General features: G+C 68.3%; 211 protein-coding genes, 5 tRNA genes and 1 pseudogene (1 of these 217 running past the window's edge). 108 read left to right on the plus strand and 109 right to left on the minus strand.

The window, feature by feature from the left end:
- The 7 genes from ACGTNG_RS16055 to ACGTNG_RS16085 all read left to right on the plus strand — a co-directional run.
- A partial coding sequence (locus ACGTNG_RS16055; RefSeq protein ID WP_394797532.1) for a hypothetical protein occupies positions 1 to 1727 on the plus strand: 1727 nt, incomplete at its 5' end.
- A gap of 43 nt (positions 1728 to 1770) precedes the next feature.
- Entirely contained in the window at positions 1771 to 2781 is a 1011-nt protein-coding gene (locus ACGTNG_RS16060; protein WP_394797533.1) for a UDP-glucuronic acid decarboxylase family protein, read from the plus strand.
- 72 nt (positions 2782 to 2853) lie between these two features.
- A complete protein-coding gene (locus ACGTNG_RS16065; protein ID WP_394797534.1) occupies positions 2854 to 4155 on the plus strand; it encodes a glycosyltransferase family 61 protein in 1302 nt (433 codons plus the stop codon).
- Between the two features lie 51 nt (positions 4156 to 4206).
- Positions 4207 to 5436: a glycosyltransferase family 4 protein gene (locus ACGTNG_RS16070; protein ID WP_394797535.1), complete on the plus strand. Its 1230-nt coding sequence runs from the start codon at positions 4207 to 4209 to the stop codon at positions 5434 to 5436.
- The gene (locus tag ACGTNG_RS16075; protein WP_394797536.1) at positions 5433 to 6650 is read left to right on the plus strand and encodes a CDP-glycerol glycerophosphotransferase family protein; all 1218 of its coding nucleotides are present in this window, start codon (positions 5433 to 5435) and stop codon (positions 6648 to 6650) included. The genes ACGTNG_RS16070 and ACGTNG_RS16075 overlap by 4 nt, the downstream gene beginning before the upstream one ends.
- Before the next feature lie 146 nt (positions 6651 to 6796).
- Positions 6797 to 7255, plus strand: a complete 459-nt coding sequence (locus ACGTNG_RS16080; protein ID WP_394797537.1) for a tellurite resistance TerB family protein — start codon at positions 6797 to 6799, stop codon at positions 7253 to 7255.
- Between the two features lie 155 nt (positions 7256 to 7410).
- On the plus strand, positions 7411 to 8652 hold the full coding sequence (locus ACGTNG_RS16085; protein WP_394797538.1) for an NAD(P)/FAD-dependent oxidoreductase: 1242 nt from the start codon (positions 7411 to 7413) through the stop codon (positions 8650 to 8652).
- A 162-nt stretch (positions 8653 to 8814) separates the two neighbouring features.
- On the opposite strand, the gene ACGTNG_RS16090 is transcribed toward ACGTNG_RS16085, so the two are convergent.
- Entirely contained in the window at positions 8815 to 9240 is a 426-nt protein-coding gene (locus tag ACGTNG_RS16090; RefSeq protein WP_108444418.1) for a hypothetical protein, read from the minus strand.
- Between the two features lie 394 nt (positions 9241 to 9634).
- Here ACGTNG_RS16090 and pyrC point away from each other — a divergent pair, with 394 nt between their 5' ends.
- A complete protein-coding gene (gene pyrC, locus ACGTNG_RS16095; protein ID WP_394797733.1) occupies positions 9635 to 10663 on the plus strand; it encodes a dihydroorotase in 1029 nt (342 codons plus the stop codon).
- 93 nt (positions 10664 to 10756) lie between these two features.
- Here pyrC and ACGTNG_RS16100 read toward each other — a convergent pair whose 3' ends face one another.
- From ACGTNG_RS16100 to folD, 4 genes are all read right to left on the minus strand, one after another.
- Positions 10757 to 11638, minus strand: a complete 882-nt coding sequence (locus ACGTNG_RS16100) for an alpha/beta hydrolase fold domain-containing protein (protein ID WP_394797539.1) — start codon at positions 11636 to 11638, stop codon at positions 10757 to 10759.
- 3 nt (positions 11639 to 11641) lie between these two features.
- Positions 11642 to 12376, minus strand: a complete 735-nt coding sequence (gene mtnN / locus ACGTNG_RS16105; RefSeq protein ID WP_394797540.1) for a 5'-methylthioadenosine/S-adenosylhomocysteine nucleosidase — start codon at positions 12374 to 12376, stop codon at positions 11642 to 11644.
- Positions 12373 to 12840, minus strand: a complete 468-nt coding sequence (locus ACGTNG_RS16110) for an S-ribosylhomocysteine lyase (RefSeq protein WP_394797541.1) — start codon at positions 12838 to 12840, stop codon at positions 12373 to 12375. Before ACGTNG_RS16110 ends, mtnN begins: the two co-directional genes overlap by 4 nt.
- Before the next feature lie 101 nt (positions 12841 to 12941).
- The gene (gene folD, locus ACGTNG_RS16115; protein ID WP_394797542.1) at positions 12942 to 13802 is read right to left on the minus strand and encodes a bifunctional methylenetetrahydrofolate dehydrogenase/methenyltetrahydrofolate cyclohydrolase FolD; all 861 of its coding nucleotides are present in this window, start codon (positions 13800 to 13802) and stop codon (positions 12942 to 12944) included.
- A gap of 207 nt (positions 13803 to 14009) precedes the next feature.
- Between folD and ACGTNG_RS16120 the strand changes: the two genes are divergently transcribed.
- The 11 genes from ACGTNG_RS16120 (at position 14010) to ACGTNG_RS16170 (ending at position 24493) form a co-directional block, all read left to right on the plus strand.
- Positions 14010 to 14086: transfer RNA gene (locus tag ACGTNG_RS16120), tRNA-Pro, on the plus strand.
- Between the two features lie 67 nt (positions 14087 to 14153).
- Positions 14154 to 14230: transfer RNA gene (locus tag ACGTNG_RS16125), tRNA-Arg, on the plus strand.
- Positions 14231 to 14309: 79 nt separating this feature from the next.
- A tRNA-His gene (locus tag ACGTNG_RS16130) sits at positions 14310 to 14384 on the plus strand.
- Between the two features lie 24 nt (positions 14385 to 14408).
- Positions 14409 to 14483 (plus strand) — tRNA-His (locus ACGTNG_RS16135).
- A 298-nt stretch (positions 14484 to 14781) separates the two neighbouring features.
- Positions 14782 to 16137: a trigger factor gene (tig, locus tag ACGTNG_RS16140; RefSeq protein WP_394797543.1), complete on the plus strand. Its 1356-nt coding sequence runs from the start codon at positions 14782 to 14784 to the stop codon at positions 16135 to 16137.
- Between the two features lie 89 nt (positions 16138 to 16226).
- Entirely contained in the window at positions 16227 to 16847 is a 621-nt protein-coding gene (clpP, locus tag ACGTNG_RS16145; protein WP_394797544.1) for an ATP-dependent Clp endopeptidase proteolytic subunit ClpP, read from the plus strand.
- Positions 16848 to 16973: 126 nt separating this feature from the next.
- Positions 16974 to 18254: an ATP-dependent Clp protease ATP-binding subunit ClpX gene (clpX, locus tag ACGTNG_RS16150; protein ID WP_394797545.1), complete on the plus strand. Its 1281-nt coding sequence runs from the start codon at positions 16974 to 16976 to the stop codon at positions 18252 to 18254.
- Between the two features lie 181 nt (positions 18255 to 18435).
- Positions 18436 to 20844 (plus strand): endopeptidase La, encoded by a 2409-nt coding sequence (gene lon, locus ACGTNG_RS16155; RefSeq protein ID WP_394797546.1) that lies wholly within the window; start codon positions 18436 to 18438, stop codon positions 20842 to 20844.
- Between the two features lie 178 nt (positions 20845 to 21022).
- Positions 21023 to 21295, plus strand: a complete 273-nt coding sequence (hbs, locus tag ACGTNG_RS16160; protein ID WP_089850121.1) for a non-specific DNA-binding protein Hbs — start codon at positions 21023 to 21025, stop codon at positions 21293 to 21295.
- Between the two features lie 163 nt (positions 21296 to 21458).
- Positions 21459 to 23279 (plus strand): SurA N-terminal domain-containing protein, encoded by a 1821-nt coding sequence (locus tag ACGTNG_RS16165; protein WP_394797547.1) that lies wholly within the window; start codon positions 21459 to 21461, stop codon positions 23277 to 23279.
- Positions 23280 to 23461: 182 nt separating this feature from the next.
- Complete coding sequence (locus ACGTNG_RS16170; RefSeq protein WP_394797548.1) at positions 23462 to 24493, plus strand: CobW family GTP-binding protein; 1032 nt, start codon at positions 23462 to 23464, stop codon at positions 24491 to 24493.
- A 52-nt stretch (positions 24494 to 24545) separates the two neighbouring features.
- Here ACGTNG_RS16170 and ACGTNG_RS16175 read toward each other — a convergent pair whose 3' ends face one another.
- Complete coding sequence (locus tag ACGTNG_RS16175) at positions 24546 to 25307, minus strand: UDP-2,3-diacylglucosamine diphosphatase (RefSeq protein ID WP_394797549.1); 762 nt, start codon at positions 25305 to 25307, stop codon at positions 24546 to 24548.
- A 117-nt stretch (positions 25308 to 25424) separates the two neighbouring features.
- Entirely contained in the window at positions 25425 to 25931 is a 507-nt protein-coding gene (locus ACGTNG_RS16180; protein WP_394797550.1) for a peptidylprolyl isomerase, read from the minus strand.
- A 177-nt stretch (positions 25932 to 26108) separates the two neighbouring features.
- Between ACGTNG_RS16180 and ACGTNG_RS16185 the strand changes: the two genes are divergently transcribed.
- Both ACGTNG_RS16185 and cysS read left to right on the plus strand, forming a co-directional pair.
- Positions 26109 to 27818 (plus strand): glutamine--tRNA ligase/YqeY domain fusion protein, encoded by a 1710-nt coding sequence (locus ACGTNG_RS16185; RefSeq protein ID WP_394797551.1) that lies wholly within the window; start codon positions 26109 to 26111, stop codon positions 27816 to 27818.
- Between the two features lie 11 nt (positions 27819 to 27829).
- Positions 27830 to 29248 (plus strand): cysteine--tRNA ligase, encoded by a 1419-nt coding sequence (cysS, locus tag ACGTNG_RS16190; protein WP_394797734.1) that lies wholly within the window; start codon positions 27830 to 27832, stop codon positions 29246 to 29248.
- An 80-nt stretch (positions 29249 to 29328) separates the two neighbouring features.
- Here cysS and ACGTNG_RS16195 read toward each other — a convergent pair whose 3' ends face one another.
- A complete protein-coding gene (locus ACGTNG_RS16195) occupies positions 29329 to 30324 on the minus strand; it encodes a DUF1853 family protein (protein WP_394797552.1) in 996 nt (331 codons plus the stop codon).
- A 91-nt stretch (positions 30325 to 30415) separates the two neighbouring features.
- Between ACGTNG_RS16195 and osmF the strand changes: the two genes are divergently transcribed.
- The 8 genes from osmF to ACGTNG_RS16235 all read left to right on the plus strand — a co-directional run bounded on the left by osmF (position 30416) and on the right by ACGTNG_RS16235 (position 40080).
- Positions 30416 to 31330 carry a glycine betaine ABC transporter substrate-binding protein OsmF gene (osmF, locus tag ACGTNG_RS16200; RefSeq protein ID WP_394797735.1) on the plus strand — a complete coding sequence of 305 codons (915 nt, stop codon included), beginning with the start codon at positions 30416 to 30418 and terminating at the stop codon, positions 31328 to 31330.
- A 7-nt stretch (positions 31331 to 31337) separates the two neighbouring features.
- Positions 31338 to 32504: an ABC transporter permease gene (locus tag ACGTNG_RS16205; protein WP_394797553.1), complete on the plus strand. Its 1167-nt coding sequence runs from the start codon at positions 31338 to 31340 to the stop codon at positions 32502 to 32504.
- Positions 32501 to 33445 (plus strand): ABC transporter ATP-binding protein, encoded by a 945-nt coding sequence (locus ACGTNG_RS16210; RefSeq protein WP_394797554.1) that lies wholly within the window; start codon positions 32501 to 32503, stop codon positions 33443 to 33445. Before ACGTNG_RS16205 ends, ACGTNG_RS16210 begins: the two co-directional genes overlap by 4 nt.
- Positions 33438 to 34166, plus strand: coding sequence for an ABC transporter permease (locus ACGTNG_RS16215; protein WP_394797555.1), 729 nt, complete (start codon positions 33438 to 33440; stop codon positions 34164 to 34166). The genes ACGTNG_RS16210 and ACGTNG_RS16215 overlap by 8 nt, the downstream gene beginning before the upstream one ends.
- A gap of 222 nt (positions 34167 to 34388) precedes the next feature.
- Positions 34389 to 35603 (plus strand): thiamine pyrophosphate-dependent dehydrogenase E1 component subunit alpha, encoded by a 1215-nt coding sequence (locus ACGTNG_RS16220; RefSeq protein WP_394797556.1) that lies wholly within the window; start codon positions 34389 to 34391, stop codon positions 35601 to 35603.
- Position 35604: 1 nt separating this feature from the next.
- Positions 35605 to 36582, plus strand: coding sequence for an alpha-ketoacid dehydrogenase subunit beta (locus tag ACGTNG_RS16225; protein WP_394797557.1), 978 nt, complete (start codon positions 35605 to 35607; stop codon positions 36580 to 36582).
- Positions 36583 to 36610: 28 nt separating this feature from the next.
- Entirely contained in the window at positions 36611 to 38224 is a 1614-nt protein-coding gene (locus ACGTNG_RS16230) for a dihydrolipoyllysine-residue acetyltransferase (protein WP_394797558.1), read from the plus strand.
- A gap of 17 nt (positions 38225 to 38241) precedes the next feature.
- Positions 38242 to 40080 carry a protein kinase domain-containing protein gene (locus ACGTNG_RS16235; RefSeq protein ID WP_394797559.1) on the plus strand — a complete coding sequence of 613 codons (1839 nt, stop codon included), beginning with the start codon at positions 38242 to 38244 and terminating at the stop codon, positions 40078 to 40080.
- A 51-nt stretch (positions 40081 to 40131) separates the two neighbouring features.
- Here ACGTNG_RS16235 and ACGTNG_RS16240 read toward each other — a convergent pair whose 3' ends face one another.
- The 4 genes from ACGTNG_RS16240 to ACGTNG_RS16255 are packed head-to-tail and all read right to left on the minus strand — an operon-like array spanning position 40132 to position 43606.
- Positions 40132 to 40650: a winged helix DNA-binding protein gene (locus ACGTNG_RS16240; RefSeq protein ID WP_394797560.1), complete on the minus strand. Its 519-nt coding sequence runs from the start codon at positions 40648 to 40650 to the stop codon at positions 40132 to 40134.
- Between the two features lie 36 nt (positions 40651 to 40686).
- Entirely contained in the window at positions 40687 to 41982 is a 1296-nt protein-coding gene (locus ACGTNG_RS16245) for a TRAP transporter large permease (protein WP_394797561.1), read from the minus strand.
- Between the two features lie 16 nt (positions 41983 to 41998).
- On the minus strand, positions 41999 to 42550 hold the full coding sequence (locus tag ACGTNG_RS16250; protein ID WP_394797562.1) for a TRAP transporter small permease: 552 nt from the start codon (positions 42548 to 42550) through the stop codon (positions 41999 to 42001).
- A 54-nt stretch (positions 42551 to 42604) separates the two neighbouring features.
- Positions 42605 to 43606, minus strand: coding sequence for a TRAP transporter substrate-binding protein (locus ACGTNG_RS16255; RefSeq protein ID WP_394797563.1), 1002 nt, complete (start codon positions 43604 to 43606; stop codon positions 42605 to 42607).
- 220 nt (positions 43607 to 43826) lie between these two features.
- Here ACGTNG_RS16255 and ACGTNG_RS16260 point away from each other — a divergent pair, with 220 nt between their 5' ends.
- Genes ACGTNG_RS16260 through ACGTNG_RS16270 form a run of 3 tightly spaced genes read left to right on the plus strand, consistent with a single transcriptional unit; the run spans position 43827 to position 46248 of the window.
- Positions 43827 to 44582: a 5-oxoprolinase subunit PxpA gene (locus ACGTNG_RS16260; protein ID WP_394797564.1), complete on the plus strand. Its 756-nt coding sequence runs from the start codon at positions 43827 to 43829 to the stop codon at positions 44580 to 44582.
- Complete coding sequence (gene pxpB / locus ACGTNG_RS16265) at positions 44579 to 45304, plus strand: 5-oxoprolinase subunit PxpB (RefSeq protein ID WP_394797565.1); 726 nt, start codon at positions 44579 to 44581, stop codon at positions 45302 to 45304. The genes ACGTNG_RS16260 and pxpB overlap by 4 nt, the downstream gene beginning before the upstream one ends.
- Positions 45304 to 46248 carry a 5-oxoprolinase subunit C family protein gene (locus ACGTNG_RS16270; RefSeq protein WP_394797566.1) on the plus strand — a complete coding sequence of 315 codons (945 nt, stop codon included), beginning with the start codon at positions 45304 to 45306 and terminating at the stop codon, positions 46246 to 46248. Before pxpB ends, ACGTNG_RS16270 begins: the two co-directional genes overlap by 1 nt.
- Positions 46249 to 46309: 61 nt before the next feature.
- Here the strand turns inward: ACGTNG_RS16270 and ACGTNG_RS16275 are convergent, their stop codons facing one another.
- The 3 genes from ACGTNG_RS16275 to ACGTNG_RS16285 all read right to left on the minus strand — a co-directional run bounded on the left by ACGTNG_RS16275 (position 46310) and on the right by ACGTNG_RS16285 (position 49232).
- Positions 46310 to 46519 (minus strand): YlcI/YnfO family protein, encoded by a 210-nt coding sequence (locus tag ACGTNG_RS16275; RefSeq protein WP_138182399.1) that lies wholly within the window; start codon positions 46517 to 46519, stop codon positions 46310 to 46312.
- Between the two features lie 139 nt (positions 46520 to 46658).
- Complete coding sequence (csiR, locus tag ACGTNG_RS16280) at positions 46659 to 47345, minus strand: DNA-binding transcriptional regulator CsiR (protein WP_394797567.1); 687 nt, start codon at positions 47343 to 47345, stop codon at positions 46659 to 46661.
- A 165-nt stretch (positions 47346 to 47510) separates the two neighbouring features.
- Positions 47511 to 49232, minus strand: a complete 1722-nt coding sequence (locus tag ACGTNG_RS16285) for a SulP family inorganic anion transporter (protein ID WP_394797568.1) — start codon at positions 49230 to 49232, stop codon at positions 47511 to 47513.
- 160 nt (positions 49233 to 49392) lie between these two features.
- On the opposite strand from ACGTNG_RS16285, the gene ACGTNG_RS16290 reads away from it, so the two are divergent.
- Entirely contained in the window at positions 49393 to 50667 is a 1275-nt protein-coding gene (locus ACGTNG_RS16290; RefSeq protein WP_394797569.1) for an O-acetylhomoserine aminocarboxypropyltransferase/cysteine synthase family protein, read from the plus strand.
- 37 nt (positions 50668 to 50704) lie between these two features.
- Here the strand turns inward: ACGTNG_RS16290 and ACGTNG_RS16295 are convergent, their stop codons facing one another.
- The gene (locus tag ACGTNG_RS16295) at positions 50705 to 51868 is read right to left on the minus strand and encodes an NAD(P)/FAD-dependent oxidoreductase (protein WP_394797570.1); all 1164 of its coding nucleotides are present in this window, start codon (positions 51866 to 51868) and stop codon (positions 50705 to 50707) included.
- A 70-nt stretch (positions 51869 to 51938) separates the two neighbouring features.
- Positions 51939 to 52877 (minus strand): EamA family transporter RarD, encoded by a 939-nt coding sequence (rarD, locus tag ACGTNG_RS16300; protein ID WP_394797571.1) that lies wholly within the window; start codon positions 52875 to 52877, stop codon positions 51939 to 51941.
- A 131-nt stretch (positions 52878 to 53008) separates the two neighbouring features.
- On the opposite strand from rarD, the gene ACGTNG_RS16305 reads away from it, so the two are divergent.
- Positions 53009 to 53824, plus strand: coding sequence for an amidohydrolase (locus ACGTNG_RS16305; protein ID WP_394797572.1), 816 nt, complete (start codon positions 53009 to 53011; stop codon positions 53822 to 53824).
- Entirely contained in the window at positions 53824 to 54522 is a 699-nt protein-coding gene (locus ACGTNG_RS16310) for a pseudouridine synthase (RefSeq protein WP_394797573.1), read from the plus strand. Before ACGTNG_RS16305 ends, ACGTNG_RS16310 begins: the two co-directional genes overlap by 1 nt.
- A 78-nt stretch (positions 54523 to 54600) precedes the next feature.
- Here the strand turns inward: ACGTNG_RS16310 and ACGTNG_RS16315 are convergent, their stop codons facing one another.
- The 7 genes from ACGTNG_RS16315 to gloB form a co-directional block, all read right to left on the minus strand.
- A complete protein-coding gene (locus tag ACGTNG_RS16315) occupies positions 54601 to 56337 on the minus strand; it encodes a sensor domain-containing diguanylate cyclase (RefSeq protein WP_394797574.1) in 1737 nt (578 codons plus the stop codon).
- Positions 56338 to 56544: 207 nt separating this feature from the next.
- Positions 56545 to 58131 (minus strand): ABC transporter ATP-binding protein, encoded by a 1587-nt coding sequence (locus tag ACGTNG_RS16320; RefSeq protein ID WP_394797575.1) that lies wholly within the window; start codon positions 58129 to 58131, stop codon positions 56545 to 56547.
- Positions 58124 to 59224, minus strand: a complete 1101-nt coding sequence (locus ACGTNG_RS16325) for an ABC transporter permease (RefSeq protein ID WP_394797576.1) — start codon at positions 59222 to 59224, stop codon at positions 58124 to 58126. The genes ACGTNG_RS16320 and ACGTNG_RS16325 overlap by 8 nt, the downstream gene beginning before the upstream one ends.
- 3 nt (positions 59225 to 59227) lie before the next feature.
- Entirely contained in the window at positions 59228 to 60301 is a 1074-nt protein-coding gene (locus ACGTNG_RS16330; RefSeq protein ID WP_394797577.1) for a microcin C ABC transporter permease YejB, read from the minus strand.
- A gap of 291 nt (positions 60302 to 60592) precedes the next feature.
- On the minus strand, positions 60593 to 62422 hold the full coding sequence (locus ACGTNG_RS16335) for an extracellular solute-binding protein (RefSeq protein WP_394797578.1): 1830 nt from the start codon (positions 62420 to 62422) through the stop codon (positions 60593 to 60595).
- Between the two features lie 43 nt (positions 62423 to 62465).
- Entirely contained in the window at positions 62466 to 63647 is a 1182-nt protein-coding gene (locus tag ACGTNG_RS16340) for a transglycosylase SLT domain-containing protein (RefSeq protein ID WP_394797579.1), read from the minus strand.
- Positions 63648 to 63720: 73 nt separating this feature from the next.
- Positions 63721 to 64488, minus strand: coding sequence for a hydroxyacylglutathione hydrolase (gloB, locus tag ACGTNG_RS16345; protein ID WP_394797580.1), 768 nt, complete (start codon positions 64486 to 64488; stop codon positions 63721 to 63723).
- 95 nt (positions 64489 to 64583) lie between these two features.
- Between gloB and ACGTNG_RS16350 the strand changes: the two genes are divergently transcribed.
- The 3 genes from ACGTNG_RS16350 (at position 64584) to nudC (ending at position 67000) form a co-directional block, all read left to right on the plus strand.
- On the plus strand, positions 64584 to 65366 hold the full coding sequence (locus ACGTNG_RS16350; protein WP_394797581.1) for a methyltransferase domain-containing protein: 783 nt from the start codon (positions 64584 to 64586) through the stop codon (positions 65364 to 65366).
- A gap of 99 nt (positions 65367 to 65465) precedes the next feature.
- Positions 65466 to 66227, plus strand: a complete 762-nt coding sequence (gene dnaQ / locus ACGTNG_RS16355) for a DNA polymerase III subunit epsilon (RefSeq protein ID WP_394797582.1) — start codon at positions 65466 to 65468, stop codon at positions 66225 to 66227.
- A complete protein-coding gene (gene nudC, locus ACGTNG_RS16360; protein ID WP_394797583.1) occupies positions 66227 to 67000 on the plus strand; it encodes an NAD(+) diphosphatase in 774 nt (257 codons plus the stop codon). Before dnaQ ends, nudC begins: the two co-directional genes overlap by 1 nt.
- 9 nt (positions 67001 to 67009) lie before the next feature.
- Here the strand turns inward: nudC and ACGTNG_RS16365 are convergent, their stop codons facing one another.
- Entirely contained in the window at positions 67010 to 67321 is a 312-nt protein-coding gene (locus ACGTNG_RS16365; protein WP_394797584.1) for an SCP2 sterol-binding domain-containing protein, read from the minus strand.
- A gap of 149 nt (positions 67322 to 67470) precedes the next feature.
- Here ACGTNG_RS16365 and sohB point away from each other — a divergent pair, with 149 nt between their 5' ends.
- Complete coding sequence (sohB, locus tag ACGTNG_RS16370) at positions 67471 to 68505, plus strand: protease SohB (RefSeq protein ID WP_394797585.1); 1035 nt, start codon at positions 67471 to 67473, stop codon at positions 68503 to 68505.
- A 5-nt stretch (positions 68506 to 68510) separates the two neighbouring features.
- Here sohB and ACGTNG_RS16375 read toward each other — a convergent pair whose 3' ends face one another.
- Positions 68511 to 68843 (minus strand): ArsR/SmtB family transcription factor, encoded by a 333-nt coding sequence (locus tag ACGTNG_RS16375; RefSeq protein WP_394797586.1) that lies wholly within the window; start codon positions 68841 to 68843, stop codon positions 68511 to 68513.
- Positions 68844 to 69182: 339 nt separating this feature from the next.
- Between ACGTNG_RS16375 and ACGTNG_RS16380 the strand changes: the two genes are divergently transcribed.
- From ACGTNG_RS16380 to ACGTNG_RS16390, 3 genes are all read left to right on the plus strand, one after another.
- Complete coding sequence (locus tag ACGTNG_RS16380) at positions 69183 to 71090, plus strand: propionyl-CoA synthetase (RefSeq protein WP_394797587.1); 1908 nt, start codon at positions 69183 to 69185, stop codon at positions 71088 to 71090.
- 178 nt (positions 71091 to 71268) lie between these two features.
- Complete coding sequence (locus ACGTNG_RS16385; RefSeq protein ID WP_394797588.1) at positions 71269 to 71952, plus strand: 7-cyano-7-deazaguanine/7-aminomethyl-7-deazaguanine transporter; 684 nt, start codon at positions 71269 to 71271, stop codon at positions 71950 to 71952.
- 52 nt (positions 71953 to 72004) lie between these two features.
- A complete protein-coding gene (locus ACGTNG_RS16390) occupies positions 72005 to 72784 on the plus strand; it encodes an alpha/beta fold hydrolase (protein WP_394797589.1) in 780 nt (259 codons plus the stop codon).
- Between the two features lie 28 nt (positions 72785 to 72812).
- On the opposite strand, the gene ACGTNG_RS16395 is transcribed toward ACGTNG_RS16390, so the two are convergent.
- Positions 72813 to 74036, minus strand: a complete 1224-nt coding sequence (locus ACGTNG_RS16395; protein ID WP_394797590.1) for an ABC transporter substrate-binding protein — start codon at positions 74034 to 74036, stop codon at positions 72813 to 72815.
- A 137-nt stretch (positions 74037 to 74173) separates the two neighbouring features.
- On the opposite strand from ACGTNG_RS16395, the gene ACGTNG_RS16400 reads away from it, so the two are divergent.
- Complete coding sequence (locus ACGTNG_RS16400) at positions 74174 to 75880, plus strand: potassium/proton antiporter (RefSeq protein ID WP_394797591.1); 1707 nt, start codon at positions 74174 to 74176, stop codon at positions 75878 to 75880.
- A gap of 97 nt (positions 75881 to 75977) precedes the next feature.
- On the opposite strand, the gene ACGTNG_RS16405 is transcribed toward ACGTNG_RS16400, so the two are convergent.
- Positions 75978 to 76532, minus strand: coding sequence for a YaeQ family protein (locus ACGTNG_RS16405; RefSeq protein WP_394797592.1), 555 nt, complete (start codon positions 76530 to 76532; stop codon positions 75978 to 75980).
- A 228-nt stretch (positions 76533 to 76760) separates the two neighbouring features.
- Positions 76761 to 76851 (minus strand) — tRNA-Ser (locus ACGTNG_RS16410).
- A gap of 121 nt (positions 76852 to 76972) precedes the next feature.
- Between ACGTNG_RS16410 and ACGTNG_RS16415 the strand changes: the two genes are divergently transcribed.
- The 7 genes from ACGTNG_RS16415 (at position 76973) to ACGTNG_RS16445 (ending at position 80304) form a co-directional block, all read left to right on the plus strand.
- Positions 76973 to 77443 carry an NUDIX hydrolase gene (locus ACGTNG_RS16415; RefSeq protein WP_394797593.1) on the plus strand — a complete coding sequence of 157 codons (471 nt, stop codon included), beginning with the start codon at positions 76973 to 76975 and terminating at the stop codon, positions 77441 to 77443.
- A gap of 79 nt (positions 77444 to 77522) precedes the next feature.
- Entirely contained in the window at positions 77523 to 78197 is a 675-nt protein-coding gene (locus ACGTNG_RS16420) for a Bax inhibitor-1/YccA family protein (protein ID WP_394797594.1), read from the plus strand.
- A gap of 70 nt (positions 78198 to 78267) precedes the next feature.
- Positions 78268 to 78660, plus strand: a complete 393-nt coding sequence (gene tusD, locus ACGTNG_RS16425; RefSeq protein ID WP_394797595.1) for a sulfurtransferase complex subunit TusD — start codon at positions 78268 to 78270, stop codon at positions 78658 to 78660.
- A 22-nt stretch (positions 78661 to 78682) separates the two neighbouring features.
- Positions 78683 to 79063: a sulfurtransferase complex subunit TusC gene (gene tusC / locus ACGTNG_RS16430; protein WP_394797596.1), complete on the plus strand. Its 381-nt coding sequence runs from the start codon at positions 78683 to 78685 to the stop codon at positions 79061 to 79063.
- A 23-nt stretch (positions 79064 to 79086) separates the two neighbouring features.
- On the plus strand, positions 79087 to 79377 hold the full coding sequence (gene tusB, locus ACGTNG_RS16435) for a sulfurtransferase complex subunit TusB (RefSeq protein WP_394797597.1): 291 nt from the start codon (positions 79087 to 79089) through the stop codon (positions 79375 to 79377).
- Positions 79377 to 79730: a TusE/DsrC/DsvC family sulfur relay protein gene (locus ACGTNG_RS16440; protein WP_394797598.1), complete on the plus strand. Its 354-nt coding sequence runs from the start codon at positions 79377 to 79379 to the stop codon at positions 79728 to 79730. Before tusB ends, ACGTNG_RS16440 begins: the two co-directional genes overlap by 1 nt.
- A gap of 10 nt (positions 79731 to 79740) precedes the next feature.
- Positions 79741 to 80304: an acyl carrier protein phosphodiesterase gene (locus ACGTNG_RS16445; protein ID WP_394797599.1), complete on the plus strand. Its 564-nt coding sequence runs from the start codon at positions 79741 to 79743 to the stop codon at positions 80302 to 80304.
- A 45-nt stretch (positions 80305 to 80349) separates the two neighbouring features.
- On the opposite strand, the gene ACGTNG_RS16450 is transcribed toward ACGTNG_RS16445, so the two are convergent.
- The 11 genes from ACGTNG_RS16450 to ACGTNG_RS16500 all read right to left on the minus strand — a co-directional run bounded on the left by ACGTNG_RS16450 (position 80350) and on the right by ACGTNG_RS16500 (position 90953).
- A complete protein-coding gene (locus ACGTNG_RS16450; protein ID WP_394797600.1) occupies positions 80350 to 81558 on the minus strand; it encodes a molybdopterin molybdotransferase MoeA in 1209 nt (402 codons plus the stop codon).
- 66 nt (positions 81559 to 81624) lie between these two features.
- Positions 81625 to 82146, minus strand: a complete 522-nt coding sequence (gene moaB / locus ACGTNG_RS16455; RefSeq protein WP_394797601.1) for a molybdenum cofactor biosynthesis protein B — start codon at positions 82144 to 82146, stop codon at positions 81625 to 81627.
- Entirely contained in the window at positions 82143 to 82466 is a 324-nt protein-coding gene (locus ACGTNG_RS16460; RefSeq protein ID WP_394797602.1) for a DUF1244 domain-containing protein, read from the minus strand. Before ACGTNG_RS16460 ends, moaB begins: the two co-directional genes overlap by 4 nt.
- A gap of 95 nt (positions 82467 to 82561) precedes the next feature.
- Positions 82562 to 83623 carry a formate dehydrogenase subunit gamma gene (locus ACGTNG_RS16465; RefSeq protein ID WP_394797603.1) on the minus strand — a complete coding sequence of 354 codons (1062 nt, stop codon included), beginning with the start codon at positions 83621 to 83623 and terminating at the stop codon, positions 82562 to 82564.
- 10 nt (positions 83624 to 83633) lie between these two features.
- Entirely contained in the window at positions 83634 to 84248 is a 615-nt protein-coding gene (gene fdh3B / locus ACGTNG_RS16470; protein ID WP_108444350.1) for a formate dehydrogenase FDH3 subunit beta, read from the minus strand.
- Between the two features lie 10 nt (positions 84249 to 84258).
- Positions 84259 to 87114: a molybdopterin-dependent oxidoreductase gene (locus ACGTNG_RS16475; RefSeq protein ID WP_394797604.1), complete on the minus strand. Its 2856-nt coding sequence runs from the start codon at positions 87112 to 87114 to the stop codon at positions 84259 to 84261.
- Positions 87115 to 87140: 26 nt separating this feature from the next.
- On the minus strand, positions 87141 to 87344 hold the full coding sequence (locus tag ACGTNG_RS16480) for a twin-arginine translocation signal domain-containing protein (RefSeq protein WP_394797605.1): 204 nt from the start codon (positions 87342 to 87344) through the stop codon (positions 87141 to 87143).
- A 101-nt stretch (positions 87345 to 87445) separates the two neighbouring features.
- Complete coding sequence (locus ACGTNG_RS16485) at positions 87446 to 88048, minus strand: TorD/DmsD family molecular chaperone (RefSeq protein WP_394797606.1); 603 nt, start codon at positions 88046 to 88048, stop codon at positions 87446 to 87448.
- A 4-nt stretch (positions 88049 to 88052) separates the two neighbouring features.
- Positions 88053 to 89768: a 4Fe-4S binding protein gene (locus ACGTNG_RS16490; protein ID WP_394797607.1), complete on the minus strand. Its 1716-nt coding sequence runs from the start codon at positions 89766 to 89768 to the stop codon at positions 88053 to 88055.
- Positions 89769 to 89958: 190 nt separating this feature from the next.
- Positions 89959 to 90525, minus strand: a complete 567-nt coding sequence (locus ACGTNG_RS16495; protein ID WP_394797608.1) for a DUF3306 domain-containing protein — start codon at positions 90523 to 90525, stop codon at positions 89959 to 89961.
- Positions 90522 to 90953: a DUF3305 domain-containing protein gene (locus tag ACGTNG_RS16500; protein ID WP_394797609.1), complete on the minus strand. Its 432-nt coding sequence runs from the start codon at positions 90951 to 90953 to the stop codon at positions 90522 to 90524. Before ACGTNG_RS16500 ends, ACGTNG_RS16495 begins: the two co-directional genes overlap by 4 nt.
- 220 nt (positions 90954 to 91173) lie before the next feature.
- On the opposite strand from ACGTNG_RS16500, the gene ACGTNG_RS16505 reads away from it, so the two are divergent.
- On the plus strand, positions 91174 to 92019 hold the full coding sequence (locus tag ACGTNG_RS16505; protein WP_394797610.1) for a formate dehydrogenase accessory sulfurtransferase FdhD: 846 nt from the start codon (positions 91174 to 91176) through the stop codon (positions 92017 to 92019).
- 54 nt (positions 92020 to 92073) lie between these two features.
- Here ACGTNG_RS16505 and ACGTNG_RS16510 read toward each other — a convergent pair whose 3' ends face one another.
- Positions 92074 to 92709 (minus strand): helix-turn-helix domain-containing protein, encoded by a 636-nt coding sequence (locus ACGTNG_RS16510; RefSeq protein WP_394797611.1) that lies wholly within the window; start codon positions 92707 to 92709, stop codon positions 92074 to 92076.
- Positions 92710 to 92862: 153 nt separating this feature from the next.
- The gene (locus tag ACGTNG_RS16515) at positions 92863 to 93798 is read right to left on the minus strand and encodes a histone deacetylase family protein (protein WP_394797612.1); all 936 of its coding nucleotides are present in this window, start codon (positions 93796 to 93798) and stop codon (positions 92863 to 92865) included.
- A 111-nt stretch (positions 93799 to 93909) separates the two neighbouring features.
- Between ACGTNG_RS16515 and ACGTNG_RS16520 the strand changes: the two genes are divergently transcribed.
- Positions 93910 to 96657 carry a bifunctional acetate--CoA ligase family protein/GNAT family N-acetyltransferase gene (locus tag ACGTNG_RS16520; protein ID WP_394797613.1) on the plus strand — a complete coding sequence of 916 codons (2748 nt, stop codon included), beginning with the start codon at positions 93910 to 93912 and terminating at the stop codon, positions 96655 to 96657.
- A 98-nt stretch (positions 96658 to 96755) separates the two neighbouring features.
- Here ACGTNG_RS16520 and pdxH read toward each other — a convergent pair whose 3' ends face one another.
- The 3 genes from pdxH to ACGTNG_RS16535 all read right to left on the minus strand — a co-directional run bounded on the left by pdxH (position 96756) and on the right by ACGTNG_RS16535 (position 98536).
- Positions 96756 to 97397, minus strand: coding sequence for a pyridoxamine 5'-phosphate oxidase (gene pdxH / locus ACGTNG_RS16525; protein WP_394797614.1), 642 nt, complete (start codon positions 97395 to 97397; stop codon positions 96756 to 96758).
- A gap of 93 nt (positions 97398 to 97490) precedes the next feature.
- Positions 97491 to 97838, minus strand: coding sequence for a branched-chain amino acid transporter permease (locus ACGTNG_RS16530; RefSeq protein ID WP_394797615.1), 348 nt, complete (start codon positions 97836 to 97838; stop codon positions 97491 to 97493).
- On the minus strand, positions 97835 to 98536 hold the full coding sequence (locus tag ACGTNG_RS16535) for an AzlC family ABC transporter permease (RefSeq protein ID WP_394797616.1): 702 nt from the start codon (positions 98534 to 98536) through the stop codon (positions 97835 to 97837). Before ACGTNG_RS16535 ends, ACGTNG_RS16530 begins: the two co-directional genes overlap by 4 nt.
- Before the next feature lie 129 nt (positions 98537 to 98665).
- On the opposite strand from ACGTNG_RS16535, the gene ACGTNG_RS16540 reads away from it, so the two are divergent.
- Positions 98666 to 99349 carry a cytochrome b/b6 domain-containing protein gene (locus ACGTNG_RS16540; protein WP_394797617.1) on the plus strand — a complete coding sequence of 228 codons (684 nt, stop codon included), beginning with the start codon at positions 98666 to 98668 and terminating at the stop codon, positions 99347 to 99349.
- An 89-nt stretch (positions 99350 to 99438) separates the two neighbouring features.
- Here the strand turns inward: ACGTNG_RS16540 and ACGTNG_RS16545 are convergent, their stop codons facing one another.
- From ACGTNG_RS16545 to ACGTNG_RS16570, 6 genes are all read right to left on the minus strand, one after another.
- The gene (locus tag ACGTNG_RS16545) at positions 99439 to 99900 is read right to left on the minus strand and encodes a c-type cytochrome (protein ID WP_394797618.1); all 462 of its coding nucleotides are present in this window, start codon (positions 99898 to 99900) and stop codon (positions 99439 to 99441) included.
- A 90-nt stretch (positions 99901 to 99990) separates the two neighbouring features.
- The gene (locus ACGTNG_RS16550; RefSeq protein WP_394797619.1) at positions 99991 to 100383 is read right to left on the minus strand and encodes a DUF2069 domain-containing protein; all 393 of its coding nucleotides are present in this window, start codon (positions 100381 to 100383) and stop codon (positions 99991 to 99993) included.
- Complete coding sequence (gene wrbA, locus ACGTNG_RS16555; RefSeq protein WP_394797620.1) at positions 100380 to 101003, minus strand: NAD(P)H:quinone oxidoreductase; 624 nt, start codon at positions 101001 to 101003, stop codon at positions 100380 to 100382. The genes ACGTNG_RS16550 and wrbA overlap by 4 nt, the downstream gene beginning before the upstream one ends.
- A 40-nt stretch (positions 101004 to 101043) precedes the next feature.
- Positions 101044 to 101385: an arsenate reductase family protein gene (locus ACGTNG_RS16560; protein WP_394797621.1), complete on the minus strand. Its 342-nt coding sequence runs from the start codon at positions 101383 to 101385 to the stop codon at positions 101044 to 101046.
- 75 nt (positions 101386 to 101460) lie between these two features.
- Positions 101461 to 101922: an MgtC/SapB family protein gene (locus ACGTNG_RS16565; protein ID WP_394797622.1), complete on the minus strand. Its 462-nt coding sequence runs from the start codon at positions 101920 to 101922 to the stop codon at positions 101461 to 101463.
- Positions 101923 to 102033: 111 nt separating this feature from the next.
- Positions 102034 to 102450: a gamma-glutamylcyclotransferase family protein gene (locus ACGTNG_RS16570; protein ID WP_394797623.1), complete on the minus strand. Its 417-nt coding sequence runs from the start codon at positions 102448 to 102450 to the stop codon at positions 102034 to 102036.
- A gap of 114 nt (positions 102451 to 102564) precedes the next feature.
- On the opposite strand from ACGTNG_RS16570, the gene smrA reads away from it, so the two are divergent.
- Positions 102565 to 103194, plus strand: a complete 630-nt coding sequence (gene smrA, locus ACGTNG_RS16575) for a DNA endonuclease SmrA (protein ID WP_394797624.1) — start codon at positions 102565 to 102567, stop codon at positions 103192 to 103194.
- Between the two features lie 89 nt (positions 103195 to 103283).
- On the opposite strand, the gene ACGTNG_RS16580 is transcribed toward smrA, so the two are convergent.
- The 4 genes from ACGTNG_RS16580 to metH form a co-directional block, all read right to left on the minus strand.
- A complete protein-coding gene (locus ACGTNG_RS16580; protein WP_394797625.1) occupies positions 103284 to 103814 on the minus strand; it encodes a DUF934 domain-containing protein in 531 nt (176 codons plus the stop codon).
- Positions 103807 to 105459 carry a nitrite/sulfite reductase gene (locus ACGTNG_RS16585; protein WP_394797626.1) on the minus strand — a complete coding sequence of 551 codons (1653 nt, stop codon included), beginning with the start codon at positions 105457 to 105459 and terminating at the stop codon, positions 103807 to 103809. The genes ACGTNG_RS16580 and ACGTNG_RS16585 overlap by 8 nt, the downstream gene beginning before the upstream one ends.
- 119 nt (positions 105460 to 105578) lie before the next feature.
- Complete coding sequence (locus ACGTNG_RS16590) at positions 105579 to 106907, minus strand: MATE family efflux transporter (RefSeq protein WP_394797627.1); 1329 nt, start codon at positions 106905 to 106907, stop codon at positions 105579 to 105581.
- Positions 106908 to 106970: 63 nt separating this feature from the next.
- Positions 106971 to 110690, minus strand: a complete 3720-nt coding sequence (metH, locus tag ACGTNG_RS16595) for a methionine synthase (RefSeq protein WP_394797628.1) — start codon at positions 110688 to 110690, stop codon at positions 106971 to 106973.
- Between the two features lie 355 nt (positions 110691 to 111045).
- Here metH and nfuA point away from each other — a divergent pair, with 355 nt between their 5' ends.
- Positions 111046 to 111636 (plus strand): Fe-S biogenesis protein NfuA, encoded by a 591-nt coding sequence (nfuA, locus tag ACGTNG_RS16600; RefSeq protein ID WP_394797629.1) that lies wholly within the window; start codon positions 111046 to 111048, stop codon positions 111634 to 111636.
- A gap of 54 nt (positions 111637 to 111690) precedes the next feature.
- Here nfuA and ACGTNG_RS16605 read toward each other — a convergent pair whose 3' ends face one another.
- Positions 111691 to 112755, minus strand: coding sequence for a DNA-binding protein (locus ACGTNG_RS16605; protein WP_394797630.1), 1065 nt, complete (start codon positions 112753 to 112755; stop codon positions 111691 to 111693).
- Positions 112756 to 113191: 436 nt separating this feature from the next.
- Between ACGTNG_RS16605 and ACGTNG_RS16610 the strand changes: the two genes are divergently transcribed.
- From ACGTNG_RS16610 to gcvA, 3 genes are all read left to right on the plus strand, one after another.
- Positions 113192 to 114307: a tyrosine-type recombinase/integrase gene (locus ACGTNG_RS16610; protein ID WP_394797631.1), complete on the plus strand. Its 1116-nt coding sequence runs from the start codon at positions 113192 to 113194 to the stop codon at positions 114305 to 114307.
- Positions 114308 to 114344: 37 nt separating this feature from the next.
- Positions 114345 to 114770: a SufE family protein gene (locus ACGTNG_RS16615; protein ID WP_394797632.1), complete on the plus strand. Its 426-nt coding sequence runs from the start codon at positions 114345 to 114347 to the stop codon at positions 114768 to 114770.
- A 164-nt stretch (positions 114771 to 114934) separates the two neighbouring features.
- A complete protein-coding gene (gcvA, locus tag ACGTNG_RS16620; RefSeq protein ID WP_394797633.1) occupies positions 114935 to 115861 on the plus strand; it encodes a transcriptional regulator GcvA in 927 nt (308 codons plus the stop codon).
- A 73-nt stretch (positions 115862 to 115934) separates the two neighbouring features.
- Here gcvA and ACGTNG_RS16625 read toward each other — a convergent pair whose 3' ends face one another.
- The gene (locus ACGTNG_RS16625) at positions 115935 to 117623 is read right to left on the minus strand and encodes a BCCT family transporter (RefSeq protein ID WP_394797634.1); all 1689 of its coding nucleotides are present in this window, start codon (positions 117621 to 117623) and stop codon (positions 115935 to 115937) included.
- A 359-nt stretch (positions 117624 to 117982) separates the two neighbouring features.
- Here ACGTNG_RS16625 and ACGTNG_RS16630 point away from each other — a divergent pair, with 359 nt between their 5' ends.
- The 6 genes and pseudogenes from ACGTNG_RS16630 to ACGTNG_RS16655 all read left to right on the plus strand — a co-directional run bounded on the left by ACGTNG_RS16630 (position 117983) and on the right by ACGTNG_RS16655 (position 124132).
- On the plus strand, positions 117983 to 119170 hold the full coding sequence (locus tag ACGTNG_RS16630) for an aromatic ring-hydroxylating oxygenase subunit alpha (RefSeq protein ID WP_394797635.1): 1188 nt from the start codon (positions 117983 to 117985) through the stop codon (positions 119168 to 119170).
- Positions 119171 to 119200: 30 nt separating this feature from the next.
- Positions 119201 to 120643 (plus strand): aldehyde dehydrogenase family protein, encoded by a 1443-nt coding sequence (locus tag ACGTNG_RS16635; RefSeq protein ID WP_394797636.1) that lies wholly within the window; start codon positions 119201 to 119203, stop codon positions 120641 to 120643.
- Positions 120644 to 120654: 11 nt separating this feature from the next.
- A pseudogene (locus ACGTNG_RS16640) lies at positions 120655 to 120816 on the plus strand (rubredoxin); the annotation flags it as partial.
- Positions 120805 to 122079 (plus strand): NAD(P)/FAD-dependent oxidoreductase, encoded by a 1275-nt coding sequence (locus tag ACGTNG_RS16645; RefSeq protein ID WP_394797736.1) that lies wholly within the window; start codon positions 120805 to 120807, stop codon positions 122077 to 122079. The pseudogene ACGTNG_RS16640 and the gene ACGTNG_RS16645, both read left to right, overlap by 12 nt.
- 108 nt (positions 122080 to 122187) lie before the next feature.
- The gene (locus ACGTNG_RS16650) at positions 122188 to 123507 is read left to right on the plus strand and encodes an NAD(P)/FAD-dependent oxidoreductase (RefSeq protein WP_394797637.1); all 1320 of its coding nucleotides are present in this window, start codon (positions 122188 to 122190) and stop codon (positions 123505 to 123507) included.
- A gap of 244 nt (positions 123508 to 123751) precedes the next feature.
- Complete coding sequence (locus ACGTNG_RS16655) at positions 123752 to 124132, plus strand: EutQ-related cupin domain-containing protein (RefSeq protein WP_394797638.1); 381 nt, start codon at positions 123752 to 123754, stop codon at positions 124130 to 124132.
- A gap of 4 nt (positions 124133 to 124136) precedes the next feature.
- Here ACGTNG_RS16655 and yidD read toward each other — a convergent pair whose 3' ends face one another.
- The 6 genes from yidD to ACGTNG_RS16685 all read right to left on the minus strand — a co-directional run bounded on the left by yidD (position 124137) and on the right by ACGTNG_RS16685 (position 128872).
- Entirely contained in the window at positions 124137 to 124424 is a 288-nt protein-coding gene (yidD, locus tag ACGTNG_RS16660; protein ID WP_394797737.1) for a membrane protein insertion efficiency factor YidD, read from the minus strand.
- 93 nt (positions 124425 to 124517) lie between these two features.
- On the minus strand, positions 124518 to 124958 hold the full coding sequence (gene hisI / locus ACGTNG_RS16665; protein ID WP_394797639.1) for a phosphoribosyl-AMP cyclohydrolase: 441 nt from the start codon (positions 124956 to 124958) through the stop codon (positions 124518 to 124520).
- Positions 124955 to 125425: a Fur family transcriptional regulator gene (locus ACGTNG_RS16670; protein WP_394797640.1), complete on the minus strand. Its 471-nt coding sequence runs from the start codon at positions 125423 to 125425 to the stop codon at positions 124955 to 124957. Before ACGTNG_RS16670 ends, hisI begins: the two co-directional genes overlap by 4 nt.
- 70 nt (positions 125426 to 125495) lie before the next feature.
- The gene (locus ACGTNG_RS16675; RefSeq protein WP_394797641.1) at positions 125496 to 126458 is read right to left on the minus strand and encodes an alpha-L-glutamate ligase-like protein; all 963 of its coding nucleotides are present in this window, start codon (positions 126456 to 126458) and stop codon (positions 125496 to 125498) included.
- 3 nt (positions 126459 to 126461) lie between these two features.
- On the minus strand, positions 126462 to 127967 hold the full coding sequence (locus ACGTNG_RS16680) for a UUP1 family membrane protein (RefSeq protein WP_394797642.1): 1506 nt from the start codon (positions 127965 to 127967) through the stop codon (positions 126462 to 126464).
- Between the two features lie 53 nt (positions 127968 to 128020).
- Entirely contained in the window at positions 128021 to 128872 is an 852-nt protein-coding gene (locus ACGTNG_RS16685; protein WP_394797643.1) for an ATP-dependent zinc protease family protein, read from the minus strand.
- Positions 128873 to 129158: 286 nt separating this feature from the next.
- On the opposite strand from ACGTNG_RS16685, the gene ACGTNG_RS16690 reads away from it, so the two are divergent.
- From ACGTNG_RS16690 to ACGTNG_RS16705, 4 genes are all read left to right on the plus strand, one after another.
- Positions 129159 to 131597 carry an outer membrane beta-barrel protein gene (locus ACGTNG_RS16690; RefSeq protein WP_394797644.1) on the plus strand — a complete coding sequence of 813 codons (2439 nt, stop codon included), beginning with the start codon at positions 129159 to 129161 and terminating at the stop codon, positions 131595 to 131597.
- Between the two features lie 173 nt (positions 131598 to 131770).
- Complete coding sequence (locus ACGTNG_RS16695) at positions 131771 to 133048, plus strand: hypothetical protein (RefSeq protein WP_394797645.1); 1278 nt, start codon at positions 131771 to 131773, stop codon at positions 133046 to 133048.
- A gap of 71 nt (positions 133049 to 133119) precedes the next feature.
- Positions 133120 to 133557 carry a hypothetical protein gene (locus ACGTNG_RS16700; protein ID WP_394797646.1) on the plus strand — a complete coding sequence of 146 codons (438 nt, stop codon included), beginning with the start codon at positions 133120 to 133122 and terminating at the stop codon, positions 133555 to 133557.
- A 158-nt stretch (positions 133558 to 133715) separates the two neighbouring features.
- Positions 133716 to 134261 (plus strand): DUF3833 domain-containing protein, encoded by a 546-nt coding sequence (locus ACGTNG_RS16705; RefSeq protein WP_394797647.1) that lies wholly within the window; start codon positions 133716 to 133718, stop codon positions 134259 to 134261.
- A gap of 74 nt (positions 134262 to 134335) precedes the next feature.
- On the opposite strand, the gene ACGTNG_RS16710 is transcribed toward ACGTNG_RS16705, so the two are convergent.
- The 4 genes from ACGTNG_RS16710 to gorA form a co-directional block, all read right to left on the minus strand.
- Complete coding sequence (locus tag ACGTNG_RS16710; RefSeq protein WP_394797648.1) at positions 134336 to 134749, minus strand: ectoine synthase; 414 nt, start codon at positions 134747 to 134749, stop codon at positions 134336 to 134338.
- 97 nt (positions 134750 to 134846) lie between these two features.
- A complete protein-coding gene (ectB, locus tag ACGTNG_RS16715) occupies positions 134847 to 136112 on the minus strand; it encodes a diaminobutyrate--2-oxoglutarate transaminase (RefSeq protein ID WP_394797649.1) in 1266 nt (421 codons plus the stop codon).
- A gap of 117 nt (positions 136113 to 136229) precedes the next feature.
- Positions 136230 to 136808 carry a diaminobutyrate acetyltransferase gene (gene ectA / locus ACGTNG_RS16720; RefSeq protein ID WP_394797650.1) on the minus strand — a complete coding sequence of 193 codons (579 nt, stop codon included), beginning with the start codon at positions 136806 to 136808 and terminating at the stop codon, positions 136230 to 136232.
- 283 nt (positions 136809 to 137091) lie between these two features.
- Positions 137092 to 138453: a glutathione-disulfide reductase gene (gene gorA / locus ACGTNG_RS16725; protein ID WP_394797651.1), complete on the minus strand. Its 1362-nt coding sequence runs from the start codon at positions 138451 to 138453 to the stop codon at positions 137092 to 137094.
- Between the two features lie 149 nt (positions 138454 to 138602).
- Between gorA and can the strand changes: the two genes are divergently transcribed.
- From can to ACGTNG_RS16775, 10 genes are all read left to right on the plus strand, one after another.
- Entirely contained in the window at positions 138603 to 139256 is a 654-nt protein-coding gene (gene can, locus ACGTNG_RS16730; protein WP_394797652.1) for a carbonate dehydratase, read from the plus strand.
- Between the two features lie 147 nt (positions 139257 to 139403).
- Entirely contained in the window at positions 139404 to 140978 is a 1575-nt protein-coding gene (locus ACGTNG_RS16735; protein WP_394797653.1) for an ABC transporter substrate-binding protein, read from the plus strand.
- Between the two features lie 109 nt (positions 140979 to 141087).
- A complete protein-coding gene (locus tag ACGTNG_RS16740) occupies positions 141088 to 142134 on the plus strand; it encodes an ABC transporter permease (RefSeq protein ID WP_394797654.1) in 1047 nt (348 codons plus the stop codon).
- A complete protein-coding gene (locus ACGTNG_RS16745; protein ID WP_394797655.1) occupies positions 142131 to 143087 on the plus strand; it encodes an ABC transporter permease in 957 nt (318 codons plus the stop codon). The genes ACGTNG_RS16740 and ACGTNG_RS16745 overlap by 4 nt, the downstream gene beginning before the upstream one ends.
- A 5-nt stretch (positions 143088 to 143092) precedes the next feature.
- Positions 143093 to 144112: an ABC transporter ATP-binding protein gene (locus tag ACGTNG_RS16750; protein ID WP_394797656.1), complete on the plus strand. Its 1020-nt coding sequence runs from the start codon at positions 143093 to 143095 to the stop codon at positions 144110 to 144112.
- On the plus strand, positions 144112 to 145158 hold the full coding sequence (locus ACGTNG_RS16755; RefSeq protein ID WP_394797657.1) for an ABC transporter ATP-binding protein: 1047 nt from the start codon (positions 144112 to 144114) through the stop codon (positions 145156 to 145158). Before ACGTNG_RS16750 ends, ACGTNG_RS16755 begins: the two co-directional genes overlap by 1 nt.
- 61 nt (positions 145159 to 145219) lie before the next feature.
- The gene (locus ACGTNG_RS16760; RefSeq protein WP_394797658.1) at positions 145220 to 146146 is read left to right on the plus strand and encodes a LysR family transcriptional regulator; all 927 of its coding nucleotides are present in this window, start codon (positions 145220 to 145222) and stop codon (positions 146144 to 146146) included.
- A 108-nt stretch (positions 146147 to 146254) separates the two neighbouring features.
- Complete coding sequence (locus ACGTNG_RS16765) at positions 146255 to 147256, plus strand: hydrolase (protein ID WP_394797659.1); 1002 nt, start codon at positions 146255 to 146257, stop codon at positions 147254 to 147256.
- A gap of 160 nt (positions 147257 to 147416) precedes the next feature.
- Positions 147417 to 147986 carry a hypothetical protein gene (locus tag ACGTNG_RS16770; RefSeq protein WP_394797660.1) on the plus strand — a complete coding sequence of 190 codons (570 nt, stop codon included), beginning with the start codon at positions 147417 to 147419 and terminating at the stop codon, positions 147984 to 147986.
- A 126-nt stretch (positions 147987 to 148112) separates the two neighbouring features.
- Positions 148113 to 148901, plus strand: coding sequence for a Crp/Fnr family transcriptional regulator (locus ACGTNG_RS16775; protein WP_394797661.1), 789 nt, complete (start codon positions 148113 to 148115; stop codon positions 148899 to 148901).
- Here ACGTNG_RS16775 and msrA read toward each other — a convergent pair.
- The 4 genes from msrA to ACGTNG_RS16795 all read right to left on the minus strand — a co-directional run bounded on the left by msrA (position 148882) and on the right by ACGTNG_RS16795 (position 156412).
- Positions 148882 to 149496, minus strand: a complete 615-nt coding sequence (gene msrA, locus ACGTNG_RS16780) for a peptide-methionine (S)-S-oxide reductase MsrA (protein WP_394797662.1) — start codon at positions 149494 to 149496, stop codon at positions 148882 to 148884. The genes ACGTNG_RS16775 and msrA overlap by 20 nt on opposite strands.
- An 84-nt stretch (positions 149497 to 149580) precedes the next feature.
- Positions 149581 to 153645: an autotransporter assembly complex protein TamB gene (gene tamB, locus ACGTNG_RS16785; protein WP_394797663.1), complete on the minus strand. Its 4065-nt coding sequence runs from the start codon at positions 153643 to 153645 to the stop codon at positions 149581 to 149583.
- 11 nt (positions 153646 to 153656) lie between these two features.
- Entirely contained in the window at positions 153657 to 155540 is a 1884-nt protein-coding gene (tamA, locus tag ACGTNG_RS16790) for an autotransporter assembly complex protein TamA (protein WP_394797664.1), read from the minus strand.
- A 26-nt stretch (positions 155541 to 155566) separates the two neighbouring features.
- Positions 155567 to 156412 carry a coiled-coil domain-containing protein gene (locus ACGTNG_RS16795; protein ID WP_394797665.1) on the minus strand — a complete coding sequence of 282 codons (846 nt, stop codon included), beginning with the start codon at positions 156410 to 156412 and terminating at the stop codon, positions 155567 to 155569.
- A 244-nt stretch (positions 156413 to 156656) separates the two neighbouring features.
- Here ACGTNG_RS16795 and ACGTNG_RS16800 point away from each other — a divergent pair, with 244 nt between their 5' ends.
- Entirely contained in the window at positions 156657 to 157235 is a 579-nt protein-coding gene (locus tag ACGTNG_RS16800; RefSeq protein ID WP_394797666.1) for a superoxide dismutase, read from the plus strand.
- A 120-nt stretch (positions 157236 to 157355) separates the two neighbouring features.
- On the opposite strand, the gene ACGTNG_RS16805 is transcribed toward ACGTNG_RS16800, so the two are convergent.
- Both ACGTNG_RS16805 and galU read right to left on the minus strand, forming a co-directional pair.
- On the minus strand, positions 157356 to 158645 hold the full coding sequence (locus ACGTNG_RS16805; protein WP_394797667.1) for a nucleotide sugar dehydrogenase: 1290 nt from the start codon (positions 158643 to 158645) through the stop codon (positions 157356 to 157358).
- Between the two features lie 4 nt (positions 158646 to 158649).
- The gene (galU, locus tag ACGTNG_RS16810) at positions 158650 to 159540 is read right to left on the minus strand and encodes a UTP--glucose-1-phosphate uridylyltransferase GalU (protein ID WP_394797668.1); all 891 of its coding nucleotides are present in this window, start codon (positions 159538 to 159540) and stop codon (positions 158650 to 158652) included.
- A 140-nt stretch (positions 159541 to 159680) separates the two neighbouring features.
- On the opposite strand from galU, the gene ubiG reads away from it, so the two are divergent.
- Positions 159681 to 160406, plus strand: a complete 726-nt coding sequence (ubiG, locus tag ACGTNG_RS16815; protein WP_394797669.1) for a bifunctional 2-polyprenyl-6-hydroxyphenol methylase/3-demethylubiquinol 3-O-methyltransferase UbiG — start codon at positions 159681 to 159683, stop codon at positions 160404 to 160406.
- The gene (locus ACGTNG_RS16820; protein ID WP_394797670.1) at positions 160406 to 161080 is read left to right on the plus strand and encodes an HAD-IA family hydrolase; all 675 of its coding nucleotides are present in this window, start codon (positions 160406 to 160408) and stop codon (positions 161078 to 161080) included. Before ubiG ends, ACGTNG_RS16820 begins: the two co-directional genes overlap by 1 nt.
- Positions 161081 to 161194: 114 nt before the next feature.
- Here ACGTNG_RS16820 and ACGTNG_RS16825 read toward each other — a convergent pair whose 3' ends face one another.
- The 13 genes from ACGTNG_RS16825 to ACGTNG_RS16885 all read right to left on the minus strand — a co-directional run bounded on the left by ACGTNG_RS16825 (position 161195) and on the right by ACGTNG_RS16885 (position 172661).
- The gene (locus ACGTNG_RS16825) at positions 161195 to 161962 is read right to left on the minus strand and encodes a YciK family oxidoreductase (protein WP_394797671.1); all 768 of its coding nucleotides are present in this window, start codon (positions 161960 to 161962) and stop codon (positions 161195 to 161197) included.
- Between the two features lie 16 nt (positions 161963 to 161978).
- Positions 161979 to 162746: a tol-pal system protein YbgF gene (gene ybgF / locus ACGTNG_RS16830; RefSeq protein WP_394797672.1), complete on the minus strand. Its 768-nt coding sequence runs from the start codon at positions 162744 to 162746 to the stop codon at positions 161979 to 161981.
- Between the two features lie 29 nt (positions 162747 to 162775).
- Positions 162776 to 163312 carry a peptidoglycan-associated lipoprotein Pal gene (pal, locus tag ACGTNG_RS16835; protein WP_394797673.1) on the minus strand — a complete coding sequence of 179 codons (537 nt, stop codon included), beginning with the start codon at positions 163310 to 163312 and terminating at the stop codon, positions 162776 to 162778.
- Positions 163313 to 163335: 23 nt separating this feature from the next.
- A complete protein-coding gene (gene tolB / locus ACGTNG_RS16840; protein ID WP_394797674.1) occupies positions 163336 to 164622 on the minus strand; it encodes a Tol-Pal system beta propeller repeat protein TolB in 1287 nt (428 codons plus the stop codon).
- Positions 164622 to 165731 carry a cell envelope integrity protein TolA gene (gene tolA, locus ACGTNG_RS16845; RefSeq protein ID WP_394797675.1) on the minus strand — a complete coding sequence of 370 codons (1110 nt, stop codon included), beginning with the start codon at positions 165729 to 165731 and terminating at the stop codon, positions 164622 to 164624. The genes tolB and tolA overlap by 1 nt, the downstream gene beginning before the upstream one ends.
- A 9-nt stretch (positions 165732 to 165740) precedes the next feature.
- The gene (gene tolR / locus ACGTNG_RS16850; RefSeq protein ID WP_394797676.1) at positions 165741 to 166181 is read right to left on the minus strand and encodes a protein TolR; all 441 of its coding nucleotides are present in this window, start codon (positions 166179 to 166181) and stop codon (positions 165741 to 165743) included.
- A 13-nt stretch (positions 166182 to 166194) separates the two neighbouring features.
- Entirely contained in the window at positions 166195 to 166884 is a 690-nt protein-coding gene (gene tolQ, locus ACGTNG_RS16855) for a protein TolQ (RefSeq protein ID WP_108445295.1), read from the minus strand.
- A 49-nt stretch (positions 166885 to 166933) separates the two neighbouring features.
- The gene (gene ruvB / locus ACGTNG_RS16860; protein ID WP_394797677.1) at positions 166934 to 167956 is read right to left on the minus strand and encodes a Holliday junction branch migration DNA helicase RuvB; all 1023 of its coding nucleotides are present in this window, start codon (positions 167954 to 167956) and stop codon (positions 166934 to 166936) included.
- A 44-nt stretch (positions 167957 to 168000) separates the two neighbouring features.
- On the minus strand, positions 168001 to 168615 hold the full coding sequence (ruvA, locus tag ACGTNG_RS16865) for a Holliday junction branch migration protein RuvA (RefSeq protein ID WP_394797678.1): 615 nt from the start codon (positions 168613 to 168615) through the stop codon (positions 168001 to 168003).
- Between the two features lie 140 nt (positions 168616 to 168755).
- A complete protein-coding gene (gene ruvC, locus ACGTNG_RS16870) occupies positions 168756 to 169295 on the minus strand; it encodes a crossover junction endodeoxyribonuclease RuvC (RefSeq protein WP_394797679.1) in 540 nt (179 codons plus the stop codon).
- Positions 169296 to 169546: 251 nt separating this feature from the next.
- Positions 169547 to 170293 carry a YebC/PmpR family DNA-binding transcriptional regulator gene (locus ACGTNG_RS16875; protein WP_394797680.1) on the minus strand — a complete coding sequence of 249 codons (747 nt, stop codon included), beginning with the start codon at positions 170291 to 170293 and terminating at the stop codon, positions 169547 to 169549.
- 275 nt (positions 170294 to 170568) lie between these two features.
- Entirely contained in the window at positions 170569 to 172350 is a 1782-nt protein-coding gene (gene aspS / locus ACGTNG_RS16880) for an aspartate--tRNA ligase (RefSeq protein ID WP_394797681.1), read from the minus strand.
- Between the two features lie 50 nt (positions 172351 to 172400).
- The gene (locus ACGTNG_RS16885) at positions 172401 to 172661 is read right to left on the minus strand and encodes an FmdB family zinc ribbon protein (protein WP_394797682.1); all 261 of its coding nucleotides are present in this window, start codon (positions 172659 to 172661) and stop codon (positions 172401 to 172403) included.
- Between the two features lie 211 nt (positions 172662 to 172872).
- Between ACGTNG_RS16885 and ACGTNG_RS16890 the strand changes: the two genes are divergently transcribed.
- The 3 genes from ACGTNG_RS16890 to ACGTNG_RS16900 are packed head-to-tail and all read left to right on the plus strand — an operon-like array spanning position 172873 to position 175706.
- A complete protein-coding gene (locus ACGTNG_RS16890) occupies positions 172873 to 173808 on the plus strand; it encodes a D-2-hydroxyacid dehydrogenase (RefSeq protein ID WP_394797683.1) in 936 nt (311 codons plus the stop codon).
- 15 nt (positions 173809 to 173823) lie between these two features.
- Positions 173824 to 174732 carry a ribokinase gene (locus ACGTNG_RS16895; RefSeq protein ID WP_394797684.1) on the plus strand — a complete coding sequence of 303 codons (909 nt, stop codon included), beginning with the start codon at positions 173824 to 173826 and terminating at the stop codon, positions 174730 to 174732.
- 32 nt (positions 174733 to 174764) lie between these two features.
- Complete coding sequence (locus tag ACGTNG_RS16900; RefSeq protein WP_394797685.1) at positions 174765 to 175706, plus strand: nucleoside hydrolase; 942 nt, start codon at positions 174765 to 174767, stop codon at positions 175704 to 175706.
- Positions 175707 to 175791: 85 nt separating this feature from the next.
- Here ACGTNG_RS16900 and ACGTNG_RS16905 read toward each other — a convergent pair whose 3' ends face one another.
- The gene (locus ACGTNG_RS16905; RefSeq protein ID WP_394797686.1) at positions 175792 to 176064 is read right to left on the minus strand and encodes an acylphosphatase; all 273 of its coding nucleotides are present in this window, start codon (positions 176062 to 176064) and stop codon (positions 175792 to 175794) included.
- A gap of 236 nt (positions 176065 to 176300) precedes the next feature.
- Between ACGTNG_RS16905 and ACGTNG_RS16910 the strand changes: the two genes are divergently transcribed.
- Positions 176301 to 177347, plus strand: a complete 1047-nt coding sequence (locus tag ACGTNG_RS16910; protein WP_394797687.1) for a Glu/Leu/Phe/Val family dehydrogenase — start codon at positions 176301 to 176303, stop codon at positions 177345 to 177347.
- A gap of 110 nt (positions 177348 to 177457) precedes the next feature.
- On the opposite strand, the gene ACGTNG_RS16915 is transcribed toward ACGTNG_RS16910, so the two are convergent.
- The gene (locus ACGTNG_RS16915; RefSeq protein ID WP_394797738.1) at positions 177458 to 178345 is read right to left on the minus strand and encodes a YihY/virulence factor BrkB family protein; all 888 of its coding nucleotides are present in this window, start codon (positions 178343 to 178345) and stop codon (positions 177458 to 177460) included.
- A gap of 198 nt (positions 178346 to 178543) precedes the next feature.
- Here ACGTNG_RS16915 and ACGTNG_RS16920 point away from each other — a divergent pair, with 198 nt between their 5' ends.
- Entirely contained in the window at positions 178544 to 179632 is a 1089-nt protein-coding gene (locus tag ACGTNG_RS16920; RefSeq protein WP_394797688.1) for a bifunctional nicotinamide-nucleotide adenylyltransferase/Nudix hydroxylase, read from the plus strand.
- A 199-nt stretch (positions 179633 to 179831) separates the two neighbouring features.
- On the opposite strand, the gene ACGTNG_RS16925 is transcribed toward ACGTNG_RS16920, so the two are convergent.
- The 7 genes from ACGTNG_RS16925 to ACGTNG_RS16955 all read right to left on the minus strand — a co-directional run bounded on the left by ACGTNG_RS16925 (position 179832) and on the right by ACGTNG_RS16955 (position 187789).
- On the minus strand, positions 179832 to 180749 hold the full coding sequence (locus ACGTNG_RS16925; RefSeq protein ID WP_394797689.1) for a LysR substrate-binding domain-containing protein: 918 nt from the start codon (positions 180747 to 180749) through the stop codon (positions 179832 to 179834).
- Between the two features lie 94 nt (positions 180750 to 180843).
- A complete protein-coding gene (cls, locus tag ACGTNG_RS16930; RefSeq protein WP_394797690.1) occupies positions 180844 to 182286 on the minus strand; it encodes a cardiolipin synthase in 1443 nt (480 codons plus the stop codon).
- 135 nt (positions 182287 to 182421) lie between these two features.
- Positions 182422 to 183927 (minus strand): fumarate hydratase, encoded by a 1506-nt coding sequence (locus ACGTNG_RS16935; protein ID WP_394797691.1) that lies wholly within the window; start codon positions 183925 to 183927, stop codon positions 182422 to 182424.
- 181 nt (positions 183928 to 184108) lie between these two features.
- Positions 184109 to 184933, minus strand: coding sequence for an endonuclease VIII (gene nei / locus ACGTNG_RS16940; RefSeq protein ID WP_394797692.1), 825 nt, complete (start codon positions 184931 to 184933; stop codon positions 184109 to 184111).
- A gap of 59 nt (positions 184934 to 184992) precedes the next feature.
- Positions 184993 to 187020, minus strand: coding sequence for an excinuclease ABC subunit UvrB (uvrB, locus tag ACGTNG_RS16945; protein ID WP_394797693.1), 2028 nt, complete (start codon positions 187018 to 187020; stop codon positions 184993 to 184995).
- 65 nt (positions 187021 to 187085) lie between these two features.
- Positions 187086 to 187523: an OsmC family protein gene (locus ACGTNG_RS16950; RefSeq protein WP_394797694.1), complete on the minus strand. Its 438-nt coding sequence runs from the start codon at positions 187521 to 187523 to the stop codon at positions 187086 to 187088.
- Between the two features lie 68 nt (positions 187524 to 187591).
- Positions 187592 to 187789, minus strand: coding sequence for a hypothetical protein (locus ACGTNG_RS16955; protein WP_394797695.1), 198 nt, complete (start codon positions 187787 to 187789; stop codon positions 187592 to 187594).
- A 150-nt stretch (positions 187790 to 187939) separates the two neighbouring features.
- Here ACGTNG_RS16955 and ygfZ point away from each other — a divergent pair, with 150 nt between their 5' ends.
- Positions 187940 to 188974 (plus strand): CAF17-like 4Fe-4S cluster assembly/insertion protein YgfZ, encoded by a 1035-nt coding sequence (gene ygfZ / locus ACGTNG_RS16960; RefSeq protein ID WP_394797696.1) that lies wholly within the window; start codon positions 187940 to 187942, stop codon positions 188972 to 188974.
- Between the two features lie 37 nt (positions 188975 to 189011).
- Here the strand turns inward: ygfZ and ACGTNG_RS16965 are convergent, their stop codons facing one another.
- Together ACGTNG_RS16965 and prfC are read right to left on the minus strand one after the other, a co-directional pair.
- A complete protein-coding gene (locus ACGTNG_RS16965) occupies positions 189012 to 189776 on the minus strand; it encodes a TatD family hydrolase (RefSeq protein ID WP_394797697.1) in 765 nt (254 codons plus the stop codon).
- 205 nt (positions 189777 to 189981) lie between these two features.
- The gene (gene prfC, locus ACGTNG_RS16970; RefSeq protein WP_394797698.1) at positions 189982 to 191571 is read right to left on the minus strand and encodes a peptide chain release factor 3; all 1590 of its coding nucleotides are present in this window, start codon (positions 191569 to 191571) and stop codon (positions 189982 to 189984) included.
- A 311-nt stretch (positions 191572 to 191882) separates the two neighbouring features.
- Between prfC and ACGTNG_RS16975 the strand changes: the two genes are divergently transcribed.
- Positions 191883 to 193232: a type II toxin-antitoxin system HipA family toxin gene (locus ACGTNG_RS16975; RefSeq protein WP_394797699.1), complete on the plus strand. Its 1350-nt coding sequence runs from the start codon at positions 191883 to 191885 to the stop codon at positions 193230 to 193232.
- On the plus strand, positions 193229 to 193546 hold the full coding sequence (locus ACGTNG_RS16980; RefSeq protein ID WP_394797700.1) for a helix-turn-helix transcriptional regulator: 318 nt from the start codon (positions 193229 to 193231) through the stop codon (positions 193544 to 193546). Before ACGTNG_RS16975 ends, ACGTNG_RS16980 begins: the two co-directional genes overlap by 4 nt.
- Positions 193547 to 193573: 27 nt before the next feature.
- Here the strand turns inward: ACGTNG_RS16980 and ACGTNG_RS16985 are convergent, their stop codons facing one another.
- Entirely contained in the window at positions 193574 to 194176 is a 603-nt protein-coding gene (locus ACGTNG_RS16985) for a DUF6647 family protein (protein WP_394797701.1), read from the minus strand.
- Positions 194177 to 194442: 266 nt separating this feature from the next.
- Here ACGTNG_RS16985 and ACGTNG_RS16990 point away from each other — a divergent pair, with 266 nt between their 5' ends.
- A complete protein-coding gene (locus ACGTNG_RS16990) occupies positions 194443 to 194994 on the plus strand; it encodes a CIA30 family protein (RefSeq protein ID WP_394797702.1) in 552 nt (183 codons plus the stop codon).
- Positions 194991 to 195398, plus strand: a complete 408-nt coding sequence (locus tag ACGTNG_RS16995; protein WP_394797703.1) for a DCC1-like thiol-disulfide oxidoreductase family protein — start codon at positions 194991 to 194993, stop codon at positions 195396 to 195398. The genes ACGTNG_RS16990 and ACGTNG_RS16995 overlap by 4 nt, the downstream gene beginning before the upstream one ends.
- Before the next feature lie 24 nt (positions 195399 to 195422).
- Here the strand turns inward: ACGTNG_RS16995 and ACGTNG_RS17000 are convergent, their stop codons facing one another.
- Together ACGTNG_RS17000 and dkgB are read right to left on the minus strand one after the other, a co-directional pair.
- On the minus strand, positions 195423 to 196088 hold the full coding sequence (locus ACGTNG_RS17000) for an SDR family oxidoreductase (RefSeq protein WP_394797704.1): 666 nt from the start codon (positions 196086 to 196088) through the stop codon (positions 195423 to 195425).
- 70 nt (positions 196089 to 196158) lie between these two features.
- A complete protein-coding gene (dkgB, locus tag ACGTNG_RS17005) occupies positions 196159 to 196968 on the minus strand; it encodes a 2,5-didehydrogluconate reductase DkgB (RefSeq protein ID WP_394797705.1) in 810 nt (269 codons plus the stop codon).
- A gap of 154 nt (positions 196969 to 197122) precedes the next feature.
- Between dkgB and ftsH the strand changes: the two genes are divergently transcribed.
- The 3 genes from ftsH (at position 197123) to ACGTNG_RS17020 (ending at position 202083) form a co-directional block, all read left to right on the plus strand.
- On the plus strand, positions 197123 to 198955 hold the full coding sequence (gene ftsH / locus ACGTNG_RS17010; protein ID WP_394797706.1) for an ATP-dependent zinc metalloprotease FtsH: 1833 nt from the start codon (positions 197123 to 197125) through the stop codon (positions 198953 to 198955).
- A gap of 265 nt (positions 198956 to 199220) precedes the next feature.
- Positions 199221 to 200705 carry a sodium:proton antiporter NhaD gene (nhaD, locus tag ACGTNG_RS17015; RefSeq protein WP_394797707.1) on the plus strand — a complete coding sequence of 495 codons (1485 nt, stop codon included), beginning with the start codon at positions 199221 to 199223 and terminating at the stop codon, positions 200703 to 200705.
- 82 nt (positions 200706 to 200787) lie between these two features.
- A complete protein-coding gene (locus ACGTNG_RS17020; protein ID WP_394797708.1) occupies positions 200788 to 202083 on the plus strand; it encodes an alpha/beta hydrolase in 1296 nt (431 codons plus the stop codon).
- A gap of 10 nt (positions 202084 to 202093) precedes the next feature.
- On the opposite strand, the gene ACGTNG_RS17025 is transcribed toward ACGTNG_RS17020, so the two are convergent.
- Positions 202094 to 202315, minus strand: a complete 222-nt coding sequence (locus tag ACGTNG_RS17025) for a hypothetical protein (RefSeq protein ID WP_394797709.1) — start codon at positions 202313 to 202315, stop codon at positions 202094 to 202096.
- 81 nt (positions 202316 to 202396) lie between these two features.
- Between ACGTNG_RS17025 and ACGTNG_RS17030 the strand changes: the two genes are divergently transcribed.
- Entirely contained in the window at positions 202397 to 202588 is a 192-nt protein-coding gene (locus ACGTNG_RS17030) for a hypothetical protein (RefSeq protein WP_394797710.1), read from the plus strand.
- Positions 202589 to 202737: 149 nt separating this feature from the next.
- Positions 202738 to 203337 (plus strand): CBS domain-containing protein, encoded by a 600-nt coding sequence (locus ACGTNG_RS17035; protein ID WP_394797711.1) that lies wholly within the window; start codon positions 202738 to 202740, stop codon positions 203335 to 203337.
- Between the two features lie 13 nt (positions 203338 to 203350).
- Here ACGTNG_RS17035 and ACGTNG_RS17040 read toward each other — a convergent pair whose 3' ends face one another.
- On the minus strand, positions 203351 to 204673 hold the full coding sequence (locus tag ACGTNG_RS17040) for an erythromycin esterase family protein (RefSeq protein ID WP_394797712.1): 1323 nt from the start codon (positions 204671 to 204673) through the stop codon (positions 203351 to 203353).
- Between the two features lie 189 nt (positions 204674 to 204862).
- On the opposite strand from ACGTNG_RS17040, the gene ACGTNG_RS17045 reads away from it, so the two are divergent.
- A complete protein-coding gene (locus tag ACGTNG_RS17045; RefSeq protein ID WP_394797713.1) occupies positions 204863 to 205330 on the plus strand; it encodes an enolase C-terminal domain-like protein in 468 nt (155 codons plus the stop codon).
- Positions 205331 to 205374: 44 nt separating this feature from the next.
- Here the strand turns inward: ACGTNG_RS17045 and ACGTNG_RS17050 are convergent, their stop codons facing one another.
- Both ACGTNG_RS17050 and ACGTNG_RS17055 read right to left on the minus strand, forming a co-directional pair.
- Positions 205375 to 208500: an efflux RND transporter permease subunit gene (locus ACGTNG_RS17050; protein ID WP_394797714.1), complete on the minus strand. Its 3126-nt coding sequence runs from the start codon at positions 208498 to 208500 to the stop codon at positions 205375 to 205377.
- Entirely contained in the window at positions 208497 to 209762 is a 1266-nt protein-coding gene (locus tag ACGTNG_RS17055) for an efflux RND transporter periplasmic adaptor subunit (protein ID WP_394797715.1), read from the minus strand. Before ACGTNG_RS17055 ends, ACGTNG_RS17050 begins: the two co-directional genes overlap by 4 nt.
- 179 nt (positions 209763 to 209941) lie before the next feature.
- Between ACGTNG_RS17055 and ACGTNG_RS17060 the strand changes: the two genes are divergently transcribed.
- Positions 209942 to 211213: an ATP-binding protein gene (locus ACGTNG_RS17060; protein ID WP_394797716.1), complete on the plus strand. Its 1272-nt coding sequence runs from the start codon at positions 209942 to 209944 to the stop codon at positions 211211 to 211213.
- Between the two features lie 34 nt (positions 211214 to 211247).
- Positions 211248 to 211787 (plus strand): response regulator transcription factor, encoded by a 540-nt coding sequence (locus ACGTNG_RS17065; protein ID WP_394797717.1) that lies wholly within the window; start codon positions 211248 to 211250, stop codon positions 211785 to 211787.
- A 123-nt stretch (positions 211788 to 211910) separates the two neighbouring features.
- Here ACGTNG_RS17065 and ACGTNG_RS17070 read toward each other — a convergent pair whose 3' ends face one another.
- Positions 211911 to 212681: a 3-hydroxybutyrate dehydrogenase gene (locus ACGTNG_RS17070; RefSeq protein WP_394797718.1), complete on the minus strand. Its 771-nt coding sequence runs from the start codon at positions 212679 to 212681 to the stop codon at positions 211911 to 211913.
- Between the two features lie 155 nt (positions 212682 to 212836).
- Positions 212837 to 213406, minus strand: coding sequence for a [NiFe]-hydrogenase assembly chaperone HybE (hybE, locus tag ACGTNG_RS17075; protein WP_394797719.1), 570 nt, complete (start codon positions 213404 to 213406; stop codon positions 212837 to 212839).
- 103 nt (positions 213407 to 213509) lie between these two features.
- On the opposite strand from hybE, the gene ACGTNG_RS17080 reads away from it, so the two are divergent.
- From ACGTNG_RS17080 to ACGTNG_RS17090, 3 genes are all read left to right on the plus strand, one after another.
- Positions 213510 to 214328, plus strand: a complete 819-nt coding sequence (locus ACGTNG_RS17080) for an inositol monophosphatase family protein (RefSeq protein WP_394797720.1) — start codon at positions 213510 to 213512, stop codon at positions 214326 to 214328.
- 160 nt (positions 214329 to 214488) lie between these two features.
- On the plus strand, positions 214489 to 214758 hold the full coding sequence (locus tag ACGTNG_RS17085; protein WP_394797721.1) for a GrxA family glutaredoxin: 270 nt from the start codon (positions 214489 to 214491) through the stop codon (positions 214756 to 214758).
- A gap of 198 nt (positions 214759 to 214956) precedes the next feature.
- Complete coding sequence (locus tag ACGTNG_RS17090) at positions 214957 to 215724, plus strand: VOC family protein (protein ID WP_394797722.1); 768 nt, start codon at positions 214957 to 214959, stop codon at positions 215722 to 215724.
- Between the two features lie 256 nt (positions 215725 to 215980).
- Here ACGTNG_RS17090 and ACGTNG_RS17095 read toward each other — a convergent pair whose 3' ends face one another.
- On the minus strand, positions 215981 to 216643 hold the full coding sequence (locus ACGTNG_RS17095) for a CoA transferase subunit B (RefSeq protein WP_394797723.1): 663 nt from the start codon (positions 216641 to 216643) through the stop codon (positions 215981 to 215983).
- 75 nt (positions 216644 to 216718) lie between these two features.
- Positions 216719 to 217420 (minus strand): CoA transferase subunit A, encoded by a 702-nt coding sequence (locus ACGTNG_RS17100; RefSeq protein ID WP_394797724.1) that lies wholly within the window; start codon positions 217418 to 217420, stop codon positions 216719 to 216721.
- 167 nt (positions 217421 to 217587) lie between these two features.
- Between ACGTNG_RS17100 and ACGTNG_RS17105 the strand changes: the two genes are divergently transcribed.
- The 6 genes from ACGTNG_RS17105 (at position 217588) to ACGTNG_RS17130 (ending at position 222807) form a co-directional block, all read left to right on the plus strand.
- Positions 217588 to 218493 (plus strand): LysR family transcriptional regulator, encoded by a 906-nt coding sequence (locus ACGTNG_RS17105; RefSeq protein WP_394797725.1) that lies wholly within the window; start codon positions 217588 to 217590, stop codon positions 218491 to 218493.
- A gap of 72 nt (positions 218494 to 218565) precedes the next feature.
- Positions 218566 to 219438: a 1-acylglycerol-3-phosphate O-acyltransferase, YihG family gene (gene yihG / locus ACGTNG_RS17110; RefSeq protein ID WP_394797726.1), complete on the plus strand. Its 873-nt coding sequence runs from the start codon at positions 218566 to 218568 to the stop codon at positions 219436 to 219438.
- Positions 219384 to 220301 (plus strand): LysM peptidoglycan-binding domain-containing protein, encoded by a 918-nt coding sequence (locus ACGTNG_RS17115; RefSeq protein WP_394797727.1) that lies wholly within the window; start codon positions 219384 to 219386, stop codon positions 220299 to 220301. The genes yihG and ACGTNG_RS17115 overlap by 55 nt, the downstream gene beginning before the upstream one ends.
- 128 nt (positions 220302 to 220429) lie before the next feature.
- Positions 220430 to 221590, plus strand: coding sequence for a glycosyltransferase family 4 protein (locus ACGTNG_RS17120; RefSeq protein ID WP_394797728.1), 1161 nt, complete (start codon positions 220430 to 220432; stop codon positions 221588 to 221590).
- On the plus strand, positions 221562 to 222104 hold the full coding sequence (locus tag ACGTNG_RS17125; protein ID WP_394797729.1) for a phosphatase PAP2 family protein: 543 nt from the start codon (positions 221562 to 221564) through the stop codon (positions 222102 to 222104). The genes ACGTNG_RS17120 and ACGTNG_RS17125 overlap by 29 nt, the downstream gene beginning before the upstream one ends.
- A 121-nt stretch (positions 222105 to 222225) precedes the next feature.
- Positions 222226 to 222807 (plus strand): alpha-ketoglutarate-dependent dioxygenase AlkB family protein, encoded by a 582-nt coding sequence (locus tag ACGTNG_RS17130; RefSeq protein WP_394797730.1) that lies wholly within the window; start codon positions 222226 to 222228, stop codon positions 222805 to 222807.
- 97 nt (positions 222808 to 222904) lie between these two features.
- Here the strand turns inward: ACGTNG_RS17130 and gcvT are convergent, their stop codons facing one another.
- Positions 222905 to 223208, minus strand: partial view of a glycine cleavage system aminomethyltransferase GcvT gene (gcvT, locus tag ACGTNG_RS17135; protein ID WP_394797731.1) — the 3' portion only. It continues 806 nt past the right edge of the window; only the last 304 of its 1110 coding nucleotides appear in the window; its start codon lies off the right edge, out of view; its stop codon occupies positions 222905 to 222907.

The raw sequence follows: 223208 nt of genomic DNA on the forward strand, positions 1-223208 counted from the left end.
CGCTGCCCGCTGCCGTGCTGGATAACCTGCTGGATGCCGCGGCGCTGACGGCGATCGGCGTGACCTCGAATGATTTCGTAACGCTGGATGCCTATGAAGCGCGCTGGCAGTACCTGGAGGTGACCACGCCGGATCTCGAGCCACTGCTCATTGCGATTGCCGATGCCCCCACGGTGACCGAGAGCGGCGATACCGGCACCACCACGCTGGCCTTCGCGGTGAGTACCGAGACCACGGTGTCCGATCAGCTTGGCATTGCCTATTCGCTCGATGGAGGCGCGACCACGCGCTGGCAGACGGTCGAGATTGTTCAAGGGCAGGGCACCCTGCAGGTGGACATCGTCAATGACGATCTCGATGACGGCAGCGATCAGGTCGAGATCCTGCTGGTTGGCACCGACAGCGAGCGCTTCGACATCGCCCCGACCGGCAGCCAGGCAGGGGGAACCGTGCTGGAGGATGACGTGGCGAGTCCCGCGACGGCGGAGGAGGTCTTCGCCGCCGCCGGCCTAGAGGCGACGGACACCTATCCCGAAGGGGTGGTGGGAGCCGCGATCATCACGGTGACTCCGGGACAGGACGTACAGCACTCCAACTTCGGCAGCGACTCCTTCATGGTCACCAACGTCGGTGACAAGAAGATTGCCGCTGTCTTCATCGATGCACGCCCATCGCTCTATCACGATAGCGTTTTCGATGTCGATGGCACCGGCGGTGATACCACCTTCAAGGGTTGGCAGATCGACTCGTCGGGAGGGACCGGTGCTCTCCAGCCGGCCAACTATACACACTATTTCTTTGCTGGGGCCGACCCAGACCCTACTGATGCGGGTAGCAGTGGCGGGTTTCGCGGTGCCCTGGTCCAGTTCTCTGCGACCCTTGACGGAGGGTTCACGACGGGCGAGGCCGTGGGCTTCAGCGGCGACATGGACCCCAACTCCATTGCCGGCATGGATAAGAGTGGAACGAGCGGGGTAGATACCGGCTCGGTGCCCGGTTGGGATGTTGGGGGCGTGTCCGGAGCGGAGATGATAGGGGCCGTCGTACATGTCCTATTTACCGACGGCAGTACGGCGTCGGCTCAGCTAATGGGCGACGGCAGTCAGTCGGGATCGAAGGCGCTCATTACCGAAGAATCGGCATCAGGCGCCGTCGAACTCACGGTCAACGGCCTGCTTCCCGGAGAACTGGGAAGTTATTCCGACGTCGCGCCTACGGTGCTGGTGTCTGGCGAGCCGGCTGCCTGGGTCAGGGTGGTCATGAGCAAGGGGCATCAGCCGGTCAGCAACAATACCGATGGCATAGCCGATATTGTCGAATGGAGGCTCTCCGACGAAGACTTCAGGGTCAATAATGCCGCAGAGTTTCAGACGGTAGATATCCAGTTGGATGCCAACGGCCAGGCGGATCTTTCGGGTCAGTTCACCCACGATGCTTTCCTCAATGGCATCGAGAGTTTTGAGGGTGATAGCCGTCTACCGCTGGGCTTCATCGCCGCCATCATCGACGACCCCGCCGTCTCTGAGGGATTCGCGAGGAGCACCGTCACAACACCGATCTATCTGACGTACGACGATACCTCCCTCTCAACGCAGTCTACGGAAGAGAGCATCTCGATCCTCGATAGTACCTCGACGGAAGTGAGCACGTTTCAGGAAACCAGTAGTGATGACACGGGAATCGTTGGAGTGAGCACCGAGGGCTCCTCGGGCGCCGATCTTCTGTAAGAGGCGGCGCATGATCACTCTTTGATGACTCAAGGGGGCAAGTATGGATATGTGCAAGAGTATCCTGGTAACTGGCGGGGCAGGGTTTCTCGGCTCCCACCTGTGTGAACGACTGCTCAGCCAGGGCGATGAGGTCATATGTGCCGATAACTTCTACACGGGGCGAAAGGATAATATCGCCCACCTGATCGGTCACCCCAAGTTTGAGCTCATTCGTCACGACGTCAATTTTCCCCTCTACGTCGAGGTCGACCAGATTTATAACCTCGCCTGCCCGGCAAGTCCCGTGCACTACCAGTTTGATCCCGTCATGACGACCAAGACCAATGTCCACGGTGCCATCAACCTGCTGGGACTCGCCAAGCGAACAAAGGCAAGGATCCTGCAAGCCTCGACCAGTGAGGTCTACGGAGACCCCGATCGGCATCCTCAGCCCGAAGCCTACTGGGGCATGGTCAATCCGATCGGCCCCAGAAGCTGCTACGACGAGGGGAAGCGTTGCGCGGAAACCCTTTTTTTTGACTATCACCGTCAATACGGCGTGGACATACGTGTTGCCAGGATCTTCAACACATACGGCCCGAGAATGCACCCCGATGATGGACGCGTAGTCAGTAATTTCATCATCCAGGCACTGCAGGACAAAGAGATCACGATCTACGGCAATGGTCTGCAGTCGCGCAGCTTCTGTTATGTCGATGATCTGATCGAAGGCCTGGTCAGGCTCATGAACTGTGAAGATATCACCGGCCCAGTGAACCTGGGGAACAGTGGCGAATACAGCATGCTTGAGCTGGCCGAGAAAATTCTCGAGTTGACTGGAAGCACCAGTCAGCTGCGTTTCTATCCGCTGCCGGAAGATGACCCCAGGCAGCGGTGTCCCGATATCTCACAAGCCGCTCAGTATCTGGGATGGTCACCTACCTGCGAACTAAGCGTGGGATTACGTCACACGATCGAGTATTTCAAGGGGCTCTTGCAGGAGATGAGGGGGGCTTCTAACCAACGGCGAGCCAGTATGGCCACTGAGCGTTACTTGAGGAAGCTGGCCTGAGCGCAATGGAGATCTCGGGGTAAGTCAGGGGTGATTCCGTCGCGATTCATCCCTCGACATAGAGGTAGCACCATGCTGGTAACGATGAAGACATGGTTTCGGCGTTCGACCAAGTCGGCTCTGAGAACGCTTGAGAATGCCTATCGAATCGAGCCATCGGCCTCTCGTCAGGTCAGGTGGCTCGATCATGATGGCCGCAAGGGGCTTGCCTATCTCGATTCCGGTTCCTGTCTTGTAGATGGCGTTGAGGATCAGGAGAGGTTGACAAGGGCACAGGCGTCGGGCGCTTTTAGTGCAGAAAGAGCGTCTTTCCCTCTGGAAATTTCTTCTGATGCAACGTCGCTAGTCGCAACGGCACCCATTGCCTGGCGAGTCGGAGAGCGTATAGACAGTGAGGGCGTGTGTGAAGTCGATGACGCCATGATCTGGGTAATGCGTCCATCGACACTGCGCATGAGATACAAGCAGGAGAGGAAGGCCATCGTATTGAATCGGCACTATCGACCGGTGAGGTCCCCCGGACTGCCTCACCTGTGGGTATTCATGACCAGCTACGACTGGTCTCGCCTCAGGAATCTGAGAAAGAAGGCCGTCTGCGTTTCCGAGCGTGTCGCGGTCTTGGGTAATTACGGATTCGACACCAGGAACTACTACCATTTCTGGGCCGACGCCATGGCGGATCTTTGGTTCCTGCGTCGGCAACTGCCGGAGTCGCGGATGCCCAAGCGATACCTCATTCACTTTGCCGGACTGCCCTGGCAGTGGGAAATTCTCGAAATGTGCGGCATTAAGCGGGCGCAGGTCATTCCGATGCTCGATCATGAGTTTCTGAAGGTCGAGACGGCTCTCGTGCCGGTGCGCGACAAGGGCGCGGAAAGTCTGCCCTCATGGCTGGCGGGAGCGATTCGGCGTGTGGCTGGGTGGCAGTGGCCGCGTTCATCGAGTTCACGGCGCATCTATATATCGCGGGCCGATGCCCTACGCCGCCGCGTCACCAATGAACAGGCCGTCTGCGAGCGCCTGCGCGAGGCGGATTTCCAGATCCTCACCCTGAGCGGTCTCAGCGTCGCGCAGCAACAGGCGCTTTTCGCCTCGGCCTCGGTCGTGTGCGCTCCTCACGGGGCGGCGCTGACCAATCTGGTCTGGTGCCGTCCCGGCACTCTCGTCGTCGACATCTTGCCGAGCAGCTACCTCGTTCCCTGCTTTCAGGAACTCTCCCGACAGTCCGGCCTGGAGTATCTGCCGGTGATCTGCCCACCCTCTACCTCGGACGGGCGAAGCTTCGAACACGACATCACCGTTCCGCTGCAGGACATCGACGCCATCTGCCGCTACCTCGTTTCGGAAGGAGAGGCACGTGTCTCATCGCAATGAACGCTCAGGCCAGCGGGGCATAATTTTTATCCTGATGCCTGTGGAGGTCTCATGAACTCGAGGCTCGAGGCCAGTACGGTCGAACGTGACGAGGTCACGCCCTCTGAGGCACGGCCTCTGAGGGTCCTGCTCTGGTGCCCCTATGGGATCACCATGTCGGGTGGAGGGGCAGGGATCAACTCCCAGCGTCTCTATCAGGCAGCGCAGCAGGGTCAGGTCCATGTCACGGTCGCCCACGGCCTGGACGACCATCCCACCATCGACGGGTTTGCCGATTTCGTCAGGATCGCCAGACTCAGCAAGCCCTCCAGGGTCATGGAACATCTGGTCTTCCTTGGCCGATCCTGGCTGTGGCTGAGGCGACATGTCGACGACTACGATGTCTTCCACGGCATCGACGCCTTCGAGGCGACCATTTCGCCGGCAGCCTGGGCTAAGCGGCGCGGTGTCCCGGTCATCATCAAGCCGGCCAATCAAACGAGCACGGGACCGACGCGATCGTGGCGGCGCCTTTTCCATCGCCCTTGGTTCCGGGCAAGGGCGATGGCCCGTATGGATGGCATCGTGGCGATCAGCCAGACCATTCATGACGATCTACGGGCCAAAGGGATACCTGCCGACAGGGTCGTCAAGATACCGAACGGGATCGATTGCCGGCGCTATTCCCCGCTAAGCGGCAGTGCCCGCCGGGCAGTCCGTGAGCTACTGGGCATGCCCGCCGATGAGTTCTGCCTGCTGTCCGTGGCGGGACTGCGTCCGACCAAGCGCATCGAGTGGAGCCTCGAGGCACTGGCGCTGCTCGTCGAGCGGGGAGACGCCGCGCGTCTCTATCTCGTCGGCAATCAGCGTGACGAGATTTACCGGGACTTCCTGATGGATCGCGTCAAGACGCTCGGCCTCCAAGATCGAGTCGTGATCGTCGGTGAGGTCGATGACACCGCCGCCTACTATCAGGCGGCCGATGCCTTCTGCCTGACCTCGAAGAACGAGGGCATGCCCAATGCGCTGCTGGAAGCGATGGCGTGCGGCCAATGCTGTCTGGTGACACCGGTCTCCGGCTCGAAGGATATCGTCGACGATGGCGTGGACGGCTACTTCATTGCGAGCCCCGGGGAACTGGCCGAGCGGTTGGCGGCATTGATGCACGATGCGCCGCTTCGGAGCGCCTTGGGCGAGGCGGCCAGGCTGAAGGCGCTGGACTACTCCCTCGAGGGCATATGGGGCCAGTATTTCGCTCTGCTGCGTCGGGTGTCCCACTCGCGAGCCGGAGTGCGGCGATGATCACGGTACTTCGTTACCTGGAATACCTCTCTCGGCTCGCCCGAGCCATCGTGCTGTTGGTGCCGATAGCCCTCGTCGCGAGGCTCTACCGAGCCGTGACGCATCGACGTGACATATGGGTGGTGGCCGAACGCCGAGCCGAGGCCCGGGACAATGGCTACCATTTCTATGCGTACCTGTGCAGTCAGCGGCCAGCTATCAGGGCCATCTACGCTATCGATCCTGGCTCCGCCGATGCCGCCAAGGTCGCTCGGCTCGGAGAGACGGTGTGCTTCGGTTCCCTGGCCCATTACTGGGTGTATGCGCTGTCGCGCGTCGCGGCAAGTACGCACATCTACGGTGCCTCTCCCGCCCTGGCCGCTTCGCACTTCGTGCGCGGGATACTGCCCGGAAAGCTTCACGTGTTTCTTCGTCATGGGGTCTCCAAGGACGAGGTGCTGGGCATCAAGAATCACAATACCGGGATGGATTTGATCGTCTGTGGGGCCAAGCCGGAGTTCGACTATCTGGAACGCCTCGCCGGTAGACCCGACCATGGCCTGGTCTATACAGGACTCTGTCGATTCGATCGTCTCTACCATGTGCCCTCGACGAAACGTCGTATCCTGTTCATGCCGACGTTTCGCAAGTGGCTCTTCAATCTGACGCGGTTGCCCAAGTCCCTGGCCTATGAGGCGTTCAGAAAGGATCCCTATTGGATCCATATCCAGGGACTGATCAACCATCCTGTGCTGGGGACCTACCTGGCTCGCCACGATGTGGAGCTGTTGCTGTTGCTGCATCCCTCGGTTGGCTATTTCGGTGACTGCTTCTCTTCCCAGAGTCCCGGAGTGAGGGTCATCAGTGGAAAGGATCATGACATCCAGGAGCTGATCCGCGGCTGCGATGCGCTGATCACCGATTTTTCCAGTGTGTTCTTCGATTTCGCCTATCTCGAGAAACCCGTGGTCTATTACCATTTCGATCGAGAGAGATACCGCTCGAGCCACTATCGAGAAGGCTACTTCGTTTACGAGCGGGATGGCTTCGGCCCCGTGCTTCACGAGGCCGATGAGGTGGTGGCCGAGCTCCAGCGATGGGCCGAGACGGGATTCTCCATGCCGGATATCTACCGTCGGCGGGCCGCCCGGTTCTTCCCGGTCAAGGATGTCGAGAACACCGAGCGGGTCTTCCAGGCCATCAAACGATGCCTGTCGAAGGGGGTGGCGGGGTAGCAGCCATGGGCTGAAGGGGGAACGCCGTCTAGGCGTCGCGGGTCCCATGTCCACGGCCGTGGACATCGCCTCTAGGCTTCGCTGAACTGAGCGGGGGTAGCGATGTGCACTGCACCCGATCCCATGCTCGGAGCCTGGAGAGTGCCATGATCGAATCCCTGCAACGACTCCTTCGAGGGGTAGTGACCAATGACGACGTGCCTGACCGGGAAGCGCCCACTCTGGCACTGTCTGTTGCGGCCCTGCTCTTCGAGGTCGCCCGCGCCGACTACCACCTCGACGACAGCGAAGTCCTCCTGCTGCGTGAGCTGCTGCAGCGGCGTTTCGCGTTGGAAGACGCTGAGCTCGAGGAGTTGATGCATCTCGCTCGACAGGAAGCCGAGTCGGCCGTGGATCACTACCGGTTCGTCAGTCTGGTCAAGGAGCACTGCGACTATGAGCAGCGCTGCGAACTGGTGCGCATGATGTGGTCACTGTCGCTGGCCGATGGAGAGCGACACCATCTGGAGGAGCATCGCATTCGTCGTCTGAGCGAGCTTCTCCACGTCAGCCACCCCGACTTCATTCGCGCCAAGCTCAGGGTTCAGGAGGAGGGCACTCGCTGATGGTGTGATCTTCGCTTTTCCTCGTCACGTGAAAGGGGCATGCTGTGATATGACTCTACCTGGGGAAATCCTTATGGGACAATTCCTTATGTGGCAGTCCTGATGTGATAGCCCTTAGGTGAAGAGCCCCGTAACAGCTGACAAGGAGTCGAGTGATGGCGCGTGAGATAGCGGTGGTGGGAGCCGGGATGGTAGGGGTGTCGGTCGCCTGGCACCTCGCCCGGCGAGGGCACTCGGTGACCCTGATCGATCGGCGGGCGCCGGGTCGCGAGACCTCATTCGGCAACGCCGGCATCATTCAGCGCGAGGCGGTCCGTCCTTATCCCTTTCCGCGAGATATTGCCACCCTGCTGCGCGTGCTGCCCAACCGCCAGGTGGATATCCGCTATCGCCCCGGCGGCATGCTGCAGGCGGCTGGCCCGCTGCTGCGCTATTGGCATAACTCCTCCAAGGCGCGTTACCAGAAGATCGTGCCGGAGTATGCCTCGCTGATCGGGCTGTCGCTGGAGTCCCATGCTCCGATGATCGAGGCGGCTGACGCCGAGCGACTGGTGCGACGAGAAGGCTGGCTCGAGGTCTATCATACGGCGACCGAACTGGACGCGCGGGCGGCCGCGGCCCGTGATGACGAGCAGCGCTTCGGGGTGCGTCACCGCGTGCTGGACGCCGCCGCCTTGGCCGCCTTCGAGCCGTGCCTGGCCGAGGGGCTGGCGGGGGCCATCCACTGGCAGGATCCCTGGACGGTTGCCGATCCCGGTGCTCTGGTTCAGGCCTATGCCAGGAGCTTTGAGGCGGAAGGGGGGCGCGTGCAGCAGGCCGACGTGACGGGCATCGAGCGTCAGGGCAGTGGCTGGCGTGTCGCGACCTCGGAGGGGGCGTTCGACGCCGAGCAGCTGGTCATGGCCATGGGGCCCTGGTCTCGCGAGTGGCTAAGCGCGCTGGGGCTCGAGATCCCGCTGTTCGTCAAGCGGGGTTACCACATGCATTACGCGGCCTCGGGGGCGGAGACACTGCGCCACTGGGTCATGGATGCCGAGGTCGGTTACGTACTGGCGCCCATGCAGGCAGGCATCCGGCTGACCACCGGGGCAGAACTGGAACGACTCGACGCACCGCCGCACCTCGCGCAGCTGGATGCGGCGGAACAGGCAGCGCGGCGGCTTCTGCCGCTGGGCGAGCGGGTCGAGGCCGAACCCTGGAAGGGCGCCCGCCCGTGCACCCCCGACATGAAACCGGTGATCGGGCCGGCACCGGGACAGCAAGGCCTGTGGCTGGCCTTCGGCCACGGCCACCAGGGCTTCACCCTGGGGCCGGCGACCGGTCGCCTGCTCGGCCAGATGATGGATGGTGAGACCCCCGACATCGACATGGCGCCGTTCCGGGTCGATCGGTTCTGACCATCTGAGAATGTGGGAGGCGGGGAGCAGGATAGCCCCGTGCTGCCCTCCGACCATCGCGCGGTAAGCAGCGCCCCCACAACGGCCTGCGCTGGTCTCCCTGCCGGTGCGAACCTTATGGGAGCCGTGCTTGCACGGCGAAGCGAGGCCGGGAGCAGGCGCCTAACGCTTCGCCTTGCGCTTCTGTTGAATCAGGTGGATCAACAGCTTGAAGAGCAGGGTGACGACGAATACCAGCCAGCCGGCCGTAGCCAGCGTGTTGAACAGCAGCATCTTGAGCTCGCCGTTCATCGGCGTGATCAGGTGATCGATGACGATGGCCAGCAGGAAGGCCAGGGTCAGGGGCAGGGCGAGGATGTGCATCCACATCTCGGTGCGTCGCTTGCGCACGTGGTAGCGCCCCAGCAGCACACGGATCGGACGGTGCACGAAGCTGATCAGGATCAGGCTGCCCACGATCAGCAGCGCGGCCAGCGACGGCTCGATGCTGCCCAGGTGGGCCGAGATGCTGACCGACCAGTAGAGCACCAGCCACATGAGACCGGCCAGGATGGCGACGATGTCGGCGTAGTGTCTTACCTTGGGCATGCTGTCCTCATGCAGGAGTGGTGCGGCCTGTCAGGCTGGCGTCATGATACGGCATTCGGCGCCGCTTGCGGAGACGATGAGGCCACCGACCGCCGGTGACGGGCTGGGGAGGCGGAAAGGGCGCGAGCGGGGCCTTGCCGAGAGACCTCTTTCTAGCGTTACCTGATCCAGCGGGACCTTATCGAGAGGCGCATGGTAGCAGACACGGCGCGGCCCCGGGGCTCGGGAACGCGCGGCGGTTGCGATATACTGTCGTCTGCCCGTCTAGCCGCGCGACGTCGGTCGCGTGGTAGCGGCCCGACGGCCCCATTTTCTCCCTGCCGCCCTGCGCGACAGGCGCTCTCGATACCGATTTTCGAAACAGACTCTCGACACAGGACCTGCCGTGAACTCGATTAACCTGATCCGCCCTGACGACTGGCACCTCCACCTTCGAGATGACGACGTGCTCTCGGCCGTGGTGGCCGCCAGTGCGCGCCAGATGGGCCGTGCGATCATCATGCCCAATCTCAAGCCGCCGGTGACCACCACCGAACAGGCGCTGGCCTATCGGGAGCGGATCCTGGCGGCCCTGCCCGCCGGGTCGCGGTTCGAGCCGCTGATGACGCTCTATCTCACCGATGCCACCTCGGCCGAGGAGATCGAACGGGCCCAGGCGAGTGGTCTGGTGCACGGCGTGAAGCTCTATCCCGCCGGGGCGACCACCAACTCCGCCTCCGGGGTGACCGATCTCGCGCATTGCGACGCGGCCATCGCCGCCATGGCGCGGCTGGGCATGCCCCTGCTCGTCCACGGCGAGGTGACCGACGCCGATATCGACATCTTCGATCGCGAGGCGGTGTTCATCGAGCGGGTGATGAAGCCGCTGCTGGAGCGGCATCCGGACCTGAAGGTCGTGTTCGAGCACATCACCACCGCCGAGGCGGCGGCGTTCGTGTCTAGCGCCCCGGCCAACGTGGCGGCCACCATCACCGTCCATCACCTGCTGTTCAACCGCAACCACATGCTGGTGGGCGGCATTCGTCCGCACTATTACTGCCTGCCGATCCTCAAGCGCGAGCGTCATCGTCAGGCGTTGCTGGAGGCCGCCACCTCGGGAAGCTCCAAGTTCTTCCTGGGCACCGACAGTGCGCCTCATGCCCGGGGCGACAAGGAGAGTGCCTGTGGCTGTGCCGGCGCCTACAGCGCCCCGGCGGCCCTGGAACTCTACGCCACCGCCTTCGAGCAGGCTGGTGCCCTGGAGCGCCTGGAAGGCTTCGCCAGCCACCATGGTCCGGATTTCTACGGCCTTCCGCGAAATGCCGAGACCGTGACCCTGGTGCGTGAGGCCTGGCAGCTGCCGGAGTCGCTGCCGTATGCCGACGGGCAGACCATCGTGCCCCTCGCTGCCGGCGAGACGCTCGGCTGGAAGCTCGTCGATTGAGGCCGAGCGCTCGGCTCAGGTAACAGGCCGACGGCCGCCCCGAGGGGCGGCCGTCGTCGTTTGAGCCGTCGTTGGGGCTCGCCAGGAGAGCGCTCAGTCGTCGTGCAGCTGGCGATCCAGGAAGGCGAGCCCGGCCTCGATGGCGCCGTCGCGCAGCAGGAAGCTGGTGAAGTGGCCGCGGTAGTGCTGCAGATAGAGCTCGCTCACCACGCCGTGTGCCTCGAGTGCCGCATGGAAGTCGGTGGCGTGATCCACAGGCACCAGGGTGTCCCAGCGACCGTGGAAGAGGAAGTGGGGCGGGGCGTCGGCGTCGACGTGGGTGATCGGCGAGGCCTGTCGATAGGCCTGCGGCTTCTCGGCGCGGGTGCCGCCGATGAACTCGACCACCAGGCGGCCATCATCGAACTTCATCAGATCGCTGGGCAGGCCGCCGGCCAGCACGGCCGCCAGGCGCCCCGACTCGCCGGTCAGGGCCAGCAGGCTGACCAGGTGCGCGCCGCTGGAGTAGCCGACGCCGACGAGGCGTGCGGTGTCGATGCGCCAGGCCTCGGCGCGTTCATGGATCCACGCCACCGCCTGCTCGAGGTCCTCCAGCTGGGCGGGGAAGCGATACTCGGGGGCGAAGCGGTAGGCGACATTGATCGTGACATAGCCGCGCCGGGCGAGCCGCTCGGCGATCGCCGTCATGTCGTCGGGCGTGCGCCGCTGCCAGCCCCCGCCGTGGACCAACAGCGCGGCGGGGCGCCGCGCCTCGCCAGGTGTGTCTGGCAGCAGCACGCGCGCCTCGAGGGCCTCGGGCCAGTCGGGCGGCGTATAGGGACGCGGGGAGAGGCGCCGGAAGTCGACGTCGGGGCGAGGCCCCGACTGGGTGATGGCGGGGGCGTCGCTCGTGGAGAGATGCGTGGCGCAGCCCACCACCAGCAGCGGCAGGCAGAGGGCGAGCCCTCGCCACCAGCCGACCGCCGGGCGGGGCATGCCTCAGCCCTCCACGGGCTCCGCCTGGGGGCAGGGCTGGCCCAGGCGGTCGACCATGGCCGTGACCATGCGCGTCGAATGGTCGGCGGCCTTCTCCAGGAACTGCTCGAAGGAGAGGTGGTTGTCGCCGCCGCCGGCGATGTCGGAGAGCGCGCGGATCACCACGAAGGGGCAGCCGTAGAGGTGGCAGGTCTGGGCGATCGCTGCGGCCTCCATCTCGGCGGCCAGCATGGTGGGAAAGCGCGAGCGCGTGGTGGCGACGAGCTCCGGGCAGGCCATGAAGACGTCGCCGGTGGCGATCAGCCCTTCCACCACGTTGACCTCGCCCAGCGACTCGACGCATTCGCGTGCCACCGTGACCAGGTGTTCGTCCGGCAGGTAGGCGGCCGGCATGTTTGGTACCTGGCCATGCTCGTAGCCGAACACCACGGCGTCGACGTCGTGGTGGCGTACTTCGCTCGAGACCACCACGTCACCGATCTCCAGCCCCTCGCCGAAGCCACCGGCGGAGCCGGTGTTGATGATCGCCTCGGGATGGTAGACGTCCAGCAGCAGGGTGGTGCCGACCGCGGCGTTCACCTTGCCGATGCCGGATTGCAGGATCACCACCTCGACGCCGTGCAGGCGGCCGAGGTGGAAGGTGCAGCCGACGTGATGGCGGGTGCGGCGATCCTCCAGCTGGGCGGCGAGCTGCTCGACTTCCTGGGCCATGGCGCCGATGATGCCGATGCGCTTCATGCGAAGATGTCCGCCCACTCGTCGCGCTTGGCCAGGAAGCCGCGGGCGATCTGCTGGGCGCCCTCCAGGCTGTGGCTGGCGGCCCAGCCGCACTGCATCTCGTTGCAGGCGGGCACTTCGGTGGCCTTGAGCACGTCCTCGAGGGTGCCCTCGACCAGCGCGAGCACGCCGTCGTAGTCGTCGTGGTTGATCATCGCGATGTAGAAGCCGGTCTGGCACCCCATCGGGCTGATGTCGACGACCTTGTCGGAGTGGTTGCGCGACAGCTCGGCCATCAGGTGCTCCAGCGAGTGCAGGCCGGGCATGTCCATGTGGTCCTGATTGGGCTGGCAGATCCGCATGTCGTACTTGTGAATGGTGTCGCCGTGCTCGCCGGTCTTGATGTCGGCCAGGCGGATGTATGGCGCCTTCACCTTGGTGTGGTCGAGGTTGAAGCTCTCGACGTTCATCTTCTTGTCGGTCATCGGACGACCTCGCGAGTCGGAAAAAGTGGAGGCGAGATTCTAGCGGAATTCGCGGGAGGGTGCATGTCATCGCGCCCGCGAGGCTTCCTGGTCTCGGCGCCTTATTCCGCGGCGTCGTGGAGCTCGGCGGCCTGCAGGGTGTTCTCGAGCAGGGTGGCCACGGTCATCGGGCCCACGCCGCCGGGCACCGGGGTGATCCAGCTGGCACGCTCGGAGGCGGCGGCGAAGTCGATGTCGCCGATCAAGCGCCCGTCGTCCTGACGATTGATGCCCACGTCGATGACGATGGCGCCGGGCTTGATCCACTCGCCCTTGACGAGTCCGGGCTTGCCGACCGCCACCACCAGCAGGTCGGCGCGGCGCACGTGCTCCTCCAGATTGCCGGTGAAGCGGTGACAGACCGTGGTGGTGCAGCCGGCGAGCATCAGCTCCAGCGCCATGGGGCGCCCGACGATGTTGGAGGCGCCGACCACGGTGGCATCCAGGCCGCGCACCGAGAGCTCGCTCTGCTGGAGCAGGGTCATCACGCCCTTGGGCGTGCAGGGGCGCAGCAGCGGCAGGCGCTGGGCCAGGCGACCGAGGTTGTAGGGGTGGAAGCCGTCGACGTCCTTGTTCGGCAGGATGCGCTCGAGGATCGGTCGCGGGTCGAGATGCTCGGGCAGCGGCAGCTGCACCAGGATGCCGTCGATGCGCGGGTCCTCGTTGAGCTCGTCGACCAGCTGCTCGAGCGCCTGCTGGCTGGTGTCGGCCGGCAGCTGATGCTTGAACGAGAGGATGCCGGCCTCCTCGCAGGCGCGGTGCTTGTTGCGCACGTATACGGCGGAGGCGGCGTCCTCGCCCACCAGGACCACGGCAAGCCCCGGGATGCGCCCGCCGGCCTCGCGGCGCGTCTGGACCTGACGCGCGACCTGCTGGCGGACTCGGGCGGCAATGGACTTGCCATCGATCAGTTGGGCGGTCATCGAGCTTCCCTCTGGTGGTTCGGGGTGAGTGTGAGACCGTGGCGGATGTGCACGGTGGTCGGGGCGGGATTTTCGCATGCCGGGACCCGCAGGCAAAGCGCGGGGCGGCAGCGGCGCGGTCGGCGCTTGACCCGCCGGTAAAGTTACGTAGAATACGCAGCGCTTGACGAGGCCCCTGCGGCGACGTCGAGGCCGTGCAAGAGCCGGCGGGGTGTAGCGCAGTCTGGTAGCGCGCCTGCTTTGGGAGCAGGATGTCGGGGGTTCGAATCCCTCCACCCCGACCACAACCTGTTGATTGGAAAGTTTTATTTTCCTCCAAGGGTTGCGGTCAGGCGCCCGGATACGTATCATGCGCCCATAGCTCAACCGGATAGAGCAACGGCCTTCTAAGCCGTAGGTTGCAGGTTCGAGTCCTGCTGGGCGCGCCATGCAGTGCATGGGCGTGTCGCCAGCGGTCCGAGTTGTCCGCAAGAGCTTGTGGCAATCAGCAAGACCCGTGTCGTTGTGGTGGATGTAGCTCAGTGGTAGAGCCCCGGATTGTGGCTCCGGTGGTCGTGGGTTCGATCCCCATCATCCACCCCATCTCGACATGATCTCCAGGCAGTGGTGGATGTAGCTCAGTGGTAGAGCCCCGGATTGTGGCTCCGGTGGTCGTGGGTTCGATCCCCATCATCCACCCCATTGCCTCCCTCAGCATGACTCCCGTCTCTTTCGCAGTGCTCCCTTCGTTGCCTTTGCTCATGGTCATTGCCATGCGGCTACCCGTGATCTCGTGTCGTGATGTCTCGTGACGCGCCCCTTCGGCGATCCTGCTTATCGCCGTGCCCGGAACAGAAAATCTCCGTGGCGACCCTTGTAATGCGCCGCCGGGCCCCCATCTGATCAGGCACGGCGCTTGCCAGTCACGGGCGGGATTCTTAGAATCAGCCCTTTGAACTTTTCACGCTTTCAGAACGCCCCAGTCGGTAGAGGACATTTCATGCAAGTTTCCGTCGATACGACCTCCCAGATTGAACGCCGCATCACGGTTCAGGTGCCGGCCGCCGAGGTCGACGAGGCCGTTGCCGCTCGTCTCAAGGATGCCGCCAAGAACGTGCGCCTGGACGGGTTCCGCAAGGGCAAGGTGCCGATGTCGGTGATCCGTCAGCGCTACGGCCACGACGTGCGTAACGAAGTGGTGGGCGAGGTCATGCGTGAGCGCTACGTGCGCGCCATCTCCGAGCACGAGCTCAACCCGGCAGGCTACCCGCAGATCGAGGCCACCACCAACGAGACCGGCAAGGACCTGGAGTTCACCGCCACCCTCGAGATCTACCCCGAGATCGAGTTGGGCTCCATTGAGGGTACCGAGGTCGAGCGTCCGGTGGTCGAGGTGACCGAGGCCGACGTCGACGAGATGATCGACACCCTGCGCAAGCAGAATGCCGGCTGGGAAGAAGTCGAGCGCGCCGCCGAGGATGGCGACCAGGTCAAGATCGACTTCCAGGGCTTCCTGGGCGACGAGCCCTTCGAGGGCGGCAGCGCCGAGGGCCACGAGCTGGTGATCGGTTCCGGCAGCTTCATCCCCGGTTTCGAGGAGCAGCTGATCGGTGCCAAGGCCGGTGAGGAGAAGGAGCTCAAGGTCACCTTCCCCGAGGACTACCAGGCCGAGCAGCTGGCCGGTCAGGAAGCGACCTTCAAGGTCAAGGTCCACGCGGTGAAGGGTCAGGCCCTGCCTGAGGTCGATGCCGAGTTCATCGCCAAGTTCGGCGTCGAGGACGGCGATCTGGACAAGTTCCGCAGCGAGGTCAAGCAGAACATGACCCGCGAGGCGAGCCAGGCCGTCGACAATCGCGTCAAGCAGCAGGTGCTCGAGGCGCTGAAGAAGGCTAATGACATCCCGGTGCCCCAGTCGCTGGTGCAGCAGGAGACCGACGGCCTCAAGCGCCAGGCGGCCCAGCAGTTCGGCCTCGGCGAGGACTTCGACGTTTCCCAGCTGCCCGACGAGCTGTTCAGCGAGCAGGCCAAGAGCCGCGTCCAGGTCGGCCTGCTGCTGGCCGAGGTGATCAAGAGCCACGAGCTCGAGGCCACCGACGAGGAGATCAAGGCCAAGGTCGAGGAGCTGGCCCAGCAGTACCAGGACCCCGAGCAGGTCGTCGCCCACTACATGGGCAATGACCAGCTGAAGACCCAGGTCCAGTCCGCCATCCTCGAGGAGAAGGCGGTCGACGCGCTGCTCGCGCAGGCCACCGTCAAGGACGTGGAAATGGGCTACCAGGAAGCCCTCGCCGCGGCCCAGCAGCAGGGCGAAGCGGCCGAGGAAGACGAAGAGGCCGAAGGCGAAGCCCAGGCCTGAGTCTCGCTTCGGGATAGCCTGCCCGGCCGTGCGGCCGGGCAGGCGCTGCATCCTCCGCTTCCATTCATCGGATCCAAGGACATCACCAGATGAGCAACCCGTTCGAACCCCAATCCGCCGGCGGCCTGGTGCCCATGGTGGTCGAGCAGAGCGCGCGCGGCGAGCGGGCCTACGACATCTACTCCCGCCTGCTCAAGGAGCGCGTGATCTTCCTGATCGGGCCGGTGGAAGATTACATGGCCAACCTGCTGGTGGCGCAGATGCTGTTCCTTGAGTCCGAGAACCCGGACAAGGACATCCACCTGTACATCAACTCGCCCGGCGGTGGCGTGACGGCCGGCATGTCGATCTACGACACCATGCAGTTCATCAAGCCCGATGTCTCCACCGTGTGCATCGGTCAGGCGGCGAGCATGGGCGCGCTGCTGCTGGCCGGCGGCGCCGCGGGCAAGCGCTACTGCCTGCCCAACTCGCGGATGATGATCCACCAGCCGCTGGGCGGCTACCAGGGTCAGGCCTCGGACATCGAGATCCACACCCGCGAGATTCTCGGCATCCGCGACCGGCTCAACCAGATCCTGGCCCACCACACCGGCCAGAAGATCGAGACCATCGCCAAGGATACCGATCGCGACAACTTCATGAATGGCTCGCAGGCCGCCGAATACGGCCTGATCGATGCGGTGCTGGAACAGCGCCCGACATCCTGATAGCGTGAAATTCACCCGAGTGCCCTTCATGCACTGAGACGTTTCCCGGTGGCCGCGGCCACCGTGGTGAACCCGACGCCCCATGAGCCATACTGCATGGGGCGTCATCAAGAAAGAGGTACGCGAATGGCCGACGGCAAAGGCAAGGACGAAGGCGGCAAGCTGCTCTACTGCTCGTTCTGCGGCAAGAATCAGAACGAGGTGCGCAAGCTGATTGCCGGCCCATCCGTCTATATCTGCGATGAGTGTGTCGACCTCTGCAACGACATCATTCGCGAGGAGGTGCTCGATGCCGATGCCGAGACCGATGAGGAGCGTCTGCCTGCTCCCCGCGAGATCCGCCACACCCTCGACGACTATGTGATCGGCCAGGACCGCGCCAAGATGGTGCTGTCGGTGGCGGTCTACAACCACTACAAGCGCCTGCGCTTCGGCAGCAAGGAAGACGATGTCGAGCTCGGCAAGTCGAACATCCTGTTGATCGGTCCGACCGGCAGTGGCAAGACCCTGCTGGCCGAGACCCTGGCACGCCTGCTCAACGTGCCCTTCACCATCGCCGATGCCACGACCCTCACCGAGGCGGGCTACGTCGGCGAGGATGTCGAGAACATCATCCAGAAGCTGCTGCAGAAGTGCGACTACGACGTGGACAAGGCCCAGCGCGGCATCGTCTACATCGACGAGATCGACAAGATCTCGCGCAAGTCGGACAACCCGTCCATCACCCGTGACGTCTCGGGCGAGGGCGTGCAGCAGGCGCTGCTCAAGCTGATCGAGGGCACCACCGCCTCGGTCCCGCCCCAGGGCGGTCGCAAGCATCCCCAGCAGGAGTTCCTGCAGGTGGATACCGGCAACATCCTGTTCATCGTCGGCGGCGCCTTCGCCGGTCTCGACAAGGTGATCCGCGATCGCGCCGAGACGGGCGGCATCGGCTTCAACGCCGAGGTCAAGAGCAAGGACGAGTCCAAGGGCATCGGTGACCTGCTGCTCGACGTCGAGCCCGAGGACCTGGTCAAGTTCGGCCTGATCCCCGAGTTCGTCGGTCGCCTGCCGGTGATCGCCACCCTCACCGAGCTCACCGAGGATGCCCTGATCCAGATCCTCACCGAGCCGAAGAACTCGCTGATCAAGCAGTACGCTCGGCTGTTCGAGATGGAAGGGGTGGAGCTCGATTTCCGCGAGGACGCCCTGCGCGCGGTGGCCGGCAAGGCCATGGCCCGCAAGACCGGTGCCCGCGGGCTGCGCTCGATCCTCGAGTCGGTGCTGCTCGACACCATGTACGAGATTCCGTCTCTCGAGGGCGTCTCCAAGGTGGTGATCGATGCCTCGGTCATCGCCGGCGAGAGCGAGCCGCTGCTGATCTACTCCCAGCAGGAAGCGGCGCGGGTCGACGGCACCGACGGCTGACGCGCACCGGGCGCTCATCGCCCTGATGAGGGAGCGGCTTCATCCCCGGGGTGCCCATCGGGCAACCCGGGGGAGGGCCGCTCCCCTTCTTGTGTGTGGGCGCCCGCCGTTGCCTTGCAATGCCACCGCTTCGCCCCCATTCCCTGGGTATCCATCCGATTTCGTGTGAGGAACGTCTGCGATGCAGCAGAACGCCGAACAGACCCTGAGTCTGCCCCTTTTGCCGCTGCGGGACGTGGTCGTCTACCCGCAGATGGTCATTCCGCTGTTCGTCGGCCGCGAGAAGTCGATCCAGGCGCTGGAGGCCGCCATGGAGGCCGACAAGCGCGTCCTGCTGGTGGCCCAGCGTGAGGCCAGCAAGGACGATCCTGATAGCGAGGACATGTTCGCCATCGGCACCGTCGCCGAGATCATGCAGCTGCTCAAGCTCCCCGACGGCACCGTCAAGGTGCTCATCGAGGGCGAGTCGCGGGCCGACATCCGCGAGATCGTCGCCGTCGACGGCGGCTACAGCCGCGCCGAGGTGAGCCTGCGCGAGAGCGAACCGCTCTCCGAGCGCGAGCAGGAGTCGCTGGTGCGCGTGCTGCTCAACCAGTTCGAGCAGTACGTGAAGATGTCGAAGAAGGTGCCCAACGAGGTGCTCAACTCGCTCTCCGGCATCGAGGACCCCAGCCGCCTGGTGGATACCATCTGCGCCCACCTGTCGTTGAAGATCGACGATAAGCAGCAGCTGCTGGAGATGGATCGGGTGCGCGACCGCATCGAGCACCTGATGGCGCTGATCGAGTCCGAGATCGACCTGCTGCAGGTGGAGAAGCGCATCCGTTCGCGGGTCAAGGACCAGATGGAGAAGTCCCAGCGCGAGTACTATCTCAACGAGCAGATGAAGGCCATCCAGAAGGAGATGGGCGAGCTCGAGAACGTGCCCAACGAGGCCGAGAAGTACGAGCAGGCCATCGAGGAATCCGGCATGCCCAAGGAGGCCCGCGACAAGGCCCTCCAGGAGCTGGGCAAGCTCAAGATGATGTCGCCGAATTCCGCCGAGGCCACGGTGGTGCGCTCCTACCTCGACTGGCTGGTGGCGGTGCCGTGGAAGAAGCGCACCCGCATCAAGCACGATCTGGTTCACGCCCAGAAGGTCCTCGACGAGGATCACTACGGCCTCGAGGAGGTCAAGGCGCGCATCCTCGAGTACCTGGCGGTGCACAAGCGGGTCAAGAAGCTCAAGGGGCCGGTGCTCTGCCTGGTGGGGCCGCCCGGGGTGGGCAAGACCTCGCTCGGGCAGTCCATCGCCCGCGCCACCAACCGCAAGTACGTGCGCCTGGCGCTCGGCGGGGTGCGCGACGAGTCCGAGATCCGCGGCCATCGCCGCACCTACATCGGCTCGCTGCCCGGCAAGATGGTGCAGCGCATGGCCAAGGCCGGGGTCAAGAACCCGCTGTTCCTGCTCGACGAGGTCGACAAGATCGGCATGGATCACCGCGGCGACCCCTCCTCGGCGCTGCTCGAGGTGCTCGACCCGGAACAGAACGACACCTTCAGCGACCACTACCTGGAGCTGGACTACGATCTCTCCGAGACACTGTTCATCTGCACCGCCAACTCGATGAACATCCCCGGGCCGCTGCTCGACCGCATGGAAGTGATTCGTCTGCCGGGCTACACCGAGGACGAGAAGCTGGCCATCGCCAAGCGCTACCTGGTGCCCAAGCAGCTCAAGGCCAACGGCTTCAAGGACGACGAGCTCGCGTTCTCCGACGAGGCGCTGCTCGAGCTGATCCGTTACTACAGCCGCGAGGCCGGGGTGCGTGAACTCGAGCGCCAGATCGCCAAGGTGTGCCGCAAGGTGCTGCGCGAGCGCATCGAGAAGGAGAGCAAGGAGGGCGCTCAGGCCCCGCAGCGGCTCTGCGCCGACGATGTCGAGCCCTATGCCGGGGTGCGGCGCTACAGTTACGGCCTGGCCGATCAGCAGGATCAGGTGGGTCGCGTGACCGGCCTGGCCTGGACCTCGGTGGGCGGCGAGCTGCTCAACATCGAGTCGGTGATCACGCCCGGCAAGGGTCGCCTGGACAAGACCGGCTCGCTCGGCGACGTCATGAAGGAGTCGGTGAGCGCCGCCCAGACCGTGGTGCGGGCGCGCGCCCTGGCGCTCGGCATCGACCCCGAGCGTTTCGAGAAGGAGGACCTGCACATCCACGTGCCCGAGGGCGCCACGCCCAAGGATGGTCCCAGCGCGGGCATCGCCATGGTCACGGCGATGGTCTCGGCCTACACCGGTCGCCCGGTGCGCTGTGACGTGGCCATGACCGGCGAGGTCAACCTGCGCGGCGAGGTCATGCCGATCGGCGGGCTCAAGGAGAAATTGCTGGCCGCCAGGCGCGGTGGTATAAAGACGGTGCTAATACCGGAGGAAAACCGTCGCGACCTCAAGGAGGTCCCCGACAATATCAAGGAAGCCCTCGATATTCGGCCGGTTAGCTGGATTGATGACGTTCTGGAGGTGGCCCTGGCCGATAAGCCTGAGCCGAAAAAGGAGGGTTCCAGCGCGGAAGACTCCTCCTCCAAGGCGTCGATGATCAGTACGCACTAACGGTAATTTTCCTCGTCATGCCGGAGTGAAAAGCCCGGTATGGCGGGGTTTGGCTGCTAAGGTTGCTTGACAGGGCTTTCGCCGCATTGCTATAAACTATCGCCATGCTGTGATCGCGTCAGTCAGCCGAAAGTCTCGCCGATTAGAGCCAATTTACGAAATAGTCAAGGGGTGAAGTGTGAACAAATCCGAGCTGATCGAAGCCATTGCCGCGTCTGCCGACATTCCCAAGGCAGCCGCCTCCCGCGCACTGGATGCCATGGTCGACACCGTGTCAGAGAGCCTGAAGAAGGGTGACAGCGTGTCCCTGGTGGGGTTTGGTACCTTCACCGTCAAGGAGCGTGCCGCTCGCACTGGTCGTAACCCGCAGACCGGCCAGCCGATCGAGATCAGCGCTGCCAAGGTGCCGAGCTTCAAGGCCGGCAAGGCGCTCAAGGACTCCGTCAACTGAGGCCACGGCGCCTGCCGTAGCATTGACGGTGGTTTCTTCAACAGGCGCATCGCCCCGGCGGTGCGCCTGTTCCCGTTCATGGGCATCAACGCCGCGCGTCGCGAGGCGCACGGTGATGCGTATAATGTGCGCGACCCGACTCAATTGATCCGCAGAGGCCTGCATGCTGCAAAGTATTCGTGACCGCTCCAGGAGCTGGGGCGCCAAGATCATCATCGGTGCCGTGGTCGTTACCATGGCGCTGTTCGGCGTGGAATCGCTGGTCGGGCTGCTGGGCAACAGCGGCGATGAGGTCGCCCAGGTCAACGACGAGCCGATCACCCGCCAGCAGCTCGAGATCGAGGTGCAGCGCGCCATCCGCAGCGGCCAGGTGCCGCCGGACCAGGAGCGTGCCCTGCGCGCCGAGATGCTCGACATGCTGATCACCGAGCGGCTGCTGACCCAGTACGCCGAAGAGGGCGGCCTCTACGTCTCCGAGCAGCAGCTCGATCAGCTGATCGTCACCCTGCCGGAGTTCCAGGACGCTCAGGGGCGCTTCGACCGGGAGCTGTTCCGCAATCGCCTGGCCAGTGCCGGTTTCACGCCGCTGTCGTTCCGCCAGCAGCTCGCCGTCGACCTCAAGCGTCAGCAGGTCCAGCAGGGGCTGGCCGTCAGCGGCTTCACCCTGGAAGAGGAGCGGGAGCGCCTCGCCGAACTGCAGCGCCAGACCCGCAGCTTCCGCCACCACGCCCTGACGCCGGACGACCTGGCCGCCGTGCCCGAGATCGTCGAGCAGGACCTGCAGGCCTACTACGAGGCCCACCAGGACGACTACCGCCGCCCCGAGCAGGTGAAGGTCAACTACGTGGTGCTCGACCGCCAGCAGATGGCCGCCGAGGCCGAGGTGAGCGAACAGGCGCTGCGCGAGGCCTGGGAATCCGGGGCGGCCGAGGCCGATCGCCGCGTCTCGCACATCATGGTGACGTACGGCAACGAGCGTAGCCGCGAACAGGCCCGGGCGCGCCTCGAGCAGGTTCAGGCGCGTCTCGCCGAGGGCGAGGCATTCGACGCTCTGGCGGCCGAGGTCTCCGACGACACCTCCACCAGCGACGCCGGCGGCGACCTGGGCGTCATCTCCCGCGGCTTCTTCGGCGAGGCCTTCGAGGAGGCCGCCTTCGCCCTCGGCGAGGGGGAGGTCTCCGGCATCGTCGAGACCGACAACGGCCTGCACCTGATCAAGGTCACCGAGCTCGATCGTCCCGCCTTCGAGGAGCGCCGCGAGGCGCTGCGCGCCAAACTGGCCCTGGAGCAGGTCGACGACGCCTTCAACGAGCGGGCCCAGCGCCTGATCGATGACAGCTTCGCCGCCGACGACCTGGCAAGCGTCGCCGACGACCTGGGGCTCTCGCTTGAGCAGAGCGACTGGGTCGGTCGCGAGGTCAGCGAGGGCGTGCTCTCCGAGCCCGGCGTCATGGAGCAGGCCTTCAGCGGCGACGTGCTCGAGAACGGCTACAATAGCGAGGTGATCGAGCTCGACGAGGATCGCCGCATGGTGCTGCGCGTGGCCGAGCATCGCGATGCCACCACGCTGCCGCTGTCCGAGGTGCGCGACGAGGTCGAAGCCGCCGTGCGCGAGGCCAAGACCCGCGAGGCGCTGGTCGAGCTCGCCACCCGTCGGGTCGAGAGCCTGCGCGCCGGCGAGACGCTCGACATCGACTGGCAGCAGGCCGACTCGGTCAGCCGCCAGGGCGGCAGCGCCCTCCCGGAGGCGCTGGTGCAGGCCGCCTTCCGCCTGCCGCACCCCGAGGGCGAGCAGCCGGTCTACGCTCATGCCGTGGACGGCGAGCGCGTGGTGCTGATCGCTCTGGATCGCGTCCAGGACGGTGAGCCCAATGCGCAGATGGAGAACTTCGTCGCTAACATGGCGGAGCGCCTGCGGGCCCAGGCCGCCATCCAGGGCCTGCTCGACGACCTGCGCGACAAGGCCAGCATCGAGCGACTCTGATCGGCCTGGCCGCGAGCCGTCGAGCACGACGACCCCTGTGGGCTCACGCCTGCAGGGGTTTTTTGATGGGCCTCGCTGGGGGATCGGAGCTCAGGCTCGCGACGGCGTGCCGGTCCCGGGATACAATGTTATGTTGTAACAACTCATGTGACCACCCCTCGCCATGCCCGCCTGGAGCCCCCATGCCCGCACCGCTCTCCGCCATTCCCGTCCACCTGATCACCGGCTTTCTCGGCAGCGGCAAGAGCTCGCTGATCCGACGCCTGATCGAGCAGAAGCCCGCCGATGAGCGCTGGGCCGTGGTGATCAACGAGTTTGGCCGGGTGGGGATCGACCAGGCGATGTTCGAGGCGCGCGAAGACCTGGTCGTCAAGGGCCTGCCCGGAGGCTGCCTGTGCTGCCAGCTGGCCTTCGTGCTGCAGGCGTCGCTGGTGAACCTGCTGCATCGCCATCGCCCGGACCGGCTGATCATCGAGCCCTCGGGGCTCGGCCATCCGGCGGGCCTCATCGAGGTGCTGCGCGGCGAGGGCCTGGGTGAGGCGCTGGCGGTGCGCGACGTGATCGCGCTGCTCGACCCGCGCCGACTGGATGACCCGCGCGCCCGGGCACACGAGACCTTTCGCGACCAGCTGGTCATGGCCGACGGCGTGGCGCTGACCATGACCGACCTGGCCACTCCCGCGCAGGTGCAGGCGGCGAAGGCGTGGCTCGGCGAGCTCTGGCCGCGAAAATACTGGATCCGCGAGGCGCCCCACGGCGAGCTGCCGCTTTCCCTGTTGCAGGACGCTCGACGCCACGACGATGGTGGCGATGTGCCCGCCTCGGCGATCCATCGGGTGGCCCGAGAGGGCGCGTCACTCTTACCGCAGGAAGCGGCATCCGACGGGCGCGATCCGGGCCCCGGCCGCCCGATCCGCGAGGCGGGCGCGTCGCTGGGACACGCGAGCCTGGGCTGGCGTTGGCACGCCGGGGATGTCTTCGACCTGGATCGTCTCGCGGCGCGGCTCGGCGAGCTGCCCGCGGGGCTCCGGGTGAAGGGCGTGCTGCATACGACCGAGGGGTGGCGGCTCTACAACCGGGCCGAGGGCGTGGTCAGCCTGGGCGACACGGCCTGGCGACGCGACTCGCGCCTGGAGCTGATCGGTGAGGCGGGCGAGCTGCCGGACGCCGAACGGCTGGAGCGATCCCTGGCGGGCTGCCTGATCGATCGATAGCGCCGGCGACGCCTGGAAGCGCTTCCGGTCGCTCGCTGAAAAACGCGCACTGTCAGGAGAGCGCGAATTCCCTGAGTCGCGGCGCACCGCCGTCCTCGACGACGATCTCCCAGCCCTTGTCCGGCTGCCAGTCGCCCAGCACGTAGCGACGCGCCGGGGTGCCGTTGAGGTCGAGCTCATGAACGGCAGGCCGGTGGGTGTGACCGTGGATCAGGGTCTCGACCCCGTGGGCCCGCAGCGCCTCGACCACCTCGTCGGGCGTGACGTCCATGATGTCCTCGGCCTTGTTGGAGTTGGCCTCACCGGACTGGTCGCGCAGCTGTTTCGCGAGCTGGAGCCGCTCGGCGATCGGCATGCCGAGCACCTGCGCCTGCCACTGCGGGTCGCGGGCCTGGCGGCGAAAGGCCATGTAGGCCTCGTCCCGGGTGCACAGGCTGTCGCCGTGCATCAGAAGCACCGGCCGTCCGCCCAGGGTCACCACGCTGGGATCCGGCAGCAGGCGGGCGCCGGCGGCGGTCGCGAAGCGCTCTCCCAGCAGGAAGTCGCGGTTGCCGTGCATCAAGTAGATGGCGGTGCCGGCCTCGGCGAGGGTCTTCAGCGCGGCGGCGACGCGGGAGGCCAGCTCGGCGGTGCCGGTCGGATCGGCGGTGCCGAGATCCAGCAGGTCGTCGCCGATCCACGCCTCGAAGAAGTCGCCGAGGATATAGAGGGCCTCGGCACCGGAGGCACGTTCGGCGAGCCAGCGAAGAAAGCCGTCGGTGAGCTCGGGGGTGGCGGGCTGCAGGTGCAGGTCGGATATCAGCAGGGTGGTCATGGTCGGCCCGGTTGGGTAAGGAAAGGGGGCGCCGGTGACGCGCGTCGGGAGGTGAAACGCATCACGCCCGCCAGGCATAAGCGGCCCTGGCGGGCGTGCGAGCGAGTGCGGCGAGGATCAGGCTCCGGCCTCGTCCTTCACGTAGGCCTTCTGGATGACCACGTCCTCGGCGGGCACGTCGGCGTGCATGCCGCGACGGGTGGTGGGGACCTCCTTGATCTTCTCGACCACGTCCATGCCCTCGACCACCTCGCCGAACACGCAGTAGCCCCAGCCCTGAATGCTCTTGCCGCTGTGGTTGAGGAAGTCGTTATCGGCCACGTTGATGAAGAACTGCGCGGTGGCCGAGTGGGGGTCCTGGGTGCGCGCCATGGCCAGGGTGCCGGTGGTGTTCTTCAGGCCGTTGTCGGCCTCGTTGTCGATGGGCTCGCGGGTCGGCTTCTGGTTGAAGTCGCTGTCGAAGCCGCCGCCCTGGACCATGAAGCCCGGGATCACGCGATGGAAGAGGGTGCCGTCGTAGAAGCCGTCGCGCACGTACTGCTCGAAGTTGGCGGCGGTCTTAGGGGCCTGGTCGTGGTTGAGGGCGATGGTGATATCGCCGAAATTGGTCTGCAGTACGATCATCGATCCGTTCCTGTGTGCTGTGTAGGGAGCAATGGGGGATGCGCCTTGGCGCTGCCCATGGGCGTGGCGCTATAATAGCCGTTTTGCCTCGATGCGCGAAGGCGGGGGCGTGTCCTTCATGCCTTGCGCCGTGCACCGAGCCAGGCCCGCGATTCAACCAGAGGTTGCCCCACCGACATGACCACCGAGACTACCAGCGCGCCGAACTTCATCCGCAACCAGATCCGCGAGGAGATCGAGGCCGGGAGGGTCGGGAAGATCGTGACGCGCTTCCCGCCGGAGCCCAACGGCTTCCTGCACATCGGCCACGCCAAGTCGATCTGTCTGAACTTCGGGCTTGCCGAGCACTTCGGTGGCGACTGTCATCTGCGCTTCGACGACACCAACCCGGCCAAGGAAGAGCAGGCCTACATCGACGCCATCAAGGAAGACGTCAGCTGGCTGGGCTTCGAGTGGGCCGGCCCCGTGCGCTTCGCCTCGGACTACTTCGACCAGCTCTATGCCTGGGCGCAGCACCTGGTGCGCGAGGGCAAGGCCTACGTCGACGACCTCTCGCCGGACGAGATCCGCGAGTACCGCGGCACCCTGACCGAGGCGGGCAAGCCGAGCCCCTACCGTGAGCGCGGCGTCGACGAGAACCTCGACCTGCTCGAGCGCATGCGCGTGGGTGAGTTCGCCGAGGGCGAGAAGGTGCTGCGGGCGAAGATCGACATGGCCTCGTCCAACATCAACCTGCGCGACCCGATCCTCTACCGCATCCGCCACGCCAGCCACCACCAGACCGGCGACAAGTGGAAGATCTACCCCTCCTACGACTTCACCCACGGGCAGTCCGATGCCCTGGAGGGCGTGACTCACTCCGTCTGCACCCTGGAGTTCGAGGATCACCGCCCGCTCTACGAGTGGTTCCTCGATAACCTGCCGGTGCCGGTGACGCCGCGCCAGATCGAGTTCGCGCGGCTCAACCTCAACTACACCCTGACCTCCAAGCGCAAGCTCAAGCTGCTGGTGGACGAGCAGATCGTCGACGGCTGGGACGACCCGCGCCTGCCGACCATCTCCGGCATGCGTCGCCGCGGCTACACGCCGGGCTCGATCCGCAAGTTCTGCGACATGATCGGCGTGACCCGCGCCGACGGCGGCCTGGTGGACATCGCCATGCTCTATCACGCCATCCGCTCTGATCTCGAGGACAACGCCCCGCGGGCCATGGCCGTGCTCAAGCCGCTCAAGGTGGTGCTGACCAACGTGGCCGAGGATCACGAGGAGGTCTACGAGGTGCCCGGCCACCCGGCCCGCGAGGACATGTCGGTGCGCCACGTGCCCCTGACCCGGGAGCTCTACATCGACGCCGACGACTTCATGGAGGAGCCGCCCAAGAAGTTCTTCCGCCTGGCGCCGGGCAAGGAGGTACGCCTGCGTAACAGCTATGTGATCCGCTGCGACGAGGTGATCAAGGGCGAGAGCGGTGAGATCGAGGAGCTGCGCTGTTCCGTGGACTTCGACACCCTCGGCAAGAACCCGGAGGGCCGCAAGGTCAAGGGCGTGATCCACTGGGTCAGCGCCGAGCACGGCGTGCCCATGGAGGTCCGCCTCTACGACAACCTCTTCCAGGTCGAGCAGCCCGACAAGGACAAGGACGCCGACTTCCTCGATCATCTCAATCCCGAGTCGCTGGTCACCGTGCAGGCGATCGGCGAGCCGAGCCTCGCCGACGCCACCCCCGAGAGCCGCTTCCAGTTCGAGCGGGTGGGCTACTTCTGCGCCGACCGCCACGCCTGCCGCGACGGCAAGCTGGTGTTCAACCGCACCGTGGGCCTCAAGGATGGCTGGGCCAAGGTGAAGAAGCAGGAAAGCCAGAAGACCGCGCAGGACAACAAGGGGTGAGCATGAGCGACATGCAGATCTACAACACGCTGACGCGCCGCAAGGAGCCGCTCACGCCGCTCGAGCCCGGCAAGGTGCGCATGTACGTCTGCGGCATGACGGTCTATGACTACTGCCACCTGGGCCACGCCCGGGTGATGGTGGCCTTCGACGTCATCACCCGCTACCTGCGGGCCCGGGGCTATGACGTCACCTACGTGCGCAACGTCACCGACATCGACGACAAGATCCTCAAGCGGGCCGACGAGAACGGCGAGAGCATCGCCGCGCTCACCGAGCGCATGATCGCGGCCATGCACGAGGACGAGGCGCGCCTATCCGTGCTGCCGCCGGACCGGGAGCCCCGCGCTACCGGCCATATCGGCGAGATCATCGCCATGATCGAGACGCTGATCGACAAGGGCTTCGCCTACGCCGCCGACAACGGCGACGTCTACTACCGGGTGCGCCGCTTCGACACCTATGGCGCGCTGAGCAATCGCGACCCCGACGAGATGCGCTCCGGTGCCCGCATCGAGGTGGACGAGCACAAGGAGGATCCGCTGGACTTCGTGCTCTGGAAGGCGGCCAAGCCCGGTGAGGCGAGCTGGCCCTCGCCCTGGGGCGAGGGGCGCCCCGGCTGGCACATCGAGTGCTCGGCGATGTCCACCTGCTGCCTGGGCGAGACCTTCGACATCCATGGTGGCGGGCCGGACCTGATGTTCCCGCACCACGAGAACGAGATCGCCCAGAGCGAGGCCGCCACCGGCCATCGCTACGTCAACACCTGGATGCATGCCGGGGCGGTGCGGGTGAATCAGGAGAAGATGTCCAAGTCACTGGGCAACTTCTTCACCATCCGCGACGTGCTCGAGCATCACGACCCGGAGGTGGTGCGCTACCTGCTGGTGGCGAGCCACTACCGCAGCCCGATCAACTACGCCCCCGAGTCGCTGGCCGAGGCCCGCAAGTCGCTGGAGCGTTTCTACAATGCCTTGGAGGGCGTCGCCCTCGACGCCGCGGCCGAAGAAGCGGCGGCGCTTGATCCGGCGGACGACGGTGGCCATGCGGCCCGTTTCGCCGTGGCCATGGACGACGACTTCAACACCCCCGAGGCGCTGTCGGTGCTCTTCGACCTGGCCCGCGAACTCAATCGCGCCCGGAAGGAGGCACCGGAGCGGGCGCCGGCGCTGGCCACCGAGCTCAAGCGCCTGGGCGGGATGCTGGGGCTCCTGCAGCAGGCGCCGGCGAGCTTCCTCAAGGCCGGAGCCGTGGACCTGCCGCTCGCCGAAGACGAGATCCAGGCCCGGATCGAGGCGCGCGCCGCGGCCAAGAAGGCCAAGGATTTCGCCCGCGCCGACGCCATCCGCGACGAGCTCGCCGCGCTGGGGATCATCCTCAAGGATTCCCGGGAAGGCACCACCTGGGTCTTCGAGACGCCTGGCGACTGAGCGCGGCCCGATCCTCGGCCGTGATCGCGCGCCCGGTTCCTGCACGGCAGGGGCCGGGCGCGTCGCGTTGGGGCGGGACGTCAGGAAAGCGGCGAGGGCGGCAGCGGGATCTGGTGCGGCCAGTCGTCGGGGACCAGCATGAGTCGCCGTCCGCCGGTCTCGGGATGGTGAAGCACGACCTGAAGGGGGCGAGCGGCGGCCTGGAAGTGGGCCGCCAGCTGTCTCTCCAGCACCGACAGGGGCTCCAGGGCCTCGTGGCGGGGCAGGGCGAGCCAGTGCGGCTTGTGCAGCCAGGCGCCGCGCGTGCCCCCCGGCAGTCCGGCCCGGAGTCGTGGCCAGTCTCGCGCGAAGAGCCAGCGGCCACGCAGGTGGTCGGGCGTGGCGTCTCTCGGCGCCGGCAGGGGAGTGTGCCAGGGATAGAAGAGCACCCCCGGCATCGCCAGCCGCACGGCCGTTGCCGGTGCGTGCCCCGACGGGGGCGATCCCGCCGGGTGCGTGGATGACAGCAGCGGCTGCAGCGCCTCGATGGCCTCCGGGGTTCGCGCCAGTCGCAGCTGGTGATGGAAGAGATGATCGCGCTTGGCGAGCAGGCTGTCGGCTCCGCCCGGGCCGATCCAGCGTGCCTGGCTGTCCGGCGTGCCGGGCCCCTCGACGAGGCCCAGATAGAACTTGATCGCCACCTCCAGGTGCACCGGGCGAGGGTCGTCGCGTCGAGCGTAGAGCAGGTCCAGCTCGCCCAGGGTGCGCTTGCCCTGGTGAATGCGCAGGTTGTGGGCCAGCAGCCGCGTGGCCGGCGCCTCGTCGAGCAGAAACTGCCAGAGCCGCTCATGGTAGAGCCCCATTCGCCCGCGCAGGGCGGGAGCGAGATGGGCCTCGAGGCGACCCGGCGCGCGCTCGTGTTGCGAAAGCCAGGCGGACAGGCGCTCATCTTCGGCGAGGCCCAGCTCCTCGCGGGTCGGTCGCGAGGCACCGGGCATCTCGACGAGACAGGGGGCCAGCACGATCCACCCCAGGTCGCGAACCAGCGGATGGCGGCAGTGATCGAGGAGGCGTTGCGCCGAGGGGGCGAGCGGCATGGCGAGGATCCGACGTTGATGCCCGTGTCTGACATTGAAGCTATACAGGCCTTATACTCAGGATACATTCATAAGGAACCGGGTGAACATGATGATTCGTCCTCTGTCTCGCTGCGTCTCCCTGGCGGCCGCGTCGCTGATCACCATCTCCACGGCCCAGGCCCAGGATCCCGTGGTGATCTCCTCCAAGATCGATACCGAAGGCTCGGTGCTTGGCCAGCTGATCCTGCAGCGACTGGAGCAGGGCGGCATCGAGGTCGAGGATCGCCTGCAGCTCGGCGGCACCAGCATCGTGCGCGAGGCGCTGCTGGCCGGCGAGATCGATCTCTACCCCGAGTACACCGGCAACGGTGCCTTCTTCTTCGACATGACCGACAGCCCGGTGTGGAACGACGCCGCCGAGGCCTTTGAAACCGTGCGGGAGCGCGACGCCGAGGCGAACGATCTCGTCTGGCTGACGCCGGCCGAGGCCAACAACACCTGGGCCATCAGCGTGCGCGGTGAGCTGGCCCGGGAGCACGGCCTCTCGAGCCTCGAGGACCTGGCGAGCTACCTCGACGACGGCGGCGACTTCAAGCTGGCGGCGAGCGCCGAGTTCGTGGAATCCCCCCAGGCGTTGCCGGCCTTCCAGTCGGCCTACGGTTTCACGCTGGGCGAGGAGGAGCTCCTGATCCTCTCCGGCGGCAACACCGCCGCGACCATGCGCGCCGCCGCCCAGCAGACCAGCGGCGTCAATGCGGCGATGACCTACGGCACCGATGGCGGCCTGCAGGCCCTGGATCTGGTGGTCATGGACGACACCCTGGGCGTGCAGCCGGTCTACCAGCCAGCGCCGGTGGTCCGCGAGGCGGTCCTCGACGCCCACCCCGAGATCGCCTCGCTGCTCGAGCCGGTCTTCCAGGCGCTGGACAAGGAGACCCTGCAGCGCCTGAACGGCGACGTGGCGGTGAGCGGGCGCGCCCCGGACGCCGTGGCCGCCGAGTTCCTCGATACCCTGGGCGACTGAGGCAACCTTGCCCTTTGATCGTCCCCGTCACAATGTCGTGCTGTTGAGCCTGTCGCTGGTCGGCCTGCTGGTGTGGCTGGCCCTCGACACGGTGAGCGTGGCGCCCAACCGCATCGTCCCCGGCACCGCCTATGGCCCTGCGGCGTCGCTCGGCTGGGGCGGCGCCCTGGTCTCGGCGCTGCCGCTGCTGGCGCTGGGGGGGCTATCCCGGCGGCCGACGCCGAAGGCCCTGCGCCTTGCCCTGGGGCTCACCGTGGTGCAGCTCGCCGCGCTGCCGCTGTGGCTCTCGCTGGCGGCGCACCGCCTGGTCGATCCTGACGCGGTGGGCGCGCGCTTAGGTGTTGGTGCCGGCGTCTGGCTGCTGCTGTTCCTGCTGCTGATGCTGGTGGTGGAGCTGCGTAGCCGGCTCGGGCTGTCGCGCCTGGCCGGCGTCGCGCTGCTGGCGGCGCCGCTCGCCGTGTTCGGGTTGTGTCTCACACACTGGCTCGCGCCCCTGGCGCTGTGGCAGGAGGTTCAGGGGCGTCGCGACCAGTTCCTGGGCGCCATCCTCGAGCACCTGGCGCTGGTCGGCGTGGCGGTCGGCGTGAGCCTCGTGCTCGGCGTGGCCGCGGCACTCGCCATGCGCCGCTGGCAGGCCGCCCAGCGGATCGGCTTCGGCGTGCTCAACTTCCTGCAGACCATCCCCAGCATCGCGCTCTTCGGCCTGCTGCTGGCTCCGCTCGCCTGGCTCTCGGCCCATTTCGACTGGCTGGCGGCGCTGGGGGTCAGCGGCATCGGCGCCGCACCGGCGCTGCTGGCGCTGGTGGGCTACAGCCTGCTGCCGATGGTGCGCAACACCTTCGTGGCGCTGGAGGCGGTGGATCCCGGCGTCATTGATGCCGCCCGCGGCATGGGCATGAGCCGCGGCCAGGTGTTTCGCCAGGTGCGCCTGCCGCTGGCGCTGCCGGTGATCCTCGAGGGCGTGCGCATCACCACGGTGCAGGCCATCGGGCTCACCGCGGTGGCCGCGCTGATCGGTGCCGGGGGGCTTGGCACCTTCATCTTTCAGGGGCTCGGCCAGGCCGCCATGGACCTGGTGCTGCTCGGTGCGCTGCCCATCCTGGTCCTGGCGCTGGTCGCCGACGCCCTGCTCGGGGCCCTGACCGACACGCTACGCCCGGGAGGGGCCGAATGATCGATCTGATCCATGTCACCAAGCGCTTCGGTGCCGCCACCGCGGTGGACGACATCTCGTTGAGCGTGGCACGCGGTGAGCTCTGCGTGCTGGTGGGCACCTCGGGCTGCGGCAAGTCGACCACGCTGCGCATGATCAACCGCCTGATCGAGCACAGCGAGGGCGAGATCCATATCGACGGCCAGCAGATTCGCGACTTCCGCGAGGAGCACCTGCGCCGGCGCATGGGCTACGCGATCCAGAGCACCGGGCTCTTCCCGCACTGGACGGTGGCCCGCAACATCGGCCTCGTGCCGCGCCTGCTCAAGTGGCCGGCCGCGCGGGTCAGGGCGCGGGTCGAGGAGCTGATGGGCCTGCTCGGGCTCGCCATGGAGGAGTTCGCCGACAAGTATCCCCATCAGCTCTCCGGCGGCCAGGCGCAGCGGGTAGGCGTCGCCCGGGCGCTGGCGGCGGATCCCGATATCCTGTTGATGGACGAGCCCTTCGGCGCCCTGGACCCGCTGACCCGCGAGAGCCTGCAGGAGGAGCTGCGCGAGCTGCAGGGGCGGCTCGAGAAGACCATCGTCTTCGTCACCCACGACATGGACGAGGCGCTGCGTCTGGCGGATCACCTGGTGGTGATGCACCAGGGGCGGATCAAGCAGCAGGGCCGGCCGCTGGAGCTATTGCGCGAGCCGGCGGATGAGTTCGTCGAGTCGCTGCTGGGCGGCGAGGATCGTGGCCTGAAGGAGGCGGCGCTGCTGCCGGTCAGCCAGCGGATGCTGCCGCTGGGGCCGCGCCTGCTGGCGCGCGAGCGGATCGGCCAGCAGGCCAGCCTGCGCGAGGCGCTGTCGCTGATGCTGTGGCGCCACGCCGAGCGGCTCACCGTGGTCGACGACGATGACCTGCCGGTGGGCGAGCTCTCCCTGCGCCGCCTGGTGGGGGTGCGCAGCGATGATTGAGGGTCGTCGGCTGGTCGTGCCGCTGTGCTGGCTGTCGCTGCTGCTGGCCGCCACCCTGGGCATGGGGCAGCTGGAGGGGCTCTTTCGCGTCATCGAGCCCGATAGCCGCCAGGTGATCTATGATCGGGCCGACTTCCTGACCCTGCTGGGGCGCCACCTCTCGGTGGTGGGCGTGGCCGCCGTGCTGGCCATCCTGATCGGGGTGGGCGCCGCCATCGCCGTGACCCGCGAGCGGGGCCGCGACTTCCTGCCGCTGGTCAGCCAGCTGGCCTCGATGGGGCAGACCTTCCCGCCGGTGGCCGTGCTGGCGCTGGCCGTCCCGGTGCTCGGCTTCGGCACCCTGCCGATCATCGTGGCGCTGCTGCTCTATGGGCTGCTGCCCATCGTGCGCAACACCCTGGCGGGGATCCTCGGCATCGACCCCTCGGTGCGCGAGGCGGCGCGGGGCATGGGCATGAGCAGCGGCCAGATCCTGCGCCAGGTGGAGCTGCCCCTGGCCGCGCCGGTGATCCTCGCCGGCATCCGCACCTCGGTGACCATCAACATCGCCACGGCGGCGATCGGCGCCACCGTGGGAGCGAGCAACCTGGGCGACCCGATCATCTCGGGGATCGTCAATGGCAACACCGCCTACGTGATCCAGGGGGCGCTGTTGATCGGCCTGCTGGCCATCAGCGTGGACAGCCTGTTCAGCCGCCTGCCGTCGCCCGGCGGGCGCTGAGCGCCGCGGCCCCGCCTCGAGCCCGTCACTCGCGCGCTGCTTTCCGGCATCCCCTACGCCTGCGTCTCACTCGGCCGTTAGCTCGCTCGATCGGGGACTACCCAAGTCGTCCAGTTTACGTTAACGTCAAGCCTGTTGCGTTGACCGGCCCCGGGGCGACCCCCTGGCGGTCCGGAACATTAAAGACAACACTGCCCCCAAAAGGGGCACAGGATCATGACGATGACAACAACACCGGACATCCACGAGCCGACCTTCCTGGCCGGTGACGAGTTCAGCATTCCGACCTTCCGCCTACTCAAGCAGGACGGCACCCTCCATGAGGGGGCGAAGGCGCCCGAGCTCTCCAAGGACCAGGCGCTGGCCATCTACCGTGCCATGCTCGCCACCCGGGTGCTCGACGAGCGGATGCTCGCCGCCCAGCGCCAGGGACGCCTCTCCTTCTACATGCAGTGCACCGGCGAGGAGGCCGCCGTGGTCGGCGCCACGGCGGCGCTGGACGACGCCGACATGATCATGGCCCAGTACCGTGAGCAGGGCGCCCTGATCTATCGCGGCTTCACCTTCGACGAGTTCATGAACCAGCTGTTCGGCAACGAGCTGGACTACGGCAAGGGCCGCCAGATGCCGATCCACTACGGGTCGCGCAAGCTGCACTACATGACCATCTCGTCGCCGCTGGCGACCCAGATTCCCCAGGCCACCGGCTACGCCTACGGTCAGAAGCTCGCCGGCGACGGCCAGTGCACCGCGGTGTTCTTCGGCGAGGGGGCGGCCTCCGAGGGTGACTTCCACGCCGCCCTGAACATGGCGGCGGTCCATGAGGTGCCGGTGATTTTCTTCTGTCGCAACAACGGCTATGCGATCTCCACGCCCTCCATCGAGCAGTTCGCCGCCGACGGCGTGGCACCGCGGGCCTTCGGCTATCGCATGCACGTGATTCGCGTCGATGGCAACGACATCCTGGCGGTCCACGCGGCCACTCGCGAGGCGCGTCGGATCGCCGTGGAGAACAACCAGCCGGTGCTGATCGAGGCCATGAGCTATCGCCTGGCCGCTCACTCCTCCTCGGACGATCCCTCCGGCTATCGCTCGAAGAAGGAAGAGGAGGCCTGGCGGGAGAAGGATCCCATCCTGCGCATGCAGCGCTGGCTGGCCGACCTGGGCTGGTGGAGCGATGACGAGGAGAAGGCGCTCCAGGAGAGCCTGCGTCGCGAGGTGCTGGAGACCATGAAGCGGGCCGAGAAGCGACCGCCGCCGCCCCTGGACAGCCTGGTGACCGATGTCTATGCCGACGTCACCCCGGAGCTGCAGCGTCAGCTCGACGCGCTGAAGCGCCATATCCGTCAGTATCCGGAGACCTATCCCAAGGGGGCGCGTGCCCTGGACCCGGACGTGCAGGCCGGTGACGACACCGCGGCCAAGGGAGAGAAGTGAGATGCCGACCATGAACATGCTGCAGGCCATCAACAACGCCCTGGACATCGCCATGGGCGAGGACGACAAGGTGCTCTGCTTCGGCGAGGACGTGGGCAGCTTCGGCGGCGTCTTCCGCGCCACGAGTCACCTGCAGGAGAAGTACGGCCGCGCGCGCTGCTTCAACACGCCGCTGGTGGAGCAGGGCATCATCGGCTTCGCCAACGGCCTGGCCGCCCAAGGCTCGGTGCCGGTCGCCGAGATCCAGTTTGCCGACTACATCTTTCCGGCGTTCGACCAGATCGTCAACGAGACCGCCAAGTTCCGTTACCGCTCCGGCGACCTGTTCAACGTCGGCGGCCTGACCATCCGCGCCCCCTACGGCGGCGGCATCTCCGGCGGGCTCTATCACTCCCAGTCGCCGGAGGCCTACTTCGCGCATACTCCCGGCCTCAAGGTCGTGATTCCCCGTGACCCCTACCAGGCCAAGGGGCTGCTGCTGGCCGCCATCCGTGACCCGGATCCGGTCCTGTTCTTCGAGCCCAAGCGTCTCTATCGGGCCTCCGTCGGCGAGGTGCCGGAGGAGGACTACCAGCTGCCCATCGGCGAGGCCGAGGTGACCAAGGAGGGCAGCGACGTGACCCTGGTGGGCTGGGGCGCGCAGATGGAGGTGATCGAGCGCGCCGTGGAGATGGCCGAGAAGGACGGTATCTCCTGCGAGGTGATCGATCTGAGAAGCCTCTTGCCCTGGGATCAGGAGACCGTGGCCGAGTCGGTGCTCAAGACCGGCCGGCTGGTGATCACCCATGAGGCACCGCGCACCGGGGGCTTCGCCGGCGAGATCGCCGCGGCCATCCAGGAGCGCTGCTTCCTGTACCTGGAATCGCCCATCGCCCGGGTGACCGGCCTGGATACTCCCTTCCCGCTGACCCTGGAGAAGGAGTATCTGCCGGACCATCTGAAGATCGTCGAGGCCATCCGCGAAAGCGTGAATTTCTGACGACCGGATCCAGGACAGGAGAGACAAGATGACAGATTTCAAGCTGCCCGATATCGGCGAAGGTATCGTGGAGTGTGAGGTGGTGGAGTGGCGCATCCAGGAGGGTGACGTCATCGAGGAGGACCAGCCGGTGGTCGAGGTGATGACTGACAAGGCCCTGGTCGAGATCACCGCCCCCGAGGCGGGCCGGGTCTCCCGGCTCTTCGTGCCCAAGGGCGAGATCGCCAAGGTGCATGCGCCGCTGTTCGCCTACGAGGCCGAGGGCGAATCGGCCGCGTCCTCCGAGGCTCAGGCGCCCGAGCAGAAGACCGATGCGCCGGAGAGCGACGCCCCGTCCGCGCCGGCCGCGACCGCCAGCGCCGTCGCCAAGGATTTCATCCTGCCGGACCTCGGTGAGGGCATCGTCGAGTGCGAGGTGGTCGAGTGGCGCATCAAAGAGGGCGACAGCCTCGAGGAGGACCAGCCGGTCGTCGACGTGATGACCGATAAGGCCATGATGGAGATCACCGCCCCCGAGGCGGGGCGCGTGGCCAAGCTCCACGTGGCCAAGGGCGAGATCGCCAAGGTGCACGCGCCGCTGTTTGCCTATGAACCGGTCGATGGCGAGCCGGCAGGCGAGCAGGCGTCGTCCGAGCCCGCCGCGTCGACCCCGGAGGCCCCTCAGGCGGCCAGGACGGACGCCTCGTCTGGCCCGGTGACCCGCGAGACGAGCGGGCATGGCCCCCACGGGCGGATCCCGGCGAGCCCGGCGGTGCGCCGCCTGCTGCGCGAGCACGGGCTGCGCCTCGAGCAGGTGCCGGGGTCCGGCAAGCAGGGCCGGGTGCTGAAGGAGGACATTCAGGCCTTCCTGGCGCGTGGCGAGACGGCCAGCGCCGAGGCATCGCCCGCTGCCGAGAAGCCCCAGGCGCCCGCGCGCTCAGCAGGCTCCGAGGGCGAGGTGCGCGGCGTGGAGCCGATGCGCGGCATTCGCGCCGCCATGGCGCGCAAGATGGTCGCCTCGGCCTCCACGATCCCGCACTTTCAGTACGGCGAAGAGCTCGACGTCACCGAGCTGCTGGCGCTGCGCGAGCGCCTCAAGCCCGAGGCCCAGGCCCGGGATGCGCGCCTGACGCTGATGCCCTTCTTCATGAAGGCGATGGCGCTTGCGATCCGCGACTTCCCGATCCTCAACAGCCGGCTCAACGAGACGGGCGACGAGATCCACTACCTGCCGTCGTGCAACATCGGCATGGCCGTGGACGGCAAGGCGGGCCTGATGGTGCCCAACGTCAAGGGCGTGGAGCGCCTGAGCCTGCTTCAGATCGCCGGCGAGATCCAGCGTCTGACGGCCGAGGCTCGCGAGGGTCGGGTGGCCTCCGCCGACCTGCAGGAGGGCACCATCAGCATCTCCAATATCGGCGCGCTGGGCGGCACCTACGCCGCACCCATCATCAATGCCCCGGAGGTGGCCATCGTGGCCATCGGCAAGACCCAGTGGCTGCCGCGCTTCGATGCCGACGACAACGTCGTCAAGCGGGCGATCATGACGATCACCTGGGCGGGGGATCATCGGCTGATCGACGGCGGCACCATCGCCCGCTTCTGCAACGCCTGGAAGGGCTACCTGGAGGCGCCGGAGACGATGCTCCTGCATCTTGGATAAGCCATGAGCTCACCACCATGACCCAGGCGTCCCTGCAGCAGTTCTACATCCCGGAAGAGCAGTCGATCTACCTGCTCAGCCATGACGACGCCCGCAAGCTCAAGGCGTGGGTGTCGCTGTGTCAGGCCCAGCTGGAACAGCTGGGCTACCGGGGCATCGAGCTGATCGGCAAGGGCGCCTACGGCTTCGTGTTCGCCGGCTTCACCGGGGTGGGCGAGGAGTACGTCTTCAAGTTCACCCGCGTCAACCTGCCCCAGCGCCTGCAGGACCGCCTCGAGGAGGAGGCCTTCATGCTGGAGCAGGTCGACCACCCGCGGGTGCCGAAGCTGATCGTCTTCCAGCGGGTCCGTCGCCAGTCGATCCTGGTGATGCAACGGGCCCCGGGCTTCAACCTCGAGGAGGTCTCGCTGCAGCGGGGGCGGCTCTCGCCGCGCCTGGTGGTGCGTATCGCCGACCAGCTGGCCGATATCCTGCGCGCCCTGCGCCGGGAATCGGGACCTGCCGGCAAGCCGGTGGTGCACGGCGACATCAAGCCCTCCAACCTGGTCTTCGACGCGTCCGACGAGACCATCGCCCTGATCGACTGGGGCTCCTCGGTGTTCGCCCAGCTCGATGCCAACCAGCAGTTCGTGGCGACCAACGTCATGGAACTGATGTCGGACAACCTGCAGCAGACCAACGCCCGCCTGGGCGATGTCTACTTCATCGGCGAGGATCAGCTGGGCGGTGCGCTCTCCTCGCCGCGCTTCGATGAGCAGGGCGCAGCCGCCACCCTCTATGCGCTGGCCTCGGCGCAGTCCTGTCGCTTCGGCCACCGGGCCATCCCGGCCACCTCCCTCGGCCTGCCCAGGGAGTTCGCGCGCATGCTCGACGGCATGCTCGATCCCGACCCGGGCACGCGCCGGCGCGCCGGCGATCACTTCATCCGCGAGATGCCGCGCCTCGGCCGGCTGGTGATGATCGACCTGCCGACGCCTCAGGAGGCGCCGCTGGTGCCGGTCTGGAGCCGGCCCGCCGGGCGCGAGATCGATACCGTGGTCTACAGCTCGCGCAAGTCCTTCCTGCGCGAGGAGGGCGGACGCGAGACGCTGAACGACGTCAACGACGTCCAGCTCGACCGCTACTACAAGAACTTCATGCAGAACATGGGCGAGACCGAGAAGGCCTTCCTGGCCGCGGTCAGTCGGCTGGGCCGCTATCCGGTGGTCGGCGGGCTGGCGGTGCGCTGGGAGGCCGAAGGCGTCTACATCGATACCTCGCTCAACCTGCACGACCCCTACCTCAAGCCGGCGTTCATTGCCGCGGTCAATAACATGGTGACCCTCGCCCGGGCGATCCATCGCCGCGGGATCTTCAAGAGCTGCCTCTTCAATGCCCGCGACACCCTGCACCTGGAGCGCGAGAGCGTCGATCGTCCCTTCGTGCTCACCCCCGGCATGCGGCTGCACTACGAGGTCAGCGCGGTGCCGGAGCTCGAGGACCGCTCGCGCCTGCACAGCTACTTCGAGGATGGCCCGGATCCCGAGGAGTTTCTGGTGCTGCCCGAGGCGATCATCACCTCGCTGGAGGCCCTCAACGAGATCCACCACACCGGCATGATCATCTTCGAGGCGCTGCCCGAGCACCTGAAGATCCATAGCCACTACCGCCTGCTGGACCCTTCCCGGGAAGCGGAGTTTCGCCGCCGGCTTGAGGACATCCTCGACGCGGTGGGGTTGATCGAGGGGCTCGGGGTCTCGGGGTTCATGAAGATGCCCTACAAGGACACCCGCTTTTTCGCCCATATCGAACGCCAGCCCGAGCGCTTCTACCCCCGCGACCCACGGGCGGCGCTGGCCGAGGCCGCCCGTGGCTGAGCGGCCTCGGTAGGGAGGCCGCTACGGCCCCGTCGTGTTCGGGCGGCCTGCCTACAACGAGGCGGCGGAGCGCGCGGCCTGGTCGTAGAGCCCTGACATGGCGCGCAGCAGGCCCGCCAGGCGACTCATCTCCTCACGTTCGATGCCCATCGAGGAGAGCGAGTCCACCAGGCAGGCCTCGCGGATCTCGGCGTAGCGGCTGCAGGCCTCGCGCCCGAGCTCGGTGGTGCGAAACAGGCTCTCCTTGCCCTGCTTCTCGCCGGCCACCAGCCCCAGACGCCCCAGCTTCTTCAGGGCATAGGTCACCGTGTGAGTATCCTCGACGTTGAGCACCAGGCAGATATCCGCCTGGCGCTTGGCGCGCTCCCGGTGGTTGACGCTGTGCAGCACCAGCACGTCCAGGGCGCCGAGCTCCGGATAGCCGCTGGCCGTCATGCAGCGCACCATCCAGCGGTCGAAGGCGTGGCCGGAGATGATCAGGCCGAACTCGAACTCCGAGAGCTCCTGACTGCTGCGCGACAGGTGCTCCGAGGAGACGATGGGGCCGCGGGGTGTCCGTTCACGCGTCATGTGCTGCTCCTTGTCGATGAGTCCAAGCGGTCGAGGTCAGTTGCCCATGGCCTGGGGCAGCCAGGTCACGATGCCGGGGAAGACGCTGATCAGCACCACGCCGAGCATCATCAGGAAGAAGAACGGCATGGCCGCCCAGGCGATCGACAGGATGTTGCGCCCCGTCATGCCCTGCAGCACGAAGAGGTTGAAGCCCACCGGCGGGGTGATCTGCGACATCTCCACCACGACCACCAGGTAGATGCCGAACCAGATCAGATCGATGCCGGCGGCCTCGACCATCGGCAGCATGATGGAGGTGGTCAGCACCACGACCGAGATACCGTCGAGGAAACAGCCCAGCAGGATGAAGAACAGCGTCAGGGCCGCCAGCAGCATGACCGGCGAGAGCCCCAGGGTGCCGATCCAGGCGGCGAGCTCACGCGGCAGGCCGGTGAAGCCCATGGCCGCGGTGAGAAAGGCGGCGCCGGCGAGGATGAAGGCGATCATCGTCGAGGTGCGCACCGCCCCGAGCAGGGCGTCGCGGAACACGGCGCCGTTCATGCTGCCCTGGACCCGGGCCAGCAGCAGCGAGAGCACCACCCCCACGGCCGCCGCCTCGGTGGGCGAGGCGAGCCCCGCGTAGATCGAGCCGATGACCCCGACGATCAGTGCCAGCAAGGGGATCAGTCGGCGCGCCCGGCGCAACTTCTCGCCCAGCGGCAGGCCGCTCTCGGCGGGGGGGACCTTGTCCGGGAAGCGCCAGGACCAGAGCATCAGGTAGCCGGCGAACAGCGAGATCAGCAGCAGGCCCGGGAAGATGCCGGCCATGAACAGCCGCGCGATCGACTGGTCGGTGGCGACGCCATAGACGATCAGGATGATCGACGGCGGAATCAACAGCCCCAGGGTCGCCGAGCCCGCCAGGGTGCCGATCACCAGCTGCTCGTCATAGCCGCGGCGGGTGAGCTCAGGAATGGTCATCTTGCCCATGGTGGCGCAGGTGGCCGCCGAGGAGCCGGAGACGGCGGCGAACAGACCGCAGCCGATGACGTTGGTGTGCAGCAGGCGGCCCGGGATGCGCTGCATCCAGGGCGAGAGGCCGGTGAACATGTCGTCGGCGAGCCGCGAGCGGAAGAGAATCTCGCCCATCCAGATGAACATCGGCAGGGCCGTGAGCTCCCAGCTGTAGCTTTCGCCCCAGACGTTGGAGGCGAGCACGTCGCCGGTGGGCACCGAGGTGAACTGCGAGAGGCCGAGCCACCCCAGCCCCAGCAGCGAGAAGGCCACCCAGACGCCGCTGCCGAGCAACAGCATCAGGGTGACGAAGAGGATCGTCATCATCACGAGCATGGTGTGTCTCCGGGGCTCATTCCTGGCCGCTGTCGTCGATGGTAAAGGTGGCGGGCCGGGTCACGGCGGTCACCAGGGTCGCCCACCAGGCCTCGGCGAGGGCCAGGCAGAACAGCACCACGCCGGCGAGCATGGCGGACTGGGGAATCCACAGCGGGATGCGCAGCAGGCCGTAGGAGGTCTCGTTGAAGGCGATGCTGTCGGCCAGCAGCCAGTAGAGGTACCAGCCGAGGTAGAGGCCGAGGATCAGCGCGATGCTCAGGCAGAAGACCTCGACGAAGGCGCGTGGGGCCGGTGAGAGGCGCCCGACCAGCAGCGTCACGCGGATATGGCCGCCGTGCACGAAGGTGTAGGCGAGCCCGAGGAAGCTGGCGCCGACCAGCAGGAAGCCGGAGATCTCGGCGAGGCCGGGAATCGCCAGGCCGATGCGATCGCCGCCGAGCGCGGTGGCGATACGGTCGACGATGCGGCCGAGGATCTGGGCGGTGATCAGCGTACAGATCAGGCACAGGCACAGGGCGGCGAGGTAGCCGCCCAGCTGGTAGAGGGGTCTGAGGCGATAGGTCATGGCAGGGTCCAGAGACGGCTGCCGGGGCGATGCGCCCCGGCAGGGAGGGGCGGATCAGTCGCGGGCGGCCTCGTAGGCCTCGAGGATGGCCGCGCCCTGGTCACCTGCGCGGCCGGCCCACTCTTCGGTCATGGTCGCGCCGACCTCCTCGAGCAGGGTGGCGAGCTCGGGCGTCGGCTCGCTGACCTCGATGCCGTTCTCCTTGAGCACCGCGAGGGCGTCGGTGGTCTCCTGGCGGCTCATCTCCCAGCCGCGGGTCTCGGCCGCGTCAGCCGCCTCGAGCACGGCTTGCTGGCTCGCCTCGTCGAGGCGCGAGAAGGCCTTCTCGCTGACGATCACCATGTTCTTCGGCAGCCACAGCTGGGCATGGTTGAAGTGGCTCAGGTAGTCCCAGGCCTTGGTATCGGCGCCGGTGGCCGGCGAGGTGATCATGGCGCCGACGCGCCCGGTGCTGAAGGCGGTGGGAATGTCCGGCACCTCGACCTGGGTCGGCACGGCGCCGACCAGCTGGGCGAAGCGCTCGCTGGCGGTGTTGTAGGCGCGCATGCTCAGGTTCTTCAGGTCGTCGGGCCCCTCCACCGACTGCTGGGTGTAGATGCCCTGGGGCGGCCACGGCACGGCGAACAGCAGGCGCAACCGCTGCTCGGCGAGCTCCTCGGCGATGACCTCCCGGGAGGCCTCCCAGAGGGTCTCGGCATCCTCGTAGCTCGACGCCAGGTAGGGCACGGAGTCGACCTCGAAGATCGGATTCTCGTTGGCCAGGCGCGACATGATCAGCTCGCCGATGGGCACGATGCCGCGACGCACCGAGTTCTTGATCTCGGCATGGCCGATCAGCGAGCCGTTGGAGTGTACGGTGATGTCCAGCTCGCCATCGGTGGCCTCGCGAACGTCATCGGCGAACTCGCGGATGTTGACGGTGTGGAAGGTCATGTCGCCATAGGGCGTGGGCATGTTCCACTCGGTCGCCGCCTGGGCGGTACCGCCCAGGGTGGCTAGGCTGAGACCAATGGCGGCGGCCGAGGTCAGAGACAGAAGGGGAAGGCGGGCAGTCATGGGCGGTACCTCGTGTCGAATGCGTGTGGTCGTTGCGGGACGGCGGGCAGCGACGCAGGACGCCGCGGGCGGATCGTCCTGAACCAGTCTAGCGGGTGTTTGGACGGCAGATTAGGGAGGCGAGGGAGGTCGAGTCAACGATATGTAGACTAAAGAACGATGTCTTATCGATAAAACGTTGATAAATTCTCGTCAAACACTGGTTTCGAGGAGATGGAGCATGAAGCGTCTGTTGCTCAATGCCGATATGGGCGAGAGCTTCGGTCCCTGGGTCATGGGGCTGGACCACGAGGTCATGCCCCACGTGGACCTCGCCAACGTCGCCTGCGGCTTCCACGCCTCCGACCCCGATGTGATCCGCATGACCGTGCGGCTCGCCAAGCGCCACGGCGTCACCGTGGGGGCCCACCCCGCCTATCCGGACATGGTGGGCTTCGGCCGTCGCTCGATGGCCTGCTCCTCCGAGGAGATCGAGAATCTGGTGCTCTACCAGCTCGGTGCCCTGGCCGGGGTCTGTCGGGCCGAGGGCCTGACCGTCGGCTACGTGAAGCCCCATGGCGCGCTCTACAACGACATGATGCGCGACCCCGACACCCTCGAGGCGGTGATGCGCGCGCTCAAGGCCTTCGACGCCCGCCTGCCGCTGATGGTCATGGCCACCCGGGACCCTTCCGCGACGCGAGAGCTGGCCGAGCGCCACGGCGTGACGCTGTGGTTCGAGGCCTTCGCCGATCGCGCCTACGATGGCGAGGGGCGGCTGGTCTCCCGGCGCGAGCTCGGCGCGGTGCATCACGATCCGGAGGTGATCGTCGATCAGGCCCGGCGCATCGCCGGCGGCGAGCCGCTGACGGCCAGCGACGGCAGTCGCCTGGTGCTGGCCGCCGATACCCTCTGCGTGCACGGCGACAACGCCGAGTCGATCGCCGCCATCCAGGCGATCCGCGAGGCCCTCGATAGCCTGGCGAGCGCCTCGTGAGTCATCGGTTTGCCCCCACCCTGCCGCGCCTCGAGCCCGCCGGGCTCGACGGCTGGATGGTGCGCCTGTTCGACGCCATCGACGAGGCCAACATGCCCTGGCTCACCGCCCTGGTGAGGGAGTGCGAGGCGGCCTTCGGCGATGACCTGATCGACCTGGTGCCGTCCTACACCACCCTGCTGGTGATCTTCGACCCGCTGCGACTCTCGCCAGACGAGGCCCGGCGCCGCCTGGTCGCGCTGCTGGCGGGGCTCACCCCCGATGAGGGCGCGGCGGAGGCCCCGGTCAAGGAGCTGCCGGTATGGTACGACGCCTCGGTGGGGCCGGAGCTCGAGCGACTGGGGGAGCTTGCGGGCATGAGCCGCGACGAGGTCATCGCCTGCCACAGCGGACGCGACTATCGGGTCTTCGCCCTGGGTTTCGCCCCGGGCTTCGCCTTCATGGGCAGCGTCGATGCCCGGCTCGAGGCGCCGCGCCTGGACACCCCGCGGCGCCGGGTGCCGGCGGGCAGCGTGGCCGTGGCCGGCCGCCAGACCGCCGCCTATCCCGCGGTCACCCCGGGCGGCTGGAACCTGATCGGGCGGACGCCGGCGGTGCTCTTCGATCGCGACCGGGAGGGCTTCAGCCTGCTGCAGGTCGGCGATCGGGTGCGCTTCGTGCCCATCGAGCGAGCCGAGTTCGAACGCCTGGGCGGCGATTCCCGCCCGATGGAGGAAGCGTGATGACCGATGCCGTCGACGGCCTGCGCGTGACACGCTCGGGCCCCCTGGCGCTGCTTCAGGATGCCGGGCGCTGTGGCGTGCGTCGGCTGGGGGTGACCCAGGGCGGGCCCGCGGACCTGCACGGCTGGGCCTGGGCCAACCATCTCGTCGGCAACGCCTGGGGCACGGCGGCCCTGGAGGTGACCTTCGGCGGGCTGGAACTCGTCGCCGAGCGCGACCTCAGGGTGGCCGTGGCCGGCGCGGATCTCGCCACGACCCTCGACGGCGAGCCGCTCGCCGGCTGGCGGTCGCTCGCGATCAAGGCCGGTCAGCGGCTCGCCTTCGACACGCCGGTCAACGGCCTGAGGGCCTACCTGGCGGTGCCCGGTGGCTTCGCGGCGCCGGCGGTGCTCGGCAGCGTGGCCTGCGTGGTGCGCGAAGGGCTCGGCGGCCATGATGGCCAGGGGCATCGGCTGGCCGAGGGGGACCGGCTGCGGGTCGTGCCGCATCGCGCCGGGAGTGGTCGCGATAAGGCTCGTGAGGCCCCCCCCGAGGCGCGGATCGACTATCGGCAGCCGGCAGAGCTGTCGCTGTTGCCGGGGGCCCAGGTGGGGGAGTTCAGCGGGGAGAGCCTCTATCGGGCCTTCAATACGTCCTGGCGCGTCGACGATCGCGCCGATCGCATGGGCGTCCGGCTGGCCGGGCCGCCCCTTCACTGCCGGGTGACCAGCATGATCTCCGAGGGGATCGGCCTGGGGGCGGTGCAGGTACCGCCGGACGGCCAGCCCATCGCGTTGCTCAACGATCGCCAGACCATCGGCGGCTATCCTCGGCTGGGCGCCCTCACGCCGCTGGCCTGCTCACGGCTGGCCCAGTGCCTGCCCGGGCAGGAGGTGAGGCTGAAGGCGGCCGCCACCGAGCGGGCGCTCGAGGAATATCGCCGCTTTCGCCGCACCTTCGCCTGAACGAGGCGCCGTCTCGGGCGCCTCTTCACATGTCTCGCCAGGCACCTTGTTACGCCCTCGTTTACGCTCCCAGGCCGCTCTCGCGCAGCAGCTGGTCGATGCTGCGCTCGACGCGGGGCGCACCGCCCTCGAGCAGCAGTTGGGTCTCCAGGTCGCTCAGGCCGTCCTGCACCAGGCGTTCGATCAGCTCGGCCTTGGTGATGCCGGTATGCTGGCTGGCCTGCTCGAGGCGGGTCTCGATGTCACGGGAAAAACGCAGCAGATGGGGCATGGGGGTGTTCCTTGCAGTGGGTCTGAGTCGAGTGTCGCGACGGCGCATGACACCATCATGACGCCTCGGCCGGGCGAGGGGAACGCCTGGATCGAGGCGCGCGGGAAACGCGTCGGTGGTGCCTTGGTGTGAGGCGTGCTCAGGCCAGTCCCTGGCGCTTCATGGCATCGGTGATGATCGGCACCGGCGTCATCAGGTGTTCGCGCATCATGCGGGCGGCGCGCGGGACGTCGCGGGAGAGGATGACCTCGACCAGCGCCTCGTGCTCGTCGCGCTTGCGCGTCAGGGCCTCGCCCGAGAAGACCGTCTCGCGCAGCCACAGGTGGCGATAGCGCTCCACCTGGTCGAAGAGGCCCTCCCGGACCTTGAGCAGGTGGGGCGAGTCGCAGCCGGCGACGATGGCGGTATGGAAGGCCTTGTGGCGGGCATCCCACACCTCGAGCTGCTCCTCGGGGGTGTTGACCTCGGTCACCTTGGCCAGGGTATGGGCCTTGGCCAGGATCTCGGCCTCCCAGTCGTCGCCGCCGCGCTGGATGGCCAGCTCCAGCAGCAGCCCCTCGAGCTGGGCCCGGGCGTCGTAGAGGTCTTTGAGCTCCGATAGCGACATGGGGGCGACGCGGTAGCCCCGCTGGCTGATCGCCACCACCAGGTGCTCGGCCACCAGCTGCGAGAGGGCCTCGCGCAGGGGACCGATGCCCAGGCCATAGCGCTCCTTGAGCCCGCTCATGCGCAGTTTCTCGCCGGGCGTGAAGACGCCGCGGATGATGTCGTGTTTCAGCCAGTGATAGGCACTGACGCCGAGGTTCTGTTTCGCGATGGTGTCCATGGCCCGCTGTCGTCCTGAGTGTCCCGGCCATCATACCCAATGATCGCCACTATGGTGAATCATCCCCTCCGATGCCAAAACATGGATGCTTACGGGAATGGTGGATATTTCGGGTTGAGTCGGGGCGCGGTGCCGCCGTCGCTCAAGGGCGTTTCGTAGCCGCCGTCAGTCGGCGGCCTCCCGGGGCTGGCGCAGCTCCTGCCAGGCCGCATAGGTGCTGAGGAACACCCGGCCGGTCAGGTCATCGAGGAAGTCGCTGTGCTTGAGGCGGTCCATCACCGGCCCCTTCACCTCGGCGAGGTGCAGGGTGACCGAGGAGTCCTGGAGCCGGGCGTTGATCGCCTCGAGGCTCTCCAGGGCCGAGGCATCGATCAGGTTGACCGCCGAGCAGATCAGCACCACGTGATCGAGCTCGGGGCGGCTCGCCACCAGGGCGTAGAGGGTGTCCTCGAGATAGCGGGCGTTGGCGAAGTAGAGGCTCTCGTCGATGCGTAGCATGGCCAGGTGGCTGACGGTCTCGGTCTGGTGGCGATGCACGCTGCGAAAGTGTTCGGTGCCCTCGATGCGCCCCACCAGCACGCTGTGCGGGCGGCTGGTGCGGTAGAGGAAGAGCCCGATGGAGAGCGCCACCCCCGAGATGATGCCGGCCTCCACGCCTTCCACCAGGGTCAGCACGATGGTCACCGCCATGGCCGAGAAGTCGCTGCGCGAGTAGCGCCAGGTCTGGCGTACCAGGGGAATGTCCACCAGGGTCAGGATGGAGACGGTAATGGTGGCGGCCAGCGTGGCGATGGGCAGGTGGTAGAGCAGCGGGGTCAGGGCCAGCGTGACCGCCGCGATGCAAAGCGCCGCGAAGAACCCCGCCATGGGGGTGCGCGCGCCGGACTCGAAGTTGATCACGGTGCGCGAGAGGCCCCCGGTGACCGGCATGCCGCCGGTGAAGGCGGCCGCGATGTTGGCGCCTCCCAGGCCCACCAGCTCCTGATTGGGCAAGATTCGCTCACGGCGCTTGGCGGCGAGCATCTGGGCCATGGAGATCGACTCCACGAAGCCGACCACGCTGATCAGCAGTGCCGGGACCAGCAGGCGCTGCCACAGCGGCAGGTCCAGTGGCGGCAGGGTCAGCGGCGGCAGCCCGCCGGGCACGCCACCGACCACCGCCACGCCGCGTTCGGCCAGCCCCAGCTGCCAGCTGAGCAGGGTGGTCACGATCACCGCGATCACCGGGCCCGTGCGGGTCAGCAGCCCGGCGAACCCCGCCGGCAGGCCCAGCGCCGTGAAGGCACGCTTGCCGAACTGGCGAATGCCCACCAGGAAGACGAGGCAGCCAAGGCCCATCAGCAGGGTCGGCCCGTGGGTCTGGCCCAGATCGCCGGCGAGACTCGCCACCAGGTCCAGGGCGGTGAAGCCGCTGGCCTCGATGCCGAGCAGGTGGGCCGCCTGGCTGGCGGCGATCAGCACCGCCGAGGCCGAGAGAAACCCGGCGATGACCGGGTGGCTTAGGAAGTTGGCGAAGAAGCCCAGGCGCAGCAGTCCCATGGCGGTCAGCATCAGCCCCGAGAGCAGCGACAGCACCAGCGCCGCCTGGAGATACTCCGGCGTGCCCGGCGCCGCCACCCCCGAGAGGGCCGCGCCGGTCATCAGGGCGATGATCGCCACCGGCCCCACGGCCAGGGTGCGGCTGGTGCCGAGCAGCGTATAGGCCAACAGAGGCAGGATGCTGGCATACAGGCCGACCACCGCCGGCAGCCCCGCGAGCAGGGCATAGGCCAGTGACTGGGGAATCACCATGATGCTGACGATCACGCCGGCCAGCAGGTCGGCGCCGGCCAGGCGGCGGGTGTAGTGGGGCAGCCAGGTGAGGATCGGGAGGTAGCGCTTGAGCATCCTGTCACGCCGTGTCGGTGGCTTGGGCGGTGGGCGGTGAGCCGCGAGCATGCCGACCAGACTAAACGATATTGGTCTCGACGTTCAGGCTTGGTTAGCATCGGATGAATCAGCGATACGCAGTGACACCCCACACGATGACAACGCCAAAGGACACGCCATGAAGCCCGAGACCCTCGCCCTGCACCACGGCTACGCCCCCGACGACCAGCACGCCGTGGCCGTGCCGATCCACCAGACCACCTCGTTCGCCTTCGACAGCGCCCAGCACGCCGCGGACCTGTTCGATCTCAAGGTCGAGGGCAACATCTACTCGCGGATCATGAACCCCACCTGCGCGGTGCTCGAGCAGCGCCTGGCGGCGCTGGAGGGCGGCATCGCGGGCCTGGCCGTGGCCTCGGGCATGGCCGCCATCACCGCCTCGATCCAGACGATCGCCGAGGCCGGCGACAACATCGTCTCGATCAGCGAGCTCTACGGCGGCACCTACAACCTCTTCGCGCATACCCTGCCGCGCCAGGGGATCGAGGTGCGCTTCGCCGACAAGGACGATATCGAGGGGCTCGAGGCGCTGATCGATGCGCGCACCAAGGCGGTCTTCTGCGAGAGCGTCGGCAATCCCTCGGGCAGCGTGGTGGACATGGCGGCCCTGGCCGAGGCGGCGCATCGCCACGGGGTGCCGGTGATCGTCGACAACACCGTGCCCACGCCCTTCCTGTGGCGTCCCATCGAGCACGGTGCCGACATCGTCATCCACTCGGCCACCAAGTACATCGGCGGTCACGGCACTACCGTGGGCGGGGTGATCATCGATTCCGGGCGCTTCCCCTGGGCCGAGCACGCCGAGCGCTTCCCGCTGCTCAACGAGCCGGACGTCTCCTATCACGGGGTCTGCTACACCCGGGACCTGGGCGAGGCGGCCTTCATCGGCCGGGCGCGGGTGGTGCCGCTGCGCAACATGGGCGCGGCACTCTCCGCCCAGGCCGCCTGGAACCTGCTGCAGGGCCTCGAGACCCTGTCGCTGCGCATCGAGCGGATCTGCGACAACGCGCGCCGGATCGCCGAGCACCTCGAAGGGCATTCGGCGGTGACCTGGGTGCAGTACGCCGGGCTCGAGAGCCACAAGGATCACGGCCTGGCACGCCAGTACATGGACGGGCGAGCCTCGGGCATCCTCAGCTTCGGCATCAACGGCGGCCTCGAGGCCGGCGCGCGCTTCTACGATGCGCTGGGCATGATCCTGCGGCTGGTCAACATCGGCGATGCCAAGACCTGCTCGTCGATCCCCGCGGCCACCACCCATCGCCAGCTCAACGAGCAGGAGCTCAAGGCGGCCGGGGTCACCCCCGACATGGTGCGCCTCTCCATCGGCATCGAGCATGTCGACGACATCATCGCCGATCTGGATCAGGCCCTGGCCGCCAGCCAGGCCTGAGGGGGAATGAAGACGCACCGGTATCGAGCGCCCCGGCTCAGGGGCGCTGCTGATGCCGCCAGTGCTTGTCGAACAAGCGCCGGTCGAGCCGGCGCTTCCAGGCCAGCGCCAGGCGCCCGCCCCACCAGTGTCGGCCGCGGATGGCGAGCCCCTGGTCGCCCAGGTCGAGGATCGTGACGGCCACCTGCCGGGGCACATAGGGCGTCAGTGGGCCGCCGGTCAGCCGGGCGCTGAGGTTGTCGGCCAGCACGGCGGCCTGGTGCAGGTCGTGGAGGATCAGCTTCGGCAGCACCCGATGCATCAGGGCCGCGCAGTCGCCGGCGGCGAAGACGTCGGGGGAGCCCGGGCTCTGCAGGGTCTCCTCGACGGCCAGGCCACGCGCCGGAATCAGCGGCAGGCCCAGGCGCTCGAGCCCTTCGGGCGGGGCGAGTCCCGCGGCGTGGACCACGTGGTCGGCCGCGAGCCACTGCAGGCTGTCCTCTCCCCAGCCGTGATCGGCGGCGGTGAAGGTCACGCCCCCCGGGGCATGGCCGCCGACGTTCACGCCGAAGCGCACCGTGATCTCCCGACGCGCGAGGTGGCGCATCAGCCAGCGCACGGCGCCTGCCGGGGCGCCCTCCAGCAGCCGTTCGTCCCGGGTCACCAGCAGGATCTCGGCACGGGCCCCGCGGCGCCTGGCCAGTCCGCGAAGCTGACAGGCGACCTCCACGCCGCTGGCGCCGCCTCCCACCACGACGATCCGCGGTGACCGCCCGCGGGCGAATTCCCGCTCCAGGCAGTGGCGCAACGCCAGCAGTCGCGGAATCGGCTTGATCGCCCAGACGCGAGGCCCCGGCGACGAGGGGGGCGGGCAGGGGCTGGAGGAGCCGAGATTCAGGGAGAGCAGCGAGTAAGCCAGCGTGCGTCCATCCTCGAGATGCGCCCGTTTCGCCTCGGGGTCCAGGCTCACCAGGCGGCCGCGGATCGGTGTCACGCCGTGGTGCGTCGCCAGCCGAACCGGATCCAGCCGACCCTCGCTGGCGCCGTGCTGCCCGCCCAGCATGCCGGCGGCGACGCCCGCGTGCCAGAAGCCGCCGGGATCGACCAGCATCACCTCGGCTTGGGGGAAGCGTCGTCGCTGGCGGAGCAGCTGGAGGTGGACATGGCCAGCGCCGACCAACAGCAGGCGGGGGCGTTCGGCGCGTGGGGATGGGGAATTCATGGCGCGATGGTAGCCCAAAGGCGAGGCGCGGGCGAGACGCGGCCCGCGCGGCCGGGGTGGCTCGGGCCGATCAGCGCGACGCCGTCTGGGGGGCGGCGCGTCGACTGTGGGCGTGCCACGCCGACCAGGAGTAGAGGGCCAGGCCGATCCAGATCAGCACGAAGGTCGCCAGCTGAGTGGCCGGCAACGGCTCATGGAAGACCAGCAGGGCGATCACGAACTGGATGGTCGGGTTGAGATACATCAGGAACCCCAGCGTCGCCAGGCGCAGGCGCCGCGCGGCGCCGGCGAAGGCCAGCAGGGGCAGGGCGGTGATCACGCCGCTGGCGATCAGCAGCAGGGTGGTGCGGCCCCCGTCGAGGAAGTGGGAGAGCTCGGCCTGGGCAAGCCAGCCCAGCGTCATCAGCCCCAGGGGCAACAGCAGCAGGGTCTCGACGAACAGCCCCGAGAGGCCGTCGAGCCTCACCTGCTTGCGCAGCAGCCCATAGGTGCCGAAGGAGAAGGCCAGGGTGAGGCTGATCCAGGGAAGCTCGCCGAGCATCACCAGCTGGATCGCGATGGCCGCGACGGCCAGCGCCATGGCGACGCCCTGCAGGCGGGACATGCGCTCGCGCAGCACCAGCATGCCCAGGGCCACGTTGACCAGCGGCGTCATGAAGTACCCCAGGCTCGCCTGCAGCACGTGATGGGTCTCCACCGAATAGATATAGAGCCCCCAGTTCAAGGCGATCAGCAGGGCGCAGCCGAGTACGCGACCCAGTCGCCGCGGCTCGGCCAGGGCCAGGCGAACGGGCGACCAGCGGCCGAGCAGGGTGATCAGGCCGGCCAGGAAGGCGCAGGACCAGATCACCCGATGGATCAGCACCTCGAAGGCGGGCACGCCCTGAAAGAGGGCGAAGAACAGCGGAAAGCAGCCCCACATCGTGTAGGCGGCCAGGCCGAAGGCCACGCCCTGGCCGGTTTCCCGGGAGAAGCCTGGGCCGGTAGCGGAATCGAGGGAGCGCTTCATGGAGGTCTCGTGTCGCAGAAACCCTCGAGGTTAGCAGGCTATCGGCGTCGCCGCCATGCGGGGGGCGGCTGACGCGACGGCGGTGCTGCGGTAGTCTGTGAGCCAGATACAACCCCGGACGGAGTCCCCCGATGAGCGAGTTGCGAACCACCCTGGTGCAGTGCGACCTGCGCTGGGAAGATCCCGAGGCCAACTGTCGTATGCTCGAGGAGACGCTGGGCGATCTCGGCGCCGACGACACGGACCTGATCGTGCTGCCGGAGATGTTCGCCACCGGCTTCACCATGAACTCCCGCGAGATGGCCGAACCCATGGCCGAGAGCCGCACCGTGGCCTGGCTGCAGGCCCAGGCGGCCCGTCGCGGCTGCGTGGTCACCGGCAGCGTGGCCGTGGTGGAGGACGGCGACTACTTCAATCGCCTGATCTGGGCCCGGCCGGACGGCAGCCTGGTGCACTACGACAAGCGCCACCTGTTTCGCATGGCCGGCGAGCATGAACGCTACGCCATGGGTCACGAGCGGGTGATCGTCGAGCTCAAGGGCTTTCGCCTGCTGCTCAGCGTCTGCTATGACCTGCGCTTTCCGGTCTGGCTGCGTCAGCGGCCGGGGCCCGACGAGCACTTCGAATACGACGCCCTGCTCTGCGTGGCCAACTGGCCGGCGCCGCGTCGCTATCCGTGGCGGGTGCTGCTGCAGGCCCGCGCCATCGAGAACCTGTGTCCGGTGATCGGCGTCAACCGGGTCGGCGAGGATGCCAAGGGACTCGCCTACGCCGGCGACTCCATGCTGATCGATGCCAAGGGCGAGGCGCTCCTCGACGAGCCCCGCGACACGCCTTTCCTGAAGACCGGCACCTTGTCCCTCGAGGAGCTGCAGGCGTTTCGCGAGAAGTTTCCGGCCTGGCGTGATGCCGACCACTTCGGCCTCGCCGACGGGGTGGGGTTCTGATGCGTCTGGACCGCTTTCTCAGCGAGACCACCGACCTGACCCGCAGCCTGGCCAAGAAGGCGCTGCACCGCGAGGAGGTTCGGGTGGATGGCGAGGTGATCAAGAACCCCGCCACCCAGGTCGACGCGAGCCGTCGGGTCACCTGGAACGGCGAGCCGCTGGCGCTGGTCGGCCTGCGCTATGTGCTGCTCCACAAGCCCGCAGGGGTCGAATGCAGCGCCCGTCGGGGCCTCTATCCGCTGGTCCGCGACCTCGTCGACCTGCCCCACGTGGAGCGTCTGCAGACGGTGGGCCGACTCGACGTCGACACCACCGGCCTGGTGCTGCTCACCGATGATGGCCAGTGGTCCCACCGGGTGACCTCGCCGAAGCGGCGCTGCGGCAAGGTCTATCGCGTCACCCTCGCCGAGCCGCTGGAGGGCGAGGCCCGGGATGCCGCGGTGCACCATTTCGCCGAGGGACTGTGGCTCGACGGGGAGGAGAAGGCGACGCGCCCCGCCGAGCTTGCGATGCGCGAGCCGCGGGTGGCCGAGCTGACCCTCTTCGAGGGCAAGTACCACCAGGTCAAGCGCATGTTTGCGGCGATCGGCCACCATGTGGAGGCCCTGCACCGCGAATCGATCGGCCCGCTCGTGCTCGGCGGGCTGGCGCCCGGCGAGTGGCGAGAGCTCACCGAGGAGGAGCGCGCCCAGTTCTAACGTGGAGGGGGCGTCGCGCTGATCTCGTCCTGAATCGGTCCCTGGCCCCGGCTTGCGCCGCGCCTCGGCGTCGCGCGCTCAGGCGTAGGTCTCGATCCGGGCGCGTCCGCGGTGCTTGGCCGAGTAGAGTGCCTTGTCGGCGAGTCCGATCAGCGTCAATGGTTCGCTGGCATGCTCGGGGTAGGAGGCGATGCCGCAGGAGATCGACAGGCTGTCGAGCACCCGGTCGCGATAGCGAAAGCGCGTGCGGTCGAGGGTCTCCATCAGCTCGGCCAGGCGCGCCTCGACCATGGCCGCGGTCGCGCCCGGCATGACGACGACGAACTCCTCCCCACCCATGCGGCAGACCTCGTCACTGTCGCGGAAATGATGGGTCAGCAACCGGCCCAGGCCGATCAGCACCGTATCCCCCGCCTCATGGCCCTCGCGGTCGTTGAACTGCTTGAAGTGGTCGATATCGATCATCGCCAGGGTCAAGGGCGTGCCGTTGCGCCGTGCCAGGGCGGCCTCGTGCTCGACCAGCTCGTCGAAGTAGCGGCGGTTGTGCACTCCGGTCAGGGCGTCCTGGTAGGAGAAGGCCTGCAGCTTCATGACCATCTGCTCCAGGGCCTGGGTGCGCTCGGCGACCTGCTGCTCCAGGGAGTGGTTCAGTCGCTGCAGTTCCCGTTGGGTCTGGCGATAGTGCCAGAGCGAGATCAGCACGATGGCCAGCGCGAAGCCCAGCGCACCGCCGTTCACCGGGACACGACGCCAGCCGAGCAGCCCATGGGCCACGGCCATGTCGATCAGCAGCACCAGGGCGAAGAGCCCGTAGCTCAGCACGATCAGCCGCTGTTCGCCGTTCAGCGCCCCCAGATGCACGACGATGGTCGTGAGCATCGCGATGAGGCTCACCACCAGCAGCACATCGAAGATGGGGAAGGTGATGGAGAGGTCGATGATCCCGGCAACGGCCAGCCCGATGGCCCCCGCCGCGTAGCCCAGGTGCAGCTGCCAGATGCGGCGCAGCAGCCGCGGGCGCTGCTCGGCGAACCAGTGTTCCAGCATCAGCCCCATGGCCACCGGCAGGGTGTAGTAGCCCGCGGCGGCCAGGTAGTCCCACAGCAGTGGCATGTCGAGCAGCAGCTGGCTGGCCTGGGTCTCGGCGAGCAGCATGATGCTGGAGGCCAGGGCGAAGAGCCCGATGCCGACGAAGCTGCGTCGGTTGGCCTGGATCAGGGCGAAGACGAAGGCGAGCAGGGCCAGCAGCATCAGAAAGGCGCTGACCACCAGGTCGCCTGCCGAGCGTTTCAGGATGTGGGCCAGCAGGTCGGGGCGGTCCATCAGCTTGATCTCGCCCCACAGGCCGATGGCGGTATAGTCGGAGAAGACGCGCAGATAGAGCGTTCGGCCGGCGAACTCCTCGGGCAGGGTGATCATGTGCCAGGGCCAGCCCTCGAAGCGCCCGGCCCCCTGGGCGTCGAAGTGGCCGTGCTGATAGATTCGCTGGTCCTCGAGCCAGGCCTGGGTGATCAGATCGACACTGTCGATGTAGAGCACCGGATCACGCCATTCGCCCTCGGGCAGGGTGAGGCGAAACCAGGCATTCTGGCGGCCGTCGCGACCGGGGGGGTTGGCCGGGTAGGCGATGGGATGCCAGGCCTCCTCGCTGGCGGGCTCCTCGACCCAGGCCGGCGTGCCATCGGCGAGGAAGGGCGAGTCGTCCCAGCGATATTCCCAGCCCTCGTCGAGATTCATCGCCACGGCGTCGGCACTCGCCATGAGCAGCGCGGCCAGCAGCAGGGGGGCGAGCAGCGAGGAGAGGAGGCTACGCATGGCGTCTCATCGGCATGTTGTCAAAGATACAGTGTAACTCGGCGTAACCGACGCGTCCGTGCCGCCTGTCAACGCTGGCGCTTCGGGCACATTACTGCCGTACCCGATCGCATTTATACCGTTATCTTTTGTTGAGCCCGACCGGTCGCGGCTTTCTCGTCATCGGTGTATCGCGAGGCCTGGCAGGGGCACAGGGCGCTTTGCGGCTCAGTCGGCCTCGCCGAGGCCGGCGGCCGCCACCAGGGCCCGGGTATAGTCGCTGGCGGGCTGCTCGAGCACCTGTCGGCAGTCGCCCTGTTCCATCACCTCGCCGTCCTTGAGCACCAGGATGCGGTGCGCCATGGCGCGTACCACGGCCAGGTCGTGGCTGATGAACAGGTAGCTCAGCTGGCGCCGGGCCTGCAGGTCGCGCAGCAGCTCGACGAGCTGTTTCTGCACGCTGCGATCCAGCGCCGAGGTGGGCTCGTCGAGCACCACCAGGCGCGGCTCGAGGATGATGGCGCGGGCCACGGCGATGCGCTGGCGCTGGCCGCCGGAGAACTCGTGGGGATAGCGTGAGGCGCACGCCTCGGGCAGGCCGACCTCGCGCAGGGTGTCGCGCACCCGACGCTCGACCTCGGTCAGTTCGAGCTCCGGGTGGTGGAAGCGCAGCCCCTCGCTGACGATATCGAAGACCGGCAGGCGCGGGGAGAGCGAGCCGTAGGGATCCTGGAAGACCACCTGAAGGCTGCGGCGCTGGCGGCGCAGGTCGTTGCCGCTCAGCTGATCGAGGCGGGCCCCGTCGAAGTCGATCTCGCCGCGCCCCTGGCCCAGGCGAAGCAGTGCCAGGGCCAGGGTGGTCTTGCCCGAGCCTGATTCGCCGACGATGCCCAGGGTCTCGCCGGGCGCCACCGAGAGATCCAGCGGCTTGACGGCCTCGAAGGGCGGTGGGCGACGCGAGAACAGGCGCTTCGGGCGCTGGAAACTGACCCCGACCCCGCGAGCCGTGAGCAGCGGCGCCCGCGTCTCGACGGGCACCGGCCGCCCGCTCGGCTCGGCATCGAGCAGCAGGCGGGTATGCGGGCTCGTCGGACGGGCGAAGACCTCGCCCACCGCGCCGCTCTCCTGCGCCTGGCCGTGGTGCATCACACAGACCCGGTCGGCGTGGCGGCGCACCAGGTTGAGGTCGTGGGTGATGAAGAGCATGCCCATGCCGTGCTGGTCACGCAGCTCGGCCAGCAGGGCGAGGATCTCCTGCTGCACGGTGACGTCCAGCGCCGTGGTCGGCTCGTCGGCGATCAGCAGCTCCGGCTCGTTGGCGATGGCCATGGCGATCATCACCCGCTGGCGCTGGCCGCCGGAGATCTGGTGCGGCCAGGCGTCCAGCAGCTCCTCGGCCCGCGGCAGCTTGACCTGCTCGAGCAGCGCCCGGGTGCGGTGTCGCGCCGCCTTGCCGGTGAGCCCCTGATGCAGGCGCAGCGCCTCGCCGATCTGCTTGCCGATGGGGTGCAGCGGGTTCAGCGAGGTCATCGGCTCCTGGAAGACGAAGCCGACCCGGCTGCCGCGCAGCCCCCGCCAGCCTCGCGGCGAGAGGCCGGCGAGGTCGGTATCGCCCAGCCGTCGACCGCCCTCGATCCGGGCGTTGGGGGGCAGCAGGCTCATGGCGCCGAGTGCCGAGACCGATTTCCCGGAGCCGGACTCGCCCACCAGGGCGAGGGTCTCGCCGCGCCGCACCGTGAGCGACAGCCGGTCGACCACGGTGACGTCGTCGAAGGCGATGGTCAGGTCGTCGAGTCGCAGCAGGGGCTCAGGCATCGTGGGGTGTCCTCGGGGTGGCGGCATGCTGGATATGGCGCGGGTCGAAGGCGTCGCGCAGCCCCTCGCCGATGAACACCAGCAGCGAGAGCATCACCGACAGGGTCACGAAGGCGGTGATGCCGAGCCACGGCGCCTGCAGATTGTTCTTGCCCTGGGCGACCAGCTCGCCCAGCGATGGCGAGCCCGGGGGGAGGCCGAAGCCGAGGAAGTCCAGGGCGGTGAGGGTGGTGATGGCCCCCGTGAACAGGAAGGGGATGAAGGTCAGGGTCGCGACCATGGCGTTGGGCAGCACGTGGCGCCACATGATCAGGTGCGACGGCAGGCCCATGGCGCGGGCGGCGCGCACGTACTCCAGGTTGCGCGCGCGGAGGAACTCGGCGCGCACCACGTCGACCAGGCCCAGCCAGGAGAACAGCAGCATGATGCCGAGCAGCCACCAGAGGTTGGGCTCGACCAGGCTCGCCAGGATGATCAGCAGGAAGAGCATCGGCAGCCCCGACCAGATCTCGGTGAAGCGCTGGCCGATCAGGTCGACCTTGCCGCCGAAGTAGCCCTGGATGCCACCGGCCAGCACCCCGAGCACCAGCGAGCCCGCCGTGAGCACCAGCGCGAAGACCACCGAGAGCCGGAAGCCGTAGATGACCCGGGCCAGCACGTCGCGGCCCTGGTCGTCGGTGCCGAGCCAGTGGCGGGCGGTCGGCGGCGAGGGAGCGGGGTGGTCGAGCTCCCGGTCCAGGGTCTCGTAGGAGAAGGGAATCGGCGGCCAGAGCATCCAGCCGTTGGCGGCGATCTCCTCCCGGGTGAAGGGGTCGCGGTAGTCGGCGGGGCTCGGCAAAAAGCCGCCGAACTCGGTATCGGGGTAGTCCACGATGATCGGCGCGTACCACTGCCCCTGGTACTGCATGACGATCGGCCGGTCGTTGGCGATCAGCTCGGCGGCAAGGCTCAATACGAACAGCGCCGCGAAGATCCACAGCGAGAGCCGGGCGCGGCGATTGTCGCGAAACACCGCCAGGCGGCGCCGGGTGATCGGCGAGAGGCGTGACGGGCGGCGCGCGGCGTTGCCGGGGTCGGTGCTGGGGGCGTTCATGACTCAGGACTCCCGTGTCTCGAAGTCGATGCGCGGGTCGACCCACACATAGGTCAGGTCCGAGACCAGCTTCAGGATCAGGCCGATCAGGGTGTAGAGGTAGAGGGTGCCGAAGATCACCGGGTAGTCGCGCTGCATCACCGCCTCGAAGCCCAGCAGGCCGAGTCCGTTGAGCGAGAAGATCACCTCGATCAGCAGCGAGCCGGTGAAGAAGATGCCCACCAGCGCGGCGGGCAGCCCCGCGATGATGATCAGCATGGCGTTGCGGAACACGTGGCCGTAGAGCACGCGCCGGTCGCTGGCGCCCTTGGCGCGGGCGGTCAGCACGTACTGCTTGTGCACCTCGTCGAGGAAGCTGTTCTTGGTCAGCATGGTCAGGGTCGCGAAGCTGCCGATCGCCGAGGCGGCCACCGGCAGGGTGATGTGCCAGAGGTAGTCCTTCACCTTGCCCCAGGCGGAGAGCTCGTCGAAGTCCGCCGAGGTGAGGCCGCGCAGCGGAAACAGGTCCCAGTAGCTGCCGCCGGCGAACAGCACGATCAGCAGGATCGCGAACAGGAAGCCGGGGATGGCGTAGCCGACGATCACCAGTCCCGAGCTCCAGACGTCGAAGGTCGAGCCGTGGCGAAGTGCCTTGCGGATGCCCAGCGGGATCGAGACCAGGTAGACCACCAGGGTGGTCCAGAGCCCCAGCGAGATCGACACCGGCAGGCGCTCGAGCATCAGGGTGGTGACCTGCTCGTCGCGAAAGAAGCTCTCGCCGAAATCGAAGGTCGCATAGTCGGCGATCATGCCGAGGAAGCGCTCGTGGGCCGGCTCGTCGAAGCCGAACTGCGCCTCGAGCTTCTCGATGAAGGCGGGGGGGATGCCTCGGGCGCCACGGGATTCGCCGCTCGCCGCCACGTCGCCGCCGCCCCCTTCCATACGTGTGCTGGCCTGGCTGGAGAGGCCCTGGAAGCGGGCCAGCACCTGGTCGATGGGGCCGCCCGGGGCGGCCTGGACGATGATGAAGTTGAGCAGCATGATCCCCAGCAGGGTGGGGATCATCAGCAGCAGGCGGCGCAGTACGTAGGCGGCCACGGCGTATCCTTGAATTTTTCGTGCAAACGTCGTGCGAAAGAACGATGAGCTTTCCGGGGACCAGCTGCTGCGAGGGCGCTGTGAACCCTTCCCTGGGCGCTACTTTTGCCCTGCGGCGCTCTCGCATCCTGCTCCGCTTGCAGGGCCGCTGCTGGCCTTCCTTGGCCAGCCCGTTCGGAGGAATCCTCCTCACCCCTGGCAAAAGACCCTCGCTTCACCTTGCCCCCGTCGCTCATCTTGCCGCCTAAATGCGGGCCTAGCGGTGCCCCGGCGGCCGACTCCATCCGGTCTTCAGCGATTGCGCTGGCGGGCCTCGATCTCGCGGCCGCGCTCGGGGTCCACCCACCAGGCGTGAAGGTCCAGCCCGTACTCGGGGAAGGGCTCCTGCCAGCCGAACTTGTCCCACAGCGCGATTCGCGTCTGGCCCAGGTGCCACTGGGGAATCACGTAGAAGCCCCAGCGCAGCACCCGGTCCAGGGCCCGGGCGGCGGTGTCCAGCGCCTGCCGGGAGTCGGCGGCGATCAACTCGTCGACCAGGTCGTCGATCACCGGGTCGCTGAGCCCGATCAGGTTGCGGCTCTGGGGCACGTCGGCGAACTCGCTGGTCCAGAAGTCGCGCTGCTCGTTGCCGGGATTGGCCGACTGGGGGAAGCTGCCGACGATGATATCGAAGTCGAAGCTGCGCAGCCGATTGAGGTACTGGTTGACGTCGACGATGCGGATGTCGCCCTGGATACCGAGCCGCTCGAGGTTCTGCAGCAGCGGCTGCACGACCCTCTCGAACTGGGTGTCGAAGAGCAGGACTTCCAGGCGCAGGGGCGTGCCGCTGTCGAGATCGGTCATCACGCCGTCGCGCACCGCATAGCCCGCCTCGTTGAGCAGCTCCAGCGCCCTGCCGAGCCGCGGGCGCAGCCCCTCGGGATGGTCGATCGGCAGCGGTGCCTCGAAGACCTCGTCGGGCAGTGCCTCGCGATGGGGCGCGAGCAGCGCGAGCTCGGCCTCGCTCGGCAGCCCCTCGGCGGCCATCTCGGAGTTGGCGAAGTAGCTCTCGGTGCGCTCATAGGCGCCGTAGAAGAGGTTGCGATTGAGCCACTCGAAGTCGAAGGCGAGGTTCAGCGCCTCGCGCACGCGCACGTCCTGGAAGGTCTCGCGGCGCAGGTTCATCACGTAGGCCTGCATGCCGGCGGGCTGGCCATCCGGGACCTCGAGACGCTTCACGAAGCCCGCCTCCAGGGCCGGAAAGTCATAGGCGGTGGCCCAGTTGCGGGCGCTGGTCTCGATGCGCAGGTCGAGGTTGCCGGCCTTGAAGGCCTCCAGGGCCACGGTCTGGTCGCGATAGTAGTCGTAGATGAGGCGCTCGATGTTGTGGCGACCGTGGTTCACGGGCAGGTCCTGCCCCCAGTAGTCCGCCACGCGCTCATAGACGATGCGCCGGCCCGGCTCCACGGTGGCGATGCGGTAGGGGCCCGAGCCGAGCAGGGCGTCCCGGGTGGTCGCCTCGAAGTCCCGGCCTTCCCAGTAGTGGGCCGGCAGGATCGGCAGCTGACCGAGGATCAGCGGCAGCTCCCGGGATTCGCTGTCGGCGAGATCGATGTGCACGGTGTCCGCATCGATGGCGCGGACGTCCACCACGTCGGCGTAGTAGGCGGCGTAGAACGGCTGACCCTGCTCGGTCAGCGTCTCGAAGCTGAAGATCACGTCCTCGGCGGTGACCGGGTGGCCGTCATGGAAGCGTGCCTCGGGGTGCAGGTCGAACTCGATCCACTGGCGATCGGGATCCAGGCGCACGCCCTCGGCGAGCAGGCCGTACATCGAGAAGGGCTCGTCGGGGTTCTGGGTCAGCAGGGTGTCGTAGATCTCGGTCAGCCCGGTGGCCGGGGTGCCGCGGATGATGAAGGGGTTGGTCGAGTCGAAGCTGCCGATGGCCGAGCGCACCAAGCTGCCCCCCATCGGGGCCTCGGGGTCGGCATGGGGCAGGTGCTCGAAGTCGGCGGGCAGGGCCGGGTCGCCGTAGAGCGCCAGGCCGTGCACGGTCGGCACGTCGGCGGGCTCGGCCGCCAGGGCCGGCCCGCCGAGCAGCGCACCCAGCAGCAGGCCCAGGCCAGGGGCAGCGTGTCGCATCGATCAGCATCCTTGTAGCAGGGCGGGGCCGTGGCCCCGGTCATCAACTACCGGAAAGTGTCAGCTGTTGCCCCGGTTGTAAAGCATCAGGCCGCTCGATGCCGTTCCAGCGGGCCAGCTCGGCGAGGGTCACGGAGTGGCGCGAGGCGATCGCCGAGAGGCTGTCGCCCTGGCGTACCACGTAGGTCTCGGCGCTGAGGTTGGTCGCGCGATCGGGGGTGTCGCTGCGCAGCCGGGCGACCATGCGGGTGGCGCTCTCGGCGGGCACCAGCAGGCGCGTCACGCGCCGGGGGTCGGCATGGTTGCCGAGCAGGCCGGGGTTGAGATCCTCGAGTTCCGTGCGCGAGACGCCGGCGATCCTGGCGGCCTCGCCAAGCGCCAGTGATCGGGTCACCGGCACCTCGGCCACGGCCGGCTCGGCCTCGATCTCGGGCAGCGCGACGCCGTAGCGTTCGGGGTCGGCGATGATCGTCGAGATGGCGATCAGCTTGGGCACGTAGTTCATGGTCTCCCGGGGCAGGTCGAGATCCCAGTAGTTGCCGGCCTTGCCCTGGGCGAGCGCGGCGCGGCGGGCCCGGTTCACGTTGCCGGCGCCGGCGTTGTAGGCGGCCAGGGAGAGCTCGATATCGCCCTCGTACCACTGGTCGGCCTGCATCTCGATGTAGTCCAGGGCGGCGTGGGTGGAGCGCGCCACGTCGAGGCGGCCGTCGTAGCCACCGCCGCGGTGCAGGCCCAGGGCGTTGCCGGTACGGGGCATGAACTGCCAGAGGCCGCTGGCGCCGCGATGGCTCCGGGCGGTGGGGTCGAACGAGCTCTCGATGAACGGGATCAGGGCGATCTCGCCGGGCAGTTGCCGCTCCTCGACGCGCTCGGTGATCCAGGCCAGCCACGGACGGGCGCGTTCGGTGATCTCGGCGATGTTGTGCGGGCTCTGGCGATAGTGCTCGATCCAGTGCTGGACGCGCGGATGATCAGCGTCTGCCTGCCACTGGAAGGCCTCGCTGAGGCGCGACCAGGCGTCCTGGGGCTCCAGGGCCAGGGCGTCCCAGAAATGCAGGCTGGTGGGCAGGGGGGCGGTGCGGGCCGTCTGGCTGGCCGAATCATCCTTGAAAGCGCTCCCGTGGGTGGTGGAGGCCTGGCTATTGCCGGCGACCATCAGTGATCCCATGAGAGCGAGACAGCTGGTGAAGCCCAGGATCCGTCGACGTGAGGTGTAGTAAGTCATCGAGAGGTGATCTCCAGGTCATGCGAAGGCCCGCCCCGAGGGGCAGGCCTGAAAACGTCTGTCATCAGAGCGTTCAGAAGTCGTCCTTCCAGGCGCGCAGCGTGGTGAAGGTCGCCAGTTCGGTGTCGGTGTCGCCATGGGCGGCGGCGGCCTGCCGGATACCGGCCGAGTCGCAGCGCAGGAACGGGTTGATTCGGCGTTCACGGCCGAGGGTGCTCGGCAGCGTGGGGCGGTCGAGCTCGCGGGCGCGGCGGCACTCGTCCTGGGCCGCCTCGACGTCGCTGTTGTCCGGGTCGGCGGCGCGGGCGAAGGCCAGGTTGGCCTGGGTGTACTCGTGGGCGGCGAAGACCAGGGTCTCCTCCGGCAGGGTCGCCAGGCGCGACAGCGACTCGTGCATCTGTTCGGGGGTGCCCTCGAAGAGGCGGCCGCAGCCACCGCTGAAGAGCACGTCGCCGGCGAACAGCAGCGGCGGGATACCCGCCGTGAAGAAGCCGATGTGATCCAGGGTATGGCCGGGCAGGGCGAAGACCTCGAACAGCCGGCCCATCACCCGCACCTCGTCACCGTCGCCGACCCGCTCGTCGATCCCCTCGATGGCGGGGTTGTCTGGCCCGATCACCCGCGGCGAGTAGCGCGTGATCAGTTCGCGCAGGCCGCCGGTATGATCCGGGTGGTGATGGGTGATGAGCACGGCGCCGAGCTCCAGGCCCTCGCGCTCGAGCCACTCGATCACCGGCGTTGCATCGCCCGGGTCCACCACGCAGACTGCCTGGCTCGTATCCTGGCGCAGCAGCCAGATATAGTTGTCGCTAAAGGCGGGGATCGGTGTCACGCTCAACATGGCTCAGGATCCTTGACGGAGGCGTTCCGAGACGCTGCCGCGATTCGTTGCGATATGGCTTGCAAAACCCGGCACTTTGGAGGGATAAGGGCGTTATGTCAAATTCGCGGGATCTCCATGGACTGGCGCAGCTGGTACGGGACGGCCGTCGCTACTGGGCGTCTCCGGCGGGGCGGGCCCTGTGGCGGGCCGAGCGCGCCTGCCTGGGTCCGGTCTGCGAGCGTCTCTCTGGCCGGCACAGCCTGGAGCTCGGCATGGCCCCCGTGTTGAGTGACATCTGCCCGATCCGCCACGCCCTGAGCTGGGCGCCGACCCGTGAGATGGCCGCCCATGACTCGACCCTCGTCTGCCCGCCCGATGGCCTGCCGCTGCCCGATGACAGCCTGAGCCTGGTGGTGATCCACCACCTGCTGGAGGTGGTGCCCGACCCTCACCACATGCTCCAGGAGGCGGCCCGTGTCACCGCCGACGACGGACGGCTGATCATCTTCGGCTGGTATCCGCTGAGTGCCGGTGGCCTGTCGCGCGCCTGGCCCGGGCGGCGCGAGCGCATGCCCGGGCGGGGGCGCTGGCGCACGCCCGGGCGCCTGGGGGACTGGCTTACGTTTGTCGACTTCGAGATCGACCGGGTAGACTACTGCGGCTTCCATCTGCCCGGCGGCCAGCCGCGTAACGCCATGCTGGAGACCCTCGGGCGGCGCCACAACCTGCCGCTGGGCGACAGCTACATGATCCATGCCCGGCGCCGGACCCAGCTGGTCCAACCTCAGCGCCCCGGATTCGGGCTGGCCAGTCCCCTGGTCGGGCCGACGTTCGGCAGCGCCACCCGGATCGGCACCCCGCGCGCGGCTCGGCGCGAGAAGGAGCCGCTGGGGTAAGGCAAGCCGCCCGCGCCAGGCAGTGACGTTCCACCCTTGATGGCCGCGCCTGCCCCAGGCGACCCACCCCCTGTTACCCGCGAGTCGACGAGAGACCCCATGCGTCAGATCATCCTGGATACCGAGACCACCGGCATCGACCCCCGCGACGGCCATCGCCTGATCGAGATCGGCGCGGTCGAGATGGTCAACCGCCGCCTCACCGGCAACTCCTATCACCAGTTCATCAATCCCGAGCGCGACATCGAGGCCGAGGCCATCGGCATCCACGGCATCACCAACGAGCGCGTGGCCGACGAGCCGGTGTTCGCCGAGATCGCCGACGCCTTCTGGTCCTTCATCGAGGGGGCGGAACTGGTGATCCACAACGCGCCCTTCGACGTGGGCTTCATCGATCACGAGCTTGGGATGCTCAACGCGCGCCGCGGCGAGCCGCGCCTCGGCCCGGTCGCCGAGCACTGCCGGATCCTCGATACGCTGAAGATGGCGCGCGATCTCCACCCTGGACAGCGCAACAACCTCGACGCGCTGTGCAAGCGCTACGACATCGAGAACGGACACCGGGTGTTGCACGGCGCCCTGCTCGACGCCGAGATCCTCGCCGACGTCTACCTGGCGATGACCGGCGGCCAGACCGCGCTGTCGCTGGACGCTTCGGCGGCCTCGGAGGGAGCCGCCAGTGAACAGCAGGGCCTGTCGCTGCGTCGGCTGTCGCTGACGCCGGGCCAGCTGCGGGTGGTGCGCCCCGACGAGGCCGAGCTGGCCGCCCATCGGGCCAAGCTGGATCGCATTCGTGAGGCCGCCGGAGAGTGCCGCTGGGACGCCCATGCCGGGCTCATCGGCGAGGAGGGGAGCCGCTGATGCTGCATCGGGAGTTGCCCAGCGAGGCGACGGCCGGACGGGTGATTCGCCTGGCCCGCGGGCGCATCGCCCCGGGGGCCGACGACGGCCCCCTCCAGGCCTTCCAGCCCTGGCATGCCCGGCTGCAGCCGCTGTGCTGGTGGCAGGAGGAGCCGGTGGCGCTGTCGCTGGAGGAGCAGCCGGGCGAGGACTGGCCGCCGGCCCGGGAGTGGCTCGCTCGGCTGCCGGAGCCCTGGTACGCGCTGGTCGCCACGGCGCTGCAGGTGGCGGCCTGGCTCCAGAACCATCGCTTCTGTGGGCGCTGCGGGACCCCGGCGGCGCGGCTGGATGCCGAGTTCGCCATGCACTGCGGAGCGTGTGGCCATCGCAACTATCCGCGCAACTCGCCCTGCATCATTACCCTGGTGACTCATGGCGAATCGCTGCTGCTGGCGCGCAGCCCACGTCACCCGCCGGGGCGCTACTCGACCCTGGCCGGTTTCATCGAGCCCGGCGAGGCCGCCGAGGAGGCGGTGCGTCGTGAGGTCTTCGAGGAGGTAGGGCTCAGTGTGGGGCGGGTCAGCTACTACAAGAGTCAGCCCTGGCCCTTCCCCCACTCGCTGATGCTGGGGTTCTTCGCCGAGGCCGCCAGCCGGCGCATCCGCATCGACGGGATCGAGATCGCCGATGCCGCCTGGTTCAGTCCGCGGCGCCTGCCCCAGCTGCCCCCGCTCTATTCCATCTCGCGTGCGCTGATCGAGACGCACCTCAAGGAGGTCGGGGGCCGCGGCTAGGGCGTCGCGTCAGCGACTCGGGAAGAGGCTCGAGAGCTTGGTGGCCAGCATGACGTTGCCGGTCGCCTTGAGCTTGCCGGTCATGAAGGCACTCATGCCGTTGATCTCGCCGTTCATCACGCCCTTGAGGGTGTCGCTGCTCATGCTCAGGCTGACCGAGGGGTCGTCGTGTTCGCCCTCGTGCACCTCCAGCTGGCCGTCGTTCACCACCAGGTAGTGATCGCCGACGTCGCTGAAGTGGAACTGGAAGACTTCGTGCATGCCGCTGGCGGCGTCGGCATCGAAACGGCGCTGGAGCTTGTCGAGGGTAGCGTCGGACATCGGAGATCCTTGTGAGAGGCAGTGGGGTGTCTGGGGCAGGGATGGACCGTTGCCAGCGTATTTGAAACACCTGTTTGAATCAAGCGCCCTCGTGCCGCGGGGAACTCTCGGCCAGGCTGGCGACAGGGCGCGTCGACGCGGAGAGGATGATGAACGAGTGGCTGACGGATTTCGGCATGTTCGTGGCGCAGCTGTTGACCCTGGCCTTGGTGGTCGGCCTCGGCACGGCGCTTTACATGAAGGCGCGCGGCGAGACGGGGGAGCGCACTCGGCTGCGGCTCGAGGAGCTCAACCAGACCCGCCGCCAACGCCAGCGACGCATGCAGCTGGTGGCCAGCCGGCCCGGCGCCCGCAAGGGGCTGCTCAAGGCCTTTCGTCGCGATGACAAGGCGCAGGCTCGCGGCAAGGACGAGCAGCAGGCGCGCCCCACGGTCTGGGTGCTCGACTTTCACGGCGATCTGAAGGCGAGCGCCGCCGGCCGCCTGGCCGAGGAGGTCTCGGCGGTGCTCGAGGTGGCCGGCGAAAACGACGAGGCCGTGCTGCGCCTCGAGTCGGCCGGGGGCCTGGTCCACAGCTACGGGCTCGCCGCCGCCGAGCTCGATCGGCTGCGTCAGGCGGGACTCTCCACCACGGTCTGCGTCGACAAGGTGGCGGCCAGCGGCGGCTACCTGATGGCGTGCGGCGCGGACCGCCTGCGGGCCGCCCCCTTCGCGGTGATCGGCTCCATCGGGGTGGTCGCCCAACTGCCCAACCTCCATCGCCTGCTCAAGCGCCACGACATCGACGTCGAGCTGCTCACGGCGGGGCGCTACAAGCGGACCCTGACGGTCTTCGGCGAGAACACCGAGGAGGGGCGCGACAAGTTCGTCGAGGATCTCGAGACCACCCACCAGCTGTTCAAGCGCCACGTGGCCGAGCGCCGTCCGGCCCTGGACATCGAAGCGGTGGCCACCGGCGAGATCTGGTATGGCAGCGATGCCCTCGAGCGGGGCCTGGTGGACGATCTGGGCACCAGCGAGGCCTATCTGGTCGAGCGCATGCGCGAGGCCCGGGTGATCAGCCTCAAGCTGGAGCAGAAGCCGACGCTATCCCATCGGCTGGGGCTGGGAGTCTCGAAAGGCGTGGAGCGGGGCGTCGAGCGGGGGCTGGAGATGCTCGACGCCGGTCGCTGGCAGAAGCGCTGACGGTCTTACGATCTGCCGTCGAGGGCCAGGCTGCCGAGCGCCTCGATAAGCGTCCTGGCGCGCTCGCCCTGCAGCGAGTAGTAAATGGTCTGCGACTCGCGGCGGGTCGTGACGAGGCTTTCGCGGCGCAGGATCGCCAGGTGCTGCGACAGCGCCGACTGGCTGAGCACCAGCCGCTGATTCAGCTCGGTCACCGACAGCTCGGTGCCGTCCAGCAGGCAGAGAATCCGCAACCGGTTGTCGTTGGCCATCGCCTTGAGTAGGGAGCTGGCCTCGTTGATGACCGCCTCTCCGCCTTCGAGGAGGCGTGCTGACGCACCTCTGGTGGTAGTGCCCATGATCTGTGCCCTGCGTTGCAGGCGCCGCCCATGGTCGGTCGCCTGCGCGGTGGAAAGGTTCCCCTGAGTCCACGCCTGGGGGGTGTGATCGGTCGTTCGTTGACCTTCTGATTCAGCTTATTCGCAATAATAGCGCAGCCTGGACGCCAACGCCGGATCAACGCTGTCGACGCGCGGGCGCATCCGTTGGTGGTGGCGGGGTCGTTGTTGACAATAGTGGGCGAGGCTCTCGTTCTTTTGTCGAATGTTAGCCGATGGTATGAGGTTTGACGGAGAAGCATGCTCTAGAGTGTCAACAATCAAGCCCTTTCCTCGATTGCTGACAGGATGCTGACGCGCATGTATCACGACGAGTTTCGACGCTCCATCGATCAACCTGAGGCCTTCTGGGCCGAACAGGCCAAGCGTATCCCCTGGTTCACCCCGCCCACCACGATCCTCGAATACGACGAGGCGAATCACGCCCGCTGGTTCGTGGACGGTGAGCTCAACATCTGCCACGCCGCGCTGGATCATCACGTCGAGCAGGGGCGGGGCGACCAGCCGGCCATCTACTGGGACTCACCGGTCACCGACAGCAAGCGCACCATCACCTTCGCCGAGATGCGCGACCAGGTGGCGCGCTTCGCCGGGGCCTTGAGAGACCTGGGAGTAGAGAAGGGCGACCGGGTGGTGATCTACATGCCCATGGTGCCCGAGGCCCTGGTCGCCATGTATGCCTGTGCCCGTCTCGGGGCCATTCACTCGGTGGTGTTCGGCGGCTTCGCGCCCCACGAGCTGGCGGTCCGCATCGAGGATGCCGAGCCGAAGGTCGTGATCGCCGCCTCCTGCGGCGTCGAGGGCGATCGGGTGCTTCCCTACAAGCCGATCATCGATGCCGCCATCGAGCAGAGCAGCTACAAGCCCGAGGCCTGTGTGATCCTGCAGCGCGAGCAGCACACCGCCGAGCTGGGCACGGCCATCGACCATGACTGGTCGGCGCTGGTCGAGCGGGCCACGCCGGCTGACTGCGTGCCGGTCAAGGGCAGCGATCCGCTCTACATCCTCTACACCTCCGGCACCACCGGCAAACCCAAGGGGGTGGTGCGCGATACCGGCGGCTATGCCGTGGCCCTGGCCTACTCCATGGAGACCATCTACGACGTGGCGCCGGGCGAGGTCTTCTTCTCGGCCTCCGACGTCGGTTGGGTGGTCGGCCACTCCTACATCGTCTATGCGCCGCTGCTGCGCGGCGCCACCACCCTGGTCTACGAGGGCAAGCCGGTGAAGACCCCGGATGCCGGGGCCTTCTGGCGTCTGATCAGCGAGTATCGGGTGAAGAGCTTCTTCACCGCGCCCACCGCCTTTCGCGCCATCAAGAAGGAGGATCCGGACGCCAAGCTGATGGCAAAGTACGACATCAGCTGCCTCAAGGCGCTGTTCCTGGCCGGCGAACGTCTGGATCCGCCGACCTTTCACTGGCTCGACGACCTGCTGACGGTGCCGGTGATCGATCACTGGTGGCAGACCGAGACCGGCTGGCCCATCGCCGCCAACCTGCACGGCCTCGAGCCGATGCCCACCAAGGCCGGCAGTGCCACGGTGCCGGTGCCCGGTTTCGACGTGCAGATCCTCGACCGAGAGGGCGAGCCGTCCGACGCCATGGAGCAGGGCAGCGTGGTGATCAAGCAGCCGCTGCCGCCGGGGTGCCTGACCGGGGTGTGGCGCGATCCGCAGCGCTTTCACAGCGCCTACATGGCCGCGTTCCCCGGTTACTACCTCACCGGCGACGGCGGCTACTTCGACGAGGATGGCTACCTCTTCATCATGGGGCGCACCGACGACGTCATCAATATCGCCGGCCATCGCCTCTCCACCGGTGAAATGGAGGAGGTCGTCGGCGCCCACCCCGCGGTGGCCGAGTGCGCGGTGATCGGCATCCACGACGCCCTGAAGGGGCAGCTGCCGGTGGGGCTGGTGATCCCCAAGGATGGCTTCGAGGGGGACGAGGTGGCGCTCGAGAACGAGCTGATCGGCCTGGTGCGCGAGAAGATCGGCCCGATCGCCTGCTTCAAGCAGGTACTGGTGGTCGATCGCTTGCCCAAGACCCGCTCCGGGAAGATCCTGCGCAAGCTGCTGCGAAACATCGCCGACGGCCAGGAATTCGGCGTGCCCTCGACCATCGACGACCCGGCGAGTCTCCAGGACGTGCATGAGGCGATGAAGGAGCGCTCGGTGGGTGCCGCCGAGCAGGCCCGCCAGGTCTGATTCCGCGCGACCCTGCCGTGAGACCACGACGCCGCCCTCTTGGGCGGCGTCGTCATGTGGGGCAGGGCCTTCCATGGCCAGGGTGATGGCCAGGCCGTATAATGCCGGCCCATTCTCGCCATGCGCGAGGGCCGATCCACGAGGGTTCCCTCACCCCTCCTCAAAAAAGGATGCCGTGATGTTCGTGCTGTCCGAGGTCCAGACCCGGCGCTGCCTGGCGCTGCTGGTCGCCTTCCATATCCTGGTCATTGCCGCCAGCAACTACCTGGTGCAGCTGCCGTTCACCCTGTGGGGCTTCCATACCACCTGGGGCGCGTTCAGCTTTCCCTTCATCTTCCTGGCCACCGATCTCACCGTGCGCCTGTTCGGCAAGGAGCCGGCCCGGGCGATCATCCTGCGCGTGATGCTGCCGGCGCTGGTCATCTCCTACGTCGTCTCCGTGGTCTTTCCCCGCGGCGGTTTCGCCGGCCTCGAGGCGCTGGGCGAGTGGAACCTCTTCGTCGCCCGCATCGCCCTGGCGAGCTTCATGGCGTACGTGCTGGGCCAGCTACTGGACGTGCAGGTCTTCGACCGGCTGCGCGCCCTCAAGGCCTGGTGGGTGGCGCCGGCCGTTTCCACGGTGCTTGGCAACCTCGCCGATACCTTCGCGTTCTTCTCCATCGCCTTCCACCGCAGTCCAGACCCCTTCATGGCCGCCAACTGGCCCGAGATCGCCTGGGTCGACTACGCGATCAAGCTCGCCATCAGCCTGGCCTTCTTCCTGCCGCTCTATGGCGTGCTGCTGGCCTGGCTGAGCCGTCGACTGGTGGCGGCGACGGGGCGCGATGACGTGATGCCTGAAGAGGCGCGTGCGTCTTCCTGATACGCCACGCACGATGCCCAGCACCCGAACCCCTGACGCCAAGGAGGCTTGCATGCCCACCGATCTTCACTTCCTCGATACCGGCGGCGACGAGACGCCGCTGGTGGTCGTCCACGGCCTGCTGGGCAGCGCCGACAACTGGCGCTCCCACGCCAAGCAGTGGCAGCGGCGCCGTCGGGTGATCACCGTGGACCTGCGCAACCACGGGCGTTCGCCCCACGTGGCGGGGATGGGCTACGACGCCATGGCCGAGGACCTGCTGGCCCTGCTCGATCGTCTCGATGTCGAGCGTGCCCACCTGCTGGGGCACTCCATGGGCGGCAAGGTGGTGATCAGCCTGGCCCGGCTGGCGCCTGAGCGGGTGGCCTCACTGATCGTCGCCGATATCGCCCCGGTGGCCTACGGGCACGACCACGACAGCGTCTTCGCCGCGCTGCGCCGCGTCGAGGCGGGCTCGCCGACCAACCGGCGCGAGGCCGATGCGCTGCTCGCCGAGCACGTCGACGAGGACGCGGTGCGCCTCTTTCTCGCCACCAACCTCGAGCGCGACGAGGCGGGCATCCTGCGGCCCCGCATCGGTCTCGACGAGATCCAGGGCGACTACGAGACGATCATGGGCGTGCCAGCGGGCGAGGGGGCCTATGAGGGGCCAACGCTGGTGCTGCGCGGCGCGCAGTCGCGCTACGTGACCGACGAGATGCTGCCGGCGCTTCACGAGGTGCTGCCAAACGCCGAGATCCAGACCCTGGAGGCCGGCCACTGGCTGCATGCCGAGCAGCCGGCGGCCTTCCAGGCGGCGGTCAACGCCTTCCTGGACGCGTTGGGCGACTAGCGGGAATGCCGGCCGCTTGGCGGGCCACTCAGCGCGAGAGCGCGCCGGGATCGACCGCCAGTCGGGAGACCGGGTGGCGATCGTCCAGGACGCCGGCCTCGAGCAAATACGCCTCGAAGCGACGATAGCGGCCCTGGTCCAGGGCCGCGGGGCTCAGGCTCAGCCGCGGCCGAATCTGCTGCCAGGCCTCACGGTTGACCGGCGTGTCGATCCCGGGCTCGGCGCGGGCGACCAGCGTCCACGCCTCCTGCGGATGGTTGGCGATCCACACCGAGGCCTCCTCCAGCGCCTCGACCAGGCGGCGGATGGCGTCGCGCTGCGCGCCCAGGTGATCGCGGTTGGCCAGCATGACCAGGCCGTCGTGCAGCGGGATGCCGAGGGCCTCGCTGGTCAGCACGCGGGTCGCGAGCCCTTCGTCGGCCAGCTGGCGCGGCAGCAGGTGGCGCATGGCGCCGATCACCCCCTCCACGCGCCCCTCGCGCAGCGCATCGCCGAGCCGGAAATGCAGCTCCTGGGTCTCGACCTCGTCATCACGCACGCTGGCCTGGCGCAGCAGGGCCGTCAGCAGCACGTCCCGGCTATCGGTATCGGCATGGCCGATTCGCGCACCCGCCAGGTCGACCGCCGCGGTGATATCGCTGTCCTCGCGCACCACCAGGGCGCTCAGCGGCATGGCGACCAGGGTGGCGACCCGCACCACCGGCAGTCCGCGATCCACGCCGAGATGCAGCAGCGGCTGGCGCGCCAGGGCGAGATCGATGCGCGAGGCCGCCAGCAGCTTGATGGGCACATCCGGATCGGCGGGGGTCGACAGGGTCACGTCCAGCCCGCGGCTGGCGAACAGACCGCGCTCTCGGGCGACGATCAGCGCGGCATGCCGCGGGCTGGGCGTCCAGTCCAGCATCACGCTGAGCGGCGTGACGGGGGGCGGCTCGATGGGCTCCGCCGGGCGCAGGGCGATGGCCGGCACGCTGGGGCGAGAGGGCGTATCGACCGCCGGCCCCCGTGGCGCCTCCCGGTAGCGTTGGCGGATCGCCCGCTGCTTGGCGATCTCGCGCGCCGCCTCTTCGGCCAGGGCCTCGAGATCCAGCACCATCACCTCGGTGCCCAGCGGCGGATAGCCCGCCCGCGCGTCGGGCTCGGCCGGTGCGGCGACGAGCGCTGACGGCAGCAGGCCGGCGATCGCCAGCAGGGCGATCGGCCAGCGCCGCCGCCGAGCGACGGGGGAGATCTGAGAAAGGACTGCTGCCATGCGCGCTACCCGGTCAACGATGCCGCGCAAGCTTAACCGCTGGTGGTCCGCCACGGCCAGTCGCGGGCACCAACGAAAATCGCCGCGCTCGTCGCGGCATGCGATACTTTGCGTTTTCAAAGCCAAGGCAGGCGGTCATGGATTCGATCAACAGTCTGTTTCTGCTCAGCGGCTTTCTGCTGGCCCTGAGCATCCTCGCCAGCCGTCTCTCCTCGATGGCCGGCGTGCCGCTGCTGTTGATCTTCCTGGGTCTGGGGATGCTGGCCGGCGAGGAGGGGCTGCTCGGCATCCAGTTCGACGACTACTCCCTGGCCTTCTCCATCGGCCACCTGGCGCTGGCCATGATCCTGCTCGACGGGGGGCTGCGTACCCGTCTCAAGACCTTTCGCGTCGGCTTCCGTCCGGCGCTCTCCCTGGCGACCTTCGGGGTCTTCATCACCGGCGGCCTGGTGGGGCTCTTCGCCATGTGGGTCTTCGAGCTGAGCCTGGTGCAGGGCCTGCTGGTGGGCGCCATCGTCGGCTCCACCGATGCCGCCGCGGTGTTCTCGATGCTCAGCGGGCGAGGGGTCAACCTCAATGAGCGAGTCGGCGCCACCCTGGAGATCGAGTCGGGCACCAACGACCCGATGGCGATCTTCCTGACCCTGATGCTGGTGGAGGTGCTGGTCGGCGACATCGGTGGGGTGGGCGAGACCCTGCTGTTCCTGGTGCAGCAGTTCGGGTTGGGCATCCTGATCGGGCTCGGCGTCGGCTGGCTGAGTGCGCGGCTCTTGAGCTGGCTGGACCTGGCGCCGGGGCTCTATTCGCTGCTGGCCCTGGGGCTCGGCTTCTGCGTCTTCGGACTGACCAGCGCCCTGGGCGGCAGCGGCTTCCTGGCCATCTACCTGGCCGGGCTGATGATCGGCAACCGACCCGGTCGTCACCTCAACTTCATCCTGCCGGTGCACGACGGCCTGGCCTGGCTCTCCCAGATCGGCCTGTTCCTAGTGCTGGGCCTGCTGGTCACGCCTAGCGAGATGATGGACTATGCGCTGCCGGCGCTGCTGGTGGCTCTGGCGCTGATCTTCGTCGCCAGGCCCCTGGCGGTGCTGATCGTCGTCAAGCCCTTCTTCAAGTTTCGCTGGCGCGAGATCGGCTTCATTGCCTGGGTGGGCCTGCGTGGGGCGGTGCCGATCGTGCTGGCGATCTTCCCGGTGATCGGCGGGGTGGAGAACGCCTCGCTCTACTTCAACGTCGCCTTCGCGGTGGTGCTGCTGTCGCTGCTGATCCAGGGCGGCTCGCTGCCGTGGATGGCGCGTCGCATGAAGGTCGAGCTGCCGCCCACCGTCACCCCCAACCGCCGCGGTCCGCTGGGTATCCTGCCCGAGAACGACTACGAGATGTTCGTCTACGAGGTGGAGAACGCCGACCTCGAGGACGTGCCGATCCGGCTCTTGCGCTTCCCCTCGGGGGCCCTGATCTCGGCGCTCTTCCGCGAGCATGCCATGCTGCACCCCAAGGGCAGCACGCGGCTAAGGCTGGGGGACGTGATCTGCGTGATTGGCCGCACCGATGACCTGCCGGCGCTGAACCGCCTGTTCAATGGGGATGCCAAGCTCAAACGCGAGCGCGCCTTCTTCGGCACCTTCACCTTCGACGGCGACGCCTTCATGCGCGACATCGCCGACGCTTACGGCCTCACCCTGAGTCCCGGCGAGCAGGACATGACCCTGGCCGAGTTCGTCTCGCTGCGGGTGGGCGGGCATCCGGTGGTCGGCGACGACGTGGACTGGCACGGTATCCACTGGGTCGTCAGCGCGATGGAGGGCAATCGCGTGACCCGGGTGGGGCTGCGTCTCTATTGAGGGTGGCGCTGCCTGGCGGTCGGCAGCAGCTCCCTGTAGCGCAACCATGAAGCAGGGTGGCGACGCGTCAGGTGGGCAGGGGCGTAGGCCTGGCCGCTCACGCCTGCCGGGTCGCCGCCTTCAGCCTCTCGAGGGTGATCTCGACGGCCTGCTCGCCGTCGGCGAGCCATACCGTGTCATCCTGGAGGGTGGCGCTCAGGTTCATGCTCTTCGCCGCCATGCCGGAAAGCGCCTGCACCGTCTCCGGCGCGATGGCGAACACCGTCAAGTTCTCGAGGGTCGCCAGCTTGCCGGCCAGCGACTCCCACCAGAGCGCGGCGCCATGGCCGCTGTAGGTGTAGATGACGACGTCGCCGGCGCGGCCGCAGGCGCGACGAATGCTCTTCTCGTCGGGCTGGCCGAGCTGGATCCACTGCTCGATCTCGCCGGTGAGGTCCCGGCGCCACAGGTCGGGCTCGTCCTCGGTACTCACGCCCCGCCCGAAGGCCAGCGCCTCGTCGGCGTTCAGTGCGAAGGCGAGCAGCCTGACCATCATGCGCTCGTCGGTTTCCGACGGGTGTTGCGCCACGGTCAGGGCGTGATCGGCATAATAGTGCCGGTCCATGTCGGCGACCTGCAGCTGTACTCGATGAATCGTTGCCTTCAGTGCCATGGCGAAATGGGCCTTTTCTGGATGGCGGCCTCGCGGTGCAAGGGCGCGGAGTGGTGCCGTCGGACATTGCCGGTGGCGTCTCTCGGGTGTGGACAGCAGGGAAGGGGCCCATGTTTCGCGCCCGGACACGGCGGGCGCGTTGCGTGACGAGCCCGTACGCCGCCATGAGTGTGGCCCATGCGCTGAAACAAGAAAACCAGCCTCGGTGGGCTGGTTTTCATCGAATGGTGGCGGAGGGACAGGGATTCGAACCCTGGGTAGGCTATTAACCTACGCCGGTTTTCAAGACCGGTGCATTCAACCGCTCTGCCATCCCTCCGGCTTACGGATGCGTACTCTACCAGTTTTCATCCGCAGGTCAAGAGCCCCTTGGGATCAGGATGTTAGCCCCTGGTTCAGGGCTAAGGCACAATGGGGCACGATGATCGCAGGAGACCCCTATGCCCGAGCGCTCGACAGTTTCCCCAGTGCACCCCGTTCCCGCGGTGTCGGCCGCGGTGGTCAGGGGGGATCGTATCCTGATGGTCCGGCGGCGCAATCCTCCCAACGCGGGCAAGCTGGCCTTGCCCGGTGGCAAGGTCGAGGCAGGAGAGAGCCTCCAGCAGGCCGCGGTCCGCGAGCTGCTGGAAGAGACCGGTGTGCTGGCCGACCCGCGGCGCATCCTGACCGCCATCGACGTCTTCGACCATGACGCGGAGGGTGCGCTGAGCATGCACTTCGTCATCGTGGTGGTGCAGCTGGAGTGGCGGGGGGGCATCGAGGCGGCCGCGGACGATGCCACGGCGCTCTGCTGGATGGACCTGGCGGCTCTCGAGCAGGCTGGCGCGGAGGTCTGTGACACCGCGGCGCGGGTGGCGCGCCGGGTGCTGGAAGAGGCCGCCGCCGCGGAAAAGGCGTTGAACCCTGACTAGCCGGGCGCTTGCGTCGGGAACATTCTGACTGCATCCTTAGTCTAGTGCCTAGACCAACCATACAGGGAGCTTCGGATCCATGGCTTATCAAGAGACGCAGTCGACACGTCATCAGACGCGGTCGCAGTCGGTCGGTACCAGCAAGGTCCTGCGCAACACCTACGGCCTACTGGCGATGACCCTGTTGTTCTCCGCCATCACGGCGGGCGCCGCCATGAGCATGGGCGTCGAGCGCATGAACATCTTCGTGTTCTTCATCGGCGCCTACGGTCTCATGTTCCTGGTGCACAAGACCGCCAACTCCGCGATGGGGCTGCTCGCCACCTTCGCCTTCACCGGATTCATGGGCTTCACGCTAGGGCCGGTCCTGAGTGCCTACCTCACTCTGCCCAACGGCGCTCAGCTGATCATGACCGCGCTGGGCATGACCGGCATGACCTTCGTGGGGCTCTCGGCGGTGGCGCTGATCACCCGCAAGGATTTCAGCTTCCTGGCCAATTTCCTGATGGCCGGCGCTATCGTGCTGATCCTGGCCATGCTGGCGGGCATCTTCCTGCAGATCCCGGCCCTGTCGCTGATGGTCTCCGCCGGCTTCGTGCTGTTCTCCTCGGCGGCCATCCTCTACCAGACCAGTGAGATCGTGCATCGTAGCGGCGAGACCAACTACATCCTCGCCACCATCACCCTCTACGTGTCGATCTACAACCTGTTCATCAGCCTGCTGTCGATCCTGGGCATCATGAGCCAGGACTGACCCCCAACGCTGTATCAGGATCACCTGGCCCCGCCAACCGGCGGGGCCAGGTTGTTTCAGGAGGACCTTCATGCGCTACGCCATCCTGCTGATGGGCGCTCCCTACAGTCACCAGGCCAGCCATTCGGCCCTGCGCTTCGCCCGCGCCCTGGTGGCGAGGGGCCACCGCCTCGAGGCGGTATTCTTCTATCATGACGGGGTGAACAATGCCTCCCGGCTGGCGGCCCCCCCGCAAGACGAACCGCACCTGGTGGATGCCTGGGCGGACCTGTCCCGCGAACACGACGTCTCGCTGCAGGTCTGCATCGCCGCGGCACTGCGCCGTGGCCTGCTCGACGAGCGCGAGGCCGCCCGGCACGGCAAGGACGGGAGCAGCGTGACAGCGCCCTTCGAACTGACGGGGCTGGGGCAGCTGATCGATCTGGGCACGCGCAGCGACCGGCTGGTGACCTTCGGCCCCTGAATCCCTGGCATGCGATGGAGCGATGATGCACGAACATGAGGACCCACTCCGTGACCTGCTGGTCATCCTGCGCCATGCGCCTCACGGCAGTAGCTGGCTCAAGGAGGGGCTGGATGCCGCCCTGGTTGCCGCCGCCTTCGGGCAGAGCGTTTCCCTGCTGTTCATGGGGGAGGGCGTCACGGCGCTGATGCCGGGACAAGGACCCGGTCCGCTCGCGCAGAAGGGGACGGCCGCGACGCTGGAGATGCTGGAGATGTATGATATCGAGACCCTGCTGGTGGATGCCCAGGCGCTCTCGGCGTTTGGCCTCTCGGCCGACGAGCTGATGCTCGACGTGACCCCCGTGTCGGCCGAGGCCCTCGCCGAGGCACTATCCGCCCACCGCCTGGTGTTGACCTTCTAGCCCGAGTCGCGAGGAGAACCTGGATGCTGTTGCATGTGGTGAACCGTTCCCCGGCGAGCAGTCGGGTCTTTGAACAGGCCCTGACCGGCATGGGGCCAGACGATGTCCTGCTGCTGATCGAGGACGGCGTTCAAGGGGCGCTGCCCCAGCTGGTGCGGTATTACGCGCCGATCGAGGGCCGACTGTTCGCCCTCAGGGAAGACCTGGAGGCTCGTGGGCTGCTGGGACGCTGCGCGGAGAGCGTGCAGGTGGTCGATGTGGATGGCTTCGTGACCCTGACCGAGGAAGCCGAACGGACAGTGAGCTGGTACTGATGGCCTCGACAGAAATATACCGTTATCTATCGGTAGGCGAGCATACTTATGCCCTGGATCCCGAAGACTATCTCGTCGATATGACGCAGTGGTCGCCACGAATCGCCGAGGCCCTGGCACGCGAGGAGGGCATCGAGCTGACCGAGGAGCACTGGGAAGTGCTCAGGGTGCTGCGCGACTTCTATGCGCGCTATGAGATGGCCCCGGCCATGCGCCCCCTGGTCAAGGCGGTGGGCAAGGCCCTGGGGCCCGAGAAGGGCCGTTCGATCCATCTGATGCGGCTCTTTCCCGGCAGTCCCGCCAAGGTGGCGGCTCGCCTGGCCGGCCTGCCCAAGCCCACCCACTGCCTGTGATCGGTCCAGCGTGAACTTCCTCGCCCACGGCTGGCTCGCCCGCGGCGGCGGTGACGACTTCCTGTATGGCAACCTGATCGCCGACGGGGTCAAGGGCATCGACCTCTCGGCCTGGCCGCCGGAGACGGCGGCCGGCATCCGTCACCACCGTCGGGTCGACGCCTACGTCGATGGCCACCCGGTGGTCGCCGACATCCTCGCACGCACGCCCTGGCCGCAGCGTCGCTTCGCCGGCATCGCCCTGGATCTGCTCTGGGACCACTTCGCGGCTCGCACCCTCGAGGTAGAGGCGCGGCGTCGGCTGACCGCGCGCTGCTATCGGCTGCTGGTGACCGCTCCCGCCCCGGGTCGGCTGGCGGGGATGGTGCCCGTGCTGGTGGAGCAGGACTGGCTCAACCGCTACGCGGACTTCACCTTCACCTGTCGCGCCATCGAGGGCATCGGGAGACGCCTTTCCGGTCCGAATCGCCTGGCCGAGCTGGTGCCCTGGCTGGAAGCGGATTACGGCTACCTCGCGCGCGACTTCGAGCGGCTCTGGTCGGCCGTCAATGCCGATCTTGGCGTACCGGCCTGAGGCCGGCGGGCTCATCTCGGTCCCGATCCTCGATCCCATCGAGCCTCAATCGACCCTGAGCCACAGGCAGTCGAGGCGATCACCCGGCTCGATACGGGTCTCGGCGGGGATCTCCGCCAGGGCATCGGCGCCGATGCACGACGACAGCACGCCCGAGTTCTGGTCGCGAAACGCCCGGGCCACGATGCCGTCCTCCCCGAAGGCCAGGGTCACCCGCATGTAGTGGCGTCGCGGACCGGTTTGCGTGGCGAAGTCGGCCCGCGCCGTGAGACGCGGCAGCTCGGCCAGGGCGGGGCAGCCCTGCAGGGCGCCCATCAACGGGCGCAGGAAGAGCCAGGCGCCGACGAAGCAGGAGACCGGGTTGCCGGGCAGGCCGACGAAGCGCACGTCCTGGCCATCAGCCCCTGGCAGGCGTCCCAGCGCCAGAGGCTTGCCCGGGCGGATCGCCAGGCGCCACAGGTCCAGCTGGCCCAGCGACTCCAGCGCCGCCTTGACGTGATCCTCCTCGCCGACGCTCACCCCCCCGGTACTGATCACGAGGTCCGCCTCCAGCGCCGCCGCGGCGAGGGTCTCGCGGGTGCCCGCGGCATCGTCCGGCACCGAGGCGACCCGGACCAGCTCGGCGCCGAAGCGCTCGAGCAGGCGTTTGAGCATCGGCCGGTTGGAGTTGTAGATCTGTCCGTCAGATAGCGGCGTGCCCGGATCGACGATCTCGTCGCCGGTGGAGAGCAGCGCCACCCGCGGGCGGCGGCGCACCACCACCTCGGTGATACCCTGGCCGGCGAGATGCCCCAGGGCCGCCGCCTCCAGCCGCTCACCGGCGGGCAGCAGGGGCGCTCCCGCCGCCACGTCGCGGCCGCGACGGCGGACGTTGTCGCCCGCCGGGAGATCCGCCGGGATAGCCGCGACGTCATCCTCGCGCGTTACACGCTCCTGCATCACCACGCAGTCGGCACCCGGGGGGAGCGCGCCGCCGGTGAAGATGCGCGCGCAGGTGCCCCGCGCCAGCGGCGTCGTCGGTGCGCCGGCGGCGATGCGCTGGGCGACGGGCAGTCGCTGGCCCGCGTCGTCGTGGTGCAGGGCGTAGCCGTCCATGGCGCTGTTGTCGAAGGCGGGCACGTCGAGGCGCGCCTCGATCGCCTCGGCGAGCACGCGCCCGGCCGCCCGGTCGCAGGGCACGGTCTCGGCGGACGTGGGCGTGACGTCGGCCAGCAGGGCGTTCAGCGCGGCCTCGACCGGTTTCAGCTCATCCATGCTGGCCTCTCCAGGTTGGCCCGCACCGGTGGAACGTCGCACGGCTTGTCGCAGCGATGGGTCGTGTCACGCATGTTGGCCTCGCTCGGGAATGACCAGGTTGGCGAAGTTGCACGGCTTGTGACGACTGTCGAGCTGCTCGGCGAGGATGCCGTCCCAGCCGGTGCGACAGGCGCCGGTGGAGCCGGGCAGACTGAACACCACGGTGGCGTTGGCCAGCCCGCCGAGGCAGCGGCTCTGCACGGTGGAGCTGCCGATCTCCTGCCAGGAGAGGTGGCGAAACAGCTCCCCGAAGCCCTCGATCTGCTTGTCGAGCAGCACCGAGACCGCCTCGGGGGTGGAGTCGCGTCCGGTAAAGCCGGTGCCGCCGGTGGTCAGGATCACCTGGACCGCGTCGTCGGCGATCCAGCCCGCCACCACGGCGCGGATGCGATAGACGTCATCGGGCACGATGCGCTTCTCGTGCAGGCGGTGGCCGGCGGCGGTCAGTCGCTCGACCAGGGCCTGGCCGCTGCGATCGGTCTGCTCGTTACGCGTATCGGAGATGGTCAGCACCGCCACGGAGAGGGGGATCATCGGTTCGCTCATTCGCCTTGCGTCTCCTGCTTGGCCGCCTGACGCGCCGCGAAGGCCGCCTGCTGTTCGGGGGTGGCCTCCTGCTGGTACTTCTCCTTCCACTCGCCGTAGGGCATCCCGTAGACGTGCTCCCGGGCGCTGTCGTAGTCCAGCTCCACGCCGCGCTCATCGGCGGCGGCCACGAGCCACTTGGAGAGGCAGTTGCGGCAGAAATCGGCGAGGATCATCAGGTCGATGTTCTGGACCTCCTTGTGCTCGTCCAGATGGCGCAGCAGGCGGCGGAATGCGGCCGCCTCGAGTTCGGTGCGGGTGGCGTCGTCGAGTTGTGACATCGTCGCTCTCCGGTGGTCAGGGTGTCTGTCGGCTCAGCTTAACAAAAAAGACACCGCCCGCAGGCGGTGTCGGAAGACGCGTCGAGGGGTGGCACTCAGCCGGAGCGCGGCGCCGGCTCGTCGCCCTCGGGAGTCGGGCGGCTATCGGCCAGCTGCTCCTCGGGGATCGCCTGATCCTTGACCTCGTCGTACCAGAGGTTGTGGTGCTCCTTGGCCCAGCTCTCGTCCACGTAGCCGGTGGTCATGCCCTCCAGCGACCCCTCGGTGCCGACGGTGCCGATGTAGATATGGCCCAGGGCCACGGCCGTTAGGCCCAGGGAGCCCACCGCATGGATGATGTTGGCCCACTGCATGGTGTCGCGTGCCTGGCCGTAGTTGGGAAAGTCCAGCACGAACCCGCTGGCGATCACGGCGAGCCCGGCGGTGGCCAGCAGCCAGTACCAGACCTTCTCGCCGCCGTTGGCGAAACCGGCATCGGGGTGCCCCTTGCCGACCAGGCCGCCGCCCTTGGCGAACCACTGCAGGTCATGGGCCTTCGGGATGTTGTGGCTGAGCAGGCGCAGCAGCAGGATCACCAGCAGGATGCCGAACAGCGGGCCCAGGTAGTTATGGATCAGCTTGGTGCCCGACATCATCGCCGCCCAGGCGCCATCGCCGAACAGCGGGCGGAAGAGTGCCTTGCCGTAGGCGAGGTTGAGACCGGTGAGGGCCAGCAGGATGAACAGCGTCGCCACCGTCCAGTGCAGGGAGCGGACGACCAGCGACCAGCGCAGCAGCTTGCGCCCGGTGCGCGGCTCATCGAGCTTCTTGCGCCCCACCAGCAGGTAGAACAGCGCGATCACCGCGATCATGCCCAGCACCGCGATCGCTCCGAACGGGGAGACCCAGCGGTCGCGGATCTGTCGCCAGGTCTCGCCACTTGCGTTGACCAGGTTATAGGTGCTCTCGGCTCGAGAATCCCGGTAGTTGGGCCCCGTCTCGCCTCCCTTGACCTGCCGCCACAGCTCGGCATCCACGGCGGGGACGGCGAAGGCCGCCTCCCGGCCGGGATCGGCCTGCTGTGCCAGGGCCAGTGAGGAGAGTACCAGGCCGGCCAGCAGTACCAGCAGCGTCAGGAGCCGCCGCGCGGCCCCCGCGTGCGTCATCGACATGCTCATGGTCGCCTCCTTACCCCTGCTGGGTGGCATCGTAGGCCAGGGAGTCGGCCTCGGCGCGCGGGTTGCCCGACCAGCCGCCGTCCTTGTGGCCGCGCTGGACCACGCGCTGACGGAAGATGTCGGCGACCTCCTGGGCATCCCCGGCCAGCAGCGCCTTGGTCGAGCACATCTCGGCACACAGCGGCAGCTTTCCTTCGGCGATGCGGTTGGCACCGTATTTCTGGTACTCCTCCTCCTTGGTTTCCGCCGGCCCGCCGGCGCAGAAGGTGCACTTGTCCATCTTGCCGCGCTCGCCGAAGGCGTTCTGCTTCGGGAACTGCGGCGCGCCGAAGGGGCAGGCATAGAGGCAGTAGCCGCAGCCGATGCACAGGTCCTTGTCGTGCAGCACGATGCCGTCATCGCGCTGGTAGAGGGTCTCGGTGGGACAGACGGCGATGCAGGGCGCATCGTCGCAGTGCATGCAGGCCACCGAGATCGAGACCTCGCTGGGCTCGCCGTCGTTGAGGGTCACCACGCGGCGGCGCTGCACGCCCCATTCGACTTCGTTGGCGTTCTTGCAGGCGGTGACGCAGCCGTTGCACTCGATGCAGCGCTCGGCGTCGCACATGAATTTCATTGTGGCCATGGGGATCTCCTCAGCTTGCCTTCTCGATGCGACACAGGGTGCACTTGGTTTCCTGCATCTGGGTCACCGAGTCATAGCCGTAGGTGGTGGCGGTGTTGGCCGCCTCGCCGAGCACATAGGGGGCCGAGCCTTCCGGGTAGCGATCGTGCAGGCTCTCGCCCTGGAACATGCCGCCGAAGTGGAAGGGCATGAAGACCACCTCGGGAGCCACCCGCGGGGTGACCAGGGCCTTGACCCTGACGCGTCCGCCCTCGGCGCCTTCGACCCACACCATGTCGCCCTCGGCGATGGCCAGGTCGTTGGCGAGGGCCGGGTTGATCTCGACGAACATCTCCTGCTGCAGTTCGGCCAGCCAGGACATGGAGCGCGTCTCCTCGCCGCCGCCTTCGTACTCCACCAGGCGCCCGGAGGTGAGGATGATCGGATACTTCCCGGTGACGTCCTGTTCCTGGATGCTCCGATAGAGCGTCGGCAAACGGTAGTGGGAAGTCACGTCCGGCCAGGTCGGATAGTCCTTCACCAGGTCGCGGCGGCTGGTATAGAGCGGCTCGCGGTGCTTGGGAATCGGATCCGGGAAGGTCCAGACGTTGCAGCGCGCCTTGGCGTTGCCGAAGGGGGCACACTCATGGGCGATGGCCACGCGCTGGATGCCGCCCGAGAGGTCGGTCTTCCAGTTCTTGCCCTCGGCCGCGGCCTTCTCTTCCTCGGTCAGGTCATCCCACCAGCCCAGGTCCTTGAGCATGGCATCCGTGAACTCGGGGTAGCCGTCCTCGAGCTCGGAGCCGTCGCTGAAGACGCCGTCGGCCAGCAGGTTCTCGCCGTCGCGCTCGATGCCGAAGCGGGCGCGGAAGGTGAGGCCCCCCTCGGAGACCTTCTTGCTGGTGTCGTAGAGGATCGGCGTGCCGGGATGGCCCATCTCGGCCGTGCCCCAGCAGGGCCACGGCAGCCCGTAGTAGTCGCCGTCGGCGGGGCCGCCCTCGGCCTTGAGGTTGCGGAAGCTGAAGGTGTGCCAGTTCTGCTGGTGGGCCTTCAGGCGTTCGGGGCTCTGGCCGGTATAGCCGACGGTCCACATGCCGGCGTTGAACTCCCGGGTGATGTCCTCGATGACCGGCTCGGTGCCCTCGACCCGGATGTTCTTGAACAGCTCGTCGCCGAAGCCGAGCTTGTGCGAGAGCAGGTACATGATCTCGTGGTCGGGCTTGGACTCGAACAGCGGCTCGATCACCCGGTCGCGCCACTGGATGGAGCGGTTGGTGGCCGTGACGCTGCCGGTGGTCTCGAACTGGGTGGCCGCCGGCAGCAGGTAGACGCCGTCCTGACGGTCGTGCATGACCCCGGCCACGGTGGGGTAGGGGTCGACGATGACCATCATCTCGAGCTGCTGCATGGCCTTCTGCATCTCGGTGCCGCGGGTCTGGGAGTTGACCGCATGGCCCCAGTAGAACATCGCCTTGAGGCGGGTTCGCTGGGAGATATCCTCCTCCTGCTCGAGCACGCCATCGATCCAGCGCGATACCGTGATGCCGCTGGCGTTCATCGGCTTGCCGTCGGCGTACTCGGTCTGGTCGAAGCGACTCTTGAGCCATTCGTAGTCGAGGTCCCAGACCCGTGCCCAGTGCTGCCAGGCGCCCTCGGAGAGGCCGTAGTAGCCGGGCAGCGAGTGGGACATCAGGCCGAGATCGGTGGCGCCCTGGACGTTGTCGTGGCCGCGGAAGATGTTGGCGCCGCCGCCGGATTTGCCGATGTTCCCGAGCGCCAGCTCCAGGATGCAGTAGGCGCGGGTGTTGTTGTTGCCGGTGGTGTGCTGGGTACCGCCCATGCACCAGACGATGCAGCCCGGACGGTTCTCGGCCAGCTGACGGGCGGTCTCGCGCATGGTCGCTTCCGGCACCCCGGTGATGTTCTCCACCACCTCGGGCGAGAAGGTCGCGACCTCCTCGCGGACCTGGTCCATGGCGTAGACCCGCTGCTCGATGTACTGGCTATCCTCCCAGCCGTTCTCGAAGATGTGCCACAGCAGGCCCCAGATGAAGGCCACGTCGGAGCCCGGGCGGATCCGCACGTAGCTGTCGGCCTTGGCGGCGGTGCGGGTGAAGCGCGGGTCGACGACGATGATCCTCGCCTGGCTGCGCTCCTTGGCCAGCAGGATGTGCTGCATGGCGACCGGGTGCGCTTCGCTCGGGTTCGAGCCGATGAACATGATCGACCGGCTGTGCTGGATGTCGTTGAGCGAGTTGGTCATCGCCCCGTAACCCCAGGTGTTGGCCACCCCGGCCACGGTGGTGGAGTGACAGATGCGCGCCTGGTGGTCGGTGTTGTTGGTGCCGGCCAGGGCGGCGAACTTGCGCATCAGGTAGGCTTGCTCGTTGTTGAACTTGGCCGAGCCCAGCCAGTAGATGCTGTCGGGGCCGTGCTGCTCCGTCAGCGCCAGCACCTTGTTGCCGATCTCCTCGATGGCCTCGTCCCAGCTCAGGCGCTGCCACTCGCCGCCGACCAGCTTCATGGGGTACTTGAGGCGGCGACTGGAGTGGCCGTGCTGGCGCAGCGAGGCGCCCTTGGCGCAGTGGGCGCCACGGTTGATCGGGTGGTCGAAGGCCGGTTCCTGCTTGGTCCAGACGCCTTCCTGCACCTCGGCATAGACGCCGCAGCCCACCGAACAGTGGGAGCAGACGGTCCGTTTCGTCTCGACCGGGGCGTCGGACCAGGCGGTCTTCTCGGCCGCCTCGGCACGCTGCATCATCGGTGCGCCCATGAAGCCGGCGGCGGCGAGCCCCCCGGTGGTGGCGCCGCTGCGCTTGAGGAACTGGCGACGGGAAATGCCCAGCCCGCCGGCCCTCGGCGTATCGGTTTTCGGTGTCAAACGCATGGCATTGCTCTCCTGGCCCGGGGCCGTCAGTCACGCAGGGTGTCGTAAAAGGCTCGAATATGGGGCGTTTCCCGATACTCGCGGGAAGGCTCGGCCTGCGGGGCCTCGGGTTTGGCATCGGCCTGGGCCAGGGTGACATGGCCGACCGCGGCTGCCGCGCCGGCGGCCGCGGTGCCGGCGCCGAGGGTCTTGAGAAAACGCCGCCGTTGCGGGTTACGTGTGCTGGGCATGGGGATCTCTCCTGTGTCTCGCTGTCGCTGTCGCTGTCGCTGTCGCTGTCGCTGGCCCTGACGGGCTCTGTTCTGGTGCTGTCACGGTGTATCGAGCGGCGTCAGGGTTCGACGATCCGCACCGGATGCTGCTGTGCCTCGGCCTCGAGGCGCCGACCCTCCTGTTCCATGAAGGCCGCGCCGAGCCGGCCCAGGCGTGCCTGGAAAGGCGTGTCGACCCGGCCGAGATCGGCGAGGCAGTCCGCCGCCCAGGGGGCGAGGTGGGCCATGAAGAAGCGCGCCTCGTCCTTTGATCGCGCCTCGATCAGCATCGCCATCACCTCCGCCAGCGCGGCGAGGTGGTCCTCGGGGTCGCGGCACTGCTCGGCACGCTGGAACCCCAGCGCCTTGAGGTCCCGTCGCAGCGCGACGAGTGCCGCATCCATCAGCTCGCCATTGCGGTACCAGGAGGCATAGGGCGTGACGTCGCCCTGGACCACCCCGACCAGGTGGCGAAAATGGGCGCGGGCCTGCGCTTCGGCGGTGGTCTCGCGCGCCGCCTCGATCAGCGCCGTCCAGCGCTCGGCCAGCAGGGTGCCGTCGGCCTCGACCTCGAGCCCGGCCAGCCAGTCGAGCAGGGCAGCATCGGGGGCCTCGCGCAGCAGCCTGGCCAGCAGCCGATAGACATCGGCCCGCAGCGCATCGCTCTCGTTCAGCTCGTTCATGCGGTCACACCTTCAGCTGCGATTCGGGGTTGCGGGCCATGTCCTGCCAGACGTCCTTCACCCGGCAGTCCTCGCACATCTCCAGGCGGGCCAGGGCATCGCCGGCGAAGTAGGGGTGGTCGGCGAGCTTGGCCTTGAGGGTCTCAACGGTGCTGACGGTGGCGAAGGGCTTGCCACAGCGGATGCACGCGAAGGCGTCCTCCTCGTGGCGAACCTGGCGCTCCTGGCGTTGGGGATCGGCCAGGAAGCCCGGCAGCAGGGTGATCGCCTGCTCCGGGCAGGCCTCGGCACAGAGCCCGCACTGCACGCAGTCGGCCTCGCGAAAGCTCAGCAGCGGGCTCGCGTCGCCGGCGGCCAGCGCCGGGGTCGGGCAGTTGGAGACGCAGGCCATGCACAGCGTGCAGGCGTCGCGGTCGACCGCGATATCGCCATAGGCGGCGCCAGCCGGCAGGCGGTGGCGCTGGCCGTCCGGGGCGCCCAGGTTCGCCAGGTGCTCGAGCACGGTGTTGAGCCGCTGCCGTTTGTCATGGCCGTCCAATACCGGCGGCGTCTGCGTCAGCGGCGGCTCGAGCGGCAGGGCATCGCGGGCCGCCGCGTCATTGGGCGCGAGGCGAGCGATCCGCGCCGGCGAGTGACCGAGGGCGGTGAGCAGGGCGTGCGCCTGGGCGAGCTGATCGTCGATGAAGGCCGACAGGCGCTCTGGCATGCGGGCGTGGCACTGGATACGCACCTCGGCGGCGCCGGCGGCCAGCGCCGTCAGCCACTGGTCGTGACCGGCGGCTCCAAGCTCCTCGAGGGGCACGTCGAGCACGTGGCCCGCCGCCTCGCCTTCGTCCTCCAGGTCGCTCGTCTCGGCGAAGCGCACCACCGGTGCCGTGCCGCCGGCCTCGCGATAGGCGGCGAGCCAGCCGATCAGGGTGTCCTGTTGGCGGGCGGTCTCCGGCAGGCGGAACTGAATGGCCCCCGTGGGGCAGGCGCTGCTGCAGCTGCCGACGCCGTGACAGCGGAAGGGGTCGATCTCGATCCACGCCTCGATGCGGCCCTGGTGGCTTTCGACGGCATCGGCGGGACAGACGTCCAGGCAGCGGGTGCAGCCGGTGTTGCCGCTGCTTGAGTGGGCGCAGAGGTCGTTGTCGATCTGGAAGTAACGCGGTTTGTCGAACTCGCCGATCAATCCGGCCAGGGCCTCGAGTCGCTCATCGCGATCCGCGTCCTGCCAGTTCAAGGCGACGTAGCCCGGCGGGGGAAGCTCGAGGGCGAGGGTGGGCGTTTCGCCGAGATCGAGGATCAGGTCGAAATGGGCGCGCCGGGCGAGCGCCCGGGCGATATCCAGCGAGCCGTCTCCGTCGGGCACGCTGACACTGAATTGTCCCAGGTAGCCCTCGATGGTCATGGCCCGTGCCTGGGCGCGCGATAGTGTCTGGCAGGAGAGATCGGCGGTCTCGGCGAGAAGCGCCTCGTGCTCGGTATCGCTGCCGGCCTCGTCCTGCAGCGGCTCGGTGATGACCAGGGTGGGAGGCGGGAGCCCCCTGGCGAGAAGGGCGCGGGCGGCACGCCGACCATCGCGCTCGTTACCGAGTATCAGGGCGTGGCCGTCACTCTGATAGCTGACGCGCGCGGGGCTGAGATTGACGGGCCAGGAGACGCGACGTCGGGCGGCCTCCCTGGCGTGCCGGTTGCGGTCGTCGTCGACCGGCATCAGTTCGATGTGCTGGTTCATGCAGTCTCACGGTTGCGTACGAGCGGTGGGCGCGTTGTTATTTTTTTCTGCGCTTATTTTCAAGTCTTGGTCGGATTCGCGGCGCGCGCAAACGCTGCCTTGGTCTAATACATAGGACTGATGCATGACCCCGATAGTCCGGCCCAATGGGTCGGTCGGTGACGCCGGACGGCCGCTTTGCCGCGCGCAGTCATCCCGGGCGCTCATCGGAACGCGCCTCGGCTTCCTCGACGATATCGGTGTCCGAGGCGGGGTCGGACGCCTGCGGCGGACTCTCATGGGCGTCGTGCTCGTCGCTCTCCATGCCCTGTGACGTCACCTCCTCCGGTGCCTCGTCCTCGCCCTCGATGTCACGTCGGGTCCACTGGCGCAGCCGTTCGGCCACATCCTCGGCCAGCGGCTTCAGCTTTTCTCGGAAGTCATCGTCGTAGTCGTCGAGGCCGTCACGGACGCCGTAATGGCTGGCGGCAAAGAGGCGACGCAAGGCGCGCTTGCGAAGCCCCGCGCTGACGCCCGAGACCAGGTAGGCCTTGATGTCGCTGCCCGGGGGCAGGGTCTCGGGATCCGGCAGGGTATGGTCGAGGCTGCCCGGCTCGGGCGCCTGGGCGGCGTCCTCCTCGCCGATGTCCTGACGGCTGTCGGCCTCGAGGTTCGAGGCGTGCCGGTCGCCCTCGGTGGCGGCGGGTGTCGCCGGGGAGTTCGGGGGCTGCTGTGCCTCGCCCCGCTTGAGGCGCGACCAGCGTTCCCAGCGGCTCATGACTCGGCCTCCCGGGCGCGCCCGGCGCCCTTGCGCTTCTTCTTGCGGCCCTCCTCGGGCGCCTCGCCGTGATGGGCGAGATAGGCCTCGAGCCAGGCCTGAATGGCCAGCGGCATGTCGACCTCGAGCACCCGATGCTCGCCGTCGAGCCAGCCGGCGGCGACGTCCTGGCTCGCCGTGATGGCGTCGGGACGTGGCACTTCGCCCGCCTCGCCGGCCCGCACGAACAGCCGCGGCGTGTGGCTCGTCAGGTTGAAGCGGTAGGCGGCACGCTCGGTCATGTAGAGCTGCAGGTTCAGCCGGCAGGGGCCAACGTCGCCGGGCGCGAGGTCCGCGATGCGCCAGCGGGTCGTGGCAAAACCCTTGATGGTGAGCGGCTCGCCGACGATGTCGAAGCTCAAGGGGCGAGTGCTGCTGATCGACGCCATGGGTCTGTCTCTCCGAAGCCGGGCGGGGTGTGGATGCCTGTCGCGATGCGTCTGTGACGGTCGCCTTCTCGTGACGGAAGGCGAGGGCCGGCGGGGTCAATAATATAGAAAATGCTCATGTAAAAGACATTGCCGAGTGTCAACGAACCTTTACACAGTAAAGACAGCGCCGGTCGAGAGTGCCATCATCGGGAATCAACGTTCTGTCGAGGAGCCGTGGATGCACGACATCAGCCTGAGCCGGGCGCGCCTGCCCGCCACCCTGGAAATCGAGGTGCTCGACGAGTTCGGCGAGGCGAAGCGCCAGGCGATCGCCGCGGAACGGGCCCTCACCGTCTACCTGAACAAGCGCGAGATCGTCACGCTGATGACCCTCGGGGCCGATCCGGAGGCGCTGGTGGTGGGCTACCTGCGCAATCAGGGTCTGCTCGGGGAATTCCGGGACCTGCAGGCGGTGCAGGTGGACTGGGAGGTCGAGGCGGCGGCGGTCGTGACCCGTCGCCTGCCGGAGGATCTGGAGGAGCGCCTGGGGCAGCGCACCGTTACCACCGGGTGCGGCCAGGGCACGGTCTTCGGCCGTCTGCTGGAGTCGACGGCCCTGCGCCCGCTGCCGGCCACGGTGATGCGCCAGTCGGTGCTCTACCGGTTGCTGGACAACCTGGGGGCCTACAACGAGACCTATCGCAGCGCCGGCGCGGTGCATGGCTGTGCGCTGTGCCGTCAGGAGGCGGTGCTCGACTTCGTCGAGGACGTGGGGCGCCACAACGCCGTGGATACCCTGGCGGGACGCCAGTGGCTCGCCGAGGCCGATAGCCATGACGCCGACATCTTCTATACCACCGGGCGACTCACTTCGGAGATGGTCCTCAAGGTCGCGCAGATGGGCATCGGCGTGCTGGTCTCGCGCTCAGGCGTCACCCAGAAGGGCGTGGAGCTGGCCGAGCGCTTCGGGGTGCTGTTGATCGCCCGGGCCAAGGGGCGACACTTCCAGGCCATCCACGGCCAAGGACGGCTCGAGCTCGACGCCGTGCCGACGCGCCGTCCGGGCGACCGGGCGCGGGCGTGAGTCACGGGGGCAAGGGGCCTCAGTCATGGTGGGGGTGAGGTTACGGGGCGAGCCTCAGGGCGTGCCGTCGCCGCGGGTGCAGACCGATAGCACGACGGCGTCCGTGTCGCTCGTCGACACCAGGGCGTGCCCCATGGCGCTGTCGAAGTAGATGCTGTCGCCGTCGCTCAGGGAGAGCGGCTCGTAGAACTCGGTATAGAGCCGGATCTCGCCCTCGAGCACCATCAGGAACTCCTCGCCGTCGTGGCGCACCCACTCGGTGAACTCATCGAAGGCGCGGGCTCGCACGATGGTCTTGAAGGGGATCATGCGCTTCTGGGCGAGCTCGCAGCTGAGCAGCTCATGCTCATAGGTCGGGGTAGGGTGACGCTCGCCATGACCGCGGCGCGTCAGGTCACGACGCCCCATGGTGCGGGCCTGGACCTTGGGCGGCGAGAGCAGCTGGGGCAGGTCGATGCCCAGGCCGTCGATCAGCTTCTGCACCGCGGAGAAGGTCGGCGAGATCTGGTCGTTCTCGATCTTGGAGAGCGTCGAGCGGGCGAGCCCGGTGCGCTGGCTGACGTCCTCCAGGGTCCACTGGTTGGACAGTCGGATCTCCTTCACTCGCTCGCCCAGGCGCAGCGGTTCGACGAAGGGCTTGCGGCCGGAGGCGATACGCAGGGCGGCGCCCTGATCGGTGGTGGCGGTCATGCGCGGATCACTGTCCTTGTTCACTATCGGAAACGAGGTTTCCCGCAAGCGTACCACACCCGCCGGGGCCGACGCCTACCCGTTCGGCGCTCGGCCAGGCCTTGTCGCTCTCAGGCGCCTTCTCGCCTGTTTCCCGTCGGCGAGAAACGCCGGTCAGCCGCTGAACGGGAGACCGAGCAGGGCGGTGAGGTGGGCCTCGGCGCTGCGTCCCAGCGAGTCCAGGTCGTAGCCGCCCTCCAGTACCGAGACCAGGCGGCCGTCGGCGTACAGGGCGGCGATCTCCAGCGCCAGGTGGGTGACCCAGTAGAAGTCCTCGTCCTCCAGGCAGAGCTCCGCCATGGGGTCCTCGCGGTGGGCGTCGAAGCCCGCCGAGACCAGCACGAGATCGGGCTTGAAGGCGTGCAGGGCGGGTAGCCAGTCGTCCTCGATGGCGCGGCGGAAGGCGGCACTGTCGGTGCCGCCCGAAAGCGGCGTGTTGACCACGTTCTGCCATTCGCTGCGCAGGTAGCGCCAGGGATAGAAGGGGTACTGGAAGCTGGTGCAGACCAGCACGTCGGGGTCATCCTTGAAGATGTCGATGGTGCCGTTGCACTGGTGCACGTCGAAGTCGAGGATGGCGATCCGCCGCGCCCCGTACTTCGCCCGGGCGTGGGCGGCGCCCACCGCCACGTTGTTGTAGAAGCAGAAGCCCATGGCGTCCGTCGCCTCGGCATGGTGGCCGGGCGGGCGCACCGCGCAGAAGACGTTGTCGGCCTGGCGGCGAAAGACCTGGTCGACACCGCGCACCACCGCGCCGGCGGCCACCTTCGCCGCCGTGAGGCTGTCGGGGTTCATCATGGTATCGCTGTCCAGGGTGACGATGCCGTGGTCCGGCACGCACTTGTCCAGGGCGCGCAGGTGGCGCAGGGGATGCACCCGCGCCAGCTGCTCCTCGGTCGCCTCCTTGGCATCCGACTGCATGGTCTGCTGCAGGAGGCCCGAACGCATCAGGCGCGCGCGGATGGCATCCAGTCGCAGGGGACTCTCGGGATGTTCGGGCCCCATGTGGTGCAACTGACAGTCTGGGTGGGTAATGTAGGCGGTGATCATGCGCTGGCTCCGGGAAGGCTGAAGTCACCTTAATCGTGACGCCCGCTTGCCGGACAGTGTCCATAAGTCGTAAACGCGAGGGGGCGAGCCCCTGCGCAGGGAGGTCCTGGCTTGAGCACGCGCTTTCTTCGCCACTTCTTCGAGCCCGGCACCATCGCGGTGATCGGAGCGTCCGAGAAGCCCCACTCCATGGGTGGCCTGGTGATCCGCAACCTCCGTGAGGGCGGTTTTCCCGGCAGCGTCTGGGCGGTCAATCCCAAGGGCTACGACGCGGTCTTCGAGGCGCCCTGCGTCACCCGGGTGTCGTACCTCCCCGAGGTGCCGGATCTCGCGGTGATCTGCTCGCCGGTGCAGACGGTGCCCAAGTTGATCGACACCCTGGGCCGCTTCGGCGTCAAGGCCGCGCTGGTTCTCTCCGGCGGGGCTCACCTCGACCGCGACCATGGCGACAAGGGCTCGATTCGCAGCCGCATGCTCGGCGCGGCGCGCGCCTCGGGCATCCGCGTGCTCGGCCCCGAGTGCATGGGGTTGATCGTCCCCGGGCGCAAGCTCAACGCCTCCTACGCCAGTCAGCCGGTGAAGGCCGGCCGCGTGGCCTATCTCGGCCAGTCGGGCATGCTCGGCAACGCCATGATCGACTGGGCCGCCGGGCGCGGCATCGGCTTCTCCCACCTGCTCACGGTGGGCGACAGCGTCGACGTGCTGCTGCCCGACCTGATGGACTACATCAACCAGTTCTCGCCGGCCCAGGCGATCCTGCTCCATCTCGAACGCATCATGGATGCCCAGCACTTCATGACCGCGCTGCGCGATGCCTCGCGCAACCGCCTGGTGCTGGCCATCAAGAGCGGGCGCACCGCCGAGTCCGATATCTCCGGCCTGCCGCCGACGCCCGGCGTGGCCAATCGCGACCAGATCTTCGACGCGGCCTTCGCCCGCGCGGGGGTGGTACGGGTCAACGACTCTGACGAGCTGTTCGATGCCCTGGAGACGCTGTCGCGCATGAAGCCGCTGAAGGGCGATCGCCTGGCCATCGTCTCCAACGGCCTGGGGCCGGCGATGCTCGCCATCGACAAGCTGATCAACGCCGGCGGTCGGCTGGCGAGCTTCAGCGAGGAGACCCGCGACGCCCTGCGACGCGACGACTTCGACATGAGCAAGCCCGGCGAGAATCCGGTGGATCTGGGCGGCAACGCCTCCCCGGAACGGCTCGTGGAGGCACTCGAGATCGTGGCGGCCGATCGCGGCGTCGATGCGGTGCTGGTGGTGCATGCCCCGACGCGGCTGGCGCCCTCCAAGATCACCGCCCAGGCGATCATCGCCGCGCGCAAGCGCTTTCGGCGCAACCTGCTGACCAGCTGGATGGGCCTCGAGGAGGCGCTGTCGGCTCGCCACGAGTGTAACCTGGCGGGCATTCCCACCTATCTCTCTCCGGAGAAGGCGGTCAAGGCCTTCATGCACATGGTGGACTACCAGCGCGTGCAGGCCCTGCTCCAGGAGATTCCGCCGAGCCTGCCCTTCGCCACGACGCCGGAGATTCGCCGGCGCTGCCGGCAGCTGATCGAGGACGCCCGCGAGGCGGGGCGTGAGACCCTCGCGCATTCCGAGACGGCGCAGGTGCTCGCGGCCTACGGGCTGCCGGTGGCGCCGAGCCGCTATCCGCAGACGCCCGAGGAGGCCGCCGAGGCGGCGGCGACCTTCGACGGGCCGATGGCCCTGAAGGTCGTTCACGAGGGCAACTGCCGGCCCTTTCGCTACCGCCAGCATCCCCACAAGATCTCCGCCGGCCTGCTCCAGGACCTGGCGACCCCGGAGCAGGTCGCCGAGGCGGTCGTTCGCCTGGGCGACCGGGTGCAGGAGAAGTTTCCGGATTTCGCGATCCGCGAGTACTGTCTGCAGGCCATGCAGCGCGGCAAGCACTCCATGCAGCTGTGTGCCGGCATCACCCGCGACCCGGTGTTCGGGCCGGTGATCGTGTTCGGCATCGGCGGCTACAAGGTCAATATCCTGGCCGACCGACAGGTGGCGCTGCCGCCGCTCAACATGAGCCTGGCGGCCGATGTGGTGGGCCGCACCCACGCGGCGCGCCTGATCCGCGAGCACTCCAGTCATCCCGAGCGCGACCTCGAGCGGCTCTGTGAGCTGCTGGTGACCCTCTCGCAGATGGCCAGCGACCTGCCCCAGCTGCGCGGGCTGGAACTCAACCCGCTGGTGCTCAACCGCGATGGCCTGCTGGCCGTCGACTTCGCCATGGATCTCGGCACGCCCGCCCGCTTCGCGATCATGCCCTATCCCGAGGAGCTGCGGGAGTGGTTCACGCTGAAGAACGGCTGGGAGGTCGAGGTGCGCCCGATCCGTGCCGAGGATGCGCCGCTGATCACGCGTTTCCATGAACAGCTCTCCGAGGAGAGCATCCGCTTTCGCTACTTCCACAACAAGGCCGATCTCACCCAGCGCGACCTGTCGATCCTCTCGCACATCAACTACGACCGGCAGATGGCCTTCATCGCCGAGCATCGTGACGCGCAGGGCGCCAAGGAGATGCTCGGCGTGGTGCGGGTCTGGAACGACCCGGACAACATCCGCACCGAGTTCTCGGTGATCATCCGTGACGACCTGCAGGGGCTCGGCATCGGCAGCCTGCTGATGAAGAAGATGATCGGCTACTGCCGGAGCGTCGGCACCCTGGAGATGATCGGCAAGATCATGGTCGACAACCATCCGATGCGCTCGCTGATGAAGCACCTGGGCTTTCGCCTGCGCTACAACATGGAGGAGCAGGTGGTGGATGCCGTGCTGCGCCTCAACGAGCCGGAGAGCGAGTGGCAGCGCCATCGCCTGGAGAGCCAGCCGGACTGACGCCGGTGCTCGCCGGCCTGCAACAGAACGCGGCCCCCGCCATGGCGGGGGCCGCGTCGTCGTCTTGCCTATGTGGCGGCTCAGGCGCCGCCTCGGGATCAGGGGGCCAGGCGGAAGCGGTGCCAGCTGCCGTCGCGGCGCTCATAGCGCAGGCGATCGTGGAGCCGGCTCGGCTGGCCCTGCCAGAACTCGATCATGTCGGGGATCACCCGGTAGCCGCCCCAGTGGATCGGGCGGGGAATCTCCTGCCCCTCGTAGGCATGCTCGAAGCGCTGCTCGCGCTCGGCGAGCCAGGTGCGATCGGGGATCACCACGCTCTGGGTGGCGACCCAGGCGCCCAGCTGGCTGCCGCGGGGGCGGCTGGCGAAGTAGGTATCCGACTCCTCCGGGCTGACCTGCTCGACCCGACCTTCGACGCGCACCTGGCGGGAGAGGCTGGGCCACCAGAAGACCAGCGAGGCGTGGGGCACGTTGGCGAGCTCGCTGCCCTTGTGGCTGTGGTAGTTGGTGAAGAACACCATGCCCTTCTCGTCGGTGCCCTTGAGCAGCACGATTCGGGCGTGGGGGCGTCCCTGGCTGTCGGCCGTGGCCAGGGTCATGGCGTTGCCGTCGCTGCCCTCGGTGTCGAGCGCCAGGGTCAGCCACTCGTCGAACAGCGTCATGGGCTCGTCGGGCGAGTCGGCCTCGTCCAGCTGGCCGCCCTCATAGTCGCGCCGAATATCGGCAATGTTGCGTGTCATGACCGTCTCCTTGAAGTTTGCGTCATGGTCGCCGGTCGCCGGGCCGAGCTCAATGCCCTGGATCAACGCGCCATGGAAAAATCTCTCCCCAGCTTACGGCGTCCAGCCCAGCTGCACCATGGCCATGTAGGCGCCGGTCCCCCCGGCGATCGACAGCAGGGCATGGCGTCGCCACAGGTGCAGCACGACCACGGTCAGCGAGGCGAGGATCAGCGGCCAGCCGTCGGGGGCGACGTTGAGACGACCGTCGGTCAGGGGGCGGAAGTCGCGCAGCGCGTAGATCACCAGGATCATCATCACCGCCGGCGGCAGGTAGCGCCCCAGGTGAAGGATCAGCGGGTGCTCCGCCTGGCGGGCCAGGGCCACGAAGGGCAGCACGCGGGTGGCGAAGGTCGCCGCGGCGCAGACGGCGATGAAGACCAGCAGCTCGACGGTATTCATGGGCACGGGGCCTCGCGGTGTGGCTGACGGAGGCGGTGGTCGGCCAGCAGGATCAGTGTGGTCGCGCCGATGGCGCCCAGCAGCAGGTGGCGGTCGGGCAGCAGCGCCACGGCGCCGAGGCCGGTGGCCAGCGCGATCGCGAAGGGCAGCCATTGGCGCAGCCGCCGGGCCTGCTCCAGGGTCAGCACGATGAACAGCGCCGTCAGGGCGAACTCGATGCCGCGGCTGTCGAAGGTCAGGGTGGTGCCGATCAGCACGCCCGCCATGCTGCCCAGCACCCACCAGAACTGGTTGAGCAGGCTGAGGCGAAAGGCCTGGGCGTGCTCCAGCTCGCGCTCCCCGCCGTGGGTGGTCAACAGCGAGTAGGTCTCGTCGGTCAGCGCGAAGATGAGATAGGGCTTGCGCCAGCCGGCGCCCTGGAACCGCTTGAGCAGCGAGAGGCCGTAGAAGAGGTGGCGGGAGTTGAGCATCAGGGTAGCCACGGCCACCTCCACCAGGCCCGCCCCGGCGGCGAGCAGCGCCACGGCGAGAAACTGTCCGGCTCCGGCATAGATCACCAGCGACATCAAAAGCGCCCCCCAGGCCGGGATGCCGACCTCGATGGCGAGGATGCCGAAGGCCGCCCCCAGCGGCAGATAGCCGAACATCACCGGCAGGGTCGTGATGCTGGCGTCATGCCAGGCGTGGCGCTTTGGCACCGTGGACCTCCTTGTCGTCGTGTGCGGGTGCGGAAAGAGCGCATCAGGCGAGCTATCATGGGCCTGCTCGACCCGTGTCTCCCCCAGAGACAAGGATATACTATTGCAGGAAGGCAAGGAGCCAGCAATATGCACCGCATTAGAGTCTGGGATCTTCCGATTCGTCTGTTTCACTGGATCCTGGTGGGCGCCGTGGCGCTCTCCTACTACACCATGAAGACACCGGGCGTGCCCTTCGTCTTTCCCGTCGAGATCCATGCCCGGGCCGGCCTGGTGGTGCTGGGCCTGCTGCTCTTTCGCTGGGGCTGGGCGCTGGCGGGGAGCCACCACGCCCGAGTGTGGCACTTCCTGCACGGGCCGCGCGCCGTGCTGGGCTATCTCCGGGCCCTGTGGCGTGGCGCGCTGCCGCCCTATGCCGGCCATAATCCTCTCGGCGGCCTGGCGGTGCTGGTCATGCTGCTGTCGCTGAGCGTGCAGGCGATCAGCGGGCTCTTCTTGAGCGACGATGTCTTCTTCCAGGCGCCGCTCCACGAGCGGGTAACGGCGGCCACCAGCGATGCGCTGCGCACCCTGCACCACTGGAACGGCCAGCTGCTGATCGTGCTGATCGGCCTTCACCTGGTGGCGCTGCTGATCCATCGCCTGAAGGGAGAGCGGCTGGTCGGTGCCATGATCCACGGCGACAAGCGTCTGGATGATACCCCCCTGGATGCCGCCGGCGAGAACGCGTCCCGCGACGCGGGCAGGCCATGGCGAGCGGTCGGGCTGCTGCTGGCGGCGGTCGGCATGGTGGCCTGGCTTTGGCGGCTGTGACGCTCTGTCAGCGGTGATATCAAGTCAGTGATGTCCCAACGCAAGGAGGCGGCCCCTGGGCCGCCTCCTCGTTGGTGCCTGATGCCGGCTCACTCGGCCTTGTAGTTGTCGTGACACCCCTTGCAGGTATCGGCGACCGCCGCGACCTGGCGGCGCATGGCGGTGAAGTCATCTCCCTGGGCGAGCTCGGCCAGGGTGGCGGTCTCCTCGATCAGGGCCTGCTGGCGAGACTCGAAGTCCTCCCAGTCGTCGGCGATATCGGCCAGGGCGGCGGTCTCGATGCCGTGACCATCGCCCTGCAGCGAGCCTTCGATGAAGCCTTCCCAGGGCAGGGGAGCCACGGCGGCGAGGTTCTCGGCGCGGCGAGCGAACTCCTCGGCGTCGTAGTCGACCTTGCCCTGGGCCATGTCACCCAGCGGGCCGATCTGCCAGCCGATCACGCCCAGGGCGTCCTGGCGATACTCGATAGCCTTGTCGACGTCGGCGTGGCTGGTGGCCGCGGCCATCAGCGAGGCGGTCAGGGTGGCGGCGGCGATGAGCGGTCTGCGCATCAGGGGCATCACGATCTCCTTTTCGTGTCGGGGTAGGCCCGGTCGTCGAGCGACCGGACACGCCCAGCCTAACAGTTTTTGCCTTCGCCGCTAGCCGGCCCGCAGCTGGCGGCTGCGAAACCGCGCGTAGCCCATGCACCCGGTGAACAGCGCCAGGGAAACCAGCGCTTCGGCCGTGCCGCGCAGCCCTTGCCCGGGCAGGGTGGCGACCATCACCCCCTGGGTGAAGTAGAGCAGGCTGACGAAGGAGAGCCAGGCGTGGCCGCGCGGGCGACGGGCGATGATCGACGGCAGGAAGAGCACCAGCGGCAGCACGAAGGCGACCAATGGCACCAGAGGATTGCCGTCGGTACTGACGATCGCCCCGCGATAGATCATCAGCGCCAGCAGCACGGCGTAGCTGCCGAGCACCAGCCGGCGCGAGGCGTCGGTCAGGTGGTCGAGTCCCTTGCGGGCCTCCAGGCCCTCCAGCCACTGTCTCATTTGGCCTCCTGGCGTGCCGCCGCGAGGGCCAGGGCGAGATGCGCGACGCGCTTGCCCTGGGCGAAGGCCAGGGTGCGCTCATGCTCGTCCAGCGGCCGGTCGCTGCGCGTGCCGGCCAGGTGACTGGCGCCGTAGGGCGTGCCGCCGGCCGATGTCTCCATCAGCTCGATCTCGCTGTAGGGCAGGCCGGCATACACCATGCCGTGGTGCAGCAGCGGCAGCAGCATCGAGATCAGCGTGGTCTCCTGGCCGCCGTGCAGGCTGGAGGTGGAGGTGAAGGCGGTGGCCGGCTTGTCGATCAGGGCGCCGCCCAGCCACAGCTCGCTGGTGCCGTCGATGAAGTACTTGAGCGGAGCGGCCATGTTGCCGAAGCGGGTCGGGCTGCCGATGGCCAGGCCCGCGCAGTGACGCAGGTCGTCGAGGGTCGCATAGACGGCGCCTGCCTCGGGAATCTCGGGCGCTACCGCCTCGCAGGTGGCCGAGACGGCGGGCACCGTGCGCAGGCGCGCGTCGATGCCCGGGCACGCCTCGACGCCGGCGGCGAGGCGCTCGGCCATGGCGCGGGTGGCGCCATGGCGAGAGTAGAAGAGGATCAGCACGTACGGACGCTTTGCGGTCATGGGGATTCCTGGGTGACCTGGAAGATCGGGCGGGCGAGGCTCAGTCGAGCAGGGCGCGGATGGCCTCGGGCGGGCGGCCGATGATGGCGCGACGCCCGTCATCGGCGATAGGGCGCTGCAGGATCCGCGGGTGGGCGAGCAGGGCCTCGACGACCTGGTGCGGCTCGTCGGCATCGGCCCCGAGGGCCTTCCACTCGGGCTCGTTCTGGCGCACCAGGCTGGAGAGCTCGCCCTCCAGCCGCTGGATCAGGGCCTCGAGCTCGGCGGCATCGAGGGGGTCGTCCAGGTAGCGGCGCACCTGCACGTCGGCGCCGGCCTCCTCGAGCAGGGCAAGGGCCTCGCGCGACTTGGAGCAACGCGGGTTGTGGAGGAGGGTGATCATGAACGTATCCTTTTGCCACTCAAGGTGAAAGCGGCATTGTAGGCCGTGGCTCAATCCCGCCACAACCAGACAGGGTCACTCCTCGTCTCGATGGCTGGGCAGGGTTCGCTCGATGGCCCCCAGGACGGTCATGATCAACAGCGCCATGAGGGTGACCATGGCGGCCAGGGGGAAGTTGTTGACCCCGGCGGCGATGCCGATGGCGCCGGCCAGCCAGATCGTGGCGCCGGTGGTGATGCCGTGGACGCTGGTGCCGCTGCGAATGATACTGCCGGCCCCCAGGAAGCCGATGCCCCCGATGACCCCCTCGACGATACGGGTGGGATCAATGCGCGCCGAGGGATCTCCCTCGGCGGTGGCAAACAGGATCTCCATCCCCACGATCAGGAAGGCCGCGGCCCCCAGGGAGACCAGCATGTGCGAACGCAGACCCGCCGGCTTGCCGCGCAGCTCGCGCTCCAGACCCAGCACCAGCGCCAGGCCGGCGGCGACGCCCAGCCGGGTGAACATGTCGAGCAGCGAGATCTCGGTTTCCATGGCACCTCCGATCGCCGCACATACCGCCCCGGGGCATGGTGGGCAGAGTGTCGGGTTCTGTATCGTCACGACGAACTCCTTGCGCCTTACCCAGCGTAGCCGGGCTGTCGCCTATTCGCGTCGACGGTAGACCCAGGCTTCGCGGCCATCGCGCAGTGTGACGCGAACGCGTTCATAGCGGATGCCCAGCCGCTCGTAGCGATCGAGGCGCGAAAGCTCCTCGCCATCGACCCGCAGCAGCAGGCCCTCCACCCGGGCCGACGGGGCCGGCGCCAGATCCAGCCCCGTGCGCCGGAAGCCCTCCAGCACCACCGGCTCGGGATCGCCGGCGCGGCCATACACCAGCCAGCGGACCGGGGCGTAGGTGAGGGTGCCATAGACGAAGACCCGGTGGGGCCCCTCGGCGACCGGCGCCAGGTGCGCCGGGCGCTCGTAGGTGAAAGGACTGAGCATGGTCAGCCACAGCCAGCCGGCCAGGGCGAGGGGCGAGGCGATGGCCAGGGCGGCGAGCCCGTGTCGCAGGCGCATGGCGCTTCCTTTCGCTTGAGTGGAAGAGTGGAGGCCGGGGGCGTTGCCCCGGGTGCAGCGCCATCCTGCCACGATCGGGGCGAGCGCTTAAGCGACCCGCGCGCCTCTGCTAGGATGAACGCTTCCCCCTTGACGTCCTGGAGGTGCCCCGTGAGCCAGAGCCATCGTAACGACGAGGATTTCCAGGCGCTGGTGGGGGACGTGCGCCCCCTGCCGAAGCGCGCCCATCGTGCCGACCCTGGCCGTCGCCGCGGCGACCCCAGCGAGGCCCAGCTGGCCCGCCGCGAGAGCGCGGCGGCCGAGTCGCCGGGCCGCGACCTGCTCTCGACCGACTTCATCGACCTGCTCCCGCCCTTCGACCCGCTGCTCTTCTACCGGGACGGCATCCAGGTCGGCGTGGTGGATCGCCTGCGCCATGGCGGCTATCCGGTCCAGGCCAGCCTGCACCTGCTGCGTCGGCCGCTGGAGGAGTGCCGCCAATCCCTGGCCCCCTTCATTCGCGAGGCCTACGCCCACGACCTGCGCTCGGTGATGATCATCCACGGTCGCGGCCGCGAAATCGATAGCCCCGCCAACGTGTTGCGCTCCTGCCTGGCGAAATGGCTCGAGAGCCTCGACGAGGTCCAGGCCTTCGCCTCGGCGAGCCAGGCGGACGGCGGCCTGGGGGCGACCTGGGTGATGCTGCGCAAGAGCGAGCGGGCGAAGGCCAACAACCGGGAGCGCCAGCAGAAGCGCCGCGGCTGAGCCCTCGCTGCTCATCAATGACCACAGACGACGCCGCCGGCCCTCGGGCCGGCGGCGTGCGTTGGGGCGGGCGGCTGGTGCCGTCGCCGTCAGGCCAGGGCGGGCTCGCGGAGGCGGCCGGCGAGCTCGCGCAGGCGATGACGGAACAGCGGCTGCGGGTCGTCGGTGCCCGGCTGGTAGCCGCGGCTGAAGGTGGTCAGGGCGTTCAGCGCATCGGCGACGAGCTGATCCTCGCGCAGCGAGAAGGCGTTGACGCCGCAACGCGACAGGTAGAAGAGCTGGTCGATCAGCACGTCGCCGACGGCGCGAATCTGGCCCGGGTAACCGTACCGCTCGCGCAGGAGCCGCGCGATGGAGTAGCCGCGGCCGTCGGTGAACTTCGGGAAGTCGACGCCGATCAGCGGCGCCTGCTTGAGCTCATCGGCGAGCGCCGGCGTGAGCTCGGTGTCGCTCGGCAGCCACGGGGCCAGGTCGGCGCGACGCCCGGCGGCCTGCCAGACATCCAGGCGCACCAGGGCCGGACCCTCGGCCGGGGCGGTGTCGTCGTCGTGGCGGATCCAGTCGGCCTCGACGGGACGGCCGTCGACGATCAGCGGGCGGGTGACGGTCTGCTCAGTCATAGACACGCTCCTTGAAGGGTTTGAGGCCGATGCGGCGATAGGTGTCGAGGAAGGTCTCGTCGGGCTGGCGGCTGCCGACATAGACCTGCAGCAGGGTGTCGATCACGCTCGGTACGTCCTCGCGGAAGAAGGAGGGGCCGAGGATCTTGCCGAGCGAGGCGCCGTTGCCCTGGCTGCCGCCCAGCGAGATCTGGTAGTACTCCTCGCCCTTCTTGTCGACGCCGAGGATGCCGATGTGGCCGACGTGGTGATGGCCGCAGGCGTTCATGCAGCCGGAGATGTTGAGCTCCAGCGGGCCCAGGTCGTAGAGGAAGTCGAGGTCCTCGAAGCGCTCCTGGATGGCGTGGGCGACCGGGATCGACTTGGCGTTGGCCAGGCCGCAGTAGTCGCCGCCGGGACAGCAGATCAGGTCGGCCAGGGTGCCCACGGTGGGGTTGGCCATGCCGAGCGCCTCGAGGCGCTGCCAGAGCTCCTCGATGCGATCCACCGGCACGTCGGTGAGCACCAGGTTCTGCTCGTGGGTGACCCGCAGCTCGCCATAGCCGAACTCGTCGGCGAGATCCGCCACCGCGGCCATCTGCTCGGAGGTGACGTCCCCCGGCGAGTGCTCGCGGCGCTTCAGCGACAGGGTCACCGCCTTGTAGCCGGCGACCTTGTGGTCGGTGACGTTGTTGGTGACGAAGCGGGCGAAGGCGCGGTTCTCGCCGCGCAGCCGCTCATAGGCCTCGATCGCCTCGGCAGGCACGGCGCGGCGCTCCGGCTCGACGAAGTGGCCGGCCACGGCCTCGAGGGCCTCGGCGGTGAGGGTCTGGGGACCATCCTTGAGGTGGGCCCACTCCTCCTCGACGCGGCGGCGGAATTCGTCGACGCCCAGCGCCTTGACCAGGATCTTGATGCGCGCCTTGAACTTGTTGTCGCGGCGGCCGAACTGGTTATAGACGCGCACCAGGGCCTCGAGGTAGGTCAGCAGGTGCTGCCAGGGCAGGTCCTCGCGCACCACCTCGGCGATCATCGGCGTGCGCCCGAGGCCGCCGCCGGCCAGTACCTTGATCCGCACCTCGCCGTCGCGGTCGCGCCACAGGCGCAGCCCGACGTCGTGCACCTGGATGGCGGCGCGGTCCTCGGCGGCGCCGGTCACGGCGATCTTGAACTTGCGCGGCAGGAAGGCGAACTCCGGGTGGAAGGTCGACCACTGGCGGATCAGCTCGCACCAGGGGCGCGGATCGACCTCCTCGTCGGCGGCGATTCCCGAGAACTGGTCGGTGGTGGTGTTGCGGATATCGTTGCCGCTGGTCTGGATGGCGTGCATCTGCACGCTGGCGAGCTCGGCGAGAATGTCCGGCACGTCCTCGAGCTTAGGCCAGTTCAGCTGCAGGTTGGTGCGGGTGGTGAAGTGGCCGTAGCCGCGATCGTAGCGGGCGGCGATCTCGCCGAGCTTGCGCAGCTGATTGGAGGCCAGCATGCCGTAGGGAATGGCGATACGCAGCATGGGGGCGTAGCGCTGGATATAGAGGCCGTTCTGCAGGCGTAGCGGCAGAAACTCCTCTTCGCCGAGCTGACCGGCGAGGTAGCGGCGCATCTGGTCGCGGAACTGGGCGACGCGTTCATCGACCAGGGTCTGGTCGTGGGAGTCGTAGCGGTACATGCAGCGCGATCCTGAATCGAGAAAAGGGACGTTGGCGCTACCTTACCCGCTCCCATATATTCTATAAAAGAATAAATCTGCATAGTTTATATGCGAAATGGAATGAGGCGGCATCCCGGCTAGAGTGCCAGGGACTGCCAGCGTCGCCGCTGCCAGATCAGCACGAACCAGGCCGAATTGAGGCAGCGATAGCCCAGCTGCACCCACCAGATGCCGAGCAGCCCCTGCTCGAGCACCACGCCCACCCACCACGCCAGTGGCAGGAACACCAGCCACTGCAGGGAGAGGGTCGCGGTCATCACGGTGCGGTTCGCCCCGGCGCCCAGCAGGGCCTGGGCGAAGACCAGGGCGGCGGCATCCAGCACGATCATCACCGCGGTCAGCTGCAGCGGCAGCCGGCCCAGCTCGACCAGCGCCGGGTCGTGGAGGAAGAGGCGCAGCACCTCCTCGGGGAAGAGCAGCATCGGCAGGGCCAGCACCGCCAGGCCGCACCAGGCCAGGCGCACCACGTCCCAGCCCCAGCGGTGGGCCTCACCGTGGGCCTGGCGCCCCAGCGCCTGGCCGACCAGGCTCATCGCCGCCATGCCGAGCCCCACGCCGGGCAGGATCAGCAGCAGCGACAGGTTCACCAGCACGTGGCCCACCGCGACGCTTTCCGTGTCGATGCGACCGAGGATCCAGAACAGCACGGCGTAGCCCGCCGCGAACCACAGCTGCTGGAAGGAGTGGGGGGTGGCCAGGCGCAGGGTGGTGGTGAGCACGGCGCCGCGGGGACGCTCGGCCAGAAAGCCGCTGCCGGTGGCGTGGCGCAGGCTGAGCGCAGCCCAGATGGCGAGCCCCGCGAAGAGCGAGAGGCTGGTACCGGCGCCGGCACCGGCCGCGCCCATGGCCGGCAGCCCGGCCAGCCCGAAGATCAGTCCCAGGCTCGCGACCACGTTGATGGCATGCATCACCAGGATGATGCGCAGGTAGAGGCCGGTCTGCTGGATGCCGTTCCAGTAGCCGCGAAAGCAGAAGATCATCGCCACCGGGGCGAGCGACACCACCCGCCAGCGGAAGTATTCCACCGCCACTTCGTTGACCGCGGGGTCCTGATTGATCAGCGCCAGCAGGCGCGGCGCCTGCCACAGGCAGAGCAAGGTGAGCGGGACGGCCACGGCCAGCGCGATGGCAAGCCCGGCATTGAGTGCCAGGGCGCGTCGCCCCCAGTCCTCCTCGCCGTGGCGTCGCGCCGTCTGGGCCTGCACCCCCGAGGAGAGCCCGAAGACCATGGCGGTGATCAGGAACATGGCGTAGCCGCCGATGCCGACCCCGGCCAGGGGCACCGAGCCGAGCGAGCCGACCAGGGCGGCATCGATCAGGTTGAGCAGGCTCTGGGTGAGCATGCCCGCGATGATCGGCAGGGAGAGGCGCAGGATCGTCTGGCGGCGGGTGGATTCTGGCAGCATCCGTCTTCCGGGAAGGTGGGGCAAGGGCACAAAGACATGGCCCGCCGAGGCGGGCCAGTGGGGTCAGGCGGGGTCGTAGGAGAGCACCGGCGCGAGCCAGCGTTCGAGTTCCTCGAGGCGCATGGCCTTGCGGCTGGCCAGCGCCTCGACCTGGTCGCGGGTGATCTTGCCGGTGGAGAAGTACTTCGAGCGGGGGTGCGAGAAGTACCAGCCGGCGACGGCGGCCGCGGGCCACATGGCGAAGTTCTCGGTGAGCTCGAGGCCAGCGTTCTCGGTGGCGTCGAGCAGGCGGAACAGGGTCGCCTTCTCGGTGTGGTCGGGGCAGGCCGGGTAGCCCGGTGCCGGGCGAATGCCCTGATACTTCTCTGCGATCAGCGCCTCGTTATCCAGGGTCTCGTCGGGCACATAGCCCCAGAACTCCTTGCGCACCCGCTCATGGAGCCGCTCGGCGAAGGCCTCGGCCAGGCGGTCGGTCAGCGACTGCACCAGGATGGCGTTGTAGTCGTCACCGGCGGCCTTGTACTGCTCGGCGAGGGCCTCGACGCCGTGGCCGGTGGTCACGGCGAAACCGCCGATCCAGTCCGGCTGGCCGCTTTCCTCGCCGCTGGCGTCATAACGGGGCGCCACGAAGTCGGCGAGGCTCTGGCAGACGCCGTCTCGGTTCTTGGTGGTCTGCTGGCGGATGTGGTGCAGCCGCTCGATCACCTCGCGGCGCGACTCGTCGGCGTACACCTCGATGACGTCGTCGTCGACGCTGTTGGCCGGCCACAGGCCGATCACCCCGCGGGCGTGGACCAGCTTCTCGTCGATCAGCTTGGCCAGCATCGCCTGGGCGTCGGCGAAGAGGTGGCGCGCGGCCTCGCCGACCACCTTGTCCTCGAGGATCTTCGGGTACTTGCCGGCCAGCTGCCAGCTCATGAAGAAGGGGGTCCAGTCGATGCGCTCGACCAGCTCCTGGATGTCGTAGTCGTCGAACACCTGGAGGCCGGTAACGGCCGGGCGCGGCGGCGTGTAGCCCTGCCACGCCATGTCGGGCTTGCGGCGTCGCGCCTCGTCGTAGCTGAGGTCGGCGGCCTTGGGGCGGCGCTTGGCATTGCGCTCGCGCACCGTCTCGTATTCGTCGCGAATCTCGGCGATGTAGCTCGGCTTCAGGGCCGGCGAGAGCAGCTTCCCGGCCACGCCCACGGCGCGGGAGGCATCCGAGACGTAGATCACCGGCTGATCGTAGCCCGGTTCGATCTTGACCGCCGTGTGGGCCTTGGAGGTGGTGGCGCCGCCGATCAGCAGCGGCAGGCTGAAGCCCTGGCGCTGCATCTCCTTGGCGACGTGGACCATCTCGTCGAGCGACGGGGTGATCAGCCCGGAGAGGCCGATGATGTCGGCGTTCACTTCCCGGGCGGTCTGCAGGATCTTCTCCGCGGGCACCATCACGCCGAGGTCGATCACCTCGTAGTTGTTGCACTGGAGGACGACGCCGACGATGTTCTTGCCGATGTCGTGGACGTCGCCCTTGACCGTGGCCATCACGATCTTGCCCTTGGCCTGGGTCTCGGCACTCTTCTCGGCCTCGATGTAGGGGATCAGGTAGGCCACCGCCTGCTTCATGACCCGCGCCGACTTGACCACCTGGGGCAGGAACATCTTGCCGGCCCCGAACAGGTCGCCGACCACGTTCATGCCGTCCATCAGCGGCCCCTCGATCACCTCGATGGGGCGCTCGGCACGCTGTCGGGCGAGCTCGGTGTCCTCCTCGATATAGGCGGTGATGCCCTTGACCAGGGCGTGGGAGATGCGCTGCTCGACCTCCCAGGTGCGCCACTCGAGGTCCTCCTTCTTGGCCGGACCGCTGCCGTCGCCCTTGTACTTGTCGGCGAGCTCGAGCAGGCGCTCGGTGGAGTCGCTGCGGCGGTTGAGGACCACGTCTTCCACGGCCTCGCGAAGCTCCGTCGGCAGGTCGTCGTAGACCGCCAGCTGGCCGGCATTGACGATGCCCATGGTCAGGCCGGCGCGCACGGCATGGTAGAGGAACACCGAGTGGATCGCCTCGCGCACCGGGTTGTTGCCGCGAAACGAGAAGGAGACGTTGGAGACGCCGCCGGAGACCATGGCGTGAGGCAGGTGCTCGCGGATCCACTGGGTCGCCTCGATGAAGTCCACGGCGTAGTTGTCGTGCTCCTCGATACCGGTGGCGATGGCGAAGATGTTGGGGTCGAAGATGATGTCTTCCGCCGGGAAGTCCAGCTCGTCGACCAGGATCCGGTAGGCGCGCTCGCAGATCTCGCTCTTGCGGGCGAAGGTGTCCGCCTGACCCGCCTCGTCGAAGGCCATCACCACCACGGCGGCGCCGAAGCGCCGGCAGGCGGTGGCCTGCTCGCGAAAGGCGTCCTCGCCCTCCTTCATGGAGATGGAGTTGACCACCGCCTTGCCCTGCACGCACTTGAGGCCCGCCTCGATGATCGCCCACTTGGAGGAGTCGATCATTATCGGCACCCGGGCGATGTCGGGCTCGCCAGCGATCAGGTTGAGGAAGCGCACCATCGCCTCCTCGGACTCGAGCATCCCCTCGTCCATGTTGATGTCGATGACCTGGGCGCCGTTCTCCACCTGCTCCAGGGCCACCTCCAGGGCCGTGGTGTAGTCTTCCTCGACGATCAGCCGCTTGAAGCGTGCCGAGCCGGTGACGTTGGTGCGCTCGCCGACGTTGACGAACAGCGAGTCGGCCTCGATGTTGAAGGGCTCGAGCCCGGAGAGGCGACAGGCCCGCGAGCGCTCGGGCACCCGGCGCGGGGGCAGGTCCTTGATGGCGGCATGGATCGCCGCGATGTGCTCCGGCGTGGAGCCGCAGCAGCCGCCGATGACGTTGACCAGGCCACTCCGGGCGAACTCGGCGACGATCGCCGCCATCTCCTCGGGGGTCTGGTCGTACTCGCCGAACTCGTTGGGCAGGCCGGCGTTGGGGTGGGCCGAGACGAAGGTGTCGGCCTTGGTCGAGAGCTCCTCGACGTAGGGGCGCAGCTCCTCGGCGCCCAGGGCACAGTTCAGCCCGATGGTGAGCGGTCGGGCGTGGCGTACCGAGTTCCAGAAGGCCTCGGTGGTCTGCCCCGAGAGCGTGCGCCCGGAGGCGTCGGTGATGGTGCCGGAGATCATCACCGGCAGCCGCTCGCCGCGGGCCTCGAAGAGCTCCTCCAGGGCGAAGATCGCCGCCTTGGCGTTGAGGGTGTCGAAGACCGTCTCGATCATGATCAGGTCGGCGCCGCCCTCGATCAGCGACTCGGCGGCCTCACGGTAGTTCTCGCGCAGGGCGTCGAAGGTGACGTTGCGCTTGGCGGGGTCGTTGACGTCCGGCGACAGCGAGGCGGTGCGTGAGGTCGGCCCCAGCACCCCCGCCACGTAGCGCGGCACGCCGCTCTCCTCGGCCACGGCATCGCATACCTGGCGGGCCAGGCGCGCCGACTCGCGATTGAGCTCCGGCACCAGCGCTTCCATGCCGTAGTCCGACTGGGAGAGGCGCGTGCTGTTGAAGGTGTTGGTCTCGATGATATCGGCGCCGGCCTCGAGGTAGTCGCGATGAATGCGCGCCACCAGGTCGGGACAGGTCAGGGCCAGCAGGTCGTTGTTGCCCTTCAGGTCGCTGGGCCAGTCGGTGAAGCGTTCGCCGCGGAACTCCTGCTCGGACAGCTCGGCGTTCTGCAGCATGGTCCCCATGCCGCCATCGAGCATCAGGATGCGACGCGAAAGGCTGTCATGAAGCGAGGCGGTCTGGGCAGTGGGAACGGCGGCCATGGGCGGGTCAATCTCCAGCGAAGAGGCATCAGGGTTCTGGCCGGCAGCGGTGCGCCTGTGGCGTCTTGTCTCGTTGATACGCTGCGGGCCGTGGGCGGCCTGCCGGGATGCGGCACGTCGGCGGGTCGCCGGGGAGCCGGTTATCCTAGCAAAAGCCGGCGCGCCGCGGCAGGGGCGCGACGCGAGCGTCTTTCATGTCGTGCGTGACCGGGCTTCATGCAGCCGGTGGATATAAAACCCAGCAAATCAGTCGGGATTGTGTCGGCCGCGCGGGTCGCTTACCATTGACGCCATCACCCTTTCTGCCTCCGTTGCGACAGTCATCGATGCGACGGGTCACGATAGCGAGAGCACCATGAGCGACAGCATCCAGATCACCGATAGCGCCCAGGAGTACCTCGCCGAGCTGCTCGAGAAGCAGAACGTTGAGGGCATCGCGGTGCGCATCTTCATCACCCAGCCCGGCACGCCCTACGCCGAGACCTGCCTGGCCTACTGCCGTCCCGGCGAGGAGGAGCCCAGCGACGAGCTGCTGGAGCTTCCGAAGCTGCGCGTCTACCTGGACAAGAACAGCCTGGCCTTCCTCGAGGAGGCCGTGGTCGACTTCAATGCCGATCGCATGGGCGGCCAGCTGACCATCAAGGCGCCCAACGCCAAGATGCCCAAGGTCAATGCCGACAGCCCGCTGGAGGATCGCGTCAACTATATCCTCTACAGCGAGATCAACCCCGGCCTGGCCTCCCACGGCGGCGAGATCAAGCTGGTCGAGCTGACCGAGGACCAGGTGGCGATCCTGGCCTTCGGCGGCGGCTGCCAGGGCTGTGCGGCGGTCGACCTGACCCTCAAGGACGGCGTCGAGAAGACCCTGCTCGAGCGCATTCCGGAACTCGCCGGCATTCGCGACGTGACCGATCACTCGGACACCACCAACGCCTACTACCGCTAGGCGCGGCGACCGGCGCCAGGCGCCGGGGAGGCCATCGACCTCCCGGCGTCGCGCTCACTCCTCCCTGGAAGGCCCCGCATTCGCGGGGCCTTCGTCGTTTCCGGCGGGCCGTTCGGTCTCGCTTTCTTGATCGTTCCCGTTACGGTCGCGCTGCGGCGTCACCGGCGCCTGCCACAGGCAGTGATGCAGCTGGGTCTCCAGTTCGCGCAGGCGGCGCGACTGCTCGGCCAGCAGCTGCTTCTGCTCGTCGATGCGCCCCTGCAGCAGGGCCTGCTCGTGCTGCTGGGTGTGCGTGCGTTCCTCGGCCTGCCGGCGCGCCCAGTCGGTCTCGCGATGGCGCTTCTCCTCCTCGGCCAGCGCGCCTCGCGCCTCCTGCACCAGTCGCTCCGTGCGCTCGAGTCGCGTCTCGAGCTGCTGGTGGCGCTGCGCGTGGGTCTTCTCGGCGGCCTGTCGCTCCTGGCGCGCCTCGTCGAGCAGGGCCATCAGCCGCGATTCGCTGCTCTCGTGACGCTTCTCCTCCTGAGCCAGCCGCTCCTGGTGGCGTGACGCCTGGTCGGCCAGCGCCTGCTGATGCTCCTGGGCCTTCTGCTCCTGCGCTTGCTGCAGGTCGGCGAGCTGCTGCTCGAGCCGCGCCTGGTGGCGGGAAAGCTTCGCCTCGCGCTCGGCCAGGGCGTCGCGCTCGGCCTCCCGGCGGGCGAGCTCCCCGCTCTGTTCGCCCAGTCGCTGCTCGATGCTCGCCAGGTGGGTGGAGAGCGCCGACTCCCGCTGCTCGGCGTCCTCGGCGCGTCGTGACGCCTCGCCGGCCTCGTCGCGGGCCGTCTCCACCCGGCCGTCCGCCTCCTGGCGATAGTGGGCGAGCGCCTCGTTGGCGGCGGCCTGGGCCTTCTCCCACAGAGCCTCGGCGAGCTCCTGCAGGGCCGCGGGCATGCCGCGGGGCGGTGGCTGGTCGCGATTATCTTCGCGCTGGGTGCGCCACTCCCGCAGGTGCTCGCTGATGGTGGTGAAGCTGCCGGTGCCGAGCACCTCGCGCACCTTGTGCACGCTCGGGGCTTCGCCTTTCGAGAGCAGGGCGTCGATGGCCCGCTGTACATCCTCGTACCGCACGCCGCTGCGCGCCATGGTCGTGTCCTCGTGGTGGTCTGCCGGCCGTCTGCTGGGCCGTGTCCGGGTTCTCGGCGCCAGTCTACTAGGGAGCGAGCGATTATTGAAGCTAATTACGTAATACGTAAAGCGTAATTATATTTACAGAAGGTGAGATAAAATCAAGATTACGCGGCTTATCTTGATTAAGTGATGGCGTAAGGGCGACACTACACCCTCAGGCAGGAGGGGCGGGGCTATAACGTGGTGCGACGGTCGGCCAGAGGCGGGGAGTACCGCGGCACGCATCGACACGGCGAGCGCGACAGGAAGGAACCGAGACGTTATGAAAGACAAGGAAAATCAGAGGCTTGGTGGAATGAGCGAGAGTCTTGATTCGTCGCCGCTCCCGGATGTAGCGGTCGCGTCGAGGCGACTGTCCGTCGCGGAGCCATACCGCTTGCCGGCGGCGAGTGTGCAAATCGAGGCCGAGAGCGACGCCGAGGCGGTGGCGCGGTGGCTCGCCGAGTATCGAGCGAGCGGGCAGACCCAGCGAGCCTATCGTCGCGAGGCCGAGCGGCTGCTGCTGTGGTTGGGCGAGCAGGGCAGGGGGCTTGGCGAGCTGCGCCGTCATGACCTGGATGCCTTCGAGGCCTTCCTGGCCGATCCGCGCCCGGCCGAGCGCTGGATAGGCCCGGTGCGCCCGCGCGAGGATCCGCGCTGGCGGCCCTTCCGGGGGCCGCTGTCGGCCTCGAGCCGCCGGCAGAGTCTGGTCATCCTGCAGGGCATGTACGCCTGGCTCGTGGAGGCGGGCTGGGTCGGCCACAACCCGTTCCGGCTGATGCGCGACAAGCGCCGCCGCCTGGATAACCGCCAGGGCGGCATCGAGCGCTACCTCGAGCGGCCGCTGTGGGACTGGTTCTGGGCCTGGCTCGATCGGCCGCTACCGGCGGATGCCGCGCCGCGTCAGCGCTTCGAGCGGTCACGCCGCCGGCTGGTCTTCGGCTTCGCCTATCTGCTGGCCCCGCGCATCGGCGAGATGAGCGCGGCGCGCATGAACGATTTCGTGCGCCGCGAGGGGCGCTGGTGGTGGCGGGTGGTGGGGAAGGGCGACAAGGCGGCGCAGGTGCCGGTGCCGCCGGACATGCTGGCCCTGCTGGTGGCTTGGCGGGAGGCCCTCGACCTGCCGCCCCATCCCGCCTCAAATGACGACGGCCCACTGCTCAGGGCGCTGGACGGCGTGCGGGGATTGGGTGACAACCGGCTTTACCGGCTGATACGCGACGCCTTCGGCGAGGCGGCGGACGCCCTGGAGGCCGAGCAGGGCGATGAGGCCCGCGACGCCGCGGCGCGGCTGCGTCAGGCGACGCCCCACTGGCTGCGACATACGGCGCTGACGCACCAGGCCCAGGCCGGGGTGGAGCTTCGCTATCTGGCGGGCACCGCGCGCCATTCGCGGCTCGATACCACCGCGCGCTACCTGCACGCCGAGGACGAGGAGTGGCATCGCCAGCAGGCGCGCCATGGCCTCGGCGACGGGGGCGAAGAGGCAGGGCCTGGCGACGCTGGAGGTTCGAGATGGGGCGCCTGAGTCGGTATACTGATGCCCATTGCTTCGAGGAGAGACCATGAGCACCGAGACCACCGCCGAACAGGCCCAGCAGGAGCTTCTCGACGAGTTCGAGATGTTCGACAACTGGATGGATCGCTACCAGTACATCATCGACATGGGCAAGCAGCTGCCGGCCTTTCCCGAGGAGTGGAAGGTCGAGGAGCTGAAGATCCAGGGCTGCCAGTCCAACGTCTGGATGCACCATCGCCGCGAGGGCGAGACCCTGCACTTCGATGCGGTCTCCGACGCCGCCATCGTCTCCGGGCTGATCGCCGTGCTGATGCGCATCTACAACGATCGCCGGCCGGCGGACATCCGCGGCACCAGCCCGCACTTCCTCAAGGATCTGGGGCTCGACAAGCACTTGTCGCCGACCCGCAGCAACGGCCTCAACGCCATGCTGGAGCGGATCTATCGGGTGGCCGAACAGGAAGTTGCGTGACAGGCGCGCGCGAGACCTGAATCGACGCGCACGGGCGGTGAGGAGCCGGGGAGGGCGTGCCGCCTTCATCTGATGCCCGGTCGGATGCAGCTTCCGGGGCGTGGCGCCGCCTCACCGCGACGCGTAAACTCATCGCCCCTCCATACGGTCGATGTTGCGCTGCCATGAAGATCAGCCCCCTGCCTCCCCTGAACAGCCTCGTGGCCTTCGAGTCGGCGGCCCGACACCTCAGCTTCACGCTGGCGGCCGATGAGCTCCATGTGACCCAGGGCGCGATCAGTCGCCAGATTCGCGGTCTCGAGGACTATCTGGGCAAGCCGCTCTTCGAACGAGCCAACCGCAGCGTCAAGCTGACCGCGGTGGGTCAGCGCTATGCTCAGACTATCCACCATTCGCTGAACGACATCGCGTCGATCACCGACGAGGTGCGCAGCTGGCAGGGCATGCACCAGCTTACCGTGGCCACCACCAGCGCCATGGCCTCGCTCTGGCTGCTGCCCAAGATCTCCGAGTTCCAGCGCGAACACGAAAACATCGAGCTGCGGATCGTCGCCATCGAACAGCTCCGCGACCTGGCCCGAGTGGAGTGCGACGTCGCGCTTTTCTATTGCCGCACGCCCCCTCCCGCGATGCAGGCCACGACGCTCTTCCACGAGGAGGCCTTTCCGGTGTGCAGCCCCAGCTATCTGGAGAAGTACGGTCCCTTCTCGGGGCCCGAGGCGCTGCTCGACTGCACCTTGCTGTCGCTGGAGGATGCCGACAAGGACTGGATGAGCTGGAAGCAGTGGTTCACCGAGGTGGGCGTCGTCTCACGCCCTCCGCGCCGCCGGCTCAACATCAACAGCTACTCGATGCTGGTGCAGGCGGCGATGATGGACCAGGGGGTGGCGCTGGGCTGGAGCCAGCTGGTGGACGACTATCTGGAGCGTGGCCAGCTGGTGCGGCCGGTGGAGACGGTGCTGCGCACCCCGGCGCGCTTCTGCCTGCTCGAACGCGGCGAGACGCCGTCGCAGCGTCGGGGGGGCAAGGCCTTCCGGGAGTGGCTGCTCGAGACCGTGCCCCGGGAGGTCGGGGACCTGGGCCTGAATTAAGGTCCCGATCAGTGCCCGCAACACGACGAGGCCCGGCGTCTGCCGGGCCTCGTCGTGTTGCGTTGGGCGCGTCTCAGGCCTGCGCGACCGCCGTCTCGCGGCGCGGCGCGGCCGTCGGGGCGGCCTCGGTCTTGCCGCTGTGATGATCGAGGTCCTCCGCCGCGGGCCGGACCTGGGCCGGCAGCATGGCCGCGGCGATGGGTTCCCGGCGCAGGGTGCGGTACAGGCTCAGGGTCATCACCAGGATGAACATCGCGATGGGCAGTCCGGCGATAATCGAGGCGGTCTGGATCGTCTTGAGCCCCCCGGCGTAGAGCAGCGCGCCGGCGATGCAGCCGATCACCAGGCCCCAGATCACCCGGATCGGCTGGGGCGGCTCCGGGCTGCCCATGCTGTCCAGGGTGCAGAGTACCAGGGTGCCGGAGTCCGCCGAGGTGATGAAGTAGGTCGCCAGCAGCAACACGGCCATGATCGACAGCACACTACCCAGTAGTCCCGGGTCCAGGGTGTCGAACAGCGTGAACAACGCCAGGGTGGTGTCCTCCTTGGTTGCCTGGAGCACCGCCCCGCCGGCGAAGTCACCCTCTGCCACCGCCTCGCCGCTGGCCACCGCCTGCTCGTGTGCCTGGCGCGCCTGCTGCTCCTGGAACAGCGCGCTGCCGCCGAACACCGACATCCACACGAAGGTCACCAGGGTCGGCACCAGCAGGGCCCCGCCGATCAGCTCACGGATGGTGCGGCCCCGGGAGATGCGGGCGATGAACATGCCGACGAAGGGCGCCCAGGTCATCCACCAAGGCCAGTAGAAGGCGGTCCACCAGTTCTGCCAGCCGCTGTCGGCGTTGGCGTCGCTCCACAGGCTCAGGCCGATCAGGTTGTCGGCGTAGTCCCCGGTACTCTGCAGCAGGGTGTTAAGGATGTAGCGGGTCGGCCCGATGGCCAGCACGATCGCGACGATCGCCACCGACAGCAGCATGTTCCACTCCGAGAGCCGGCGGATGCCCCGGCCCACGCCGGACATCACCGAGGCGATGGCGAACAGCGTGATCACCGCGATCATGGCCAGCTGGATGCCGATGCCATTGGACACCCCGAAGACGTTATGCAGGCCGCTGTTCATCTGGATGACGCCCAGACCCAGCGACTGGGAGACGCCGAAGGCGGTGATCGCCACGGTGAGGATATCGACGGTGTGGCCGATGGGGCCGTAGATGCGATCGCCGATGAAGGGGTAGAGGATCGAGCGCAGGGTCAGCGGCAGGCCCTTGCGGTAGGCGAAGTAGGCCAGCGCCAGGGCCACGATGATGAAGGTCGCCCAGGGGTGCAGGCCCCAGTGGAAGAAGGTCAGGCGCATGGCCATGCTGGCCGAGGCGCCATCCATCCCATCGCTGAAGGGGTTGTCGGCGTAGTGCCACATCGGCTCGGCCACCGACCAGAAGACCAGGCCGATGCCCATGCCCCCCGAGAACAGCATGCTCACCCAGGAGACGAAGCTGAAGTCGGGGCGCTCGTCATCCTTGCCCAGCCGGATATGCCCGAAGCGGCTGACCATCAGGTAGAGCAGGAAGGCCAGTACGCCGCTGACCACGGCGAGGTAGAACCACTTGGCGTTGTTGAGGACGGTCGTCGAGATGTCCTGGAAGATGGCGCCGGCTCGTTCAGCGAGCACGGCGCAGAAGATCACGAAGCCGATGACCAGCACCTTGGAGGCGATGGTCACCGTGGGGTTGAGGCCCTTGAAGAGGCCACTTTCTGAGCGCATGGCGTCACTCTCGTTTGTTATTGATTCAGGGGACGTCGGGGAGGGAGGGGTCACGAGGACCCGCCGAGAAGGGTGGGGACTTTGCGGGGTGTCGGCAACGCATGTTTTCTCATCGAACGATGAGAAAGGCTCATCCGATGGCGCGCCGGTTGCGCCGTGTTATCGCCGGATAAACAGGCATGCAGTCTGTTTACTCAGTAATGCGCCTTTCGTCTAATGGATGAGGATGGATCATGGAATGATGCCGAATCATCGATTGTCGCCGCGCCGTGCCGCTACCAGACTCGCCTCCACCAGCCGGAACCCCCGGTAGGGCCACAACCAGATAATGACTCGCCCGTTCCCGTGAGGAGGCCAAGATGACCCTGACCCCATCCCTGATTCCCGCCCGCCAGCTCGATGACGTGCTCGCGCCCATCGAGGCGGCCACCGGCATGCCCAACGAGGCCTACGTCAGCGAGGCCTACTTCGCCGCCGAGCGCGACCGCGTGATGGCCGGCACCTGGGTGTGTGTCGGCTTCGCCAGCGACCTGATCAAGAGTGGCTACGTGAAGCCGGTCGACTTCATGGGCCTGCCGCTCTTGATGATGCGCAACAAGGAGGGCGAGACCCAAGTCTTCCATAACGTCTGCAGCCACCGCGGCATGCAGCTGGTCGCCGAGGAGGGCGAGGTGCAGGGCGTGATCCGCTGCCCCTACCACTCCTGGACCTATGATCTGGACGGCAATCTGCGCGGCACGCCGCACATCGGCGGCGTCGGTCAGCACAAGGTCGACGGCTTCAAGTGCGAGAAGCATGGCCTCAAGCCCATTCGCAGCGCCGTCTGGATGGACATGGTGTTCGTAAATCTCGACGGCCAGGCGACCGAGTTCGCCGAGCACGTGGCGCCCTTGGAGAACCGCTGGCGCGACTTCATCGGCGCGGACGGCTTCGACCTGCTGCGTCGCGTCAACATGGGCGGCAACCTCGAGATCACCGTCAACTGCAACTGGAAGCTGGCGGTGGAGAACTACTGCGAGAGCTACCACCTGCCGTGGGTGCACCCGAGCCTGAACACCTACTCGCGCCTCGAGGACCACTACAACATCCAGTTCGGCGAGCATTTCTCCGGGCAGGGCAGCCTGGCCTACCGCCTCTCCGACGTGGCCGGCACACGCCTGCCCAAGTTCCCGTCCTGGCCCAAGGACAAGATGGAGCATGCCGAGTACGTCTCCTTCTTTCCCAACGTGCTGCTCGGTATCCAGGCCGACCACGCCTTCGCCATGATGCTCGAGCCGGTCTCCGCCGGGCAGACCGTGGAGCACCTGCGCGTCTACTACGTCGGCGACGAGGCCACCCAGGACGCCTATGCGGCCTGCCGCACCTCCACCCTGGAATCCTGGCGGGTGGTCTTCGGCGAGGACATCGCGGCCGTCGAGGGCATGCAGCGCGGCCGCCAGTCGCCGGGCTTTCAGGGCGGGGTCTTCTCGCCGGTGCTGGATCACCCGACCCACTTCTTCCACCAGTGGGTGGCACGCCGCGTGCGCGGCGACGCCGAGGCCGCCTGATCGCCCCATCCCCCTGACTGGAGTCCCCTGATGAGCAAGTTCGACCGTTACTACAACTATATCGACGGCGCCTGGACGGGCGCCGAGACCTGGCTGATGGTCGCCGACCCGGCCACCGACGAGCCCTACGCCGAGATCGCCGAGGCCGGCCTAGAGGATGCCGACGCCGCCATGGCCGCGGCGCGACGCTGCGTGGCGTCGGGCGCGCTGAGCGCGGTGCGCCCGGCCCAGCGGGTGACCTGGCTGCTGGCCATCGCCGATGAGCTCAAGGCGCTGACCGAGGAGGCGGCCCTGGTGCTGTGCCGCGAGAACGGCAAGTCCCTGGACGTGGCCCGCGGCGAGTTCGAGGAGGCCGCCCGCTACTTCGAATACTACGCCGGCATGGCCGACAAGATCGAAGGTACCTCGATCCCGCTGGGCGACGACTACGTCGACTTCACGAGCTTCGAGCCCATGGGCGTGTCGGTGCAGATCGTGCCCTGGAACTTCCCGCCCTCGATTTGCGCCCGTTCCCTGGCGCCGGCGCTGGCCGCCGGCAACGCCGTGGTGATCAAGTCGCCGGAGATCTCCCCGCTGGCGATGACCTTCCTGATGACCGCCTGCGAGCGCGCCGGCCTGCCGAAGGGCGCGGTCAACCTGCTGTGCGGCAAGGGCTCGGTGGTCGGCGCCCACCTGGTCAAGCATCGCGACGCCAACCAGATCGTCTTCACCGGCTCGGTGCCCACCGGCCAGCGCATCCTGCGTGACGCCGCCGAGCGGGCCACGCCGAGTGTCATGGAACTGGGCGGCAAGTCCGCGGCCATCGTGCACGCCGATGCCGACATCGAGCAGCTCGTCGACAGCGTCGAGGCGGGCATCTTCTTCAATGCCGGCCAGGTCTGCTCCGCCATGTCCCGGCTGCTGGTGCATCGCTCGCGCTTCGATGAGGTGGTCGAGCGGCTGCGGGCGCTGGCCGAGGGGCTATCCATCGGGCCCGGCATCGACAACCCGGACCTGACCCCGCTGGTCTCGCGGGCCCAGCTCGAGCAGGTCGAGGCCATGTGCCGTCGTGCCATCGAGGCCGGGGCGACCTGCCTCACGGGCGGTGAACGCGTGGCGGGAGTGAAGGGCTACTTTATGCAGCCGACGCTGTTCACCGATGTGGCTGTGGACAGCGAGATCTTCCAGGCGGAGGTCTTCGGCCCGGTGCTGGTGATCCATCCCTTCGACACCGAGGACGAGGCCGTCGAACTCGCCAACGGCACCGAATTCGGCCTGGTGGCCGGCGTGTTCGACACTCGCCTCGACCGGGCCCTGCGCACCGCGCGGCGCCTGCGCGGCGGCCAGGTGTTCATCAACGAGTGGTTCGCCGGCGGCGTGGAGACCCCCTTCGGCGGCGTGGGCCTTTCGGGCTTCGGCCGCGAGAAGGGCCAGGAGGCGCTCTACAGCTACGTCCAGACCCGCAACATCGCCGTGCGCATCAAGGGCGCGTGAAGGAGGTCCCGATGAAGAAATGGCTCTGCATCATCTGCGGCCTGATCTACGACGAGGCCGAAGGCTGGCCGAGCGACGGCATCGCCCCCGGCACTCGCTGGGAGGACGTGCCGGAGGACTGGCTGTGCCCGGATTGCGGCGTGGGCAAGGCGGATTTCGAGATGCTCGAGATCACCGATGACGCGCCGGCCGCGTCGGCGCCGGTGGCGCCGACGCCCCTGGCCGATGGCGTGGCCGCCCCGGCGGCGACCGTCGCCGCGCCGCGGTCCGCGACCCCGGCCGGCCCGCTGGTGATCATCGGCAGCGGCCATGCCGGCTACGGGCTGGCCGAGGCGGTGCGTGCCCGGGACCCGGAGCGCGAGATCCACGTGGTCACCGCCGACGACGGCGGCCTCTACGCCAAGCCGGCGCTCTCCAACGCCTTCGCGCTGGGCAAGGACGCCGAGGCCCTGCTCGACGAGCCGGCGCTGGCCATCGAGAAACGCCTGAACATCCGTGTGCACGCCTTCTGCCCGGTGGAGCGCCTCGACGCCGAGGCCAAGCGCCTGCATACCCGGCTGGGCGCGCTGGACTACGGCCAGCTGGTGCTGGCCACCGGGGCGAGCCCGATCCGTATCCCGGTGGAAGGCGAGCCCGGTGCGCTGCTCTCGGTCAACGACCGCGGCGACTATGGCGAGCTGCGCCGGCGCCTCGACGCCCTCGGTCGCCCGGCACGGGTCATCATCGTCGGCGACGGCCTGATCGGCTGTGAATTCGCCAACGACCTGGCGCTGGCCGGCCACGCGGTCGAGGTAGTGGGCCTGGCCGAACGGCCGCTGCCGCGGCTGCTCCCCGAGGTGGGAAGCGAGGTGCTGCGCGAGGCACTCGCGGCCCTGGGCGTAGGCTGGCACCTGTCCCGCTCGGTGGTCAGCGTCGCCGCCGAGGAGGGCGGCTACCGGCTGACCCTGACCGACGGCAGCACGCTCGAGGCGGATCTCGTGGTCAGCGCCGTGGGCCTCGCCCCCAATGTCGAGCTGGCCCGGGCGGCCGGCGTCGACTGCGGGCGCGGCATCCGGGTGGACGACTACCTGGCCACCTCGCTGCCGGACGTCCATGCCCTGGGCGATGCCGTGGAGCTCGACGGCCAGCTGCTGCCCTATCTGGCGCCGATCAACGCCGGGCTGCGCGCCCTGTCGGAGACGCTGACGGGCACGCCGACGGCGGTCAGCTATCCGGTGATGCCGGTGATGGTCAAGACGCCGGCGGCCCCGGTCTGCGCGGTGGTGCCCCCGGCCGAGGTGGCGGTCACGTGGCACGTCACCGCCACCGTCGATGGCATCGAGGCCGGCGCCTACGATGCCGGCGGCCGGCTGCTGGGCGTCGCCCTGGTGGGCGAGGCGGCCATGGCCCGACGCAGCGACTGGATCAAGGCCTGCGGCCACGCTCAGGCGGCCTGAGAAATCATTATCCAAATCACGCATGCGGCGCCCGACGGGCGCCGCCTTCTTCCGAGCCGCCGGCCTGGCCGGCGATGACGTCGCGCCCCGGCGCGGCGGAGGTCCAGGATGTCACAAGCAACCCTTCCCCGTGACGACAAGTGCAACGGCTGGTACCAGATGCTCGACGCCCCGGCCCCGGCGCGTCGCCTCAACTCGAACGAGACCGCCGACTGGCTGGTGATCGGCGCCGGCTTCACCGGCCTGGCCGCGGCCCGGCGCGTCGCCGAGCTGCGCCCTGATGATCGCGTGGTGCTGCTGGAGGCCCTGCGGATCGGCCAGGGCGCCTCGGGGCGCAACACCGGCTTCGTCATCGACCTGCCCCACAAGCGTGATCTCGAGGGCGACGACCTGGCCCACAAGCAGAAGCTGCTGTCGCTCAACCGCGCCGCGGTGGACGACCTGGAGGCCCTGGTGCGGCACCACGGCATCGACTGCGGCTGGTCCCGGGCCGGCAAGTACCAGGGCGCGGTGGGCGAGCGTGGCCTGAAGTACCTCGACCACTTCGAGACCCTGCTCAAGGAGTTCGACTATCCCTACCGGCGCCTGGAGCGCGACGCACTGGCGCCGATTCTCGGCACCCGCCACTACGCGGGAGCTATCTACACGGCCAATACCGCGCTGATGCAGCCCGCCGCCCTGGTGCGGGGCCTCGGCGAGACGCTGCCGGCCAATGTCGCGCTCTTCGAGCACTCCCCGGTGGTCAGCCTGACCCGCAGCGGCGGCAAGTGGTGCGCCACCACGCCGGAAGGCGAGGTGCGGGCGACCAACCTGCTGCTGGGCTCGAACATCTATGCCCGGGAGTTCGGCTTCCTCAAGCATCGCATGCTGCCGGTGATGACCTTCGCCAGCATGACCCGGGCGCTCGGCGACGAGGAGATGGCGCTGTTCTCCTCGGCACCCCATCATTTCGGCCTGACGCCCGCCGACCATGCCGGCACCACGGTCAGACTGACCCCGGACCGGCGACTGATCATCCGTAACCAGTACCGTTTCGTGCCCCGCTACCACGACGACCTGGCCGAGCGGGCCCGGATCCGGCAGGGGCATCGCGACTCCTTCGAGGCCCGCTACCCCGAGCTGGCCCATGTCCCCTTCGAGGCCACCTGGGGCGGGGCCTGCGGGCTGTCGCGCAATTACGCGGCCTTCTTCGGCAAGGTGGGCGACGCTGCCTGGATGTCCGGCGTCCACCAGAGCGTCGGCGCGGCGCGGGGCACCATCTCCGGCAAGCTGCTGGCGGAGCTGGCCACCGGCGAGGACTCCTCGCAGCTGGCCGACATGCTGGCGGTCTCCGGCACGCCGGCGCTCAATCCGCCGGAGCCCCTGCTGAGCCTCGGGGTGAAGGCGCGCATGAAGCAGGCGGCCTGGGCCAGTCGCAGTGAACTCTAGGGAAACGCTGATTGATTGCTGCGCTCGGCGACGTGTCAGTCGTCATGCGAGATAACGATGGCCGACTTTCTTGCGGCCTCTCCACCTTCTCCTCGGCGAGAGGCGCCGGGGCAGGGTGCAGCGAAGGTCATTCGCCATGGATAGCGAACGTAGCGCCCAGGGAAGGGTTCACAGCGCCTTCGCGGAGACCTGCCTCCGCGCCATCCTCCCTATCCCGACACCTCCTATCGACTGGATATTAGTTATGAACGAGTCCCCCAGCCGCGCCCTCAAGTTCGACCACCGCGACACGACCTTCCGCCATCGCGGCGGGCCGCCCGGCCATGCCGAGATCGGCCGCACCGTGGACACCACTCTGAGCACCACCATGGGCGCTGGGTTCGCCCGCTGGGAAGGGGCCGAGGTGGCCTGGACGGTCCTCTACGACGAGGTGATCTTCGTGATCGAGGGCGAACTTCGCGTCACCGCCGCCGGGGAGACCCATCGCGTCACCCCCGGCCAGATGCTGTGGATCCCCGAGGGCACCGAGCTGATCTACGCCGGCCAGGCGCTGTTCGGCTATGCGCTCTATCCGGGCAACTGGAAGGAGAGCCTGCAGGCGGGCAGGGGGCAGGCTGCAGTGTAGCGGGTCAGCGGGGATCCTGCGGCCTGTGGGGCGGGCGGCAATAGAAGTTCTCGTCGAGCTCCGGGTCCTCGCGGCACAGCTGCTCGCTCGGGCCGCCGGGTACCGGGTCGATGCCGCCGGCGCCGCCGGGGTGGCAGCGCGCGATGCGCTTGATGCCCAGCCAGGCGCCGCGCAGCGGGCCATGCACCCGCAGGGCCTCCGCCGTGTAGGCCGAGCAGCTCGGCCAGTAGCGGCAGCGCGGCCCGAGAAGTGGGCTCAGCGTCACCTGGTAGAGTCTCACCAGGGCGATCATCAGCCCGCCCAGGGCGCGTGACAGCAGGGCCAGGAGGCGCCTCACGGATCAGCCCTTTTCATTTCGGCCCTTTCCATCTCAGCCCTTCTTATCTCAGGCCTTGGCATAGAGCGTGTCGGGGTCGATCAGCGGGTCGCTGCTGATGCGCGCCTCGTCGCCCTCCAGCGCCACATAGAAGCAGCTGCGCCGTCCGCTGTGGCAGGCCGGCCCGGTCTGGTCCACCTGCAGCAGCAGGGTGTCGCCATCGCAGTCCAGGGCGGCGGCCTTGAGATGCTGCTGCTGGCCCGAGGATTCCCCCTTGCGCCACAGCTTGCCGCGGGAGCGCGACCAGTAGCAGACCCGGCCGGTGCGCAGGGTCTCGTCCACGGCGTCGCGATTCATCCACGCCATCATCAGCACCTCGCCGCTGTCGTGCTGCTGGGCGATGGCGGGAATCAGCCCGTCGGCATTGAAGCCCACGGCATCGAGGATCTCGGCCAGGGGCCGGCGGGTGTCGCGGGGGGCCCGCTCGAGGGCCTTGAAGGATGTGCTCATGGGGACTCCGCGGAAACGGCGGGGGGAAGGCTCTGCCGGCAGGCGTCGCACTGGCCCAGCAGTTCGATGGTCTGGCGCTGGACCTCGAAGCCCAGCTCCCTGGCGCGTCGTGTCAGGTGATCGTTGACCTCATCCAGGTGCAGCTCCTCGACGCGGCCGCAGTGGCGGCAGATCAGCAGCTGGAAGCCGTGGGCGTGCTCCGGGCAGGGGCAGGCCACGTAGGCATTGAGCGACTCGATGCGATGCACCAGCCCTTGGTCGATGAGGAACTCGAGGGCCCGGTAGACGGTGGGCGGACGCGCCGCGGCGTGTTCGGCCGCCAGGCGGTCGAGCAGCTCGTAGGCCTTCAGGCCGCCGCGGGTCGTGGCGATCAGCTCCAGCACGCGGCGGCGGATCGGCGTGAAGCGCGCGCCGCGCTGCTGGCACTGCTGCTCGGCCTGGCGGATCATGTCACGGGGGTCGGTCATGGCACCCGAAGCGGTGGCTGGAGGAAGCGCATATTCTACGCGGCCGCCCGGTGAGGAGCCAGCCGGCGCCTCAGGCCGTCTCGCGCAGCTCGCTCGAGCGGGCGAAGTGGTGCTGCGAGAAGACGACGCGCTCCTCGGCGGATACGCCGTCGGGCTGGCGTTCGATCAGGTCGAGCCGTGAGCGCAGCCCCTCGCCGTTGGCCATCTGGATCGCCAGGCCCGGACGGGCATTGAGCTCGAGCAGCATGGGACCGTGGGCGCGATCGAGCACCATGTCGGTGCCGAGATACCCCAGGCCCGTCATCTCGTAGCAGCCGGCGGCGAGCATCAGCAGGGTCTCCCAGCCGGGGATGTGCAGGCTGGCGAGCTCGTGGCCGGTATCCGGATGGTCGTGACGGGTGCGGTCGAACTGCACGCCGCGAATCGCCGTGCCGCTGGCGATATCGATGCCCACGCCCACGGCGCCCTGGTGCAGGTTGGCCTTGCCGTCCGACGCCGCCGTGGAGAGGCGCATCATCGCCATCACCGGGTAGCCCTTGAAGACGATGACGCGGATATCGGGGACGCCCTCGTAGGTGTACTCGGCGAAGGAGTCGTCGAAGTTGATCAGCGCCTCGACCAGCGCCACGTCGGGCGAGCCGCCCAGCGAGTAGAGCCCCGAGAGGATGTTGGAGACGTGACGCTCCACGTCCTCGAGGCTCAGCCGGGCGCCGCTCGGCTTGATGTAGCGATCGCCCTCGACCCGTTCGATGACCAGGATGCCCTTGCCGCCGCTGCCCTTGGCCGGCTTGATCACGAAGCCCGAGTGGCCGGTGAGCATCTCGCGGATATGCTTGACGCCGAACTGGGTGGTCACGGTGCCGATCAGGGCCGGCGTGGTGATGCCGTACTCCTGGGCCAGCAGCTTGGTCTTGAGCTTGTCATCCACCAGCGGATAGAGCCGCCGATTGTTGTAGCGACCGATGTAGCGGATGTTGCGCCGGTTCATGCCGATGATGTCCTTGGCGCGCAGGCGCGCGGGGGTCGTCCACATGCCTCAGTCCTCCGTGACCGGCTTGAAGCGGCGCAGCTCGAGCAGGCGGTAGCCCGTATAGTTGCCGAGCAGCAGGATCAGGCCCATCAACATCAGCTGCACGCCGAGGAAGTTGAAGGTGATGTGACGGATCCAGGGGTTGTTCATGGCCAGATAGGCGAGCACCGCCGTCATCAGGCTGCCGCCCCCCTGGATCAGCACCTGCTTGGGGCCTTCCTCCTCCCACAGGATCGACATCCGCTCGATGGTCCAGGAGAGGATGATCATCGGGAAGAAGGTGATGGTCAGGCCGGCGTTGAGCCCGAAGCGGTAGGAGAGCACCGAGAAGACCGAGATGATGGCGATGACCGTGATGATCACCGCCGTCACTCGCGCCACCAGCAACAGGTTCAGATACGACAGGTAGTTACGGATCACCAGGCCCACGGCGACCACCATCAGGAAACCGACCAGGCCGGTGATCAGCGTGGTCTGGATGAAGGCCAGCGCGATCAGCACGGGCATGAAGGTGCCCGAGGTCTTGATGCCTACCAGTACGCGCAGCAGCACCACCACCAAGGCGCCGATGGGAATCAGCAGGATGGTCTGGAACAGCGCCTGATCCTCGAGGGGCAGGCTGTGGATCGAGAAGTTGAGCAGGGTGTCGTCGGCCAGCTGGCTGCGCACGGCGGCCGCGGCCGGCTGATTGCGCGAGAGCATCGAGAAGTTGATGCGCGAGTTGGTGCCGCCCTGTACCTCGAGCACCGCCTGGCCAGCGGACTCCCAGAGCAGCAGGTTGTCCGGCCGGCCTTGCTCGCCGGTGCGGGGATCGAACAGCACCCACTGCTGATCCTCGAAGACCTGGATCCAGGTGGTCAGGCTCTGGCGGCGGCGGCCATGATCCAGTACCAGGCCGCTCACCTCGCGCGCCGGCACCCCGGCCTGGTTGAGCAGGCGCACCAGCAGCGGCGTGCGGTCGAACTGGGTCAGCAGCAGCCGCGCATTCTCGCCCTGACGCTCGTCGGTGAAGTCGTGGATCAACTCCCGGGAGAAGGTGAAATGATCGGCACTGCGCGCCCAGGCGCGATCGATCACCTGGCTGGCCGCGGTGTCGTAGGGCGACTCCCAGACAATGTCTCGGCGCAGGGGAGGGGACTCGACCTGCGCATTGCGCGCCTCGGGCGCGACCAGGGCCTGAACGCTGTAGTAGAGCTGCTGGTCGCCGACGGCCTCACGAGTCGACCACTCGGCGCGACGCCCGCCTTCCTCCTCGAGAAAGGCCAGGCCGTAGCCGGGGGAAGCGGTATGCTCGGTCAGGATGCGATAGCCCTGCTGGCTCGAGGGCAGTGCCATGTTGACCTTGGCCGGCCCGCCGTCGGCGGTAAAGTTGACCTGCGCTTCGATCTCCCAGACCTGGCGCTGTTCGCCCGGCGTCCACGGCACCTCGAACTGCACGTGGCGGTGGATGCTCATGGCGGCGCCGGCCACCAGCAGGAGGGCGACGATCAGGTAGAAGGGCAGTCGTGACATGGGTCTTCCTTGGGGGATGTACGAACGGCCCGGGTCAGCCCCGGGCGCGGGCGTCAGCCCTCGGGTTGTGCATCGGCATCGGTGGCTTCGTCGGCGCCGGCGTCCGCTGCCGGGCGTCCGCCCGGAAATTCGGGGCGCTCGTGGAGGTACTGCTCGGCCACGTCGATGATGGCGATGTCCATCAGGAATCGGCGCCCGAGCAGGACCGGATGGTCGAGGTGAGTGCGGTCATTGAGGGTGAATTGCACCGTCTCGCGCAGCGGACCGAGGGTCATCAGCAGGCTGATCACCGGTCGAGAATCCTCACCGGTGGCCTGGATGATGCGCACGCGTCGATCCACCGGCGCCTCGATCCATTCGTCGCGCACGCTCTCGACGACGCTGTCGTCATCGTTGAGGCCCAGCTTGAACCGTACCCAGTCCTCGCCGTCGCGTTCGAAGCGCGTGATCTCGGTGGCCGAGAGCGACGAGGTCGTGGCGCCCGAGTCGATGCGCGCCTTGAGATAGGTGCCCACGCCGGGCAGGCCGATCCATTCGCTGCGGCCCAGGACCTCCTTGTTGTTGAGGCTGGTCGGCTCGGCGTCGGTGCACTGGCGGGTCGAGGCGCGCGGCGAATCCGCCGGGTCGAGTCGTGCGACATCCCCGCGAAGGTTTCGCAGCAGGCTGCCGACCTCGCGCACGTCGGCGGTGAGCGCCTGCTGATGGCGGAACTGGCGATCCAGCCGCGCCTCCTGGCGCGCATCACAGCGGGCGATCAGCGAATGCTCCAGCTGCGCGACGCGGGCCTCGAATTCTGCGCTGGTCACCGGGGGCGGCGTAGGCGCGCGTTCGGGTAGATAGGTACAGCCGCCGAACAGCAGGGAAACGAGGGCGAAGGTGCCGGCAAGCGGCAGGCGTAGGCGCATGGACAGGGCTCGAACAGCAGATTGATGCATGATGATAAGGAGTTGCTGCCAACCTTGTCCAACGTGGACGCACGGCGACAGTATGGTGGGACTCATTATTGCCAGGGACGCAATTTAACATAATATACATTATGCGACATCATGTGGTCTTGCCGATTACCTTGGCTTTCCTTGTTCAGGATGCCGCCCAGCAGCGCGCATTACACCAATGATCTGTCTTTTTCATGCTTGGGAATGAGCTACGCTGGCGTTGGGGCATCCGGATTAGGAATGCAAGGGGATCAAGATGCACGCAAGGAATCGGCCTACAGGATTCGTCCTGCTGCCGCTGGTGCTGGCGGTATCGGCCGCCAGCCACGCCCAGGCCCAGGCGACCGCCGGTAACGGCAATTGGACGCACAATGCCGGCGTGACGGTGGGCAACGAATACGACGACAACATCTTCGCCGAGCGCGAGAACCGCCAGGACGACACGATCACCGTGGTCTCGCCCTTCGCCGAGCTGGTCGGCCAAGGTGAACGCCATGAGCTGCGCCTGTACGGCAATGCCGAGCGCGGCAAGTATCACGCGTTCCAGAGCGAGAACTATACCGACTGGCGTGTCGGCACCGAGGGTCGCTTCGCCTACAGCGACGCCGGCAGCGTCTTCGGGGGGATCAACACCGGACACGGCCACGAGTCCCGGACCTCGCCGGATGACGTCAACGGCCGGGAACCCACGGTCTACGACCGCATCGGCGCCTTTGCCGGCGTCAACCACCGCATCGGGCGACTCACCAGTCGCGTCGGTGGTACCTGGGAGTCGCTGGATTTCGACGACGTCGAGGCCGATGGCGGCTTCAGCATCGAGCAGGATGACCGGGGCCGCGATCTCACCACCTTCGGCGCACGCCTCGGCTACCAGTTCTCCGAGACGCTGGAGCCGTTCGTCCAGGCGGCTGCCGACCTGCGCGACTATGAACTGTCCCCTGAAAGCGACAGCCTCGATCGTGACTCCCGGGGCGGCAATGTGGCCGTGGGCCTGATCGCGCGTCCCACCCCGTCGCTCAAGGCCGAGGTGCTGGTCGGTTGGCTGGAGCAGGACTACGACGGCGAGGCGCTGGAGGACGTCAGTACCCATGACGTGGGGGCCGATCTCACCTGGCAACCCGCCGGGTCGGCCACCCGGGTCAGCGCACGGCTCGACCGTACCGTCGAGGAGACGACGGTGGACGGCGCCTCGTCCAGCGTGCGCACCGTTCTGGGTGGCGGCATGACGACCGCGTTGCGTCCCGACCTGACCCTCGATCTGAACGCCAGTTATGGTGACTACGATTACCAGGGGGTCGAGCGAAACGATAACCTGCTGGGCCTCGGGCTCGGTCTCCGGCACTACCTCAATCCTCACCTCTTCGTGGGCATGGAGTACGACTTCCTTCAGCGCGACTCCAGCGAGCCCGGCGAGGACTTCGATAACAACCGCCTGATGGTCAACCTCGGCACCCAGCTGGCCCGCGGCTACGAAGACGAGGCCCTGCTGGCCGCGGCCCGGGACGGGGACGCCCTCGACGGCCTCTATGTCGGGGTGCAGGGGGGCAGCGGCGAGGTCGGCACCGCCCAGTCCGGGCCGCGCGCCACCGGCCAGGACGGCAACCTGCGGGCCGATTTCCGCGATGCCGACACCACGCTCGGCCTCTTCGCCGGCTATGCCCTGGCCCTGGACGACTGGCGGCTCGGGCTGGAGCTGGAGGCCGACCGGTCCGACGCCGAATGGACGCACGCCCGCAAGGGCGGTGGCCGGGTGTTCTCGGTGGAGAAGCACCACGATCTCGGCCTCGGGCTGCGGGTGGGACGGTTGCTGGCCGGCGGCAACGATGTCTACGGCCGCGTCGGGCTGGTCCACGGGCGCTTCGAGAGCCGCTTCGCCGAGGGCGGAGAATCCGACGATCGCACCGAGTGGCTCGACGGTCGCCGCCTGGGCGGTGGCCTCGAGGTGCCCCTGGCCGCGACCCTGGGGCTGCGCATGGACTACAGCTTCACCGACTACGAGGACATCGACATCGGCCCCGAGGAGACCGATGACTTCGCCACCGAAGAGTCGCTGATGCGCCTTGGCCTGGCCTGGCACCCCTGGCGCCAGGCCAGCGACCGGGCCCCGGTTTCGCCGGAGGCCTATCGCGGCGTCTATGCCGGCCTCCAGGGGGGCTATGGCAGCCTCGCCACGGACCTCTCGGGCCCGCGCACCGCGCCCACTGAGCTGGATGCCCAGTTCGGCGATTCCGGCGCCCTCGCCGGCCTGCATGCCGGCTACGGCATGACCTTCCAGCGCTTCTACCTGGCGGCCGAGCTGGAGGCGGAGGCCAGCGATATCACCTGGAACCACGAGCGCACGCCCAATGGCCGTACCTATTCGGTGGATCGCGAGTCCAGCCTGGGGATCGCCCTTAGGGCCGGCTACGTCATCGACAGCGGCGCCCTGCTCTACCTGCGCGGCGGCTCCGCCTGGACGGATTTCGAGACCCGCTATGCGCGTGGCCAGCAGAGCGTTCGGCTCGACGACACGGAACAGGGGTGGCGTGTCGGGGGCGGCCTCGAGGTGCCGATCCAGGAGCAGCTGCGCCTGCGCATGGACTACACCCACACCCGCTACGACGAGCTGGAGGTGGACTCCGACTCCGGGTCCGGCGTGGATCGCTTCGACAACGAGGAGAACGTGACTCGCCTGGGCGTCACCTACCAGTTCTAAGGCATGGCGATGGGGTCTCTGAGCTCTTCGCCCGAGCCACTTTAATGCCTATATAGAATATTGATACAAGTCAATGATAGGTTCCTAGTCCGGACTATCTTTAGATCAACTGGCACTTCCCTGCCAGCGCAGCACGAAACGCAAGTCATCCGCGACACCCTAGGGGGTTGAACATGAGCACATCACGCAACACTTTCGGCGTCACCCGGCTGGCCACCCTGACCGCGGCGGCGGTGATTCCGCTGATGGGCGCCGCCGCGATCGACACGGCCATGTTTCCTGATGCCGGCTTCTTTATGCAGAGTGCCCAGGCCCAGCAGGGTCAGGGTAAAGGCGGCAACCGCGACAACCTGCTCAACGTCGGCCGCGGCAAGGGCCAGATGGGCGGCGGTCAGGGGCGCGGCCAGATGGGCGGCTCGGCCGAGTCCGACGTCTTCCGCGACGACGCCGGCGGCCCGCCCGAGGGCAAGGGGCAGGGTAGCGCCGACCGTGGCGGCAAGCCCGACAACGCCGGTGGCGGCGGCGGCCCGGACAGCGGCAAGGGTGGCGACTACGGCGATATCGTGATCATCCTGCGTGCGGACGATGGCACGCCCATCCTGGACGACAACGGCAACATCCAGCCCTGCCTGGTGGCGGGCTGCACCGAGGACAACCCGGACTCCTATACCCAGCTGGTGGAGGTCGATGAAGGCGATTACGAGATGCCGGAGGGCGTGATCCCGGTGGAGTTCGGCCGCCTGAACGTGGCCCGCTCGCCGGAGAGCGTCACCGACCACTCCCTGGCCGAACTACTCTCCAAGCTCGATGGCGAGACCATCACGGCCGAGACGCTCGATGCGATGACCGATGACGCCGGTCGCCTGCTGGTCACCAACGACGACGGCACCATCTCCACCATCGACTCGCCGCTGGAGAACTTCGCCCTCTATGTCGCCCTGGTCGAGGCCGCCGGCAGCGATCCGGATGCCGACAGCTATACCCTGTCGATCACCACCAGTCCCATGGGCGACGACCCCGAGGAGACCTTCACCATGACGGTGGACGCCGACGTGGTGATGACCCTGGCCGCCTCCGCCTTCTCGGCCGCCTCCGACAAGTACGGCGACGTCACCGTCGACGAGATGATGAACCTGACCGGCTTCGTCGACCTCGACGACGAGCTCTCCACGCTGGTCGAGAGTGCGGACTACGTCTATGACGACAGCGTCCGCGAGTCCCTCTACGGCGACATCTCGGTCTGGGTGCTGACCGAGGATGTCGATGCCGACGGCAACGTCATCTACCGGCCGGAGGAGGTCAACCTGCTCGACGCGGTGATCTTCAATGAGGTGCCGACCATCGACGACGATACCAACGGGATCGATGCCTTCACCCAGCAGACCGACGATGCCGTGCAGGTCCTCGAGTTCGTGCACGACTACGCCATCGAGCCACCGGCGACCCCGTGACGGGCGCCCTGGCCTGATCTTGAACCAAGCGGCCCCTCGCGGGGCCGCTGCTATCTCGACAGGAGGCCTCCATGAACGAGCAGCACCCCCCTGCCCTGCGCCGGCTCCTGATGGCTAGCCTGCTTCCCCTGGCCGTGGGCGTCGGCCTCGCCCAGGCCGACGCCTATGCCCCGGTACCGAGCGAGACACTGCTGCTGGCCCAGCACGCCGACCATGCCGACACTCATGCCGAGGGCGACGATCACGGCTCGGGGGGGAAGCACGGCGGCGGCCAGGGCCAGCGCAAGCGACTCGGCAAGGGCGCCGGTACCGGCGAGGCCCGCGGCGGCCACTCCTCGGAGTCGGACATCTTCCGCGACGAGGGCTTCGACAAGGGGCCGCCGGCCGGCAAGGGCGAGGACCATACGTCTGGCGACGACCACGACCATGAGGATGACGAGGAAGGCGGTGGCCCGCCCGAGGGGCGCGGCGAACACGAGGATGGCGAGGAGCACGATCACGAGGCGTGAGATACCCCGCCAGGAGGTTGACGCCGCCCGGAAGGCCTCGGCCCTCCGGGCGGGGTCGTGTCAATGCGCCTCTTTTCGCTGGCGCCCTCCGCGGCCATGGCGCCGGTGTCGGTAATCCGCTAGCATTTATTGTACGAAAACCTGAATTCGGAAAAGATATGTACAATATATGGCGCCATCGCCTTATCTCCTTGCTTCTTCTTCTTCCGCTGCTCGCCGGCTGCAGCAGCGTCGATGTCGACCGCTACGCCGGTACCACCCCGCGGCTGGACATTGGGGAGTACTTCGACGGTCAGACACGTGCCTGGGGCATGGTGCAGGACTACAGCGGCGAGGTGCAGCGGCGCTTCACGGTGGTGATCGACGGCAGCCTCGAGGGCGACACCCTGACCCTCGACGAGCGCTTCACCTACCAGGATGGCGAGACGGATCGTCGGGTCTGGACCTTCGAGCGCCAGGATGAGGCGACCTGGCTCGGCCGCGCCAACGATGTCGAGGGCCCCGTCCAGGCACGCCAGGCCGGCCACGCCTTCAATATGCGCTACCGCCTGCCCGTCGAGGTCTCGGGGCGCGAGCTCACCTTCACGATGGATGACTGGATGTACCTGCAGCCCGACGGACGGCTGATCAACCGCACGGCCATGAGCAAGTTCGGCGTGACGCTGGCCGAGATCACTATCGTCTTCGACCGCTCGGTGCCCTGAACGACGTGGCCCCGAACGCAAGGGTTCGGGGCCACGTGGCGGATCTGAGTCGTCGCGCTAGGGGCGATGCACGATCAGAGCGGGGTCTTGTCGTCCGGTTCGTCGGCCGGCGCGTAGGAGCCATCCTCGCGGTGGACCTCCTTGCCGGTCAGGCCCGGGGTAAAGACGCAGGCCAGATGCATGGTCTTGCTGGCCCGCAGCAGGTGCTCGTCGTGCTGGTCGAGGATGTAGATGTCGCCCGGCTTGATCGGCCAGATCTTGCCGTCGGCCAGGGTCTCCACCTCGCCTTCCCCTTCCATGCAGAACACCGCTTCGAAGTGATGCTTGTAATGGATATGAGTCTCGGTGCCCTCGTAGATCCGGGTGATGTGGAAGGAGCAGTTGCCACCATCGTCGGCCAGCGACAGGCGGGTGCTGTCCCAGTTGCCATTCTCGGCGGCGACCAGGCGGTCGGACTTGCGCGCTTCCTCGAGATTGCGAACGATCATGAATACTCTCCAGTAATGTCGATGGCGAACCGGCCGAGCCCTCGGCCGGTCGAGGACCGGGCCACCCTCCTCGCTGGCGGGCGACCCTGTCAGCGTATCAGCTCAGCGCTTCGCGTGCGCTGGTCTCGAGGATATCCAGGCCGCGGGCCAGCTCTTCATCGGTGATGGTCAGCGGGCAGAGGCACTTGACCACTTCCCCATCCTGGCCGCTGGTCTCGATGACCAGGCCGTTCTCGAAGGCCTTGTGGGTGATCTTGTCGGCGATATCGCCGCTGACCACGTCGATGCCGCGCATCAGCCCGCGGCCGCGTTCGGTGGCCTCGAAGCCCAGCTCATTGAGCATGCCGGCGATGCGCTGGAAGCGCTTGGCGACCACCTCGCCCTTGCGCGCCACTTCCTTCTCGAAGGCGTCGTCGGCCCAGTACTCGCGCAGCGCGGCGGCGGCGGTGGTGAAGGCCATCGCGAAGCCGCGGAAGGTGCCGTTGTACTGGCCCGGCTTCCAGACGTCGAGCTCCGGGCGCATCAGCACCTGGGCGAACGGCAGGCCGAGACCCGAGAGCGACTTGGAGTTGGTGACGATGTCCGGGGTGATGCCGGCGTGCTCGAAGCTGAAGAACTTGCCGGTGCGCCCGCAGCCCGCCTGGATGTCGTCGGCGATCAGCAGGATGTCATGGTCACGGCAGATCCGCTCGAGACGCTTGAGCCAGTCGAGGCCGGCGACGTTGATGCCGCCCTCGCCCTGCACGGTCTCGACGATCACCGCGGCCGGAACGTCCAGGCCGCCGGACTTGTCACCGAGCAGCTTCTCGAAGTAATCCAGGGTGTCGGCGCCCTCGCCCATGTAGCCGTCGAACGGCAGGAAGCTGCCGCCGACCGTCGGCACCCCGCCGGTGGCCTCGCGGAACTTGCGATTACCGGTGGTGGCGAGCGCCCCCATGGTCACGCCGTGGAAGCCGTTGGTGAAGGTGACGATGTTGTGGCGACCCTTGGCATTGCGGGCCAGGCGGATGGCCGCCTCGACGGCGTTGGTGCCGGTCGGTCCGGGGAACTGGACCTTGTAGTCGAGCCCGCGGGGCTTGAGGACGATCTCCTCGAGCGCCTCGAGGTAGTCACGCTTGGCGGCGGTCCAGAAATCCAGGCCGTGGATGATGTTGTCCTCGGCCAGATACTCGAGCAGCGCCTGCTTGATGCGCGGGTTGTTATGGCCGTAGTTCAGCGTGCCGGCGCCGGCCAGGAAATCGATGTACTCGCGGCCGTCTTCATCGGTCAGGCGCGCATTCTGGGCCTTGGTGAACACCACCGGAAAGGAGCGTGAATAGGTCCGAACGTCGGACTCCATGCGTTCGAGAATCTGGGTCTGCATGTGCGACCTCCTGTTGGTCTTGGGAAGTTGAAGAAAGGGGCTGGCCGCGACGCGGCCGGTAGAGACACAGGGGCCCGGGCTGCGCGCTCGGCAGCCGGTCCCTCGAGAAGCGGATGATCAGATGCGATCGGTCTGGAAGGGGCCGATGCGCACGAGGTTTTCCGGGTCATGCTCGCCGCCGAGCTGATCGGTGGAGAAGTACTCGCGGCTGTTGAGCGGTGCCTGCCAGCGATCGGCCAGACGCCGGAACAGGCCCCAGGAGGCCTGGTTGTCGGGAGTGATGGTGGTCTCGAGGTGATGCACCTCGGCCATTTCCGGGCGTGACATCACGGCTTCCACCAGGCGACGCGCCAGGCCGGTGCCGCGTGCCTTCTCACCCACCGCGACCTGCCAGAGGAAGTAGGTGTCGGGGGCATTGCTCTTCACGTAGCCGGAGACGAAGCCGACCACCTCCCCTTCCTCGTTGGTGGCCAACGCGCAGCTGTCGCGGAACTGGGTCGCCAGCAGCAGGTAGGCATAGGCGGAATTGACGTCCAGCGGCGGGCAGGACTTGACCAGCTCGTAGATGCCCCAGCCGTCGTCGGGATTGGGCTTGCGGATGAACAGCGGCGAGGCCTCGTGACCGACCACGGCATCGGCCACGGTGGGCCTGGCCAGGTCGGCGGAGGGCGTGAAGGGTTCGGTGGTTGCGGTCATGTCGGTGGTTCGCTGTAGCGAATTTGAGCGGGATTATAACAGCGCCTTATTAGCAATTCAAAGCCATGATTATCCTGGCGCCCGTTAACCATAATAGAAAATTATGCTGAGCGATCGAGGCTCCCTGCAGGGCCCCTGTGTGGCGCCGTCGCCTCGCGTCCGCTCCCTTCAAGATAGACCACAACGGCAGGCCGACGCGGCGAGTTCGAGCCCATCATGACGCCCAACGCAAACGGGCCACCCTGAGGGGTGGCCCGTGATGACGCATCGCCGTCGATTGAGCTCAGCGGCGTGTCGGGGTGCGCATGGTGACGAACTCCTCGGCGCCGGTGGGATGGATGCCCACGGTGGCGTCGAAATCCGCCTTGGTGAGTCCCGCGCGCACCGCCACGGCGATCCCCTGAATCACCTCGCCGGCCTCCTCGCCTACCATGTGGGCACCGACCACCACGTCGCTCGCCTCGTCGACGATCAGCTTCATCAGGCAACGCTCGCTGCTGCCGGAGAGGGTGTGCTTCATGGGGCGGAAGTCCGCGGTATAGACCCGGATCTCGCCGCAGGTCTCGCGGGCCTGCTCCTCGGAGAGCCCCACGGTGCCGATGTTGGGGTGGCAGAAGACCGCCGTGGCGATGTTGCGATAGTCCAGCGGGGCCGGCTCCACCGGCTCGAAGTGGTGGCGGACCAGCTGCATGGCCTCGGCGAGCGCCACCGGCGTGAGCTCCGGGCCGCCGGTCACGTCGCCCAGTGCCAGGATCGACGGCACCGAGGTCTCGAAGCGCTCGTTGACGGCGAGGTGGCCGCTCTCGGTACGGGCCACGCCCAGCGCCTCGAGCCCGAGCCCCTCCAGGTGAGGGCGACGGCCGGTGGCCGCCAGCACCGCGTCCACCTCGAGCTGCTCGCCGCTGGTCAGGGTGACCGCGAGGCCGCCATCGACCTTCTCGATCGCCTCGATGTTGGCCTCGAAGTGCAGGTTGACGCCCTTCTTGGCCATCTCGTCCCGGGTGAACTCGCGGACCTCCTGGTCGAAGCCGCGTAGGAAGAGCCCGCCGCGATAGACCAGGTGTGCCTCGCTGCCGAGGCCGTTGAAGATGCTGGCGAACTCCACCGCGATGTAGCCGCCGCCGAGCACCAGGAAGCGCTCGGGGAAGGTCTCGAGATCGAAGACCTGATTGGAGTTGACCGTGAGCTCCTTGCCCGGGAAGTCCGGCGTCCAGGGCCAGCCGCCGACGGCCACCAGGATCTTCTCGGCGCTGACGGTCTCGCCGCCGACCTCCACGTGATGGGCATCGACCACGCGGGCCCGGGCATTGATCAGGCGCACGTCGGCGGCGTCGAGCAGCCGCCCGTAGATGCCGTTGAGCCGCTTGATCTCGCCGATCTTGTTGTCGCGCAGGGTCGACCAGTCGAAGCGCGGCGCCTCGGCCAGCTGCCAGCCGAAGCCGCCGGCATCCTCGAAGGCCTCGTGGAAGTGAGCCGCGTAGGAGTAGAGCTTCTTGGGTACGCAGCCGACGTTGACGCAGGTGCCCCCCAGGTAGCGATCCTCGGCCACGGCGACCCGGGCGCCGGTCGCCGCCGCGGTGCGGGCGGCGCGCACGCCGCCGGAACCGGCGCCGATCACGAAGAGGTCGTAGTCGTACTCGGACACAGTAGTCTCCTGATGGTCGTGTCATTCTGATCGGGCGCGATCATACCAGCCACGGCCATGGCCAGGGAGGCCCGCTCCATTGACCCTGGCTATGCCGGTGATCAGAATGCGTCGCGTCCCATGGTCCGTTCTTCAGAGAATCCCGCCCCATGAAAACCGAAATGCAACAGCTGCTCGAGCGCAACCGCGACTGGGCCGAGAGCGTCCGTCGCCAGGATCCCGACTTCTTCGCTCGGCTGTCACAGCAGCAGAACCCCGACTACCTGTGGATCGGCTGCTCCGACTCCCGCGTCCCGGCCAACCAGATCATCGACCTGCCGCCCGGTGAGGTCTTCGTCCATCGCAACGTCGCCAACCTGCTGCACCACAACGACATGAACGCCCTCTCGGTGGTCCAGTTCGCCGTCGATGTGCTCAAGGTGAAGCACATCATGATCGTCGGCCACTATGGCTGCGGTGGCGTCAAGGCGGCCGTGACCGGCGACGAGTGCGGCATGGTCGACTACTGGCTGCACTCGGTCCGCGAGCTCTACAGCCGCCATCGCGGTGACCTCGAGTCACTGCCGCTCGACGAGCAGGTCGATCGCATGTGCGAGCTCAACGTCCAGGCCCAGGTCAACAACCTGTGTCGTACCAAGATCATCCAGCGGGCCTGGCAGCGCGGCCAGCCGCTCGCCGTGCACGGCTGGGTCTACGGCCTGAGCGACGGTCGTGTCACCGATCTGGAGTGCAGCGTCTCGGGGCTCGACCAGGTCGCGACCCTCTATCGCATCGGCCGCCTGACGCCGTCCAGCGAGGACTGATGCGTCGTTCGCCCGGCGGCCTCATTCGCCGGGCGCATGGCACCTGTCAAAATTTCGATTGGGCAGGGGCCACCGGGCTCTCTATGTTATTGGCTGGACCTTAGCGGTCATGACACCAATAACAAGTCACCCGGCATGGAACGACACATGACTCTCAAGAAGACCCTGCTGGCGAGCGTAATCGGCGCCGCCATGACTACCGCCGTGCTGCCCTCCGTGGCCAGCGCCGAGACCAGCCTGCGCATGGCCTATGACGCCGACCCGGTCTCGCTGGACATCCACGAGCAGCTCTCCGGCGGCATCCTCCAGCTCTCCCACATGACCTTCGACCCGCTGGTGCGCTGGAACAAGGACCTCTCCTTCGAACCGCGCCTGGCCACCGGCTGGGAGCAGGTGGATGACACCACCATGCGCATGACGCTGCGCGACGATGTGGAATTCCACAGCGGCAATGCGTTCAGCGCCGAGGACGTGGTCTGGACCGTCGAGCGCCTCAAGCGCAGCCCGGACTTCAAGGCGATCTTCGAGCCCATCGAGAGCGTCACCGCCATCGACGACACCACCGTCGAGTTCAAGACCACCAAGCCCTACCCGCTGCTGCTGAACCTGGCGACCTATGTCTTCCCGATGGACAGCGCCTTCTACAGCGGCACCGACGAGGACGGCGATCCCAAGGACGAGATCGTCAAGAACGGCAACTCCTACGCCTCGAGCCACCTCTCCGGCACCGGCCCCTACGTGGTCACCGAACGCCAGCAGGGCGTGCGCATCGCCTTCGAGCGCTTCGATGACTATTGGGACGAGGAGTCCCCGGGCAACGTCGACGAGATCGTCATGACCCCGATCAGCGAGAACGCCACCCGCGTGGCCGCGCTGCTCTCCGGCGACGTCGACTTCATCGCCCCGGTGCCGCCCAACGATCTGGAGCGGGTGCGCGAGGACGACAGCGTCCAGCTGGTGACCATGTCCGGTACCCGGATCATCCTCTTCCATATGAACCAGGAACGTGTCGAGGCCTTCCAGGACCCGAAGGTGCGCCAGGCCTTCGCCTATGCCATCAACCAGGAAGGCATCGCCGACCGCCTCATGAAGGGCTTCGCGACCCCGGCCGCCCAGTTCTCGCCGGAAGGCTACGCCGGCCATGTCGAGAGCCTCGAACCGCGCTATGACCTGGAGAAGGCCAAGCAGCTGATGGCCGAGGCCGGCTTCGAGGATGGCTTCGAGATCACCATGATGGCGCCCAACAACCGCTACGTGAACGATGCCAAGATCGCCCAGGCGGTCGCCGCGATGCTGGCGCGCATCAACGTCACCGTGGATCTCAAGACGCTGCCCAAGGCGCAGTACTGGGGCGAGTACGACGATCGCGTCGCCGACATGATGATGATCGGCTGGCACGCCGATACCGAGGACTCGGCGAACTTCCACGAGTACCTGACCGCCTGCCCGGACGCCGACAGCGGGGCCGGCCAGTACAACGCCGGCAACTACTGCAACCCGGAGCTCGACAAGCTGGTCGCCGAGGCCAACCTCGAGGTCGACCTCGAGAAGCGTGCCGAGATGCTCCAGCAGGTCGAGCAGGCGCTCTACGACGATGCCGCCTTCGTGCCACTGCACTGGCAGGACCTGGCCTGGGCCTCGGCCTCCAACGTCGACATCGAGCCGGTGCTCAACGTGATGAACTTCCCCTACCTCGGGGACCTGGTCATCACCGACGAGTAAGCCCGCCGCGCGCCGGCCCCTCGCGGGCCGGCCCTTCGAACCACCATGACCCCTGTGACGCGCTCGATGATCGAGTGCGTCACCGCGTGTTGCACACGGGACGCCAGCCATGATCGCTTTCCTGATCAAGCGCCTCTACCATGCCCTGCTGGTGATGTTCGTCATCAGCATCATCGCCTTCGCCATCCAGGACAACCTGGGCGACCCCATCCAACAGATGGTCGGCCAGTCGGTGCCCGAGAGCGAGCGCGAGGCCCTGCGCGAGGAGCTGGGGCTCAACGACCCCTTCCTGGTCCAGTACCTGCGCTTCGCCGGGAACGCCGTCCAGTTCGACTTCGGCTACTCCTACACCTTCAACCAGCCGACCACCGAGGTCATCATGCGTCACCTGCCGGCGACGCTGGAGCTGGTGGCGGCCAGTACCTTCCTGATAATCGCGCTGTCGGTACCGATCGGCGTGTACAGCGCCATCCGGCCCCGCGCCTGGCTGTCGCGCTTCTTCATGGGGGTGTCGATCGTCGGCATCTCGATACCGGTCTTCCTCACCGCCATCGTGCTCATACAGATCTTCGCCATCGGGGTGAGCATCGCGCCCTTCCCCGCCGATACCGGCTGGGGCGCCTGGCTCAATGAGGCGCTCTCCACCGACGGCGGCATGCCGGCCTACGGCCGCGGCGATCCCGTCAACGTGTTCGGCACCTGGGACAGCAACTTCGCCTCGCTGACCGGGCTGACCTACCTGGTACTGCCGGCGGTCTCGCTGGCCTCGATCATGCTGCCGCTGTTCATCCGCCTGATCCGCGCCGAGATGCTCGAGGTGCTGCAGTCCGAGTACGTGAAGTTCGCCCGCGCCAAGGGCATCTCGCTGCGCCGGATCTACTTCATCCATGCGCTGAAGAACACCATGCTGCCGGTGATCACCGTGGGCGGCGTACAGATCGGCACCCTGGTGGCCTACACCATCCTCACGGAGACGGTCTTCCAGTGGCCGGGCATGGGGCTGATGTTCCTCAACGCCATCCAGCGCTCCGACGTGCCGCTGATCGTGACCTACCTGATGATCGTGGGGCTGATCTTCGTGATCACCAACACCCTGGTCGACCTCATCTACGGCCTGGTCAATCCCACCGTCAAGCTGACAGGGAAACCCGCATGACTACCACGAACTCTTCCGTGGCCGCCGCGCCGGTGGCGAGCCGCTGGTCGCGTTTCCGCGGCTCCTACCTGCTCTACAGCTTCAAGCGCGACCCGGTCGCCCAGCTCAGCCTGCTGGTGTTCATCGTGCTGGTCGGCGTCGCGGTGCTGGCCCCGTGGCTGGCGCCGATGGACCCCTACGACCTGGCGCAGATCGACATCCTCGCCTCGGAGCTGCCGCCCTTCTGGGTCGACGGTAGTGATCCGGCCTACCTGATGGGCACCGACGCCCAGGGCCGCGACCTGCTCTCGACCATCCTCTATGGCGCCCGGGTGTCGCTGATCATCGGCTTCGGCGCCGTGGCGCTGCAGGCCCTGCTCGGCGTCAGCTTCGGGCTGCTCGCCGGCTACCTCGGCGGGCGCGTCGACGCCTTCCTGATGCGTCTGGCCGACATCCAGCTGTCGTTCTCCACCCTGATGGTGGCCATCGTGGTCGGTGCCCTGGTCAAGGCGGTCTTCGGCGGCGCCACCTACAGTGACTACGCGGTGCCGCTGCTGGTGCTGATCATCGGCCTGGCGGAGTGGCCGCAGTACGCGCGCACGGTGCGTGCCTCGGTGCTCGCCGAGCGCAGCAAGGAGTACGTCGACGCCGCCCGGGTGATGGGCTTCTCCAGCCGGCGCATCATGTTCCGCCACATCCTGCCCAACACCCTGTCGCCGATCTTCGTCATCTCCACGGTGCAGGTGGCCAACGCCATCATCTCCGAGGCGGCGCTGTCGTTCCTGGGGCTCGGCATGCCGGAAACGCACCCGTCGCTGGGCTCGCTGATCAAGTCGGGCTTCGACTACATCCAGTCGGGCTCCTGGTGGATCACCCTGATCCCCGGGGCCGTGCTGGTCATTCTCGTGCTGGTGATCAACCTGCTCGGCGACTGGCTGCGCGACGTCCTCAACCCGCGACTCTACAAGGGCTGATTCCCATGGCACTCCTCGACGTAAACAACCTCGACGTGCGCTTCGCCCTGCGCCGCGGTGACGTGCAGGCCCTGCGTGACGTCTGCTTCAGCCTGGAGCGTGGCGAGCGCCTGGGCATCGTGGGCGAGTCCGGCGCCGGCAAGTCGGTGGCGGCCTTCAGCCTGCTCAACCTGATCGCCAAGCCCGGCTACATCGCCGGCGGCAGCATCACCTTCGACGGCCAGGAACTCACCGCCATGAGCGACCGGGGCCTGCGCCACGTGCGCGGGCACCGCATGTCGATGATCTTCCAGGATCCGATGATGACCCTGAACCCGGTGCTGACCATCGGCGAGCAGATGGTCGAGTGCCTGAAGGCGCATCGGCGCATCTCCACCAAGGAGGCCCGGGCGATCTCGCTTGGCAAGCTCGAGCAGGTGCAGATCCCCTCCCCCTCGGCACGCCTGGACCAGTATCCCCACGAGCTCTCCGGCGGCATGCGCCAACGGGTGATCATCGCCATTGCGCTGCTGCTCGACCCGGACATCATCATCGCCGACGAGCCGACCACGGCGCTGGACGTGACCATCCAGGCCGAGATCATGGCGCTGCTGCTCGAGCTCTGCGAGAAGCACAACGTCGGCCTGATCCTGATCACCCACGACCTGGGCGTGGTCAGCCAGGTGACCCAGCGCATGCTGGTGATGTACGCCGGCCGGGTGATCGAGCAGGGCCCGACCCGGGAGATCATCAACGACCCGCAGCACCCCTACACCCAGGGGCTGATCAACGCCCTGCCGCAGATGGCCACGCCCGGCGCACGCCTCAACCAGATCCCCGGCAGCATGCCCTCGCTGGACAACCTGCCGAGCGGCTGTGCCTTCCATCCGCGCTGCGGCTTCGTGACCCGCGCCGACGGCTCGACCCGCCACGCCTGCACCGACGAGGTGCCCGATTTCGTGACCTCCGGCAACTGCCGGGTCGCCTGCCACATGGTCGCCGAGATGCTCGATCGCGAGCGCATTCCGGCCGAGGAGATCCGCTGATGAGTTCGACTGCCCACGCCACCGCCGCCGAGCCCGCCACCCCGCTGCTGGAAATTCGCGGCGTGGAGAAGCGCTTCTCGCTCTCCGGCGACTTCCTCGAGCAGCTCAAGTTCAAGGGCGGCAAGCTGGTCCGCGAGCAGAAGCACGTGCACGCCATCAACGGGGTCGACCTGGACATCCAGCGCGGCGAGGCGCTCTGCGTGGTCGGCGAGTCCGGCTGCGGCAAGTCCACCGTGGCGCGCACCGTGATGGGGCTGCTGCACCCGAGCGCCGGCGAGATCCGCTATGACGGGGAGCGCATCGACGATCTCTCGCACCAGGCGCTGATGCCCTATCGCCGCCGCATGCAGATGATCTTCCAGAATCCCTATGCGTCGCTGAACCCGCGCATGACCATCCAGCAGACCCTGGAGGAGCCGATCCGCCTGCACCATCCGGACTGGTCGCCGCAGCGGGTCAAGGACCAGGTCGCCGAGGTGATGGCCTCGGTGGGCATCGCCGCCGACTGGGGGGGGCGCTATGGGCACGAGTTCTCCGGCGGCCAGCGTCAGCGCATCGCCATCGCCCGGGCGCTGGCGGTGGATCCGGAATTCATCGTCGCCGACGAGCCGATCTCGGCGCTGGACGTGTCGATCCAGGCCCAGGTGCTCAACCTGCTGATGGAGGCCCAGCAGCAGCGCAACCTGACCTACCTGTTCATCACCCACGACCTCGCCGTGGTGGAGCACTTCGGCACCCGGGTGGCGGTGATGTACTTAGGAAGGGTCTGTGAGGTGGCGCCGACGGCGACACTCTTCGCCCGCCCGCGCCACCCCTACACCCAGGCGCTGATGTCGGCCATCCCGCGCCTCGAGGATGACCGGCCGCAGCACATCCGCCTGCAGGGCGAGGTGCCCACGCCGGTCAACCTGCCGTCGGGCTGCGTCTTCCACGGGCGCTGCCCCCACGCCAATGCGCGCTGTCGCAGCGAGATCCCGCAGCTGATCGCCACCGACGACGGCAGCCAGGTGGCCTGCCATGCCGTGGAGGAAGGGCGCATCGACTGACGCCCCGGCAGCTGTGGCACAATGCCGGGTGTGACACCCGGCTTCTGGCTCGAGGATCGACATGGAACTGCGCTGGCTGGAAGACTTCATCGTCCTGGCCCGGACCCAGCACTTCTCGCGCGCGGCGGAGGAGCAGAACGTCACCCAACCTACCTTCTCGCGACGCATCAAGCTGCTCGAGGAGGGCATGGGCACCACCCTGATCAATCGCCAGACCCTGCCGCTGACGCTGACGCCGGCGGGCGAGGAGTTCCTGGCACTGAGCCTGGAGGTGACACGCCGGGTCGCCGCGACCCGGCAACGCCTGTCGCAGCTGGCCGAGGAACAGGCCAGCCAGCTGCGCCTGGCCGCCCCCCAGAGCCTGCTGGCGCATTTCCTGCCGGCCTGGCTAGCCAGCTTTGCCACCCCGCCGCCGCTGACGCCCTATCTGCGGGCCACCGGCTGGCTGGCCAGCGACTTCTTCGAGGCGCTGACCCGCGACGAGTGCGACCTGGTGCTGACCTACTGGCCGCGGGTCGAGGGGCCCCAGATGCCCGAGACCGAGGGCCTCGAGCACTGCTGCCTCGACAGCGAACTCCTGGTGCCGGTGTCGCTGCCCGAGCCCGACGGACGGCCCCGCTTCGCGCTGGAGACGGGCCCGCGGGCCAGCCTGCCGCTGATCGCCTACCATCCACGGGGGCTGACGGACATGGCGCTGCGCCGCCATCTCGAGGGGGTTCCCGGCGCGCCGGACTTCCGGGTACTCCACGAGAGCATCCAGAGCGGCAATATCCGCGAGCTGGTCGGCCTGGGCTATGGGCTGGGCTGGCTGCCCGAGCGCGTGGTGCAGGAGACCCTGGCCGCGGGCACCCTGGTGCGTGCCGGCGATGCCCGCTGGGACGTGCCGCTGGAGATCCGCCTCTATCGCCGCCGGGGCGTGGACCAGCCCGCCGTCGAGGCTCTGTGGCAGGCGATCTCGATGGACGGCGAGTCGCTCCGCGCGCTCTGAGGCGCATGATCCTGATACCCTGTCTCCTCGACGCGGCGGCCGCTGACGCGGGCGGCGCCCTGGCCTCTCACCCCGCTCCTTGTCGCTGGCCCCCTGCTGGAATTCCTCATGGACGAGCCCTGGTACCCCGCCGATTTCCGCGCCCCGCCGGGGCTTTGCAATCGTCACCTCCAGACTCTGCTGCCGCGGGCCCTGCCGCGCCCCGCGCTCGAGTGGGCAGGCGAGAGACTCGAGCTGCCCGACGGCGACTTCGTCGAGCTGGCCTGGGCACGGCCGGCCCCGACTCGGTCGGATGCGCCCCTCTTCGTGCTCTTCCACGGGCTCGAGGGCTCGATCGACTCCCCCTATGCCCGGGCGCTGTTGAACACCGCCGCCGGCCTGGGCTGGCGCGCCGTGCTGATGCATTTTCGCGGCTGCGGTGAGCATCCCAACCGCCTGCCCCGCGCCTACCACAGCGGCGACACCACCGATGCGGCCGTCCTGATCGAGCGGCTGTCGCAGCGCTATCCCCGTGCCCTGAAGGTCGCCGCCGGGGTCTCGCTGGGCGGCAACATGCTGGCCAAGCTGGTCGGGGAACGGGGCGGTTCGGGGCTTGACCTGGCCGGCGCCATCGTCATCAGCGCGCCACTGGACCTCGCCGCCTGCGCCGACACCCTGAACCAGGGATTCGCCCGGCGCTACGAGCGCCACCTGCTGGCCTCGCTCAAGCGCAAGATGGCACGGCGCCTGACGCGCGAGCCCCTTCCGCTGACGATCGGGCCCGGCGAGCTTGCCGCGCTCGACAGCCTGCGCGCCTACGACGATGCCGTGACCGCCCCCCTGCACGGCTTCGACGGCGCCGCGGACTACTATCGGCGCGCCTCCGCCGGTCCGCTGCTCGCCGAGGTGACGCTGCCCATGCTGATGCTGCACGCCGACGATGATCCCTTCATGCCGCCGGCGCTCTTCTCGCGATTTCCCCGGCCATCGCCGGCGGTGCGGGTGGAACTCGCCCGTCACGGCGGCCACGTCGGCTTCGTCGAGTGGCGCGAGGGTCGCCTGGCCTCGTGGCTCGCCAGGCGCGTCGCGCGTCAGCTGACGGCCTGGCAGGCGCCGCGCGGAGGCCGCTGACACCCCCTCGCGCCATGGCGTCCGGCGATAAAAAAACAGAGACCTTAACCCATGTTATCGCCGCTTCCCGGGCGCCATGCCTAGTCTGACCCGAGGCGAGGCCCGCGATCGATGTGCAGGCGCCGGCCCCCGCCCGGACACATGACACAGGGGGTAGCTCATGGATCTATCGAACCAGAATCGGGAGTCGATCAGCCACGCCGATGAGCCCCGGCCTTGCCGGGTGCCCATGCTGCCCGCGGAGCTGTTGCAGGCGATAGACGATCATGAGCGCCGGCAGTCTCAGCGGTATCGCTGGCAGGCGCTGCGTTTCCTGACCTATCACGCCGGCCTCAGCCGGCTGATGGAGGCGCTGGCCGACGAGAGTCTCGATCGACGCGAGGTGCTGGTCGAGGCGCTGGCGGGGGGGCGTCCCGTCGCCCCCTGCCACTCGCCGGCGACCGGTGATTGCCGGGGACGCGGCGCGGCGCACTTCTTCATCGTCGATGACGAGATCGCGCGCCTGGAACTGAGCCGCAGCCTGCTTGAGGAGCGACGCACGGAGCGCTTCTACACACGGCTGCGGCACGGCGGGGCCATCCCGGAACTGGATACGCTGCTCGGCGACTGCATCGCCCAGTGTCGGGCCCATGCCCAGCTGCTCGAGGAGACCCGGCAGTCACTGCCGGCCCGCCACCGCTCGCTTGGCAGCATCGCGCGCAGCCGGCGACGTCGACGACAGATCGGCTGAGGCCATCGTCGCACGCCCGGGATCGCATCCCGGGGGGGCTCGCGACAGGGGCGCTATAGTGAACAGAGGACACCGCTTCGCGCGGGCCCGCGTGCCATCGCCCCCGTCACCCATCGAGGTTCGTGCATGACCACCGCTCCCTGCTTCCAGGCCGCCATGGGCCGCTATTTCGCCCTGAGCGACGACGATTGCCGGATGCTCGAACATCTCGAGCGGCACACCGCTCCGGCGAGCAAGGATCGGGTCCTGTGGCTGCTCGGGGCGCGGGTGCAGAACCTGTTCATCCTCCAGAGCGGCTGGGCCTGCACCGTACGCGACACCGGCGAGGGGGAGCGCCAGATCATCGAGCTGCTGCTGCCGGGCGATATCATCGGCCTGAGGGAGTTTACCTTCCGCCGACACGGCAGCGAGGCGCGGATGATCAGCGCGGGGAGCGTCAGCACCTTCACCCACCAGCACATCGTGGATCTCGTCGCGGCCTCCACCTCCCTGGCGGTCTCGCTGTTCGCCACCATCGGACGCCAGGAGGCGCTGCTCACCGAGCGCATGCTGGTGACCCTCCACCGTTCGGCCCGGGTGCAGGTCAGCCATTTCGTGCTCGAGACCTACCTCCGGCTGAGCAAGATCCAGCCCGTCGACCCCGGCCGCATGCCCTTCCCCATCTCCCAGCGCCTGCTCGGGCAGATCCTCGGGCTGTCGCCGGTACACGTCAATCGCACCCTGACGGCGCTGGAGCGCGACGGCGTGCTCGAGAAGCACCGCGCGCACATCGTCATCCATGACCCCCGGCGCCTGCACGCCGAGGCGGATTTCGACGACGACTACCTGAGCGATCGCGTGGACGGCTTGAGCGAGCGACTCGCGGAGTTGAGGGAGGGCGACGCCTCCTTCGCCGTCAGCCGATCGGGCAGCTGACCCCGGTGCCCTTCAGGCCGCAGTAGCCGTTGGGGTGCTTCGCCAGGTACTGCTGGTGGTACTCCTCGGCGTAGTAGAAGGCCTCGAGCGGCTCGATCTCGGTGGTGATGGGGCCCTGGCCACTGCGCGACAGCGCCTCGCCGTAGGCGTCGCGGCTCTGCTCGGCGGCCCTTCGCTGCTCCTCGCTCGTGGTGAGGATGATCGAGCGGTACTGGGTGCCGATGTCGTTGCCCTGGCGGTTGCCCTGGGTGGGATCATGCGCCTCCCAGAACACACGCAGCAGCGTGGTGAGATCGACCACCCGAGGGTCGAAGACCACCCGCACCACTTCGGCATGACCGGTCCGGCCGCTGCAGGTCTCCTCGTAGGTGGGATTCGGGGTCACGCCGCCGGCATAGCCCACGGCGGTGACGTGGACCCCGGGCAGCTCCCAGAAGAGCCGCTCCGCGCCCCAGAAGCAGCCCAGGCCCAGAACGATCTCCTGCATGCCCTCGGGCCAGGGGGGGCGCATGGCGTGCTCATTGACCAGGTGGCTGCCGCTGATCGGCAGCGGCGTCTCGCGCCCGGCGGGCGCATGAACGGGGTGGAGTGGCATGGGATTCGCTCCTTGTCGGTGGTCGGCCCGCTCCCGGGGGCATCGTGGGGGCAGGCGCAATGGCAGTAGTGACGGGCGCGCCGGTCAGGGTGCCGGCGGATCGCCCGGCAGGCTGAAGGTATAGATCAAGTCGACCGCCTGGGCGGCGCCGGACACCGCCTCGAGGTAGAGGTTGCGCCACAGCTGGTAGCGCAGCGAGAGCTCGGCGATGGGCGAGAAGACTCCCACGCCGTAGCCGACGCTCAACCGGTCGGTCAGGTTGCCGCTGACCACCACCTGGCTCTCCTCGCCGGTGCCGGCGGTGGAGAGGCTGAGATCCTCGATGCCGAAGGCTTCGCCGACGGCCCCGACGGCGTTGCCGGTCTTGCCGATCGTCAGGCCGATCAGCGCCGAGGTCAGCACGCCGTCTCCGCCGCCGCTGCTGTCGGGGGCGCGTCCGCGCAGCAGGTAGGAGAGCGCCCTGCCCTCGTTCATCGACGGCTCGGAGAAGATCTCCAGGCTCGGCGCCGAGGCCTCGCCGGTCACCCGGAGGCCAGCGATCACGTCGTCCTCGGTGGCGGCGGGATTGCGGATCGCCTCGAAGTCTAGCCGCGGCTGCCCCGGCGGGCCGCTGAAGAAGAGGATCCCCTCGCGGATGACCAGGTCCTGGCCGTAGGCCAGGAAGCGGCCGTCGACCAGGCTGACGTCCCCGAACAGCTGGACCGGGCCGCTCTGCTGGCGCACCTCGAGGTTGCCCTGGAGCTCCGACTCCAGGCCGTAGGCCTCCAGCTGCATGTCAGGACCCAGCGTCAGGGTGATCAGGATATCGGTGGCCATCCCCGCCTCGGCCATGGCCGCGGCGGTGGATTCGCCGGGCTGGCGTTGCGCCCTGGCCTCCGCCTCGGCTTCGGCGGCGCGGCGATCGTCTTCCTCGGTGATGATCACCTCGTCGGGGCTGGGCGCCTGGGCCGACTGGGGCACTTCGCCCACCTGGAGCCTGGCCCAGGGGATCTCGACCGTACCGCGCACCCGGAGTCGCTCGGGATCGGCGCGCACGCTCAGGTCCGGGGCCAGGCGCAGGCGACCGAAGCTCGGCAGGGCCGCCAGCAGCGGATCGTCGACGGCGTTGAGGTCGATGGCCGCCTGCCATCCGCCCGTGGCCGGCCACTGGGCGTTGCCGTCGATCGTGAGGCGGCCCTCCTCGGCGGCCAGGAAACCGTCGAGGTCGGCCCGATCGCCGGCCAGGGCGATGACGAGCTCGCCGTCCTGCACCTCCAGGGGCAGATCCAGGCCACCGGCCCTGAGTCCGGTCAGGGCGAGCCGGCCGTCCAGCCGCGGGGCCTCCTGGCTGCCGGCGATGCGAATATCGCCGTCCAGGCCGCCCTCGAGGGTCTCCAGGCCGGCGACCAGGGGGCGGTAAGGCGCCAGGCGCAGGTCATCGACGCGCAGCTGCCCGTCCAGCGCGCCGCTGCCCAGCGGATCGACGATGCCCAGGGCCAGGCGCACCTCCCCAGTGTCGGCCAGGCCCACGACCAGCTCGAGATCCGCCCGGGCCTCGCTGGCCTCCACCACCACGTTCAGGGTGGTGCCGGGCACCGACCAGGGCTGGCCATAGGCGTCCTCGCCGGTCACCTCGGCGCGGCTGTCGAGGTCGGCGTCGAGCTGCCAGCGCTCTCCGCCGCCCGACCAGCTGGCGGAGAGGGTGCCGGCGCTCTCGCCGCCGATGCGCCACCCGGGGGGCATCACGCTGTCGACCATGTCCATCGGCAGGTCGCGGATCTCGAGGGCGGCGCGTCCGGCCTCGGCCGAGGCCTCGAGCGGCTCGACGAGGCAGACGTCCCCGCCCTGGCGACGGTTCAGGCAGAACGGCGCCACCCGGGCCGAGCCCTCGGGCAGATTCGCCGCGAAGGTCAGCGCCTCGTCCAGGCGGATGTCGCCGAACTCGCTGTCGATCTCCAGCGGTGCCAGGGTGCCGCGATACTGCTCGCGGGCCGTGTCCAGGCCACCCTCGAGGGTCATGGTTAGCCGCGAGACCGGCAGTCCTTCGCCGCCGTCCATGGCCAGGCGCAGTCGATGCGCCGTCTGTTGCCCCTCGAGGTCCAGCGTCAGCGCGGTGATCTGCTGTCCGCCGGCGGCGATGTCACGGGCATCCAGCGTCACGGCGAGCTCGGGATCGTCGAGGCCGGCGACGCTCGCCTCGAGATCCAGGCGCGACAGCCGGTTGTCGTTGAAGGCCAGCTCGCGTCCGGTCAGGTCGAGATCGAGCCGAGGCGCCTCGAGGCTGCCCTGGGCGATGAACTCGCCGTCGAGGACGCCGTCGAGGCCGGGATAGAGGCTATCCATGGCCGGCAGGGCGAGCTCGCCCTGCAGGTCCAGCGATGACGGGCTGACCGTGCCCGCGGCGCTGATGCGATTGCTGCCCTGGCGGAAGTCGAGGGTCTCGAGGGACCAGTGCATCTCGCTGTCGCCGGCCAGCACCGCCTCGAGAGAGAGCGGCCGATCGTCCAGCACCCCCTGGATGTCCAGGGACGGGATCTCGACTCGCCAGCCGTCGGTGTCCTGGGCGAAGCTCACCTCGGCGCCGCCGCCCAGGCGACCCTCCAGCCCCTCGACGAAATGGCCGGGATTGATGCCGTCCAGGGAGAGCGTGGCCGTGGCGTCTAGGCCCTCCTCCCAGTCGATCCGGCCGCGGCTGACGATCACCCCGCCCTGCTGGTTGACGGACAGCGGCGACCAGGCGAAGTGGCTCAGGCTGCCGGTGCCGATCAGCGAGAGATCGGTGGGCGGCAGCGTCGGGCCCGCGGCGGAGAGAGAGAGTTCGGCCCGATAGTCGACCAGGCTGCCGGCCAGGCGTAGCGAGAGCGCCTCGGCCCGCCACGGCTCCGTCGGCTCGGCCGGCGCATCGCTCTCGGGTGTTTCCTGCTGCACCGGTGTCGGTGGGTCCTGAGTCTCGCCTTGCCCGTCGGCCTGCATCTGGGCTTCGCCGGGCAGCGGCCACTGCAGGGCCTCGCTTTCCAGCGACGCCTCGAAGGGCAGCGTGGGGTCCAGGGCGTCGAGTCGGGCCGACAGCCGCGCCGTAACGGGCCCCGCGAGGGCCAGGTCGACCTCGAGCGCGGCGAGGCTGCCGGCGACGTCGAGCTCGATGCGCTCGCCGGCGAGCGCCGGCATGCGCTCCGGCAAATAGAGGTCCGCGGCCAGGCGGGCCTGGAGGGGGTAGTCGTCACGCAGTGCCAGCCGCGCCTCGAATTCGGCGTCGGCATCGGGGCTCGCGAGGGTCAGGGTCTCGATCGCGATCTCGTGGTCCCGGGCACTCATGCGCAGGTGCAGGCGCTCCACGCCGGCCTCGACGGCGCCTCCCACGGCAACGTCCTCGACGACGAGCTCCGGTACCTCCACCGCCAGGGGCAGCGTCACCTCGGGCAGCTCGCGGCGCGGCTGTTCGGTCAGGGGCAGGTCGGCCACGCCCTCCAGGTCGGCGGCGGCCTCGGCGGGCAGCGGCGAGTGGACGGCGGTAGCGGCGTCGATGGCCTCGGCGGTGAGCCTTGGCCCCTCGTGGTCGGCCTCGCTCAGCGCGAGTCGCGTGCCCGCCGAGAGCGGCAGGGTCAGCCGCGTGCCGGCCAGGCGAGTGGGCAGCAGGGTCACGGTGCCCTGCTCGGCGCGCAGTGCGCTTTCGAAGACGTCCCAGGCGAGCCGCGTGCCGTCGGCGAGCTGCAGGGCCACATCGTTAAGCGACAACTCGCGCAGCTCGAACGGAAACGGCAGCTGGATCGGGCCGAGCGGCTCGCCGGCTGGGGCGCTCTCCTCGGGGGGCTCCGGTGCGGCGGCCGCCGTCTCGGTCAGGCGGATATCGGCGCCGTCCAGGGCGAGGCGTTCGATGCAAAGCCGCCCCCTGAGCAGGCAGTCCTCGGACCAGGCGAGCTCCAGGCGCGACAGGGCGATCCGCGCCGGTCCCGCGTCCAGGCGCAGGTCCTCGAGCACCAGGCGATCGAGTGGCGCGCCCTCATATCCGCCCAGTTCAAAGAAGCCGCGTTTGGCGCCCTGCTCGAGCAGCACGCCCGTCCCCCAGGGTGACAAGGCCAACCCCAGCAGCAGGAGTACGAGGCCGATCAGCCACAGAGGCAACAGGATCATCAGGCGGGCCAGGGCCCAGGTCACGGCGCGCTTTCTCAAGACGTTGGCTCTCAGAATTCCGGTCCGATGGAGAAATGGATGCGAAAGGTGTCGTCGATATCGAAGGGGTGCGCGACGTCGAAACGGATGGGCCCGACCGGCGAGATCCAGCGCACGCCGAGGCCCGCGCCGGTCTTCAGGTCGCTCGGCCACCAGTCGCTGAACGCATCGCCGGTGTCGACGAAGGTCGCCAACCACCATTTACCGGCCACGCGGCGCTGGGCCTCAAGGCCGACGGTCAGCAGCTGTTCGCCGCCGATCAGCTCTCCATCCTCGTCCTCGGGGGCGATGCTCTCGTAGGAGTAGCCGCGCACGCTGCGGTCACCGCCGGTGAAGAAGCGCAGCGACGGGGGAATGTCCGCGAAGTCATCGGTGGTGATGCTGCCGAACCCGACCCGGCCGACGAAGCGATTGTCATCGCCCAGCATGCGGATCCATTCGCTGTCGCCGGTGATGCGCAGGAACTCGGCCGCCGACCCCCAGGCCTCGTTGGAGTACTCGAACGCCAGGAGCTGGCGATCGCCCCAGGTGGGGAAGGCGGGATTGCGGGTCCGCGTGCGCGTCCAGCTGATGCCGGGATAGAGCAGCAGCACCTCGTTGGAGACGCCGGCCTGGGTGAAGTCCTCGTAGGTGCCCCGCAGGTAGAGCGACTGCTCCCAGTCCCTGGCGAAGGTCCAGTCATCGCCGGCCGTCCAGTCGCTGTCGAACTTCCAGCGTCGGGCGATCTCCACGGTGCTCTCGAGGGTCTGGGTGTCCTCGCTGTCCTTGTTGCGCAGGCCGTACTGGAGGCGGTAGCTGTCGCGCAGCGGATTCTCGAGGGGCATCGTATAAAGGCCCGAGAAGCGCTGCTCCGGCCCCGACAGGTAGAGGTCATGGTCGAGGCCGTGACCGTAGCGATTGATCCAGGGCTGATCCCAGGAGAGGCGGATGCGGGGGCCCACGTCGGTGGCATAGCCCAGGCCGACCTCGAACTGGTGGCGGTCCGCCGGCGTCACCGTGACATCGATCGGCGCCTCGGCGGGACGCTGGAGGGTGTTGGCCGCCAGCAGCGCCTCGGCCTCGATGCGCGCCGCCGGAGCAGCCGGCTCCCGCCCCTTCAGGTCGAGTGCCTGCCACCAGCCGGCCGCTTCGGCCGGCAGCGCCAGTCGCTCGAGGTCGCGCTCGAGGCGCGGGCGCACGCTCAAGGAGCCGAACCACTCGGTCTGGCCCAGGCGCTCGTTGAGCCTGGCCACCTGGCTCGCCAGGTAGGGGTCGCCGCGTTCGAAGGTCGCCAGGTTCTGCAGGCGCTCGACCTCGATGTGATGGCCCTGAAACGTCACCTCGCCGAAGCGGTAGCGCGGGCCGCTGTCGAGTGCCAGATAGAGCCGGGCGCTCTGGGCATAGGGTCTCACTTCCATGCGCCGGTCGGTGAAGGACCAGTCGAAGTAGCCGCGCTGCAGGGCCAGGTTGGCCAGCGTGCTGCGCAGGCTGTCGAAGGGCGCGTGGCGAAGCCGGTCACCCTGCGACAGGGGGAAGTCGTCGATGGCCTCCTCGAAGGGGGGATCATCGGCGGCGTCTCCGGTAACGGAGAGCTCAAGGACCTCGATGCGCACCGGCACCCCCGCATCGATGACGAGCGTCACCGCCTCGGGGGCCTCGGGATCGTCGAATCGCGTGCGGATGCTGGGCGAGTAGTAGCCGAAGACCCGCAGGGCCTCGCTGCTGCGCCGTAGCACCTCGCTCTTCAGGCGCTCGGGACTGTACTGCCCGGCCTCGAGCGGGTCGAGATAGAGGCGCACGTTCTCGGCCAGCTCGTCGTCGACGCCCTCGACCGTCGCCTCGAGGGCCTGGACGCCAGGCGCCAGGCCGAGGCACAGCGTGGCCGCCGTGAGGCGAGTCAACACGCGATTATGCATGGGCATCGGTCCCTGACGGGGGGATGTCACTGGCGCAGGGCCTCGAGCTGGGCGCTCAGGGCGAGCTGGGACTGGCGCAGCTCGCGCAGCCCGGAGGCCATCTCCTCAAGCCCGCTGTCCAGCGCTTCCATTCGTTGGCGAACATCATCGCGTGATCCCGCCGCGGCTTCAACTCGGCCGTCGAGTTGCGTCAGCCGCGTCTCCAGGGCCTCCAGCCGCGCCTGGAGCGTCTCCACCCCGTCGGCCAGGGTCTCGCGACGCTCGGCCTGCCTCTCGCGCGCCTGCTCGAGGGTCGCCAGTCGCTCACCCAGCGCGGCGCGGCCCTCTTCGCCGGCACGCTCCAGGGCGTCCAGGGAGGTGCGGGTCGCGGCCAGCGTGGCGTCCCGGGTCTCGGCCTCCTCATCCAGCGCGGTGAGGCGCGCCTGCTGGCGCTCCAGGCGCTCCTCGAGGGGCCCGAGCCGCTGCGCCCGCGCGGCCTCGAGGTCGTCCTTGAGCTCGCTCTCGAGCTCACCCTTGAATTCCGACAGGCGACGGTCGAGGACGGCGTCGACCTCGGCCTCCAGGTTGGAAAGCTCGTCCAGGCGCGACTGCAGCGCATCGAGCGCCTCCCCCCTGCCCTGCTCGGCATCGAAACGCGCATGCACGTTGGAGAGCTCACCGCTGACGCGGGACAGCTCGGCCTGCAGGCGCACACGCTCCTGCCAGCCGGCCCAGGCCAGGGCCGCACCGGCGGCGATCAGCAGCAGGATCAGCAGCCACAGCGGCCAGACCCGCGGGGGATCGGGATAGCGCGCTCGCGGGGCCGACAGGCTGGCATCCGGGTCCGGCACGATCGGTCGGGGGTGCCGGCGGTCATCCGGGTGCTCTGCCATGACGAACTCCTTCTCTCGGGGTGGTTGGCCGGGGCGCCGCTCCCGGGGGGCGCGCAATTGGCGCCCCCCGGGCCGGGTGCTATGATGCCGCGACAGCACCGACACATCGTCCTGATAGTGTAAGGTTTTTTGTCATCGGAACGCACGGTTCCCGGTCAACATCGACGGGGAGTCTTGAATCCCGGCGTCCCGATGCCCACCATGGGGTGCTGTTACGACACCGCTGACGACAAGGAGAGACTCGATGGCATTTGAACTGCCCGCACTGCCGTATGACAAGAACGCTCTGGAACCGCACATCTCGGCCGAGACCCTCGAGTATCACTACGGCAAGCATCATCAGACCTACGTGAACAAGCTCAACGAGCTGACCGACGGCACCGCCGATGCGGACAAGTCCCTGGAAGAGATCATCCAGTCCTCCTCCGGCGGCCTGTTCAACCAGGCGGCGCAGGTCTGGAACCACACCTTCTACTGGCACTGCCTCTCTCCCAATGGCGGCGGCGAGCCGACCGGTGCACTGGCCGAGGCCATCAACGCCAAGTTCGGCTCCTTCGAGAAGTTCAAGGAGACCTTCAACGCCCAGGCGGCCGGCAACTTCGGCTCCGGCTGGACGTGGCTGATCAAGACCGATGACGGCGGCGTCGACATCGTCAACACCAGCAACGCCGACACCCCCATCGCCCATGGCCAGACCCCGCTGCTGACCATCGACGTGTGGGAGCACGCCTACTACATCGACTATCGCAACGCGCGTCCGAAGTACCTCGAGAACGTCTGGAGCGTGCTCAACTGGGACTTCGTCGCCCAGAACTTCAGCTGAGTCTGAACGTCAGTCGGGTCGGCGCCCAGGCGCCGACCGCTGAACGACAACGGCCCCGCCAACTGGCGGGGCCGTTTTGTTGCGGGGAGAGGCCTCAGCGGGACACGACGCCCGGCTCCCTCAGGGGTCGGCGCGGCGGCCGATTCCACGGTAGTGCAGCCCGCAGGCCGCGACATGGGTCGGATCATAGATGTTGCGGCCGTCGAGCAGCAGCTTCTCGCCGAGCTGCTCGGTCAGCCGCGGCCAGTCGGGGTTCCAGTAGGCCTTCCACTCGGTGACCAGCATCAGCGCATCGGCGCCGTCGCAGGCCGTCAGCGGGTCCTCCTCGAATACCTCGAGCAGCGGGTGCTCGCCGACCTCGGCGAGCACCGCGGGGATCGCCGCGGGATCGTGCAGGCGCACCCTCACCCCCTGGGCCCAGAGGGCGCGCAGCAGCGTGAGCACCGGCGCCTGGTCGATGCGCGCCGTGCCGGGCTTGAAGGCCGCGCCCCAGATGGCCACGGTGCGCCCGCCCAGGCGGCCGTGGAAGTGGGACCACAGCTTGCGAAACAGCGTCTCCTTCTTGTGCTCGTTGATGTCGAGCACCTGGGCGAGCAGCGCCGAGTGGCGCCCGCTCGCCGACTGGACATGGGCCAGGCGCATCAGGTCGCGGGAGAAGTTGGGGCCGCCGAAGCCGCAGCCGGGATAGAGGTACTCGTAGCCGATGCGCGAATCGGCGCCCATGCCCTGGCGCACGTGCTCCACGTCCACGCCCAGGCTGTCGGCGAGCCCGGCGATCTCGTTCATGTAGCTGATGCGGGTCGCGAGCATGCCGTTGATGGCGAGCTTGGTCAGCTCCGCGGCGCGCCGCGGCATGCGCTGGATCACCTCGCGCCGGCGGTTGAAGGCGCGCAGCAGCTCTCGCACCTGGCGCGCGGCCCGGTCATCGTCGCAGCCAAGCAGCCAGCGCGAGGGCCGGGTGAAGGTCTCCCAGGCGCGCCCCTCCTCGAGCAGGTCGGCCAGCGCCACCGCCCGGCAGCCGGCCAGGCGCGCTTCCAGCTGCTCGGTCTCGCCGACCGGAAAGGTGGAGTTGTTGATCAGCACGGCCCCGGGGCAGAGGCTCGCCATGCGCGTTTCCACGCAGGCGGCGGCGTCCGGGCGCTGGTCCGGCGAGACGGCGAGCCACATCACGTCGAAGGGCTCGTCGTCGAGGCCGTGCTCGTCCTGGGAGAGTATTCGCAGGCTGCCCTGGGCCAGCCCCTCCTCGAGCCGGCCCATCAGCTGCGGCTCGCTCAGCAGCCAGCGGCTCTGCGACAGGGTCGGCCAGTCGGCCGAGGCGTGAGGCAGCCAGGCCACGCGGTGGCCCACCCAGGAGAGCGCGGCCGCCGCGGTGGCCGCGGCCAGCTCGCTGCCGTGGATCAGTACCCGCATCGCTTCACTCTCCGTCTGCGTAGCGCGTCAGCAGTTCGCGAAAGCCCTGCCCGTAGCGCGGGTGGCGACGACCGTAGGCGAGAATCGCCTCCAGATACCCCAGCTGATGGCCGCAATCGTAGGTCTTGCCCTGCATGCGGAAGGCGTCGACCCCCTCCTCGCGGCGCAGGGTCTCGATGGCATCGGTCAGCTGGATCTCGTTGCCGGCGCCCGGCGGCGTGTCGGCGAGCAGCGGGAAGATACGCCCGGGCAGGATGTAGCGCCCGATCACCGCGAGATCGGAGGGCGCCTCGTCCACCGGTGGCTTCTCGACCACCCCGTCGATCGGCCGCGACTCGCCGGGCCCCGGCAGCTCGCCGCCGGTATCGACGATGCCGTACTTGTGAACCAGCTCGTGGGGCACCTCCTCGACCATCAGCTGGCTGTGCCCGGTCTTCTCGAAGGAGCCGATCATGCCTGCCAGATCGTTGCGGGCCAGGCCCTCGCCATCGACCAGCACGTCGGGCAGCAGCACGGCGAAGGGCTCGTCATCGCCCACCACCGGGCGGGCACAGAGCACCGCGTGACCAAGGCCCAGCGGCTCGGGCTGGCGCACGCTGATGATGTTGACGTCGGCCGGCACGATGGAGCGCAGCTCCTCGAGCAGGTCGGTCTTGCCCTTGGCCTCGAGGCTCGCCTCGAGTTCGAAGTGCTTGTCGAAGTGGTTCTCGATGGCGCTCTTGGTGCCGTGGGTCACCAGCACGATGTCGCGGATCCCCGCGGCCACGGCTTCCTGGACGACATACTGGATCACCGGTCGATCGACGATGGTGATCATCTCCTTGGGAATGGCCTTGGAGGCCGGGAGACAGCGCGTGCCGAACCCGGCAACGGGAAGAACGGCCTTGTTGATCATGGTGCGGTCCCTGTCACGGTGGGTGATGGCTCGCCGGAAAGCGTGGGAATGCCCTCCGGGGAGCGGGTACAATGGCCATGATACCGAACCCAGGCCGGCCTGACAGCGTGTCGGCTAGGCGACACCAGGGAGAGAGCAGAATGAGCGCAAGCCACCCGCAAGCGGGCAACGTCGACCAGGCGGAGATCGCCAAGTTCGAGGCCCTGGCCGACCGCTGGTGGGATCCGCACGGCGAGTTCAAGCCGCTTCACGACATCAACCCCCTTCGGCTGGACTTCATCGATGCCCGCTCGGGCCTTGCCGGCCGGCGCGTGCTGGACGTCGGCTGCGGCGGCGGCATCCTCGCCGAGGCCATGGCGCACCGCGGCGCCGAGGTCACCGGCATCGACCTGGGCGAGGCGCCGCTGGCCGTGGCCCGCCTGCATGCCGGGGACCAGGGCGTCGGCGTCGACTATCGCCACATCAGCGCCGAGGCGATGGCCGAGGCGCATCCCGGCGAGTTCGACGTGGTCACCTGCCTGGAGATGCTCGAGCACGTGCCCGATCCGGCCTCGGTGGTGCGCGCCTGCGTGGCCCTGGTGAAGCCCGGTGGCCAGGTGTTCTTCTCGACCCTGAACCGCACGCCCAAGGCCTACGCCCTGGTGGTGGTCGGCGCCGAGTACGTGATGCGCATGCTGCCCCGCGGCACCCACGACTACAGCCGCTTCATCCGCCCCTCGGAGCTGGCCGGCTGGTGCCGCGAGGTGGGCCTCGCGGTACGCGAGCAGAACGGCCTGGTGTATCACCCGATCACGCGCCAATTTTCGCTCTCGACCCGCGATGTCTCGGTCAACTACCTGATGCACTGTCGCCGGGAGACGACGTAATGCCCACGCCGCGCCCCGAAGCCCTGCTCTTCGATCTGGACGGCACCCTGGTGGACACCGCGCCGGACCTGGCCCGGGCGACCAATGCCCTGCGCGAGCACCACGGCCTGCCCGCCCTGCCCTATGCGCCGATCCGCGCCCAGGTCTCCAACGGCGGCAGCGCCCTGGTGACCCTGGCGCTGGGCCTGGAGAAGCAGGCCCCGGGCCATGACGCGGCGCGCACCTTCCTGCTCGAGGCCTATGGCCAGTCGGTGGCCGAGGAGAGTCGGGTCTTCCCCCCGCTGGACCGCCTGCTGGACGCCTGGGCCGCGCGTGAGGGCCGCTGGGGCATCGTCACCAACAAGCCCCGCGCCTATGCCGCTCCCCTGGTCGAGGCGCTCGGTCTCGCGCCCGGGGTGTTGCTCTGCGCCGACGATCTGCCGGTCAAGAAGCCCGACCCCGCCCCGCTCGTCGAGGCGGCGCGCCGTCTGGCGGCCTCGCCCGCCGAGTGCTGGTACATCGGCGATCACCTGCGCGACATGCAGGCGGCTCGGGCGGCCGGCATGGCCGCCGTGGCGGTGGGCTATGGCTACATCGAGGAGGAGGACGACTACCGGCGCTGGCCGGCCGACCTCTGGTTCGAGACCGCCGAGGCGCTGGTCGCCGCGGTGCTCGAGGAAGAGATGGCGGGCTAGAACGTCGCATCGGCCCCAGACGCAACGAAGCCCTCACGCCGTTCAAGGCGTGAGGGCTTCTTGTTGGTCTCGCCGTTCGGTTGACTCGGAGGCCTTTCCGAGCAGGCGAGCCTCTCAGGCAGCCCCTTTGGGCGGCTGGGCGTCGAAGGGCTCGCCGTTGTGGCCGCGGCTCTCCGGACCCATCAGCCACAGGTAGGTGGGCATGATCGCCTCCGGCGTGCGCAGGGACTGGGCGTCCTCGCCCGGGTAGGCGGCCTTGCGCATGGCGGTGCGCGTGGCGCCGGGGTTGAGGCTGTTGACGCGCAGCGAACCCAGGTGCTCGACCTCGTCGGCCAGCACCTGCACGAAGCCCTCGGTGGCAAACTTGGAGACCGAGTAGGCCCCCCAGTAGGCGCGTCCGCGGCGCCCCACGCCCGACGAGGTGAACACCACCGAGGCGTCCGGGGAGCTCTTGAGCAGCGGCAACAGCGCCTGGGTCATCCAGATCGGCCCGTTGATGTTGACCTGCATCACCTGCTCCCAGAGCTCGGGATTGTACTGCTCGAAGGGGGTGATGCGGCCGAGGATGCCGGCGTTGTGCAGGATGCCATCGAGGCGGCCGAACTCCTTGTCCAGGGTCTCGGCCATGTCGTGGTAGTCCTTGAGCGCGGCACCCTCGAGGTTGAGGGGGAAGATCGCCGGCTGGGGGCCGCCGGCGGCTTCGATCTCGTCGTACACCTTCTCCAGCTTGGCGATGGTGCGCCCGAGCAGGATCACGGTGGCGCCATGGCCGGCGAAGGCCAGCGCCGCGGCGCGACCGATGCCGTCGCCGGCACCGGTGACCAGGATGATGCGGCCGTCGAGCAGGTCGGCCGGGGGCTGGTAGTCGATATTGCAGGTCATCTCGGTTCCTCGATCCTCAGTTGCCCGTCTGGCGCAGGAAGTCATCGGCCAGGCCGGCGGCGCTGCTGTCGGGGTGCTCCTCGCGCACTCGCTCGAGCAGGGCGCGGCTCTCTTCCGGCTTCCCGCGGCGCGCCTCGAGCAGGCCCAGCTTGTAGAGGGCGTCCGGCACCTTGCTGCTCTCCGGGAAGTCCTCGAGGACGCGCTGGAAGGCCGCCTCGGCCTCTTCCAGGTTGGACTCGGCCGAGTGCAGCTCGCCCAGCCAGTAGTAGGCGTTGGCGGTCAGCCGGCTGTCGGGATGCTGGCCGACGAAGGCCTCGAAGGCGCTGATCGCCTCGCCGAACTCGCGGGCCTGGACGTGGCCGAAGGCCGCCTGATAGGCCTGCTGGGTGTCGGCATCGTCGCCGCTCGGCGAGGGGGTCTCGGCCACCTCGCGGGCGCGCTGCTCATCCACGGGCGGCGCGGCCCGATCGGCGCCGCTGCTCGCCGCCATCAGGCGATCCTCGATGTCCAGGTACTGCTGGCGCGTCTGGCGACGCAGCTGCTCGAGCTGATGGCGAAGCTCCTCCACCTGCCCGCGCAGCTGGCGGATCTCATCCTGGTGCTTCTGCACCTGGTTGAAGATCACCAGGCTGCCGCCGGCCTCCTCGCGGGTCGCCGTCTGGCTGTAGAAGCCTCCTCCCCGATTGCTCTCGGTGAGGTCCTCGATCATCGGTTGCTGCGCTGCAACGGTGAGCGGGAGCACCAGGGCTCCCGCACCGCACAGTCTCTTCAGACCGTGTCTCATGGCTATCTCCCTCGTCGTTTGGGCCCGCCTCAGTAAGCGAAGACCACCCGACGGTTCTGGGCGTAGGCCTGCTCGTTCGAGCCGCGCGCGGCGGGCCGCTCCTCGCCGTAGCTGACCACCTCGACCTGAGAGGGTGAGACGCCCTGCACGTTGAGGTAGCGCTCGACGGAGCCGGCACGACGCTCGCCCAGTGCCAGGTTGTACTCGCGTGTACCGCGCTCGTCGGTGTGGCCCTGCAGGATCACCGTGGCGCTGGGGTTGGCGCGCAGAAAGCGGGCGTGGGCGGTCAGCACGGGCTCGAACTCGCTGCGGATGGCGTCGCTGTCGAATTCGAAGTAGATGGTGCGCGTCGCCGGGATACGGCCGTCGGCGTCGGTCATCTGACCGGACTGGTTGCCGTTGACGCCGCTGCCGCCGGTGGTACCGGTGGTGACGCCACCGCGATCGCCGCCGGCGAGGCCGCCGTCCATGTCGCCATCCTGACTGCCACCCGTGCTGGAACAACCGGCCACGACGGCCAGGGAAACGGCGATGGCCAGGGTCTTGGCGTGGGACTTGAGCTGCATCGTGAAACTCCTTTTTGGTGACATCAGTTCAGAAATGGGGACCACGCGGGTTCGCGTACATCACCCTGTGCCGCCGGCAGTCGGAAGGAAGCGCGTCCGTCGGCGGACACGCCGCCCAGCACGCCGTTGCCGCCCTGCTGGGTGGCGAAGATTACCATGGTGCCGTTGGGCGCGACACTGGGGGATTCGTCCTGACGCGAGTCGGTCAGGGCCACCAGGCGTCCGCTCTCCAGGTCCTGGCGAGCGACCTGATAGCCGTTGCTGCCGCGGTGGATCAGGAAGATCGCCTCGCCGTCGGGCGCGAAGCGGGCCCGGGCATTGTAGTTGCCGGTGAAGGTGATGCGCTCTGCCTGGCCGCTGCCGAGCTCGAGATGATAGATCTGGGGGCCGCCGCTGCGATCGGAGGTGAACACCAGGCTCTGGCCATCCGGCGACCAGGCGGGCTCGGTCTCGATGCTGGAGTCCTTGGTGATCCGCTCGATGTTGCGCGAGCCGATGTCCATCACGTAGATGTCCGGCTGGCCATCCTTGGAGAGCGACATCGCCAGGCGCCGGCCGTCCGGGGACCAGGTCGGGGCGCTGTTCAGGCCCTCGAAGGAGGTGGCCCGTGCGCGACGACCGGAGGCGATCTCCTGAATGTAGATGGCCGGGCGTCCGGTCTCGAAGGAGACGTAGGCCAGCTTGGCGCCGTCCGGGGACCAGGAGGGCGACATGATCGGCTCGTCGGAGGCCAGGACCTGCTGGCTGTTGCGTCCGTCGGCGTCGGCCACGTGCAGCGCATACTGGGTGTTATCGCCCAGGCCCGTGGAGGTCACGTAGGCGATACGGGTCGAGAAGGCCCCGCGGATGTCGGTGATCTCCTCGAAGATCTGGTCGCTGATGTAGTGGGCGGCGTCGCGAAGCCCCTGGCGCCCGGCGGTCACGCTCTCGCCGAGCATGCGGCTGCCGCCGCTGACGTCCATCAGCTCATAGTCGATGCGGAAGTCCTCGCCCTCGCGGCTGACCCGGCCCACCACCAGGTAGCGGACGTCCAGGGCGCTCCACTCGCCGTAGCTGACCTCCTCGCTCGAGGCGGGACGGGCGAACATGGCGTCTCGCTCGAGGGGCTCGAAGTAGCCGCTGCGCTCCAGGTCATCGGCGACGATCTGCGAGATGTCCTGGGGCAGGTTCTCCCCGCCGGCCAGCGGCACCACGGCGATGGGCGTGGCCCGGTCACTGCCACGGGTGATCTCGATGGTCAGGTCGGCCTGGGCCAGGCTGGTGAACAGCATCAGCATGGCGGCCAGCCAGGTACTCTTCAGAATCTTCATCAGCGGATATCCCCCGGTCTGAATCGCAGATTGAATTGACGGTAGTCGCGTTGTACCGCTGCCGGCAACTGGCGAAGCTCGGCGAAGGGCGCGGCGGCCTCCACGGCCTGCACCGCGGAGCGGTCGAAGGCCCCGTTACCACTGCTCTGACCGATGGAGGCGGCAAACAGCTCCCCCGACGGCCCCAGCCGCACCGTGACCTGGGCCGCGGCGCCGTCCGGGACGTTGGGCGGAATCACCCAGGCCTGCTCCACCGCGCGACGCACCAGGTTGATGAAACTGTTGGCGGCCTCGTTCGCCTGGCGGGCATTGGCGACGCTCTCGCTCTCGCCTTCGATGGCGCGATCGAGCCCTTGGCTGGCCGCCTCGGCGGCGCGTCGGGCGGCCTCCTCGGCCTGGCGCTTGCGCTCGGCCTCCGCCTCGGCCTGACGCTTCCGTTCGGCTTCCGCCTCGGCCTGGCGCTGGCGTTCGGCTTCCGCCTCGGCCTGACGCTTTCGTTCGGCTTCCGCCTCGGCCTGACGCTTTCGTTCGGCTTCCGCCTCGGCCTGACGCTTGCGTTCGGCTTCCGCCTCGGCCTGGCGCTTTCGTTCGGCTTCCGCCTCGGCCTGGCGCTGGCGTTCGGCTTCCGCCTCGCGGCGCCGCTCGGCCTGGGCCTCGCGTTCACGGGCCTGCGCTTCCGCCTCGGCGGCGCGGCGAGCGGCTTCCTCCTCCGCCTCGCGACGAGTCGCCTCTCGGGCCTCTGCTTCTGACTCAGCTTCTGCTTCTGCCTCCGCCTGGCGCTGTGCTTCGGCTTCGGCCTCCGCTTCTGCCTCCGCCTGGCGCGCGGCTTCCTCTTCCTCGGCCTGGCGCGCCGCCTCCTCCGCTTCGGCGCGCGCGGCCTCTTCTTCGGCCTGGCGCGCCTCCGCCCGAGCCCGGGCCTCCTCGGCGCGCTGGGCCTGATCGGTGGTGGTCTCGGTGCTCACCAGGGTCGCCTGGACGATCGTGCTGCTCGGCGGTGCGACCTCCTCGTCGGGAAAGCGCAGTACGCTGGCCACCAGTATCGCCAGGTGCAGCCCAATGGCGAGCAGCAGCGGCAGGCCATAGCCCACGCGTCGGTCTTGTCTGGCCATGGGCGCTCCTCAACGGTCCCCGGGGGGCGGTTCCGAGATCAGCCCGACGTTGCTCACTCCGGCGGTCTGCAGGGTGCTCATCAGGGTGACCACCTGGCCGTAGGGCACGTTGCGATCGCCACGCACCATCACCGGGGTGCCCGGCTGGCGGTCGAGCAGGATGATCACCCGCTCGCTGACCTCGTCCAGGCTGACCGGCGATTCGTCACCGCCGAGGGTGATGTAGTACTGGCCGTCCTTGTCCACCGAAACGACGATGGGGTCGCGATCCTCGGTCTCCTCAATGGGCTCGGAGGTGACCTGGGGGAGGTCGACCTGCACGCCCTGGGTGAGCATCGGCGCGGTGATCATGAAGATCACCAGCAGCACCAGCATGACGTCGATGAACGGCACGACGTTGATCTCGCCCATGGGGCGGCGGCGTCCGGCGCGATTGAAGGGTCCCAGCATGATGGCCTCTCCCTCAGTCGGCGCCGGCGTCGGTCCGGCCCTGCAGGTTGCGGTGCAGGATGGAGTGGAACTCCTCGGCGAAGTCCTCGTACTTGCCCAGCAGCCGGCCGGACTCGGCCGAGAGCCGGTTGTAGAAGATCACCGCGGGAATGGCGGCGAACAGGCCCATGGCGGTGGCGATCAGCGCCTCGGCGATCCAGGGGGCCACGGTGGCCAGCGTCGCCTGCTGGGCCAGGGAGAGCGACTGGAAGGAGCCCATGATGCCCCAGACGGTGCCGAACAGCCCGATGTAGGGGCTCGCCGAGGCGACCGTGGCCAGGAACACCAGATGCAGGTTCAGGCGGTCCTCCTCGCGGGACCAGGCCACGCGCATGCTGCGCTGGACACCCTCGAGGATCGCCTGGGGGCTGCGGGTCTTGGCCAGCAGGCGGTTGAATTCGCGAAAGCCCGAGCGGAAGACATGCTCGGCGCCCTGGGTCTCCTGCTCGGCCGGCGTCTCGCGGTAGAGCTCGTTGAGGTCGACGCCGGACCAGAAGCGGTCCTCGAAGCGGCGATGCGCCTTGCGGGCACGACGCATCACGAAGGTGCGCTGGAAGATCACCACCCAGGAGAGCAGCGAGCCGATCATCAGGATCAGCATCACCGCCTGCACCACGCCGCTGGCGTTCATGATCAGGTGGGGTATGGACAGGGAGTCGTTCACGGGCATCCTCGTCGGTCTTGGTCGGTCGGGAAAGGGAAGGAAAGGTGCGCTACTCGGGCGACCGCTCGTGGGGCGCCAGATCGAAATGGGCCCAGGCCTGGCGGGTCACCACCCGCCCCCGGGCGGTGCGCATCATCAGACCCTGCTGGATCAGGTAGGGTTCGATCACGTCCTCGATGGTGTCGCGCTCCTCGCCGATGGCCGCGGCCAGGGAGTCGATGCCCACCGGGCCACCGTCGAACTTCTCGATCATCGCCAGCAGCAGGCGGCGGTCCATGTGGTCGAGGCCATGGTGGTCGACGTGCAGCATGTTCAGTGCCAGGTCGGCGATCTCGGCATCGACGCGCCCCTCGGCACGCACCTGAGCGAAGTCGCGCACGCGACGCAGCAGCCGGTTGGCGATACGGGGGGTACCGCGGGAGCGGCGTGCGACTTCCTGGGCGCCCTCACGATCGCTCTCGACGCCCAGCAGGCCCGCCGAGCGGGCGACGATCTCGGTCAGCTCGTCGATGCTGTAGAACTCCAGGCGCTGCACGATGCCGAAGCGGTCGCGCAGCGGCGAGGTCAGCAGGCCCGCCCGGGTGGTCGCCCCGACCAGGGTGAAGGGCGGCAGGTCGAGCTTGATCGAGCGCGCCGCCGGCCCCTCGCCGATCACGATGTCGAGCTGGAAGTCCTCCATGGCGGGATAGAGGATCTCCTCGACCACCGGCGAGAGGCGGTGAATCTCGTCGATGAACAGCACGTCGCCGGGTTGCAGGTTGGTAAGCATGGCGGCGAGATCGCCCGCCCGCTCGAGCACCGGCCCCGAGGTCGACTTGAGGCCGACCCCCATCTCGGCGGCGATGATGTTGGCCAGCGTCGTCTTGCCGAGCCCCGGCGGGCCGAACACCAGGGTGTGGTCCAGGCTCTCCTCGCGGCCGCGGGCGGCGCTGATGAAGATGTCAAGCTGCTCACGCACCCGGGGCTGGCCGATGTAGTCGGCCAGGCGCTTGGGACGGATGGCATGGTCGACACTGCCCTCGCCTTCGCCCTCCCGGGCGTCGGCGGCGATCAGACGGTCACTCTCGAGCATGGCGGCCATCCGGTGTCAGGTGAAGAAACGGCGACGGCATCGGCTCACCCCGCCAGGCGGCGACTCAGCGCCGCCTTGATCATGGCCTCGGTGGACTCGGCCTCCTCGAGGCCGACCAGCATGCGGGCGGCCTCGGCGGGCTTGTAGCCCAGGCTGACCAGCGCCGCCTCGGCGTCGGCGACGGGATCCGCCGCGGCGGCCGGCGCGCTGCCCGGCGAGCCCTCCAGGCCCACGGCCAGCTCGCCGGGCTGCTGCCAGTGGGGGAAGCGGTCGCGCATCTCGATGATCAACCGCTCGGCGGTCTTCTTGCCGACGCCGGGCAGGCGCGTCAGCGCCTTGGCGTCGTCGTCCATCACGCAGCGGATGAACGCCTCTTCGTCCATGCCGGAGAGGATGCCGAGGGCGAGCTTGGGCCCGATGCCGTTGACCTTAATCAGGGCGCGGAACAGGGCACGTTCCTGCTCGCGGGCGAAGCCGTAGAGCAGGTGGGCGTCGTCGCGGATGGTCAGGTGGGTATAGAGCGATACCGGCTCGCCGGTGCCGGGCATGGCCACCAGGGTGGTCATGGAGGCTTCCAGTTCGTAGCCGACGCCGGCCACGTCCACCACCATCCAGGGTGGCTGTTTCTCGAGCAGGGTGCCTCGCAGGCGTCCGATCATGGAAATGTGCTGTCCCTTGGGGTTGGAGTCCTGGACGGCCCGGGGCCGTCACCGGGCCACTATACTGTTCGCCCGGGTGGCTTGCCAGCCCGCGAGAACAGCGTTCGACAGGGCCCGGGCGTCGCTGCCTGGCGACTCGCTCAGGGGCGAAAATCCCGCCAGGTGCTGGTCTTGCGGCGGCTGCGGTGGCCGCCGAAGCTGCCCTTGTTGAGCAGCCCCAGTCGCGCATGGGCATGGGTCAGGGCGATGGCCAGGGCATCGGCGGCGTCGGCCTGGGGGGTGGCCGAGAGCCCCAGGATCGCCGTCACCATGTGCTGCACCTGAGCCTTGTCGGCGGCGCCGCCGCCGGTGACCGCCTGCTTGATCTGCCGTGGGCCGTACTCACTGACCGGCAGGCCGTGGTTGGCGGCGCAGACGATCGCCGAGCCGCGCGCCTGGCCGAGCTTCAGGGCGGAGTCGGCGTTCTTCGACATGAACACCTGCTCGATGGCGAACTCCCCCGGAGCGTGCACGGCGATCAGCTCGCTGACCCCGGCGTAGACCTGGGCCAGCCGCTGGGCCAGGTCGTCGGCCTGGATGCGGATGCACCCGCTGGCCACGTAGCGCGGCGTGGGGGTGGTGACGTCCAGCACCCCGTAGCCGGTGATCCGCGACCCGGGATCGATGCCGAGGATCAGCATGACGCGCCCGCTGCACGAGATCGGTGCGCCATATCTGCTAGGACGAGCGTCGGTGGCAAGGCGAAGCGAGGGTCTTTTGCCCATGGATGGCAAAAGTAGCGCCCATGGATGGGTTCACAGCGCCCTCGCGATGGTACGGCACTCCGGGGCTTGTCGCCGAAAAAGCTCATCATTCTCCTCGATCTCTCAATAGCGTGCCGCTCGACCGTGATGGCCTCGTCGCCGGGGCGAGAGCGCGCTGGTGCCCTTCCCTACAGCTCGTCCATGATGGCATCACTGAAGTCCGCGTTGGTGTAAACATTCTGCACATCGTCCAGATCCTCGAGCCAGTCGACCAGCTGGAGGATGCGTCGCCCGAGGTCGACATCCTCGATGCGCGTATAGGTGTCGGGGAAGAGCCCGACGTCGCTGGCCTCGGGGGCGATATCTGCCTCGACCAGGGCGTCCTTGACCGCGCCGAAGCGCTCCGGGGTGGTCACCACCTCGAGCCGGCCGTCCTCGAGAGTCTCGATCTCTTCGGGCTCGGCGGCGAGCGTGGCTTCCATGGCGGTCTCCTCCGCCACGCCTTCCGGCAGCGTCAGTCGCCCCTGCTTGTGGAACAGGAAGGCCACCGAGCCGGAGGTGCCGAGGTTGCCGCCGTGCTTGTTGAAGGCGTGTCGCACCTCGGAGACAGTCCGGTTGCGATTATCGGTCATCGCCTCGACCAGCACCGCGACGCCCTCGGGGCCGTAGCCCTCGTAGACGACCTCCTCCATGTCGTCGCCGTCGGTGTTGCCGGCGCCGCGATCCACCGCCCGCTGGACGGTGTCCTTGGGCATGTTGCTGGCCAGCGCCTTGTCGATGGCGGCGCGCAGGCGCGGGTTGTCCTCGGGCTCGCCCCCGCCCTGGCGGGCGGCGACCGTGAGCTCGCGGATCAGCTTGTTGAAGATCTTGCCCCGCTTGGCGTCCTGGGCCGCCTTGCGGTGCTTGATGTTGGACCATTTGCTATGGCCGGCCATGTTACCTCCGGTTTATCCAGAAAACGCTGACAGGCATGGTGGCCCATCTTGGCGAGAGGCGCTGGGGGCAGGCTAAAGAGGAGGTCCGACGCCAGGGATGGCGTCGGTAGCGCCCAAGGAAGGGTTCACAGCGCCTCCTCGATGGTCCGACACTTCGGGGCCTGCCGCCGGTCAGCCCCGTGGGAAGGGCCACAACATAAGCGTCTGAGTGAACACAGGATACGCCACCGGCGCCCTGGGGCGCCGGTGGGATGGTACGTGTAAGTCGACGAGGTTTACTCGCCGGCCCCCTCCGCCTTGGCCTTCTGGCGCAGGCGGATGTTGAGCTCCTTGAGCTGCTCGCCGCTCACCTCGCCCGGCGCCTCGGTCAGCAGGCAGGAGGCGCTCTGGGTCTTCGGGAAGGCGATCACCTCGCGGATGGTCTTGGCGCCGCTCATCAGCATCACCAGGCGGTCGAGGCCGAAGGCCAGGCCGCCGTGGGGCGGTGCGCCGTACTGCAGGGCGTCGAGCAGGAAGCCGAACTTCTCGCGGGCCTCCTCCTGATCGATGCCCAGCACCTCGAGCACGGTCTGCTGCATCGCCTGGTCGTGGATACGGATCGAGCCGCCGCCGAGCTCGGTGCCGTTGAGCACCATGTCGTAGGCGCGCGAGAGCGCCCCTGCCGGGTGAGACTTGAGCGTCTCGACGTCGCAGGACGGCGCGGTGAACGGGTGGTGCAGCGCCTGCAGGCGCGCGTTGCCGTCCTCCTCGAACATCGGGAAGTCGACCACCCACAACGGGGACCACTCGGCGGTATAGAGGTCCAGGTCCTCGCCGAGGCGAACGCGCAGCGCGCCCAGGGCCTCGTTGACGATGCGCGCCTTGTCCGCGCCGAAGAAGATGATGTCGCCATCCTCGGCACCGACCCGGTCGAGCAGCGTCTCGACCACGCCTTCCATGAACTTGACGATCGGCGACTGCAGCCCCTCGATGCCCTTGGCACGCTCGTTGACCTTGATCCAGGCCAGGCCGCGGGCGCCGTAGATGCCGACGAACTTGGTGTACTCGTCGATCTCCTTGCGCGACAGCTTGGCGCCGCCGGTCACCTTGAGGGCGGCCACGCGGCCGTCATCGGCGTTGGCCGGGCCGGAGAAGACCTTGAAGTCGACGCCCTTCATCAGGTCGTCGACGTCGGTCAGCTCCAGCGGGATGCGCAGGTCCGGCTTGTCGGAACCGAAGCGGCTCATGGCCTCGGCGTAGGGCATGCGCGGGAACTCGGGCAGCTCGACGCTCAGCACCTGCTGGAACAGCTGGCGGATCATCGACTCGGTGATCCCCATGATGTCCTCCTCCTCGACGAAGGAGGCCTCGATGTCGATCTGGGTGAACTCCGGCTGGCGATCGGCGCGCAGGTCCTCGTCGCGGAAGCACTTGGCGATCTGATAGTAGCGATCGAAGCCGGATACCATCAGCAGCTGCTTGAAGAGCTGCGGCGACTGCGGCAGGGCGAAGAAGCTGCCCGGGTGCGTGCGGCTCGGCACCAGGTAGTCGCGGGCGCCCTCGGGGGTGGCGCGGGTCAGGATCGGGGTCTCGATGTCCAGGAAGCCCTGTTCCTCGAGGAAGGCGCGCACGCTGTGGGAGATCTTAGAGCGCAGGCGTAGCTTGTCGATCATCTCCGGGCGGCGCAGGTCGATGTAGCGGTGCTTGAGGCGCACCTCCTCGCCCACCTTGCCGTGCTCGTCGAGCTGGAACGGCGGCGTGGCGGCGGTGTTGAGGACCTCGACCTCCTTGGCCAGCACCTCGATCAGCCCGGTGGGCATGTTCGGGTTCTGGGTGCCTTCCGGGCGCAGCCGGATCCGGCCCTGGATGCGCAGCACGTACTCGCTGCGGGCGCGGTCGGCGTTGGCGAAGGCCTCGGCGGTATCGGGGTCCACCACGACCTGGGCGATGCCGTCGCGATCGCGCATGTCGAGGAAGATGACGCCCCCGTGGTCACGGCGGCGATGGACCCAGCCGCACAGGGTGACCGTCTGGTCCACCAGGGTCTCGTTGAGCTGGCCGCAATAATGGCTGCGCATGTCGTATCCTGTTCTGTTGCGTGAAGTGGTGAAAAGGCAGCGCGGGCGGCTCAGGCGACCGCTCCGTCCTTGCCGGGTGCCGCGGCGGTCTGGCCGCCCTCGCTGCCACCGGCCAGGTTCTTCTTGCTGCCGGTCTTGAAATCGGTCTCGTACCAGCCGCCGCCGGCCAGCCGGAAGCCCGCTGCGGAGATCAGGCGATCGAGCTCGGCCGCGTCGCAGGCCGGGCAGTCCGTCAGCGGCGCGGCGCTGATCTTCTGCAGCTTCTCCAGGCGGTGGCCGCAGGCCTTGCACTCGTATTCGTAGATGGGCATGGTTTGCTCACTCCCGATATCTGTCATGTCCCACGGGGCAAGCGCTTGCCGGGCATTCGCCGGGCCGCGCTGGCGCGGTACGATATAGGGCCGGCCCGCGGATAATCCAAGCCTGCCTCGAAAGCCGGGTATTATAGCCTGCCGCGCCCTGCCAGGCCCAGCCCCGGCAGGACGCGACCTCCGATGCGGCCGACTCGACAAGGAACCTGCCATGAAAGCCGTCATTCTCGACGCCGCCAGCCTCGGGCCAGGCATCGACCTGACCCCGATTCGCCAGCACCTCGACGCTCTGGACGTGCATGAGTCCACGGCGCGCGAGCAGCTCGCCTCGCGCCTCGCCGGTGCCGAGGTCGCCATCGTCAACAAGGTGGTGCTCGACGGGGACACCCTCGCGGCGCTGCCCGGGCTGAAGCTGATCTGCGTGCTGGCCACCGGTACCAACAACATCGACATGGCCGCCGCCGAGCGCCTGGGCATCGCCGTGCGCAACGTCACCGCCTACGGCACCGCCAGCGTGGCCCAGCACACCCTGATGCTGATGCTCGCCCTGGCCACCCGCCTGCCCCGCTACCAGCGCGACGTGGCCGAGGGCCGCTGGGGCGAGAGCCCCTTCTTCTGTCTGATGGATCACACCACCCTGCAGCTGGAGGGCAAGCGCCTGGTGATCGTCGGCCAGGGGGAGCTGGGCTCCAAGGTGGCCCGCCTCGCCCAGGCCTTCGGCATGCACGTCGACTTCGCGGCGCGTCCCGGCAACGAGGCGCACGACAGTCGGCCGAGCCTTGGCGAGCTGGCCCCCGAGGCGGACGTGATCAGCCTGCACTGCCCGCTCACCGAGGCCACCCACCACCTGGTCGACGCCGACCTGCTGGCGACCCTGAAGCCCGGCGCGCTGCTGATCAACTGCGCCCGGGGCGGCATCATCGATGAGCAGGCCGCCCTCGCGGCCCTGCGCGAGGCACGCCTCGGCGGGCTCGCGGTCGATGTGTTGCCGACGGAGCCGCCCCGCGACGGCCACCCGCTGCTCGACGCCCTGAACGAGCCGCTCAACCTGATCGTCACCCCCCACAATGCCTGGATCACCCCCGAGGCTCGCCAGCGCATCGTGACCCTGACCGCCGACCACCTGCGCCACTGGCAGGCCGACTGATTGCAAGAGGACGACATGCTGCACAATTTCGGGTCCATCAACCTCGATCACTTCTATCGCGTATCCCATCTGGTGAGACCCGGCGAGACCCTGGCCAGCCGCGACTACCGCGTCGGCCTTGGCGGCAAGGGGGCCAACCAGTCCCTGGCCATGGCCCGCGCCGGCGGACGGGTCAGCCACTGGGGGCGGCTGAACCACCGCGATGGCTGGGCCCGCGAGCTGCTCGCCGAGGCCGGCGTGGAGGTCGCCGGCATCGCGCTGGTCGACACGCCCAGCGGCCATGCCGTCATCCAGGTGGATGACCAGGGCGAGAACGCCATCATCCTGTTCCCCGGGGCCAACCACGGCTTCGATGCGGATGACCTCGCGACGCGCCTCGCGTCGACCACGCCCGGCGACTGGCTGCTGGCCCAGAACGAGACCAACGCCCTGCCCCAGGTGCTGGAGCAGGCCGCCGAGCGCGGGCTGCGGGTCGCCTTCAATCCCGCGCCCATGGGGGCCGAGGTGCTGTCGCTGCCCCTGTCCGGCTGTGCGCTGCTGTTCGTCAATCGCGGCGAGGCGGCCTGGCTGGCCGGCGTCGACGAGGGCGCCGAGCCCGAGGCGTTGCTGGAGGGCCTCGCCCGGCGCCTGCCGGACACCGATACCGTGCTGACCATGGGCGGCGACGGCGCCTGGTTCCAGGGCGGCGGAGAGCGCCACTTCCAGCCGGCACTGCCGGTGGCGCCGCGGGACACCACCGCGGCCGGCGATACCTTCATCGGCTACTATATGACGGCCCTGCAGGAAGGCCGGGGCGTGACCGAGTGCCTCAGGCTCGCCGCCACGGCCGCCGCCCTGGGCGTGCAGGTCGAGGGCGCCGCCGAGAGCATCCCCGCCCGCGACGCGGTCGAGCGCGCCCTGCGCGACGGCCCCGAGGCACGCTGATCCGTCCGCCCAACAAGGAAAGGAGCCCCACCGTGACGCATCCGATCATCTTCGATACCGACCCGGGCGTCGACGACGCCCAGGCCATCGCCATCGCCCTGCGCCATCCCGAGATCGAGCTGCTGGGCATGACAACCACCTACGGCAACGTCGATGTGGAGACCGCCACCCACAACGCCCTGCTGCTGGCCGAGCTGGCCGGGCAGGAGATCCCCGTCGCCCAGGGCGCGGCGGGGCCAATGGTCAAGGAGCGCCATCCGCCGCCGGCCCACATCCACGGCGCCAACGGCCTGGGCGACATCGCCCTGCCGCCGGTCACGGGCCGGGCCGAGGGCGTGAGCGCGGCGCAGTTCATCGTCGACACCGTGAATGCCCGGCCCGGCGAGGTCACGCTGGTCGCCGTCGGGCCGGTGGGCAACCTGGCCGCCGCCCTGCAGCTCGACCCGGGCATCATCGACCGGGTGAAGCACGTGGTGATCATGGGGGGCTCGATCCGCGAGGGTGGCAACGTCAGCCCGGTGGCCGAGGCCAACATGTTCAACGACCCGGACGCCGCGGCCCGGGTGCTGACCGCCGGCTGGCCGCTGACGCTGGTCGGCCTGGACGTCACCCACCGCTGCGTGCTGACCGATGATCACATGGCGCGCATCGAGGCGGGCCAGGGGGAGCTTGGCAAGGTACTGGCGGGCAGCTTCGCCTTCTACCGGGACTTCTACCGCGAGGCGCTGGGGATCGACGGCTGCTGCCCCCATGACAGCTGCGCCCTGGCCTGGCTGCTGCGCCCGGAGCTCTTCACCACGGCGCGGGGCCACCTGACCGTGGCGACCGACGGCGACGCCGAGGGGCAGACCATCTTCGCCCCCGAGGGGCGTGGCTTCATCGAGGCGCGCTGGTCGCGTACGCCGCTCGTGGAGGTGTGCCTGGGCGTCGACGGCGCGGGCGTCAGCGACTGGATCGCCGACACCCTGGCCTGAGCGCCGCGCCCCGGCGGCCGCCGGGGCGCCTAGTTCTGCTCCACCGGGCCCGCGCGCCCGCTATGGTCGTGAGGGAATGGCCGGCCTAGCCGGTGCGAAAGTCATCCGGGGCGTGGGTCTCGATCACCTCGAACTCCACGTGGGTGACCCGCGCCCCCTCCGGCCCCTTCCAGAGCCACTCGGCCAGGCGCTTGACCGCCTCGCGCTCACCGCACATCAGCACCTCCACCCGGCCGTCCGGCAGGTTGATCGCATGGCCGGTGATCCTGGCCCTGAGGGCCTGCTCCTGGGTCGCCCGGCGGTACCACACTCCCTGCACCTTGCCGGTCACCAGCGCCTTCGCGCAGCACGTGTCCATGGTCGTCTCCTGATGATCGCGATGGGATGCCCTCCTTTCTACCAGTCCGGCCGTCGTCGCCGCCAGTGCGGGGCGCCTTCTCGCTAACCGCGCCTGGCCACTTCCCGTCCCGAGGCCGATGCCCTAGGCTTAGCGGTATCCCCGGACGCCTTTCGGCCACAAGCCGACCGCGGCCGAGGATCGCCCTACCCGGGCAACCATCACCACAACAATCATCCTCACGAGGGAGTCACGTCATGCCGGTCTTCGACCACCCCGAGTTCGATCATCACCAGCAGATCGTCTTCGGCAGCGACGAGGCGAGCGGCCTGCGCGCCATCATCGCCATCCACGACACCACCCGCGGCCCCGCCCTGGGCGGCCTGCGCATCTTCCCCTATGCAAGCGACGCCGAGGCCCTCACCGACGTGCTGCGCCTCTCCCGCGGCATGAGCTACAAGTCGGCGCTGGCGGACCTGCCGCTGGGCGGCGGCAAGGCGGTGATCATCGCCGATCCTCGCCGACACAAGACTCCCGAGCTGCTGCGCGCCATGGGGCGCCTGGTCGACTCCCTCGGCGGGGCCTACATCACCGCCGAGGACTCGGGCTCCAGCGAGGACGACATGCGCCTGATCGCCGAGGCCACCGAGCACGTGGGCGGCCTGCCCCGCCACGGTCAGGCCTCCGGCGATCCCTCGCCCTTCACGGCCTGGGGCGTTTACTGCGCGCTGAGAAGCGCCGTGCGTCACCGCCTGGGGCGTGACGACCTGACCGGCCTGCGCGTCGCGGTGCAGGGCGTCGGTCACGTCGGTGCCCACCTGGCCCGTCACCTGCACGCGGCGGGCGCCCGGCTGGTGCTGACCGACGTCGACGCCGCGGCGCTGGCCCATCTCGCCGAGGAGCTCGGCGCCGAGACCGTGGCGCCGGAGGCGATCGTCGATGCCGAGGTCGACGTCTTCGCCCCCTGCGCCCTGGGGGCCGCCCTGTCGGCCGGGGTGGTGGCGCGCCTGACGGCCACGGTCGTCTGCGGCGCCGCCAACAACCAGCTCGCCACCCCCGAGATGGCCCAGCGCCTGCAGGAGCGCGGCATCCTCTACACCCCGGACTACGTGGCCAACGCCGGCGGCGTGATCGAGATCGCCTGGCAGCGGCGCGACGACTACTCGCGCGAGGCGGTGATGGCGCATATCGAGGGCATCGGCACGACCCTCGACGAGATCTTCGCGCGGGCCGAGCGCGAGGGCCAGAGCCCGGCCATCGTCGCCGACGACCTGGCCCGGGAGCGCTTCCGCCCCGCCGGCTGAGTCTCGAGGAACGCACCCGGACAGGGCCAGTCAGTGGCCCGACGCAAGAAGGCCGGCAATCGCCGGCCTTCCTGTGTCTGCTGTGCGCGTGGGCCTGGAGCCCGGCTCCCTCAGGGCTCGACGATCTCGTGTCGCTCGAGCAGCTCATGGCGGACCAGCACCGCGGTATTGCGCGGCACCACGGGCCGCCCCCGAGCCAGCAGATGGCACTTGGTGAAGGCGGCCCCGAACAGCAGGATCAGCGAGCTGTAGTAGACCCACAGCAGGATCATCACCACCGAGCCCGCCGCGCCGTAGGTGGAGGCCGTGGCCGTGTAGGCCAGATAGATGGCGATGCCCAGACGGCCGATGGCGAACAGCACGGCAGTGACCACGGCGCCGACCAGCACGTCCTGCCAGCGCAGCACCACGTCCGGCAGCACCTTGAAGATGGTGGCGAAGAGCGCGGCGATCACCGCCAGCGACACCAGGAACTCGGCGGCGCGGGTCAGCATGCCCACATAGGGCAAGAGGTCGTCTCCCGCCTGCAGCACGGCGCGCACCACCACGCCGAGGACCAGCGAGACCAGCAGGATGAAGCCGATGGCGAGCACCACGGCCAGTGACAGCAGGCGGTTCTGGAGGAACTTGAGCGCGCTGTTGCTGCTGGGCCGCGCCGTGACGCCCCAGAGAGTATTGAGCGAGAACTGCATCTGGGCGAAGACGGTGGTCGCACCGACCAGCAGCGCCCCGACCCCGAGCAGCGTCGGCAGGAGGCCGGACTCCTGGATGCGCGACTGGGCGACCGCCTGCTCGATGGCGGCGGCGGCATCGTGGCCCATGGTATTCTGGAGCTGGGCGACGATCTGGCCCTGGGCGGCCTCCTCGCCGAGCACCACGCCGATCACCGTGACCGCGATGATCATCGTGGGGGCCAGGGAGAAGAGCGTGTAGAAGGCCAGCGAACCGGCGTAGCTGAAGGCGTTGCGTTCCAGCCAGAGCCGCACGGCGTCCTGCATCACGTTCCACCAGAAGCGTATCGCCTGGCGGATCCTCGTCACGTTTGGCTTGATCACTGTGTTCCCCGTGCCTGCGTCTTTTGCTTCAGCATACCCGAATGGACACCGCCACGCCGAGGCGCGGGGCGATTGCAGCGATCCGCGGGGCTGACCATAATGACCCGCCGCCCCCTTTCGCCCCTCCCGCCAGGAGCCTTCATGACCGCACGACCGGACGACAGCCCTGCCGACTTCGACTGTCTGGTGTTCATTGGCCGCTTCCAGCCGCCCCACCTGGGGCACCTGGCGGTGATTCGCGAGGCGCTGCGCCAGGCGAATCAGGTCATTGTACTGGTGGGGTCCGCCTGGCAGGCGCGCTCGCTGCGCAATCCCTGGCGCTACGAGGAGCGGCTGCGCATGCTGCGCAGCGCCTTCGAGGAGGAGGAGAACGCGCGCCTGAAGGTCGTGCCGCTGCTCGACGCCCTCTACAACAACGACGTCTGGGTGCGTGACGTGCAGCGCAAGGTACGCGATATCGCCAGCCCCGAACACGCGCGCCTGCCGCGCATCGGCCTGATCGGCGCCAGTCGCGGCCAGTCCAGCTACTATCTGTCGCTGTTTCCGCAGTGGGAGTCGGTGAGCGTGCCGCTGGTGGAGGGCATCTCGGCGAGCCGGATTCGCGAGCGGCTGTTCCGTTCGGCCGGCTCGGCGGAGGACTACCTGAGCACCCACGCGGCCCACGACCTGCCCCCCGGCGTGGTGGCGCGGGTCCGTACCTTCCTGGAGGAGACGACCTACGGCCAGCTGGTCGAGGAGCAGCACCTGCTCGACCAGTATCGCCAGGCCTGGGCCCAGGCCCCCTACCCGCCCATCTTCGTCACCGTCAACGCCGTGGTCGTGCAGTCCGGTCACGTGCTGCTGGTAAGACGCACCGCCGCGCCGGGCAAGGGCCTCTATGCGCTGCCCGGCGGCTTCATCAGCCCCCATGAGCGGCTGATGGACGCCTGCCTGAGAGAGCTTCGCGAGCGCGTGCGCCTCAAGGTGCCGGAGGCGGTGCTCAAGGGCTCGCTACGCGGCCAGCGCCTGTTCGACGAGCCGCACCGCAGCTGGCGCGGTCGGACCCTGGCCGAGGCCTTCTACTTCGCCCTGCGCCCCGAGCAGCAGCTGCCCCAGCTCAAGCCGGTCAAGGGCGGCGACCATGCCCGCTGGGTGCCGCTCGCCGACCTCGATCCCGAGAGCCTGTTCGAGGATCACTTCTTCATCATCCAGGATTTCCTGGGGCTGCCCGCCGACTTCGGCGGGCGTTGACCGTCACCGGCGAGCCAGTTGTCTTATAAATAAGGTCGGAATTTCCTGAGCGAGCGAAGAGTAGGTGGGGACGCCGAGTCCGGCCAACGCCGCAGCGCAACGACCGGAGTGCAGCCTGCTACATGAGGATCGTGACGATCCGACGCCTCGGCAGCGCCGGTGGTCGACATATCGAGCGCAGCTGGAAATCACACCGTTTTCAGGCCTGCAGGAAGTCCCGGGGCAGCTTCATCATCTGCCGCCACAGCTTCTCGACGCCGGGCTTGTGCACCAGCGAGCAGCGATAGAGGCGGATCTCCAGCGGCACGTCCCACTGCTCGTCGCCGGCGCGCACCAGGCGACCATCCTTGAGCTCCTGACGAATGCAGAAGTCGGGAATCCAGGCCATGCCCATGCCCTGCATCACCATGCCCTTGAGGCCCTCGGCCATGGCGGTCTCGTAGACGGTGCGCAGGCGCATCCGGACCGGGTCGTTCTTGAGCAGCATGCGTACGGTGCGGCCCAGGAAGGCGCCCTGGGTATAGGCCAGGTAGGGAATCGATTCCTGGCCCTCGAGGGGGAAGCGCGGCGTGCCCTGCTCGTCGGGCAGGCAGACCGGCAACATCTTCACCTGGCCGATGGAGAAGGAGGGAAAGACCTCGGCGTCCAGCTGCATGCTGGCGTAAGGGTCATAGTAGGCCAGCATCAGGTCGCAGTTGCCCTCGCGCAGCACGTGGATCGCATCGCCCACGTTCATGGCGACCAGTCGTGTGGGCAGCTCGCCGAGGCCCTGCTGCAGGCGGGAGATCCACTGCGGGTAGAAGCTCAGGGCCAGGGAGTGAGCGGCGACGATGTCCAGCGCCTCGTTGGCCATGGCCAGGCCACGCAGGTGGCCGAGGCTCTCGTTGAGCTGCTCGACGATGTTGCGCGCGGTGACCAGGAACAGCTGCCCTTCCGGGGTCAGGTCCACCGGCGTCGTGGAGCGGTCGACCAGGGTCACGCCCACCGCCTGCTCCAGGGAACGGATGCGTCGACTGAAGGCCGGCTGGGTGACGTGCCGCTGACGGGCCGAGCCCGAGAAGCTGCGCGTGCTGGCCAGGGCGACGAAGTCTTCCAGCCATTTGGTCTCGAGGTTCACCAGGACTCCCCAGGATATCGGAATGCCTGCCCCCCGACGGGGAGCTTTTGAAGCACGCTAATGTACCCCAGCCGGGAGCGCGACCCAAGCCGCGTCACTGGATCGGCGAGAGCAGGTAGGCCGCCCGGGAGAGCAGCTTGCGCCACAGCGGCCGACGGGTGAGCTCCTCCAGGGTGACGCGTCGGCAGTCGCTGAAGTCGCGCTCGAGCATCTGGCAGACCTCGGCGGCGAAGCGCCGGTCGGGCACCACGGCGGTGATCTCGAAGTTGAGGCGAAACGAGCGGTTGTCGAGGTTCACCGTGCCGACACAGGCGGCGACGTCATCGATCAGCATCACCTTCTGGTGCAGGAAGCCCGGCTGGTAGCGGTAGACCTTGACCCCGGTACGCAGCATGTCGGGCAGGAAGGAGAACGCCGAGAGGAAGACCAGCAGGTGGTCGGGGCGCTCGGGCATCATGATCCTCACGTCCACCCCGCGCATGGCGGCCAGGCGCAGGGCGTCCTGCACGCCCTGGTCGGGCACGAAGTAGGGGCTGGTCAGCCAGAGCCGCTCATGGGCGCTGTGGATCGCGTGCTGCACCAGCAGGCTCGCCGTTTCCAGGTGATCCGCCGGGCCCGAGGGCACGATCACCACGCTCTGGCTCTCGTCCTCGCCGTCGTCCCGGTCGGCGGCGGCATGGGGCACGGGGGTCCAGGTGAGCGAGATCATCTCGCCGGTGGCCCAGTGCCAGTCCTCCCAGAAGGCCTCCTGCAGGCCCAGCACGCTGGGGCCGCTGAGCTTCAGGTGGGTGTCGCGCCAGTGGCCGAGTCGCGGGTTCTCGCCCAGGTACTCCGTGCCGACGTTGAAGCCGCCGATCCAGCCCTCGCGCCCGTCCACCACCAGCACCTTGCGGTGATTGCGGAAGTTGAGCTGGAAGCGATGCTTCAGTCCCCGGGAGGAGCGGAAGGCACTCACCTCCACGCCGGCCTGGCGCAGGTCGCGCAGGTAGCGCTCGGGAAGGCTGTGGGAGCCGATCTCATCGAAGAGGAAGCAGACCCGCACTCCCCGCTCGGCGGCGCGCTGCAGGCGCTGCTTGAGGTCCACGCCCAGGGCGTCATCGCGGACGATGAAGAACTGGATGAGGATGTACTCCTCGGCGGCGTCGATGCCGGCGAACAGGCTCTCGAAGGTGGCCTCGCCGTCGACCAGCAGCTGTGCCCAATTGCCCCTGGTGAGCGGCATCAGGGCGAGCTGCTCCACGGCGCGGATGTCGGCATTGCTGGCGGATGAGAGGTAGGGTTCGAAGCGGTCCCGGTAGCGGTGCAGCTGGCGGCGCAGCACGCTGTCCCGCTCGCCTCGGGCCAGCACGTAGCCATAGAAGCGCGGACGGCCGAAGATCCAGTAGGCCGGCACAGCCAGGTAGGGCATGGTCAAAAGCGAGATGATCCAGGCGATGGCGCCCTGAGAGGTGCGTGCCGACATCAGGGCCAGCACGGCCGATAGGATGCCCAGCACATACGTCAGGAAGATGGCCAGGCCGATCAGCCAGGAAGTCATGGTCGGATCCCCGTTCCGTGGGACGACGGCGTGGCCGTCCGAAAACACAAAGTCCTGATGCCTACCCTCCCAGCATACCCCCAACGGCGACGGCCCCACCAGATGGCGGGGCCGTCGATAAGAGGCAAAGGAAGATCAGGCGCGTTCGGCGATGATCTCCTTCCACTTGGCCGGGCCGGTCTGGTGCACCGAGGTGCCCTGGCTGTCGACCGCCACGGTCACCGGCATGTCCTCGACCTCGAACTCATAGATCGCCTCCATGCCGAGGTCCTCGAAGCCCACCACGCGGGCCTGCTTGATCGCCTGGGCGACCAGGTAGGCGGAGCCGCCCACGGCCATCAGGTAGACCGCCTGGTTGTCGCGGATAGCCTCGATGGCCGCCTCGCCCCGCTCGGCCTTGCCGACCATGCCCAAGAGGCCGGTCTCCTCGAGCATGGTGCGAGTGAACTTGTCCATGCGCGTGGCGGTGGTCGGACCGGCCGGCCCGACCACCTCGTCGCGCACCGGATCCACCGGGCCCACGTAGTAGATGAAGCGGCCCTGCATGTCCACGGGCAGCGGCTCGCCCTTGCCGATCATGTCGACCATGCGCTTGTGGGCGGCATCGCGGCCGGTGAGCAGCTTGCCGTTGAGCAGCAGGGTGTCGCCGGGCTGCCAGGTCTTGACCTCCTCCGGCGTCACGCGGTCCAGATCGACGCGCTTGACGTTGTCGCCCGCCTCGCGGGTGATCTCCGGCCAGTCCTCGAGCTTCGGTGCGGGCAGTGCCGCGGGGCCGGAGCCGTCCAGGGTGAAGTGCGCGTGGCGGGTGGCGGCGCAGTTGGGGATGATCGCCACCGGCTTGTTGGCGGCGTGGGTCGGATAGTCCTTGACCTTGATGTCGAGCACCGTGGTCAGCCCGCCCAGCCCCTGGGCGCCGATGCCGCTCTTGTTGACCTTGTCGAACAGCTCCAGGCGCAGCTCCTCGGCCCGATTGGCGGGGCCGCGCGCCTGCAGGTCCTGGATGTCGATGGGATCGAGCAGCGCCTCCTTGGCGATCTCCATGGCCTTCTCGGCGGTGCCGCCGATGCCGATGCCCAGCATGCCCGGCGGACACCAGCCGGCGCCCATCTTGGGCAGCTGCTCCATCACCCAGTCGACCACGCTGTCCGACGGGTTGAGCATGGCGAACTTGGACTTGGCCTCGCTGCCGCCGCCCTTGGCCGCCACGTGCACCTCGACGGTGTCGCCGGGCACCAGCTTGTGGTGGATCACCGCGGGGGTGTTGTCCTTGGTGTTGGCGCGCTTGCCGTCGGGGTCAGCCAGCACCGAGGCGCGCAGCACGTTATCCGGCAGCTGATAGGCGCGACGCACGCCCTCGTTGATCATGTCGTCGAGGCTCATGTCGGCCTCGAAGCGGACGTTCATGCCGACATGCACGAAGACCGTGACGATGCCGGTGTCCTGGCAGATCGGACGCTTGCCGAAGGCACACATCCGCGAGTTGATCAGAATCTGGGCGATCGCGTCCTTGGCTGCCGGGTTCTCCTCCCGATCGTAGGCCGCGGCCATGGCGTCGATGAAGTCCTTCGGATGGTAATAGGAGATGTACTGCAGGGCATCGGCGACGCTCTGGATCAGATCGTCCTGGCGAATCACGGTCATGGGCAAGGAGCTCCTTGGCGTTGTCGGCATGCCTACCTGCGCTCTGAGATGGCGCTTCGGTGGGCCTGAACGGCGGGCATTATACTCTACCGTCGCGGCTGTCGACATTCTCGCCAAAGGTAGGAGCTGAGCTTAGTCACGAAAATAGATAACGGTATAAAGATGGGTATGTACCTATGCATCATGGAGCTGGCTGACATAGGGGGCAGAAGTAGAGTCGCCGCGAGGCCACCGCGGTGCGCACGATCGTCGCCCCGCAGGCGTGACACGCCAGGCCGTCGCGCTCGAACACGGCGAAGCGCCTGCGACGTCGGGAGGCGCCTCGGGCGCGATCGGCACTCGCCCACTCGGCTCGATTGGTCACCCCGGCCTCGTCGTAGGCCTGGCGGGTTACCGCGAGGATGCACTGCGCCAGGCGCGACAGCCCCTCCTCCGCCAGCGCCTGGGGACGCGACCGGTGATGGAGCCCGGCGAAGAACAGGATCTCGGAGCGCAGGTAGTTGCCGATGCCGGCGAACAGCGACTGGTCGAGCAGCAGTCCGCCCAGGCCCCGGCGGCGAAACCGTGGCTCGAGCAGGCGCGCCGTGGCCTGCCCTTCCGTCACCCCGTGGGTGAGCAGATCCGGGCCGAGACGCGACAGGAACGGGTGCTCGTCGAGCCGCTCGGCGTCCCACAGCGAGACATCCGAGGCGCTGTAGAGGCTCGCCGCCCTGCCCTCGGCCACCAGCCGCACCCGCAGCGAGCGGTTGGTATCCGGCTCGCGCTCGGCATCGTGCAGCTTCCAGACGCCGTAGAGCTGGTTGTGGGAATAGAGCACGCGGCCGTCGTCGAAGCGGGTCAGCAGCGCCTTGCCCCAGCTGTCGACGGCGCTCACTTGGCGTCCGACCAGCGAGGCGGCCTGCCCCGCCAGCTCCGGAAACGCGAACCAGGCGTCCTCGAGGCTCCGGCCGGCGAGCTGGCGATGCACGCGGTCGGCGGCGCGCCGGATCTCGGGGCCTTCAGGCATGCGGAAACCTCGATAAGGGTGAGCGAGAAGCGCCGGTCACCGGGAAAGCCTGGAGCCTATCAGGCGGAACCCAGCATCAGCTGACGCTCCTTGAGGGCGTGAAGGCGATCGCGCAGGCGGGCCGCCTCCTCGAACTCCAGGTTCTGCGCCGCCTCGTGCATGCCATCCTCAACCCGGGCGACCTCCTTGAGCAGCTCCGTGGGCGACAGCTCGGCGGGATCGTAGACCGCTTCGCGCTCGGCAACCTTGCGCTCGCCGCGGCGCCCCTTGCCCTTCTTGCCGGGGGCCTGGGCGGCCTCCATGATGTCGGCGACCGAACGGGTCACGGTGGTCGGCGTGATGCCGTGGGCCTCGTTATGGGCGATCTGCTTGGCGCGACGCCGCTCCGTCTCCTCCATGGCCCGGCGCATGGAGTCGGTGACCCGGTCACCGTAGAGGATCGCCTTGCCGTGGGCGTTGCGCGCGGCACGACCCATGGTCTGGATCAGCGAGCGCTCGTTGCGCAGGAAGCCCTCCTTGTCGGCATCGAGGATCGCCACCAGCGATACCTCAGGAATATCGAGCCCCTCGCGCAGCAGGTTGATCCCCACCAGCACGTCGAACTTGCCCAGGCGCAGGTCGCGGATGATCTCCACGCGCTCCACGGTGTCGATGTCCGAGTGCAGGTAGCGCACCCGCACGTCGTGCTCGTCCAGGTACTCGGTCAGGTCCTCGGCCATGCGCTTTGTCAGGGTGGTCACCAGTACCCGCTCGCCCACCTCGGTGCGCATGCGGATCTCGGAGAGCAGGTCGTCGACCTGGGTGGTGGCCGGGCGCACCTCGATCTCCGGATCGAGCAGGCCGGTCGGCCGCACCACCTGCTCGACCACCTGGCCGGCGTGCTGGGCCTCGTAGGGGCCGGGGGTGGCGGAGACAAAGATCGTCTGCGGACAGATGCGCTCCCACTCCTCGAACTTCATCGGGCGGTTATCGAGCGCCGAGGGCAGTCGGAAGCCGTACTCCACCAGGGTCTCCTTGCGCGAGCGGTCGCCCTTGTACATGCCCCCCACCTGGGGAACGCTGACGTGGGACTCGTCGATGAACAGCAGCGCGTCGGCCGGCAGGTAGTCGAAGAAGGTGGGCGGCGGCGCGCCCGGGTCGCGCCCGGAGAGATAGCGCGAGTAGTTCTCGATGCCGTTGCAGTAGCCGAGCTCCAGCATCATCTCGATGTCGTAGAGGGTGCGCTGCTCCAGGCGCTGGGCCTCGACCAGCTTGTCCTGCTTGCGCAGCTGATCGAGGCGCGTGGAAAGCTCGGCCTTGATCTCGTCGATGGCGCCGAGGATGGTCTCCCGCGGCGTCACATAGTGCGACTTGGGGTAGATGGTCATGCGCGGCACCTTGCCTCGCACCTCGCCGGTGAGCGGGTCGAACAGGCTGATGGTGTCGATCTCGTCGTCGAAGAGCTCGACGCGCACCGCCTCGTCCTCGGCGTCGGCCGGGAAGATGTCGATCACGTCGCCGCGCACCCGGTAGGTGCCGCGCTTGAAGTCCATGTCGTTGCGGGTGTACTGCAGCTCCGCCAGGCGACGCAGGAGGGCGCGCTGATCGATCTGCTCGCCGCGGGTGAAGTGCAGGCGCATCTTCAGGTACTGGTCGGGATCACCCAGGCCGTAGATCGCCGAGACCGAGACCACGATGATCGCGTCGCGCCGCTCCAGCAGCGCCTTGGTGGCGGAGAGGCGCATCTGCTCGATATGGTCGTTGATCGAGGCATCCTTCTCGATGAAGGTGTCCGACGATGGCACGTAGGCCTCGGGCTGGTAGTAGTCGTAGTAGGAGACGAAGTACTCGACGGCGTTGTCGGGGAAGAACGACTTGAACTCCCCGTAGAGCTGCGCCGCCAGGGTCTTGTTGGGCGCCATCACGATGGTCGGGCGCTGCAGGCGCTCGACCACGTTGGCCATGGTGAAGGTCTTGCCCGAGCCGGTCACACCCAGCAGCGTCTGGTGGGCCAGCCCCGACTCGAGCCCGCCGATCAGGCCCTGGATGGCCGTGGGCTGATCTCCGGCCGGCTGGAACTTGGACTGCAGGCGAAAGGGCTTGCTCATGGCGGCTCCGATGGCGAACCGGACGCCGGCATGGCGCCCGGGAAGAAAGCGACGCCGGGCGCGGGTCAGGCGTCGGCGCGGATGGCGGTGCGCTGGTCAGCGAGGCGGGTCGAGACCTCCACGGTGGAGGTGGTCATCAGCCGGTGGATCGGGCACTTGTGGCTGATCTCCTCGAGTCGCGCCTGTTGCTCGGCGTCCTCGATGCCGTGGAAGGCCATCGCCACTTCGAGGCGATAGGTTCCATGGCGCTCCTGGCTGTCGTCGCGGTTGACCGTGACGCTCACTCCCTGAAGCGGCCACTGCTTGCGCCGGGCGTACATCATGGCGGTGATCGCCTTGCAGGCGCCCAGAGAGAGATCGAAGTAGTCGTGGGGGTCCGGGGCGCTGCTCTCGCCACCGTAGGCCTCGGGCACGTCGACGAAGAGATCCTCGAACCCGTCCAGCTCGACCCGCTGACGGTAGATATGGTTGCGCTCGCTGACGACTTCAATGGTCTTCTTCATGCCACCTCCGGATCACATGCCCTGGAACAGTCCCTCGCGCGACGACCGACAGGGCCGGTCGTCGCCGCTCACTTCACCTCGATGCCGAGCTTCAGTGCCTGGATCGCCTTGATCAGCGCCTCGCGGCGGGCCTTGCCTTCGACTTCGGCCCCGTGGCGACCGACCTCGACACTGTCGACGCCGTCGAGCATCATCAGGGCGGTGGTGATGCGGTTGACCTGGTCGGCGTTCTCGACACCCTGAAAGCTCAGTGACTGCTGGGCCATGGTCGGCTCCTGAGAGAAGTGAAAGGTGAATGGGAGCGGGCCCCGAGTCTAGCACGCCACCCAGGCACCCGGCAGCGCTTGCATTGCCGCCCCATCGCCCGCATCTAGCGCAGCATCATGCCCGACACCGAATCACGAGGAGCCCCGCAGATGAAGGATTGGATCGCTGCCACCGGCGCCCGGCAGGAAGCCGGCGATCGCGTGACGTTCGAGACGCCCGCGGCGCCCCGGCTCGCCCTGGAGGCCAGGGTGATGACGCCGCTCGCCCACCTCGGGGTGCTCGACATCGAGGGCGCCGATGCCGAGCGTTTCCTGCAGGGCCAGACCAGCGCCCAGGTATCGCTGGCCGACGGCGCCTTCGCCCCGCTGACCTGCTTCTGCACCCCCAAGGGACGCGTGCTGGCCAACGCCCAGCTGCTGCGCATCGGTCCTACGCATTTCCGCCTGATCATGCATGCGAGCCTGGTGGCGTCGCTCGCCGAACACCTGGCGAAGTTCGCCGCCTTCTACCAGGCCGAGCTGCGCGTTCGCGACGACCTGGCCCTGCTCGGCCTGATCGGCCGCGAGGCCCCGGCGCTGGCCGAGGTACGTTTCGATGCCGCAGCCCCCCGCGCCTGGCATCAGGCCGGCGACGAGACGGTCCAGCTGCTGGCCCATCCCGGGCCGCGCCCTCGCCTGCTGGTCTGCCTGCCGGCCGAGCGCGTCGCCACGGAGTGGCAGTGGCTCGAGGAGCACGCCACGCCGGTCGACAACGCTGTCTGGCGGCTGCACGACATCCAGGCCGGGCTCGCCTGGCTCGACGCCGAGCAGCGCGACACCTACCTGCCGCAGATGATCAACTGGGAGGCGCTGGGCGGCATCAGCTTCAAGAAGGGCTGCTATACCGGCCAGGAGGTGGTCGCCCGGGCCCACTTCCGCGGTCAGGTCAAGAAGCGTCTGGTGCGGGCCCAGCTCGACGGCGGCCTGCTGCCGGAACCCGGCAGCGCCATCGAGGACACCAACGACAAGCGGCTCGGCGAGGTGCTGGGTGCCGAACTGGATGCTTACGGCGAGGCGGAAGTGCTGGCGGTGATGAGCATCAAGGAGCCCGCCCTGCCCCTGCGCTGCGCCGGCCAGAAGCTCAAGCTGCTGAAGTTGCCCTATGCGGTCGAACGGCTGGATCCGGAGGAGCTGGCGGCTCGCTAGGCCCTCCAACCCCGGCCATCCGCGCTGCGAGAGCCGGCTAGGACGGCAGGTCGAAGAGCCGTCGGGCGGTGGCGGTACTCGCCGCCTCCACCCGCTCCTCCGACTGGCCGCGCAGCTCGGCCACCGTACGGCACACCTCGGTGACCCGCGCCGGCTCGTTGCGCTCGCCCTGATGGCCGGCCAGCGGCATGTCGGGGCTGTCGGTCTCCAGCACGTAGCCGTCGTCCGGCAGCGAGGCCACGGCGCGATGCACGCGCCGGGCACGCTCATAGGTCGTCGCCCCGCCGAGGCCCAGGGTGAAGCCGAGATCGAGAAACCTGTGGGCCTGCTCGGGCGAGCCGGCGAAGGCGTGGATCAGCCCACCCGCGGGAAGCGCCAGCTGACGCAGCCGTTTGGCGACCCGGTCGTTGGCCTGAACACAGTGGATCACCACGGGAAGCGCCCGCGCCCTGGCCAGACGCAGCTGGGCGTCGAAGAACGTCCATTGGGCGTCCCAGCTGTCGGTAAAGCGCGCATCGATGCCGCACTCCCCGATCGCCACGATCTCTGGATGACGATCCAGCGCCGCGTCCAGCGCCTCGAGGTCATTCTCCCGGTGCTCCGCCATGAAATAGGGATGCAGCCCCAGGCAGACGCCGACGTCCTCGCGCTTGCCCAGCGCCAGCACCCGCCCCCAGTGCGACCGGGTCGTTCCCGGCACCACGAAACGCGTGACGCCCACTGACCTGGCCCGCTCGAACACCGCCTCGCGGTCGGCATCGAAGTCGGGGAAGTCCAGGTGGCAATGGGCGTCGATGAGCATGGGGACAAGCTACAAGGAGCAAGGAGCAAGGAGCAAGATACCTTTGCTGCCTTGCTCAATGCGAGGGGCGCCGGGGGCGGGCCAAAGAGGAGGTCCTATGCCAAGGATGGCATAGGTAGCGCCCATGGAGGGGTTCACAGCGCCTCCTCGGTGGCCCGCCGCCGGACCAGCCCCGAGCGATCCGGCTAAGCGAAATTCGAAAATCTCAATGTTCGCGCGTCGGCTGGAAGCGGATCTCCGGCCAGCGCTCCTGGGTCATCTGCAGGTTGACCCGGGTCGGCGCGATATAGGTCAGGTAGCCGCCGCCGTCGATGGCCAGGTTGGTGCTGGCCTTGCGCTTGAACTCCTCGAGCTTCTTGGCATCGTCGGAGTAGACCCAGCGCGCGGTGTTGACGTTCACGCCCTCATAGACGGCCTCGACCTTGTACTCCTCCTTGAGGCGATGGGCGACCACGTCGAACTGCAGGGTACCCACGGCGCCGAGGATCAGGTCGTTGTTGTCCATCGGCATGAAGACCTGGGTCGCGCCCTCCTCGGAGAGCTGCTGGAGGCCCTTCTGCAGCGCCTTCATCTTCAGCGGGTCCTTGAGGCGCACGCGCTTGAAGAGCTCGGGGGCGAAGTGCGGGATGCCGGTGAAGCGCATGTCCTCGCCCTGGGTGAAGGTGTCGCCGATCTGGATGGTGCCGTGGTTGTGCAGGCCGATGATGTCGCCGGGCCACGCCTCCTCTACCTGGGAGCGATCCGAGGCCATGAAGGTCAGGGCGTCGGCGATCTTGACGTCCTTGCCGATGCGCACGTGGCGCATCTTCATGTTCTTCTCGTACTTGCCCGAGCAAACCCGCAGGAAGGCGATGCGGTCGCGATGGTTCGGGTCCATGTTCGCCTGGATCTTGAAGACGAAGCCGGTAAAGCGTCCGTCGTCGGCCTCCACCGTACGGGTATCGGTCTCCCGCGGCTGGGGCGGCGGCGCATACTCCACGAAGCCATCGAGCATCTCGCGCACGCCGAAATTGCCCATGGCGGTACCGAAGTAGACCGGCGTCAGCTCACCGCGGCGATAGGCCTCCAGGTCGAACTCGTGGGAGGCCCCGCGCACCAGCTCGACCTCCATGCGCAGTTCCTCGGCCTGGTCCTCGCCGAGCACCTCGTCCACCTCGGGATTGTCGAGCCCCTCGATGCGCCGGTCCTCCGGGATGCGGTTGCCCTGCCCCTGGGTGTAGAGGTGAATGGTGTCGTTGTAGAGGTGGTAGACGCCCCTGAAGTGACGCCCCATGCCGATCGGCCAGGTCATGGGCGCGCACTGGATGTTGAGCACCTCCTCGACCTCGTCCATCACCTCGACGGGGTCGCGGATGTCGCGGTCCATCTTGTTGACGAAGGTGAGGATCGGTGTGGTGCGCAGGCGACAGACCTCCATCAGCTTGATGGTGCGGGCCTCGACGCCCTTGGCGCCGTCGATCACCATCAGCGCCGAATCCACCGCGGTCAGGGTGCGGTAGGTGTCCTCGGAGAAGTCCTCGTGGCCCGGCGTGTCGAGCAGGTTGACGATGCGTCCGCCATAGGGGAACTGCATCACCGAGGTGGTCACCGAGATGCCCCGCTCCTGCTCCATCTTCATCCAGTCGGAGGTCGCATGGCGGTCGTCGCGCTTGCTCTTGACGGAGCCGGCCAGCTGGATGGCGTTTCCGAACAGCAGCATCTTCTCGGTGATGGTGGTCTTGCCGGCGTCGGGGTGCGAGATGATCGCGAAGGTGCGGCGCAGCGCGGTTTCGTGGGCGAGGGTCGAGTTGGACATTGCGTCTCGTCGCTGATTGATGCACATCCGGCCGGGGTTCGGGTGCCGGCCGGCGCGTGTCGGTGTCTATCGATGTCGTGTGGGGCGAGATTGTACCGTCAGGCACGGAGTCTGTCGCCGGTGGTGGCCCAGGCGACTCCACGATCGGCCGCAGAACACCGCCTAGCGCCGCCCCCATGGCAAATGAGCACTATACTGCTCTTAAATTGTCACTCGGCTTAAATATGAGTCATTTGCTGCGCAAAAAACACCACTTCCGCTAGACTGTGCGCAATACACTGCGCAAACACGTCACCATGCAAGGGCCTCTCATGCAGTTGACCATCCAGATCCATCACCGGGGAGAGTGGCACGACGCGGCCCTGCTGGAACTCCCGCATCCGGAGCGCGGCACGGCCGGCCCCGCCCGGCTGGGCTACCTGCAGGAGCATGCCCTGGCCTGGATGACCCGCGACGACGAGCACGCCTGCAGCCTGACCCTGCCGGTCGAGCTGATGATGCGCCACCACGGCGAGCGCTGGTTCGGCTTCCTCGAGGACATCATGCCGGCCGGGGCGAGCCGACGTTACTGGATCGCTCACCTCGGCATCCAGGACCTGACGTCGGGCGAGCAGGACACCGAACTGCTGCGGCGGGGCACCATCGCCCCGGTCGGCAACCTGCGCATCCGCGAGGCCGTGCCGCCGCGCCCTCCGGGCGGCACGCTGGAGACGCTGCGCTTCCCGCTGAGCGATGTCATCGAGCGCCACACCGACTTCCTGGAATACGCCCAGCAGATGGGCGCCGCCAGCGGTGGAGCCACCGGCGCCGGCGGCGAGGCCCCCAAGCTGCTGGTGCGACGCACGCCGGAGGACGAGGTCTGGATCGATACCTGGCAGGACGACCCGACGAACCTGGACCCGCACTTTTTGGTCAAGTTTCCCCGCGGCCAGCGCGGGGCCGATGACTGCGACATCCTGCGCACCGAGTATCACTACTACCGTGAGCTGGCCGACCTGGGCATCGCGACCGTCTCGCACGAGGGCCTGGCCCTGAGCGAAGGCGAGCGCTACCCCTCGCTATGGCTGCCACGCTTCGACGTGGAGGTGCGCGACGGCCGACTGTGTCGCTTCGGCCTGGAATCCGCCTATGCACTGCTCGGCGTGGCGCCGGGCACGCACCTGCGCCATGGGGCGGTCATCGAGCGGCTGGTCACCCTGCTCGAGGGCCAATACCGGGTCCGGGAGCTGGGCGAGCCCTTCGACCGGGAGGCGTTCGTGATCGAGTGGGTCAAGCGCGACCTGCTCAACGTGGCCTTCGGCAACTCCGACAACCACGGGCGCAACGCAGCCCTGCTCAAGCGCCCGGAGGGCATCTGGCACGCCCCGGTCTATGACTTCGCGCCCATGAAGGCCGACCCGGAGGGCGTGACGCGCACCACCCAGTGGGGCGCGCCGCTGGAACAGGGTGGAGAGTTCGACTGGCCCGCCGTCGCCCGCTCGCTGGGCGCGCTGGTCGCGCCGGAGCGACTTATGGCGGAGCTGGAGGCGCTGGCCGGCCGCTTGAAGGGCCTGGACCAGCGCCTGGCGGCGCGCGGCGTGCCGTCGGGGATCCTCACCCGGCCGGCGGTGGGGCTCGGTCATCTCGATCAACGACTCAAGCGCTGGGGACTGATCTCATGAAACGTGACGCCATGACCCCGGAGGCCCGCGAGGCCGCCCTGCTGGAGCAACTGCACCGGTTAATGCGCGGCGAGCTCAGCGAGGGCCAGGTGCTGCGCCACCTGCGCCGTGAGGTGCTGGGCATGTCCCAGGGCGACTATGCGGCGCTCGTCGGCATCAGCCGCCGCACCCTGTCCGACATCGAGCGCGACGCCGGCAACGCCTCCATGGCCAGCATGGAGCGCGTCTTTCGCCCCCTGGGCCTGAAAGTCGGCCTGCTGCCGCGTCACCCCGCCCTGCTGGCTAGGCTCGTCGAGGACGACGTCCAGGCTTGACGGCCAAGCTCGCGCCCGGCTATCCGGCTAGCGCGGGCTGCGCTCGATGATCTGCAGGGTCTTCTCGTCGAGGCCGAGGGCCTCGAGCGGATCAGGCACGCCGACGTGCTCGAGCCAGCGCAGCTGCAGGCGATAGGCCTGCGCCTCCAGGCGCCCTCGTGAACGGGACTCGGCGCTGGCCGAAGGAACGTCGGGCCGAGCGTCGTGAGGCCGCGCATCATCGGATGGCGCATGGAGTGGCGGCGCGTCGTGGGGATCGGCCGGCCGGAACCGGACCCGATGCACCTGGAAGTGGTGGACGAGTTCATGGAGCAGATAGCTCTGGTCGAGCCGGTCCGTGAGATCCAGGGCGACATCCAGGTAGATACGGCCCTCGGCGGGGTCATAGGCGCCCTTGATGCGAACGCCGAGGGGCTCCGGGAAATCGGGGAAGCAGCGCTGCTGCAGCGCGGCCTGGCGCTCGAACCCCAGCCCGGGCAGCTCGGGGGCCCGATCATCGGTCTGCTCGGCCAGCCAGGTGCTCTGCTCACGGAGGAGCCCCGCGATCGCCCGGGCCGAGACGTCGCCGGCCAGGGCGGACGTGGTGGCCATCGGCAGGACCAGCGCCAGCAGCAGGACGAGCCTGCGCATCCGGCACCCGCGGGCCCTCGACGTCCTTACCGACAGGGCAGCCGGGCGCGTCACTGAAGCGTGGGGGGTAAGGGACATCGACATGGCCTGGCTCCCGGGGAAGGCGGCGGCAGGCCGCGGCGTGCTCGACGATTCGCGGCCGCCACCTGGCCAGTCTAGCCGCCGGGCGCCGACGCCGCCTCGCCACAGGCATGGCCAGCGGCCGTCGAGAGCGTCATCCTGTCGGGGCAAGCAGACGATCCTGACCCATGGGACGAGGAGAGAGCATGTCGGCACGCGACGAGGCGCGCATCACCTTTCAGGACGCCGACGAGGCGGGACGCTGGCACGCCGTCAACGACGGCGTGATGGGCGGCGTCTCAGCAGGCGGCCTGCGGGCCGAAGGGGAGATTGGCGTCTTCACGGGGCGGCTGTCGCTGGATCACGGCGGCGGCTTCGCCTCGATACGTCGTGCGCCGCGCGCCGGAGCACGGGATGGGACACCGGGTCGGCCTCGGGAAGCCTCCCTGGAACAGGCCCTGGGCGATGCCCGCGGCGTTCGCCTGCGGGTGCGCGGCGACGGCCGCACCTACCAGCTGCGGCTGCGCAGTGATCGCCTGGGTGAAGGCTCGGCCTATCGCGCCCGGTTCGCCACCACGGGGGAGTGGCAGACCATCGACCTGCCCTGGGGCGCGTTCGAGGCCGTGCGTCGCGGCCGGCGGCTGGAGGATGCTCCGCCGCTTGCGCCAGACGAGATCCGCCAGGTGGGCTTGCTGATCGCCGACCGACGCGAAGGGGCGTTTCGCCTGGAGATCGCTGCCCTCGAGGCGCTGGCATGAGTTCACAAAGCACGCCTCGTCCCACCATGACGCTGGTCTACGACGGCCAGTGCCCGATGTGCCGGCAGTTCGTGCGCCTGCAGCGACTGAGCCGCGACGTCGGTGAACTGACGCTGATCGATGCCCGCCAGGAGAGCGCCGCCCGACGGGAGCTCTCCGAGCGCGGCATCGACCTGGACGAGGGCTTCGCCCTGCGCATCGGCGAGCAGTGGGTCCACGGCAGCGAGGCCCTGCATCGCCTGGCCCTGATGAGCACCGGCAGCGGCCTCTTCAACCGCCTGATGGCGAGGCTCTTCGCCTCTCCGCGCCGCACCGCCCGCCTCTACCCCTGGCTCTGCCGCGGCCGGTCCATCCTGCTGCGCCTGCTGGGACGCGGGCCCATCGACAACCTGCGGCACCGATGACCCGGCGGCGTTACCAGGCAGGCCCTACCACGGCAGAGTCTCGCCGTTGCTATGCCAGAAGCCGCCGCTGGTCGCAAGCGTCAGTGCCTCGATGCGCGCGGCGATGCCATCGGCGGCCTCCTCCGGGCTGATCAGGCCGCCGAAGTTCACCATGCGCGTCTGCACGTAGCCCGGGTGGAGCTGGGCCACGGCGATGCCGCGCGGCGCCAGGTCCACCGCCAGCGACTTGCCGAAGGCGTTCAGCGCCGCCTTGGAGGCGCGATAACCGTAGCGCCCGCCGGAGTCGTTGTCGGCGATCGAGCCCATGCGGCTGGTGATGTTGGCAATCTTGGCGCCCTCGCCCAGCCTCGGCAGCAGGGCCTCGGTGACCCGCAGCGGGGCGTAGGCGTTGATCTCCATCTGCGCGCGGATGGCGTCGAAGTCGAGCTCGCCCAGCGACTCGTCGTGGAGCCTGCCAGCGTTGTTGATCAGAAGATCCAGCGGCTGGTCCCCGAGGGCCTCGGCGAGGCGCGCCACGTCCGCCTCGCGGGTCACGTCGATGCCGTCGATGACCCGATCGGCCACCTCGCCAAGTTCGTCGGAGCCGGCACGGCAGGCGCCGATCACCTGCCAGCCTGCCCGGTGGTAGTGGCGCGCCAGCGCCAGGCCGACGCCGCGATTGGCGCCCGTGATCAGTACGGTGGAAGCCATGTTCTCTCCTTCGATGAGCCGTTCGTCGGGTTCGCGTTGTTCTCGCGCGCCCCTGGGGGGCCGAGCGGGATCAATCCCAGTCGGGGGCGAAGTCGGGATCGGCGATCCGCTCGCCGCGATCCAGGCCGGCAATGGCCTCGAGCTCCTCCTCGCTCAGGGTGAGGTCGAAGGCGGCCAGGTTGCTCGCCAGGTGATCGCGCTTGGTGGAGGACGGAATGGTCACCACGCCGCGGGCGCGGGTCCAGGCCAGGGCGACCTGGGCCGGCGTGGCGTCGTGGGCCTCGGCGATGCGCGCCAGGGTCGCATCCTCCATCACCTTGCCCACGGCCAGCGGCATGTAGCCGGTCACCGTCAGGCCGCGGGACTGGCAGTGCGCCACCAGGTCGCGATTGTGCAGGAAGGGATGCACCTCGACCTGGTTGGTCAGCAGGGCGTTCGGCCCGAGGATCTCCAGGGCCTGATCGACCTGGGCGATGGTGAAGTTGGAGACGCCGATATGGCGCGCCTGGCCGGCCTCGCGCACCTCGCGCAGGGCGTTGAGGTAATCGGCCATGGGCACTTCATCCTCGGGTGACGGCCAATGGATCAGCAGCAGATCGACGTAGTCGGTGCCGAGCTTCTCGAGGCTATCGTCCACGCTTTTCTTGAGCGACGCGGGCGCGAGCCGGTCGTGCCACACCTTGGTGGTCAGGAAGAGCGACTCACGCGGCACCTCGCTCTCGGCGAGGGCCGCGCCCACGTCCTGCTCGTTCTCGTACATCTGGGCGGTATCGATATGGCGATAGCCCAGCGCCAGGGCGTCGTGGATCACCTGCTTGAGGGTGTCGCCCTTCAGGCGGAAGGTGCCGAGGCCGGGATTGGGCAGCGGGGTCGTGCTCATGGGCTCTGCTCCTCGTGTCGCGCGGTGCATGTCGGGCGCGTCGCGCCGGTCCTGTCTAGGTGCGGGACCTTGCGTCGATTTCAAGGGGCGAGGTCTCGCCTACACTGGAGGCCAACGGCCCCGCTGGGGCGCGGCCGCGCTGCGAGGAGTCGGCATGGACCCCAATCATCGCTTCAACGTGATCTACGTGCTGATCGCCGTGATGCTCTTCCTGACGTTCCAGAACGTCTATCGCAACTGGCAGACCACCGACCCCATCCCCTACTCGGAATTCACCCGGCTCTTGGAGGAGGGCCGCATCGCCGACGTGCAGGTCGGCGACGATCGGCTCACCGGCACCTTCACCTCGCCCCAGCCCGACGGACAGACCGCCTTCACCACCAACCGGGTCGACCCTGACCTGGCCGAGCGGCTGGCGCAGTACGACATCACCTTCGACGGCCGTCCGACGAGCCCCTTCCTGACCGTACTGCTGTCGTGGTTCTTCCCGCTAGTGCTGCTGTTTCTCATCTGGTCCTTCCTGATCCGCCGCATGACCGGCGGGGGCGGCATCGGCGGCATGATGTCGATCGGCAAGTCCAAGGCCAGGGTCTACGTGGAGACCTCGACCAAGGTGACCTTCGAGGATGTCGCCGGGGTGGACGAGGCCAAGAACGAGCTCCAGGAAGTGGTGGCCTTCCTGCGCGACCCCGAACGCTACGGCCGGCTCGGCGCGCATATCCCCAAGGGCATCCTGCTGGTCGGCCCCCCCGGCACCGGCAAGACGCTGCTGGCCCGGGCCGTGGCCGGCGAGGCCGACGTGCCCTTCTTCTCGATCTCCGGCTCGGAGTTCGTCGAGATGTTCGTCGGGGTCGGCGCCGCCCGGGTGCGCGACCTCTTCGAGCAGGCCGCCAAGGCCAAGCCCTGCATCATCTTCATCGACGAGCTGGATGCCCTGGGTCGCGCCCGCGGGCCGGGCGCCATGGGCGGCCAGGACGAGAAGGAGCAGACGCTCAACCAGCTGCTCTCCGAGCTCGACGGCTTCGATCCCTCCACCGGCATCGTGCTGCTGGCCGCGACCAATCGGCCGGAGATCCTCGACCCCGCCCTGCTGCGCGCGGGCCGCTTCGACCGCCAGGTGCTGGTGGATCGCCCCGAGCGCCAGGGTCGGCTGCAGATCCTGCGCGTGCACATCGGCAAGATCCACGCCCTCGCGGCCGACGTGGACCTCGACCACCTCGCCGCGCTGACGCCGGGCTTCACCGGGGCCGATCTCGCCAACCTGGTCAACGAGGCGGCGCTGCTGGCCACCCGCCGCAACAGCGAGACGGTGGCCATGGCAGACTTCACCAACGCCATCGAGCGCCTCGTCGCCGGCCTCGAGAAGAAGAGCCGGCTGCTCAATGCCCACGAGCGAACGGTGGTCGCCCATCACGAGATGGGCCATGCCCTGGTGGCCGCCTCCCTGCCGGGGATGGATCCGGTGCACAAGGTCTCTATCATCCCTCGTGGCGTCGGGGCGCTGGGCTATACCATCCAGCGCCCCACCGAGGACCGCTTCCTGCAGACGACCAGCGACCTGAAATACCGCATGGCGGTGCTGATGGGCGGCCGCGCCGCCGAGCAGCTGATCTTCGCGGAGGTCTCCACCGGCGCCGCCGACGACCTCGCCAAGGCCAGCGAGATCGCCCGGGACATGGCGACCCGCTTCGGGATGGCCGACGAGACCGGCCAGGTGGTCTACGAGAAGGATCGCCACGCCTTTCTCGGGGAGCAGTACACCGTCAGCCAACCCCACGACTACGCCGAGGCCACCGCCCGGGAGATCGATCTCTCGGTGCGCCAGCTGGTCGAGGAGGCCTATGCCCTCGCTCACACGACACTGACCGAGCGGCGCGGCGACCTCGAGGCCGGCGCCGCCCTGTTGCTCGAGCGCGAGACGCTCACCGCCTCGGAATTCCCGCCGATGGCGCCGTCGCCTCCTGATGCTCCGTCGAGCCACTCTTGAGCCTCTGTCGAGAGCCCTCGTGGCCAACTCTCAAGCGGGTCGTGAGGCGCGCTTGAACCCCCCTTAAGACATCCTTAAGAAAGTGCCGCGATACTCCGCCTCCGCGCGCCAGGGCCTGGCCCGCCGGCCGGCGGCGCGACCGCCGATGCCCTGGCGCCGTCGGTGCTCGCGCGACGCGGCTTCCGGTTGCGAGCTGACTATTCGCACCCTATCATTCGCGCTCCGCTCTCCCCGCTCACCCCTCCTCCCGGGAACCTCCACTCCGATGTCGATGCTACCCCGACCGCACCACAGGCCCCGGCACCCCGCCCGGCTGCCTGGTCTTCTCGTGCTCGTGACGCTGGGCCTGCTGGCCGCCCCGCTGGTCCAGGCCGCCGCCGGCCCCCTCGCGCTCACCCACTCGCTTTCCGGCTTCACCGCCGTGACGCTGTTCCTGCTCGCCTACGTGCTGGTAATGGCCGAGGAGCAGCTGCACATGCGCAAGTCCAAGCCGGTGCTGATCGCCGCCGGCCTGATCTGGACGCTGATCGGCTGGGTCTACGTGCAGGCGGGCCTGCCCGACGCGGCCGAGGAGGCCTTCCGGGAGACCCTGCTGGAGTACAGCGAGCTGCTGCTCTTCCTGCTGGTGGCGATGACCTACATCAACGCCATGGAGGAGCGTCGCGTCTTCGATGCGCTGCGCTCCTGGATGGTGCGACGGGGCTTCAGCTATCGCTCGCTGTTCTGGATCACCGGGGTGCTGGCCTTCGCCATCTCGGCCATCGCCAACAACCTGACCACGGCGATGCTGATGTGCGCCGTGGTGCTCAAGGTGGCCGAGGGCGACAAGCGCTTCATCGGCCTGTGCTGCGTCAACATCGTCATCGCCTCCAACGCCGGTGGCACCTTCAGCCCCTTCGGCGACATCACCACCCTGATGGTCTGGCAGGCCGGCATGGTGGAGTTCGACCAGTTCTTCGCCCTGCTGGTGCCGGCGCTGGTCAACTACCTGCTCCCGGCCGGGATCATGAGCCTGTTCATCAAGAACCGGAAGCCCGACGCCCTGGAAGAGAACGTCTGGCTCAAGCGCGGCGCCCGACGCATCATCGCCCTGTTCCTGTTCACCGTGGCCAACGCCGTGGCCTGCCATACCCTGCTCAACCTGCCGCCGGTGCTCGGCATGATGACGGGCCTGGGGCTGCTGCAGTTCTTCGGCTACTACCTGCGGCGCAGCCTGCCGATGTCGCTGGAGCGCAAGCGCACCCGCTACACCCAGCGCGGCGACTGGAAGAAGCTCGAGCAGCTCGGCAGCGTGGTGCCCTTCGACGTCTTCACCCGCATCGCCCGCTCCGAGTGGGATACTCTGCTGTTCTTCTACGGCGTGGTGATGTGCGTCGGCGGCCTCGGTTTCATGGGCTACCTGGCGCTGCTCTCCGAGATCCTCTACACCGGCTGGGACCCGGTCTGGGCCAACATCGTGCTGGGCGTGGTCTCGGCGGTGGTCGACAACATCCCGGTGATGTTCGCCGTGCTCTCGATGGAGCCGGACATGTCGCTCGGCAACTGGCTGCTGATCACCCTCACCGCCGGCGTCGGCGGCAGCCTGCTCTCGGTCGGCTCAGCCGCCGGGGTGGCCCTGATGGGCCAGGCGCGGGGCAACTACACCTTCGCCACCCACCTGCGCTGGGCGCCGGTCATCGCCCTGGGCTACGCGGCCAGCATCGCCGTGCATCTCTGGATGAACGCCGAGGGCTTCTCGCTGCTCGGGTGAGGTGGCGACGCATCGTCTCTCCGGCGCCCCACCAAGCCGGAGAGACGCACTATGCTGAAGGGGTCCTCCGCGGAGAGCCCCGATGATGTATCCCAACCTTCCTTCCTGGCGCATCGTCTTGGGGATGCTGACCCTGCTGCCCTGGCTGACGGGCTGCAATCAGCACGCGACGCTCGACCTGATGCCCACCCCGATCATCTACCTCGATACGCAGCTTGACCCCTTCACCCACCTGACGGACGCTCACCGGAGCACCGTCGCCCCGGTCTTCTACGCCACGAATCGGTCCCCGCAGCCCGGCAGGGTGGCCCCCTACGGCAATCGGATCGACGCCGGTCTGCATCTGGGTCAGGCCGACGTGCGCATGGGGGAAGAGGCGATGACATGGAACGAGCTGCACCATGCCTCCCTCAACAACGGCCCGGTCACGCTGAGCCTGGAGGGCGTCGAGGAGCTGGGCTATCAGCCCCTCGACCAGCCGCTGGCCGGGGCGCAACTCAGCGCGGGACAGCAGCGTTTCATCGACGCCATCAACGCCCAGCTGGCGATGGCCTTCGACAAGGAGATCATGCTGTACGTGCACGGCACCAAGGTCGACTTCTTCAACAGCGTGGCCATGACCGCGGAGATCGATCATTTCGCCGGGCGCGACTTCGTCGGCGTTGCCTTCGCCTGGCCGTCCCATCAGAACATCCTCGCCTACCTGCTGGGCATCGACGTCTCACGAGCCCGGGCGTCCGCGCCCGCGCTGGTGGCGCTGATCGAGCTGCTCGCCGCACATACGGATGCCGAACACATCAACCTGCTGTCGTACAGCGCCGGCGGACGCGTCGCCTCCCGCGCCCTGGCCGACCTCCAGCGCCAGCATGCCAGCCTGTCCCCCCAGGCGCTGCGCGACCGGTTCCGGCTGGGCGCCGTGGTGTTCGCCGCCGCGGACGTCGAGGTCGATGCCTTCCTGCCGCGTCTCGCCGCTATCAGCCAACTGGCCAACCAGGTGGTGATCACGGTGTCCGACGACGACACGGCCCTCAAGGCCGCCGAACGCTACATGGGAGGCGGCGCCCGCACGGGGGCCCTGGTCGCCGAAGCCCGGGAGCAGGCCTTCATCGAGCGCGAGCACCTGGATAATGTCGAGATCATCGATGTCTCCCGGGGCAAGCAGGCACGCGGCTTCGACATCTCGGGACACCACTACTGGTATCGACATCCCTGGGCGAGCAGCGATGTCATCTTCCTCTTGAGGACCGACCTGCCGCCCATGCATCGCGGGCTGGAAGAGGCCGAGCACGAGACCCTGTGGTTCCTCTCTGCCGACTACCCGTCGCGAAGCCTCGATGCCGTATCGTCGGCCCTGGCACCGATCTGGCAGCCGCGCTGAGGTCGCCGCATCAAGGCCGTAGCGAGACGGGCGCGCTCATGGCGAGATCGGCCAGATCATCGAGGATCACGGTGCCTTCATAGCCTCGCACGCCGGTCAGGAGCTCGGCGCCGACGACCCTGCCGCGGATCCGTTCCGCTTCGATGGTATCGCCCAACTGGGGCAGCTGATCCGCTTCCAGGCAGTGGAGCAGGTAACTGCCTGGGGTGTAGCTGACGACGAGAAGTTGCATGGGGGTGCCTCCCTCGATGAGTCATCGGCATGAGTCTTGACCATGGAGAGAGGCCTGTCACTGACGAAACGCTGTGCGCGAATGCCCTCGACCCAAGCCATTGATCGTGCAGGCCCGGCCGGCGGTGTCGCCGATCGCGGCAAGGGGGGCTCGGTCGCCGGGGTGGCCCTGATGGACAAGGCGCTCGGCAACTGCACCTTCGCCACCCAACTGCGCTGGGCGCCGGGCATCGCCCTGGGCACGCGGCCAGCATCGCCGTGCACCTCTGGATGAACGCCGAGGGCTTCTCGCTGATCGGGTGAGTCGCCCGCCACGGGCCTAGCCTGGCGTCTTAAGAAAGCCATAAGGAACTCATGAAACGGTGAGTTCAGCAGGGGCCGCGCAAGGTGGCGCCTGCTGACCATCACGACACGGAGTTCCCCATGACGACCCTCTCCCCCTCTCCGATCCAGCCGGTCGCGCTCCACGCGCGCCCGACCATCGCCACGCCCGAATCGCTGATCCTGGACGCCCAGAGTCCGGCCATGATGGTGCTCACCGACTTCGCGCGAACCTCCCCGCAGACCATCCATGCCGACCGGCCCGTCGACGAGGCCCATCAGAAGATGATCAGCAGCGGCGTGCGCCTGCTGCTGGTGATCGACGACCAGGGGCACTGCAGCGGCGTGCTGCCCGCCCGCGAAGTGATCGGCGGACGGCTGATCACCCTGGCCATGCAGCAGCACCGCATCGACCGCGACGACGTCACCGTCGGGATGATCCAGACCCCGCTCCACAAGACCCCGACGCTCACCCTGGAGACGCTGGCCGAGCTGACCCTGGATGATCTGGTGCAGTCGCTCCGGAGTTTCGGTGACCAGCACCTGCTGGTCACCGAACCGACCCCACGCCACGGAGTGCGCATCCGCGGGGTGATCTCGGCGGCTGACATCGCCCGGGTACTCGGCTACCGCCCGGGTGGACTGGCCGAGGCGAGAAGCTTCGCCGACATCTGCAAGGTGGTGCTCGGCCGGGAGCTGTGAGGCCGGGCTTAATTCACACCCCGAAGGGATAGGTGTCGGGGATGGCCTTGCGCTGCCAGCTCGCGCCCGGCGCCAGCGGCTCGACGGCCGTGGTCTCGTCCAGGTGGTAGACGGCATCGAACTGGTCGGCCAGGCCGACCTGGAAGTAGTGGCTGGCGCGCTCGGTCTCGGGGCGATAGATCACCCCGATCGCCCGCTCCAGCCAGTGAGCCTTCAGGGGCTCGGCCCGGCCCGGCAAGAGCGGCAGGTAGAAGCGGTCGAGCCCGCTCTGGTGGAAGAGGCGCTCGACGCTGCCCTCGAGTGAAGGGCGCACCCAACGGTGCTCGGCCGGGCCATCCCAGTCCCGGGCGGCGGTGACATGGCCGGTGTGCGTGGTGAACCCCACCAGCAGCACCCGCTCGGCACCGAAGCGCTGGCGCGCCAGCTGGCCGACGTTGTGCTGCTCCTGGTGCCAGCCCATCTCGGTGGCCCGGGCGTCGCCCAGATGGGAATTGTGGGCCCACACCACCACCCTGCCCGCGCCTCCCTGGCGGCGCAGGTGATCGTGCAGCTCGGCGAGGGTCTCGGTCATGTGGTCGTCGCGCAGGTTCCAGGTATCCACCCGGCTTCCGAACATGGCGCGATAGTAGGCCTCGGCATTGACCACCACCCGGGCGTTCTGCTCGGCGAAGAACTGCGCGTCCACCGCCCGGCGCCCATCCGCCGCCAGGTAGGCCGAGGCCCGCTCCATCAGCCGAACCTGCAGCCCCACGGCCGCCCGCTCGCAGGAAGGGCTCAGGCCGAAGGCCACGTTGCGCCCGTAGTGGAAGGGGTCGCCGCGATGATCGAGGCAGGCATAGCCCCGGCGGGCGACCTCGGCCTGCTCGGGGTCGACGCCCTCCAGGTACTCGATCACCGCCTCCGCCGAGCGGTGCAGGCTGTAAAGGTCCATGCCGTGGAAGCCCGCCTTCTTCGCCAGGGGCTGGCGGGCATTGTACTGGCGCAGCCAGGCGATAAAGTCGCGCACCTCATGGTTGCACCACATCCAGTGGGGAAAGCGCTGGAAGTCCTCGAAGGCCTCGGCGAGGGAGTCCTCGACGCCGCCCCGGACGTAGCGGTCCAGGCGCAGGGCATCGGGCCAGTCCGCCTCCACCAGCACCGCCTCGAAGCCCTGCTCCTCGATCAGCCGCCGGGTGATCGCGGCGCGCAGGCGATAGAACTCGGCGGTGCCGTGGGAGGCCTCGCCGAGCAGCACGAAGGGCCGGTCGCCGACCTGCGCCAGAAGCGCATCATGGTCGCTCTCGCGGCCGTCCAGCCGGGTGGCCAGATCCCGCACGCAGGCAAGGGGGGTGGTCATGACGGGCACCTCCGGAAAACGCGTCGAAGCCTACAAGGGAAGTTTAGCCCCGCTCCACGCGGGCGGCGCGACCGGTCGTGGCGACGCTTCCCTCTTTGCGCCAAGGTAAACGGCAAGGACCGTCCCGATTCTCACGGCCTGCCGGCGCTCGGCTATGCTGGAGGCTCTTCCCTCGGGCGAGGACGCCCCATGCGCATCACCCACCTGGCGGCCTACACCGGCGAGCTTCACTACGACGGCACGGCCTATGCCTTCGCCGACGCGCGCAAGCTGGACGAGTGCCTGACCAGCCTCGCGGACGTGCAGCGGGCGCTTGCCGACGATGCCATGGACGCCATGGCGCTGAAGGTCAGCAAGTTCGGCGGCCTGACGCCCTCCCGGGTCATCCGCGACCTGTGCGTCGCGGCCGGCTTCCCGATGACCATCGAGGACGCCTGGGGCAGCGGCATCGCCACCGCCGCCTATGCCCAGCTGGCCGCCAGTACCCCCGCCCACTGCCTGCTCAACACCACCGACCTGCACCGCTACAACACCACCCAGCTGGCCCACGGTGCCCCGACCGTCGCGGGCGGCACCATGACCGTGAGCGACCGGCCCGGGCTCGGCGTCACACCTGACTTCGACCGGCTGGAAGGTCCGATCCTGACACGCGGCTGAACCGCCCGGGTGCTGCCCTATCAAGGCAGGCGGGATCACGCCCGTCAGCCGCTCGCCGGAGCCTCCTCGCCGGCGCGGCCAAAGCGCTCGCGCAGCCGCTCGAGGTAGCTCAGCAGCACCGGGATCACGGCCAGCACCAGCAGGGTCGAGAACGCCAGGCCGAAGGCGATGGAGACGGCCATGGGGATCAGGAACTGCGCCTGCAGCGAGGTCTCGAAGAGCAGCGGCAGGAGCCCGCCGATGGTGGTCAGCGAGGTCAGCAGTACGGCGCGAACCCGCTGCACCACCGCCTCGTTGAGCGCGGCGTCGATGGCCAGCCCCCTGTGGCGCTGGTGACGGTAGAAGGCCACCAGGATGATGGCATTATTGACCACGATGCCGGAGAGCCCGAAGAGCCCGAACAGCGACAGCATGGTCAGGTTCAGGCCCAGGGCCCAGTGGCCCAGCAGCGCCCCGACCAGCGCCAGCGGGATGATCGTCATGACGATCAGCGGCAGGCTCCAGGAGGCGAAGACCCAGGCCAGCACCACGTACATCAGCCCCAGGCCGATGAACAGCCCAGTGCGCATGTCGGCGAAGGTCTCGCGCTGATCCGCGGCGCGCCCCTCGAAGCTGTAGCGCAGCCGGTGGGTGCTGACGAGGGTCGGCAGCACCTCCTCGGAGACGGCGTCGAGCACCCGCTCGGCGTTGGTGATCTCGCCGTCGAGCTCGGCGGTCACCTCCACGGCCAGGCGACCGTCGGCATGGCGCAGCGCCTCGAAGCCCTGGCGGTGATCGAGCGCCATGACCTGATCCAGCGGCACGAAGCGCCCCTCCGGGGTGCGCACCGTCAGCCGCGACAGGGTCGAGAGGCGCTCACGCTGCTCGCGGGGCAGCAGCACCCGCACCTCGATCTCGTCGGCACCGTCCTGATAGATCTGCACCAGCCGGCCGTCGAAGGCCGCCCGGAGCTGGCGGCCCAGCTCCAGGGTGGTCAGCCCCAGGGCCTCGCCATGGGCATTCACCCGGTAGATGAGCTGCTCGCGCCCCCAGGGCATGTCGTCCTCGGTATCCAGCACGCCGGGCAGCTCGCGCAGCGAGCGGGAGAGCGACTCCGCGGCGGCCTTGAGGTCGTCGGCCGACTCCCCGGTCAGGCGGATGTTGACGTCCTTGCCGGGCGGGCCCGCCGCGCGCTCGTTGATGGTCAGGTTCTCGAGACCCGCTGGCTCGGCCATCCGCGCGCGCCAGGCGCGGATGAACTCGGCGTTGCGCACGTCGCGATCGTCCGAGGGGGTGAGCTCGATCATCATCGAGCCGACGTTGTCACCGTTGCGCCCCTGCTGGCCGCTGGAGATCGTGGCCCCGTGGCGCGTCACCGCATGCTGGACGAGCCCCCCGCCGAGCGCCTCCTCGGTCTCGTCCAGGGCGGTCTGCATCTGGGTCAGCAGCGCATCCACCGTGCCGCTATCGGTGCCGGCCACGAAGCTGGCGTTGGCATAGAGGATGTTGGGTTCCGGCGTGGGGAAGAAGTTGAACTCCAGGCGTCCCCCAGCCAGCAAGCCGACGGTGAAGAGCACCACGGCGAGCGCCGAGGCGAGCGTCGATCCGCGGTGGCGCAGGGTCAGCGCCGAGAAGCGCCGGAACGGCCCCTCGCGGAAGCGCTCGAAGGCCGCCTCGAAGCGCTCGCGAGGCCGCGACAACGGGTGGCGCCGTGACGCCTTGCCCGGCACGAAGGCGTTGCGCAGGTGGGCCGGCAGCACCACGAAGCACTCGAGCAGCGAGGCGATCAGCACGCAGATCATCACCACCGGGATATCGCCGAGGATGTTCCCTATCACCCCGCCCACCAGCAGCAGCGGCATGAAGGCGGCCACCGTGGTCAGCGATGAGGCGATGACCGGCCACAGCATGCGCCGGGCGGCGCCCTCGGAGGCGTGGCGGGCAGGCTCGCCTCCGCGGAAGTGGGCATCGGCGTCCTCGCCGACCACGATGGCGTCGTCGACGATCACCCCGAGCGCCATGATCAGCGCGAACAGCGAGATCATGTTGATCGACCCGCCGATCACCCAGAACACCGCCATGGCGGCCAGGAAGGCGGTGGGAATGCCGATGGCCACCCACAGCGCCACCCGGGCGGGCAGGAAGAAGTAGAGCAGCAGCAGCACCAGGGCCAGGCCGCCGAGGCCGTTGCTGATCAGCAGCCAGATGCGCTCGGCGATCAGCTGCCAGGTCTCGTCATGCACCTCGAGCTCCACCGAGGGCGGCAGCTGGGGGCGGGTCTCGTCGAGCCAGCGATTGAGCACGTCGGCGGCGGCCAGCGAGTTGCCGTTCTCGCTACGCTGCAGCATCAGTTCCACCGCCGGGTGACCATCGCTGCTCAGGGTCACCGAGTGCTCGCGCGCCTCCTGACGGATGACGGCGATGTCGCCCAGGCGCAGCTGGACCCGCTCGCCGCTGAGCACCGGCAGGTCGGCGAAGGCCAGGGCATCGCGGCGCTGCTCCACGGCGCGCAGCTCGCGGGTGCTGTCCTGCTGGCCGAGCAGCCCCGCCGGCAGGTCGCGAGACATCGCCTCGATGCGCTCGGCGATCTCTCCGAGGCCGAGCTGCAGCCCCTGCAGGCGCTCGGCCGGGACCTCGATGCTGATCTGCTGGTCGGGCAGGCCGCTGATCTCCACCCGGTCGATGCCCGCCTGCAGCAGCTGGTCCTCATAGCGGTTGGCCAGGTGGCGAAGCTCCTGCGGGGTGACCTCGCCATGCACCAGCAGCCGGGCCACCGGCTCGTAGCGCGCCGCCCTTGCGACCTGGGGCTCCTCGGCCTCCGAGGGCAGGTTGGTGAACTCGTCGACCTGCTGGCGAACGTCGTCCAGCGCCAGGATGGGGTCGGTGCCCTCGTTGAACTCCAAGGTGATGCTCGAGACGCCCTGGGCCGAGGTGGAAGTCATCCGCTTCAGGCCGTCGATGCTGCGCAGGCGCTGCTCGAAGGGAATGGTGATGCCCTGCTCGATGTCCTCCGCCGAGGCGCCGCTCCAGATCGTGCGCACGCTGACCACGTCCAGGGCGAAGGAGGGGAAGAACTGGATGTTCATGCGCGAGATGCCGAGCGCCCCGCCGAGCAGCATCACCAGCATCACCAGGTTGGCGGCGACCCGGTGGTGGACGAAGAAGCCGATCACGCCGCGCCGACGACTCACGGGGCGGCCTCGTCGTGGCCTTCGTCGTCCTCGACGCCTTCTTGCGCTCCGCTGGCGCCCTGGACCAGCAGCCCCTGCATGGCGTTGGGCAGGTGGGTGACGATCACCCGATCCCCGTCGGCCAGCCCCTCGCTGCTGACCAGCGCCCAGCGTTCGCCGTCACGCACCACGTCGCCATGGTGGGTCACGGAAAGGCGCTGCATGCGATTCGCCTCGTCCATGAGGTAGAGGGCGTCGTTGCCGTAGAGCGCGCTATAGGGCACCGCGAGGCTCTCCGGCACCCGCGGGCGCTCGAGCGACACGGCCGCGAGGCTGCCGGGGCGCAGCCGCTCGCCGCCGTCGGCGAGGCGAAAGATCGCCTCGGTGCCGGCCGGGTCGCCCTCGCCGGCGAGTCCGGTCAGTACCAGGCGGGCGCCCTGCCCGTCCGTGGCCACCAGGCGCTCCCCCCGCGACAGGGCATCCAGCAGCTCGCCCTGGTGGCGCTGGGGGATACGCGCGCGCAGCTCCAGGCCGCGCTCGGGATAGACGCTGAGCAGCTCACTGCGCGCCGCGACCTGATCGCCCGGGGCGACCCTGATGCGCGTGACGATGCCGTCGAAGGGCGCATCGACCCGGCTGCGCTCGGCATCGCGGCGCGCCGCGGTAAGAGTGGCCTGGGCCCGGGTCAGGCTGGCCTCGAGCGCGCGCAGGCGTGCCGGGTGCTCGGCGATCGCCCGCTCGCGCGCCGCCACCGTCACCCGGGCGCGGGCCAGCTCGTTGCGCGCCGTGTCGAGATCGGACTGGGAGGCCAGGTTGCGGGCCCGGAGTGACCGGGTGCGCTCCAGCTGACGACGGGCGTTGTCGACCAGCTCGCGCTCGCGCGCCAACGCCTCGCGATCGCTCTCGTGACGCACCCGCTCGTTGTCGACCTGGGCTTCCCGATCCGCCACCTCGGCCTCGGCCTGCCGAAGCGGGGGGGTCACGTCGGCATCATCCAGGGCCACCAGCCGCTCGCCGCGCGCCACCCGTTGCCCCTCGCGGACCGGCCGTTCGGCGATCCGCCCGGCCAGGGGCGCGGTGACGGTGAGCATGTCGGGGGCGGTGATCTCGCCGTACAGCGGCAGCACGGGCGCCCGGGGCTCGAGCGTCGCCACGAGGGTCTCGACGCGCCAGCGGCGCTCCTCGGGGGTCACGCTGGGGCTCTCGGGGCGGGTCGCGCGCAGCCACAGGAAGGCCGCCACGCCGAGGGCCAGGATCAACAGGGGGAGCAGGCGTCTGAGCATCGGGCTGGGTTCCACCGGGCATATCAACAGCCCACAATATACAGTCATCGACCGGGGATTGTCGGCACAGTCCTCTACCGGGACGAGGCGACACTCGACCGCAGCCGGGCACGGCGGCGGCTCGCCCCGCCGGCCCCGGGATCGGGTATCATCGGCCCTCATTGCCTTGCGGAGTCGCCATGCCAGCCGCCCTTCCCCTGCCGCTCTCCACCCCCAACCGCAACCTGGTGCGGCTGACCATCGTGCGCGGCATCACCTGGACCGGCTTTCTCGCCGCCATCATCATCGGCATCGAGCTGCTGGGCTTCTCGCTGCAGGTGCCCGCGGTGATCGCGGTGATCGTCACCATGGGCATCATCAATATCGCCACCTGGTGGCGACTGGGGCGTCCCCGGGCGGTCACCCACCACGAGTACCTCGGCCACCTGATGATCGACGTGACGGGACTGACGCTGCTCTTCTACTTCACCGGCGGCGCCCACAACCCCTTCATCAACTACTACCTGGTACCGGTGACCATCGCCGCGGCGACCCTCCCCTGGCGTCATGCCTGGCTGATCGCTGCCGCCTCCATGGCTGCCTACACCTTCCTGATGGTGGTCTACCAACCGCTGCCGCAGCTCGCCCAGGGCGGTGGCGCCACCACCTTCGGCCTGCACACCCTGGGCATGTGGCTGAACTTCGGGCTCTCGGCGGGGCTCGTGACCTTCTTCATCTTCAAGATGGCGCATGCCCTGCGCCGCCGGGACCAGGCGCTGTCGCGCACCCGCGAGGCGGCGCTGCGCAGCGAGCAGGTGCTGGCGGTGGCTACCCAGGCCGCGGGCACCGCCCATGAGCTCGGCACGCCGCTCTCCACCATGGCGGTGCTGCTCGCCGAGATGCGCGAGGATGCGAGGGACGACCCCGAGCTGACCCGCGACCTGGAGTTGCTGCGCCAGCAGGTCGATACCTGCAAGTCACGGCTTCGCCACCTGGTGCAGAGCGCCGATCGCCGGCGCATGGCCGAGCCCGAGGTATGCGATGCCCAGGCGTGGCTCGCCGGGGTGGTGCAGCGCTGGCTGGTGCTGCGTCCCGACGTCAGCCATCGCCTGGAGGTCGCCGAGCGGCGCGACCCGCCGCGGCTGGCGGTGGACGCCACCCTCGACCAGGCGCTGACCAACCTGCTCAACAACGCCGCCGATGCCAACCCGGACGACATCGTCATCCGCCTGGAGTGGAACAGCGAGGAGGTCATCATCGACATCCGCGACCACGGCCCGGGCGTGGCGATGTCTATCGCCGACCAGCTGGGCGAGACCTTCGTCTCCACCAAGAGCAAGGGGCTCGGCATCGGCCTGTTCCTGACTCATGCCACCATTAACCGCTTCGGCGGTGGGGTGAGCCTGTACAATCACCCCGACGGCGGCACCCTCACCGAAGTGACCCTGCCGCGCAGCCAGACGACGACCTGACGGCTCCGGGAGCCCCCGACCCTGCGAGGACGACATGCAAGAGACCGCCGAACGCCTGCTGATCATCGATGACGACGAGATGTTCTGCCACGTGCTCGACCGGGCGCTGACGCGCCGTGGCTTCGAGGTGATGGTGGCCCACGACGCCGCCCAGGCGCTCTCCCTGGCGCGTCGTCACCAGCCTCAGCTGGCGACCCTGGACCTCAAGCTGGAGAACGAATCGGGCCTCAAGCTGCTGCCCGAGCTGCTGGAGCTCGTGCCATCGTGTCGGGTGATCGTGCTGACGGGCTATTCGAGCATCGCCACCGCGGTGGAGGCGATCAAGCTCGGCGCGGTGAACTACCTGTGCAAACCGGCCGATGCCGACGAGGTGCTCTCCGCGCTGTCACGGGAGGAAGGCGATCCGGAGATGGAAGTGGCGGACAACCCGCCGTCGATCAACCGCATCACCTGGGAGCACATCCAGAAGGTACTCCAGGAGCATGACGGCAACATCTCCGCCACCGCGCGGGCGCTGGGCATGCACCGTCGCACCCTGCAGCGCAAGCTGCAGAAGCGCCCGGTCAGGCGCTGAAGCGAGTCGCTCCGCCCCGCCATCAACGACAGGCCCCGGCGGGTGCATCACCCGCCAGGGCCTGAGTGTCTCAAGGGCCAGACCCTCGCGCTCGAGGCCAGCGCGAGGGCCTTCCTGAGCGCCTTACTGCGCGGTCCAGCCCAGGTCGATGTTCCAGCTCGCCCCGGTCACGGCGCCGGCCTGGTCGGAGGTCAGGTAGGCGACCAGCGACGCCACTTCGCTCGGCTCGATCAGCCGCTTCACGGCGGCGTTCTTGAGCATGATGTTCTCGATCACCTCCTGCTCCTCCATGCCGTGCATCCGCGCCTGGTCGGCGATCTGGTTGTCGACCAGCGGCGTCTTCACGTAGGCCGGACAGATGGCGTTGGCGGTGATGCCCTGGCTGCCGCCCTCCAGCGCCGCGGTCTTGGTCAGGCCGATCATGCCGTGCTTGGCGCTGATGTAGGCGGCCTTGCCCGGCGAGGCCACCTGGGCGTGCACCGAGGCGATGTTGACGACGCGGCCCCAGCCGCTCTCGCGCATGCTCGGCCACACCGCCTGGGTGAGCAGGAAGGGCGCGGTCAGCATCAGGTCGATGATCTGGCGCCACTTCTCCTCGGGGAAGGTCTCGATGGGCGAGACGTGCTGGATCCCCGCATTGTTGACCAGGATGTCCACGCGACCGAAGCGCTTGATCGCCTCTGCCGCCGCCGCCTTGCAGGCCTCGCCATCGGTCAGGTCGGCCTGGAAGAAGGCCGCGCCGGCCTGCTCGGCGACCTCCTTGCCGGCCGGATTGAAGTCCACGGCCAGCACCTGATGACCCTGCTCGCAGAAGTGGCGGACCACGGCCTCGCCGATGCCGCTGCTGGTGCCGGTGACCAGGGCGACGCGGGGGGTGGAAGCGTTGGCGGTCATGCGTGACTCCTCTTGATCGGCTCGTCCCGGGGCGACGGGGCGCGCCCCGCGAAAGCCCCTGTTGGGCCCGGTGATGGTGATGTTGTGGTGGTCATGGCGCTCATGGGGTGGCGCTGCACCACCAGCATAAGGCGAATGACGCACTGCGTCATCCATCAGGAGGCGGGGGTCGCAGGCGCCATGACGCGCTCCATCAGCTGCTGCGCGAGGCGGCTGGCCGCCTGGCGAGAGTCGAGATCGGAGAGATCCTCCAGAAGCTCGCAGCGCCAGCAGCCCGCCAGCTCTCCCTGGTCACCATCGCTGCCGTCATTCACGGCGGGACGCCCCTCGTCACCTTCCCCCAGGGGCTCCCAGGCGAAGGGGTAGCGACCCGAGGGCAGCGCCAGGGTCAGGCGCGACTCATCGGATGACGGCGCGGCCTCGTCGTCGATCACCAGCGCCAGCGACAGCGAGACGGGCGTGACCAATGCCCCGAGCAGGCCGCGACGCCCATCGGGCAGTGGATGGGGCTGAAAGCAGAGCGCATCCACGGCGAGCCGCGGGTTGAAGTGGGGCTCGGTCTTGGCGGCCTTCAGGTAGCGGCGCGTCCAGGCCTCGGCCAGGCGCCCCAGCCGCGCATACTGCGCGGCACTCAATGCCTGCATGGTGTCCTCCGGTTCGGCGAGGCCGCCAGTATAATCGCCGGGCTCGGGTTCACACACCGGGTTCATGGAACCGGTGATCACACCGGGGCATCACCCTCCTGACGGCCTCATCCGGGCATTCGGCAGCGACACGGCGAGCTGCTAGCATGAAGAGCGTTTGACCCCGCCAAGGAAAGGAGCCGCCATGACCCCCGCCCAGCGCCTGGAGATCGCCGTCGATATCGCCCGCGAAGCCGGTCAGATGATCATCGAAGCCCGCCAGGGTCAGGCCTTCGGCCATCGCTACAAGCACGGCCATGAGCTGGTCACCGACACCGACGTCGAGGTCGACACACGGATCAGCGAGCGCCTCCAGGAGTACTTCGCCGACGAGGCCCGCCTCAGCGAGGAGCTGGCCCCCGACCGCGAGGCCCTCTCGACGCCCCAGGCGCTGTGGGTAGTTGACCCCATCGATGGCACGGTCAACTTCGCCCACGGCCTGCATCACGTGGCGGTCTCGATCGGCTGGGCCAGCGAAGGCAGGACGCGCCTGGGGGTCGTGCATGCGCCCTTCCTGGGCGAGACCTTCACCGCCCTCGACGGCCAGGGCGCCTGGTGCAACGGCGAGCCGATCCGCGCCAGCCGCACCGGCAGCCTGACCCACTGCCTGGTGGGCACCGGCTTTCCCTACCGCCGCGACAGTCGTCCGCCGCTGATGCGCCGCCTCACCGCGGTCCTCGGCCACTGCCAGGACGTCCGGCGCAACGGCTCGGCCGCCCTGGACCTGTGCGACGTGGCCTGCGGTCGGCTGGACGCCTACTACGAGAGCGTCTCACCCTGGGACTGCGCCGCGGGCTGGCTGATCGCCCGCGAAGCCGGTGCACGCACCGGGCACCTCTATCCCGCCCCGGCGGGGATCCCGGAGGATCTCTACGGCGAGAACCTGCTGGTGACCGCTCCCGAGGTGCATGTGGCGCTCGGCGACCTGCTGCGCCGCGCCGATGCCGGCGAGGTCGATCTCTAGGACGATCGCAAAACCGCCGCCCCCAGCGAGGACCGATAGCGCGCTCCCATCGCCGCCCAAGGCGGCGACTATTGGCGAAAGGAGGCGCGCTCCTTCACAATAGCGACCCTCTTTCCCCACCATCCATTGCCACGCACCCCGTCGTGCCAGGAGCCGCTTCATGTTCGTCGTCATCTTCGGCCGCCCCGCCTGCCCCTTCTGCGTCCGCGCCAAGTCGCTGGCCGAGCGGCTCGAGAACGCCGGCGCCATCGAGGGTCACCGCTACGTCGACATCCAGGCCGAGGGCATCACCAAGGCCGACCTGGAGAAGACCATCGGCCAGCCGGTGCACACCGTGCCGCAGATCTTCGTCGACCAGACCCACGTCGGCGGTTTCACCGAGTTCGATCAGTACGTGCGCGACAACGCCCTGATGGCCGCCAGCGTCTGACACGCGCCGTGCGCCGTCCTCGACGCCGTCACCCTTCGGGTGGCGGCGTTTTCGTTGCGGGCGCATGCCCGCGAGAGCCTGCGTCTTTGCCGCGTTGAATATGCTCGCGACCGCGCTGCCTATACTGGCGCTGCGGGCGCACATGACACGAAGAACGGGCCACACGCACGGGGCATCACGGACGGGGGAAACGGCACGATGCAACGGGAAGAGTTCGTCCAGCAGCTGTGGCTGGACTACGTCCATCACCATCCTGACGTCGCCGGGCTGAGGCTGTGGCCGGTGGAGGCGCCGGCGGAATACCTGGCGATCCTGACCCTCAATCACGGCCCCTGGGCCATGGAGTCGCTGATCCCGACGCTGGTGCGCTTCGGCTATCGCCCCCAGCAGCGCTACGGCATGGCCGATCGCGGCCTGCTCGCCACCCTGCTCAGCGCCCCGGACCAGGGCGGCTGGGTGCTGCTCGCCGAGCTACAGCTGGGCACCCTGTCGCGCCAGCCCCGGGAGCGCCTGAAGGCGCTGGTCGCCGACGCCGACCCAAAGGAGGCGCGCAGCCAGGCACTGCTCTGCCACGGCCGCGCCTGGCCGATGCCCGACTGGGACACCTACCAGGCACTGCAGCGTGCCCATCCCCTGGCCGGATGGCTCTCGGTGATGGGCCCCCGCGTCCACCACGTCGGCTTCGACTGCCAACGGCTGGGCCACGACATCCAGACCCTCGACGGGCAGCTGCAGCAGGCCGGGCTCAAAGGCAGCGACGATCGCCATCACGGCCTCTTCCCCGTGTCGCCGCTACTCGACTACCGCTTCTATGCCACCCGGTCGCAGCGCCTGGTCTTCGCCGAGGGCGACGAACACCGCATCGGCCTGGGCGGCCTGGCGCTGGTGCAGAAGCAGGTCAGCGCCAATCAGGAACGCGCCGCCGAGCTGCTGCTGCCGCACCACACCCGCTGCGAACTCACCTGAGCCGGATCATCCACAGAATCTGTGGATAACGCTGTGCATCACCCCGGGGAAAGCCTCGGCGGCCCGGATGACGGGGGCTCCAGCCCGCTGTGATCAGTTTTTCGGCAGTCTACGGGCTCCACCACACTGCCAAGCGACCACTGCGCCCTCGACGTCCCCTTACGAGCCCCGCTATCGGGGCCCCAACGACGACGGCCCGGACGCAGGGTCCGGGCCGTCGTTGGGCGAGCGCCTCATTCGAGGGCGCCGTGCGGAATCACGCCTCGAAGGTCATCTCCGGCACGTGATCGGGCACCACCAGCTTGCCCGCGGTCAGCTCCTTGATCTCCTCGACGGAGACGCCCGGCGCACGCTCCTTCAAGTGGAAGGCACCGTCCTTGATCTCGAGATAGGCCAGGTCGGTGAGCACGCGGTTGATGCAGCCGGCGCCGGTCAACGGCAGGTTGCAGGACTCCAGCAGCTTGGACTCGCCGTGCTTGGAGGCGTGGGTCATGGTGCAGATGATGTTCTCGGCGCCGGCGACCAGGTCCATGGCGCCGCCCATGCCCTTGATCAGCTTGCCCGGGATCATCCAGGAGGCGATGTTACCGTTCTGGTCGACCTCGAAGGCGCCGAGCACGGTCAGGTCGACGTGGCCACCGCGGATCATCGCGAAGGACTCCGCGGAGGAGAAGATCGCCGCGCCCGGGCGGGCGGTGACGGTCTGCTTGCCGGCGTTGATCATGTCCGGGTCGACCTCCTCCTCGGTGGGGAAGCGCCCCATGCCGAGCAGGCCGTTCTCCGACTGCAGCATCACGTCGATGCCGTCGGGGATGTAGTTGGCCACCAGGGTCGGGATGCCGATGCCCAGGTTGACGTAGAAACCGTCTTCGAGTTCGCGCGCCACGCGCTGTGCCATCTGTTCGCGGGTGAGTGCCATCGTGTTGCCTCTTGTTGGTCGGTGGAGAAGCAGGAAGAGCGCCGGCGGATCGCCGGAGGTCACATGCAGCGCGCGTCAGCCCTCGCGCACGGTGCGCTTCTCGATGCGCTTCTCGAAGGAGCCCTGGATGATGCGGTCGACGTAGATGCCCGGGGTGTGGATCTGATCCGGCGTGAGCTCGCCCGGCTCGACGATCTCCTCGACCTCGACCACGGTGATCTTGCCCGCGGTGGCGGCCATCGGGTTGAAGTTCTGGGCGGTATCGCGGTAGACGACGTTGCCGTAGCGGTCGGCCTTCCAGCCCTTGATGATGGCGAAGTCGCCGACCACCGACTCCTCGAGGATGTAGTGGCGGCCGTTGAACTCGCGCACCTCCTTGCCCTCGCCGATCGGCGTGCCGTAGCCGGTGGCGGTATAGAAGGCGGGGATGCCGGCGCCGCCGGCGCGCATCTTCTCGGCCAGGGTGCCCTGGGGCGTCAGCACCACCTCGATCTCCTCGTTGAGCATCTGCTGCTCGAACAGGGCGTTCTCGCCGACGTAGGAGGCATGGATCTTGCGGATCTGCTTGTCTTCCAGCAGCAGGCCCAGGCCGAAGCCGTCCACGCCGCAGTTGTTGGACCACACCGTCAGGTCCTTCACGCCGCGACGCTTGATCTCGCTGATCAGGTTCTCGGGGATGCCGCAGAGACCGAAACCGCCGGCGATCACGGTCATGCCGCTCTCGATGCCGTCCATTGCCTCTTCGTAGGAAGTCACTCGCTTGTCGAATCCGGCCATCGTGGCGCCTCGCGTTGTTGTGGAGAGTGGGATGAGTGGATAAATGTATGTCGGGACATCATGGGTAGAGTCTCAAGCCAGTGTTGCCCCTGCCAATATATTTGTTAAGTTTGTTTTATTTATCGATTGATATAATGGCCTCATAAATTGGACCTTGGTAGCACGCCATGACCGTCAAGCAACTGCGCGCCTTCCTCGCCGTGGCGCGAACCCTGAGCTTCACCCAGGCCTGCGAGCACATGCACCTCTCCCAGCCGGCGCTGAGCCTGGCGATCAAGGGGCTCGAGGAGAGCCTCGGCGGGCGCCTGCTGATCCGCAGCACCCGCAGCGTGCGCCTCACCCCGGAGGGCGAGTCGCTGGTGCCGCTGGCCAAGCGCCTGATCGCCGAGTGGGACAACACCGAGGAGCTGTTGCGCCAGCGCTTCACCCTGCAGCTCGGGCGCCTGGCGGTGGCCACCATGCCCTCCTTCGCCAGCACCCTGCTGCCGCCCGCGCTGCGCGTCTTCCGCCAGCGCCACCCCAAGGTCAACGTCACGGTCCACGACGTGATCAACGAGCAGGTGATCGAGATGGTGCGCGCCCGCCAGGTCGAGCTGGGGCTGGCGTTCGAACCCGAGGCCACCGGCAGCCTCTCCTTCGCGCCGCTGTTTCGCGACCGCTTCGTCGCCGTGGTGCCGGCCGATTCGCGCCTGGCCGACCGGCCGAGCCTCGACTGGGCGACGCTGATGACCCGAGACTTCATCGCGCTGCAGCGCCCCTCCATGGTGCGCCGCCTGCTCGAGCAGGCGCTGGAGGGGCGTGGGCTGGTGCTGCCGGCGACCTTCGAGTGCCATCACTTGGCCACCGTGGGGCGGATGGTCGCCAGCGGCCTGGGCGTCAGCGCCGTGCCGTCGCTGTGCATCGACCAGATGCAGGAGCTCGGCGCGGTCTGCGTGCCGCTGGAGGATCCGATCGTCGAGCGCGACGTCGGCGTGCTGACCTGGAACCGTCACGAGCTCTCGGTCGCCGCCCTGGCCCTGCAGCGGGTGCTGGCCGAGACCATCCACCCCCCGGGGCCTCCGCCGCGTCGTTGAGCCCTTCAGCTGGGCAGCTCGCGGCCGATCCATTAGCATGAACGCCTCGTGAAATCCGTCAAGGAGACAGGCATGTCGACCCTAAAGGGGTTCGTGAGCCTCCTGCTGCTGAGCCTGACCACCCTGACCTGGGGCATTCCGCTGATCCTGCTGACCCTGGTCAAGCTGGTGACACCGGGGCGTCGCTGGCGCCGCCGGGTGCTGACGGGGCTCAACTGGGTCGCGCTCAACTGGATGGGCAGCAATCTGTGGTGGATGCGCCGCTGGCTGCGCCCGCCCCTGGAGCTCAAGCTGCCCGAGGGCCTGTCCCGGGACCGCTGGTGGCTGGTGCTCTCCAACCACCGCAGCTGGACGGACATCTTCCTGCTGTTCTTCGCCTTCCACCGGCGCATTCCCATGCCGCACTTCTTCGTCAAGCGCCAGCTGATCTGGATCCCCATCGTCGGGCTGGCGTTCTGGGCCATGGAGTTTCCGATGCTGCGCCGCCTGACCCGCGAGCAGCGCGAGCGCCATCCCCACCTGGCGCGGCGCGACCGCGAGGCCACCGAGCGCATGTGCCGCCACGCCCGGGAGCGGCCCATCGCGATCTACAACTTCGTCGAGGGCACCCGCTTCACCCCCGCCAAGCACGGGGCCCAGGGCGCCCCCTATCGCCACCTGCTGCGGCCTCGCGCCGGGGGCATCGCCCAGGTAGTGGGCCTGCTCGGCGACCGGCTCGGCGGCATCCTCGACGTCACCCTGCACTACGACGATCCCGCGCCGAGCTTCTGGGGCTTTCTCTGCGGCCGCGAGGAGCGCGTGGTGCTCGAGGCGCGGCGGCTGGAGGTGCCCGCCTGGATGCTCGAGGGCGACTATCACGACAACACGGACTACAAGGAACGCTTCCAGACATGGCTCAACGCCCTGTGGCAGGACAAGGATCGCCGACTCGACGCCCACCGCTGACCTGGCTGCTGATCGCCCTGACGGTGCTGCTGGCCGGCTGTGCCGGCCACGGCCGCGATGGCGGTCAGGGCATCGCCGGCGAGTGGATCACCATTCAGCGTGGCGACACCCTGGGACAGATCGCCCGGCGCGCCGGAGTCCCGCTGGTGCGCCTGGAGCGCTTCAACCCCGGCGTCGACGCCCGGCACCTGGCGGTGGGCCAGCGCCTGATGGTGCCCGCCCGCGATGAGCGGGCGCCCTCCGGCGGCCCGTATCGCTACCGGGTGCGGCCCGGCGACACCTACAGCGCCATCGCCCGGCGCTTCGGCGCCAACGCCCAGCGCATCCGGGCGGCCAACCCCGGCATCGTGCCGACCGAGCTCAGGGTCGGTCAGCTGATTCAGGTGCCGCTCAGCGGCGGCCCGACGCGCTCGGCCGCCTCGAGCACCGCCAGCAAGCGGCCGGCCGCCCGGCCGGCGCCCAAGCAGCTGCCGGATCCCGGCAACCTGCCCGCCTCGGCGCGCCGCTGGCCCTGGCCGCTGGACGACTACCGGGTAGCCCGCCCCTTCGGTACCGACCAGCGCGGTGCCCTGCAGCCGATGCTGCTGGCCACCGCATCGGGCAGCCGTGCCAAGGCGGTGGCCGATGGCGAGGTGCGCTTCGCCGACAGCATGCGCCAGCTCGGCCAGGTGGTGATCGTGCACCACGCCGACAACCTGCAGAGCGTCTATGCCCTGTGCAAGCGTCCGCTGGTGGAGAGCGGCGAGCGGGTCACGCGCGGCACCCCCGTCTGCGAGGTCGGCCGCCACGACGGCGGGCCGCGCCTGCTCTTCGACATGCGCCATGGCGGCAAGCCCATCGATCCCGCACGGGTCCTGCGCTGAGCGCGGGGGCGCGACGATCGCCGCGGGCGTCACGCCATCGTCACTGCGGCGTCGCGGCGCTGTCATGAGCGATGGCCATCCTCGGCGGTGTCAGGCCCGGTCGGGCCCGCCACCGTACGAGGAGCGCCATGCGCATCTGCCTGGTCAGCGATACCTGGTCACCCGATATCAACGGCGTCGCCCACACCCTCGGCCGGCTGAGCGCCGAGATGGCGCGACGCGGGGTCGCACTGCAGCTGGTCCGCCCGCGCCCGGCCGGGGCCGACACGCCACGCGCCGAGGGCATCGAGGCGGAGCTTCGCGTTCGTGGCCTGGCCCTGCCGGGCTATCGCGAGGTGCGCATCGGCCTGCCGGCCGGGCGGGCCATCCAGCGCCTGTGGCTCCAGCAGCGTCCGGCGGCGATCTACCTCGCCACCCAGGGCCCGCTGGGCTGGTCGGCGCTGCGCATCGCCCGCCGGCTGGGCATCCCGGTGATCAGCGGCTGGCACACCAACTTCGATCACTACTGTCGCGACTACGGCCTGCCCTGGCTGGCCCCGCTGGTGCTGCGCCGCCTGCGGCACTTCCATAATCGCACCGCGGCGACCCTGGTGCCGACCCATGCCCAGGCCCGCGAGCTCTTCGAGGAGGGCTTCGCCAACGTGCGCGTGATGGCGCGCGGCATCGACGGCGAGCGCTTCTCTCCCGCGCACCGTGACCCGGCGCTGCGCGCCACCTGGGGCAGCGATGCGCACCGTCCGGTGGCCCTCTACGTCGGGCGCCTGGCGCCGGAGAAGAACCTGGCCCTGTTGCGCGACACCTTCGCCGCGATGCTCGCCGCGCGCCCCGACCTCAGCCTGGTGGTGGTCGGCGACGGTCCGGGGCGCGGGGCCCTCGAGCGCGCGCTGCCCCAGGCCCACTTCACCGGTTTCATCGATCGCGAGAGCCTGATCCGCCACTACGCCAGCGCCGACCTCTTCGTCTTCCCCTCGGTCTCCGAGACCTGGGGCAATGTGGTGCTCGAGGCCATGGCCAGCGGCCTGGCCGTGGTGGCCTTTCGCCACGCCGCCGGCGCCGAGCTGATCGATCACGACCACAACGGCCTCAGCCTGGCGACAGACGACCCGGCCGGCTTCCAGGCGGCGGCCGTCGCCCTGTGCCAGCAGCCGGCCCGCTATGCCCGGCTGGGGCGTGCGGCACGCGAACGCGCCCTGGCGTATCGCTGGCCGGCGATCGCCGACACCTTCCTCTCCACCCTCACCCAGCCGCTGGAGGTCGACGATGAAGCCGCTCCCCCCTGCCGTGTTTGATCGCCTGGACCTGATCGAGTGGCAGCTCTGCCGCCGCCTGGTCGGCTGCAACGTCCACCGGCCCTGGCTGATGCTGCTGCGTCTGGCCAGCCGGCTCGGCGACTGGCCGCTGTGGGTCGGGCTGATCCTGGCCCAGCCGCTGCTCGACCCGGTGAACGGCGGCCAGCGGGTGGTCGAATACACCGCCACTGCCCTGGTGGCCATCGCCTGCTATCGGGTGCTGAAGACGCGCCTGTGTCGTGAGCGTCCCTTCATCACCTTCACCGGGATCATCCGCTGCGGGGAACCCGCCCGGGATCGCTACAGCTTCCCCAGCGGCCACACCATGCATGCGGTGATGTTCTGCCTGCTGACCGCCGTGCACGCCGCCTGGCTGCTGCCGTGGCTCATGCCCATCGCGCTGCTGATCGCCGTCTCCCGGGTGGGCCTGGGGCTGCACTACCTCAGCGACGTGCTGGCCGGCGCCCTGTTCGGGACGGCCTTCGCGATGCTCAGCCTGGCGCTCTTCGGCTGAGCCTCTCGTCGGACCGGCGAGCCGCGTCTCGCTGGTCCGCGACCCGTCGGGATGGCATCCTTGAGCGATGTTCCGATTGTCGCCCTCTTCCTGTGAGCCCCTGCTCGAGTCGCCGCCCCTGATGCGGTTCGCCGGGCTGCTGGGCGAGCCCGAGGCCACCCAGGCGCTGACGCGGCTCGATCGCGAGCTCGCCTGGCAGCGGCCGACGCTGCGCCTCTATGGCCGCGAGCACCCGATCCCCCGTCACCAGGTCTGGATGGGCAGCGATGAGGCGCACTATCGCTACTCGGGGCGCGACTTCTGCCCCGAGCCCTGGCATCCCGCCGTCGCGATGATCCGCGATGCCGTGATCGAGCGTCTGGCCGCCGCGGGCCAGCCGGCGCGGTTCAACAGCGTGCTGCTCAACCGCTACGCCGACGGCGAGGAGCGCATGGGCTGGCACAGCGATGACGAGCCCGAGCTCGGCGATGACCCGCTGATCGCGGCGGTCAGCCTCGGCGCCGAGCGCCCGCTGCGCTTTCACTGGAAGCGGCGCGAAGCCGACGCCTTCAACGCCTGGCTGCCCCATGACAGCCTGCTGGTGATGGGGCCCGGGGTGCAGCGCCGCCTGCAGCATGCACTGCTGCCGCGTCGCATCGAGGGCCTGCGCATCAGCCTGACCTTTCGCTGGGTGCAGCCGTCGTCAGTCCCCCACGCCTCCTGATCCCTGCTCGCGAGCGCCCATGCAAAACGGCCACCCCTTTCGGGATGACCGCATGCTGTTGCCGATGTTAGATAACGGTATAACCGTCGGTGAACGCTCAGCCCCGATGGTAGCCGGGGGGGACGAAAGGCATCTTGCTGACCGTCATCGGCAGGCGCTTGCCGCGCACCTCGGCGTAGACGGTGGTGCCGATCTCGGCCGCCTCGATGGCCACGTAGCCCATGGCCACCGGCTTACCGACGCTGGGGCCGAAGCCGCCGGAGGTCACCCGTCCCAGGTGGCCGCCTTCGTCGTCATAGAGCTCGGTGCCCTCGCGCACCGGCGCGCGGCCCTCGCCGAGCAGCCCCACGCGCTTGCGGCGGTGATCCTTCTCGGCCACCTGGTGCAGGATCAGGTCCGCC

Source organism: Halomonas sp. B23F22_3 (assembly GCF_043496965.1).
Taxonomy (GTDB): domain Bacteria; phylum Pseudomonadota; class Gammaproteobacteria; order Pseudomonadales; family Halomonadaceae; genus Halomonas.

Coding starts and splice junctions, on each gene's coding strand:
- ACGTNG_RS16060 (WP_394797533.1), top strand. CDS start 1,771: ATGGATATGTGCAAGAGTATCCTGGTAACTGGCGGGGCAGGGTTTCTC.
- ACGTNG_RS16065 (WP_394797534.1), top strand. CDS start 2,854: ATGCTGGTAACGATGAAGACATGGTTTCGGCGTTCGACCAAGTCGGCT.
- ACGTNG_RS16070 (WP_394797535.1), top strand. CDS start 4,207: ATGAACTCGAGGCTCGAGGCCAGTACGGTCGAACGTGACGAGGTCACG.
- ACGTNG_RS16075 (WP_394797536.1), top strand. CDS start 5,433: ATGATCACGGTACTTCGTTACCTGGAATACCTCTCTCGGCTCGCCCGA.
- ACGTNG_RS16080 (WP_394797537.1), top strand. CDS start 6,797: ATGATCGAATCCCTGCAACGACTCCTTCGAGGGGTAGTGACCAATGAC.
- ACGTNG_RS16085 (WP_394797538.1), top strand. CDS start 7,411: ATGGCGCGTGAGATAGCGGTGGTGGGAGCCGGGATGGTAGGGGTGTCG.
- ACGTNG_RS16090 (WP_108444418.1), bottom strand. CDS start 9,240: ATGCCCAAGGTAAGACACTACGCCGACATCGTCGCCATCCTGGCCGGT.
- ACGTNG_RS16100 (WP_394797539.1), bottom strand. CDS start 11,638: ATGCCCCGCCCGGCGGTCGGCTGGTGGCGAGGGCTCGCCCTCTGCCTG.
- mtnN (WP_394797540.1), bottom strand. CDS start 12,376: ATGAAGCGCATCGGCATCATCGGCGCCATGGCCCAGGAAGTCGAGCAG.
- ACGTNG_RS16110 (WP_394797541.1), bottom strand. CDS start 12,840: ATGACCGACAAGAAGATGAACGTCGAGAGCTTCAACCTCGACCACACC.
- folD (WP_394797542.1), bottom strand. CDS start 13,802: ATGACCGCCCAACTGATCGATGGCAAGTCCATTGCCGCCCGAGTCCGC.
- tig (WP_394797543.1), top strand. CDS start 14,782: ATGCAAGTTTCCGTCGATACGACCTCCCAGATTGAACGCCGCATCACG.
- clpP (WP_394797544.1), top strand. CDS start 16,227: ATGAGCAACCCGTTCGAACCCCAATCCGCCGGCGGCCTGGTGCCCATG.
- clpX (WP_394797545.1), top strand. CDS start 16,974: ATGGCCGACGGCAAAGGCAAGGACGAAGGCGGCAAGCTGCTCTACTGC.
- lon (WP_394797546.1), top strand. CDS start 18,436: ATGCAGCAGAACGCCGAACAGACCCTGAGTCTGCCCCTTTTGCCGCTG.
- ACGTNG_RS16165 (WP_394797547.1), top strand. CDS start 21,459: ATGCTGCAAAGTATTCGTGACCGCTCCAGGAGCTGGGGCGCCAAGATC.
- ACGTNG_RS16170 (WP_394797548.1), top strand. CDS start 23,462: ATGCCCGCACCGCTCTCCGCCATTCCCGTCCACCTGATCACCGGCTTT.
- ACGTNG_RS16175 (WP_394797549.1), bottom strand. CDS start 25,307: ATGACCACCCTGCTGATATCCGACCTGCACCTGCAGCCCGCCACCCCC.
- ACGTNG_RS16180 (WP_394797550.1), bottom strand. CDS start 25,931: ATGATCGTACTGCAGACCAATTTCGGCGATATCACCATCGCCCTCAAC.
- ACGTNG_RS16185 (WP_394797551.1), top strand. CDS start 26,109: ATGACCACCGAGACTACCAGCGCGCCGAACTTCATCCGCAACCAGATC.
- cysS (WP_394797734.1), top strand. CDS start 27,830: ATGCAGATCTACAACACGCTGACGCGCCGCAAGGAGCCGCTCACGCCG.
- ACGTNG_RS16195 (WP_394797552.1), bottom strand. CDS start 30,324: ATGCCGCTCGCCCCCTCGGCGCAACGCCTCCTCGATCACTGCCGCCAT.
- osmF (WP_394797735.1), top strand. CDS start 30,416: ATGATTCGTCCTCTGTCTCGCTGCGTCTCCCTGGCGGCCGCGTCGCTG.
- ACGTNG_RS16210 (WP_394797554.1), top strand. CDS start 32,501: ATGATCGATCTGATCCATGTCACCAAGCGCTTCGGTGCCGCCACCGCG.
- ACGTNG_RS16215 (WP_394797555.1), top strand. CDS start 33,438: ATGATTGAGGGTCGTCGGCTGGTCGTGCCGCTGTGCTGGCTGTCGCTG.
- ACGTNG_RS16220 (WP_394797556.1), top strand. CDS start 34,389: ATGACAACAACACCGGACATCCACGAGCCGACCTTCCTGGCCGGTGAC.
- ACGTNG_RS16225 (WP_394797557.1), top strand. CDS start 35,605: ATGCCGACCATGAACATGCTGCAGGCCATCAACAACGCCCTGGACATC.
- ACGTNG_RS16230 (WP_394797558.1), top strand. CDS start 36,611: ATGACAGATTTCAAGCTGCCCGATATCGGCGAAGGTATCGTGGAGTGT.
- ACGTNG_RS16235 (WP_394797559.1), top strand. CDS start 38,242: ATGACCCAGGCGTCCCTGCAGCAGTTCTACATCCCGGAAGAGCAGTCG.
- ACGTNG_RS16240 (WP_394797560.1), bottom strand. CDS start 40,650: ATGACGCGTGAACGGACACCCCGCGGCCCCATCGTCTCCTCGGAGCAC.
- ACGTNG_RS16245 (WP_394797561.1), bottom strand. CDS start 41,982: ATGCTCGTGATGATGACGATCCTCTTCGTCACCCTGATGCTGTTGCTC.
- ACGTNG_RS16250 (WP_394797562.1), bottom strand. CDS start 42,550: ATGACCTATCGCCTCAGACCCCTCTACCAGCTGGGCGGCTACCTCGCC.
- ACGTNG_RS16255 (WP_394797563.1), bottom strand. CDS start 43,606: ATGACTGCCCGCCTTCCCCTTCTGTCTCTGACCTCGGCCGCCGCCATT.
- ACGTNG_RS16260 (WP_394797564.1), top strand. CDS start 43,827: ATGAAGCGTCTGTTGCTCAATGCCGATATGGGCGAGAGCTTCGGTCCC.
- ACGTNG_RS16270 (WP_394797566.1), top strand. CDS start 45,304: ATGACCGATGCCGTCGACGGCCTGCGCGTGACACGCTCGGGCCCCCTG.
- ACGTNG_RS16275 (WP_138182399.1), bottom strand. CDS start 46,519: ATGCCCCATCTGCTGCGTTTTTCCCGTGACATCGAGACCCGCCTCGAG.
- csiR (WP_394797567.1), bottom strand. CDS start 47,345: ATGGACACCATCGCGAAACAGAACCTCGGCGTCAGTGCCTATCACTGG.
- ACGTNG_RS16285 (WP_394797568.1), bottom strand. CDS start 49,232: ATGCTCAAGCGCTACCTCCCGATCCTCACCTGGCTGCCCCACTACACC.
- ACGTNG_RS16290 (WP_394797569.1), top strand. CDS start 49,393: ATGAAGCCCGAGACCCTCGCCCTGCACCACGGCTACGCCCCCGACGAC.
- ACGTNG_RS16295 (WP_394797570.1), bottom strand. CDS start 51,868: ATGAATTCCCCATCCCCACGCGCCGAACGCCCCCGCCTGCTGTTGGTC.
- rarD (WP_394797571.1), bottom strand. CDS start 52,877: ATGAAGCGCTCCCTCGATTCCGCTACCGGCCCAGGCTTCTCCCGGGAA.
- ACGTNG_RS16305 (WP_394797572.1), top strand. CDS start 53,009: ATGAGCGAGTTGCGAACCACCCTGGTGCAGTGCGACCTGCGCTGGGAA.
- ACGTNG_RS16310 (WP_394797573.1), top strand. CDS start 53,824: ATGCGTCTGGACCGCTTTCTCAGCGAGACCACCGACCTGACCCGCAGC.
- ACGTNG_RS16315 (WP_394797574.1), bottom strand. CDS start 56,337: ATGCGTAGCCTCCTCTCCTCGCTGCTCGCCCCCCTGCTGCTGGCCGCG.
- ACGTNG_RS16320 (WP_394797575.1), bottom strand. CDS start 58,131: ATGCCTGAGCCCCTGCTGCGACTCGACGACCTGACCATCGCCTTCGAC.
- ACGTNG_RS16325 (WP_394797576.1), bottom strand. CDS start 59,224: ATGAACGCCCCCAGCACCGACCCCGGCAACGCCGCGCGCCGCCCGTCA.
- ACGTNG_RS16335 (WP_394797578.1), bottom strand. CDS start 62,422: ATGCGACACGCTGCCCCTGGCCTGGGCCTGCTGCTGGGTGCGCTGCTC.
- ACGTNG_RS16340 (WP_394797579.1), bottom strand. CDS start 63,647: ATGACTTACTACACCTCACGTCGACGGATCCTGGGCTTCACCAGCTGT.
- gloB (WP_394797580.1), bottom strand. CDS start 64,488: ATGTTGAGCGTGACACCGATCCCCGCCTTTAGCGACAACTATATCTGG.
- ACGTNG_RS16350 (WP_394797581.1), top strand. CDS start 64,584: ATGTCAAATTCGCGGGATCTCCATGGACTGGCGCAGCTGGTACGGGAC.
- dnaQ (WP_394797582.1), top strand. CDS start 65,466: ATGCGTCAGATCATCCTGGATACCGAGACCACCGGCATCGACCCCCGC.
- nudC (WP_394797583.1), top strand. CDS start 66,227: ATGCTGCATCGGGAGTTGCCCAGCGAGGCGACGGCCGGACGGGTGATT.
- ACGTNG_RS16365 (WP_394797584.1), bottom strand. CDS start 67,321: ATGTCCGACGCTACCCTCGACAAGCTCCAGCGCCGTTTCGATGCCGAC.
- sohB (WP_394797585.1), top strand. CDS start 67,471: ATGAACGAGTGGCTGACGGATTTCGGCATGTTCGTGGCGCAGCTGTTG.
- ACGTNG_RS16375 (WP_394797586.1), bottom strand. CDS start 68,843: ATGGGCACTACCACCAGAGGTGCGTCAGCACGCCTCCTCGAAGGCGGA.
- ACGTNG_RS16380 (WP_394797587.1), top strand. CDS start 69,183: ATGTATCACGACGAGTTTCGACGCTCCATCGATCAACCTGAGGCCTTC.
- ACGTNG_RS16385 (WP_394797588.1), top strand. CDS start 71,269: ATGTTCGTGCTGTCCGAGGTCCAGACCCGGCGCTGCCTGGCGCTGCTG.
- ACGTNG_RS16390 (WP_394797589.1), top strand. CDS start 72,005: ATGCCCACCGATCTTCACTTCCTCGATACCGGCGGCGACGAGACGCCG.
- ACGTNG_RS16395 (WP_394797590.1), bottom strand. CDS start 74,036: ATGGCAGCAGTCCTTTCTCAGATCTCCCCCGTCGCTCGGCGGCGGCGC.
- ACGTNG_RS16400 (WP_394797591.1), top strand. CDS start 74,174: ATGGATTCGATCAACAGTCTGTTTCTGCTCAGCGGCTTTCTGCTGGCC.
- ACGTNG_RS16405 (WP_394797592.1), bottom strand. CDS start 76,532: ATGGCACTGAAGGCAACGATTCATCGAGTACAGCTGCAGGTCGCCGAC.
- ACGTNG_RS16415 (WP_394797593.1), top strand. CDS start 76,973: ATGCCCGAGCGCTCGACAGTTTCCCCAGTGCACCCCGTTCCCGCGGTG.
- ACGTNG_RS16420 (WP_394797594.1), top strand. CDS start 77,523: ATGGCTTATCAAGAGACGCAGTCGACACGTCATCAGACGCGGTCGCAG.
- tusD (WP_394797595.1), top strand. CDS start 78,268: ATGCGCTACGCCATCCTGCTGATGGGCGCTCCCTACAGTCACCAGGCC.
- tusC (WP_394797596.1), top strand. CDS start 78,683: ATGATGCACGAACATGAGGACCCACTCCGTGACCTGCTGGTCATCCTG.
- tusB (WP_394797597.1), top strand. CDS start 79,087: ATGCTGTTGCATGTGGTGAACCGTTCCCCGGCGAGCAGTCGGGTCTTT.
- ACGTNG_RS16440 (WP_394797598.1), top strand. CDS start 79,377: ATGGCCTCGACAGAAATATACCGTTATCTATCGGTAGGCGAGCATACT.
- ACGTNG_RS16450 (WP_394797600.1), bottom strand. CDS start 81,558: ATGGATGAGCTGAAACCGGTCGAGGCCGCGCTGAACGCCCTGCTGGCC.
- moaB (WP_394797601.1), bottom strand. CDS start 82,146: ATGAGCGAACCGATGATCCCCCTCTCCGTGGCGGTGCTGACCATCTCC.
- ACGTNG_RS16460 (WP_394797602.1), bottom strand. CDS start 82,466: ATGTCACAACTCGACGACGCCACCCGCACCGAACTCGAGGCGGCCGCA.
- ACGTNG_RS16465 (WP_394797603.1), bottom strand. CDS start 83,623: ATGAGCATGTCGATGACGCACGCGGGGGCCGCGCGGCGGCTCCTGACG.
- fdh3B (WP_108444350.1), bottom strand. CDS start 84,248: ATGGCCACAATGAAATTCATGTGCGACGCCGAGCGCTGCATCGAGTGC.
- ACGTNG_RS16475 (WP_394797604.1), bottom strand. CDS start 87,114: ATGCGTTTGACACCGAAAACCGATACGCCGAGGGCCGGCGGGCTGGGC.
- ACGTNG_RS16480 (WP_394797605.1), bottom strand. CDS start 87,344: ATGCCCAGCACACGTAACCCGCAACGGCGGCGTTTTCTCAAGACCCTC.
- ACGTNG_RS16485 (WP_394797606.1), bottom strand. CDS start 88,048: ATGAACGAGCTGAACGAGAGCGATGCGCTGCGGGCCGATGTCTATCGG.
- ACGTNG_RS16490 (WP_394797607.1), bottom strand. CDS start 89,768: ATGAACCAGCACATCGAACTGATGCCGGTCGACGACGACCGCAACCGG.
- ACGTNG_RS16495 (WP_394797608.1), bottom strand. CDS start 90,525: ATGAGCCGCTGGGAACGCTGGTCGCGCCTCAAGCGGGGCGAGGCACAG.
- ACGTNG_RS16500 (WP_394797609.1), bottom strand. CDS start 90,953: ATGGCGTCGATCAGCAGCACTCGCCCCTTGAGCTTCGACATCGTCGGC.
- ACGTNG_RS16505 (WP_394797610.1), top strand. CDS start 91,174: ATGCACGACATCAGCCTGAGCCGGGCGCGCCTGCCCGCCACCCTGGAA.
- ACGTNG_RS16510 (WP_394797611.1), bottom strand. CDS start 92,709: ATGACCGCCACCACCGATCAGGGCGCCGCCCTGCGTATCGCCTCCGGC.
- ACGTNG_RS16515 (WP_394797612.1), bottom strand. CDS start 93,798: ATGATCACCGCCTACATTACCCACCCAGACTGTCAGTTGCACCACATG.
- pdxH (WP_394797614.1), bottom strand. CDS start 97,397: ATGACACGCAACATTGCCGATATTCGGCGCGACTATGAGGGCGGCCAG.
- ACGTNG_RS16530 (WP_394797615.1), bottom strand. CDS start 97,838: ATGAATACCGTCGAGCTGCTGGTCTTCATCGCCGTCTGCGCCGCGGCG.
- ACGTNG_RS16540 (WP_394797617.1), top strand. CDS start 98,666: ATGCACCGCATTAGAGTCTGGGATCTTCCGATTCGTCTGTTTCACTGG.
- ACGTNG_RS16545 (WP_394797618.1), bottom strand. CDS start 99,900: ATGCGCAGACCGCTCATCGCCGCCGCCACCCTGACCGCCTCGCTGATG.
- ACGTNG_RS16550 (WP_394797619.1), bottom strand. CDS start 100,383: ATGAGACAGTGGCTGGAGGGCCTGGAGGCCCGCAAGGGACTCGACCAC.
- wrbA (WP_394797620.1), bottom strand. CDS start 101,003: ATGACCGCAAAGCGTCCGTACGTGCTGATCCTCTTCTACTCTCGCCAT.
- ACGTNG_RS16560 (WP_394797621.1), bottom strand. CDS start 101,385: ATGATCACCCTCCTCCACAACCCGCGTTGCTCCAAGTCGCGCGAGGCC.
- ACGTNG_RS16565 (WP_394797622.1), bottom strand. CDS start 101,922: ATGGAAACCGAGATCTCGCTGCTCGACATGTTCACCCGGCTGGGCGTC.
- ACGTNG_RS16570 (WP_394797623.1), bottom strand. CDS start 102,450: ATGCGCCTGCGACACGGGCTCGCCGCCCTGGCCATCGCCTCGCCCCTC.
- smrA (WP_394797624.1), top strand. CDS start 102,565: ATGAACGCTTCCCCCTTGACGTCCTGGAGGTGCCCCGTGAGCCAGAGC.
- ACGTNG_RS16580 (WP_394797625.1), bottom strand. CDS start 103,814: ATGACTGAGCAGACCGTCACCCGCCCGCTGATCGTCGACGGCCGTCCC.
- ACGTNG_RS16585 (WP_394797626.1), bottom strand. CDS start 105,459: ATGTACCGCTACGACTCCCACGACCAGACCCTGGTCGATGAACGCGTC.
- ACGTNG_RS16590 (WP_394797627.1), bottom strand. CDS start 106,907: ATGCTGCCAGAATCCACCCGCCGCCAGACGATCCTGCGCCTCTCCCTG.
- metH (WP_394797628.1), bottom strand. CDS start 110,690: ATGGCCGCCGTTCCCACTGCCCAGACCGCCTCGCTTCATGACAGCCTT.
- nfuA (WP_394797629.1), top strand. CDS start 111,046: ATGAGCGACAGCATCCAGATCACCGATAGCGCCCAGGAGTACCTCGCC.
- ACGTNG_RS16605 (WP_394797630.1), bottom strand. CDS start 112,755: ATGGCGCGCAGCGGCGTGCGGTACGAGGATGTACAGCGGGCCATCGAC.
- ACGTNG_RS16615 (WP_394797632.1), top strand. CDS start 114,345: ATGAGCACCGAGACCACCGCCGAACAGGCCCAGCAGGAGCTTCTCGAC.
- gcvA (WP_394797633.1), top strand. CDS start 114,935: ATGAAGATCAGCCCCCTGCCTCCCCTGAACAGCCTCGTGGCCTTCGAG.
- ACGTNG_RS16625 (WP_394797634.1), bottom strand. CDS start 117,623: ATGCGCTCAGAAAGTGGCCTCTTCAAGGGCCTCAACCCCACGGTGACC.
- ACGTNG_RS16630 (WP_394797635.1), top strand. CDS start 117,983: ATGACCCTGACCCCATCCCTGATTCCCGCCCGCCAGCTCGATGACGTG.
- ACGTNG_RS16635 (WP_394797636.1), top strand. CDS start 119,201: ATGAGCAAGTTCGACCGTTACTACAACTATATCGACGGCGCCTGGACG.
- ACGTNG_RS16645 (WP_394797736.1), top strand. CDS start 120,805: ATGCTCGAGATCACCGATGACGCGCCGGCCGCGTCGGCGCCGGTGGCG.
- ACGTNG_RS16650 (WP_394797637.1), top strand. CDS start 122,188: ATGTCACAAGCAACCCTTCCCCGTGACGACAAGTGCAACGGCTGGTAC.
- ACGTNG_RS16655 (WP_394797638.1), top strand. CDS start 123,752: ATGAACGAGTCCCCCAGCCGCGCCCTCAAGTTCGACCACCGCGACACG.
- yidD (WP_394797737.1), bottom strand. CDS start 124,424: ATGATCGCCCTGGTGAGACTCTACCAGGTGACGCTGAGCCCACTTCTC.
- hisI (WP_394797639.1), bottom strand. CDS start 124,958: ATGAGCACATCCTTCAAGGCCCTCGAGCGGGCCCCCCGCGACACCCGC.
- ACGTNG_RS16670 (WP_394797640.1), bottom strand. CDS start 125,425: ATGACCGACCCCCGTGACATGATCCGCCAGGCCGAGCAGCAGTGCCAG.
- ACGTNG_RS16675 (WP_394797641.1), bottom strand. CDS start 126,458: ATGTGGACGACCCCCGCGCGCCTGCGCGCCAAGGACATCATCGGCATG.
- ACGTNG_RS16680 (WP_394797642.1), bottom strand. CDS start 127,967: ATGTCACGACTGCCCTTCTACCTGATCGTCGCCCTCCTGCTGGTGGCC.
- ACGTNG_RS16685 (WP_394797643.1), bottom strand. CDS start 128,872: ATGCGCCTACGCCTGCCGCTTGCCGGCACCTTCGCCCTCGTTTCCCTG.
- ACGTNG_RS16690 (WP_394797644.1), top strand. CDS start 129,159: ATGCACGCAAGGAATCGGCCTACAGGATTCGTCCTGCTGCCGCTGGTG.
- ACGTNG_RS16695 (WP_394797645.1), top strand. CDS start 131,771: ATGAGCACATCACGCAACACTTTCGGCGTCACCCGGCTGGCCACCCTG.
- ACGTNG_RS16700 (WP_394797646.1), top strand. CDS start 133,120: ATGAACGAGCAGCACCCCCCTGCCCTGCGCCGGCTCCTGATGGCTAGC.
- ACGTNG_RS16705 (WP_394797647.1), top strand. CDS start 133,716: ATGTACAATATATGGCGCCATCGCCTTATCTCCTTGCTTCTTCTTCTT.
- ACGTNG_RS16710 (WP_394797648.1), bottom strand. CDS start 134,749: ATGATCGTTCGCAATCTCGAGGAAGCGCGCAAGTCCGACCGCCTGGTC.
- ectB (WP_394797649.1), bottom strand. CDS start 136,112: ATGCAGACCCAGATTCTCGAACGCATGGAGTCCGACGTTCGGACCTAT.
- ectA (WP_394797650.1), bottom strand. CDS start 136,808: ATGACCGCAACCACCGAACCCTTCACGCCCTCCGCCGACCTGGCCAGG.
- can (WP_394797652.1), top strand. CDS start 138,603: ATGAAAACCGAAATGCAACAGCTGCTCGAGCGCAACCGCGACTGGGCC.
- ACGTNG_RS16735 (WP_394797653.1), top strand. CDS start 139,404: ATGACTCTCAAGAAGACCCTGCTGGCGAGCGTAATCGGCGCCGCCATG.
- ACGTNG_RS16740 (WP_394797654.1), top strand. CDS start 141,088: ATGATCGCTTTCCTGATCAAGCGCCTCTACCATGCCCTGCTGGTGATG.
- ACGTNG_RS16745 (WP_394797655.1), top strand. CDS start 142,131: ATGACTACCACGAACTCTTCCGTGGCCGCCGCGCCGGTGGCGAGCCGC.
- ACGTNG_RS16750 (WP_394797656.1), top strand. CDS start 143,093: ATGGCACTCCTCGACGTAAACAACCTCGACGTGCGCTTCGCCCTGCGC.
- ACGTNG_RS16755 (WP_394797657.1), top strand. CDS start 144,112: ATGAGTTCGACTGCCCACGCCACCGCCGCCGAGCCCGCCACCCCGCTG.
- ACGTNG_RS16760 (WP_394797658.1), top strand. CDS start 145,220: ATGGAACTGCGCTGGCTGGAAGACTTCATCGTCCTGGCCCGGACCCAG.
- ACGTNG_RS16765 (WP_394797659.1), top strand. CDS start 146,255: ATGGACGAGCCCTGGTACCCCGCCGATTTCCGCGCCCCGCCGGGGCTT.
- ACGTNG_RS16770 (WP_394797660.1), top strand. CDS start 147,417: ATGGATCTATCGAACCAGAATCGGGAGTCGATCAGCCACGCCGATGAG.
- ACGTNG_RS16775 (WP_394797661.1), top strand. CDS start 148,113: ATGACCACCGCTCCCTGCTTCCAGGCCGCCATGGGCCGCTATTTCGCC.
- msrA (WP_394797662.1), bottom strand. CDS start 149,496: ATGCCACTCCACCCCGTTCATGCGCCCGCCGGGCGCGAGACGCCGCTG.
- tamA (WP_394797664.1), bottom strand. CDS start 155,540: ATGCATAATCGCGTGTTGACTCGCCTCACGGCGGCCACGCTGTGCCTC.
- ACGTNG_RS16795 (WP_394797665.1), bottom strand. CDS start 156,412: ATGGCAGAGCACCCGGATGACCGCCGGCACCCCCGACCGATCGTGCCG.
- ACGTNG_RS16800 (WP_394797666.1), top strand. CDS start 156,657: ATGGCATTTGAACTGCCCGCACTGCCGTATGACAAGAACGCTCTGGAA.
- ACGTNG_RS16805 (WP_394797667.1), bottom strand. CDS start 158,645: ATGCGGGTACTGATCCACGGCAGCGAGCTGGCCGCGGCCACCGCGGCG.
- galU (WP_394797668.1), bottom strand. CDS start 159,540: ATGATCAACAAGGCCGTTCTTCCCGTTGCCGGGTTCGGCACGCGCTGT.
- ubiG (WP_394797669.1), top strand. CDS start 159,681: ATGAGCGCAAGCCACCCGCAAGCGGGCAACGTCGACCAGGCGGAGATC.
- ACGTNG_RS16820 (WP_394797670.1), top strand. CDS start 160,406: ATGCCCACGCCGCGCCCCGAAGCCCTGCTCTTCGATCTGGACGGCACC.
- ACGTNG_RS16825 (WP_394797671.1), bottom strand. CDS start 161,962: ATGACCTGCAATATCGACTACCAGCCCCCGGCCGACCTGCTCGACGGC.
- ybgF (WP_394797672.1), bottom strand. CDS start 162,746: ATGAGACACGGTCTGAAGAGACTGTGCGGTGCGGGAGCCCTGGTGCTC.
- pal (WP_394797673.1), bottom strand. CDS start 163,312: ATGCAGCTCAAGTCCCACGCCAAGACCCTGGCCATCGCCGTTTCCCTG.
- tolB (WP_394797674.1), bottom strand. CDS start 164,622: ATGAAGATTCTGAAGAGTACCTGGCTGGCCGCCATGCTGATGCTGTTC.
- tolA (WP_394797675.1), bottom strand. CDS start 165,731: ATGGCCAGACAAGACCGACGCGTGGGCTATGGCCTGCCGCTGCTGCTC.
- tolR (WP_394797676.1), bottom strand. CDS start 166,181: ATGCTGGGACCCTTCAATCGCGCCGGACGCCGCCGCCCCATGGGCGAG.
- ruvB (WP_394797677.1), bottom strand. CDS start 167,956: ATGCTCGAGAGTGACCGTCTGATCGCCGCCGACGCCCGGGAGGGCGAA.
- ruvA (WP_394797678.1), bottom strand. CDS start 168,615: ATGATCGGACGCCTGCGAGGCACCCTGCTCGAGAAACAGCCACCCTGG.
- ruvC (WP_394797679.1), bottom strand. CDS start 169,295: ATGCTGATCCTCGGCATCGATCCCGGGTCGCGGATCACCGGCTACGGG.
- ACGTNG_RS16875 (WP_394797680.1), bottom strand. CDS start 170,293: ATGGCCGGCCATAGCAAATGGTCCAACATCAAGCACCGCAAGGCGGCC.
- aspS (WP_394797681.1), bottom strand. CDS start 172,350: ATGCGCAGCCATTATTGCGGCCAGCTCAACGAGACCCTGGTGGACCAG.
- ACGTNG_RS16885 (WP_394797682.1), bottom strand. CDS start 172,661: ATGCCCATCTACGAATACGAGTGCAAGGCCTGCGGCCACCGCCTGGAG.
- ACGTNG_RS16890 (WP_394797683.1), top strand. CDS start 172,873: ATGAAAGCCGTCATTCTCGACGCCGCCAGCCTCGGGCCAGGCATCGAC.
- ACGTNG_RS16895 (WP_394797684.1), top strand. CDS start 173,824: ATGCTGCACAATTTCGGGTCCATCAACCTCGATCACTTCTATCGCGTA.
- ACGTNG_RS16905 (WP_394797686.1), bottom strand. CDS start 176,064: ATGGACACGTGCTGCGCGAAGGCGCTGGTGACCGGCAAGGTGCAGGGA.
- ACGTNG_RS16910 (WP_394797687.1), top strand. CDS start 176,301: ATGCCGGTCTTCGACCACCCCGAGTTCGATCATCACCAGCAGATCGTC.
- ACGTNG_RS16915 (WP_394797738.1), bottom strand. CDS start 178,345: ATGCAGGACGCCGTGCGGCTCTGGCTGGAACGCAACGCCTTCAGCTAC.
- ACGTNG_RS16920 (WP_394797688.1), top strand. CDS start 178,544: ATGACCGCACGACCGGACGACAGCCCTGCCGACTTCGACTGTCTGGTG.
- cls (WP_394797690.1), bottom strand. CDS start 182,286: ATGACTTCCTGGCTGATCGGCCTGGCCATCTTCCTGACGTATGTGCTG.
- ACGTNG_RS16935 (WP_394797691.1), bottom strand. CDS start 183,927: ATGACCGTGATTCGCCAGGACGATCTGATCCAGAGCGTCGCCGATGCC.
- nei (WP_394797692.1), bottom strand. CDS start 184,933: ATGCCTGAAGGCCCCGAGATCCGGCGCGCCGCCGACCGCGTGCATCGC.
- uvrB (WP_394797693.1), bottom strand. CDS start 187,020: ATGAGCAAGCCCTTTCGCCTGCAGTCCAAGTTCCAGCCGGCCGGAGAT.
- ACGTNG_RS16950 (WP_394797694.1), bottom strand. CDS start 187,523: ATGAAGAAGACCATTGAAGTCGTCAGCGAGCGCAACCATATCTACCGT.
- ACGTNG_RS16955 (WP_394797695.1), bottom strand. CDS start 187,789: ATGGCCCAGCAGTCACTGAGCTTTCAGGGTGTCGAGAACGCCGACCAG.
- ygfZ (WP_394797696.1), top strand. CDS start 187,940: ATGAAGGATTGGATCGCTGCCACCGGCGCCCGGCAGGAAGCCGGCGAT.
- ACGTNG_RS16965 (WP_394797697.1), bottom strand. CDS start 189,776: ATGCTCATCGACGCCCATTGCCACCTGGACTTCCCCGACTTCGATGCC.
- prfC (WP_394797698.1), bottom strand. CDS start 191,571: ATGTCCAACTCGACCCTCGCCCACGAAACCGCGCTGCGCCGCACCTTC.
- ACGTNG_RS16975 (WP_394797699.1), top strand. CDS start 191,883: ATGCAGTTGACCATCCAGATCCATCACCGGGGAGAGTGGCACGACGCG.
- ACGTNG_RS16980 (WP_394797700.1), top strand. CDS start 193,229: ATGAAACGTGACGCCATGACCCCGGAGGCCCGCGAGGCCGCCCTGCTG.
- ACGTNG_RS16985 (WP_394797701.1), bottom strand. CDS start 194,176: ATGCGCAGGCTCGTCCTGCTGCTGGCGCTGGTCCTGCCGATGGCCACC.
- ACGTNG_RS16990 (WP_394797702.1), top strand. CDS start 194,443: ATGTCGGCACGCGACGAGGCGCGCATCACCTTTCAGGACGCCGACGAG.
- ACGTNG_RS16995 (WP_394797703.1), top strand. CDS start 194,991: ATGAGTTCACAAAGCACGCCTCGTCCCACCATGACGCTGGTCTACGAC.
- ACGTNG_RS17000 (WP_394797704.1), bottom strand. CDS start 196,088: ATGGCTTCCACCGTACTGATCACGGGCGCCAATCGCGGCGTCGGCCTG.
- dkgB (WP_394797705.1), bottom strand. CDS start 196,968: ATGAGCACGACCCCGCTGCCCAATCCCGGCCTCGGCACCTTCCGCCTG.
- ftsH (WP_394797706.1), top strand. CDS start 197,123: ATGGACCCCAATCATCGCTTCAACGTGATCTACGTGCTGATCGCCGTG.
- nhaD (WP_394797707.1), top strand. CDS start 199,221: ATGTCGATGCTACCCCGACCGCACCACAGGCCCCGGCACCCCGCCCGG.
- ACGTNG_RS17020 (WP_394797708.1), top strand. CDS start 200,788: ATGATGTATCCCAACCTTCCTTCCTGGCGCATCGTCTTGGGGATGCTG.
- ACGTNG_RS17025 (WP_394797709.1), bottom strand. CDS start 202,315: ATGCAACTTCTCGTCGTCAGCTACACCCCAGGCAGTTACCTGCTCCAC.
- ACGTNG_RS17030 (WP_394797710.1), top strand. CDS start 202,397: ATGCCCTCGACCCAAGCCATTGATCGTGCAGGCCCGGCCGGCGGTGTC.
- ACGTNG_RS17035 (WP_394797711.1), top strand. CDS start 202,738: ATGACGACCCTCTCCCCCTCTCCGATCCAGCCGGTCGCGCTCCACGCG.
- ACGTNG_RS17040 (WP_394797712.1), bottom strand. CDS start 204,673: ATGACCACCCCCCTTGCCTGCGTGCGGGATCTGGCCACCCGGCTGGAC.
- ACGTNG_RS17045 (WP_394797713.1), top strand. CDS start 204,863: ATGCGCATCACCCACCTGGCGGCCTACACCGGCGAGCTTCACTACGAC.
- ACGTNG_RS17055 (WP_394797715.1), bottom strand. CDS start 209,762: ATGCTCAGACGCCTGCTCCCCCTGTTGATCCTGGCCCTCGGCGTGGCG.
- ACGTNG_RS17060 (WP_394797716.1), top strand. CDS start 209,942: ATGCCAGCCGCCCTTCCCCTGCCGCTCTCCACCCCCAACCGCAACCTG.
- ACGTNG_RS17065 (WP_394797717.1), top strand. CDS start 211,248: ATGCAAGAGACCGCCGAACGCCTGCTGATCATCGATGACGACGAGATG.
- ACGTNG_RS17070 (WP_394797718.1), bottom strand. CDS start 212,681: ATGACCGCCAACGCTTCCACCCCCCGCGTCGCCCTGGTCACCGGCACC.
- ACGTNG_RS17080 (WP_394797720.1), top strand. CDS start 213,510: ATGACCCCCGCCCAGCGCCTGGAGATCGCCGTCGATATCGCCCGCGAA.
- ACGTNG_RS17085 (WP_394797721.1), top strand. CDS start 214,489: ATGTTCGTCGTCATCTTCGGCCGCCCCGCCTGCCCCTTCTGCGTCCGC.
- ACGTNG_RS17090 (WP_394797722.1), top strand. CDS start 214,957: ATGCAACGGGAAGAGTTCGTCCAGCAGCTGTGGCTGGACTACGTCCAT.
- ACGTNG_RS17095 (WP_394797723.1), bottom strand. CDS start 216,643: ATGGCACTCACCCGCGAACAGATGGCACAGCGCGTGGCGCGCGAACTC.
- ACGTNG_RS17100 (WP_394797724.1), bottom strand. CDS start 217,420: ATGGCCGGATTCGACAAGCGAGTGACTTCCTACGAAGAGGCAATGGAC.
- ACGTNG_RS17105 (WP_394797725.1), top strand. CDS start 217,588: ATGACCGTCAAGCAACTGCGCGCCTTCCTCGCCGTGGCGCGAACCCTG.
- yihG (WP_394797726.1), top strand. CDS start 218,566: ATGTCGACCCTAAAGGGGTTCGTGAGCCTCCTGCTGCTGAGCCTGACC.
- ACGTNG_RS17115 (WP_394797727.1), top strand. CDS start 219,384: ATGGCTCAACGCCCTGTGGCAGGACAAGGATCGCCGACTCGACGCCCA.
- ACGTNG_RS17120 (WP_394797728.1), top strand. CDS start 220,430: ATGCGCATCTGCCTGGTCAGCGATACCTGGTCACCCGATATCAACGGC.
- ACGTNG_RS17125 (WP_394797729.1), top strand. CDS start 221,562: ATGAAGCCGCTCCCCCCTGCCGTGTTTGATCGCCTGGACCTGATCGAG.
- ACGTNG_RS17130 (WP_394797730.1), top strand. CDS start 222,226: ATGCGGTTCGCCGGGCTGCTGGGCGAGCCCGAGGCCACCCAGGCGCTG.